The organism is Aquimarina sp. ERC-38 (assembly GCF_026222555.1).
GTDB lineage: Bacteria > Bacteroidota > Bacteroidia > Flavobacteriales > Flavobacteriaceae > Aquimarina.
In genome coordinates, this window is the sequence record NZ_CP098511.1 from 1,263,259 (window position 1) to 1,493,944 (window position 230,686).

The window sequence follows — 230,686 nt, forward strand, 5'->3', positions numbered from 1 at the left end:
TATCAAAAAGGAGAATACTTTCGGTTTACAGACTCTCTCGAAGCTGCGGTAACTTATTACAATCAATCCTTACGTCAAAATTCAGAAGACCGGATTTTAGAGTCAAAAAATTATAATATCCTGGGGAATATCAGTTTTGACGATCGGGAATACGCAGCAGCCGGAGCCTATTATGATAGTACCCTGGAACGAATGGTCGTAAATTCTAAAAAATATCGGGTCTTAAAAAAGAAACGTGAGAATCTGGATGACGTTATTCTCTACGAAGGTATTGCACAAACTAATGATAGTATTTTAAGAATTGCGCGGCTAAGCCCGGAAGAAAAAACAGCTTTCTATAAAAAATATACGGATAGCATTAAAGCTATTGCTATTGCCGAGGCAAAAGCTGCGGAAATTCAAAGAATAAAGGATGGGTTGCCGGTTCAACAACGTTTTCAGCAACCGGGAACCGGATTAGCTAATCAAAATGCCGGAAATAATTCAAATGAAAACGGAGGTGTATTTTACTTTTATAATCCTACGATTGTTGGCTTCGGAAAAACTGCCTTTAAGCGGAAGTTCGGAAACCGGGAACTTCAGGATAATTGGAAAATAGTCAGTATTTCAGATCCAAGTATTGCCGCATCTAAAGAGAATGAGGAAGAAGAAGAGAAATACGATATAGAAAAAGACCCTGTTTTTGATCCGCAAACCTACGTCGCCCAGGTTCCTTCAGATCCTAAAATATTAGATAGTTTACAAACAGATCGTAATTTTGCCTATTACCAGTTAGGGGTCATTTATAAAGAAAAATTTCAGGAATACGGATTAGCTACAGAAAAGTTTGAAGGTCTATTAGTGAGCGATCCCGAAGAACGACTGATCTTACCTTCTAAATATAATCTGTATAAAATTTATCAGCTTCAACAAGAATCAGATAAAATGAATGCGGTCAAAGCGGATATTGTTAACAATTATCCGGAAAGTAGTTATGCACAAATCCTATTAAACCCGGAAAAGGAAGTAGAGGGAGATAAAAATAGTCCCGAAGCTATTTATAATAGGATTTATCATGATTTTGAAAACGAAAAATATGCATCGGTGATTAAAGAAGCAGACGCGTATGCAACTAAATTTGGGGGAGAAGATTTTGTACCGAAATTTGAACTATTGAAAGCGCAAGCAATTGGACGCTACGAAGGTTTTGAAGCATATAAGAAAGCCTTAAACTATGTAGCCCTTAACTTCCCACAAAGTCCCGAAGGTAAAAAAGCCCAACAAATTTACAATAATGCCTTTCCGCAATTAGAACAAAGTGATTTCGCCGAAGGTACAGAGGTACTAAATAACCATAAACTAGTCTATGTATTTCCAACAATTAACAAAAAGCAAGCAGAAGAACTTAAGGAAAACATAGATCTGGTTATTAAAGAATTACGCTATAATAAAATGAAAGTATCACTTGATTTTTATACCAAAGATTCTTTATTTGTAGTAGTGCATACCCGAAGGGATCAACTGGGTGCAGAAGGATTAGGAGAGCTATTAACCCTGGGTAAAACCGAAGACTCCCGTAATGCGGATTTGACCCGCTGGAACCGGAAAAAAATCTATTATCCGGCAGTAGAACGTCCTTATTTTGTAGCAGCAACCCCTAATTATCGTATCATCCAGATTCATAAAAATGTGGAGAAATTTATAGCTTTGCAAGAAGCAGCAAAAGATCAGGAAGAAAAAGCAGAAGAACCTCCTCAAACGCAAACAACATCCGAAAAATAATTAGTAACTAAACTCCTCATAAAATATGTTTTCAGACAATAAAAAAAGTAAAGAACAACCCACTACCGATTTTTCAAAAAATCAAAACCGAATCTCAGAAGGTACCAAGATTGTCGGGGATATCGTATCTAAAGGTGGTTTTAGGATTGAAGGAATTATTGAAGGAACATTTAAAACAACCGGTAAAGTAGTAGTAGGTAAATCCGGTTATATTCAAGGTACTTTAGAATGTTCTGATGCAGATTTTGAAGGTAAGTTCTCAGGCAACCTATTGATTTCAGGTACGCTTTCCTTAAAACCAACCGCACATATTGAAGGAGAAGTAAGCGTAGGCAAATTAGCCGTAGAACCTGGTGCAGTCTTTAATGCTTCCTGTACAATGAAAGGGGATAATGTAAAATCCCTAACTAATAAGGCAAATGGATCCAAACAAGGACAACAAGGGCAATCCGCTTAGAAAATATTTAGCCTTAACGGGTATCGCCTTTGAGATGGGGGCAATTATTTTTGCCTTTTCTTATATAGGAGGGAAGTTAGATACATATTATAATACTACTAAAGAGTGGTTTACCATTGCCTTTGTATTACTAGGTGTAATCTGTTCCTTATTTTTAGTCCTTAAACAACTCAAAAGGATCAATAAACAAAATGATTAGATAAGGTATGTATCTATACTGAGCTTGTCGAAGCACCTATATGAGCCTGTCAAAACATTTATGCTAGGCCTGTCGAAGCACTTCTACTAGTTCATCGAAGTGTTTTCTAGTTAATTTACTGAGACCTTCGTACTGAGCCCGCCAAAGTACCTGTGCTGAGCCTGTCGAAGCAAAAAAAAGCCCAACATCACTGTTGGACTTTTGCTCCTCTTCTTGGGCTCGAACCAAGGACCCTTTGATTAACAGTCAAATGCTCTAACCAACTGAGCTAAAGAGGAGTATAATCTTTCGTATTTTGCAAAATCAAAATAGTTTTCTCTTTTGCGAGTGCAAATATAAATTAAATTTTATTTCTCAAAAAGCTTTTTAAGAAAATTATTGAAAATTATTTCAGATACATGCCTTCTTAAAAATTCACTTATCCTCCGAATAAAGCCTTGTACACATCATTTCCATTAGCTAGCACTAATAGGGTAATTAAAATAAGAAAACCGGCTAATTGTGCATATTCCATAAATTTATCTCCCGGCTTCCTTCCGGATATAATTTCATATAATAAAAACATCACGTGCCCCCCGTCCAGGGCAGGTATGGGCAGGATATTCATAAAAGCCAAAATGATAGAAATAAAAGCAGTAGTGCCCCAGAAACGCTCCCAGTTCCAACTTTCCGGAAATAACCCGCCGATAGCTCCGAATCCACCTACTCCTTTGTAAGCACCAGTATCCGGATTAAATATTTTTTTCATTTGTTTTATATAGCCACTTAAGATATCTACTCCCTTATTAATTCCAGCGGGAATAGATTCTACAAAGGAATACTTTACTTTTTCTAGTTTGAGCAAACCTCTTTTTTCGAATTCTTCAATCGGATTCGAACGAACCACTCCGATAAACCCTTCTTCATTTACCTTTATTCCCTCTACAGTTCTGGTAGTACCATCAGTAGATTTTACGGTAAGACTAACCGTTTTATTTTTATTAGCTTCCAGAACAGGAGAAATCTCATCCATATATTGTACGAATTGTCCATTCACTCCTACAACTTCATCTCCTTTTCGTAAATCAATTCCCTTATTATGTGAATTTGTCGCAACTTCTTCAATGATAAAAGGAAACCTGGGACTTATAAAAGAAGATTGCTCTTCCATTTCTAATAACTTTGCAATAAAGTCGACCGGTATATCTTGTTCAATCCTCCTACCGTCACGCTCTATACTCATTCTGTTACCATTGATAATCTCAAGCGGAATCGCACTAAAACGTTGAATCGGCTCACCGTCAATAGCCATAATCTTATCCCCGGTTTGAATACCTAATTTATTACCAATTTCAGTATTAGTGACTGCAAAACCATCCTTTAAACTATCCGCTTTAATATATTCATCTCCGTAAGCGTAGGCCAATCCAGCGTAAATAAGAATGGCTAAAATAAAATTAACGGTTACACCTCCTAACATAATGATCAAACGTTGCCAGGCAGGTTTAGATCTGAATTCCCAGGGTTGCGGGGGGCCGGCCATCTGTTCCTTATCCATACTTTCATCAATCATTCCGGCAATCTTTACATAACCACCCAGCGGTAACCAACCAATTCCATAAACCGTCTCTCCGATTTTCTTTTTAAATAAGGAAAACTTTACATCAAAAAACAAGTAAAATTTTTCCACCCGGGTTTTAAATAATTTTGCCGGTATAAAGTGTCCTAACTCATGCAACACGATCAGTAGGGATAAGCTTAATAGTAATTGTATAGCCTTTATAAAAAATGGACTCATAGTCAAATTTTCTTTTTTAAGAACTGCAAAAGTAGTCTTTTGCGTCCGCTTATAAAAAATAATAGGTTTGTGATCTTTCTTTTTATAACAATTTAGCATTCATTGCAAAACAAACTGTTTTAGATGCTTTAAATTTGTAAAAAAGAATAATATGATACGTTTTTTTGCTAAGTACAAATTTTTTGCCATTGTACTTTCCATACTTTCTATTATAATTATCAGTATCATCTATAGCATTTTAAAACCTAAGAAAAGCCTTCCGGTTTATGAACCTAATATGGTAAGTACCGAGTTAGTAGATAGTACGTTACAGGAAGTTCGTAAGTACCATAAAATATCAGATTTTGAATTGATTAATCAAAATGGCGAAACCATAACCCAAGAAAATTATAATGATAAAATTTACGTTGCTGACTTTTTTTTTACTACCTGCCAGACGATTTGTCCTATTATGACAGATCATATGCGTAAAATTCAAAAGGAAGTAATGGAAGATAAGGAGGTAAAATTATTATCTCATACCGTTACCCCGCAAATAGATAGCGTTCCGCAATTAAAAAAATACGCAAAGAAAAAAGGAGTAAAAGATCACAAATGGAACCTGGTGACCGGAAATAAAAAGCAAATCTATGAATTAGCACGCAAATCCTACCTGGTAGTAAAATCTGATGGAGATGGTGGCCCCTACGATATGATTCATACAGAGAACTTTGTACTTGTAGATAAAAAGAAGCGTATCCGTGGATATTATGATGGTACGAATGAAGAAGAAATAGATCGTCTCTTGGAAGATATTGAAGTCTTAAAAGCAGAGTAGAATAACATCTTCCACTGTATTTTAATACACTAAAGTTAATAAACCTTTAATTCATATTTAAGCGAAGATTACTTTTGCAACTCCGTAAATTACGCTACTTTTGCGTTGTTTAAATTTAATCTAAATAAGCTTTGAAGACAACTATCGCTAGTTTAAAGAAAGGGCAAAAGGCAATTATTCAAGAAATAACTACGGATAGAATTCCTTTAAAGCTTCTGGAAATGGGTTGTCTACCGGGCAACCAGGTAGAATTACTACTTACCGCCCCCTTTCAATGTCCTATGTACCTTACTATTAATGATAGTCATTTAGCCATTCGGAAAGAAGTCGCTGAACAGATCGAGGTTCGGATTTTATAAGGTTTTAATATGGCAAAACAAATTAAAGTATCTCTTATCGGTAATCCGAACACTGGTAAAACTTCTGTATTTAACCTATTAACCGGATTAAACCAACAGGTGGGTAACTACCCGGGTATTACCGTAGAGAAAAAAGAAGGAATTTGTAAACTGCCCCGTGGTATTAAAGCGCATATTCTCGATCTGCCCGGAACTTATAGTCTCAATGCTTCTTCACTTGATGAAAATGTAGTCATTGAATTACTACTGAACAAAAAAGACAAAGATTTTCCGGATGTAGCAGTGGTAGTAAGTGATATCGAAAATATTAAAAGGAATTTACTGCTGTACACCCAGATTAAAGATTTGGAAATACCGGTCATATTAGTCATCAATATGGCAGACCGTATGGAAAAAAAAGGAATTAGCCTGAATATTCCTTTGTTGGAAGAAAAACTACGTACTAAAATAGCTCTGGTCAGTGCCCGGAAAAATCAGGGAATTGACAAATTAAAAAAATTAATTGTTTCTTATAACACGCTACCTACTTCACCTTGTGTAGATGCCCTAACATTTGAACCCGAATATTTTGATCGTTTAAAACGTATTTTTCCTAACCAGTCAATATATAAATTATGGCTGGTCATTACTCAGGACGTAAATTTTAGAAAGGTTGAAAAAAACTCAAAAGGGATAACTCCGGATTTTGAAATTAAAACGGAAAGCGAATTAAAACGATTACAGCAAAAAGAAGCTATTAAACGCTACCAGTTTATAAATAATACCCTAAAAGAAACCATGGTAGTGGATCAAAACAAAGCTACCGGGGTTCGGGCAAAACTGGATAGAATACTTACCCATGGTGTATGGGGTTACTTGATCTTCTTTAGTATCCTGCTTCTTATTTTTCAGGCCATTTATGACTGGTCGTCCTATCCAATGGATTTGATAGATCAGGGTTTTGCCGGGTTAAGTGAAGTTATTCAGGTAAATTTACCGGACGGGCCTTTTGTAAGTTTAATAACAGATGGAATTATTCCCGGACTAGGTGGTATCGTTATTTTTATACCCCAGATAGCCATTCTGTTTATGTTTATCTCTATTCTTGAAGAAAGCGGTTATATGAGCCGGGTGGTATTTTTAATGGATCGCTTAATGCGAAAGTTTGGCTTAAGCGGAAAGAGTGTCGTACCCTTGATTTCAGGAACGGCTTGTGCTATTCCGGCAGTCATGGCCACCCGAAATATAGAAAACTGGAAAGAGCGTTTGATTACCATCTTGGTCGTACCTTTTACTACCTGTTCGGCACGCTTGCCAGTATACTTGATCATCATTGCGCTGGTCATTCCGGATACTAAAGTTGCCGGGTTCTTAAGTTATCAGAGTTTAACCTTGATGCTACTATACATTATTGGTTTTGTAACCGCTCTCGGAGGTGCCTGGCTTTTAAACCGCATGTTAAAAATGAAATCAAAGCATTATTTTGTTATTGAAATGCCGGGCTATAAAGTACCATTATTTAAAAATGTGTTCATTAATGTTATTGAAAAAACTAAGGCATTTATCTTTGGCGCCGGAAAAATCATATTGGCAATTTCTATTATTTTATGGGGTTTAGCCAGCTTTGGGCCTACCCAAAATTTTAATAAAGCTGAAACTATTGTTGCAGAACAATATCCCAATATTTCTTCTGAAAACCTGGAAACTAAAGTAGCTTCGTACAAACTAGAACATTCGTTTATAGGCTACGCCGGTAAGGCTATTGAACCCATTGTTGCACCTCTAGGATATGACTGGAAAATTGGGATTGGGATTTTAAGCTCCTTTGTTGCCAGAGAAGTATTTGTAGGTACTTTAGCAACTATTTACAGTGTGGGTAGTGAAGAAGAAGCGACCATTAAAGATAGAATGGCGGCAGAGATAAACCCGGTTTTAGGAGGTCCACTTTTTAATTTTGCTACTGGGATTTCGTTATTATTATTTTATGCTTTTGCCATGCAATGCGCCAGTACTTTAGCTATTGTTAAAAAAGAAACAAATAGTTGGAAATGGCCGGTGATTCAACTATTTTTTATGAGTGGTTTCGCTTATATCGTTGCTCTTATTGCCTATCAATTTTTAAAATAGAAAAATGCTAAACTTAATTTTGCAATACAGTCTGGTTATTTTGACAATAGGTTGGTCCGTATATTATCTTATTAAAAAGTATATTCTCCCGGTGAAAACAAATTTATCCGAAAAAAAGATGGAAAAAGGATGCCAGTCCGGTTCTTGCGGATGTCACTAACTAGTATTTCATACCGTAGCTATCTTTAGAAAAAAGTAAAGGAGCAAAGATTCTATATATTTTACACTTATATTTACATTCTTCTCTTCGTATGGAATCAAAAAAAGCCATAATTATTGGTGCTGGAATTGCCGGAATTGCCACTGCAATCCGTTTACAAAAACAAGGATTCGAAGTAACAGTCTTTGAAGCAAACACCTATCCCGGAGGTAAATTATCTCAAATGAATCGAGAAGGTTACCGTTTTGATTGCGGACCTTCCTTGTTTACCATGCCACAATTTGTAGAAGAACTTTTTACACTGGTAGGACGGGATATAAAAAAGTATTTTGAATACGAAAAGAAAGAAGTAGTCTGTAATTATTTTTTTGAAGATCAAACCCGATTTACCGCCTATGCTGATAAAGAAGCTTACGCAACAGAAGCTGCCAAGGTTTTTAATATAGATAAAAAGGATCTATTAGCTTATTTTAAAAAAAGTAAGCAAAAGTATGATCTTACCTCAAGTTTATTTTTAGAAAAGTCACTACATAAACTACAAACCTATCTTTCAAAGGATACAATCAAAGCAATTACCCGCTTAAATTCTTTAGATATTGATAAAAACTTAAATGAGGTTAATGAAGGGGCGTTTAAAGATCCCAAATTGGTACAATTATTTAATCGATATGCGACTTATAATGGTTCTTCTCCATATCAAACTCCGGGAATTATGTCTATGATCCCGCATTTGGAACAACATTTCGGGACTTTTTTTCCGAAAGGGGGGATGTATAGTATTACACAAAGTCTGTTTCAGTTAGCTAAAGATATCGGAATTAATTTTCAATTTTCCACATTAGTTTCTGATATTTTGGTCTCGAATCATAAAGCAGTAGGGGTAAAGATAGAAAACACCGTGTATCACGCAGACCTGGTGGTATCAAATATGGATATTGTACCTACCTATAAAAAACTGTTGGCAGATCAACCTGCACCTGAAAAAACCTTAGCACAGCCACGATCCAGTTCAGCGTTAATTTTTTATTGGGGAATCCGAAAAGAGTTTAAAGAACTGGATTTACATAACATCTTCTTTTCTAAATACTATAAAGAAGAATTTGATGCGATATTTAACCAAAAAACAATAAGTAACGACCCTACCGTATATATTAATATTACCTCCAAAAACGAAATAGAGGATGCTCCTACAGGTTGTGAAAATTGGTTTGTAATGATTAATGTTCCAGGCAATACCGGGCAGAACTGGGATGAGTTAATTAATACAACCAGAAAGAATTGCCTCCGGAAAATAAATAGGATGTTGCAAACAGATATCGAACCGCTGATTGCAACCGAAGAAATATTGGATCCTCGAAGTATTGAAAGTAAAACCCAGTCTTATCAAGGTTCCTTATACGGATCTTCAAGTAATAATAAATTTGCTGCTTTTTTACGTCATCCTAATTTCTCTCAAAAAATTAAGAATTTATTTTTTTGTGGCGGTAGCGTTCATCCCGGAGGAGGGATCCCATTATGCCTATTGTCCGGTAAGATTGTAAGTGATTTAGTTAACAGATAGAACTAGTAGAATGATTGCTTTGACTTCTAAAGAAAATATTTCCATCTTTATCATTTGGTTGTTTATTGCCTGCGCTGTGATTGGGATACAAATGGGTTATGAAGATTGGTTTTTATCGCTATCACCCCTTAACCTTATCCTTTTCCTTGGGTTAATTATTTGGAATACACCTTATCCTATGAACTTGGTAATAGTAATGTTCATTCCTTTTATCATAGGAATCCTGGTCGAATATCTTGGTGTTAATTTTGGGCTTATTTTTGGTGAATATGAATACGGAGAAAACCTGGGTTTTAAAATTGCCGGAGTACCTTTAATGATTGGTGTAAATTGGGTCATACTTACCTATTGTTCAGCTTCGATTGCGAGAAGGGTTACTTCAAGAGCCTGGATCGTTGCAGGAATTGCTTCTTTACTTATGGTTCTTCTGGATCTTATTATTGAGATAGCAGCCCCCGCCATGGATTACTGGGAGTTTGAAGGAGGTCAGGTTCCTTTACAAAATTACATAGGTTGGTTCGGAACCTCGTTTATAGCACATCTATTATTTCAAAAATGGAATAAATACCATAACCTCAAAATTTCTATACATATATTGAGTGCTATGCTAATGTTTTTTATCGCCTTTATCTACTTAAAATTATGACAGAATCGTATGACTACATCATTTTAGGAGGGGGAGCAGCCGGGTTAAGTCTCGCTTATTTAATGAGCAACGAACCATTTTTCAGTAATAAAAAGATTTTACTTTTAGAAAAAGAAGAAAAAGATAAAAATGACCGAATCTGGTGTTACTGGGAAACCGAACAGGGTCTTTGGAATAATCTTATTACAAAAAAATGGGAACAGATTAAATTTATAGGAGATCAATTTAAAAAAGAAGTTCCTATCCAACCCTATGCTTATAAATGCTTGAGAAGTATCGATTTTTACCGAAAAACCAAACTAGAAATACATAAGACAGGTTTAATTGAAATTAGAAAAGAAGAAGTAGTTTCTTTTAAAGATCAAAGTGAAACGGTAGAAGTGATTACCACTAAAAATAAATACCAGGCACTACACATATTTTCGAGCATTTCATTTGATAAGGAATATAAAAAGCAGAAAATATACCCGCTACTCAATCAACATTTTATAGGTTGGTTTATTAAAACTAATGAACCCGTATTTGACGAGGATATCGCTACTTTCATGGATTTTAGTATTCCTCAAGAGGCTAATACCCGTTTTATGTATCTCTTACCTTTTTCTACTACCGAAGCTTTATTTGAATATACCTTATTTTCTGAAGATTTACTACCCACTGAACAATATGAAAAAGGAATTACCGATTATCTGGACAATTTGGGAATAATAGACTATACCATTACAGAAAAGGAGAGAGGTTGTATCCCTATGACCAGTTATGATTTTGCTAGGAATAATTCTAAAAACATCTTACATATAGGTACGGTAGGAGGGTGGACAAAAGCAAGTACTGGTTTCACCTTTCAAAATACCACAAGAAAAACCAAAGAATTAGTTACCTATCTTAAAACAGGACAAACCAATCTTAAAAATTTCAATCGCCGAACCCGATTTTGGGGATATGACCTTCTGTTTTTGGATGTTCTATATCAATATAACCACAGAGGTGCAGAACTGTTTTCACTATTATTTCAAAAAAATAAAGTGACTACCATACTTAGATTTTTAGAAGAAAAAACTACTCTGTCCGAAGAAATTAAAATAATGGCTTCTATGCCTACCATGTTGTTTGCTAAGACTCTTTTTAAAAGAATATTTAGAATGCGTAGCAAGTAGAATTTAATAAAAACCTTCTTAAGCTAGACCTCTCTCTTTTTGAATTTGTTCGTAGGCTTTTTGTACTTCTTTAAATTTAGCCTCAGCACCTTTAATATGCACTTCGTCCATATGTTGGACTTTATCCGGATGGTACTTTTTAGCCATGGTTCGATATGCTTTCTTCACTTCGGCGTCTGTGGCCGTCTTTTCGATTTCCAGGATTTTGTAATGCTGATCTCCTGTTTTAAAGAACATGGCTTTGATACTTTCAAAATCCTGAAAACCCACCCGTAAAAAACCAGCCATCTTTTCAATTTCCCGGGCTTCGGCTTCACTGACATGACCATCCGCATTAGCAATACCAAATAAGAAATGTATAATTTGCAAACGAGCCGGGTACTGCGTATGACGAGAAAGAAAAGCACAAATCCGTTGTGCTGAAATTTCACGGTTTTTAATTACTTCGTTAAAGGTTCGGAAGGTAGCATTTGCTCTTTCTTTACCGTAGGCACTTACAAAGTACTGACGTACATAATCCAATTCTCGTTGATTTACCTTTCCGTCGGCTTTTATAACGATGGAACATAAGGAAAGTAGGTTCAATTCAAAGTCACTGGGAGAAACCTGATTGTTTCTGTTAGGAGGTCCGGAACTTCTTCCGGTGTTAAAACTTCCGCTTAACTGGATTCCACCCGAATCTATAAAACTTCCGATAATAAAACCCAAGACCGCACCGGGAATCCTAAAAAAGGCAAACCCTATAATAGCAGCAAACCACTTAATCATTCTTAAAATTTAAAGTGCAAATATACTTTTTATAATTGGTAGATTGTAAAGGCTTTCATAAGAAGCTTAAAGATGTATGTTAGAAAGAATACTACTTTTAGTACGTCAAACTGTCTGTACTATGATATTGGAATAGTATTTGTAATTTTACAATAGAAAATTCATTTTAAAGAAAATTATATGTATCCAGCAGATTTAGTAAAACCAATGCGTGAAGATTTAACAGCTATTGGTTTTAATGAACTACATACCGCCGAAGAAGTAGATAAGGCTATAGAAAAAGAAGGAACTACCTTAGTAGTTGTTAATTCCGTGTGCGGATGTGCAGCGGCAAATGCAAGACCGGGAGCTAAAGCATCTTTACACAATGATAAAAAACCGGATAACCTGGTTACCGTTTTTGCCGGCGTGGATAGAGAAGCAACAGATAAGGCAAGAGGTCATATGGTTCCTTTTCCTCCGTCCTCTCCATCCATGGCATTGTTCAAAAACGGAGAATTAGTACATATGCTAGAAAGACATCATATTGAAGGGCGTCCTGCTGAAATGATAGCAGAAAATTTAAAAGATGCTTATAACGAATATTGCTAGTAGTAGTTATTTAAGTAAAGGAGTTGTAAAAACGACTCCTTTACTTATTTTATTAGAATTTAATAAAAGGGATATCACTTTTATGTAAATACCGTATATTTTTTGAAGCTTTCTTAAAGACCCATCCTACCTGCTTTAAAATAAGGTATTTTTTATTGTTTCAATAAAAATATTATTAGACCTTGCACCATTAAATTCAAGTTGTAGCAAAAAAATGGAGATTCTACAAAAGCTGTTATCTTATCCACTCTCTGTATTGTTTTATTTTTTATTTGGAAGTACCCTTCTGATTTTTCATCCTTTGCAATGGTTAGCATTAAAATTGGGGGGAGCTTCAGGTCATAGGTCTATGGTAAATATAATGAACCTGTGTCTTTTGCGTTGTCTTCATGTTTTAGGAACCACAATTTCTATGAAAATGTATGATAGGCTACCTTATAGAAGACCTATCATTTTTGTATCTAACCATCAGAGTATGTTTGATATACCTCTTATTTCGTGGTTTGTACGCAGACAAAAACCAAAATTTATATCAAAAATAGAACTAGGGAAAGGCATCCCCAGTATTTCTTTTAATCTAAGAAATGGCGGAAATGTATTAATTGATCGCAAAAACCCTAAACAATCCATACCGGCAATAGGTAAATTCGCCAGGTTCATTCAGGTTAATAATTTTGCAGCAGTTATCTTTCCGGAAGGTACTAGGAGCAAAGATGGTCAGTTAAAACCCTTTGCTACAACCGGAATAAAATTATTACTTAAGAACATTCCGGATGCTTTAGTTGTACCTTTGGTGGTTCATAATAGCTGGAAATTGCTTAAATTCGGTAACTTTCCGATGGGATTAGGAGTTCAACTTAAATTGGAAGTGCTGGAACCGGTAAATATGAGAATGATTGGAAGCCCGGAAGAAGTGATTGATAATGTTCGAAGTCGCATGTTACGCGCAATTCAAAAGTAGAAATAAACTATGGCTATAGACAACATTAGGTTAGAAGTAATGCAATTGTTGGAAAAAAAAATCGATACCTATGTATCCCAATTTTTGATTCCAATTGATAAGGTTTGGCAACCCACTGATTTTTTACCGGATTCACAAAATCCGGACACATTTTTTGACGAGGTTAAAGAGCTTAGAGAATTGGCTAAAGAATTACCCTATGATTTTTGGGTAGTACTGGTAGGAGATACCATTACGGAAGAGGCACTTCCAACGTATGAGTCCTGGTTGATGGATGTAAAAGGGATTGATCAACATGACGGCAGTCAGGGAAACGGTTGGTCAAAATGGGTTCGGTACTGGACTAGTGAAGAAAACAGGCATGGGGATGTACTAAACAAGTATCTATATTTATCCGGAAGGGTCAATATGATTGAGATTGAACGTACGACACAGCATTTGATTAATGATGGTTTTGATATTGGAACAGATAGAGATCCGTATAAGAATTTTGTATATACCAGTTTTCAGGAATTAGCTACTTATATATCACATAACCGGGTAGCTAAATTAGCACGTAGTTATTCTAATAAGTCGCTTTCTAAAATGTGTAAGATCATATCTGGAGACGAAATGCGCCATTATAATGCATATAGCGAGTTTGTACGTAGTATTTTTGAAGTAGATCCAAGCCAAATGATGATTGCTTTTAAAGATATGATGAAACATAAAATTATCATGCCCGCTCATTTCTTAAGAGAATCCGGAGATGCGATTGGAACTGCTTTTGAAGAATTCTCGTATGCCGCACAGCGTATTGGAGTATATACGGGTCAGGATTATATTGATATTATGCAAAAGTTAATTGACAAATGGCAAATCGATAAATTAACAGATCTCACCGAAGAAGCTGAAAAAGCCCGTGATTTTGTGATGAAATTACCAGCTAGAATGCAACGTTTAAGTGAGCGGATTAAAATACCTGAAAAGAGTTTTCAATTTAAGTGGGTAGAACCAGCTTTGGTAAAGTAATATTTAGATTAAATTACACTCATATTTGGATAAAAATGGATTATTTGCAAAGGATAATCAAATATCAATGTATCCCACCTCTTTTTTACTAAATGAGAAGGGGAGGTTATTGATAAAAATATACCTATTGGAAAGTTGGAAAAGTTATTGGAAAAAAACTAATTAATAAAATTTCGATATAATTTGGAATTAGTACTAAATGAAGAAAAATCATACGTATTCTTAAATCTTTTAAAGAATTGAAAGTTAAAAGTTGTTATATACTAGCAATATTATGTTTATTATTAACAAAGCTAAGCATTGCTCAACAATCTTTTAGTCTCTTGAAACAAACTCTTACAGGCCAGAAAGAAATATACTTATCTAAATTTGAAGGTTTTACTACAAAAAGTGATTCAGTTCAGAAGGTTAAGACTTTTAGAAATTCTGTTTCTTTGAAGAATGAAGTTTTAGATTTAGAATCTAAAAAGAAGGTGCTTGCAGAAATTGATAAAACCTATATTGAGCCTTTACCATTTGATGAACCCATAAATTTAAGTGTTAAAGAAGGCAAAAAAAAGATTAAATTAAAGTCTAAAGATTTCCTACTAGTCTTATTTAAAACAGAAGATATTTTGAAGTTAAATTCAAATATTTTAAATTTTCAGGAAGAACTGATAATTAATTCTAAGGATAACTTTCTTAGTAATAGCTGGAAGGGAGTAAGGTGGAAAAAAGTAGATAAAAAAAAGATATAGTTTTAGTAATTACTTTAGGAGTTTTAGATAATACAGGTAAAATTTATTTAGAGACTAAACAAAGAAGTAATAAATCTCAGACAGAAACTTCGGATAAAAAGTATTTAAGAAAGAGATATTTACAGCTTTAAGATGTTCTATTAAATATTAATTTTCAATTGACTGAAGTTCAAACTAAACAAATAGAAGAAACCATTGGGTTCGTAAAAAACACTTTGCAAGAAGCGGAGGGTGGACATGATTGGTTTCATACGCAAAGAGTATTCCGAAATGCGTTACACATAGGAGAAGAAGAAAACGCGGATTTATTTATCGTAGGTTTAGGAGCCTTACTTCATGATATTGCAGACTCAAAGTTTTATGACGGTGATGAAGATATTGGTCCTCAAATGGCACAAGACTTTATGAATAAAATCAAAGTAAGTAAGTCTGTACAACAAGAAGTAATTCGTATCATTCAGCATATTTCTTTTAAAGGAGGTAACTTTAAACAAGGTTATAAATCCATTGAACTGGATGTAGTTCAGGATGCAGATCGGTTGGATGCCCTGGGCGCTATCGGGATTGCCCGTTGTTTTAACTACGGCGGATTTAAAAATCGAAAATTATACGATCCTGAAATACTTCCTGATCTCAAAATGGATAAGGAGACTTATAAAAAGTCCGAAGCTCCGACAATCAATCATTTTTACGAAAAATTATTGTTGCTAAAAGACCGGATGAATACAAATACGGGTAAGCAACTGGCAGAAGAGCGTCATAACTATATGGAAAATTTCTTAGAACAGTTTTATAGGGAGTGGAATATGGATATTAAACAACTTTAAAACAATGCCAACTGTCCGGTTTTAAACTGATGGTGTAACTCGCAATTAAGCCGGATAGGTTTTTGATTCGGAAAATACTTTCTTCGGGCAATAGCAATTTGTTGATGAATTTGATTGGCAACAGGTCCGGATCCGCTTTTACGTAATCCGAACTCACTGTTATTCAAATTACCCTGATGGCATTGTTTAATTAAACTTAAAACTTTGTCCTTCTTGTCAGGTAACACCTCTGTGATCCAATCTGTAAAGATTTTTCCAATTGCACCGTTTAAACGTACTACTGTAAAACCAAGTGATCGAGCTCCTAGACTTGATGTTATTTTAGCTACAGGTAGTATTTCATGGCTGTTAATTCCAGGAATAATAGGAGCAATCATGACAGAGGTAGGTATGCCATTTTTAGTTAGTTCTTCTAAAGTTTGTAATCGTTTTTTAATAGTAGCTGTTCTAGGTTCTACTAACCTTCTGGTGGCTTCGGATAAAGTAGTTATGGATAAGTAAACAGAAACGAGGTTAAAAGAAGCCAATTCTTTAATAATATCCAGATCTCTTAGAATTAAAGAGTTTTTAGTAACAATGCCTACAGGATGTCGGTATTTTAAAAATATTTTTAATAGTGAACGGGTGATTTCTAACTTCTTTTCGATAGGTTGATAACAATCTGTGTTTCCTGACATACCGATAGGAATTGCTTTCCATTGCGGACTTTTAAACTTGGCTTCTAACAGTTCAACCGCATTTTGTTTGACTAAGATTTTACTTTCAAAATCCAGTCCGGCATTATACCCCCAATATTCATGACTATTTCTGGCAAAACAATATATACACCCGTGTTCGCATCCTTGATACGCATTTAGAGAATACAACATATGCACATCCGGACTAGGTACTTTGTTAATAATAGTTTTGGGAAAAGTAGGAATAAAAGTTGTTTTAATGTTAGATGTTTCATCCTCCTTTGATAAATATTCTAGAAAATCAGCTCGTATTTCTTCTGAAAATTCTGAAAACTTATGATTATTAACTTTTTGCGCACCTCTTCCTTTAATCATTTAATAGAAATTTGAGGTATAAAAGTAAAACATTTATTGGAAAAATTCCTATAAAATTTGGAATATTTCCATATTAAAATGTAACTTTGTATAGGAAGTATATGAGTGGAATTTAGGAAAAATAATAGTAATGATACGTAACAAACAATTTGAATATGATGTCGCTCTATCATTTGCCGGTGAAAACCGGGAATATGTAAGGGAAGTGGCAGAAATATTGCAAACAAAGGGGGTACGTGTTTTTTACGATGTATTTGAAGAAGATAATCTATGGGGAAAAAATTTGTACGAATATCTATCCGATGTATATCAGAATAAAGCACGTTATACCGTAATTTTTATTTCAAAATATTACAATAAAAAACTATGGACCAATCATGAGAGAGTGGCCATGCAGGCAAGAGCTTTTCAGGAAAGTCATGAATATATTTTACCAGCACGCTTTGATAATACGGAGATCCCCGGGATTTTACGTACCATAGGCTATATTGATCTTAATTATAAATCCTCACACGAATTTGCTATGTTAATTGAAAAAAAAGTAAAAAAATCAAAACTATCTCAAAGTGAAAAATCAATCAAAACTGTAAAAAGAGCAATCCAAAAACCCTTTTTATTCACGGTGCGGTTATGTACTATTAAAGGAGTACCCATCCGAAAAGCTAATGTGGTACTCATTGCTCCTAACTCTACCTATCTTGAAGGTTTAAGCGATGAAAACGGATATGCATATTTTGTTATTCGAACCAAGAATAAATTTACAATGTTGGTAGCCCATTCGTTTTATAAAGCACAAACTTTAAGGGAAGTTGATCCGGTTAATGACAGCAATCTTATTTTACATAAAGACAAAAGCGGTGGATCATTTATTCTGCACAAATCGGGTTTAATCCCAGGTATCTCCGGAAAAATCGAGAGTATAAAAAAACGCAATGAAACTATCTATGTAACAGGTGATAATATTGCAATTTCTAATAACTACGGACAAACTCATAAAACCGAATTAAACAAGACTTTATTAATAGAAGATAATCAAGGAAAATTAATACATTTAGCCTTCAGATTTGTTCACGCCGGTTTAGCTCTGGTTGATTATAAAAAGATTATCTCAGAGCATGTTTAAATAAAGCAGAAAGGCCTGAACTATAAATAACAAGGGCTTATGAATTATTTTAGTTGGATTATAGTAGTATTAGTTATTACAGGATGTGCTGAGCAGAAGCAAAGTACAATAGCAATAGAAAAGAATACACCTGTTTTAGAGCAAAAGGATGAGCTTCCAACTTTTGGCATTGCAATTCATGGCGGGGCAGGAACCATTCTCAAAAAAAATATGTCCGTAGAGAAGGAGCAAGCTTATAGAGCGGTTTTAGAAAATGCAATACGGACAGGTCATAAAATTTTAAAGAGCGGGGGTACTAGTCTGGAAGCGGTTGAGAAAACAATTAATATTTTAGAAGACTCCCCTTTATTTAACGCAGGAAAAGGTGCGGTTTTTACCAATAATGGAACTAATGAATTGGATGCTTCTATCATGGATGGGAGTAATTTAAATGCCGGAGCAGTTTCAGGAGTTACCACCATAAAAAACCCGATTAATTTGGCTAAGGAGGTAATGCTAAACTCACCTCATGTAATGTTATCCGGAACCGGGGCAGAAGTATTTGCAAAACAGCAAAATATTGAAATGGTAGATCCTGCTTATTTCTATACGGAAGATCGAATGAAATCCCTTGAAAAAGTAAAAAATGCGGAATTAAAAAAAGATAAAATGGCTTTTTATGATGAAAGCATTCGGAACTCAAAATTCGGAACGGTAGGTTGTGTTGCTTTGGATAAAAACGGTAACCTGGCGGCAGGTACATCTACCGGTGGTATGACTAATAAAAAATGGAACCGGATTGGTGATGCTCCCATTATTGGAGCCGGTACCTATGCTAATAATAAGACCTGTGCGGTTTCTAGTACCGGTTGGGGTGAATTCTTTATTCGAGGTGTTGTGGCCTATGATATTTCCGCGATGATGGAATATAAAAACCTGTCGTTACAAGAAGCTGCTACTGAAGTAATTCAAAAGAAAGTTCCCCAATTGGGAGGAAGTGGAGGTATTATTGCTATAGACCATCAGGGTAACGTTGCTATGGAGTTTAACACGGCAGGAATGTATCGTGCAACCATGGATAGTAAAGGCGAGTTAAATATTGGGATTTATAAGTAGTATAGTAATAACTATCTTTGTTTTTAAGCTAAAGTAATGATTACCAGTAAGCCAATAAATAACTTTGGTATGAATTTAGATATCACTTATAAATACTATTAGTAATAGTTTTTTATTTTTACGTAAATTCCAAATGATTAACTGATTTAATATGGACAAATTACATTTAACTGCAGATTTAGGTTTTGATAATGGAAAGTATTATGTCGGTCTTTCATTAGTAGAATTCGAAGAAGATAATGTTACTATAATTTATTCTCCTGCTTTAGATTTAAGTGGATACGGTTATAGTCAATCTGAAGCCAAACAGTCATTTTCTGAAGCACTACAAGAGTTTTTTCGTTATACAAGTAATAAAAAAACTTTAGAAAAAGTTCTTAAAGATTTAGGTTGGGTGATAAAAGGTTCTAAAAAGAAGTCTAAATTCAATCCTCCAAAAGATTCTGATTTAATTTCGTTAAATCCGTTATACAATGAAATTGTCAACAATAAAAGTTATAAAGTTTCACGAGAAAATGTAGAGTTCGCTTACTAATCTTTTATGTCTACTAAACATTTAAGAAATATTCCTCTAAGTTTATATCGTAAATTTTTAAAAGATCAGGGATGTACTTGTAATAGAACAAAAGGTGGTCATGAACATTGGTCAAGAAGTGATTTATTAAGACCTATTACTGTTCAAACACACGTTGACCCTGTACCTGAATTTATTATCAAAAATGCATTAAGACAGTTAGGTCTGTCTAAAAAGGACTTTTTAGATTGGATTTGAGTTATGTAGTAAATTTACCAAAGAATTATTTTCACTTTTCTGTATAGCTATAGAAGTACATCTATACCTCAACTTTTCTAATATTACAATTTCAATTATCAAACTATCCCAATAACTTATTCTCTACTTCCCAAGTGTAGCTGCTGGTTTATATTTCTTGTTTCAAAAAAAGTGCGATTATTTAAACACAGATTAACGCTATCTTAAATACTATTAAAACTTTTGAATAATTCTATTCAAAATGGCAACAAGGCGTAAAGAAGTAAAAATTACTTCTTACCTTAGTTTTAAACCACTTTTAAAACTTACAAAAATTCATAAAATTCACACATATGAAAAGAATCTTAAGTCTAATAGCAGCAACCCTGTTATTTTCTAGTACCGCAGTCACCCAAATTAGTAATGGGGGGTTGCCACCTTCCTTCAATAATCTTGATTTAAAGTCTAATACGGCACACACGGTTAAAATGCCAAAGATTGATTATCAAAAAATGCTGGCAAGTGATTTATCTTCTACCTCTAAAGAAGAACCTCTACGCTTTGCTTATGCTCATCAATTAAATCTTTCTCCGGAAAATTCGGGAACTTGGTATACTGATAGTGAAGGAAATAAATACTGGAAACTTTCTATTTTATCCGAAGGAGCCAAATCTCTAAACCTAAGTTTCTCTGACTTTTATTTACCGGAAAGTGCTCAACTCTTTATTTATAATAAGGACCGAACCGATATTAAAGGTGCATTTACATACTCCAATAATAAAAAATCAAGACAATTTGGTACCGCCCCTGTAAAAGGTGATTTTATTACTATTGAATACTTTGAACCTAAGGGTACTAAAACTCCTTATGCCTTAAAAATTGAAACGGTAGCTCATGATTATCGAGATGTTTTTAAACTAGCTAAAAGTTTTAACAGTTCAGGCTCTTGTAATATTAATGTAAATTGTGAAGAAGGGGATGATTGGCAGAATCAAAAGCGCTCTGTGGCCTTAATCACTTTAAGTAATGGTACTCGCTGGTGTACCGGCTCTTTAATCAATAATGAAGATAATGATGGCACTCCTTATTTTTTAACTGCAAATCATTGCCTATCTAATGATGTGAATAGATGGGTATTTTACTTTAATTATGAATCCGGTGATTGTACCAATGAGGATAGCGTTTTAAATCAATCTATTTCCGGTTCAGAAGTATTAGCCTCCGGGAGTAGTTCCGATTATTTATTACTAAAACTATCTTCAGAACCCCCGGCTAGTTATAACGTATATTATTCCGGGTGGGATGCTACCAGTACTATTCCTTCGGAAACTGTTGCTATTCATCATCCGGCAGGTGATATAAAAAAAATATCTTTTGATAATGATGCCCCAAAAATTTCTAATTATGTATCTCCGGAACCTGCTACACACTGGGAAGTTGTAGATTGGGACTTAGGAACTACTGAAAAAGGTTCTTCGGGTTCTCCCTTATTTAATACAGATAAACGTATTGTTGGACAATTGCATGGGGGAGCAGCTGCTTGTGGAAATAATCAACCGGATTATTACGGAAGGTTCAGTAATAGCTTTCCGAATTTTAAAGAATATCTATCAAAAAATAGAAATCTAACCGTACTGGATGGTTATAATCCTACATTTAATACAAGCTGTACTAAAATAGATATCACGTTGACCTTAGATAATTATCCGGAGGAGACTTCCTGGGATTTAAAAAATGATTCCGGTGCCATCGTACGTAGTGGTAGTAATTACCGTAATGTAGCTGATGGAACCGTTATCAATGAAAACTATTGTTTGCCTTCCGGCTGTTATACCTTTACCATCTATGATTCCTACGGAGATGGGATGTGCTGTGGATATGGTTCAGGATCATATCAGGTTTCAGATGCCAGTGGCATATTAGCTTCCGGAGCTACGTTTACTGATTCCGAATCCAGTACATTTTGTATAGGAGCAAAACGTTCTCCTACCAGTATAAATCGTAGTTTGACTGAGTTTTCAATTATTCAACCTTTAAACGAAATAAAGTTATATCCTAATCCGGTAAAAGATGTGCTATTTGTAGATTATAAATTGAAAGAAGGGTCTTCAGTAATACTTTCACTTTTTGATATGACCGGTAGGCAATTACAAACTTTTAACTTAAAAGATGATAGTCAGTTTGATGCAAATCAGATATCTGTTGCCAACCTACCTTCTGGTAATTATTTTATAAAAGCTAGAGAAAACACAAATGTAGTAGTTAAGAAATTTGTAGTGGTGAAGTAAAATGAGGAACTACTTAATTTTTCTTTCAGGGTAAAGGCAAAAAAATTCGCTTCGATCAATTGTCGTAAGTTGAGATAAGTTCAAAACTAAAAAAGTCAGATAATTCACTATGAAACATCTGACTTTTTCAATTATGGCTAGATTACTTATCGTAACATATAGACTAATCCAGCAGTAAATCCTGAAGCGTCATTAAAGTTACGACCTTCAAGCGTTTTGGCATATCCCGCCGAAATCCCTAATGTCTCCTGAAATACAGGAACAAAAATATTGAATGACAATTCAGTGTAGTCCACCTTTGTTTCTGGTAAAGCTGCCGCAGCACCAGCTGCTACAAATTCCGGAGTTCCAATATCTAAACCGCTCTGCGAATTTTGAATCCCCAATTTAACATCAGCATAGAAATAGTCGTTAAAATAGCCCAGTTTTCCGCTAAAAATAGTAGCGTTTGGTATTTCGAAGTCAGAACTTTCTCGAATACTATATCCACCCTGGAATTCAGTAAAAAAGTTATAAGAAGTGGTGTATTGAACAATAGCAACGGCACTTATGTCATGTGCCTGGTTTCCTAAAGAAAGAACGCCGCCACCGTTATAATCTCCTACCGGAAGCGAGTAACCTAAACCACCACCTAATTTAAATGACGCCTGATCGACCATGGTTTCAAAAACTTTGGCTTTTAAATAGATTCCCAAATCTTGTATACCATCTACTTTATCGGTCATTTGAACAGGATCAGCAACGCCGGCTTCACTTTCTACGCTAATATAAGGTAGTGTAATGACTCCACTTAGCCAATCAGTGATACCATATTCTCCGTAGATATTATACAGTTCCGTATTAATTGTACCAAGCATAGCAGGATTTCCTGGAGCTAAAGAATTTCCAACAAAAAACTGATCGTTACTTTTATAACCGTAGCTTACGGCTACAGTTAAATTCCCTTGTTCCGGATAAAAACCATTTAATATGGTTTGACTTTGCATAAATGAAATTCCCGAGAGCATAAAGACAAAAAAAAGTAGGTAAAATTTGAATTGATAAAGGTGATTCATGGTGTTTATTTTAGATTATAAAAACACCTTTGTCGTTATTGTTTTTACTTACCTAACAAGGTAGCGTGTTAGCGTAATGTTAAATACTTTTAAGGAGTGGTTAATTGTATTTTTACCGTAAAAATAAAGCGGAAAATTACCAGGTTATATAGGGTTTTTTACTTAAAAAAGAATTATAGTATTTATTGTCTCCGGTAACTTCAGGCCCTAACCAGGATGGTTTTTTAAAAATTTCATATTCATTATTTAATTCAATTTCAGCTAACAATAATCCTTCATTCATACCTTCAAATTTATCAATTTCGTAAATATGATTCCCCGCTTTAATTTCATACCTGATTTTTTCAATAATGTGTTTTTTACAAAGTGCTAATAAAGATAAAGCTTCATTCAGAGGAATTTCTTTTTCCCATTCAAATCGTGATAATCCGTTATCACTACTTTTCCCCTTAATCGTAATAAAACCTAGCGTTCCTTTTGTTCGAATTCTTACCGTTCTCTCCGGATCAATACTTAGATAACCTTGCTTGATTTCATAGGAAGATGTCGCATCAGCTATACATTTTTCACTAGTAATTAAAAATTTTCTTTCAATTTCAATCATTTTCACGGTATTTTCTTGCTAATTTTTGTATTACTTCAGAAGAAATTCTTTTATCGGAATGCGTATGATTAGCCAACCAGATCATGGCATCGGCAATACTATTTGCAGGTATGGATTGGTATTTTTTAAATTTTCCTATTAATAAGGGATTAACCAGTTTCATAACTTTAATAAAAAAGTATTCTCCAATACGTCTTTCTTCTCTCTTGCTATCAATAAGAGAAGGTTGTAGAATATAAGTTTTTTGAATACCCATCTGTAGCACTGCTTCTTCCATTTCTCCTTTAACCCTTGAATAAAAAATGGAACTATTAGGGTTAGCGCCTAAGGCAGAAATAACTAGATAAGTACCAATTTTATGTTGTTTACATAATTGACCTAAAAGTACAGGAATCTCAAAATCAATCTTCCGGTATTGATTCTTATCCGGAGTTTTTGCTTTAGTCGTACCAATACAACAGTACAATTCATCACCGGAAAAATAAGCTGAAAAACTTTCCGGGTCAAATAAATCTACCAAATACTCCTGTAATTTAGCGTGCTTTAATTGATTAGAAGAACGAGAAAAAGTTTAAATGGTATCATAACGTTCGTCTGCAAGGAGTTTCTTAAGAAGTAAGGTTCCGGTAACTCCGGTAGAGCCTATAATGATACCTATCTTTTTCATGTGTAAAATTGAATTTAAAGGTAACCGATTAGAATTATTAATTTAACTCGTTAAGTTTTAAATTTGTAATAAAACCTAAATGGAACCTATTGTTGAACATAGAAAGATTATTCATGTAGACATGGATGCTTTTTATGCTTCGGTAGAACAATTAGATAATCCGGACTTAAAAGGAAAACCGGTAGCCGTGGGCGGAAGTTCGGATCGAGGTGTAGTAAGTGCGGCAAGTTATGAAGCACGTAAGTACGGAGTGCGTTCAGCGATGAGTAGTGTGTTAGCAAAAAAACTTTGTCCTGACTTGATTTTTGTAAAATCACACTTTGACCGGTACCGCGAAATCTCGAACAAAATTCGAGTTATCTTCAATGAATATACAGAACTGGTAGAACCCTTATCCCTGGATGAGGCATATCTGGATGTTACTCATAATAAAAAGGGGAACCCTAGTGCTACGCTTATCGCTTCAGAAATAAGAGACAAAATCCTTAAAACTACCGGACTTACCGCTTCTGCCGGTATTTCCATAAATAAATTTGTAGCCAAAGTTGCCAGTGATTATAATAAACCTAACGGACAGAAAACGGTAAATCCGGAGGAAGTTATAGAATTTTTAGAAAACCTGGATGTTAAAAAGTTCTATGGGGTAGGAAAGGTGACCCAGAAAAAAATGTACGAAATGGGTATTTATACTGGTATGGATTTAAAATCCAAATCCCTGGAATACCTGGAAAAGCATTTTGGAAAATTTGGTGGACATTATTATCGTATTGTGCGTGGCATTCATCATAGTCCGGTCAAACCGAACAGACAACGCAAGTCCCTGGGAGCCGAGCGAACCTTTCATGAAAATATTGCTTCAGAAATCTATATGACCGAACGTTTACAGGATATCGCCGAAGAAATTCAACGTAGGCTAGCCCGAAGTAAAGTTGCTGGTAAAACCATTACCCTAAAAATTAAGTATAGTGATTTCACCTTACAAACTCGAAGTAAAACCCTACCTTTCTACATTAGTGACGCTTCGGTTATTCTGGAAGCAGCAAAAGAACTTTTATACCAGGAAAAAATGAAAAATTCCGTTCGACTGCTTGGCATATCCCTTTCAAATCTGAATACGAATAAGAAAAAAGGAGAAAAAGAACAAAAAAGAACGGAGATACAGGTAATACAGTTAAAATTCGATTTTTGATAATAATGTTTAACAATATTGGTAAATTATTAAACAAAATTAAGCCGTATATTTGTATAGTTTTATTTTAAAATCATTATAAATACTATATAAACTATTGAAAACCTTGGACAAAATGCGTTTGAGACGTATTTTTGCAAGCTAAAATATTAAACAACGATTAAAATGGGAGGATTGATTACATCTTCAATAGCTAGAAAAGTCACAATGGCATTATCAGGTCTATTTCTGGTTCTTTTTTTATTACAACATTTTAGCATCAACTTCACTTCGGTTTTTAGTCCTGATCTATTTAATGAAATTTCTCATTTTATGGGGACCAATCCGGTAGTTCAATTTATTTTACAACCTATTCTAATTTTTGCGGTAATTTTTCATTTTATAATGGGTTTTATTTTAGAATTGAGAAACAACAAGGCTAGGGTTAATAAATATGTAAAATATAATGGGAATGCAAACGCTTCCTGGATGTCCAGGAATATGATAATTTCCGGATTAGTAGTGTTGGCATTTTTAGGATTGCATTTCTATGATTTTTGGTTTCCGGAAATTGTACACAAATATGTAGAAACGCATGATCCTTCGCCAGAACGTTATTATGATGATTTGGTAAATAAGTTTGAAAGTCCTGTGCGAACCGGTCTGTATGCATTATCCTTTATATTTTTAGCCTTGCATTTATGGCATGGATTTGCGTCTTCGTTTCAAACAGTAGGCTTTAATAATAAATATTCGGTAGCTGCCGTCAAGTTTGCAAAAGCTTTTGCAGTTGTGATTCCCTTAGGTTTTGTGGCTATCGCTCTAGTTCATTTTTTTAATAATTAAAACCACTTATTATGTCGATTTTAGATTCTAAAGTACCCGAAGGACCGCTGGAGGAAAAGTGGACCAAACATAAAAATACCATTAACCTGGTGAACCCGGCTAATAAACGTAATATTGATGTTATCGTCGTGGGAACCGGATTAGCCGGAGGTAGTGCTGCTGCCACGCTAGCAGAGTTAGGATATAATGTCAAAACTTTTTGTTATCAGGATTCTCCTAGAAGGGCGCATTCTATTGCCGCTCAGGGTGGAATTAACGCTTCTAAGAATTATCAGGGAGATGGAGATTCTAATTATCGGTTATTCTACGACACGGTAAAAGGAGGAGATTATCGTTCTCGTGAAGCAAATGTACATCGACTAGCTGAAGTTTCCGGAAATATTATTGACCAGTGTGTGGCGCAGGGAGTACCTTTTGCCCGTGAATATGGAGGTTTATTGGATAATCGTTCTTTTGGAGGGGTGCTGGTTTCCAGAACCTTTTATGCAAAAGGACAAACCGGACAGCAATTACTACTAGGTGCTTATTCGGCAATGAACCGACAGATTAACCGTGGAAAAATAAAGCCTTTTAACCGTCATGAAATGATGGATCTGGTAATTGTAGACGGAAAAGCCCGTGGAATTATCGCCAGAAACCTTATTACCGGAGAAATAGAAAGGCACTCAGCACATGCGGTGGTTATTGCCAGTGGGGGATATGGAAATGTATTCTTTTTAAGTACCAATGCAATGGGAAGTAATGTTATGGCAGCCTGGAGAACGCATCGTAGAGGTGCATTCTTTGCAAACCCTTGTTTTACGCAAATTCATCCCACCTGTATCCCAGTTTCCGGGGAGCATCAGTCTAAATTAACTTTGATGTCCGAATCTTTACGGAATGATGGTAGAATCTGGGTACCCAAAAAGAAAGAAGATGCAGAAGCCATCCGGGCAGGAAAATTAAAACCAACCCAGTTAAAAGAAGAAGATAGAGATTACTATTTAGAACGAAGATATCCGGCTTTTGGTAATTTGGTGCCCAGAGATGTAGCTTCCAGAGCAGCAAAAGAACGTTGTGATGCCGGTTATGGGGTTAACAAAACCGGAGAAGCCGTATATCTGGATTTCGCTTCGGCTTTTAAGCGTTATGGTAAAGAAAAAGCTTTAACTTCCGGACTTACGGGTGCTACAGAAGCTCAAATTATCAAATTGGGGCAGGCAGTTGTAGAATCTAAATACGGAAACCTGTTCCAAATGTATGAGAAGATTGTAGACGAGAATCCGTATGAAACGCCGATGATGATCTATCCGGCAGTACACTATACCATGGGTGGATTATGGGTGGATTATAACTTACAGACTACAGTTCCGGGTTGTTATGCAGCCGGAGAAGCAAATTTCTCTGATCACGGAGCCAATCGTTTAGGAGCGTCAGCGCTAATGCAGGGATTAGCAGATGGGTATTTTGTATTACCTTATACCATCGGAGATTATTTATCCGAGGATATTCGAACCGGAGCTATTTCTACGGAAACTCCTGAATTTGACCAGGCCGAAAAAGAAGTAAAAGATCGTATCAATAAATTAATGAGCGGATCCGGAACGCATTCTGTAGATTACTACCATAAGATTCTTGGTAAAATCATGTGGAATAAATGCGGAATGTCACGTAATGCTAAAGAATTACAAGAAGCTATTGATGAAATTTCAGCATTACGCGAAGATTTTTGGAAAAACGTACGAGTACCGGGAACAGCAGATACTGTCAACCAGGAATTAGAAAAAGCCGGTCGAGTAGCTGACTTTTTAGAATTAGGTGAGTTGTTTGCTAAGGATGCTTTAACTCGAAACGAATCCTGTGGTGGTCATTTCCGAGAAGAATATCAAACTCCCGAAGGTGAAGCTTTACGAGACGATGAAAACTTTAAGTTCGTATCTGCCTGGGAATACAAAGGAGCTCCTAAAGATGCGGTATTACATAAAGAAGAATTAATCTATGAAAATATTGAATTAAAAACTAGGAGTTATAAGTAGAGGTTTAGGCACTAGGCAAAAGCCACTAGATGAAAAGTGTTAAAACATATAAAGATTTGTTGATTTGGAAAAAAGGGATTGAAATCGTAAAAGAGATTTATAAAATCTGTAAAAGTTTACCTAAAGAAGAACTTTTTAGTTTGCAAAGTCAATTAAAACGTTCATCTATTTCAATACCATCAAACATTGCTGAAGGTTGGGGTAGAAATTCGACAAAAAGTTATGTTCAGTTTTTGAATTATGCACGGGGATCTTTAATGGAACTAGAAACACAGATAATCATAACTTATGAACTGAAATTTATTTCGATAGAAACGTATAATAAAATTCAAGATTTAATAACAGAAGAAAGTAAAATGCTAAATGCCTTTATAAAATCAGTCCAAAAATAACTTTTGGCTATTGACTTTTGGCTAATAAACTATAAAAAATGAATTTAACACTCAAAATTTGGCGTCAAAAAGATGCTGCGAGCAAGGGAAAGATAGTAGATTATCCGATCTCGGGAATTGACGGAGATATGTCATTTTTAGAGATGTTGGATGTACTCAACGAAGAGTTGGTAAATAAAGGAGATGAACCGGTAGTATTTGATCATGATTGCCGTGAAGGGATCTGTGGATCATGTTCCTTACAAATCAATGGAGAACCGCATGGCCCCGACCGATTAATTACTACCTGTCAATTACACATGCGAATGTTTAATGATGGTGATACGATTTATATCGAACCGTTCCGCGCAAAAGCTTTTCCGGTAATTAAGGATTTAATTGTAGACCGTAGTGCTTTCGACCGTATACAACAGGCGGGGGGATATGTTTCTATCAATACCTCCGGAAATACGGTAGATGCTAATGCAATTCCTGTAGAAAAAGAACATGCGGATGATGCTTTTGCAGCAGCGACCTGTATTGGTTGTGGTGCTTGTGTAGCAGCTTGCGTAAATGCTTCGGCAATGTTGTTTACCTCAGCTAAAGTTTCGCAATTTGCATTATTACCACAAGGGCAGGTAGAAGCAGAAGAACGTGTATTAGCAATGGTAAATCAGATGGATGCCGAAGGTTTTGGAAATTGTTCAAATACCGGGGCTTGTGAGATTGAATGTCCGAAAGGAATTTCTCTTGAAAATATTGCTCGAATGAACAGAGAGTATTTATCTGCAAGCTTAAAGGGGTAATTATTACTTACTCCGACTAGAAGATATGAGTCCTGTCTTATAAAACGTACAGTTAATAAGACAGGATTACTTTTACTCTTCAATTTATAGCTTCATCTTGAAAGTGTATTGTAGTTCTTTCTCTAAAAAAGAAGAATCAATTATTTTTCCTACCGAAGGTTCATTTTCAGCTGCTGAGGCTAGGGGAAGTCCTATTTCTTTACAAATCCTTTGGTAATAGTCCTTTTTGGTAGGATGTTCGGGAGCAGCAGCATTCAGGCGTAAATTGTATTTTTCCAGTTCTAGAATTTGAGTTATAATACCAATACAATCTATTCGGTGTATTAAATTAACCGGTGCTAAAGGATTTGAAATAATTCCTCTCTTTGCAATCATAGTAGCAGGATGTCTCCGCTCATCATACAACCCTCCGAATCTCAGAATACTAGTTCGAATTGGCGATAAATTCTTTAGTAGTTCTTCTACGGCAATTAATTGTTTGGCTGTAATAGAAGTTCCGTTAGGTTGACTTTTTTGTGTAATAATTGGAAAGTGAAGTTCATCTTTAAAAACGGAGGTAGAACTGATAAAAATAAGCTTTTGAATTGTAGAATTTTCTAGATAAGGAAGTAGCTGTTTTATTTTAAGTACAAAATTACTATTAGGATGCTTCCGTAAACCAGGCGGAATGTTAATAATCAACGTATCACTACCACCAAGAAAACCTTCTATATTTCCGCTTACTCCTAGTTCTGTTAATTGTACCATATAAGGTTGAAGATCAGCTGCTTTTAATTGTTCTAATCGTTCTGAGGTGGTAGTAGAACACTTAATTAGATATCCCTTTGATATTAAAGCTTCTGCTAAAGGTAAACCTAACCATCCGGTTCCCAGAATGCTAATTTGTGAATTCATCAATTAATAAGGTTATCTGCATTTGAGTTTTTTAAAATGATATCTTCTTCAGGTTTGATAAAAGAAATTGTGTCTAGGTCCACCGTTTGCATTATCACCATCGCATCATTCAATAAGAAAGGTTTTGTCATCATCTGACTACTTCGTTTAGGAATATTCAATTGTTTGTTATCTAATAAATTATAGGTCGATGCATAAAAGGTAAATTTAGGTAATTCTTCTTTTTTGATTGTAAGATCAATTTGTAATTCGGATGTTCCGGTATTATAATAAGTAGCCAGGTTTCTACTCCATCTTTTAGTAAAAGCATTGTACATCTTTCTGTTACGATAAGTAAAGTTATCAGCCGTTTTTTGGTTAATCCTAAGAGATTTAAAATTAACAATAGTATCGGTATAAATATCTAGTCGATTCATAGTTGTAGGAAATATAACCTTATATTTAATGTGCCTTATGGAATTTTTAAGGGAATCCATAAGTTTAATAAATTGTAAAGGGGTTTGGCTAATCAATGGAGCAGGGGTCACGTAGCTAAACTGTTTTCCGTATTTATTTTCGATGGTATTTTCATTATATTCATCTGCATTCGAACTTTCTTTAGAAATAACGGAACTTGTCCATTCATCTGGTTTTATATCATAAGTAGCCCAAACACTTTGTTGCGTATTTACGTTTGTGATATGTAACAAGCTATTCGGTTTGGGATGCTCTTCGGAAAAACCACTTTGTACATGTGCCGTTATTAAAAAACCAAGACTTACCAGGCCTGAAACCGAAATAATCCATCGGCTATTTGTTAAATGAATTAAGGAAGGAATGCTTATACAAAGTAATAATACAGTCAATATTCCGGAAATAAACAACATTTGTAAACCCAGGGCTACCGGCAATCTGTAAATAAATGGAGCTATAATAAATATAGTGGGAATACTAAATAAGACCAAAATTACGGGATGACTTTCTTTCTTAAAAATTAATAAGGACATAGGTATCAGACTTAATATCACAATCCAAATAAAGTAAGTGGCTCCTTCCAGGTATATAGCAGTTATTATAGCGATAAAAAACCAAAATATCGAAACCGAAACGTAGAAAGATAGCTGGTCTTTTTTAGAAAGAGTATAACGTAGTATCATTAAAATAACAAATGCCGATAAACTTATAGCACTATAAATATACCAATGACCATTATAGGTAAAACCATGTTGTATTTCTAAGTAGTTAGGGTACAAAATAGTAATTAATTTCCAACCAAAATATAGCGTACTACCTACAACTAAAATTGATAGTAGAAGAATACCTATTCCGTATAAAATTTTCCGAAAAGAAATTAAGTTTTGTCGCTTAGCCAGAAGAATACATAGGATAAGTAATAGAGCAGTTGTTACTAATAAAGGAACAATCAACGTTGCAGGATAATAAATTAATCCAAATACCGGAAGATCAAAATAGATAACATCCTTATCAGAAGTAAGATTTAGGTTGGGAAGTTGGGAAAAATAGGATAAAATGGAGGTTACATAGCTGCCTTGATGTGCTAAAGTACTTGTATTTAAGTTTTGCCAGGTATCCTTAGCGGTATGATAGTCATAATGATCGTCTATAAATGCAAAGTTATACCCGTTAATATTAGAATCCTCTCTGAAAACAGTAAGGTCCGTATCATTAGGTAACATTTTATACACACTATAGGCAAGCGAATTGGCAATTGGATAGGGAATCTTTGCTTTGCTAAAATGTGTAATTAAGTTTTTATTCTTCTGGTTGGTTTCTACCAACATAAAAGAACCACCTCCGCTCCCCCGAGCTTCAAAATTAAAAACGAGTTTTACGTTTTTTAGCCACGGATGTTCCTTAGTAAAAAGTTTGGCTCCTAAAAGGCCTACCTCTTCTCCATCACTAAAACAGATGTAAATGGTATTGAGTGGTTTACTTCCGGAAGCCAGATAGGCTCGAAGACCTTCCAGAATTGTAGCAACTCCACTAGCGGCATCACTGGCACCCGGTGATGAATGTACCGCACTATCATAATGAGAAAGCAGTAAAATTCCGTCATCAGAAGTAGTACTTTCAATCTTAGCCACTATATTTTGGACATACGTACAACTTCCGGTTTTTGAGATGGCGAAACCTTTTTGTATTTCAGGTTGTAGACCTAGCTTCCTAAGTTCGGAGAGGAGTACCCTTTTAGTTTCATCGTGTTGTTGTGTACCTACATAATGAGGCGCTACCGATAATTTTTTAACAATAGCTAGTGCCTTAGCAGTAGAAAATTCTGAAATATTTACATTTTCGGAAGCATTAAATCTTGGAATGCTATAAAATACACTAATCCAGCCTAAAACAGCTATAATTAAAAGTAATAAACCCTTCTGAAATTCTTTAAGAATCCTCACACTGCTTCTATTTTATAAATTATTATAACCTATTTATTTTAACAAAAATTTTAAAAAACTATTATTTGAATCAGGGATAAGATAGATAATTTATAAAACAATAGTTAAAATTAATTGAATAAATCATTTATTATCATTATATTTAAAATTCACTTAAAATACAACTTTATGGGAATTATTAGTTTTCAAGGGGCGCGCCCTAAAGTAAAAAAGCAACGTAACCTTCAAATTAAGGTTTCAGACTACATGACAACAAAGTTAATTACTTTTAAACCTGAACAATCAGTAATGGATGTAATTAACCTTTTAGTTAAACATAAAATTTCAGGAGGACCGGTGATTAATGAACAGAATGAATTACTTGGAATCATTTCGGAAGGAGATTGTATCAAATATCTTAACGAAAGCCGTTATTTCAACATGCCTACTAATGATGCTACAGTAGATCGATTTATGATTAGAGATGTAGAAACGATAGACGGAAATGCTAGTATATTTGATGCTGCTAATAAGTTTATTGCTACTAAACGAAGAAGGTTTCCTATATTAAAGGATGGAAAGTTGGCTGGACAAATCAGTCAAAAAGATGTGATGAAAGCTGCATTAAAAATGAATAGCCAACACTGGAGAGATATGTAAAAAACTACGTTCGCTTTACTAAAGCGTAAAAATCATTTTCTAAAGGAAGGTACCCCTGATTATAAACAAAATAGTAAACCGTTCCGGCTTTTGTAGTATAAATTGAAGTAAAATATTGAAAATCAAAACCATGCTCTATTAATTTAGCTTTAGTGGTTTTGGTTTTTTCTTTTGGGTTTAAATCTTCTAGAATCCTATAGTTCTTACGTAAATGATTATTTACATTACGTATCATATTTTTACTATCCCGGTTAAGCTTATTATTGTATGCATTTCTACAGAAGTCATTACAAAACCGCTTATCAATTCTACCTATCACCTCTCGCTTACATTCCGGGCATGTTCTGGTTGTGTTCATATATAATTCATTGACAAGGAAAGACCAAACCAATATAGCTATAAAAGTTTAACGGGTTTTACAGTTTTGTAGGTTTAAAACAGAAATTTTATTTCGTAAAATACAAATTTTTATAATTGCTATGATGTTGTAAAGATAGTATAAAATGAAAAAGACCGAAAGTATAGATTAAACTTGCGGTCTTTTAAAGTAATGCGGTTGTAATTAAAAATTACTTCTTAATAAACTTTTTAATTTGGTATTCGCCATTAGCTGTGATTATATTGGCAATGTACATACCAGGAGTAAGATCAGTTACTTTTTGTTTATAGGTATTTGATTGACTGCCTTTTGTATTGATCGTATAAATTACTTTTCCATTAACGTCCCGGATAATAATTCGCTTAATAGCATCCTTTGGGTTATTATTAATAGATAAAATATCCTCAACAGGATTAGGATATATTGCAAATTCACTTCCGGCATCTATCCCAATTTCGTTTACGGTAAGGGTACTACTAGCACTACAATTAGGAATAAGATCAAATAGAAGAGGTTTTAAATACTCCATCTTCCAATCTACCACATCAAACCATCCATCAGCTAATATACCTCCCGTATCTCCGGAATTTGGATTTAAGGACCAAAATGCAAAATGAAGTTTTTGTGTTTTAATAAAATCAATAAATTTAGCAAACCATACTTCATCTTTTCCTTGACGAGTTTTTATTCCTAACTCTCCAACAAACAATGGTGAAGTACCATTTGTGTTTAAAAAGTTAAATTGTTCTTCCCAAATGTCAGGCATGTTGTCTGGAAATTCAGGAACATCAAACCATTTTTGCGCATAAACGGTAGGGCCATACTCATGAGGACTATACATTAATTTACTCATATCGCTAATTCGTATCGGATAATCCCGTGCACCCTGTAGATTTCCACCCCACCAATAAGAAGTTTCCGTACCATCCGGTTTATTATAGGCTTCGATACCTTCTACAATAATTAATACATTAGGGTTTGCCTTTAGTATGGCATTTCCACATTTTTCGGCAGCAAGTCTCCAATCGGTGGCAGGGTCTCCATTCCCCCACCGTGCACCTTCCGGATCATCAATTTTTCCATGTGGTTCATTATTAATATCCATACCAATAACCGCATCATAGTCTTTATAACGATCTGCCATAAAAACCCAGTCAGCAATCCATTCGTCTTCAGATACCGTATTAGTATACCACAGGCCTTCGGCTAAATAGCCATCCGGATTCCGAGAATGACAATCCAGAATTACTTTCATATCATTTTCCTGGCACCATTTGATAATCTCATCCAGTACTTCGATAGGTTTGCGTTTGCCTTCTAAGTATAAATTTGAATAGGGTCCGGTTTCACCATTATTTGTCAAAAGGTCTTGTACCCATAAATTAGGTTTGTAAGTTTCAACCCCATCCCGTAACATCAAATTATGCCATGGAATTCTAAAACAATTAAAACCTAGTTCTTTACTTTGGTAAAGTACTGACTTTAAGTCTCGTGCCCATAAACCATGAAGAAGGTTCTGTGAAGTTTCAAATCCAAACCAATTGACTCCTGATAAAATAACTTCGTTATCGTTACTATCTAGTAATTTGTTCCCTTGCACGGACAACCAGTTACCGGAACATGTATTTTGCGCGGTGATTTCTGATAATAAAAAAAGACAAAATAAGACCTTTAAAAATAGTAGTTTTTTCAAAATAGGTGAGTTTATGTGTTTATACCAGATTAACGAGAAAATATATTTTTTCGTATATATAAGTACAATTTTGTAAAATTAAATTTCTATTACCTTGACGTTGAAGAACTAACTTGAAAATAATACGGTAAAAAATATACTAAATCTAACCAATTGCAATTGTTTAAAAATGGTAATACAGCATTTCTAAAGCATTTCTAAAAGGTAAAAACTCATTTGTAACTTCTTTCTTTTTAAAATTTCATTGACTATATAAATACAGATAATTGCGATTGAGTTGCATTAGAAATAAAGATATTGCGCAGTTCTGTAAGTATTGGCGTGTGCTTCAATGATAGTTTGAATATCCGGGGAATAACCACCACCCATGGAGCATACTACGGGGATGTTATTTTTATAACAGCTTTCTAATATGTACTGATCACGTTGTTTACAGCCTTCTATAGTACAACTTAAAGTACCCAGTTTATCCGTATCTAAAATATCAACCCCACTTAAATAGAATATAAAATCAGGTTGTACCTTATCTATTAATTTCGGTAACGTCTTATGTAAAATTTGCAGGTATTCTTTATCCGTAGTTCCTTTAGGTAGCGGAATGTCCAGGTCGGATTTTTCCTTTTTAAAAGGATAGTTTGAAGCACCATGCATAGAAAAGGTAAATACGTCCGAGTGATCTTCAAAAATTTTAGCTGTTCCGTTTCCCTGATGCACATCCAGGTCTATAATTAAAATTTTTTGAACTAATTGATGAGCTAAAAGATGTGCTGCTCCTATTGCCTGGTCATTTAACATACAAAAAGCTTCTCCATGATCTGCATAAGCATGGTGGGTGCCTCCGGCAATATTCATGGCAATTCCATGTTTAAAAGCATATTGCGTAGCCTGAATAGTACCCCCGGCAATGAGTATCTCACGTTCCACCAAAGCTTCGGATAATGGGAAACCAATTTTACGAGCTGCTTTTCGATCAATATTCAGATTACTCAGTTGATCAAAATAATCTTTAGTATGGACTCTTGTAATGTCCTTTGATAGCGCAGCGGCGGGTTCAAAAAAGTTTTCGGACGTGCAACTTCCTTCATGAAGCAATTGTTTTGGTAACAAATCATATTTTTCCATAGGAAATCGATGCCCTTCCGGAAGTGGATGCTGATAAATAGGATGATAAGCAATTTTTAACATTATTGCATAAATACGGAATAGATACTTTTAAAATTCCGGTTGTTAAAAGGAAATTTTAGATCAGTGAATAGATATAAAGATTAAGGTGATAAAGGCTTTAATTATTTAACCAAAAATAAAACTACACCTAGTTCACCGTAACACCAGGATTCACCTCTATCTGATCCGGATTTAAAAACACTAACTTTCCTTCAATATCTTCCGTCATTAGGATCATACCTTCGCTTTCAACTCCTCTTAGTTTTCGGGGAGCCAAATTGATTAATACGGTAACTTGTTTTCCGATTATTTCTTCGGCGCTAAAATGTTCGGCAATTCCGGAAACTATGGTTCTGACATTAACCCCTGTATCTACTTTTAAAACCATTAATCTTTTTGCTTTAGGCATTTTTTCGGCTTCCATAATAGTTCCTATCCTAATATCCAGTTTAGTAAAATCCTCAAAACTAATAGTTTCTTTTTGCGGTATGATTTCTTTGGTTGCCACTTCATTTGCTTTTTTGGTAGCTGCTAATTTGTCTAATTGTTTTTGAATGTCCAAATCTTCAATTTTAGAGAATAATAGCGAACCTTTTTCAATTTGATAACCGGATTTTAATAAGGCCTGTTCTTTTTCTATATCATTCCATGTCAATTTGACCAAATCCGTACGTAAACTAGCTGCCGGTCTATCTGATAGGTTAAGAATATCTTTTAATTTTTCTGAAGTAAAGGGTAAAAAAGGCTCGGAAAGTACTGCTACTGCTGCTGCAATCTGTAGAGCAATATACATTACCGTTTGAATACGTTCCGGATCGGTTTTAATTAATTTCCAGGGTTCTTCATCTGCCAGGTATTTATTGCCTAAACGGGAAACATTGAGTAATTCCTGACTGGCTTCTCTAAATCGGTATTTTTCAATAGAACTGCTAATTACCGCAGGATACGCTCTTAATTCTGCTAAAGTTTTCTGATCTACCTCAGAAAGTTCAGCGGGTTCCGGAACGATACCCTGGTAATATTTATGAGTAAGTACCACCACACGATTGATAAAATTTCCGAAATTACCAACCAATTCATTATTATTCCGATCCTGAAAGTCCTTCCAGGTAAAATCATTGTCTTTAGTTTCAGGAGCGTTAGCGGTTAAAACATAGCGTAAAACATCCTGTTGTCCCGGAAAATCTTCTAGATATTCATGTAGCCAAACCGCCCAATTTTTAGAAGTTGATAACTTATTACCTTCCAGGTTTAGAAATTCGTTAGCCGGTACATTTTCTGGTAAAATATAAGAACCTTCGGCTTTTAACATACTTGGAAAAATAATACAATGGAAGACAATATTATCCTTTCCAATAAAATGTACCAATTTTGTATGTTGATCTTTCCAGTAAGGTTCCCAGTCTTTTCCTTCACGTTCGGCCCACTCTTTAGTCGAAGAAATATAACCGATCGGAGCATCAAACCAAACGTACAATACTTTACCTTCTGCATGATCTAAAGGTACCGGGATACCCCAATCTAAATCACGAGTAACCGCCCGGGGTCGAAGTCCGTCGTCGATCCAGGATTTAATCTGGCCGTATACATTGGTTTTCCAATCTTTTTTATGTCCAACCAAAATCCATTCCTTTAAAAAATCTTCATATTGATCTAAAGGAAGATACCAGTGTTTGGTTTCTTTTAAAACCGGTTTTGCTCCTGAAATGGTAGATTTTGGGTTGATAAGGTCGGTGGCATTTAAAGAAGTACCACAATTTTCACATTGATCTCCGTAAGCTTCTTCAAAACTACATTTAGGACAGGTACCAATTACAAAACGATCTGCCAGAAATTGTTCTGCTTCCGAATCGTATAATTGTGCTGAAGTTTCTTCGACAAACTTGTCATTTTGGTACAATTCCTTAAAAAACTCAGAAGCAGTTTTATGATGAATAGGAGCAGAAGTTCGAGAATAATTATCAAAGGTAATCCCAAAATCTTCAAAAGATTTTTTGATCATAAAGTGATATTTATCAATAATCACCTGTGGGGAAACACCTTCTTTCTTTGCCCTCATAGGGATGGCAGCACCATGTTCATCACTACCACAAATAAAAGCAACATCGTTCCCGGTAATACGAAGATACCTGGCATAAATGTCTGCGGGTATATATACTCCGGCCAGGTGACCAATATGAATGGGCCCGTTCGTATAAGGTAATGCTGAAGTAATGGTATATCTCTCTGGTGTGTTCATAGTCTACATAAAATAGACACAAAGGTAACAAACCATAGGTACTTTATATAGAAGTGGTTTAGCTTTTCTCAATTTACAATTATCAAGAAAGGCTAAACCACTTTAAGTACTTACTTCTTATCTGTATTTCTAACTTTTCAGGTCAAAACGATCTGCATTCATTACTTTAACAAAAGCATTAATAAATTGTTCTATAAAAAGTTCTTCTCCCCCGTGTTCAGCTGCATACTCTTCTGCGATTGCGCGTAATTCCGTATTTGAACCAAAAATAAGGTCCGCTCGTGTAGCCGTATAAGTATCTTCACCAGTAATGCGATTCTTACCTTTAAAGGTTATACTATTTTCATCAATGGAACGCCAAGTGTAGGTGAAGTCTAATAGGTTGGTAAAAAAATCATTAGATAATACTCCGGGTTTGTCCGTAAAAACACCGTTTTTAGAACCATCATAGTTTGCGTCTAAAACTCGTAGACCTCCTACTAGAGCAGTCATCTCAGGAATAGAAAGGTCAAGTAACTGTGCTCGGTCGATTAACATTTCTTCGGCAGCCGTTCCTTCTTGAGCTTTACTTACATAATTTCTAAAGCCATCCGCCCGTGGTTCCAGGTATCCAAAAGAATCCACGTCGGTTTTTTCCTGAAGCGCATCCACTCTTCCCGGGGTAAACGGTACTTGAACTTCTTTTCCAGCCTCTTTTGCAGCTTGCTCAATACCTACCGAACCACATAAAACAATTAAGTCTGCCATAGAAACCTCAAAATCCGACTGATCCTGGATGGACTTTAATGTATTCAATACCTTATGCAACTGCTCCGGATTGTTTACTTCCCAATTGTTCTGCGGAGCCAAACGTATTCTTCCGCCATTAGCGCCTCCTCTTTTATCTGAATTCCTAAAGGTAGAAGCGGAAGCCCAGGAAATAGAAACAAGTTCGGATACAGATAATCCGGTTCCCCAAATGGAATTTTTTAAGGAAGCTACCTGCTCATCATTTAAGGTATAACCATTTGTTTCAGGTAACGGGTCTTGCCAAAGTAATTCTTCGGTAGGAACTTCCGGTCCCAGATACCTGCTTACCGGCCCCATATCTCTGTGTGTTAATTTATACCACGCACGGGCAAAAGCATCTTCCAGTTGTTCCGGGTGTTCTTTAAACCTTTTAGAAATTTTTAAAAATTCCGGATCTATTTTTAAAGCCATATCTGCATCTGTCATCATTAAAGCTTGTGACTTAGATGCATCTCCAGCTGTTGGGGCTTTGGGAGCTCCGGAAGTTTGGGTAGGTGTCCACTGACTGGCACCAGCCGGGCTTACTGTTAATTCCCAATCATATTCCAGAAGTACTTTAAAATAGGTGTCATCCCATTGTGTAGGAGTTGGCGTCCAGGCCCCTTCCAGTCCCGAAGTGATAGCATGGTCCAGTACTCCGGTGTTGTAATGATTTTTCCAACCCATACTCATTTGTTCCATAGGCGCTCCATGTGGTTCTGGTCCTACGTATCGATCCGGATCTGCAGCACCATGTGCTTTCCCAAAGGTGTGTCCTCCGGCAGTTAACGCTACGATTTCTTCATCATTCATAGCCATACGCCCAAAGGTCTCACGCATATCTCGTGCAGAACCTATAGGATCAGACGTACCGTCCGGACCTTCCGGATTTACGTAAATAAGTCCGTGGTTTGTTGCTCCTAAGGGTGCTTCTAACTTATCGCGTCCTTCTGCATATCTTTTATCATTGGCTAACCATTCCGTTTCAGACCCCCAGTAAATATCCTGTTCCGGCTCCCAAATATCTTCTCTTCCAGCACCATACCCAAAGGTTTTAAAACCCATAGACTCCAGGGCGCAATTACCCGCTAAGATCATTAAATCTGCCCAGGATAAACTTTTACCGTATTTCTTTTTAACTGGCCAAAGTAATAATCGAGCTTTGTCCAGGTTTCCGTTGTCCGGCCAACTGTTTAACGGGGCAAAACGCTGAGATCCCGAACTGGAACCTCCACGACCATCGCCAATTCTATAGGTTCCTGCGCTATGCCAGGCCATACGAATTAAAAAAGGACCATAATGACCGTAATCTGCTGGCCACCACTCTTGCGAATTGGTCATAAGTGCTATAACTTCATTTTTTAGAGTAGGAAAATCTATACTATTAAAAGCTTTTGCATAATCAAAATCTTTATGGAAAGGATTTGATTTTTCACTATGTTGCCTTAATATATTTAATTTAAGTTCATTAGGCCACCAATCCCGAACGGAAGTTCCGTTACCAGCGGTGTTTTGTTGGGTACCTCCCAAAAAAGGACATTTTGCAGTTGCACTTGAATGATTAATATCCCAAACATTGGTATGCTTTTCTTTCATAATAGTAAGATTTAAATTGTGTATCTAAATATATGAAATATGCTACTATATTTTTAGCTTTATCATACTTTTAAACTTAAACACTATAAGTTTAATTTATTATTATTTAAAATTACTATTAATTTGTACTATGGATAAGTAAAACCCGTAAATAAAGTTTTATTGTATCTAATTTTGTCGTACATCTATTACATGATTAGTCTTTAAATAGGTGTAGTAACTGATATTCATTGAGTTTATAGTAAAATTTTAATTATGTAACTGACTTAGTTATAGATTTATTAGATAAAATTTCAATTTTTTCTTTTGACAAGTTCTAGTAAGATCATTGCAGTATATTGTTTTTTCAAATTTGTTGTTAAACATTTTGTTTAATCTTTATAGGTAGCCACATACTCTAATTGGAAAATAGGTTTGCAATAATTCTAAGTGTAATAAATTACCATTTTATTAACTCCCTACTGCTAGGTTTCAAATGTCAAAAGAAGAATACCTGTATAACCATCAATGTTAATTAAAATGTAAAAAGAAGGTTTATAATAATAAAGTAGTGATTGATTTTAATAAGTAACCTGTGGTACATTATATTAGCTTTCATATAAAAAGATATACCACAGGTCATTTTAATAGTATGAGATTCTATAAGATCATTAAGGGTTTACTGAATACTCGCTGACCTATTTTAATTTTATAGATATATTGACCTTCATCCAGGCGAAGTCCTACCTTGGATTTTACATTAATTACATGCTTTCCACCGGTTAATATTTTGTTTTGTAAGGTCGCTACTTTTTGCCCTAACATATTAAACAACCGGATATCCACATGCATGGTATTTTGCAAATTTATATTTAAATAAGTTTGTCTATCTATATATGTTACCTTATGTTCAAAGATATCAGTGCTTATAAAATCAGTATTACTTCCTAAAGTTTTATTACAACTAAAACCTAAAGATAATATATCGTAATTAGCACCTAGTAGAGCCGTATCTATAAGTTTAGGGTCTACGCACAACCATTCTTTTAAAACTGTAGCATACATAGATCTAAAATCAGTGTTTGGTTTTAGATTACCATTTTTATTTAAATCCGAAAGATCCGGATGTTTACCTATAAAACCATTACCATCAAGCCCTGATCCGAATAACATAGTTTGAGAAGCGGTACCATGGTCTGTTCCCGCTGAACCGTTTTCTTCTACTCGTCGCCCGAACTCTGATATAGTCATAGATAGCACTTTGTCATCCCAACCGGCATCCTTTAAATCATTATAGAAATTGGCAATAGTTTCTGATAAGGTAGTTATTAAAGTTTCATGTCTGTTAAGTTGATCGTTATGCGTATCAAAACCGCCCAGTTCCACCATATACACTTTGGTCCCCAGATTTCCTTTGATCAAACGTGCTATAATACTTAACTGTTGTCCTAACTTGTCTTTAGAATAATTGCCAAAATCTGAGGATTTATCGAAAGCGTCATTAATAACACCCGCATAAGCAAAGGTGGCATTAGCTACTCCTTTAATATAACTTATTTTCTCCCCATGTGTACAATCAGGAATTTTAGTCATGTCGTATAACTCCCCGTTTCTAGCAATCTGGTATAACTTTTTAGGATCTGCTACGGCAAAAGCGTAGTTACTGTCTGCGGTATCAAAAATAAGGTTTCCGGCATTCCCAATCTGTATGGCAGTAGGCTTTTTAGGTGGGTTTGTAAGATAGTCCGGAAAAATTTGTTCGAAATACCTACCCATCCATCCTTCTTCATTTTCGCTTTTAGGATCTGTGGTTGCCCAGATATCCGATCCTTTAAAATGCGAAAGTGAGCTATTTTCGTAACCTACTCCATGCACGACTTTCATCATACCGTCCCCCCACATTCGTTCCAGTTTATTAGCATATTTTGCCATCCCGAAATCATCGTTAAACTTAAAAAGTTCATTTTCTTTAATACGTAGGGTAGGGCGTGCATTTGAATAAGTATCATAGTCATATAAAGGAACAATGGTATTTAACCCATCGTTGCCCCCTTTTAATCGTATTAATACTAAAATTCGATCATTATCAGCAGTATTTATAGCAGCAGCAAGTGGAGAAGGTTTGGCAACCGAAAGAGCGGAATTAGCTAATGCCATGGTACCTCCACCTACTATACCTAAAGCTTGTAGAAAAGACCGACGGTTCCATTGTTTATGTTCTTCATGATTACAGGAGTCCGCAACATGAGTATTTTGCTTTTTTGTAGTCATCGTAGTTTGTGTTATTTAAGTTGAAATTCAGGGATTTTGATAATGTAATTTAGTAGTCGGTACATTTGAGTAGGCGTACTTGAAGAACTACTTAGCACCCAGGTGCCATCAACAAAATAACTATCCGGTACCTGATCTTTAAAAATTTCTAATGCCTCTTCATACTCATCTTCATCAAATAATGCTTTAGGCATAAAAAAATCTACCAGTTTACGGCTCACATCCTTTACATCATTATTATTAGTACCTACAATATTAGTAGCTATTGTTCTGAACTGTTCTTTATCATGCTTAAAAGCCCTATTTATATAATATAATATACGATCCCACCTGGCTACCAGGGTGCTGGAACCTATCCAACTCAAGTCTCCCTGCCAACCAGCTACATCTATCGGATCTAATAAAGACTGACCTAAAAAAGCATTCCCTCCTCTTACTTTATCAAATATTTTAAAGGAGGCTTCCGTTTTTAGATCTAATTCCTTTAAAAAACAAATTTGCACATCCGCGGGACTCTTCACAATTACCCCGTAGGTGTTTTCATCAAAGAAATGCTGACTTTTGAATAGCCTTTTTAATACCGGGGCAATTTCAAAATTGTTATTTTTAAAGGTGTTTGCAAGTTGATTTACTATATTTTTATTAATGTCCGGACTAATAAAATATGCATATAACTTTTTACAAATAAAGTTCGCAATAAGGTCAGGTTTTTCTTCAAATAAAATATCAATAACATCATTATACCCCCAATTACCGGTTCTGCCAAAGATTGTTTTAGGATCGTTATTAAACTTATTTTGATTAAAAGTTATCGGAGCCCAGACTTCGGTTCTATCATTATAACCGGTTAAAGCTTTGGAAGTTTCTACAATGTCCTCTTGCGTATACCCATTATCTACTCCTAAAGTAAATAATTCATAAAGTTCACGGGCATAATTTTCATTAGGTTTTCTTTTAGTATTTTCCCTTCCGTTAAGATACACTAACATGGCATTGGATAAACCAATATCTCTTGTAAAATCTTTAAAATTTCCTACGGCATGTAATTGTAGTAAATTATAGTACTGAAACATATAAGAAGGACTGTTATATGACTGAGATTCAGTAACAAAATGATTACTCCAGAATAAAGTCATTCGGTCACGCAGGTCATTTTCAAATAGGTCTTCGGCCATTTGATTTTGCCAGTCTCTACGATACTGAAATATTTTTTTACTGGTTTTTTCAAATTGTTTTTTTGTCCAATTACCCCATGGTGGAGCAGTAGTCGGATTTTTAGCAACAGCTTCGTCTACTAAATTATCTACGACTTGAGATGGGGACTTGGTCAAAGCATCCGTAATTGTTGCTTTATTCGCACCAAAAGCAGCTCTTCTATATAAATGGGTTACTTTTTGCACGTTCCAGGGCTTTTTTCCTGAAGGTACAAAGGTAGCCAATGAGGAAGAGTTACAACTTGTAAGGGTTGTTTCCATATATAGTTTGTGTTTAAGTTTAGTTATAACTGCTTACATCCTGGGAGGAAGGAAAAGCGTTATAAATTTATAGTATTTTATCGAATAAATTGTTGATTTGAAACATTTTAACAGTATTCTATAATTTATTATGAAAAATTATCTCCTTATTTAGCTTATAAGTAAAGTATTGCTAAACTCTCCTTGATTCGTTTCAATACGATATAGATACTGTCCGGTACTTAACCGGGTTCCTATTTCTTCTTTAACATTAACAGTCGTTTGTCCTTCCAGCATCATCTCATTGCGTAACGTACCTATTTTCTGTCCTATAATGTTAAAAAGTGAAATGTCTACATGAGTTGTTTCCGGATTATTAATATTAATATAGGTTTGATTGTCCGTATAAGTTACAACGTGGTTTAAACGTTCTCCGTCGAGAGGAATAGTATTAGTGCTTCCGGAACAGTTGAAGCCTAAATCCAATGATTCAAATTGCGCACCTAGAAGTGCCTTATCGACCACTTCTGCATTTACACAAAGCCATTCTTTCATCACCGTTGAGTATACTTGTCTAAAGTCATTAGTATTAGATACATTGCCTCCGCGGGTTAAGTTAGAAAGACTAGGATGATCTCCTATAAAACCATTACCGTTTAACCCGGTACCAAAAAACATAATGGGGGCTGCTGTACCGTGATCAGTGCCTAATGAACCGTTTTCTTTAAACCTTCTGCCAAATTCTGATATGGTCATGGTTAATACTTTATCATCCCACCCGGCATCTGCCAGGTCTGCATAAAAATTGGTAATACCTTCGGATAAAGAATTTAACAATTTCTGATGACGTTGTATTTGATCATTATGGGTGTCAAAACCACCTAATGTAACCATAAATACCTTTGTGCCTAAATTTCCTTTTATTAATCGAGCAATAATACGTAATTGTCTGGCAAAACCATCATCTTCCAGATACCCGGCAAAATCCGAACTTCGGTTAAAAGCTGCTGAAATTTCATCTGCATAGTTGTAGGTAACATTAGTAGTTTCTCGTAAAAACTTTAACTTTTCGCCATAGGTACAGTCCGGTAGGTTATTCAAGTCATAAAAAGTTTCGTTTTCTATAATTTGCTCTAAACGTTCCGGATTGGAAATAGCAAATGAAAAGTGATTGTCCGGTCCCCTAAAAATCAGATTACCTATACTTCCTATCTGGATGGAAGGTGGCGCTGCCGGGGGATTAAATAAATAATCCGGATACAAATCCTGAAAATAACGTCCCATAAATCCGGAACGCTCTCTCTCAGTTATATTGGTATTTGCCCAAATATCGGTTCCTTTAAAATGCGATAAACTCTGATCTTCATAACCTACGCCATGTACAACTTTCATTTGTCCGTCTCCCCACATATTTTCCAGTTTATTCATGGGTTTGGGCATGGCAAACTGGTCTTTTTCCAGGTTGATAAATTCACTGGGCGGAATTTTGATTAAGGGTCGGGCATTTGCATAAGTGTCGTAGTCGTACACCGGCACAATGGTATTAAACCCGTCGTTACCTCCGCCCAGGCGACAAATAATTAAGATTTTATCATTTTCAGTTTCACTTAGGGCTACAGAGAGAGGTGAGGGCCGGGAAACAGTCAGGTTACTATTAGCCAGCATCATACTTCCTCCGCCTACTAAGCCTAATGCTTGTAGGAAAGACCTGCGATTCCAGGCTTTATGTTCATCAGGGTTGCAGGTGCCGTTTGTAGTTCTGGTATGGTTATGTTGTGTAGACATGGGGCTTTATTTTAATTGGAATTCGGGGGTAATAGCTATATGATTTAGAAGGGCGGCAATTTGATCCGGAACTCCCATTAAATCCAGGGTCCAAATATTAGGTGCAATTGCATCAGGTTCATAATAATTTTCCGGGTATGTATCACCTTTAAATACACCGACCGCTTCGTTAAACAAGGTATCATCTTCTAATCCGCGAGGAAGAAAGTAGTTAAGGATCGCTCGAACTACAATAGTCACATCATCTGCCTGATAGCTATTATTAATAACACCATCGGCAAGGGTATTGATAGGTAAGTTCATTACAAAATCCCGTAATTGTGCATTATTGGTAACTCTCGCCCGATTGATCATTTGTGCAATACTCTCCCATCTTCCTATTAATAAATCAGGACTGATCCAGTCTTCATCTCCCTGCCAGCCTTCTACATCAATTGGGTTTAATACTTCCTGACCCAGCATTCGGGTATTACCATTTAAGAAATCAATATGATTAAAATCAGCTCCGTAGTTAAAACCTAATTCGGTTTGATAACATAATAAAAGGTCACACGGGCTTTTTATGATTGATCCGGTAGCTTCTTTATCAAAAAAATGTTCGCTTTTAAAAAGTTGGCGAAGTACCGGTGCTATTTCAAAATTGTTATTGATAAAAGTTTGCGCCATTTGTGCCACAATACCTTCATTACAATTAAAGCTTACAAAATACCGGTATAATTTTTCACAAATAAAATTAGCAATAAGCGTCTCTCTCTGTTCAAAAAGAATGTCAATGGCATCATCATATCCCCAATTACCCGTTCGGTTAAAAATAGATTTTGAATCCGTACTGAATTTGTCAGCGGTAAAAAGAATATCTCCCCACGGGATTTTATTTGTATCAACGTACCCGGTTAGAGCTTTAGCTGTTTGCTGAATATCAGTTTCAGTATAACCATTATCTACGCCAAGAGTGAAGAGTTCATAAAGTTCACGAGCGTAATTTTCATTAGGTCGATCTTTGGTACTTTGATTTCCGTTAAGGTAAGCAAGCATCGCATTACTAATTCCAATATCATAGGTAAAATCTTTAAAGTTACCCAATGCATGTAGTTGTAATAAGCTATAATATTGAAATTGATAGGCCGGACTTCGGTACACCCGATCTTCAGTTACAAAATGATTGCTCCAGAAAAGCGTTAAGCGATCCCGAACCTGATTTTGTAATAAATCCTGAATCATGGTAATCCTACCTTGATTCCGGTAATAAGAATTATTAAAATCTTTATTTGCTTTCTCCGCAGCGTCAAACTGATCCTTATTCCAGTTCCCCCATTCGGGAATGGCAGTAGGGGGTAATACCAGGGCATTATCTATTAACTCGTCAATAAGTGCTGACGGATCTTCTTGAATAAGGGCATTCTGAACCTGTTCTTTTGTAGCTCCAAATGCAATTCTACGGTATAAATGATTAATTTTACGTACGGTCCATGGATTTTCCGAAGTAGGAATGTAGGGGTCCAAAGATGCAACGTTACAGTTGGTATCGGTGGTCATAGTTCGTTATTTGGTAGTTAAGGGCTAATTAACGACAACAATATACTACTATTTAACGAAAACAACTGTTAATTAGTGCAATAGGTGATAAAAAAATATGAAGTTTCCGCAGTTTTTAAAAAAAGGTGATCAGATAGCCGTGGTTTGTCCTGCCCGAAAGATTGATTATCGAATGATCGAAGCTTCGGTTGGGATTATTAAAAATCAGGGATTTATCCCAGTAATTGGAGAGACCGTGGGTAAATCAAATCATCAATTTGCCGGAACTGATGAGGAAAGATTACAGGATTTACAAAAGCAATTAGATACGCCTGCGATTAAAGCTATTTGGTGCGCCCGGGGTGGCTACGGAACTGTCCGGATTATCGACCAACTTGATTTTACGGAGTTTTTAAAACATCCGAAATGGATTATTGGCTACTCGGATATTACCGTACTGCATTCGCATCTTCATAACCTGTCGGTGGCTTCTATGCACGGGCCACTGGCTTTGGATTTGTACCAGTGTTCTCATAAAGCTATTGACACTTTTACCGAGTTGCTTTCCGGTCAAAAGAAGACGATCATTTTAAAAAGTTCAAAGAAAAATAAAATTGGTAAAGCAAGCGGGCAATTGGTAGGAGGGAACTTGTCTATGTTGTATTCTCTTTGTGGTTCTCCAACTACTATTGATACCCGGGGCAAAATTCTTTGTATCGAAGACCTGGATGAATATTTATATCATATGGATCGGATGCTTCAAAATTTAAAAAGAAACGGTTATTTTGATCAGTTAAAAGGCTTAATTGTAGGCGGAATGACAAGTATGCATGATAATACGGTACCTTTTGGAAAGAAAGCAAAAAGTATTATTTTGGAAGTGGTTAAAGAATATGATTTCCCAGTGGTATTTAATTTTCCTATGGGACATGTGGATGATAATTTGGCGCTTATTCTGGGAGCTGAAGTAGAATTAAAGGTAGAGAAAGAAGAGGTTTGTTTTAGGTATGTGTGAGGTAGTAGTGAGATGTTAGTATGGAGTATTGAGATTTTTTATTTTGAAAGATAGATGCTAGAAACTAGATGCTAGAGAATAGAAACCCAGAATGAGGAAAAAATAGAATCAAGAATCAGGATTCAAGAGAAAATGGAGTAGATAGCTGAAAAGAGAAGCTAGAGAATGGATATTTAAGATTAGAAAATGAAAATAGAATCAAAATTTAGGAGTAAAGGGGGTTAGATAAGAGAAACTAGATGCTAGAGACTAGAGATTTGTGTACTATAATCAAGAATCAGCAACCAAGATACTAGAACCAGGATTTAGGATAGAAGAGCTTAAAATTTTAGCTTGGAAATGCTTTTATTCTTTTTATTTTGATAATTATTAGATGGAACTTAGAGATAATACTTATACCTTTTGGCTAAAAACTAATGAACTAAAACATGGCGGAACATTATGATTTGGGTAAAGAAGGGGAGAAGTTGGCCAGAGATTATTTGGTTAAAAAAGGTTATGCGATTCTTGAGATAAACTATCGTCATTTAAAAGCTGAAGTTGATATTATTGCCAGAAAAGGAGATATCCTAGTTGCCGTAGAGGTTAAAACCCGAAGTACCGCGGATTTTGGTAACCCGCAAGATTTTGTAAAACCGAAACAAATACAACGTCTGGTTAAAGCAGTAAACCATTACGTACACCTAAAAGACCTGGACGTAGAGGTGCGTTTTGATATTGTTTCCATTATTAAAAATAGACTAGGTACCCGGATTGAACACCTGGAGGATGCTTTTTATCACTTTTAACTGAAAACACCTGTCTGTTTTAGTAAAAATCAAGGATATACATAATTATATAGGTAGTAACTACTTATAGATAATAAAGGTAATAATTTAAGGCTCTAGTTTAAATTAGCGTTGTTATTAAAATAATGCTGAACATCCCTCTAAATCTCCCTTCAAAGGGAGACTTTTTGGCTCCCTTCCTTCGAAGGAAGGGTTGGGGAAGGATGTTTTTAATGATGCTAATTTTAAAATCTGATTATCAGTATTTTATGTAATAATATTAATATCGCCAACTTATACTAACAACGCTTATTTAAACTAGAGCGTAATTTAACTTAAATCATCATATGGACTACAGAAGACTAGGAAACTCGGATCTAGAAATTAGCAAAATATCCTTTGGGTGTATGTCTTTGGATTATAAAAATCCGGAGTCTGTTTCTTTACTTCATAAAGCCTTGGATCAAGGGGTTAATTTCTTTGATACCGCAGATTTGTATGACTGGGGTGAGAATGAAAAGTTAATAGGAAAGGCTTTAAAAGATATGCGTAAAAACGTCATTATTGCTACTAAAGTTGGAAATGAATGGAATAAAGATAAAAGCGACTGGAAATGGAATCCTTCTAAAAAATATATTTTACAAGCAGTAGATCGCAGTTTACAAAGACTACAAACGGACTACATCGATCTGTATCAATTGCACGGTGGAACGATCGATGACCCGATAGATGAAACCATCGAAGCTTTTGAACATTTAAAAGAGCAAGGTAAAATACGGTACTACGGAATTTCATCTATTCGACCAAATGTAATTAGGGAATACGTTCGTAAATCTAATATTACCAGCGTGATGATGCAATACAGTATTCTAGATAGAAGACCGGAAGAATCTTGTTTTTCCCTTTTAGAAGAATATCAAATAGGAGTGTTATCCAGAGGTACTCTAGCAAAAGGTTTATTATCCGGCAAACCAGCATCAGATTACTTAGATTATTCAGCTTCACAAGTTGAGAAGGTTAGTGCTAAAGTCCGTAAAATCGCAAAGGAATCAAATAATACAGCTTCTCAAACAGCAATTTCTTTTGCATTCAACCAACCTGTAGTAGCTTCTGCGGTAGTAGGTTTTAGAACCAGGGAACAATTGGAGGATATTTTTAGAGACAAATCTTCTTTTACTTTACAAAAAAATCAAATAGAATGCTTACAAAAAAGTATAGCACCTATTTATTATAAAAATCATCGTTGAATAAAGCGTTTATGAGTAGCATTGTATACATTCATACGCTTTAGAATCCACTTATTTCTATATTTATCATAAATTTAAATAGATGGTTTCTTTTACCTTTATTGATATACTTCTTGCTATAGGAATAAGCCAGGGATTGTTTTTAATTATTGGATTGCAGTTAATTAAAAACCGCAATAAAAAGATAAATGGAATTTTAAGTGCACTTCTCTTGATTGCTATGATCATGCTGACTGGACGAATGATTTACGGACGCTTTGAAAGTTTATGGATTTTTAGAGTAGCTTCTTACATCGATGTGGTTATTTTCCTCTTTGGCCCTTTACTCTATCTATTTGTAAGAAAATTACTATTTATACAAAATAAAGAACATGGCTTATCCTGGTATCACTTTATACCAGCTACGATTCATTTGACTGCTTTTACTTTTTTATTATTTCCGTCAGAAGCAGTACTTCGTTCTTATGGGGAAAGAGGAATTTTTACCTGGGCATATTTTTTAGTAGAAAGTATTGGGATTATTTTAAACACTGTGTATGTATTAAAGAGTTTTCACTTAATAAATACGTATCAGACTAAAGCAGTTCAAAGCGTTTCTTTTGCTCAGGAAGGAGTAGGTTTTGTAAAGTTAATTTTAATTGCCGTTTCTAGTTCGCTGGTGCTTTGGTGTATCAGTTGTGTAAATTCTTACTTTTTACAGAACACTCAATTGTCATTTATAAGTTATAAACTGATTTGGATTTCTATTCCGGTATTTATTTATATCACCGGGTTTTACAATTTATGGCAACCTGAATTATTTAGAATTCAACCGGTACAAAAACAAAAGGTAAATTATCCGGATCGCCTGACAAAAGAGCAATTAATAAGTTTAACCCAACGTCTGGAACAACTTATGGAGGTAGATAAAGTCTATTTGGAAAATACCTTAACCTTAAAAGATTTGGCTGTTCGATTACAAACTTCGTCAAATAATATATCCTGGCTACTTAACAATCATTATGAAAAGTCTTTTTACGAATTTGTAAATACGTACCGTGTTAAGGAGTTTATTCATAAGATTGAAAAAGGCGAACATCAAACGCATACTTTACTTGCACTCTCCTTAGATTCAGGATTTAACTCAAAATCTACTTTTAATAAGGTATTTAAACAGGTGGTACAGGAAACTCCAAGTGCGTTTGTAAAAAATAGGACTTCAATATCCGGATAAAAGGTATCGTTGGATACAATAGGTTGATTGCACCCTGTTTGAATATTAGTATTGTTTACATTTTAAAAACAAACTATTATGAAAACTACATTAAATCAATATTTTCAACCTTTAATAATATTGAGCTTATTTTTTATCAGTGCTACCCTTTTAACCTCGTGTTACGGAGACGGAATTGAAAAAGAAGCAAAAGTAAGTACCTTAATATCTGGATTTGCTGGAAATGATGCGGTATCTGTAGACCGAAAAGGAATAATTTATGTTTCTGAATTTGGTATTTTTGAGAATACTGGTGGAAACGGAACCCGAATATTTAAGGTAGCACCTAATGGAAAAGTATTGGATACTATAAAAGGACTTTCCGGACCTATGGGTACCGCCAAAGATTCAAAAGGTAATCTGTTTGTGAACAATGATAACAATACGGTTCGTGGGGAAGTTTTAAAAATCTATCCTGGTGGAAACAGGGAAGTTGTTACTAGTATTGACGGATGGCCCAGCGGAATGACTATTGATAGGCATGACAATCTATATATTTCTAATTTTACGGCACCTACCGTTCATAAAATAAGCGCTGATGGAAAAGTAGAAATAATTGCACAAGATGAGCGATTGGCAGGGGGTGTAGGAATTGACTTAGATAGTAAAGGCAATATTATTGTTGCAAATTTTGCTACTGCTTCCATCTATTCTATAGATAAAACCGGAAACGTTTCTTTAATTACCACAATCCCGGATATTGTATTTGGTGGTTTTGGTATTGGATATATTACAGTGATTAACGATCGTATTTATGCAACGGGTATTGCAGTTAATTATATTTTTGAAGTAAGCCTTACGGGTGAGACAACAATTATAGCGGGTAATGGCGAACCAGCGCAGGTAGATGGACCTTTATTGGAAGCTTCTTTTAGCAATCCTAACGGAATTGCATCAGACAAATACCGTGGAACTTTGTATATAACAGAATTTACCGGAGCCGGAGGTCTGCGGAAAGTAAGCTTATAGATGATGCGCTGTATTCGTATGAATTACTAATTTTAAAATTATATCCGGTAGTTAACCTTTTTAAAGCTATTTAAAGTTGTATCAATTGCAATTTTAAGTAGCTTTTTCCTTTTTAAACTTAAAATGAATATGTATTTAATCGTATAAAATAGTATTTTATCTATGTTAAATTTAAAATAAACCCGTATTAATAAATCCATTTTAATATATTTGTCGGGAATTTTAAACCCAAAATATAATGATAAGGACTTTCTACATACTTTTCACGTTCATCACCTTAAGTATTATCAGTTGTTCAAAAGATGAAGAACTAACCCCAGAAACTTTTGCCGAAGAAGAAGAAAATGAAGAACAGTTTGAGCAAGACCAGGAAATTGAAAATGATAGTATTGTCTTTTTTACAGTAAAGGTAAACCCTTATTATTTAGGTGATTTGATAGCCTCCACATATATTATTATAAATGATGCAAACGGTAATCTAATTAACCATACCATGGTTCAAAATAATAAGACCTATGAATTTAAAGTTAAGAAAGGAGAAGGGTTTGATAAATTTACCGTTTCAAAATTTGATAACATCATAAGGCCGAATTATCAGTATAGTTCGTTAAATACTTTTTTTCATATAGATCAGGGTACGGTATGGAATTTTAATGGTGCTAGTCAAAATTTGACTTTAGATAATTCAAATTTTAAAACATTCTCTTTAAAAGTAGAAAATGTTAAGGATTATAATTCTTATGAACTTTCTTCTCCTATAAATAATTCTTACCCTGGGTATGAGAACTCCGGTACCATCAATTTTGATAATGTGGAATTTATAGAGAATGAAACAAAACTTTTATTGACAATACATTTTACCACAGAAAAGTCTAAGTATGTTTATATTGATAATATAATTGAGGGTGAAGAAAGGGTGATAGATGCCGCTGATTTAAAGAATTTTGATTCGTATGTTCCGATTGATTTACCAACGGATAATAAGAATTTTAGTAAACTATTATCTTTTAACGTAGGAAATAGTGGTGTATACACAACTTCTTCTTTCTTTGGAACGGAGATTAGTTCTATTAGAAATGCTAACTTCGGGATACTTCCTGAATTTGAAAACTTTACAGTTCGCATAAATAGAAGTAACCTCGACGAAAATTATCGGTATCAGTATTATCAAAGTGCTAAAATTCTTAAGGAAATAAGCGTAAGTTCATTTGGTAAAAATTTTCAAGTTTCCAATGAAAACCGAGAATCCTTTTTATTTACCAGCGATTTTACTTACGATACGAAATACTCTTCGTGGATATATAGTAAACAGGAAGATTCAAACTATGAGTACGCTGTCTGGAATTTCCATAGTAATACAGAAAACTATACTAAAGTTCCAGTGCTACCTAAAGAGTTTTTGGAAATGTATACCAACTTTGACATAAGCAAATTAAAATATGATTCAACAAAATTAATAAAGACTAACGAACCTTATTCTTTCTTTACTACAAATACGAATGATAATGATTTTACCGAAGTACTACGGGAAGATATTATATTTTTTAAACCGGTAACCAAAAACAAGTTGTTTAAGAGTAAGAAGTTTGAAGAAGAATTTAAATTACTTGGAGAGAGATTACTACGGTAGAATTATTTATAGTTCAATTGTGTTTGATATTCAAACTCATACTATAAAAACAAACCTTATTGAAACTTGATTTATTTGTTAAGTTTTGAATTATTTTTAAACTCTAAATTCTAGAGGTATTTGAAACCCAAATTAAAATGAAAAAATTTTGTGCGCTGGCATTAATTACCATAATTGCTTTTAGTTGTTCCAAAGATGATAATGATCCAACTATGGAAACTATGTCTAAAGAAGAAGAAAAAGAACAAGAAGTTGAAAACGATAGTATTGTTTATTTTTCTGTAAAGATAGAAGATAACGTTTATACATCGACCCAACTAGTAAATTATATAATTCTAAATGATGATGATGGAAACCTAATTGATTACAGACCACTAAGAAATGGTAATAATCTCGTTTTTAAAACTAAAAAAGAAGAAGCACCAACCACTTTTTCGGTTTCCTTATCGTATTATAATAACAATTCACAATATGAAAATATAGGTGGTATTTCTACATATTTCAATGTAAAAAGTGGTTCAACTTGGCTCTTCGAAGAAAATGAAAATGACACTTATCAAGAAACGGGAACTTACTCAATTCAAATAAATAATACGGTAGATATTGAAAGTTATGAATTAAGAGATTTTAAAACTATTACTAGTGGTGAAGGTTACAGTAATGATTCTGTTATTATGATACCATACGTAAGAAATTACCTAAATCAATTTCATTTTGTCTCGCTCACTAGTGCCTTAGAAAATAAGTATTATAAATTTGTTTCAAATCCAGAACAAAAAAATAATCTTGTTTTAAATTTCAATGATTTTAAGGAATATGAATTAAGTGATTTAATTTCAATTCCCCAAGGTTACCTTGATTATTCGGTGGGTGTTGAGGTGCTAAAAGATAAAACATTCTTTCAGACAGATCAGGTAAACTCTTTAGATTTAGATACTTTAGGTTCAACTATAAAGTTATTAACAGTCAGTAATATGGAGAAATATCGTTTATATTTTATTGAATATAAAGATAACTTTACTTATTATTATGACAATTACACTAAGGACTATTTATCTGCTACTATTCCTGATATAAATAGTATAAATCTTCAAATTTCAAATAACTCAATTGACAATTTTAAATATAATACTAATATAAATTATGATAGAATAAGAAGTCAATGGAGACATACAGATACTATTAAGAATTTAGTATCTGAAACTAGTGTTTGGTATTTTCATGCAAATAATGATGGATTTAAAGTTAAACCTAATTTACCTAAGGAAGTAATTGATGCTATTCCTAATTATAAGTTAGAAAATTTAAAATATTATCAAACTAGGTTAACCAGGGGTGGACCCACGTACGAAGAAATTATATATAGTAATCTGAAAACAGATTGGTCATCTTATATTGGAGAAGTTGAAAATATTTATTTTAGGTATAATACTAACAAAAACAAATCAAGAAAGGTTGAAAGCGAAGAGGCTACATCTGTCTTAAAGCACTAGTAGCAGACATCTATTTATCTTTAAACTGCTTCGGGAGACCGAAGCAGTTTTTTTGCTTTTAATGCTGCTTATCAATAAAGGCATTCAAGTAGAATATTATGAAATAACTTCTGCTTTTTCTTGCTTAAAAGGCTCCAACACCTGTAAAGCTTTATCAATCGAGGTAATGTTTTCAAAATTTAAAAGGAGACGTAAACCATTTCGGGTTTTCTTTTCTTTCATTTTTACTTTTCCAGGATGCTGCTGCACGTATTTTAGGACATTAGTAAAAGCTTCGGTTTGATAGAACGGGGATTGTTGGTCGCTGATAAAGTAACCTATCAATTTCTGTTGTTTTAAAATTATTTTCTCAATTCCAATACTGGTGGCAATCCACTTAATACGAACCGAATTCAATAAATCTACCGCAGGATCAGGAAGTTCTCCAAACCGATCTTCCAAACGCTTTTCATAAGCTAACAGCTCTTCTTCGGTTTTAATGTTATTGAGTTCCGTATATAAATTTAAGCGTTCGGTAATATTATTGATGTAATCATCCGGGAAAAGAAGTTCAAAGTCAGTATCAATTTGGGTATCTTTTACATATTCCTTTGGTTCATTGCTTGTATCGTACAATTCGGCAAACTCATTTTCTTTTAACTCTTCAATGGCTTCATTTAGAATCTTCTGATAGGTATCAAAACCGATTTCGTTGATAAAACCACTTTGTTCTCCCCCTAATAAATCTCCCGCTCCCCGGATTTCGAGGTCTTTCATGGCAATTTTAATACCACTACCTAAATCCGAAAATTGTTCTAGGGCGGTAATCCGTTTCCGAGCATCATCCGTCATCACCGAGTAAGGTGGGGTGATAAAATAACAAAAAGCTTTTTTATTACTTCGGCCTACACGTCCCCGCATTTGATGAAGGTCCGACAAACCAAAATTATTAGCATTATTAATAAAGATAGTATTGGCATTAGGCACATCCAATCCACTTTCGACAATTGTCGTAGAAACCAAAACGTCAAACTCCCCGTTCATAAAAGAAAGCATCAACTCTTCTAATTTTTTGCCTTCCATTTGTCCGTGACCTACCGCAACTTTAGCATCCGGAACCAGGCGTTGAATCATTCCGGCTACTTCTTTAATGTTTTCAATTCGGTTATGAATAAAAAATACCTGTCCACCCCGTTGAATTTCGTAACTAACCGCATCCCGAATAGTTTCTTCCGCTAGGCGAATGACATGTGTTTCAATAGGATACCGATTAGGAGGAGGGGTAGTTATCGTAGACAAATCCCTAGCAGCCATTAAACTAAATTGTAAAGTCCTTGGGATAGGTGTAGCCGTTAAGGTCAGGGTATCTACATTTTCTTTAATCGTCTTCAACTTATCCTTTACTGAAACCCCGAATTTTTGTTCTTCATCAATAATCAGTAAGCCTAAATCCTTAAATTTTACATTTTTATTGACCAATTGATGGGTACCGATGACAATATCTATTTTCCCGTTTGCCAGGTCTTCCAGCACTTCCCTTTTTTGTTTGGCAGTCCTAAACCGGTTTAAATAATCCACCACTACCGGAAAATCTTTTAAACGGTCTTTAAAAGTTTTAGCATGTTGAAAAGCAAGAATGGTAGTGGGTACCAGTACTGCCACTTGTTTTCCGTTATCAACCGCCTTAAAAGCAGCACGAATAGCAACTTCGGTTTTACCAAAACCTACATCTCCACATATCAAACGGTCCATAGGGCGTTCGCTTTCCATATCTTTTTTTACATCCTCGGTAGCGGTACTTTGATCTGGGGTATCTTCGTAGATAAAAGAAGCTTCCAGTTCGTGTTGTAAATAACTATCCGGGGCGTATTGAAAACCTTTCTGCAAACGCCTCTTTGCGTAAAGTTGAATTAGGTTAAAAGCAATATGCTTTACCCGGGCTTTGGTTTTTTGCTTAAGGGTTTTCCAGGCTTTAGACCCCAGCTTATAAATCTGCGGAGGCTTTCCATCCTTCCCGTTAAACTTGGATATTTTATGTAGAGAGTGAATGCTTAAGTACAATACATCACGCTCTCCGTAGATCAATTTAATCGCTTCCTGTTTTTTGCCTTCCACGTCAATTTTCTGAAGCCCTCCGAACTTTCCAATTCCGTGGTCAATATGGGTCACATAATCCCCAACTTCCAGGTTATTTAATTCTTTTAAGGTAATTGCCTGTTTCTTAGCGTACCCGTTTTTTAAAGTAAACTTATGGTAGCGTTCAAAAATCTGGTGATCCGTATAACAAACTACTTTCAATTCCTCATCAATAAACCCTTGATATGCAGAAAATACCACCGTTTCATATTGCTTGACATCCAAATCCGCATCTTCAAAAATATCGTGAAAGCGTTTTGCCTGTTGCTCACTAACACAAAAAATATAATTGGTATATCCCGCCGAATGATTTTTATTTAAATTTTCAATTAACAGATTGAACTGCTTGTTAAATGAAGGTTGGGGTTTGGTTTGAAAAGCTATTTTTACTGCTTCCTTTGTATGATTAACACTTAAATGTACCTGAGAAAAGGTGCTAAGTTGCGAAAAAAGTAATTCGGAAGAAGCAAAAAGTTCTTCGGGAGATTTTCTTTTGATTTCACCCGAAAGTTTGGCAAAAGCTTCTTTTGCTTTTTCAAAATTCTGATCGTTCTGATGTTTTAAGGCTTCCAGGTTTTTCAAAACCAAAATAGTATCCGGGGCAATGTATTTAAAGAAACTTTCGTGACTTTCCTGTATACTTTTATCGGCTAAATTCGGAACAATTGAAATTTTACTGGTTTTTTCTATAGAAAGTTGGGTTTCTACATCAAACGTACGAATACTATCCACTTCATCTCCAAAAAATTCGATACGATAAGGTTCATTATGACTAAACGAGAACACATCTACAATCCCTCCACGCACGGAAAATTCACCTGGTTCTGTTACAAAATCTACCCGTTTAAACTGGTATTCAAATAATACTTCGTTTACAAAATCAAGAGATAACTTATCATTAAGGGCAATATGTAAGGTGTTTTTTTCCAGTTCTTTCCGGGTAACTACTTTCTCAAATAAAGCATCCGGATAGGTAACTATGATAGAAGGTTTTTTCTTTGAATTGATTCGGTTTAAAACTTCGGCGCGCAGTAATACGTTGGCATTGTCTGTTTCTTCAATTTGATACGGACGACGGTAACTACCGGGAAAAAACAGCACATTTTCTTTTTGAACCAATTGTTCAAGGTCATTCAGATAATAGGCAGCTTCTTCTTTATCATCAAACACACATAGGATAGGCTTACCCGTAGTTTTAAAAGTTTTTTGAAGGACAAAAGAAAGAGAAGAACCAATCAATCCCTGTAGAAAAATGTTTTTCTGATTTGTATCAAGAAGTTCAATAAATTTCCGAACGGAAGCGGATGTATCAAATTGATTTGAAACAATTTCTGCGCGCAACATGTAGCTTTTTTGCAAATATACTATTCTACCTAAAAATGAAGTATTTAATAAAAATAATATTTAGCAATAAAAATTTCTAAAAGAAAAACTAACTCTAATTAAGATTTTAGGATAGAATGGATTGAGCATAGTTTTAATTAAATAGGACTATACATGTAAAAAAATAGTAGTAGTTTGAATTTTGAAAATAATTAAAACCTATGGGAAATTTAAAATTTGATGTCTTTGTAATTGGAAGTGGTATTGCCGGGCAGAAAGTAGCTGAAAAATGTGTAAAAGAAGGGAAAAAAGTAGCAATAGCCGAAAATAAAGTACTAGGAGGTGTTTGCTCAAACCGAGGCTGTGATCCTAAGAAAGTATTGTTAGGTCCTACCGAAGTGGTACATGTAGCAAATCGATTGCTTCATAAAGGTATTTCTGAAAAGGTAAAGACTAATTGGAAAGACGTCATGCAATATAAAAAAGAATTTACTGATCCAGTTCCGGATGACACCGAAGAAAAATTGAAAGATCTGGGAATCACTTTGTTTAACGAATCCCCTTATTTTATAGATGAAAACACCCTTTTTGTGAGTGGGCAAGAGGTTAAAGCTGATAAAATCGTAATTGCAACCGGATTAATTCCTAGAAAATTAGAAGTTGAAGGAGGTCAGTTCACTAAAACCAGTGAAGATTTTTTAAGCCTGGAAGAACTTCCTAAAGATATTATTTTTATTGGTGGAGGCTATATCGGGATGGAATTTGCGCATATGTCTGCCCGAATGGGAACAAAAGTAACGGTAATTCAGCATGGAAATTTACCATTGACTATTTTTGAAAAAGAAATGGTGCAATTTATCGTCAAAGCTTCTGAAGATCTAGGGATTAAATTTATTTTCAATGCCGAACTTGAAAAGATTGAGGCTACGGATACTGCTAAAACCGTACATTACAAAGTTGAAGACACTAAAGGTTCATGCAAGGCAAATATTATTTTTAATACATCCGGAAGAGTACCTTCTATAGAAAAATTAAAATTAGAAAATGCAAATGTAGATCACGGTGATAATGGTATTAAAGTAAATGCTTATCTACAGTCTATTTCTAATCAAAACGTGTATGCCTGTGGAGATGTCGCTGATAACGCGGTTCCTCTGACTCCTTTTTCCGGTAGGGAAGGAAAGATAGTAGCTTATAATATTTTAAACGGAAATAGTAAAGAAGCGGACTTTCCGGTTATTCCCACCGTAGCTTTTACCTTACCTAATATTGCTTCCGTAGGATTATCCGAAGAAAAAGCTAAAGAAAAATACGACGAGATTAACGTAATCTGTAAAGATGCTTCATCCTTTTATAATGCTAAGCGGGTAAATGAAAAAATTTATGCGTTTAAAACTATTACGGATAAGAAATCAGGAAAAATTCTTGGTGCACATCTTGTAGGCCCGGAAGCTGGTGAAATAATCAACTTATTTTCTATGGCAATTTATAATAACATGACGGTAGATCAGATTAAAGATATGGTCTTTACCTATCCCACCTGGTCCAGTGATATAGGGAGTATGTTTACTGAATAGACTTTACCCCTTTTTCCATTCCAGAAATTTTTTAAACGGATTGGTTTCTCGGTTTTTAAACCCATGAATACCTACTGAAATAAAAAGAAGTACAGCAGCTACCATGGCGGTCCAGGCAATATTGTCAAATGTTGTTTTATGTCTAACGTAGATTGCAACTAGTGCCCATATGGTGACTAGTAAGAATTCACGTAGGTTTCGGCTAACTAATAGATACAGATTTAAAAGAACTACGACTATAATCATAAGTAACGTCCACCATTCTGGAGAAATACCCCAACCACTCCAGTTAATTTTAACTAGATATGTGGCAACATTAGCAACCGTTGCCACACTTATCCATCCGGTATACAAACAAATAGGCCACCAGACACAGGCAATAATGCCAATAGGAGCATCCCAACGTTCCATATTGGTTCTAATCATAATTTGAACTAAAGAAAATAGAATCCCAAACATAAAGAAGACTGAAAGTCCGATGAAATCATAGGTAAAGGCGATTACCCAGGCTGCATTTAGTAAATTAGCTAGAAAAAACCAACTTCCGGTTTGCAATACAAAATCACTTTCTTTAGTACTAAAAAAGGTTCTTTTTATCTGATAAGAACTATAGATAATCAGGTTCAAAAAAATCAATCCCCAGATGCTAAAAGCATATCCGGCAGGAGTAAACAAATTGTCATACTTATCACTAATATCTGCAATAGTAGCATCATTAAATTTAAATACTTGCGAGGCATAATTAATAGCTAGAACTAAAAGCACAGACAATGCATTTAGAATAACGAGAGATTTCTTTTTAGTATCCATCTCCCGAAAATAAAGGATGCAACCGGAGTTAAAGTCCTTTTTAACTACAAATATGAACAGAAATAGAACATTTTATCTGACTAAGTTAGTCACTTGAACCACTTCATGATCTGCAAGGGCATAAACTTCATCCCCTTCTGTAGGTTCCAGCATATAATTACCCGTAAATTGACCGAAAGCCGGTAAGATCATTTGTTCTTTTGTTTTAAAAAAACAAGGAAGCCGCAACGCTTGCCTACCTAAACCCTGTAAAGCCACCCCAGGGTGTATATGCCCGCATAAGTTAAAAAATCCTTCTCTCTTTTCCGGATGGTGCGTTAATAGAATAGTTCCGATCGCCCACTCTTCTGAAATATGAATATCCAGTTCTTCAAACTTGGCGGGTGAGATAATATCATGATTTCCTGCAACCAGAATAAATTTTTCCTGCATATACTGCAATCTCCAGGAAGCAAAAAGATCCCATTCGATATTTAAGGCACTATGAAATAAGTCTCCTAAAAAGCAAACAACTGCGGGTTGATATTCCCGAATTACTTTATCCAGTAATTTAAAATTTTTTTCAATAGCTTTTTTAGGTACGGCACTACCATGCTTTCTAAAATGTGACACTTTACCCAGATGTACATCAGCTATTAGTAACATCTGTGTTTCTTCCCAGAACAAAGCACCACAAGGATGCAACTGAAAATGTTGGTTATGAACGCTTAGGTTTTGGAGCATTGCGAATTGATTATTTCTTTAAACATTGTTAACTATTATGTATAGCTGAATTCATAGTAAATAACATAAGCCTTAAAAATGTTATCTTATACAAAACTAGCTATCGTAAAAAGTATCTATTATTGTAGATATATGGTGTTTTAATAAGAAATAACCGCATTAAAAATCAATTATGATTTTAATAAATTTGTCGGAAAATTTCTTAAAAAAACTTTCAATTGTGATTTGCGTTTTGCAAAGGTACAAAATTGTATAGATTTATTTCTTTGGTAAACTTGTAGTCATCTCCACTTTATCAAAACTATTTTCTAGTTTTAGAATTAATAAACTATTGTCTCGTTTAAATTTATGTAAAGTATGCCAACGGTTATAGTTATAAGAGGATATCGATTTTTCTTTTATAGTAATGATCATGAACCTATTCATATTCATGTAGAGAAAGATAATAAAACAGCAAAGATAAACTTGGTTCCTTTGGAATTAGTAAAGTCTCGAAATTTTACAGCATCAGAACTTAAAATTATTCGTAAATTAGTAGAAGAAAATCAATTATTATTTATAGATAAGTGGAATGAGTTTTTTAACAATTAATAAATCTTTTCAGGCAACTGATGTTTCCTTCAATAATGATAAAATGATTGTTTTTTTTGAAGATGGAAGGGAATTATCGGTACCGCTGGAGTGGTTCCCCACTTTAAGAAATGCTTCTTTACAAGAACTTTCTAACTGGCGATTTATCGGTCGGGGAGAAGGAATTCATTGGGAAGATTTAGATGAAGATATTTCTATTGAAAATCTATTGAAATAACTGCATTACTTCCTCATTAAAACCGCCGTCATCTTTTTGATTCTGTCTGCTAGTTTCTCGCTGGATAGTTTTTCCCGAATACGATCCGTGATGATCGGGAAGGAGAAGGGCGTAGCATCCGGGCATTGTTTCCATATAATTTCCTGATGTTTAATTCGCTCTAATGCCATTTGTAACCGACCTTCCTCCAGGGAATGCTCAAAAGTTTCAGTAATGGCTTGTTGAAATAATAAGTTTTCAGGTTCATGTTCTTTAAAGACATCAAATAATAACTGCGAACTTGATTGTAAGTGTTTATTTTTAATTATTTTATTAGGATAGCCGGTAAACACCATCCCCGAGATTATAGCAATATTCCGAAATTTACGACGTGCCATTTCCGTAGCATTTAAACTATGCTGTAGATCATTTCTAAGATATTCCGCAGAAAATAGATTGTTGTCCAAAATTAGCTGTACGTCAATTTCCTGATCGGATAAGAGTTCAAATCCGTAATCATTAAAGGCTAACGAGATGGAGATAGGATTCAGCAAACTTAAACGATACCCTAACAAACTACCCAAAGCTTCGTGAACAAAACGGCCTTCAAAAGGATACATGACCGTATGAAACCCTTCTCTGGTTTTAAAGGTTTCAATAAGAAACTGCCCTTCATCCGGAATGATACTATCCCGTTCCTGTCTTTTAAAAATAGGGGCTAGGGCTTTTAATTCTTTGGTTAACTTTAAAGTTCCGTTAGCTACCTGTTGTCTTCGAGAAGGTGCTACCTTATATAATTCTTCACGTAAAAGTTCGGACATTTGTGAGGTAAGGGCAAAGCGGCTTCCTTGCCAACTGGGGATTCGGTTTGTTTTTTTTGTAGACTTTCTGACTAATACATGCATACTTTTTACCCGTACCAGCTCAAGATTACGTCCCCCGTACATAAAGACATCTCCGGGTTTTAGCTTAGAAACAAAATATTCTTCAACATGACCGATAAAACCTCCTTTTACATATTTTACCATCAATACCGCATCCCCTACAATAGTTCCAATTTGCAGACGGTGACGCATAGAAATCCCCCGGTGGATCACTTTATACAAACCATCTTCCAGGATTTCCACCTTTTTGTACTCATCATAGGTTTGTAAACTCTGACTTCCTAAAGTAATAAAATTAAGTACCCATTGCCATTCTTCATAACTCATAAATTGATAGCAAAAGGTTTGTTTTACTTCTTTTATAATAACATCCGGATAAAATCCGTCAGAAACCGCCAGGGTAACCAGGTATTGAATCAGGACATCAAAACTATTTAAATAAGGCGGGCGGTCTTCTACGGCATTTTCTTTTACCGCTTTATGCAGGGCTGATGCCTCTACCAGTTCAATCGCATGAGTGGGTAAAAAATAAATCACACTTTCTTCTCCCGGCCGGTGACCACTACGTCCGGCACGTTGTAAAAAACGGGCTACGCCTTTAGGTCCACCAATCTGAACAATGGTTTCTACCGGAGCAAAATCAACACCCAGATCCAGGCTAGACGTACAAACCACTGCTTTTAAAGATTCATTACGAATGGCTTGTTCTACCCAAATACGGGTTTCTTTAGTAATACTTCCATGATGCAAGGCAATCTCTCCGGCAAACTCCGGGTATCTTTCTAGGATACGATGAAACCAAATTTCACATTGTGCCCGGGTATTAGTAAATAATAAAGTGGTTTTACTACTATTAATAATAGGAACCACATCATCCATTAAATGAATCCCTAAATGCCCTCTCCATGGAAAGGTATCCATGGTTTTTGGGATGACACTTTTAACGGTGATCTTTTTTTTAATATTGGCTTTTATCAATATGGAATTGTGGTACGCTGCCGTATCGGGCCCTAATAATACTTCTCTTCCCTGATCCAGGTTTCCTATGGTTGCTGAAATCCCCCAGATACGTAATTTTGGGCTGATGGTTTTTAACCGGGACAAGGATAATTCAATTTGAACTCCCCGTTTGGTACCCAAGAGTTCGTGCCACTCATCTATGATTATTGCGGAGCAATCTCCGAATACTTTATCATAACCTTTGGAGGATAATAATAATTGTAAGCTCTCCGGGGTGGTAATCAATAAATCCGGCATGGCTCTTTTTTGAGCTGCTCGTTCTTTAGTGGGTGTATCTCCGGATCGGATACCTACCTTTAATACTGGGCAAATATTCTGAACAAAACGTTCGGCGGCTTGTTTAATTTCTAAGGATAAAGCACGTAAAGGGGTGATCCAAATGGCTTTTAAGCCTTTTTTATGGGTATTAGCAAAGTCCGGATTAGAACGTATGTAATTTAAAACCACCGGAATCCATAGAGCATAAGTCTTTCCACTTCCGGTAGGAGCATTTAACAACCCGTTTTTCCCTTGTAAAAAAGCTTTCCAACTTTGTTTCTGAAAGGGAAAAGGTGTCCAGCCCTGATTCTTAAACCAGGTATTTGCTATGGTATAAAGTTCTTTTTCAGTCAATGAATTATAGATTGGAAAGTAGTACTCGTAAAATTGTGATCTGTTTATTTTAAAAGGTAAACGTTAACCGGACACTTTTTCTTCTTCTGCTTGCGGAATCAATTTTTTTAAGTTGGAAAGCGTATCTGCATCTTCGATTTTTTTATCATGTCGCCAACGTAAAATTCGGGGAAAACGGGTGGCCACCCCACTTTTATGACGACCGGAAAGCGCAATTCCTTCAAAGGCTATTTCAAAAACCAACTTAGGCACCACACTCCGCACGGGTCCGAACCTTTCAAGAGTATTGCTTTTAATATAGGCGTCTACTCTCCTGAATTCAGCATCTGTAAGTCCTGAATAAGCTTTAGCAAAAGTAACGAGTTCGGTTTTATCATCATTCCAAAGTCCAAAAGTGTAATCGGTAAATAAATTAGACCGCCGGCCGTGGCCTCGCATGGCATAAGTTAGTACGGCATCGATAGTTAATGGGTCTACTTTCCATTTCCACCAGTCGCCCTTTTTTCTTCCTACCTGGTAAGAGGATTTTTTACGCTTTAACATTAATCCTTCAGAGCGTAGTTCCCGGGATCGTTCCCGTTCTTCTGCCACTGCTTCCCAGGTAGTAAACTCTAGTTTTTCAGATAATTGTAATAAGAATAACTCAGAGAACTTTTGATATTCTAGGCTTTTCTTATAAAAGTCTTCTAAAATATTTCTTCTTTCAGAGAAAGGTAAATGCCGTATGTCTTCACCGTTCCATTCTAATAGGTCATATGCTTTTAAAATTACCGGTACTTTAGCTAATAAGGCTTTAGAAACATTTTTACGACCTATTCTGGTTTGTAGATCGTTAAAACTACCTACAGTTCCCTCAATAAACGGAAGAATTTCACCATCTAATACAGTTCCGTCCGGTACAAAATCCAGGAAACGTTCAAATTCGGGATATTTATCGGTAACCAGTTCTTCCCCACGACTCCAGACAAACAATTTATTTTGCCGTACAATCACCTGCGACCTAATACCATCCCATTTATGCTCGGCATAAAAGTTATGAACCTCTCCGATTTCTTCTGGGGATTCTTCAATGGCATAGGCAAGGTAAAAAGGATAAGGTTTTGACAGGTAATCCGATTCGTTTTCTTGTAAAATAAGTTCGTTAAAGGTGATTTTATCCGGATCCCAGTTTCCCATAAGTTTAAAAGCCAATCGGTCTTCTTCAATATCCGTAGCAATAGCCAGGGCACGCGTCATCAATTTTTGACTTACCCCGATCCTAAAACTGCCGGTTATTAATTTGCTAAATACAAAACCTTCGTAATAGTTTAAAATACTCCAGTTTTCGAATAAATATTCTTTCTTCTCCTCATCTGACTTTTTCTTAAGAGCAATAATTTCTTCCAGGAACCGCGTTAAACTTTTTTCCGAACTTTGATTGGTGGTAGGAACAATGAGAGCAATGGTTTCAGCCAAATCGCCAACAATATGATAGGATTCTTCAAATAACCATAAAGGGATATTCGCTAATTCTGAAGCCCAATGCCTTAATAAAGTAGTATTAACCGGACGAGGGGGTCGGCGGTGCGAGAGAATGGCGATCGTCCAAACTTTATCTTTGTCGGAGGCTTGTTGAAAATAAGACGCTAAAGCCTGCACCTTAATGTTGGTCTTATTGGTGCTGTCTAGGGTTTTAATTAGTTGTGCAAATTTTTTCATAGTAGCGATCTAAAAGTCTGTGCAAATATGGGATTAAGCAGATTCTTTTTCGGCTACCTGCATTTCAGCTAATTCCCCTTCGTATTGTGTTTTTTCGGTTCGGGCGTCGTAGCCAATTTCGCGTAAATACTTAGAAAAAATTTCGGTATAACCGTGTGTACTGATCACTTTTGTCGCTCCGGTGGCCCTGATAGCGGTTAATAATTCTTGCCAGTCGCAATGATCAGATAGCACAAAACCTTTATCAATTGCCCTACGCCTTCTGGCTCCCCTAAATGCCATCCAGCCACTAGCCGATGCAGTAACATAAGGTACCATTTTCCGGATCCAGGGACTACCGTGCGCACTGGGAGGTGCCAGCACCATATTGCCTAATAAATCTTCTTTTTTGGTATCCCGGGTAATACGCTCTGTAGGTGGGAGGGAGGTTAGGGAACGAATAACTTCGGTCATATTTTCAATAGCTCCGTGCGTGTAAATTTTACCGATAGAAGTGTCCAAATGTTTAAGTAACCGCTGGGCTTTCCCTAAGGTATAGCCAAACAATACGGAGGTTTTTTTTTCGGATTGATTTTGCGTCCACCAGGTATTAATATCATGCATGACCTCTTCCTGCGGAGTCCATTTAAACGCGGGTAGCCCAAAGGTACACTCAGTAATAAAAGTATGACAACTTACCGGTTCATAAGGTTCGGCAATACCATCATCTTCCAGTTTATAGTCGCCAGTAAAGACCCATACTTCGCCTTTATATTCAACTCGTATTTGAGAACTTCCGATAATATGTCCGGCAGGATGTAGGCTAAATAATACATTATTAACCCTAAAGGTTTCTCCGTATGCTTTACCGGTTACATTAATATCCCCCAAACGGTGTTGAATGATAGGTACATTAGTATGATGGGTAATGTATTTTTTATGTCCGGCATAACTATGATCTGCATGTCCGTGACTTATGATAGCTTTATCAACTGGCCGCCACGGGTCCAGATATACATCTGCAACCTTACAATAAATTCCTTTATCCGTAAATTCTAGAAGTGGTGTCATTGTATAAAATTAATGTTAAATGATAACTATAGCGTGTGCAATACCTAAGCATACTATCCTGATTACATTTGGAAATATCCGGATGCTTTTTAAAAATATAATTTTTTAGGGATGGACTCTAACGGACTTTAGTATATTTGCCTGAAATTTTTTAAAAAGAAAATATGTCTATTTCCGATTTATTTGACAGCGGATTTCAAAAAAGAAATCAAGATCATTTTGCAGCAATTGTACGGGTTGCTATGAGCGACGGTGTCATTACCGATGAAGAAAAAGCCTTTCTTGACCGCCTTGCCAATAACCTGGATATTTCAGCAAACGATTACCAGGAGATTCTTCAGGATTATAATTCTCATCCTATCAATCCCCCTTCTAATTATGAAAACAGGTTAGAACGACTTTACGACCTTACCCGTATGGTATATGCGGATCATATTAGAGATGCCGAGCAGGTCATACTTCTTGAAAAGTTGGGCGTGGGCCTAGGTTTTAAATCAGACAACGTTAAATACGTAGTGGATAAAGCATTAAATTTAGTAGATCAGGGCGTAGACCGTGATACGTTTGTAGAAGAAATTAAACAAATGAACCGATAAAGGGTTTATATTCAATTATTATTTAAAAAATTTTCATTTTTAAGCTGTTCTTTCTTCTGTAATACAAAATAAACAGAAGTCATATCCGTAAGTTTTATGGTAATGTTAGTCGATTTTATCATTATGGATACGTTGCAAACAATTTCTTCGGAATTTTTTTGAAAATGAACTAGCGGAAACTTGTAGGCTTTCTTTCGCATAGATAATTCAGGAATAATTTCAAAAAATGGATGTATGCTAAAAAGATTAGTTGTCACTTTTTGTGGTAATAAAACACCCTTAGCATAAAGAATAACACCAGACGAGTTGATCCTAAAAATCTGAACATTATTTGGAGCTATTGTACTCATTACTACTTTATTTTTTACCTTTTATAGCTAAATCAACGTTAAATAACAGTGATCTTCCGTTTCCATAAAAATAACCCGTATTTATCCAAAATAGTATTTTAAGGGGAATTAATGTTATTCAACTGAATACCTAATTTCTTAAAAAAATCAGTAACGTTAGTATCTTCTTTAGCACTGGTAAATGCATCTACTTTAAAGGGGAACTTTGTTTCTAGTTTTTTTTTATCTATAACTAAATCTAACTTATTACCAATACAAGTTAATAGGACTTTTGGGAATTCTTCTTTTAAAATTTCTAAATTTTCTGCGGTATCCTGATAAGTAACTGCTCTGGTAACATCAAAAACATATACAAAAGCATGTGCCCCTAATAAATATGACCTACGGGTATCTTCCAGGTCCATATGACCTTCCGTATCCCACAATATCAGTGATATTTCATCTCCGTTATCTAGGGTAATTACCTTTTTTTTAATCTGAACCCCAATAGTGACCTTGTATTCTTCTGAGAATTCATCGTCAATAAACCTGCGAAATAATGAAGTCTTTCCTACCCCAAAATGTCCCAGGAGAACTACTTTTTTAGATAACTTCATTAGTAAAGTATTTTTTTAATTTTTCAGAAAATAAATGGTTGTGGACTAACTCTTGATTAGAAATATGGTTTTTTGCAAAATCTGTAATCGCATCTTCTAACCGGTCTTTAAATTCCAAAGTGTAGGCTCCAGCTATAACTGCTGCTATATAATACGAGTAAAAATTTTGAATATGTATACGGTACAGTTCGTATTCAATAGTTTCCAGTTCTTGGTTTCCACCGGAAAAGGCATCTTCTACAAAACTTTTGATGGCCGTAAGCATTCCTGCAATCATTTCTTTATCAATAACTTCCTCCTTAAAAGGACTAAACTCGGAGATTAGAATACCGGATTCTTTTTTAATTACTAGTAATTGCAGGAGTTGTGGTTTACCATAATTAGATAAAGCCAGGTCGCCATTACTAACCCCTTTAGCTTGCGCTCTTTTTGAAGCAAACCAGTTTTTAAGTGAAAAAGCCTGTTTTGTCTTTCTGCTAATATTCTCGCTAAGTAATTTAATCTCATGAGCAATATATTTTTTGATCATTTTGCCCAAAATAGGGTACAAAGCTTCTACCACAGCATCCTGGGATTTTGAGATTTCTTCTTTTAAAGCTTCAGTAATTGTAGGACCTAAGGTGGTGGGAATTTCGTTGACAAATTTCACAAAGTGTTGTTCAATAATAGGATCAACCTTATGAGATAGTTCTTTTTGTCGGTATATTGTATTTTGTAATTCTTCTACTTTTTTAACAATAGAATCCGTTAATTCTTTTTCTTCTGTAAATAAAAGTTTTTTAAGAATTTGAAGTTTCTCCTGTTCATCCATAAGTGATAGCTGCAACCTTATTTTGCTATTTTTTCTCCCAGGTTGATAAGTAAAGAACCAATTTCTTTTTTATCTACTTTTTTATATTCCAGGTTATCCGAATGTTCCTGTATTTTATCTTCTAATTCTGTCATCCTAATGTTAATATCCGTATGTAAATTATCTATGGTTTGTATTAGCTCTTTACGGGTATCTTCTATAAATTCTTCCAGCTCTTTTTTCCTCATTCGAATATCTTTTTTAAGGTTTTCAAATTCGGAATTATAAGTAGCAATGTCATCACCAAAAATTAAATTTTTAATAGTTTCAATTTTTGAAACAGCTTCGGATAGTTTTTCAGGTGCTGCAATTTCAGGTTGTTTGGACATATAAGAAGAATTAAAATTAATAGCGATTCTAGTAAATTTAGGATAAAATCTTCAAAAAATTGAGGAATTTTTAAAAAACTATAAGGTTATAGTAGTGGTAACTTCCTGTTTTTATGTTGACTAGATAGAAATAACGTAATTAAAATATGGTTTGTCTATAAATTATCTGAAAGTTGAACTTGTTAATATTACTAGTGTTCTTATAAGGTTTGTAGTAGTATTTTTCTTTAAAGATTTTAGTATATATCATTGAACAATTTTTTAACAACTATTACAATATAGTTTCGTTTATTTCGTTTATAATTGTAATTCACAATTGAATTAAATAAACTATATGGAAATGTACAATAAGGTACGGAAACCTTCCAAAGATGAGCAGGTACTGGCAACGAAGTCGTATTATGCATTATCTACAATAATAGAGGAATTAAAAGTAGATACCCCTGAAATAGAAATTGAGGAAACCCAAGAAAAGATACGAATTCCTATAAGTGCTTTAAAACTTTTAAGTGAAGTGTTAAAGACTATGAGTAAAGGAAACATTATTTCTATTGTTCCGGTAGCTACAGAAGTAACGACTCAAAAGGCAGCAGAAATTCTAGGTTGTTCCCGACCACATGTTGTAAAGCTATTAGAGAAAGGAGAGATTACTTACACAAAAGTAGGTAAGCACCGGCGTATTTTATTTGAAGATGTTATGAGTTACAAAGAGAATATGAAGCAAAAACAAAAGCAGCATATTGTGGATATGATGAGATCTGATGAAGCATTAGGACTGTATGATTCATAGTGTTTTGTTTTTAATCTTCTAAACACTCTATTATTATCACTACCCCTTCACTTCTTCCTTTTGCATAAAGGTTTCGGCTTTATTTACCATGTTAATACTTCCGCAGATAAAAGGACAGCGTTCATGAAGTTCTGTAGGTTTAATATTCATAATTCGCTGATGACCATCACTGGCTTTTCCTCCGGCTTGTTCGGTAATAAAGGCCATTGGATTACATTCGTACAATAAACGTAATTTTCCGTTAGGGGATTTTGAAGAACTTGGGTACATATAAATACCACCTTTAATAATATTACGATGAATATCACTAACCAGAGAACCGATATAACGAGAAGTATAAGGGCGATCATCCTTTTCTTCCTGGCAATATTTAATGTAATCTTTGATGCCTTGAGGGAAATGCGTATAATTTCCTTCGTTTACCGAATAAATATTTCCTTCTTCCGGGAATTTCATATTAGGATGTGATAAGTAATAAGTTCCCAGGGCTGGATTTAACGTAAAACCGTTTACTCCGTTACCCGTTGTATAAACTAACATGGTAGAGGTACCATAAATAATGTATCCTGCAGCTACCTGCAGATTTCCTGGTTGTAAAAAATCTTCCAGTGTTACCGGAGTTCCCGTAGGGGTAACCCTACGGTAGATAGAAAATATAGTTCCTACCGATACGTTTACATCAATATTAGAACTTCCATCAAGGGGATCCATTAAAACCACGTAATTATTACGATGATCATTATTCTGTCCTTTGATCGTAATAAAGTCATCATTTTCTTCCGAAGCAATACCACATACGATTTCGCGATTAGTAAGGGTATTGATAAAAGTTTCATTAGCAAGAACATCTAATTTCTGTTGATCTTCCCCCTGGATATTTGTAGAACCTACTGCCCCGGTAATGTCCACTAAACCAGCTCGGTTAACCTGGTGATTTACCATTTTGGCCGCAAGACGTATGGAATTTATAAGTCTGGAAAGCTCTCCGCTGGCATACGGAAAATCCTTTTGATTTTCAATAATAAATTCACCTAGGGTCTGATTAGTTCTTGCCATTATTATACGTACTTATATCAAAAGATTTTCGTAAAAATAGGCTATTATCTTTTTTGACGGGGTCTGTAAACAAAAACTTTTATAATTAAGCTTGATTCCTGATAAAAGCAATCCGTTTTTTGTATTTTTCGATCCTGGTACGAATAAGAATAATTTGAATCAAATAAAATGGATTTTACCCTTCAAAAAGCGAAAGAAAAAGACATGCCCGGTGTGATGCAACTCATTCAAGAACTGGCAAGTTTTGAAAAGGAAGAAGATGCTGTTGAGATTACCGTGGAGGATTTGAAAAGAGATGGTTTTGGGGAACATCCTCTATTTACCTGTTTTGTAGCCAAAAAGGATCAGGAAATATTAGGGATAGCCCTGGTGTATAACCGGTATTCTACCTGGAAAGGGAAAACGGTTCACCTTGAAGATCTTGTGGTAAAAAAAGAATTACGAGGTAAAGGCATCGGGGGCGCATTGTATCAAAGAGTGATGCAGTTTGCTAAAGAACAAAAAGTACGTCGGGTGGAGTGGAACGTTTTGGATTGGAATACCCCGGCAGTTAATTTCTATAAAAATAGTGGGGCTACTATTCTGGAAGGATGGCAAGTCGTACAGATGGATGAGCAAAATTTAAATACATTTTTAGCAAAAACAAAGGTATAAAAACCCTAAAAGGTATAGAAAAGGAAAATTCATAGTCAATTGTCTTTTTAGTATATTTATACACCGCTAATTGTATTAGATGCCTATAGTTACTGCAAAGGAGATAGCTTCTGGTTTAGGAATAAAAAACCTGGGCTATTTGGGAGAATTTATAGGATGGTTGTTTTTAAAAATTACCCGGCTTTCCAGAATTAATAGGATTTATGATAAGAAGTTAGCAGGAACTGCAGACCTCGTTTTCTTTAAAAAAGTTATAGAAACCTTTCATGTTGATTTTGAAGTTCCGGAAAAGGATTTAAAACGATTACCTAAAACCGGGGCTTTTATCACTATTTCTAATCATCCCCTAGGAGGTTTGGATGGTATTTTATTATTAAAACTGGTTTCTGAACAGCGACCTGATTTTAAGGTTATTGCCAACTTTTTATTACAAAAGATACCGGAGTTACACGCTTATGTAATGCCGGTAAATCCTTTTGAAGATCGGAAAGAAGTAAAATCAAGTTTTCAGGGTATTAAATTAAGCTTACAACATATTAAAGACGGACATCCCTTAGGTATTTTTCCATCAGGTGAAGTATCTACTATCAAAGAAGGGAAGGGCTATGTAGATAAAGTATGGGAGCCGGGTGCCATTCACTTTATCCAAAAAGCAAAGGTTCCGGTAATCCCCATTTATTTTCATGCAAAAAACAGCAGGTTGTTTTACAGAATGGCTGCGATTAGCGGATTGCTACGTACCTTAAAATTACCGAGTGAATTATTCACTCAACAATACAGAAGTATTAAAGTTAGGATTGGAAACCCAATTACACCGAATGATTTGATAGAGTTCCTGGAGCTACAAGCGCTTTCCGAATTTCTTCGGAAGAAAACTTATATGCTGGCAAATCCTTATGCAAAAAAATCATTAAGAGAAACCATACCTCAAAATCTAAAAATTACCAAAACTCCCAAAAAGATTAAAAGATGTAGCGATACCCATGATATAGAACATGAAATACAATACTGTCGGGATCATAAAATGCGCTTGCTTTCCAGCAAAAATTATGAAGTTTTTTTAGTAAAAAAAGAGAACGTTCCTAATATCCTTTATGAAATAGGAAGGTTACGCGAAATCACTTTTAGGGCTATCGGAGAAGGAACTAATAAGGCAATTGACCTTGACATTTTTGATGAATATTATCATCATATGTTTTTATGGGATAGCAAAGCAAAAAAAATTGCCGGAGCCTATCGAATGGGTATGGGTGCCGACATCTATAGGCAAAAAGGAATTGATGGTTTCTATTTACAGAAACTCTTCCGGTTTGAACCCGAACTACATAATATGATGAGTAAGTCCATTGAAATGGGTAGGGCATTTATCATAAAAGAGTATCAGCAAAAACCCATGCCTTTATTTTTACTATGGAAAGGTATTGTACATTGTACCTTACGATTCCCCGAACATAAATATTTAATTGGAGGGGTAAGTATTAGTAATCAATTTAGCAATTTTACCAAATCACTGATGATTGAATTTATGAAATCCCATTATTATGATCCGTATGTGGCGCAATATGTGCGACCTAAAAAAGAATTTAAAGTAAAATTAAGAGACGCTGATAAAGATTTTGTATTCGATGAAAGTAAAAGTGATTTAAACAAGTTTGATAAAATTATTGACGAAGTAGAACCAGGAAGCCTCCGATTACCTGTTTTAATTAAAAAATACATTAAACAAAATGCAAAAGTCATCGCCTTCAATGTAGATCCGCTGTTTAATAATGCAATAGACGGATTGATGTACATTAAAATTTCTGACCTTCCGGAAAGTACCGTAAAGCCGGTAATGGAAGAATTTCAGAAAGAATTGGAACAGAAATATTATGCCAGTATGGATAAAGATAACTATCAATTTAGTTAAAGCTTAATTATTCAATGCTATTTACAAGAATACTCTATTAAGTAGAAGCAATACTTCATATTCAATTACGCTAGTGATTAATAATCTTTATCTTTAGGTTCACCAAATGCATTAAACCATAGCACTTCTAAAATTACCTTTAATTACTAGTTGTTTATTACTACACTATATTTTGGTATCACAAACATTTACCGCTAATGTAGGGGTACTAGGTGGAGCCACCTTGACTATTGGTAATCAAAATCAAACGCTTAAATTTGGCATCTCAGCGATAGGTACTGTAAACTACGGTGACGTTTCTTTAGAAACTATTCTAGATATATCGGCAGGTCCGTTATTAAAACGGCATACGATAAAGCAAACCGGTTGGTTATATAGCTATGACTTCTATTCTCTGGCTGGTATTGGAAAAAACAGTAATCTACTTGGACTTTCCCTTACAAATCAACCCACCGGATTACTTTATAACCAGAAAGGTAGAGGAGGGTTCCAGGGGATTGGTTTTGGGTTTAAAAAAGAGTTTTTAACTGGAGAACTCTCGTATGTGAATATACGGCGAGGCAAGTTACTGATGAGGTTTAGCAATGCACAACATTCTTTTGATCTTACATTCACTAATGACTTTAGACTAGGTCGACTATTTAACGGAGAAGGTACGGATTTTGGTGTCACCGGGACTTTACGCTTAGGATATACTGAAATTCTTTCAACTCATAAGATTTTAAGGGCAGGAGTGGCAATTGCTCTATTTACACCCCGGCCGGATTACTCTTTAACTCCGGTGAATCCTATAAATTCTGATGACGGTAGAAAAAATGTTTGGTATACCCTTAAACCTTTTTCAGACACGTTTTATACAAATTTATATGCCTTCGGAAGGTATCAATCCCGGTCTTCTTTCGCTTTCGCGAAAGTTGGGTTGAATAGTCAAAAACTAGGAGCTTTTATACAAAATACCTTACACGACGGTTCAGGGTTAAACCCAAGATTTCCCTGGGATGTTACTGCTCAGGACAAACTTTTTTTAGAAGTAGGAACTGGAATTTTTAAAGCTGCAAAAAGTGATGAGTAGACCTACCATCTTTGTTTTGATTCTGTGCGGTATTGTACTAACCACTTGCAACACTTATCGAACTTTTTATAAGTCGACCTATGATTTAAACACATCATCAATAAAAAATACACAACGGGTTCATGTTAGGGATTTTCCTAATGACAGTGTGTATCTAATACTTTCTAAATATAAAAATATTCGTTCTTTAAACTTATCAAATAGGAAGTCTTTACATCTGGATTCTGTTCTTAATAAAATAGCGAATCCTGAAAAATTGAATGTCTTAATTTTAGACAGTTTAGATCTTGAAAAATTACCGGAAAGTATTACCCAATTTTCACAATTAAAACAATTATCCTTAAACCATAATCCGAATTTAGATGTATCGCAAGCACTTTTAACCGTAAAAAACCTACCCTTGGAGTTTTTAAATCTGCAACAAAATGAATTGACGGATTTACCCGTATCCTTTTCAGAATTACAAAGTCTTGAAGACTTAAATCTTTCCAGAAACAATTTGCAGAAACATCAGGCTTTACAAGCTTTAGAAAAGCTACCTAAACTAAAATCTCTTTGGTTAACCCATAATCAACTCACCTATGTGCCGAAGTCTTTGTTTACCCTAAAAAGGCTTAAGAACCTATATTTGGAACATAATCTTCTAACTGAAATCCCCTTGGAAATTCGCAATATGGAAAAGGTATGGATCCTACATATAGGTCATAACTTATTTACATCCTTACCCGAAGCTTTTACAACCATGCCACGCTTACTTCTACTCCATAGTAATGATTGTAAAATCAGCAAAATTCCGGATAGTTATGCTTCAAAAACGTCTAATATCATGGGGTTAATCTTAGATAATAATCCATTATCTGACTCCGTCAAAACAAAGTGGGAAAAAGAACTCAGGCATTACTTTTTGCTTTCTTTGGAGTAGGTAGAAAAGGTTTAAATGACTTATAATACGTGATATACATAATTATACATCTTATTCTTATCCCTACTATTACTAGTGATGCGTTAACTTTTTAATTTTTTCAATAACCCCTTTAATGATAAGGGTTAATATACGTTCTTTGATTTTTTGATTTGAAATGGCTTTTAGTTTAGCAGTTTAAAAACTGTTATGAACTCTGGAAAATATGTCTTTGCACAACTTTTACAATTTATAAACAAGTATGAGTTTGAAAAATGCGTAAAGAGGTACAACGGAGATTACAGATTCAGAAATTTTAATTGCTGGAATCAATTCATCCAATTGTTCTTTGGTCAATTGACTTCTCGTAATTCTTTGAGAGATATAGCTACTTGTTTAAAAGCACATAGAAGCAAATTATATCATCTTGGATTCAGTGGGTATGTAAACCAATCTTCTTTATCTCGTGCAAATGAGCGTAGAGATTGGCGGATTTTTGGAGATTTTGGACAATATCTTATTGATCAGGTCCGACCTCTTTATAATTCATCTCCAATACCAAATGTCAACTTAGACAATGAAGTCTTTGCCCTAGATTCCACTACAATTTCTCTGAGTCTTATGTTATTTAATTGGGCTCCTGGAAAATATTCTAAAGGGGCTATAAAGATTCATACATTACTGGATCTCAGAGGTAGTATACCTTCATTTATACTAGTAAGTGATGGAAAATATCATGACAGTAACATATTGGATTTGTTAATTCCTGTGCCTCATGCTATTTACCTGATGGATAAAGCTTATGTCGATTTCCAAGCGCTCTATCGTATTAATACTTGTGAAGCTTTTTTTGTCACAAGAGCTAAGTCAAACATAAGTTATGACATCGTAGAGGAAAACTTTAATATCGATAAGACAACTGGTCTTAGAAGCGACAAAATAATAGTTCTAAATGGTATAAGTCTAAAAAACTATATCCAGAACCTCTTAGATTAGTAGAATACTATGATAAGAAAAACGATACGACACTACTATTTCTGACCAACAATATAGAGGTGTCAGCACTTGAAGTGGCAAAACTCTACCGTAATCGCTGGCAAATAGAAACCTTCTTTAAGTGGATAAAGCAAAACTTAACTATAAAAAAGCTTTGGGGACATACTGAAAATGCAGTTAACACTCACGTATGGGTGGCTATATGCACATACTTGATAATAGCTCGTGTCAAACACTCTATAAAGAGTGAATTATCCATTTATCAAATTATACAAATCTTAGGCATATCCTCAATGGATAAAACACCAATAAAAGAATTGCTTACCAAAACAATTTCAAAACAAAATGTCAATGAACAAATAAAATTATAGGGTTACCCATTTAGTTCGCAATAATTTTTAGTTGGTTAATAGTTATGGGTTCATGGCTAGTGCAACGTTCTATTATTTTATCTAGGATTGACACCCTGTGGTTCCGTCTATTGAACCTAAAGAAATATTCATCGATGTATTTTTGAAGGTATTCTTTATTACAATAAGAATGAACCCCTCTCAACCAGTTTTTAAAGTTCCTGATCTGTATGTGCAACATTTTAAAGTTTTTTCCTTTGTTTGATAAAGTTTGTTTCAAGTCAGGGTATTCTTCTTTGATTGGGTGATAACCAGGCCAACCATCCGCTAATATACTGGCATCATTCTTTATATGCGTGTCAAACAATGGTTTTAAAGACCTGGCGCTATAATCTTCTATAACTTTAGCATAGCCCCTTCCAGACTTACCATCCCTGTATTCAAAAGCAACGACTACCCTCATTTTCGTATCACTTTTACTTCTTCCCTGTTCCCCCTTTTAGGGTGTACCTATCTCGAACTCATCAACATGGACTTCATCTTCTAAAGGGTACTGCTCACTGCTTTCCATAGCTAACTGTACTTTCTGGCGAAATGCCCATGTTGTTTTTTGGTTCAAACCAAAACGTTCTGCTAACCAAATACTATTTGCCCCTTTCTTACTAGTGGAAACCTCGTAGAGCATCCCAAAGGCTTTAAGGATATCAAACTTAAGTTTATGAAATAGGGTTGCTGCCGTTGTAGATTCGTCATAACCGCATTTACTACAACGACGGCTATAAGGTTGCTTGCCCTTTGTGTAAGCAGTTGAGCTACATCTCCTACAACTATAGCCGTTTTCCCATTTTAATCTTGCCAAAAACTTATAACAATCTTCGTTAGTTGTAAACCGATCTATAAATACCTGTCTATCAAGCTCTTTTAATATCTTCATTTGTGAAATATTTACCTATAATTTACAAAATAATATCCTCACTTACAAGTATTTGAGACTTAAATGGGTAACCCTATTAAATTATTCAATTAATAAATCTTAACGCATCAGTACTAAAACGTAAAAATAAATTTAGACAGAGTTTAGTTTACACAACCAGTGGGACTATTAGCTACTTTTTTAGGTAAAAATGAATTCATAATTTTGGATGAACCTTACAACAGTTTAGATTTTTATTCTAGAAAATATCTTTCAAAATTGATTAGAAAGTATAACGATGCGTGTAGCACTACTTTTTTAATTTCAAGTCATAACCTGGATGAAGTTATAACTGTATCCTCAAGAGTAATTATTTTGAAAAAAGGTATTATAGTTACTGATTCTCCTACAACCAATATTTCCAAAGAAGCTATTGAACAACAATTGGATAATTCATAAAACTCTAAATTCACGAATTTGGATGTTTTTTCTGTAATTCTTTTATAAAATAAAATGGAGTAATCCCAGTTTCCTTTTTAAAGGCATTTGTAAAGGATTCGCTTTTTTTAAAACCAATTTCATTGGCAATAGCTACTAGCGTATACTTTCTAAAACTAAGATTATTTTTAAGTTTTTTAATAGCATAGTTCACCCGCAAATTATTAATATACTGAACAAAGTTTTTTCCTTTTTTTGCAGAGATTACTTTTGACAAATATTTACTATTCGTTTGTAGTTGTTTTGCTAAATTAGGTAAAGTAAGTTCTGCTCTTAAGTAATCATGATTTTTTTCAAACTTTTGCAAACCCTCTAAAATATGAACTATAATCTCTTCAGAGATATCCAATTGATATGATGGTTTTTTTATATTAGTAGGTACTTCTTTTTTTTGATCATTTTCCTGATTATTATATAGAGTCAAAAACCTAGTTTGATAGCTTTTTCTTTTATAATATTGATAAATAAAACCGGATAAAATCAATATACTTCCTACTAATAAGACAATGATCCAAATCATTTTTTTTCGATCTTTTTGCTTAATGTTAAAAATAATTTGATTCCGTTCTGCTTTTAACTTAGGTATTTCATAATCAGTGTAGAGATTTCTATTTAAGAATACTTCATTTTCGTGATTAATACTATCCATATTAATCAACTTATTTAAATAATAGAACTGACTTTTTAATTCTTTTTTACTTTTATAATGGTTTATTAGTTCTATATAGGTTTTACGATAAAAAGGATTGAGAACATTTATTTTACTAATAATACTATCAACAATTAGGTAGTGTTTTAAACTTTGTTCAAATTTTCCAATTTTTTTATTTATAGTTCCTAAGTAATAATTTATATGCGCTTTTACCTCTTCACTTTGAACTGAATCTAAACATTTCTTTAAGATTTCATTAGCTCTTTCATAATCTTCCTTATAAAATAAGTTAATTCCTTTATTTGCTATGAAATGATTGTAATATAATGTATCATTAAGTTCTTGAGATATTCTAATTCCTTCATTAATATAATATTGAGCAGAATCTAACTTACCAGTCTCATTATAAATATTAGATATATTAAAATAAAGAATTAAATAGCTTTTTTGAGATGAATTACTTTCTCTTTTCAGCATATCTAAACTTTTAAAATAAGATTCTAAGGCTCCAAATTTATCACCTAATTCATACTTTACGAGACCTAAATGATTGTAATTTCTTCTAATTAAATTAGTATTATTTTTACCAAAGTCCTCAATTTTTATAAAATCTAATAGAGCATTTTTTAAATCGTTATTTAGATAGAAATCCACCCCTCTTTCTAATAATTTATCTTCTGGATAACCGTTAATTGGTTTTAATTCTCCCAATTTAATAATACTATCTAAATATGATAAGTATTTATCTCTATTATTTTTTCGATACAAATAAGAACGTAATTCATACCCTCCCATTAACGTAGCCGTATCCCCTTCCTTTTTAGTTCGTGCAATTATAGCATCTGTATAAATGATCTTAGCAGCACGAGTAGTATCTGCATAATAGCGTTCCCACATGTAGTCATAAGATACATTTTTAAGAGAATCTGCTACTTTTTGAGATTGTAAGTGTTCACAAAAACAGAGAATAAGGAGGATAATAAGGTAAAAGTTATTTCCTTTTTTAAAATTCATTAAGTTTTTTATCAATAGGCTGCAAAATAAAAGCTTACAAGGCAGTATATCAAGTTTTTTATCATCCAAATTCGCGAATTTGGATACCATATTCCCGGAATAGGGATATACTTCCCTTGTTTTAACGTGGTTTCTCCGCATATATTTGTTTCATATTAAAAACAACATTCAAATTATCAAAATTAGGTTTTTATGTTCTTTTCTCTTTTAGAAATTGTCATTGAAATATCAAATTTCGTATGCTCCCTTTGTATCGGATGTATAGAAAGCGTACTTCATACTATTTTCTAAATAGAAGATATAAATGCAAAGGTCATTCATCAAAAATAACATTTAAAACATTCATCAATTAAATCAAAATCATGTTAGAAAACAGTAAAATCTCAAAATTAAGCATGTGTCAAATGCAAAGTATCAACGGAGGTACTACAAATCAAGGATCACCTAATATTCAGTTTGACTGGGATGCAGATCCGGATACCTATACAGGAGAAGAAAATCCTGTAGTATCGAATCCTAACAGTCCTTTTAATAAGAAAGATCCGCGTAATATTCCATTATAAAAATTTATTCATCAATTAAATCAAAATCATGTTAGAAAACAGCAACTTTTCAAAATTAAATGTAAATCAAATGCAAAGTATCCAGGGTGGTACTGTAAATAGTACTAATTATCCGGACCTAGATGATGGTAGTGACCATTGCCCTTCGGCTATTAATCCTGATGGTACTTTTAATAAAGATAGCGGTTGGTGCGGTAGCGGCCCGGGTGGAAGCGGAGTTAATCCTATGGGATAACTTGTGACATAGTATATAAGTTATCAACTAATAAATTTTCAAACAAGATAACTTGGAAGCCTTTTAGTAAAAAGGTAATATAAGAGTATATGAACAAGTTAGATTAACCCCCAATTTAAAGGTTAATTATTTTGTAACCAATATGTAAAAAGACTACTTCTTAAAGTGGTCTTTTTCTGTTATCTATAGTTAAATTCAGGTTATTTAATTTTTTTTTAATAACTTTCCTTCTTTAATAACACACAAATAACCACTATATGAGTAAGACTATGTACTTGCTAGGTATTATCCTAACTATCATTCTGGGTACCTTTTTGCAATATTCTTTTTGTTGTAGTGCTCCTGAAGAAACAATAGTTGAAGAAGAAAAAATTACTGAAAAAATTCCCGTAGCTCCTGTTGTAGAAGAAACTCCTGTAAATGCATTTACCATCAGCGAAAACGGAGGAGATTTCAGTTATACGGTTGCTCAAGATAATATTAATTTTGCATTATCCGGAGAAACCCATTTGGAGCCAGTAAAAACGGAAGTAGATACCGGAATACTTAAATTAGCCTCTTATCTAAACGACAATCCGAACAAAGTAATTAATATCACCGGGTACTATAAATCTTCAGAAAATTATTCAGGGGCTTTACCTAATCTAGGGGTTGCACGGGCGACGGATGTTAAAAACTACCTAGTGGCTAAAGGAGTAAATTCTAAGCAAATTAACACCTTTGGAGAAATAAAAGAAGATGTGCTACTTAGAGATACTACTATTATTGGACCCCTTTCTTTAGTGGTGGAAACTGACAACGAAGCAGATAAGGAAGCGGCAGCAGAAGAATTAGAAGATATGGCAGCCCGTATCAAAGCAGACCCTTTGGTCTTATATTTCAATACAAACGAAAGTGAAATCAACTTGTCAGCCGAACAAAGACAAAAAGTTGCTGATATTTCTAGATACCTAGACAAGGTAGAAGGTGCTACTTGTCTGGTAGTAGGTCATACGGATAGTGTAGGGCGTTTAACTTCAAACATGAAATTAGGACAGGAACGAGCAGATTTTGCAAAAGAATACCTAATTCAGAATGGTATTGCTGCTGCAAAAATTGAAGCTAGTTCGAGAGGTCCAAAAGATCCAATTGCCAGTAATAATACTAAAGAAGGACAGGCAAAGAACAGGAGAACTGTTATTACCTTAAAATAATCTAAAAACTAATCACACTAAAATTAATACTTATGAATTTACCATGTTGGATATGGCCTATTATTACTGGAATTATTTGTGCTATATTGGGATACTTATTAGGAAGGTTACTTTCTCAAGGGGAAGATAATTCGGATGAATTGGCTTTATTAAAAAGAAAAAATGATTCTTTAGAAGACGATTTAAGAGCTTGTAAGGCCAAGACTTCTTCTCTTGAATCGGATCTATCCAAATGTAATTCGGATCTGGCTGCTAGTAAATCAGCACCTAGTACTTCTGCTAGTAATTCTTTTACAGCAAGCGCCCCACCTGTATTATTACCATTTGACGGAGCTGCAGCAAAAACAGCATTTGGCAAAACCGTAAAACAAGACGATTTAAAAATCGTAGAAGGAATCGGACCAAAAATTGAAGAATTGTTCCATAGTTTTGATATTAAAACCTGGAAAGCTTTATCTGAAACCTCAGTAGAAAAATGTCAGGAAGTTTTAAATTCCGGAGGAAAACGATTTGAAATTCACCGACCAGCATCCTGGCCGGAACAAGCAAAGATGGCGTACGAAGGAAAGTGGGTCGAATTGTACAAATGGCAAAATGAATTACATGGAGGTAAATAATAGTTGGACTTCCAAAGAAATTTAGAAAGATAAATTGAATAAACCCGCTTTTTAAGGCGGGTTTATTCATTACAAATAATTCATAAATGTAAGCGTAAAGAAGGAATTAGATAAAACATAAGTCTTTATGTCATGCATCACTAATTTTAGGAATAGCTGAAATCAATTTTTGAGTATACTCCTTTTTAGGATGTTTGTAAATTTCTTCGGCATCTCCTTTTTCTTCAATGTTCCCCTGGTTCATGACGATTAACTGATCTGACATATACTTGACTACAGCCAAATCATGAGATATAAAAATATAAGTAAAGCCATAATTATCTTTAAGGTCATTTAGTAAATTCAATACCTGCGCCTGTACGGATATATCAAGAGCACTTACGGATTCATCGCAAATAATTAGTTCGGGTTGTACGGCAATCGTCCGGGCTATTCCGATTCGTTGACGTTGACCACCACTAAATTCATGAGGATAACGGTAAAAATGTGTTTCGTCTAATCCAACCTGCTTTAATAATTCCTGTGCTTTCACTTTACATTCAGTTTTAGTGCTATAAAGCTTATGATAAAGCATCGGTTCCATTATAGCACTGCCTACCGTCATTTTAGGGTTTAAAGAAGCAAAAGGATCCTGAAATATAAGTTGAACATCTTTTCTAAAGTAAGAAAGCGCTTTCCCCGAAAGGCTAGTAATATCTTTTCCTTTATAAAATATTTCTCCTTCATTTTCTTTGGTCAGACGCAAGATAATATTTCCAAGGGTTGATTTTCCGCAACCCGATTCACCAACTAATCCCAGCGTTTCTCCTTTATAGATACGAAACGAAACATTATTTACTGCTTTTAATTCTTTGGTTTTAAATAAAGATAACTGTGAGTAAAAAGATTTCGATACATTTTTAACTTCTAATATAGGTTTCTGACTATACAATTTCTGGTGGGCAAGAACTCTATCCTCGCGAGAGACGACCTCTGGCAAAAACCCTTTTCTCCCATAGTCCGAAACAGTAGGTAGCCTTTTAAGTTTAACAGATAAGGAAGGTCGAGAATATAGTAAAGCTTTAGTATATTTTTCAACCGGATTTTTAAACAATGTTGAAGTTTCTCCTTGTTCAATAACTTTTCCATGGTACATGATCACCACTTTATCTGCAATTTCAGAAATCAAAGCCAGGTCATGAGAAATAAAGAGAACGCTCATTTTGAATTCTTTTTGTAATTCCTTCAATAGCAAAATAATATCTTTCTGAACGGTTACATCCAGAGCTGTAGTTGGCTCATCTGCAATTAAAAGTTTAGGATTACAGGCGATAGCCATGGCAATCATGATCCGCTGCTTCTGGCCTCCGCTCAATTGATGCGGATAAGACCGATAAGCACGGGTAACATCCGGTAGTTTTACTTTTTCAAATAAAATAAGTACTTTTTGCTTTATTTCTGCCTGAGTTAATTGTGTATGTAAGGATAATACCTCTGCGACCTGTTTTCCACAAGTCATGGAAGGATTTAAAGAACTCATCGGTTCCTGAAAGATCATTGCGATATCATTTCCCCGTAGTTTTGTATACGTAGTAGGAGCTATTTGTGTCAAATCTTCGTTATCAAAAAGAATAGTCCCTTTAGTAATTTTAGAAATATTTTTAGGTAACAACCCCATAATGGCGAGGGAAGTCACTGATTTTCCACTTCCGGATTCCCCTACCACACCTACGATTTCATTTTTAGCGATATCAATAGAAATATCAGATAGCACCTCATTTTCAACAGAACCAGTATAAAAAGAAACGTGCAGATTTCGTACAGATAGCAACATGGGTACTAAGTAAAAGAAGTTATTTTATAAATGTACTATTTATAATACAATCTAAATAGAGAGTTGGACTGATATTTGTTATCTTGGATGCAACACCCCGGTTTAATGAAACTTAGTAAATTTTCTTTACGAACCCGGATTTTTATATCCATGACTTTATTGGTACTGATCGCTTCGGTATTGATAGCCGCAGTTGCTATTTACCAGTATCGTGAAGAATCCGAAGATTATCATAAAGAGCGATTGGAACGTAAAGAAGAACGAATCCAGATCGCTATCGATAATGCCCTGCGAAGCACAACTTTTCCGGTAACCGAAGAAAATATTCCGTTAATTTTTAGGGAGCGGGAACGTATTTATCAGATTTCTCAAGAACATTCCTTACCCATTCATATCTACAGTTTGTCTGGTAGTTTATTAGTAAAATCAGAAAATAGTTTATGGAATGATACGATCAATAAGCAACTTAAAAGAGCTATTATTGATACTTTAGAATCGCATATTTCTAAACGTTATTTAATCATTTCTGAAAAGAATAATAAGCGTTTTCTGTCTTCTTATACTTATATTACTGACAGTAGATCCAAACCTTTGGCTATTATTAACCTACCTTATCTAGAAGATGATGACCTAATTACCCGTGAACTGATTGAATTTCTAAAACGTTTAGGTGGGGGCTTTATTTTGATCTTGATGATCGCTATACTTTTAGCCTATTTTTTATCTGCATATATCACCCGTTCTTTAAAATCCATATCAGAAACCCTGGATCAAACTCGATTAGATAAACGAAACAACCGTATTGAGGTAGGAGAATCCGGAGGGGAATTATATTCATTAATCCAGGCTTATAACGGAATGATCGATGAACTGGAACAAAGTGCGGCTAAACTTGCTAAAAGCGAGAGAGAAGCTGCCTGGCGGGAAATGGCAAAACAGGTGGCTCATGAGATTAAAAATCCGCTGACTCCGATGCGATTGACCGTACAAAGTTTTGAAAGAAAGTTTGACCCAAAAGATCCGGATATTAAGAAAAAGGTACAGGAATATAGTAATACGTTGATTCAACAAATTGATACCATGAGTTCTATTGCTTCGGCTTTTTCAAATTTTGCGCAAATGCCTGCTCAGAAGAGTGAAACCCTGGACGTAGTTAAAATTGTCAGGTTGGCTTTGGATATTTTTAATGAAGATTATATTGTATTTCCGAATGCCGAGGAATCCATAATTGCCAAATTTGATCGTACGCAATTAATAAGAGTGGTGACAAATCTTGTTAAAAATGGTATTCAGGCCATACCTGAAGAACGATCGCCGAAGATTATGGTTAATGTTTTTGCCGAAGATACTGATGTGGTAATCACCGTTGCAGATAATGGAATTGGTATTGACGATGAAAATAAAACGAAGGTCTTTGAACCTAAATTTACTACCAAGACCAGTGGTATGGGGCTCGGGCTAGCCATGGTAAAAAATATAGTAGAAACTTACAATGGTAGTATTACTTTTATATCGCAACCGGATAAAGGAACGGTTTTTAAAGTTAAATTTCCAAAAAGCTAATTATAAAATTGTATATATGTACACTAATATACTAGTTTCTTCTGAAGAAGGAATTACTAAAATAACTATCAACAGGCCTGCAAAATTAAATGCTTTAAATAAAGTTACTATTGAAGAATTACATGAAGCTTTTAATAGTGCTAATCAAGATAATCAAACACAAGTTATTATCCTTACCGGAACCGGCGAAAAGGCTTTTGTAGCCGGGGCAGATATTAGTGAGTTTGCTAATTTCTCAACAAGACAAGGAGCAGAATTGGCTAGGAGGGGACAGGAACTTTTATTTGATTTTATAGCTAATTTAGAAACACCGGTAATCGCTGCGATTAATGGGTTTGCCCTAGGAGGCGGATTAGAATTAGCGATGGCAGCACATTTTAGAATTGCAAGTGAAAATGCCAAAATGGGTTTGCCTGAAGTTTCCCTGGGAGTCATACCTGGTTATGGAGGGACGCAAAGACTACCACAATTAGTTGGTAAGGGGCGTGCTATGGAAATGATCATGACTGCAGGTATGATCGATGCGGATCAAGCGGAACTGTACGGATTGGTAAATCATGTGGTACCTTTACCGGAATTACTTCCTTTAGCTGATAAGCTAGCTTCTAAAATGATAAAAAACTCTCCAATAGCTATCACTTCTGCTATTAAAGCCATTAATTCCGGTTTTACTGAAGGGGAAAATGGTTTTGAAAGGGAAATTGAGGAGTTTGGTAATTGTTTTGGAACCGAAGATTTTAAAGAAGGAACCCGGGCATTCTTAGAAAAAAGAAAGGCGAATTTTAAGGGGAACTAATTCATACCTTTAATTTTTTACCTATAATAATTCGTTTCGTCCAGGTAGGTAAATACTTCGGGAGGAAGTAACGGCATGATATTTTTTTGTTCTTTGATGGCTTTTCGAATAAAGGTAGAAGAGATTTGCATAATCGGAGCGTTTACTTTATGAATTTTCTGATGACCTTGAAATTGATGTTCTCCGGTTTTTTCTGAAATTCGGGGATACACGTAAATATGATGATTTTCTAAAATGGTTTCGTAATTCTTCCATTTATGAAAGCTTTTCAGATTATCTTCTCCCATAATTAAATGAAAGCTATTCTTTGGATATTTTTCTTGCAAGTAGGCTAAGGTATGTACCGTATAATTAGGTTGTGGTAGATTAAACTCAATATCGCTGGGTTTTAATTTTAAGTAAGGTTCCGTTGCCCGAAAAACCATTTCTAAACGGTGGTGATTATCTAGAAGTGTATTTTTCTTTTTAAAAGGATTATGTGGTGTAACAACAAGCCATACTTCATCCAAATCGGAGTATTCAGCTATATGATTAGCGATGGCTAAATGCCCGATATGAATGGGATTAAAAGATCCGAAAAAAAGTCCTGTTTTTCTCATTGTTATTTCCATAAAGATTCTGATTCCCAATTATTTGGAAAACCCAAACCCCGTGTATTAATATCAGGAAATCTGCTAAGCAATTCTTTAATTTTATCCTTGAATTTATTATAAGGGTTAACTCTATTGGTAAGATATGAAGTTATACAAATAGCAGCATACATATTAAGTTCTTTATCTTTAGTTGGTTGATTTTGGTTTTCCCATGTTTGCACCCATTCATAATGAGGAGATTTAGACCAAACCGGACTAATAATTAATACGATATTCCATAATCTACTATGATGTGCACAAATGTTTCTTAAATAAATTATAGTATGGATCCAAGATTTGAATACCTCATGATGTAAACCAAAATGCTTAGCTATAACTATTTTTTCTTCTTTATCTTTTAAGTTTTTATAAATAGAAAATAAGGTGTTAAAGGAAAGGGTTTCAAAACTCTTCCAGCAAGGAGGTATGTATTGCTCATATTTTCTACTATATTTTTTGATAAATTCATGATTAGAATCCTTAGTATGAACAGAAAGTTTTTTTAAAAGTTCTATATAAAATAGGTAACTTTTAAACGCGTCCTTATTCTCAAACCAAAATCCGGAATTAAACTTATGGGAAAGATGAAATATTAATTGAGTTCTAAGAGCAATTTCAATCTGTTCGATAGCATAGAACATAACTATTCTTAATTCACTATCAAACTGATAAATTTTAAAAATTTGATCAAAATGAATATTTGATTTGAAAATTTCGTCATTCTTTGGTTCATTTAGAAAAGGATACCAATAAGCACTTAACCGATTATAGCTAATATTAGATAATATGGTTTGAACATTTTTTCTATTTTTAACAATAAGACCACGAGATTCAAGTAAATCTACTTGTTTACTAAATGATTTGGGAAGTTTACTGTATATTATTTTATTCATAAAAACAAAAAACCCGCCAAAAATGCGCATTTATCGTATCTTAAGATAGAACAAAGAGGCGAGGCAGGTATTGATGTTGTAAAAATACAAAAATTCTTAATTTCAAAACTACCCACTTTTGAAAATATAGATGATTATAATTTCAAAACTTTACTTTAATTAAATTATACTTCTAGAAACTTTTGTACTAATTGATAAACTTCTTGTTTTGCTTTTTCAAGATCATCGTTAGTAACAATGGCATCAAATTGAGGAGCGGTTGCCAGTTCAGTAGAAGCTTTGGCTACACGCATATTAATTTTATCTTCGGACTCCGTTTTACGTTTCTTTAAACGAATTTTTAATTCCTCAATACTAGGAGGTTTTATAAAAATAGCCAAGGTTCGTTCCGGGTAAATATGCTTTATATCTAAACCTCCTACTACATCAATATCAAAAATTACATTTTTACCATGATCCCAGATACGCTGCACTTCAGATTTTAGAGTACCGTAAAAATTATCCCGGTACACTTCTTCCCATTCTAAAAATTCATCTGCCTTAATTTTATCTTTAAATTCCCTTAAGGATAAAAAATAATAATCTTTTCCGTCACGTTCTCCGGAACGAGGTTCTCTTGAAGCCGCTGATATTGAAAATTCAAGGTTCAGTTCTTCTTTATGTAATAAATCTTTAACCAATGTTGTTTTTCCACTTCCTGAAGGAGCTGACAGTACGATCAGTTTTCCACTTTTCATAACACTATACTTAACTATTCATTCCTTTGATCTAAAGGATGTTTAGTAATTGTTCTTTAATTTTTTCTAATTCATCCTTCATTTGTACCACAAGTTGTTGCATAGGGGCGTAGTTACTTTTACTACCAATAGTATTAATTTCCCTTCCTATTTCCTGTCCGATAAACCCTAACTTTTTCCCATTAGAATCTTTAGAATTCAAAGTTTTAGTGAAGTAATCCAAATGATTAGATAACCGCACTTTTTCTTCGGTAATATCAAATTTTTCCAGATAATAAATTAACTCTTGTTCAAATCGGTTTTCATCTACCTCTTCTTTTAAATCTTCTACCGCTTTTCGTAAGCGTTCTTTTACTACTTCAATACGCTCAGGATCAATTTTAATAACTTCTTTCAATAAATTTTCAATGATGGTAATACGATTTTTAAAATCCTCTTCCAGCACTTTTCCTTCATCTTTACGATAAGCATCTATTTTGGAAAGAGCAGTTTTTAATCCTTTTATGATTTGATTAAACTCATCTTCATCTACTTCTTCTCGCACTGTCTTTAACGCATCCGGCATTCGGATAGCCATTTTTAATAAATCCCCTCTATCACCTTCCTTGTAAAATGAAGCTAACTGTTTTATATAATCAGATACAATAGGTTCATTAATTTTAGTAGCGTTTTCATCCCCGGTAATTTCTAAGTACAAGCCAAAATCTACCTTCCCCCGTTCCAAAGTTGCCGAAATCAGTTTTCGCATTTCTAATTCCTTTTCCCGATATTGAGATGGAATTCTGGCGTTGATATCCAGGTTTTTACTATTTAAAGACTTAATTTCAATAGTAATTTTTTTAGTAGGAAGCTGAAGTTGCGACTTCCCAAAGCCAGTCATTGATTTGATCATAAAGAAAAGGTAAAAGTTGCACGAATATAGGGAAAAGTCGTCAGCTTATTAGAAGTGCTTTTTTAGATATTTTAAATATTGCATATAACGGTACTTTCTAAGGTGTAACTAAAAGATAAAAACAGTTTTAGTACAAGGGAAGGTACTTCATAAATCAACAAACATAAAATTAAGCCCTCGGGTTTTTATCTCGAATTCTTTTGTAAACTTTTATTCCTAACATTAAAAAGATACCTAATAAAATAATTCCAATTACTCCGTAGATCCAATTAAAGGCACTTTTAACAATCACTAAAAATACTACTGAAAATAAAATGAGTGTAGCGCCTTCATTCCATAAACGCATTTGATTAGAATCCCATTTATAAACCTTGTTTTGCAGTTGTTTATAAATTTGATGGTTTTTTAAGTGATATAAAATTAATAGTACTACAAATCCTAGTTTAACATGCATCCAGGATTGTAGTAACCAATCCGGAAGAAGAAACAATAACCAAACGGCAAAAAGCGTCGCTAAAATAGCAGAGGGCCAGGTAATAATAAACCAAAGTCGTTTAGTCATTAATTTTAACTGACCTACTAAAATATCTCTATCCGGTTGTGGCTTTTGGCTGGCTTCAATTTGATATATAAAAAGCCGCGGAATATAAAATAATCCGGCAAACCAGGTAATTACAAAAATCAGGTGAAGGGATTTTATGTATGGATATATTTCTAACAATATGCTATCATTTTATTTTTCCTCTACTAACAAATAATTCAACTTTAAATCTATAAACTCATTATTGAATGTTTTTACTTCTTTAGAAAGTAAACTATCAAATGTAGTAAGTTGTTTTTCGATCTGTTGGGTTAATTCTTTTTTTACTGCAATATCCTGATCTGTGGGTCCAAAATCCCCCATGCCTACTAACGAATTTAAATGTCCTAATTTATTGGTTAAGCGTATTGGGAAATTCAAAGGGTCTTGGTTACTTTTATTTTGAGTTTGATATAATGCCTTTTCAATTTTGCTAAAGTCCTTTTGTAAGTTCTTCGCTTTTTCAACTAAAGCTTTGGTTTTTTCATCTTGTCCGTATTCCTTTTCAAATTGACTCAATTGTTTATTGATCGTTCGGATTTTTTTGATTGATTGATGCGCACGGTCAACTACTTTGTTAACTTCCGTAATAAAATTAAATTGTTGTTGCATTTGTTCAGGGGTAGCTTCAGCTCTAGGATCTGCTAAAATTTTAAATTCTTGGGTAGCGATTGCCTTATTATTAACTGCCAAACTTACTTTATAAGTACCCGGAACAGCTTTAGGGCCATCTAGATTTGCCCACCATAATACCATGCTGTCTAGTTTTTCCGCCCCTTTACCTCGCATATTCCAGGTAAACAGGTTAGAACCTTTTTCTACATCCGGAATTTCTAGTTTTTTACTTCCTTTCTTAACACTAGAATAATAAGTATTAATCGTATCATTCTTAGTGGTTAAATAGGTAAGCGAAATCGTATCCTTTTCTTTATTAAAAGTATCCAGGTAAAAATAAGTCATTACCCCGGCAGGGTGATTTATACCTTCGGTTTTAGCATCTTTTACACTACTACCTTGCATACGATAGCTAGGTTTAGGTTGTAATAAAAAAGAAGAATTAGTTCCGGATTTTTTATTATTAAGTTGTCGAATTACGGATAAATCATCCAATATCCATAAACTCCGGCCTTGAGTAGCAACAATTAGATTGTCTTCTTTTACTTTTAAATCTGTTATGGGAACAATTGGTAAATTCAGTTGAAAAGGCTTCCAGGAGGTTCCGTCATCAAAAGAAATGTACATTCCGGTTTCTGTACCAGCGTACAACAATCCTTTCTGTTTTAAATCTTCTCGAATAACACGGGTAAAATGTTCCGGCGGAATTCCATTTGTAATTTTTTTCCAGCTTTTCCCATAGTCTGTAGTTTTATATAAATATGGTGTAAAATCGCCGGTTTTATATTTAGTTCCTGCAATATAACAAGTCCCAGCATCAAAAGTACTTGGTTCGATACTATTAATCATCATCCATTCAGGCATACCTTTAGGAGTAACATTTGTCCAGGAAGTACCCCCATCTTGCGAAAGATGAACCAAACCATCATCGCTTCCTGTCCAGAGAACTCCTTCTTTTACCGGACTTTCTGCCGCGGCAAAGATAGTTCCGTAGTATTCTACAGAAGTATTATCTTGAGTAATCGGCCCACCTGAAGATTTTAAGGTTTTAGGATCATTTCGGGTTAAGTCCTTACTTAAAATTTTCCAGCTTTGACCTTCATTTTCGGTCATATGTACATGGTTAGAAAAAGTGTAGAGTCGATTCGAATTGTGTTTTGAAAAGAAAATAGGGAAGTTCCATTGAAACCGATATTTCATATCTTCAGCCCCATGCCCCATAGGGTTATCCGGCCACACACTGATAGATCGTAGCGTTTCGTTTCTATGGTTTACCCGGGTCAAAAAACCATCATAACTACCCCCGTATACAATTTCATTATCCTTAGGATCCACCGCAATATGTGCAGATTCTCCACCAGCCGTAGGCTCCCAATCCCTTTCTGAAATACTGGATCCGGTAGTTCTGTGATTGATTCTAATAGTAGAATTGTCCTGTTGAGCAGCATAAATACGATAGGGAAAATGATTATCCGTAGTCACCCGATAAAATTGTGAAGTCGGTTGGTTACGATATGTACTCCAGGTTTCACCGCCATCGTAGGTAATTTGAGCTCCGCCGTCGTCTCCTATAATCATTCGGTTAGGATTTTCCGGGGCGATCCACAGGTCGTGATGATCCCCATGGGGGGCACGGTAACTGCTAAAATTTTTGCCTCCGTCCTTACTTTTATGGTAAGAAACATTTACTACGTATACCACATCTTTATCCTTAGGATCTGCATAAATCCTACTATAATACCAGGCACGTTGGCGTAAAGCCCTATCATCGTTGATATGCTCCCAGGTATCACCACCGTCGTCACTTCTGTAAATACCCCCTTTTTCTTTATTTTCTACAATTGCCCAAACCCGTTCGCTATCCACGGGAGAAACCGTTACTCCTATAATTCCCAACGTATCTTTGGCAAAACCTTTATTTGTAGAAATTTCTTTCCAGGTCGTTCCACTATCCGTACTTTTCCAAAGGGCAGAGCCTTTTCCACCAGAACTTAAACTGTACGGGGTTCTACGGGCATTCCAGGTAGAAGCATATAGAATTCTAGGGTTAGTTGGATCTAGCGTCAGGTCAACAGCTCCCGCATCAGCGTTAGCAAATAATATTTTTTTCCAATTCTTACCACCATCTATGCTTTTATAGATACCCCTGTTTTCAGTAGGCTTATAAATATTACCTAATACCGCGGCATACGCTATATCCGGATTAGTAGGATGAATTATAATTCGAGGTACATGACGACTTTTCGGTAAACCCGAAGAAGTCCAGGTTTTTCCGGCATCAACGCTTTTCCCAATACCGTAACCAGAAGAAACGTTACCACGCAAAGTTTTTTCTCCCCCACCCACATAGATTACATTCGGGTCACTCTTAGCCACGGCAACTGCACCTACGGAACCGCCAAAAAATCCGTCGGATATATTGTTCCAGGTTCGCCCACCATCTGTAGTCTTCCAAACACCACCGCCTGTTGCCCCGAAATAATACAAATTAGGTTTTCCTGGTACTCCGGTTACTGCTGCACTTCGTCCGCCTCTAAAAGGGCCAATTAAACGATATTCCAGCGCATCATATAATTCTTCTTTGAGTTCCTGGGATTGAAGTTCCTGCGGAAAGGATAGAAAAGAGAATAGCAATCCGAATAAAAGTAAAATGTGCTTCATAATGTTGAGTTTAGTAGAGATGTATGATATATTGTATAAAAGTGACTGCGACCATTCTTCACGTGATGTAAAGATAAGTTTTTGTTATCTAAAAATTTGTAAATAGGATAACATTACACCGCCAAAGGCTCTGCAACCCTTAAATCCCTCTTTACCGCTTTATGCAAATAATACCCGGTGACTAAAGTAGAAAGCACATCAGCAATAGGAAAGGAAATCCAAACTCCGAATACCCCAAAAAACGGAGGAAGTATAAATAACAATGGTATTAAAAAGAACCCTTGTTTAGTAAGACTTAACAATAAAGCCGGTACTACTTTTCCAATAGCTTGAAAGTAAGAAGAACCGACTAATTGCACTACGATCACGGGAGTTGCTAAAAATACCCAACGAAGGGCGTTTGGGGTTCGCTTTAGAATTTCGGCATTATCAGCTGCCGTTTTAGGGTTCAAGGAAGGCTTATTACTTACAAAGATTGAAACAAAAAACTCAGGGAATGCCATGATGACCGCAAAAATACAGATGGCTAAAATCCCTCCGTACTTTATGGAAGTATTAATTACTTCCCGGACTCTTTTATATTTTTCTGCTCCGTAGTTAAATCCGGCGATCGGCATAAAACCCTGATTAATCCCAATAACCGGAAACAAGGCAAACATTAACATCCGACTAATAATCCCATAAGAAGCTACATCCAGTGCATCTCCAGTCCTAACTAAAACGTTGTTTAACAGAATGGTCAAAACACTGATAGTTGCTTGTCTCGCTAGGGTTACAAAACTTAAACCACTGATTTCTTTGACGACTATTGGTTTTAATTTGAAGCATTCAAATACTAATCTCAACTCACTTTTATAAACAAAAAACCAGGCAATAAAACCAAAGCAAATGCCATAACTAATAAAAGTAGCCCAGGCAGCCCCTTCCATTCCGTATCCCAAACGGTTAATTAAAATATAATCCATTAAAATATTACCAATTGCAGGTAAAATCATGGCAATCATGGCAAATCGTGGCTTCCCTTCGGCGCGGATCACATTATTACCCATCATACAAAGAGAAAGCATCACAATACCATATAATACAATCCGATAGTAGGTAAGCGCCATATCCTGAAAAGAATCATCTGCCCCGAAAAACCGAATTAAGTTATCTTGAAAAACAAGACCAGCAATCGCCAGACTTCCTGAAATTAATAAAGTAAGGGTAATCTGATTACCAAATACCCGAAGGGCTTTGTCCTGATCACCCGATCCCAACGCCCGGGAAAGCACCGAACTGCCCCCGATACCAATGGCCAACCCAATGGCACCTATAAAAAAAGTAACGGGTATAACGACGGTAATTGCAGAAATAGCAAGCGGACCTATCCATCTTCCTAAGAAAACGGTATCTACAATCATATTTAAGGACATGACCAAAATACCAATAGAAGCAGGAACGGCTTGCTCGATAAGCAACGTACCAATAGGTTTGGTTCCCAGGGTTTCGGATTTGGAAACTGCCATCCTTATGCAACGGGGATATCAGTGGTTACCCAGGATTCAATCCATTGCGATACCACTGCAGCCCAATCATTCCGATCATTTAAACAGGGTATAGTAGTAAATTCTTTACCTCCTACTTCATGAAAAATTTCTTCGCCTTCCATGGCAATTTCCTCTAAAGTTTCCAGGCAATCAGAGACAAACGCCGGAGTTACAATTGCCATTTTTTTCACCCCCGCTTTTCCCATTTTTTCGATAGTTCGATCCGTATACGGTTGCAACCACGGGTCAAAACCTAACCGGGATTGAAAAGAAGTAGAGTATTTGTTTTCTTCCAGATTTAAAATTTCGGCTACCTGTCGGGTAGTTTCATAACATTGGTGCCGGTAACAATATTCATGAGCGGGGGATGGTGTTTTACAACAAGATCCATCTAGCTTACAATGAGACTTGGTAATATCACTTTTACGAATATGCCGTTCCGGTACACCGTGATAAGAAAATAACAAATGTTCATAATCCAGGCCATCCAACTTTTCACCAATACTTCTGGCAAGTACTCGGATATATTCCGGATTTTTATAAAACGCGGGTATATCGGTAAAAGTCATTTCCGGGAAATGTTGCTGACGCAATTCTTCGGCTAATACTAGTATAGTTTCAGTCGTAGCCATGGCAAACTGCGGGTATAAAGGGATAATAAGCACTTCGGTAACCCCGGCGTCCTGTAATTTCTGTAATCCTTCTTTTATAGACATCGCTCCGTAACGCATGGCTAATATCACCGGAACATCCACTTGTTGAGCCACTTTTTGTTGTAATCGTTCTGATAGGACAATCAGAGGCGAACCTTCTTTCCACCAGATCTTTTTATAAGCCGCTGCGGATTTTTTAGGGCGCGTATTCAAGATTATTCCTTTAACTAAAAGCGTTCGCGCCCAGGTAGGCACATCAATTACCCGGGGATCCATTAAAAATTCTCCCAGGTATTTTTTAACATCTTTCGGATCCGTACTATCAGGAGAACCCAAATTAACAAGGAGTACACCTTTACTCATATTTTTCTTTTTCTTTCACCGTTAAAAATACGAACTATTTAAAGGACAGTTATTAAAAAAGTGATAAGAGTTTCCATACTAAGAATTGAAATCCTCTATTATCATATACTTGAAAATAGCACCTGGTAAAATAAATTCGTTCTGTTATTAAGCGCGTATTAACCTAAGATACTTTTAATTTTGTATTTTAGAAAGCTAATTACATAATATAAAAGCAATGAAACGAATCATAATTGACGTAGAAAAAGAGAAGTTGTCTTTTCTTATGGAACTTTTAGAAAATTTTGAATTCGTATCTGTTCTGGACGATACGGACGAAGAAAACAGGGGGATGTACGACTCTATTGTTTCCCTACAAAAAGGAGTAGGCATCCCAATGAATGATTGATAATTCCTCATAAAGTATGAGAAACGTACTTTTTTGGGGTAGTGCCAAATTTTTTCTTAAAGGCCACAATAAAGTGGCTCGCCGTACTATATCCGACCTTTAAACCCACCTCGTTTACATTTAACTTACCTGTCTCCAATAATTGTCGGGCAACTTCCATTTTATAATCAAATAAAAAAGTGTACACCGGATCTCCGTAGATTTGTTTAAAACCATCTTTTAGTTTATTAAGGGGCAAACCTATTTCATTAGACAATTCTTTTAATGTAGGAGGTTCTGCCATTCGGCTAATAATAATGTCCTTCGCCTTTTTGATTTTCTGAATATTCTCTTCATCTACCAGGAACGGACATCGTTCCAAATCCGTATCTTCGGATTTACTAAAATAAAGGCTTAATAATTCATAAATCTTACCTTTTATATATAAAGTCTTCACCGAAGTATTTAGGTTGAACCCAATGATTTGATTTAAAATTAAAGATATAGCCGGCGAAATTTCAATGTCGTCATAGTATTTCTTTCCGGCGTTTTCTTCATTAAGAAAGGAAATATATCCGGATTCCCTTGAAAATAACGAATGAAATTTTTCAATAGAAATTAAAACGGAAACCAGCGTACTTTCCTTCTCTAAGGTAACATCCATCGGTAAACCTTGTTGCGGATTATAAAGTAAAAGTGTTCTGGAGGTACGAAGCGGTAAGTGATAAGTACCCTGATTAAAAGCAAATTGAACACTACCTTCCGTACAAAAGTGAAATTGAATAAAACGGCTTCCGATAGCACGGGTTATCTGTTGTGGCACTGTTAACATATTAGTATTAAGCAATACAATAAAACCTGTTTCCAATACAATTTCTTCAGAATTTCTTTTGTCGATATTTTTAGCTATAATTTCCATTCGTATATCGTATTAAGGAACTATTGTTATTAAGTAAAGTGCTTCTGTTTCAGTAAAACTAAGGATTTATTTCTATTTTACTATTCAATCTCTTAAAATCCTCTGGCGATATTTAAAAAACTTGGTGCGTTATTACAACGAAGTCTTAGGCTGTATTTTTGCAAAAAGAAATTGTTAAAAGTACATGGAACAACACCTACGTGCACAAGGCACTACTTTTTATGTGGTTGGCTTAAGCTATAAAAAAGCCGATGCTGAGGTTCGAGGTGATTTTAGTATTGATGAAACTACTAAGAAATCTATTCTTAAACAGGCAAAAAAAGAAAAATTTCCTGGACTATTAGTGATCTCTACCTGTAATCGTACAGAACTTTACGGTTTTGCCAAATCTTCCGAAGAATTAATAAAACTTTTATGTGAACATACTCATGGTACTATAAAAGAGTTTAAAAAAGTAGCTTACGTCCATAAAAATAATGAAGCAGCCAAGCATTTATTTCGGGTAGGAACCGGGTTGGATAGTCAGATACTAGGTGATTTTGAAATTATAGGACAGATCAAGTCTGGTTTTAAAACTGCCAAACAATTAGGAATGATTAATCCATTTCTGGAACGATTGATCAATGTTGTGATACAAGCAAGTAAACGAATTAAAAACGAAACTGAAATTTCTACCGGGGCAACTTCAGTTAGTTTTGCAGCGGTGCAGTATATTTTAGCAAAAGTCCCATATATCTCTGATAAAAATATTCTTCTTTTTGGAACCGGTAAAATTGGAAGAAATACCTGTGAAAACCTTGTAAAACATACAAAGAACGATCATATTGTTCTAATCAATAGGACTAAAAATAAAGCAGAACAGATTGCCGGAAAATTTGATTTGGTTGTTAAAGATTTTGAAGTTCTAAAAAACGAAATTGATAAAACGGATGTGTTGATTGTCGCTACAGGCGCCAGGAATCCTACGATTACTAAATATATGATTACCTCAGATAAACCTGTGTTGATTCTGGATTTATCAGTTCCTAAAAATGTACATACGGATGTAGGGGAATTGCCAAATGTGACGCTGGTACATATGGATTATTTATCTAAAATGACGGATGCTACTTTACAACGTAGGCAATTGCAAATCCCAAAAGCGGAAAAAATCATTAAAGAAGTCGAATCTGAGTTTTACGATTGGATAGAAACTCGAAAATTTGCTCCAACGATTAAAGCGCTTAAACAAAAGTTGCATACCATGAAGGATGCTGAAATTGAAACGCAGCGTAAAAAGATTAGTGACTTTAATGAAGAACAGGCAGAAATTATCAGCAATCGTATCATTCAAAAAATTACCAACCATTTTGCCAGTCATCTAAAAGATGAAAACACGTCAAAAAAGGAAAGTATCGATCTGATCCGAAAGGTTTTTCAAATTCAAAACAAATAAGGTGAAAAAAGTAATTCGGATGGGTACCCGAGATAGTGAATTAGCCTTATGGCAAGCTACTACAGTACAAAGTCAGTTGGAAGCATTAGGTTATAAAACGGAGTTGATACCAGTTAAATCGACTGGGGACCTAATTTTAAACAAACCATTGTATGAACTGGGGATTACCGGAATTTTTACAAAGACCCTGGATGTAGCGATGATTAGTGGACAGATTGATATTGCGGTTCACTCCATGAAAGATGTACCTACCGCATTACCGCACGGGATTGTGGAAGCTTGTATCTTAGAAAGGGCAAAGGTTCAGGATGTATTAATTCATAAAGGACTTGATTTTTTAGAATCCGAAGGCACGATCGCTACTGGAAGCCTTCGGCGGAAAGCGCAGTGGTTACATAAATTTTCAAAGCACCAAGTCGTGGATTTAAGAGGAAATGTTAATACTAGAATGCAAAAGTTGAAAGATAGCACCTGGAACGGAGCTATTTTCGCAGCAGCAGGACTAGAACGAATCGATTTAATGCCGGAAAATAGCTTGACCCTGGACTGGATGATTCCTGCCCCGGCGCAGGGAGCCATGTTAGTAGTAGCCAATGAAAAAGATACGTATTGTAGAGAAGCCTGTACGCAACTAAACCATAAAGAAACCGAGTTGTGCGTACATATTGAACGAAATTTTCTAAAGGAACTAGAAGGGGGATGTACGGCACCCATCGGGGCGTTAGCTCAAGTTAGAGATAAACAACTTCTTTTTAAAGGTGCTTTGTTTAGTCTCGATGGAAAGCAAAAAATTTCTTTAGATAAAAAAATTGATCTAACTGATATTAAAAATCCGGGAAAACTTTGGGCAAAAGAAATTTTAAATAAGGGTGGAAAGGAGTTGATGTTAGAAATAAAAAAAGAACTTACTAGTTAAAATAATTGTAGTTTTTTTATAAATATTTAAATTCGTATTCATCTAGAGACAGTTGGTATGTTTTTTATTGAGAAAACAAAAGAGTTTAATAAATGGTTTAGAAAATTAAAAGACTCAAAAGCTAAAACAAAAATTCTTTATAGAATTCAAAGATTAGAAAATGACGAACATTTTGGAGATTGCAAACCTGTAGGTGATGGAATTAAAGAAATTAGAATAAATTTTGCTAAAGAATATCGTATTTATTTCAAGGAGAAAAATGGGAGAATAATTATTTTACTAATAGGTGGAGATAAATCAACTCAACAAAAAGATATTAAGAAAGCAAAAGAAATTTGGAATAAATTAAATAATTTATAAAATGGAAACTTCAAAATTTGATATTGCAGATTATCTAGACAGTAAAGAAATGATTGTAGAATATCTTAATACTGTTCTGGAAGAAGGTAATGATGCTGATATGGTTGTTGCTATTGGTCATGTTGCAAAAGCAATTGGAATGTCGAAAATTGCGGAGGAAACTGGGTTGAGTAGACCTAGTTTATACAAAGCTTTATCGGATGGGGCTAAACCTCAATTTGCAACTATTGTAAAAGTGTTAAAAGCTATTGGCGGACAGATTCAAATAAATCCTTTGTCAGCTTAAAAAATACAAATATTATTAATTCTTCTATTATATCTTATCTATAGTTGTAGTATAAATAGTAGTATTAGAGATACTATAAAAAATAAAACCCTCCTGTCTACAAAGACCTTACTCCCGGCTCAAAAAGAATTACTATTAAACTCCGGAGTAGGTTTGGTGTCTTATGATGCTATCAAGATTAAAAGTAAAGCCTTTGAGCTTCCGGATAATTTTAATAGTATTCAAAACCTTATTATTACCAGTAAAAATGCCTGGGAAGCAATAAAAAACAGAGATACTACTATTGCTAATAGCATAAAAAAGAAACGATTTTTTTGTGTAGGTGCCAAGTTAAAAAGGATTATAGAAGATACAGGGAGTAACGTAGTTGAAGTAGCTGATAATGCTTCTGCTTTAGCAGAAAAAATTTATAATCAGTATAAAGCGGAAAGTTTTCTTTTTTTATGTGGAAACTTACGTAGAGATGAACTACCTGACTTACTAACAAAACATCAAGTTTCTTATATTGAAAAAATTGTCTATCATACTACTTTTAACTACCAGAAATTTAACCGTACTTTTGATGGAATTCTGTTTGCCAGTCCTTCAGCAGTACAAAGTTTTTGTAAAGTAAATAATATAGGGGATAGTACCGCCTTTTGCATTGGAACTACTACAGCTGGTGAAGCAAAAAAGCATACCAAGAATTACATGATAGCCAATCATCCTTCCATAGAAAGTATGATTGTACAGGCAATTAAAACATTTAGAAAAAGCTAACTTAATAGTAGTCATATATATTATGATCAAAAACGATTTATTTCTTAAAGCACTTAGAGGAGAAACTGTAGAAAGACCACCGGTGTGGATGATGCGTCAGGCAGGTCGATACTTACCTGAATTTATGGCACTAAAGCGTAAATATGATTTTTTTACCAGATGCCAAACCCCTGAGTTAGCCTCAGAGATTACGGTACAGCCTATTGATATTATTGAGCCGGATGCAGCCATTCTGTTTAGTGATATTTTGGTGATTCCGCAGGCTATGAATATTGAAGTGCAGATGAAAGATGGTATTGGCCCATGGTTACCTAATCCGATTAGGACTCCGGCAGATGTAGATTGGGTAATTGTTCCTCAAATTCAAGATACTTTAGGGTATGTTATGGAAGCAATTAAAATGACCAAAGAAAAACTGGCAAACCGGGTGCCTTTAATCGGATTTGCAGGGTCTCCGTGGACTATCCTATGTTATGCAGTCCAGGGTCAGGGATCTAAAAACTTTGATAAAGCTAAAGGTTTTTGCTTTACACAACCTGAAGCAGCACATCAACTGTTACAAAAGATCACGGATACTACTATTGCGTACTTAAAAGAAAAAGTAGCTGCCGGGGTAAACGCGGTTCAAGTATTTGATAGCTGGGGAGGCATGTTATCTCCGGTAGATTACCAGGAATTTTCCTGGAAATATATTCAGCAAATTGTAGATGCCTTAAAAGAGCATACGGAGGTCATCGTATTTGGGAAAGGCTGTTGGTTTGCATTAAAAGAAATGGCGACTTCTGGTGCAACCGCATTAGGCATAGATTGGACTTGCTCCGCACAAAATGCAAGATACTTGACGGGTGGAAATATTACTTTACAAGGCAATTTTGATCCTTCCCGATTATTATCTCCACCCGCAGAGATTAAAAAAATGGTTACACAAATGATTAATGAGTTCGGCAAAGACCGCTATATAGTAAACCTGGGTCATGGGATATTGCCTAATATTCCTGTAGAAAATGCAAAAGCTTTTGTAGATGCGGTAAAAAGCTATCAATCGTAGTATAACATGCAGGTTGGGGCTCTTATCAGGCGGTTGAGTTTTAAAGAATTCTTCAACCTTTCGTGGATTTTGATCAAGAAGCCCTTATATATTTGGCCTACATTACAAGCAACTAAGCAAACCATTACTATTTGTGATCAATTATATCATAAAGAACATCATTTAACAGGTAAACCCAATGCTTTCCGTCATGCGCTATGGAATATTCTGATTAGTAAAAATGTATTTAAAATCAATAAGAACATAGTGACTTCAATTACCTGGGCTAAAACGATTACTGATTTACATGAAGAACTGGCACCTAATGACTTGTTAGATAAAACCATGGATCTACATAATAATAAAATGGGAAGGGAAATTTTTAGAAAGAATAGGAATTATACTATTCCGGAATTTCTGGAGATTTTAGATAAAAATGTAAAAGAAGCTAAAGAAGTATCAAATTTACAGGAATTTAAAACCTCAAATAATAATTTGGTGTACTTAGTTTGATAAACTGTGAGTGGTTGTAAAAGTAAATATCAAAACATGAAAGAAAAGTTTTACCAGTATATTCAAGAATTACAAGATACAATTACTTCCACTCTGGAAGCTTTAGATGGTAAGGCAGTATTTAAAGAAGACATTTGGAAACGTGAAGAAGGTGGGGGAGGCCGATCTCGTATTATTGAGAATGGTGCTATTTTTGAAAAAGGGGGAGTTAATATTTCAGGAGTACACGGAGCTTTGCCTCCTGCGATGCAATCTTATTTTAAAGTAGGTGATGTTAACTTTTTTGCTTGCGGATTGTCTTTAGTACTACATCCGGCAAACCCAATGGTTCCTACGGTACATGCAAATTGGCGTTATTTTGAAATGTACGATCAAGAAGAAAACCTGATAGACAGCTGGTTTGGAGGCGGATTAGACTTGACCCCTTATTATATTTTTGAAGAAGATGCCGTTCATTTTCATAGCGTATGTAAAAAATCCTGTGATCAGTTTAATCCTAGCTTTTATCCGGATTACAAGAAAAAGTGCGATGCGTATTTCTATAACGCCCATCGTAAAGAAGGACGTGGGGTAGGAGGCTTATTTTTTGATTATTGTAAAAAGAGTGATCGTATGAGTATGCAAAACTGGTACGACTTTGTTACTACGGTAGCCGACAGTTTTTTAGATGCCTACATACCTATTGTTAGAAAAAGGCAGTACTTATCATTTACTAAAGAACAAAAAAACTGGCAAGAAATCCGAAGAGGGCGTTACGTAGAATTTAACCTGGTACATGACAAAGGAACCCTATTTGGTTTACGAACTAATGGAAGGATCGAAAGTATTCTAATGAGTTTACCCCCAGTAGTACAATGGAAATACGATTACCATCCTAAACCGGGTAGTGAAGAAGCAAAACTGGTTGCTATTTTACAAAACCCGAGGGAATGGATAGTTTAAAAAGGTTCTTGTCACTTTAATAAACAGGATAAGCTATTAGCAATTTTACAATAAAATGAATTTGGGGTTAAAACAGTCTTCCTACTTTTTAACAGGTAAATTTATGGAAAATACACATTACTACTTGTTATTAAATCAGTTAAAATGCATTTATAATCGATAAAATACTCGTTTTCTTAAATATTTTACTATATTGCTAGGCTCTAAGTGAGATACTTAGGCAGAATATAGTATTAATTCAAACGCCCCATATGAAAAAAATGCTACTATTGCTATCGGTTATTGTTTTAACCGGATGCGATTTATTTAAAGACAGTTCGGCTACGGCGGGTTTATTTAGAAAGCCTGCGGAAAATATTATAAAATTCCGTGAGAACACTATTAAACTTCCTAAAGGATACGTAAAAATAGAAACGGATCAGTTTCGACTTGCTTTAGATACTTTACAAAATAAACCAATCTTACGTAATTTTGCTTTGTCAGAATTAAAGAATCTGGAAGAAAAGAAAACCGATTTTCAGATATTTGCTCAAACTTCTAATATTGAAAATTATGTTTTTGTATATGCCTGTGACTTTTTTACATTTGATGAGCAACGGGCGGCACAACACGTAGATATTCTTAATAAAAAGAGAAAAGCGGAGTCAAAAAAAGAAAAAATTCGCTATCAGCGTATTCATGGTCGGTATTTTTATACCTCTAATTCTAAGATTATTAAGTTGAAATATGTACGTGCTTATAAAAAAGAAAAACAATTTCAAACGGAATATATTGTGGCTTCAAAAACGGGAGGTATCGGACTGTTAGTTAGTAATATTGAAAATATCGATTTTGAAGATTCGGTAAAAAATAGTCTTGTAGTGAATTATTAATCTAGCTCATGGTGCATTTAGGGAAAAAAGTGTCAATTCGAGTATTTTTTCGTAATGAAATTAAGAAAAAATAGCCTGTCCTTGACTTGATCGAGGATATCGAGAATAGCTTTTTGACTTAAATCCTTATCATATTGAGCTTGCTCGAAAGACTTAATAGTTTTGCTAAACGTAGATGAATTACACTTCTTCCTTCGATCGAAGAAATCGAACTGACGGATACCGTGGGTTAATTTAGTTTTACAAATAATATAAACCTATTGATATTCGTTCACCAAGAGAATTAGTAACATATGAAAACTAAAGAAAAAAAGACCGTAAAAAAAATTTGATACTGTAAAGTTCATGCGAGAACAAAGAGATCGAATTAGCAAAGAGGTTATGAATTTAAGTTCGGAAGAAATTGTAAAGTATTTTGAAGAGAAAAGAAAATTGTTGTAAAAACATATTTCTGTTGCAAAATTTAAAATTAGTTTAGCTATAATTTTAACAAGCGCTTCTTAAATAGAAATATGAAATACCTATTAACCCTCTTATTAATTATAAGCCTTGTTAGTTGTGCCAGGGAAGTGCCTCCTACGGTGGAAAACATTAATAAAATTTTTGAATCCAAGGATTTTACTTTTGAATACCACGATAAAGCAGGTTCTTGTCAATCTCTAAGTTTTCGGCACGATTACCTGGTTTACAAAAGTGATCAGCCTACCGTTCGTCGGACAATTTCTTATGACGAAGTTTTACGGATTAATCGGTTTATTCAAGATATTGTCAACATACATAATGACAACTTACGAAATGAAAATAATCCGTATTACATCATAGAAAATACGGCATATACTACTGCTGTTTTTCCGGAGTATGAACCTAAACCTTTTTCAGAATTACTGAAAGAATTGGAATTATAACTTCACCTTATTCACTGGTAATAGAAGTAAAATTCCGAATGGCTTGGTTAGGTTCTAAGATAGCATCGTCTTTCCAGAAATCAGGATTGTACTGCGCATGATACACCGGTTTAAAAGTTAGGTTTTCCGTGATACTTTCAAAGGCGTTTTCAGTAACCTCAGATTCGTTAAATACAATTACTTCATATTTCATGACGTTTGAGGTGCCAATATCCAAATTAAAAGAAAGCTCGTTCTGCTTATTTCTGCCTTTTACTTTTTTATTTAATTCCTTAATTTTAAAAGGACGGTCTACATTTACCCGTATTCCTTCTTTTTTCTCATGGTATTTTAAAGCGTATTTTCCATTTTCATTTTTTTGAAAAATGCTTAGTCCCGTATATAAAAGCTCCTGATAGTGGATTCCCAATAAATGCACATTTTTAAGTCGTTGTACATTCTCATATTCAATTCGTACCACTGCAAAGTCCTCAGTCGAAATATATAAAATCCCTTTGAAATCCTCATTTCTCTTAGGTTCAAAAGTAATTACATACACCACCTGGTCGTCAAGAAGGCTAACCTCTTTTATAGTAAAATCATACCGGTTGGATTTTTCAATGACATTAATTTTCGTACCGGCCACAAAAAACAGTTCGGAGTACACATCTTTTAAAGCATTTTTCTGGCTTCTTACAAAATAACTGGCTTTAGGAACTGAATCTTGAAGTTTATCTTTAGTATCCGAATGATCTTCATCCCGGATAGAATCCAGTTCTAACTTAAAACCGGGTAACCAACCGGATTTTAATTTAAAATATGAATCAGGCTTTGTGTTTTCATTAATAATCTTTTTAATTTTTTCTGAAACCCCTTCCATAGAAAGCTGATTCTCTTTATTGTATAACTCGACCCCTTTTTCAATATATAGTTTTTTTCTTAAAAAATCGCTTGTATAAGTACATAAGGCTTCCTGGTAGTATTGAGATTTTCTAGGAACTAAACCTATTACACTATCTACTAATTTCCTGCTAAAAGCATCGATGGTAGATTTATACTTGGTAAGCTTGAGATGATCAATTTCATCAAAGTCCGATTGTCTAACAAACAACTTTTTATCTGTTAAATTACGATCGTAGTTTTGAGCAAGGTTTTCTTTAACCTTATCGATAATTTCGTCAACTGTAAGGTTTTTATTAGAGATAAATGCACTTTCTAATTCGATCGCAGCAGGTTGAAGGTACAGAATACTATCCATCGGTACATGTAAGGCAATGGCTTTACTTTCATAACCAATGGATGAAATATAAATAGAATCTACTACCTTATAAGACTCATCAATTTGAAAACTAAAGCGCCCTTCTTCATTTGTAATCACCCCTTTGTTTTCTAAAATTTTAACTGTGGCAAAAGGAATTGGCTTTTTGGTTATAGCATCAGACACAAGAGCACTTTTTGTTTGAGAATAGTTTCTTTGACTTATTATCAAAACAAATAGCAGTAAACAAAAACGATAAATAGAAGTAGTAATGGTCATTAGGATGTTTTGTTAAGATAGACGCTTATATCCCGGAATGGTTTCAGAAATAAGGAACTTTTTCAACATAGAAACAAAAAAAGTTTTCGGAATTTCAATAAAGGCTAAGGTTTCTATTTTCTATTAAAAATTGGTTTTAACTACCTTCACTTTACTAATAAGAGTCTTATTTCTCAGAGTAATAGCAACCTATCCGTCTGGTCAAAATGGGTCAACCTTTTCTCCAAAAATGCACCTTAGGTTACCTTCATCTTTTAATAAGAAACTACTACTTCTCCTCAACAAACATCAGGTTATCATCAGAATTTCGGTCGATTAACTTGTTATAAGGATCGATCCCAGCTTTTACAGGCTTTTGTTTAGTAACGACTGTAAAAGTAGATTCCCCAAGAGGTAAAGCTTTAGTTTTAAAATAAAAAGGGTTTTTACTCGGAACTTCCTGTTCGTCCTCAATATCTTCCCCAAAAACCCCAATATCTATATAATTAGCCGTAGAATCCACTCGTTTCTCTTTTCCGGTATCATCATAATAAGTTTTCTTTGAAGTAACGGTAAATGTGGTTTCAAAGGTTTCATCTGGTAATTGCTTAGTTTCAGCTTTGGTTACCCGGTTTTCATATAATACAATTTCTTTAAAACCATCATCTACGACGTATTTTAAAGAATCCGGCGTTACTTCATAGATAGCTTGGTAAAAATCTTCGGAAGTTGGATAGATACCCTTTTCAAAATATTTATATTCATTCAGAAATTCTTTTAGAGCAGTGTTGACAGTATCTTCCCCAATTAAATCCTGGATTAAGTACATCACCATAGAACCTTTTTGATACCAGATATGTTGACCCGTTTCCACATCAATTATAGGTCTTTCGGGTTTAAAGCTAAAGGAACGTTGATGTAAATACGTGTCTAAGGCGTATTTTAGAAAGATTTTAATACTGTTTTCACCGTATTCTTCTTTCATCGTCATTAAGTTTACGTATTCTGCCAGGGTTTCACTGATAATATTGGCGCCACGTGTATTACTGGGCGTTACGATATGCCCCCACCATTGATGTCCGACTTCATGAGCGGTAATGGTAAAAGCATAATTTAGATCTTCAGCTTTCTCAAAATTAGCCGAAAAGCCAAAATCTTCTGAGTAAGGAATCGTGGTGGCAAAAGACTGTGCAAAGGTAGTATGTGCCGGGAATTCTACAACTCTAATTACAGAGTTGGGATATTCCATAAAATTTTCAGAACAATAGGTCAGAGCTTTTTGTACGCCCTTTATAAAGTAATCCAGGTTACGGGTATGCTTCGGAGAATGATAAATTTCAACAGTTACTTTTTTTCCTTTAGGCGAAATCCATTTATCTTTAGTGACTTCATACCTTGCGGAAATGATATTAAAAAACAGGTCTGTTTTTGATTCTAATTCGTAGCTATAAAAGGATCGTCCTTCTTCTTTCCAAGTTTTTACCAATTTACCGGGTGCTAAGGCAATTTGATCTTCTGCGGTACTAATTGTTGCTTTAAAAGTAACATAATGACTGTCTTTATTAAAAAGGTTCGTACTCAAAGCAACTGAATCTGTTCTAGGCGGATTTATAAAATCCAGCTTTTTTAACCCGTATTTAGTCCGTACTCCGTTATCTATTAGCGTTCGTTCATAATGAAAGCTGGGAAAAATAGTATGCCTGAAAAACGTACCGTTTTCTAAAATTTCAGTTTCCAGGGAGTTCGCAAAACCTTTGGTTTCCGCAAACATTTCAATTTGTAGCTGTGTAGTATCTTTAGGATACATCGGACTGGGCAGTTTATAGAAATACATACGATATTCTCTATCAGAAACTACGGGTTCCAGCGTTTGCCCTTTGTATAATACTTTAGTAATCCGGGTATCGTGTGTAGGATGCTGAATATTAAGCATAAGTGTGTCTATGGCTTTATCATAGGTATTTGTCACTGTAAATGTTCCAGTAGCACTAATATTACGTTCTTCCGGAAATATATCGATGTTTGCCTCAACATCTGTAACTTGCGGATGTGCTGCATTCAGGTATTTCCCGTATTTTTTTTCGGCTTCTGCATTTAGTTTTTCACCATAACTACTAGTCTCATTATAATTTAAAACAGCAATATTATAGTAACTATAGCCTGCTACTGAAAAGAAAGTAATTCCGACAACTGCCAGTACCAGAGCGGTTTTATAAGTAAAGCGCGAAGTTGCCAGTTTCCAGCGTTCTTTAAATCCGGTAAAGAAACCCCGGGTCCAGAATAAACTCCCGATAATAGCCAGTAAACCGGTTAATAAAATCCAATATAAATTTAACCATAAAATACCAGGAAGATAATGCCCAAAACCACTAATATCACTTAGAAATAAAGGAGTAGTAGAAGGAAAGGACCACATAGGGTTGGTACTCTTAATTGCAAACGTCATAAATATGGGAATACCTACGTATAGGATAATCACTATAAAATGACCTAAGAATTTATTGTTGATCAATACATGAACAAAAAAAGCAAGGAGGGTAGTAGCTAAAAATATGGGTAAAACCACGGTAAAGTTATAGGTGAGTGACATTTCTAGTTCAAAACCAACATATCCGTTAAAAAGCTGATAAAGCATTCCGATAACCACATTTAATAACGTAAGTAATAAAGAAATTCCTATCAGTGCCGTTAGCTTAGAAGCATATAAACTGGTATTAGATATAGGTAAAGCATCATAAAAAATGAAGGTTTTATTAGAACGGGTACGATGCACCGCTTCCCCCGAATAAATAATTAAAATAATTACAGAGAGTAATAAAATTCCACCTGAAATATACGTAACCGTATACCGGGTCAAAGGCAAATTAGGCGTGCCATACAAACTATTTGCCTGATAAATTGTAAAAATAGCCACGATAACGCCAATGATCGAAAGGATAATAAAAATCGGATCTTTTAAAATAGATAAAAATTCAATTTTGGCAAGCGAAAATAATTTTTGACGTTCTGCAGCTTTTGAAAACACCTGTTTTATAGCAAAAGGTCCTTTAGGTTCGTAGGATACATCCGATTCCTTTGACTTCTTTTTTGAAACCACTAAAAAGCCTTGGTAACTAAATTTAAATACGGTAAATCCCAGTAAAAGTAACCCGAACCCTAACCATAACAAACGGTTCGTCAAAAATTTACCATAAATAGGCAGTTGGAACGTATTGAGTTCATTGATAGACCAATATTTCTTGACAAAAGAAAACACCCTGCTTCCGAACGGATCTAAATAGGTACTTAACCATTGATAATCTATGTCACTAAGCAAACTACCAGCCAGGCTATAGAGTACAAAAAGCGAAATTCCGCCCAAATAAATAATAGGCATTTTTTTAAAAAAAGCCATTAAGCTAAAGAATAAAGCCCCTACTACAAAAGCATTAATCTCTAAAATAAAAAGAAAAGGCAATACGTAAGCTGTCAGGTCAAAACCAGTATAGGTTCCGTAATCCGGTCTTTCTAAGAACATTCCTATAGCATATCCAATCATCATCCCCAGCACAACGAAGAGATTTAGGATAGTAACAATCGTAAAACTCCCTAAAAACCGACCTAATACGTAGGATTTTTCAGGGATAGGAAAGGTAAAATAGGTCTGAGCCGTTTTATGATCCTGATCCCGGTAAATAGGCACTCCCATAATCGCGGCATAGAAGAAAAGGGAAATTACAGAAACCGTTCCGATATTTCTTGCAATGCTATTAGGACTATTTACAAATTCTGCCGTACCGGACTTGTCGAAAGCACTTATTAAAACGGCAATTAAAAACCCTAAAGCGCAATAAATCCAGGTCGCCGGACGGCCAAACCTGTATTGTAATTCAAATTGAAAAATTTCTTTCATTTTTTTATGCTAAGAATGCAATATATTTTTAGGCTAAAGAATCCGGAACTTGCTCCGCTACCGGTTTGGTATCTTTGTAAATCGTATAAAAATAAAAATCCTCCAGGTTATTTGTAACTGTTTGAAAACCTTCTCCAGGAGGTAATTCACTAAAAACATTAATATGTAATTTTCCTGCTTTCAGGTAATTACTAAGAACAACATATTTTTCCTGATAGGATTCCAGTTCATCTTTTGCAATACTTCGGGTAAATACCTTTCCGTCTAGCGACGAAGATAATTCCTGTGGTTGTCCTTGCACTAAAATTCGGCCTTCATAAAAAACCGCCATGTTTTCACATAAATTAGAAACATCATCAACGATATGCGTAGATAAAATAACCACGGCTTCCTCGCCCAGTTCACTTAATAGATTATGGAAACGGTTTCGTTCCAAAGGGTCTAACCCAGCTGTAGGTTCATCAACAATAATTAACTGCGGATTACCAATCAAGGCTTGAGCAATCCCAAAACGCTGGCGCATCCCCCCAGAAAAATCCCCCAGATTTCGTTTTCTGAATTTATAGAGGTTTACCTTTTGTAATAAATCTAATACATAATTCTTTCGTTCAGTAGCATTGGTAATCCCTTTAACTTTAGCAATATGTTGTAACATGGCTTCCGCAGAAATTTTAGGATATACTCCAAAATCCTGTGGTAAATAACCCAGGATTTTTCGGATTTCATCAGGTTGTTCAAATACATCCACATCATTAAAAACGATGCTACCGGAATCCGCTTGTTGTAAAGTGGCAATGGTACGCATCAAACTGGATTTACCGGCACCATTAGGTCCCAGTAAACCAAACATACCTTTGTCTAAGGTTAGGTTGACATCCTGTAGCGCTTTGGTTCCGTTAGGATATTGTTTATTTAAATTCTGAATGTTTAACATAAAAAGATTGCTAAAATAAAGTTCGATCTATAAGTGTCCAATATCGCTAATTTGTTACATATTCTGGTTACAAATCTTTTGATTTTCGTTAAACGGTAAAACGAAAGGGAAATTTTTGTTTTAGTAAAAATGATAGAAAAAATTGATAATTAGGCGGAAAAGCAAAATAATTAAGCAAAGAAAAAATTAGCAAACAATGAATATAAGTATCTTTGCATTTTACTAAAACTATGCATTTACTAAGAAGAAACCGACGTTTACGAAGTTCTGAAGCCTTACGCTCCCTGGTTCGCGAACATTGGATCACTCCTAATGATTTTATTGTTCCTGTTTTTGTAGTAGAAGGTACCCAGGTCAAAGACGAAATAGCTTCTATGCCTGGCTATTATCGATACAGTCTGGATGTATTAAAACAAGAAGTGCGGGAGTTATGGAGTATGGGTTTAAAAGCAGTACTCATATTTGCAAAAGCCGAAGACCATTTAAAAGATAATAAAGGTACCGAAGCCCTAAATCCTGATGGATTGATGCAACGTGCCGTAAAAACCATTAAAGATACGGTGCCTGACATGCTGGTCATGACCGATGTTGCTCTTGATCCGTATTCTTCATACGGGCATGATGGGATCATAACTAACGGGCAAGTGGATAATGACCAGTCGGTAGCGGTACTGGCAGAAATGGCATTAACCCACGCAGTAGCTGGGGCGGATTTTGTAGCGCCCAGCGACATGATGGACGGTAGGATTAAAGCCATTCGGGATACTTTAGAAGAAGCAAATTTTAAAGATACGGGCATTATGAGTTATAGTGCCAAATATGCATCGTCCTTTTACGGGCCTTTCCGGGATGCGTTGGATTCTGCTCCCGGGGCAGGCAATGAATCCCCGAAGGATAAAAAGACTTACCAGATGGATTTTGGGAATACCAATGAAGCTATTGAAGAAACCCTGGTAGATATTGAAGAAGGTGCCGATATGGTGATGGTAAAGCCCGGATTATGTTACTTGGATATTGTTAAGAGCATTAGTGAGGTAGTCACTGTTCCGATTGCCGTGTATCAGGTAAGTGGGGAGTATGCTATGGTCAAAGCTGCCGCTGAAAAAGGTTGGCTGGATCATGATGCCGTTTTATTAGAACAACTTACTGCCATTAAAAGAGCCGGAGCTTCATTGATTGCCAGTTATTTTGCTAAAGATGCCATTCGATTAATTACATAATTATGAAAACAAATTTAATTCCATTAATAGTAAGTTTTGGGTTGTTACTAAATTCATGTAATACCTCCAAAGAAGAAAAGACTTCTAATAACATTAAGCTAAAAAACCAAACACAACTAAGCCAGGTAGAAATAGGACAAAAGCTGTATAAAGGTAAAGGAAACTGTACTTCTTGCCACCAATTATACAAAAACTCCATAGGCCCAAGTATACAAGAAATTGTAGGTATTTATAAAGAGCAAAACGCAGATATGATTGCCTTTTTAAAACAAGAAGGAAAACCTATCGTAAAACCCGAACAATATTCGGTAATGAAAACAAATTTTGCAGTATTAAAAACCTTTTCACAGGAAGAACTGGAAGCCTTAACTGCCTATATGTATAGTATTGTAGATAGGAAGGAGTAATTTTATTTTTAAATGTAAAACCCGCCTGCAAACAGGGGGAGGTCGCTGATAACTGGAAATTTAAGTATTAGATTGAACTTTAAATTACATGCCTATAACTTTTAAGCTAATCAAGATGCTTTTTTAGCTTAAGACTGTATTCTAGATAAAAATATTGTTAGTGTTCGGTTAAAATGAATAGAAATTTATAAGCATATGAAAATAAGGTAGTCCCAAACTTTAAGGTATTCGAAGGTTGTTTTTTTACTTTTTTAAAATTAATTAGTTCTTTACTTGAATAAAGCCCTAGTTTACAATAACTTTGATAATTCTAATTCATATAAACCTATCCATCCTTAGTTCTTCCCAAAAGGAAGGTAGTCCAAAGTTCTTTCCTTTGGAAAAGATTTAGGATAAGATAGATAGCTGTAAATAAAATAGTTGGGTAATTTTATAGACCAATGTTATTGTAAACTAGAGCCTTGAATAATTATATAATATTATTTTTAATATCATAATAATAGTCTTGGTTCTTGATTCTAGAAGCGATAGCGATCTTGAATCTTTACCGAACACTAATATAAAAATCTACCCCCTTCAAACACTATAAAAGGTAATCTATACATTTTAGGATTATTGAATGACCGGATTGAGCGCATTACTCATTATTATGTTAAGGTTCAAATATGTACCTTAGCTTCTAAATTTTTGGTTATGGCCTTGTTATTTGTTTATGCATTTGTTTCTATTTTCTTTTCCTTTTTATGCTCCATTTTAGAAGCGGTGCTTTTAAGTGTAACTCCTACTTTTATCAATGTAAAACAAAAAGAAGGTAAAGAATATGCCCGTACCCTTGAAGAATTTAAAAAAGATATTGACCGCCCGTTAATTGCAATTTTAACCCTAAACACTATTGCGCATACAGTAGGGGCTATTCTGGTGGGAGTACAGGCAAAAACCGCATACAAAGAACTCTACGGAGATCAGGTACAAAGCTTTTTTGGAGTAACGATGAGTGAAGATTTAATGGTCGGTATTGTGTCTACGGTGATGACCATTTTAATTTTGGTAGCTTCAGAAATTATTCCTAAAACTATCGGGGCCACTTATTGGAAACAACTGGCGAATTTTTCTGCGAAAACGTTGAATATCATGATATTTCCTTTAAAATATACCGGTATTCTATGGCTCCTACAATTAACAACAAAACTAATCGGGGGGAAAGGACATCACGGTTCGGTGTTAAGTCGTGAAGATTTTACCGCGATGACAGCAATTGCCGAAGAAGAAGGCGTATTTAAAGAATCCGAATCTAAAGTCATACGTAATTTATTAAACTTTAAAAAGATCCTGACTAAAAGTGTAATGACCCCACGTACGGTGATGAAAATTGCTAACGAAGATGTTACCATAGCAGATTTTTTTAAAGAAAACCAGAATTTACGATTTTCACGGGTACCTGTATTTAAAGACAAAACGGATAATATTACCGGTCAGGTGTTAAAAGATGAAATCTTTAAAGAAATGGCAAACGGCAATGGTGAAATGACACTGGGAGATATTAAACGGCCTATCCTATTTACAAAGAGAGATTTGCCTATCCCCGAACTTTTTGATCAATTAGTAGAAACAAAACATCATATTGCCGTAGTAGTAGATGAATTTGGTACCATCAGTGGCATTGTCTCTATGGAAGATGTAATCGAGACGCTGTTAGGGCTTGAAATTATTGACGAAAGTGACCGGGAAGATGACATGCAGGAACTTGCCAGGAAAAACTGGGAACAACGTGCTAAACAAATGGGTTTACTGGATAGTCCGACCGAATAATGGAAACCGAATCTTTTATAGAAACGCCTTTAGGAATTGCTCAAATAAGGGGAAGTAAAGAAGGTATTTCCTCCATTTCAATTCTTAATGAAAAAGAACCTGCGAACCTATCAGATAAGGTTCCGGATGAATTAAAAACAGCTGTTAAACAATTACAGGAATATTTTAAAGGAAAGCGAACTGAATTTGATTTTAATGTAAACCCTTCCGGAACGGATTTTCAGAAAAAGGTTTGGAAAGAATTACTTCAAATTCCCTTCGGAAAGACCTGTTCTTATATGGACATTGCTAAAAAATTAGGAGACCCTAAATGTATACGGGCTGCCGCTAGTGCAAATGGTAAAAATCCTTTATGGATTGTAGTACCCTGTCATAGGGTAATCGGAAGTAATGGGGAACTCACGGGTTATGCCGGTGGGTTATGGCGAAAAAAATGGTTGCTCGATCATGAAAATCCCGTAAAACAACAATCTTTATTTTAAAGGAACCATTACAAAATATTCTTTAGATAGATAATATCTATCTGAACTTTTCAAAGATGTTCATATGAGCTGGTCGAAGAGGTCCGTCTGAGCTTGTCGAAGACCCTTAAATCTTTGGAGAAATATTTAGGTAACTTCAGTACGTCTTTTTTATCTTGTAGATCTTAAGTAACACCTATGAAAATTTTAAAATATACCGGACTTACTTTAGTATCAATTATAGCATTAATTGTAATTCTCTTATACATATTTGACTATGCTTATATTTTAAAAGGGGTACGAGTAGTTTATATGACCGGGCATAGCTCTGCTTTTATAGATGATCATGTTTATTTTGACAATGCCATCGTAAAAAAAGCTAATAATCCCTTACCCTGGCCTCATCATAAAAGTTATAACGAAATACTACCTACAGAGAAGCTTCAGGAAACAAATAATAAATTAGAAACTGTTGCTTTTTTAATCATTAAAAACGATAGTATTTGGTTTGAAAAATACGCTGAAGGTTACGGTACGGATTCTCAAACCAATTCGTTTTCTATGGCAAAAAGTGTGGTTAGCGCACTATTGTTCAAAGCTATTCAGGATGGGTATGTAGAAAACTTAGACCAACCTATAGGTGATTTTATACCCGAATTTTCGACCGGATTGGCTGCTCAAGCTACGATTGGGGATTTTTCATCCATGTCTTCAGGATTAAACTGGACTGAACATTATACCAGTCCGTTTTCCATTACCGCCCGTGCGTATTATGAACATGAGTTGGACGAACTGATGAAAACCCTGGAAATTGTTGATACTCCGGGACAGTCCTATAGATATTTAAGTGGTAATACCCAGATTTTAGCGATGGCGATAGAAAAAGCAACCGGAAAAACCCTATATCATTATTTAAGTGAATCTTTCTGGAAACCTTTACGAATGACACAAGATGCTTTATGGCAAGTGGATAGTAAGGAAAATGATTTGGTAAAAGCCTATTGTTGTATTTCTAGCAATGCCCATGATTTCGCTCGGTTTGGTCAATTATTTAAAAATAGAGGTGTTTTTAACAGAAAACAAGTATTAGATGCACGTTTTATTGAGCTTGCAACTACTTCAAAATTTTCAGATTCTCCGCAATACGGCTATGGATTCTGGCTTTCAGATTATAAAAACAAAGAGATTTTTGCCATGCGAGGTATCCTAGGGCAATACGTCATTGTAATTCCTGAAGATGATGTGATTATCGTTCGACTAGGTCACCATAGAGGTACTTTTATTAACGGTCAACCTTTTACTGCGGATTTTTACACTTACATTGATGAAGCCTATCGAATGATGGGAATAAAATAATTTCTAATTCCTTCCATTTTCATTAGGATATAACTGATACACGGGTTCGGTTTGAAAGTATTCCTTAGTTTCAATGTTTAAAGCGGTAAGCGGACCTTTAAAAGCAGCCCCCGTATCTATATTCCAAACACACGCAGCATTTATTGGCTTTGTTTTACCAATGCGGGTGACTGGGGTATGTCCAATATAAATTTCATCAAATAATAACAAGCGTTTTGGATAGATCGGATCTTCTTTAGAAAGTGTGGGATTTAACGCCAGGGCAGTTTCCCAAAGGGTTCGATCCCAATAGAATAATTTACTGAAATATTCGCGTGTAGGTCCATGTAAATTAGTAAAACCTGCATGTAAAAAAAGTCGGTTAGAATCATCAACGTAATAATCCTGAAGATCTTCAAAAAAAGTATAATGCTTCTTTAAATTTTCATAAGTGATCACTTCATACGAATCCATAGTGGCCTGTCCGCCGTGCATTAGCCATTCCGGATTATGTGTTCGCTCTTTAAGCCATTTATAGCAAAGTTCATCATGATTTCCCCGTATGAAAATACAGTTATATTCCTTTTTAAGTTCAAATAAATAACTAACCAGGGTTGCGCTTTCACTCCATCCATCTACATAATCCCCTAAGAAAATAAGGGTATCAGCAGTAGTGACTTTTATACGTTCTAGAAGTTGTTGTAGCGCACGTAAGGCTCCATGGATATCTCCAATAACAAAGGTTCGACCCGATGTTTTATTCATCACAGCAATTTTTTCCTAAAAATAAGATAATTTAGTGAAACCCTGTTTTTAAAAGCAGCGAAGCTACGCATTAAAAACAGTTGGTTGAACTAATCCCGCTGCATGGCGGGATCCAGAAAATAATACAATGAACCCTGTTTTTAAAAGCAGCGAAGCTGCGCATTAAAAACAATTTATTTAAGGAACTAGAAGAGGTTCAGTTTTTTTATTTATAAAAACTACTTTTCCTTTCGATAAAACAGATGATAGATTAACCTTCTCTGTATTATTTATAGATTTCCAATTTAACCGATCACCTTTGGATTCCACCTTTTTACCAAAGGGAGTATTACGTTTTTTATATTTTCGGTTTAAGGACATATTTATGATCTAATATTTATAAATATACTAAATTACTTTATAAAAAATTTCTAGTTAGCCAAATTTTTATATTTCTAAAATATTAGCGTCCGATTTAAATATACAAAAGTTTATAATGCATAGTAAATAGGATAACTCCAAATTTTAAAATATTTGAAGGTTGCTTTTTTACTTTTTAGAAGTAATTTGTATTTTACGTATGTAATCTTATAATATTGATTTTCAATATTATAATAATTAGTCTTGATTCTTGATTCTAGAAGCGATAGCGATCTTAAGTCTTTACCAGACGCTAATGTTTCTAAAACGATATTTATGGATTATATCTTCAATTATACCGCAACTTCCGTAATATTCTCAGGCTTTCTTTATAAGAAATATATACTTTTTCGTTCGGATAGCTTTTTAATACCGCTTTGGCATCTTCCAGTTTATCAAGGGCGCCTTCAAAACCATTAATGTAAAATAAAACATAAGAGGCAGGGAGGTTAAGTACATCCTGTTTTTCGATAGGGTTTAGTTGTTGTTTTTTATGTAATTTTTCTAATAAAGTATTGTTTGAATTGTACAAATGATACAGCGCTTTTTTATCAAAAGCCGGGGGCTGAAACAACAATTTGTTTTCGATATCATAGCTTACATTGTTTTTAAAACGAATGGTCACCTCTTCTAGCGGATAATACTGTGCGCTTCCGTTAAAACCTAAGCGTACGTATTCCACAATTACAAAAGCATCTTCGGCAATTTCAATACTTACTTCGTCTAATTGAGAATAAAATAAGGTTACCTGTTCGTTAATTAAGGCAATATCTACCCGGGAATAATAAACTTTTTCTTTCGTTTGTTTTTTCTTTCCTGCCCAACAAACTACAAAATACTCGTTAAATACTTTATAAGTGGGTTGGTAGTCCTTTCGCGTTTGCATAAAATCAAATACCCCGTCCAGCGTAAGTTTAATATTATTTTGGGCATGCTTTTCTAAGGCGTTTACAATGCTTGAATTAGTATCCTTTATATCACTTTTAAATACTTTAGGCATACTCATACTACCATCCCTGAAAAACACACTGCCTCCATAATACTTCCAGATGTTGCGACGTAAAGCACATAATTTTTCTTCCTGCGCCCGGATGGTTACTAAACCAACTACCTTATCATTAGGTAGATGAGGAAATGAGATATTCTCATAAGTTACCTTAGGTGGATTTTCCAGGTAAGCGTTGATTAGATTTTGGATTTTACTATCATCAAAAAAATCAGTTCCGATTACACTATTATCAGCATCTTCAACACCAATAACGATAAACGAATTATTTTTAGGATTTGAATTGGCAAGCGCACATACGTGCTTTAGGAACTTGGCTTTCCCTTCCTTTTCCCCAATATTTAACCTGCGTTTTTTATCGTAAAAGCTATTCTCATCATTATGAGCTAGCAAATGTTTGATAAGTAGGCGTTTATTAATCATTAGTAAAGCAACAATTCTACTAACCCCTCAAGGTTAGAAATCCGGTTTTGATTTTGCAGAAAACTAAAGTTAATCAAACTTGATGAGCAAAAATAGAAAAGTTCGGGATAAAGCAAAAAAAAGCCTGATTATATCAAATCAAGCTTTTATTAGAAAATTATTTATTAAGAACTACTGCAGCTCATATCTTAACAAAATGTCTTCATCCGAATCTAAGTCCAGGTAAATATCGGAATCCGTTAAGGTTTGTGTAAGCACCCCTTCTCTAAATTCAAAAGTTAATACTCCTTCCTCTTCATCACCATCTGTGATAGTTAATCTGTCACCATCTAGAGAGTACGAGCCTGATGCCGAATTAATAAAACACGTAAAATCTCCATTGTTTAAAAAAGATTCAATATCACTTACGGTAAATTCAAAAGTCAAATCATTTTTTAAAACAAGTTGAGTATCCTCATAACATGGTAATTCTTCAACCAGGTTTTCTGACGTACTACCATCCCCATTAAAATCAATTAAGGCGAACCCCGAAGAAGTCATAGAAACCAGTTGATACGTTCCGGCGATCATAGCATTACTATCATTACCATCATCATCATTGTCTCCACAAGACATAAATAGTACAGAAATAAATAAAAGGAGAGAAATCTTACTTTTCATAAAAAAATTTATTTAAGAATTAATTTTTACTAAGTAAAATATCATAGGTGGTTTGCTAACATGATAACTTTTAAAAGTAATTCTTATTGTTCGTAGGTTTTTATCTAATAATACAACTCTTTATGAACGATAGTAGTGGTTGCCTGTGCCGTAGGTACTATAACCATATCTCCAATAGTTACATGAGGGGGGCGGGTAATCATAAAAACAATGGCGTCTGCGATATCTTCAGAATGTAAGGGTTCAAATCCTTTGTAAGTTTGATCCGCACGATCCTTATCTCCTTTAAACCGGACATTACTAAACTCGGTTTCGACCAGTCCCGGATGAATGGCACCTACCCGGATACCATACGGATTGAAATCAATTCGCATTCCCTGAGTGATAGCATCAACCGCGTGTTTACTGGCGCAATATACGTTTCCTTTAGGATACACTTCTTTGGCCGCAGTAGAACCTACATTAATCACAAATCCGGATTTTCTGGCAATCATCCCGGGAGTGACGGCTTTAGAAACATACAATAAACCTTTTACATTAATATCCATCATAGCATCCCAATCTTCTATACTTCCTTCTTGTAAAGAATCAAGGCCATGAGCATTTCCGGCATTATTAACAAGAATATCAATTTGTCGATATTTTCCTGGTAAACTCCCAATTTCTGAAAAAACGGCTTTTTTATCCCTAACATCAAAAGATAACGTATGTACTTCAACCTTTTCTTGTAATTGATATTGTAGTTCTAGTAAACGTTCTTTACGCCTTCCACAAATAATTAAATTTATATTTTGCTCTGCAAAAGCAATTGCGGTAGCCCTGCCAATACCGCTGGTTGCTCCTGTAATTAATGCAGTCTTAATAGTACTCATAATTTATATACTCAGAATATTTTGCAACATTTCTAATTTTTGTCGTTTATTGTAACATCATTGCATATGGATATGGAATTAATGACTTTACTGACGATAAAGGTAAGGTCGTTTTTTGTTGTATAAAGAACAATGGTATCTGTCTTTTTAACCAATACTTAACAACAATTAGAAAAAGAATTTAACAATTTGCGAAACAGAAACAAAACTGCGTATAAATGGAAGAACATAGCACGGTTGATATAGCATCAATTAACCAAAAGATTCAACAGGAATCGGCTTTTATTGATTTACTAACCTTAGAAATTAATAAGGTGATTGTAGGTCAAAAACATATGGTAGAAAGACTTCTCATCGGCTTGTTAGGGAAAGGTCATATTTTATTAGAAGGTGTTCCGGGATTAGCAAAAACCCTGGCTATTAATACACTTTCTAAGGCAGTACATGGTAGTTTTAGCCGTATCCAATTTACACCTGATTTATTACCGGCAGATGTGGTAGGTACCTTAATTTTTAATATGAAAGAAAATGATTTTTCTATTAAAAAAGGGCCGATTTTTGCCAATTTTGTACTTGCGGATGAAATCAACCGGGCACCAGCCAAAGTACAAAGTGCGCTGTTAGAAGCTATGCAGGAAAAACAAGTAACTATCGGCGATGAAACTTTTATTTTAGATAAGCCATTTTTAGTAATGGCAACGCAAAACCCGGTAGAGCAGGAAGGAACTTATCCCTTGCCAGAAGCGCAGGTAGATCGATTTATGCTAAAAACCGTAATTGATTACCCAAAACTAGAAGATGAACAATTGATCGTCCGTGCTAATTTAAAAGGTTCTTTTGAAAAAGTAAATCCGGTAGTCTCCGTAGAACAAATCCTTAGGGCGCAGGAAGCAATTAAGGAAGTCTACATGGATGAAAAAATTGAAAAATATATCCTTGACATTATATTTGCAACCCGTTATCCGGAAAAATACAACCTGGCAGATATCAAACCGCTAATCAGTTTTGGAGCTTCTCCCCGGGGAAGTATCAACTTAGCAACTGCGGCTAAATGTTTTGCTTTTATTAAAAGGAGAGGCTACGTAATCCCCGAAGATGTACGAGCTGTAGTACACGATGTATTGCGTCACAGAATCGGAATTACCTACGAAGCCGAAGCTGAAAATGTAACCTCTGTAGATATTATAAATAAAATTGTAAACGAAATTGAAGTACCATAGAAGCCCCCTAGCCCCGCCATAGCGGGGGGATTGCTACTGGGGTTCTAAATAATAAAAGCAAAGCTTTTTTAGAATTATGAATAACATAAGTATTACAGATAAAATTAAGAGTTCCCCCATGAGGGGTTAGGGGGCAATGGATACCAAAGAGTTACTAAAAAAAGTTCGGAAAATTGAAATTAAAACGCGTCGGCTAAGCGACCATGTGTTTGGGGGAGAATACCATTCTACCTTTAAAGGTAGAGGGATGACTTTTAGTGAAGTACGTCAGTATCAATTTGGAGATGATGTTCGTAATATTGACTGGAATGTAACGGCACGATATAATGAACCTTATATTAAAGTTTTTGAAGAAGAACGGGAATTGACCATGATGCTTATGGTAGATGTTTCCGGGTCGCAGTTCTTTGGGACACAGCAACAGTTTAAGAAAGATATTATTACTGAAATTGCGGCAACCCTGGCTTTTTCGGCAACTCAAAACAATGATAAAATTGGGCTACTTTTATTTACCGATCAAATTGAACTTTTTATTCCGCCTAAAAAAGGAAGGTCCCACGTACTACGTATTATTCGTGAATTGTTAGAATTTGATCCAATAAGTAAAGAAACAAATATTACCGAAGCCTTAAAATTTCTTTCGGGTGTAATGAAAAAGAAAACCATTGTATTCATCCTATCGGATTTTATTGCAGATGATTACGACCATACCCTTAAAATTGTTGGGAAGAAACATGATGTTACTGGGATTAGGGTGTACGACAAGAGAGAAGAAAACATTCCGAATTTAGGAATGGTACAAATGGAAGATGAAGAAACCGGCGAGTTACTGCTGGTAAATACCAGTTCAAAAACCACCAGGAAACAATATGCTGGCTATTATAAAAAGAAAGTGAGTTATTTTAAGGACAGCTTTAACCGAAGCGGATCAGGTTCGCTAAGTAGTCGGGTAGATCAGAGTTATGTAAAAAAATTACTAGGATATTTTAAACAACGTGGATAAAAATTATAGAAGTATAGCCTTTAAAAGTAGTATCAAATTCACCCATGCATAACCTAAACAACAATTTAATAAGTAGTATTATAAAGTTTAGCGACAGACTTTTGAAGTATGTAGGCTTCAGCTTATTTTTCCTGGTGTTTCAAGTCAGCAAGGCGCAGGTAAAAGCGGGAGTGGATTCCACTTCGGTAAAAATAGGAGCTGCCATTAGTTACCAGATAGAAGCTACTACAGATCCCGGTACCATCGTGGTTTTTCCTGAAGGACAAACCTTTTCCCCTTTAGAAGTAATAGAATCTTTAGCGATTGATACGCTGGATAAAACCAATAAGCTAAAACTTTTAAAGGAATATAAAATCACCCAATTTGATTCCGGGCAATATACCATTCCCCGGCAAAAAGTACTTATTGGAGACCAAACTTTGTTTACAGACTCTATTGCTGTAGAAATAAATGATGTAGTGGTAGATACTACTAAGCAAAAAATGTTTGAAATTAAACCTTTGGAGGAGGTGGAGGTTTCATTTTTTAATTGGAAAAAATATCTATGGTGGATTCTGGTTCCTTTAGTATTAATAAGTCTGGTTGTATTATTTCTCTTCGGAAAGAAAAAAATTGACGAACGGAAGGCAAAGAAAATCCCGCCTTACGAGAAAGCAATGTTATCCCTGCGAGAGTTGGATGAATCTCATCTAATCGAACAGGAATCTTTTAAAGAATACTATTCCCGGTTAAGTGATACTGCCCGTAAATATATTGACGAAGAAATTTATGATCATGCCATGGAAAGTACTACGGATGAATTAATCTTAAAACTAGATGAAGAAACCAAATCCGGTACTTTAAACCTGGATACGCATACCATTGAAGAATTAAAAATGGTTTTAAAAACCGCCGATATGGCAAAATTTGCAAATATCAAGCCGGATATACAAACTGCTAAGACCGATCGAACGGTTATCGAAAAAGTAATTAATGAAACCAAGGAAGCAATTCCCGAACCCACCGAAGAGGAGTTACTAGCAGATGAAGAGTATCGACTCGAAAAAGAAAGAAAAGCGAAGATCAAAAGAATCATTATCGGTTCAGTTGCAGCTTTTTTAGTGATTACCATTACTTTAGGAAGTTTTATTGCTATCAAAGGATATGATTTTGTAAAAGATAACTTGTTAGGGCATCCTACTAAAGAATTATTGGAAGGAGACTGGATTAGTAGTACCTACGGATTCCCTCCGGTGACAGTTTCTACCCCCAAAGTGTTATTACGAAACAATTTTCAACTTACCGAAGAACAAAAACAGATCCTAAAGGGGAACGAAACTTTTATTTACGGGAGCCTAATTGGTAATTTTTATATTGCCGTAACTACCATGCAGTATAATCAACAAAGAAAAGTAGATTTTGAAAAAGTTCCGGAGCTTGCGGTAAAAGCCTTAGAACAGCAAGGGGCAAAAAATATTACGTTTAAATCCGACGAATATGAAACATTAGGTGGTGCTAAAGGGGTTAAAATTTACGGAGAATACGAAGCAGTCAATCCTATTACTAAAACAGAACAAAGAAATGAATACTCTATGTTGATTTTTGCTGAACAGGGAGGGTTTCAACAGATCATGATTTCTTATGATGTCAATGATCAGTATGCTAAAAAGATTAATGAACGGGTTATCAATTCCGTAGAACTTAAAAATGTTGAGTAACCATGTTTAACAATATCACGTTCGAAAATCCTGAATTATTCTGGTTACTGCTCCTAATCCCGGTAGCTATAGCCTGGTATTTTTGGCAAAAGAACCGGTTAAATGCTACGTTAAGAATTTCAACCATTAAAGGTTTTAAATTAGGGAATAGTTGGCTGGCAAAGTTAAAGCCGCTGCTTTTTGCCTTACGATTATTTGCCCTGGCTTTAGTCATTACTGCCATGGCTCGACCGCGAACGGTAGATGTATCTACCAAGACCAAAACTACCCGTGGGATTGATATTGTAATGGCTATTGACGTTTCGGCAAGTATGCTTGCAAGGGATTTACGCCCTAACCGCCTGGAAGCTTTAAAAGATGTAGCGGCAGAATTTGTGAAGGGTCGACCTAATGACCGGATTGGCTTAGTCGTATATGCCGGGGAGAGTTTTACAAAAACCCCAATTACCAGTGATAAAGCTATTGTGCTAAGTGCTTTGAATGATATTGCCTATAATAACGTATTAGAAAATGGTACGGCCATCGGGATGGGATTGGCAACTTCGGTAAACCGGTTAAAAGACAGTAAAGCAAAGAGTAAAGTAATTATTTTACTCACTGATGGTTCTAATAATGCCGGCTTTATTGATCCTAAAATAGCTTCTGAACTTGCCGTAGAATATGGTATCAAAACCTATACGATTGGTATAGGAACCAACGGAACTGCTTTGTCCCCGGTAGCTATCCGACCGGATGGGTCTTTTCAATTTGGCAATGTACCGGTTGAAATAGACGAAGAATTATTAAAAGAAATCGCAAAAGTGACCAAAGGAAAGTATTTCCGGGCAACCAATAATAAAAAGCTGGAAACGATTTACGAAGAAATTGATAAACTAGAAAAGACGGATGTAGAAGAATTCAAATTTTATAATTACGAAGAAAAATTCCGTCCTTTAGTGCTATTAGCCGGATTGTTATTACTAATAGAAATACTTTTACGTAATACGGTATTTCGGAGTTTTATTTAAAGTTATGTTATGTATTTACTAGAAGAAAAAATATATTTTTGGTTGCTTTTGGTGATACCGGTGCTGGTAGTACTGTACTCCGGGGTTGTATTTTGGAAAAAACGGGCGCAACGGAAATTTGCCGATAAAAGCCTCTTATCAAGATTAACGCCGAATAAATCCGTATTTAAACCTACCTTAAAATTTATCGTTATTTGCTTGGCATTGGCTTTTCTTACGATGGGTCTGGTGAACCCAAAGATTGGAACCAAATTAGAAACCGTCAAGAGAGAAGGAGTTGATGTGGTTTTTGCTATCGATGTATCAAAAAGTATGTTGGCCGAAGATATTGCGCCAAATCGGATAGAAAAGGCAAAACAACTGGTCACTCAAATTATCAATGGTCTGGCAAGTGACCGAGTGGGGATTATTGCCTATGCTGCCAGTGCTTTCCCGCAGTTACCTATAACCACGGATTACGGATCGGCAAAGATGTTCTTGCAATCTATGAACACCGATATGCTTTCCTCTCAGGGGACAGCAATCAACGAAGCCATCGAACTGGCGACTACTTTTTTTGATGATGAGGAGCAAACCAATCGGGTACTTTTTATTATTAGCGATGGAGAAGATCATGAAGGTAACGTAGAAGATTTAGCCGAAGAAGCAGCGGAGCAGGGAATTAAAATATATACTATCGGAGTTGGTTCAGCTAAAGGTGGTCCGATACCCATTAAAAGAAACGGAATTGTTCAAAGCTACAAAAAGGACAGCCAGGGTGAAACCGTGATTACTAGATTAAACCCGACAATTTTACAGCAAATTGCAGAAAAGGCAAATGGCACATACCTTGATGGTAAGAATACAAAAGCTGTAACAGATACAGTCAGCGAAATTCTGCAAGGGATGGATAAAACAGAATTTGAAGCAAAGCAGGTAGCTGATTTTAAAGATCAGTTCCAATGGTTTTTGGCAGCTGGGTTATTGTTACTATTTTTAGATATATTTTTACTGGAACGTAAAACGTCATGGGTAAAAAAGCTGAATTTATTTAATGAACAAGAGCAGAAATAAGTAAGATAAATACAAAGAGAAGATGAAGCAGGTTTTTATTTTAATATTATTACTATTGGGAGGTTCTTTATTAAGGTCACAAGAAAAAGATACGGCCGAAATAATAGAAAAGGCAAAGCAGTTTATTGCTACCGGAAATGATCAATTGGTGTTAAATGGTAATTTTCCGCAGGCAGAAGCAGATTACAGAAAAGCCATACATACAAATCCTGAAAGTACCAGGGCAAAATACAATTTGGCAAACGCATACTATAACAGCGAAAAATTTACGGAAGCTACCCAACGTTTTAATGAGGCTATAAAGATTGCTAAAAGTAAAGATGAAAAACACCGGGCGTTCCATAATTTAGGAAATTCCTTTATGGAACAAAAAAAGTATAAAGAAGCTGTAGAAGCTTATAAAAATGCTTTGCGAAACAATTCAACAGATGAAGAAACTCGTTATAATTTGGCTTTAGCAAAAAAAATGCTGGAACAACAGGAGCAGGAAAACGAGCAGAATAAGGATAACAAAGACGATCAGGAAAACAAGGATCAAAAAGATCAAAACGAAGAAAATAAGGAAGACGATAGTAAAGAAGGAGATAATAAAGAGGATCAAAAAGACCAGGGGAAAGACGGTGATCAGGGAGATAAAAAAGAGGATAAAGGAGATGAAGGGAAGTCTGACGAAGAAAAAGAAGGAGAAGATCAAAAAGGAGAAGATGGTCAACCTAAAGAGGAAGAAGAAGGAAAAGAAGGAGAGCAAAATAAAGATCAGCAAGGGAAAGAAGAAGGAGAGCAAAAACAACCTGCTAAACCTGTACCGGGACAATTATCTCCTCAACAAGTAAAGAACTTGCTGGAAGCAATGAATAATCAGGAGAAAAAGGTACAGGGCAAGATCAATGCTGAAAAAGTAAAAGGAGCTAAAATTAGAACAGAAAAAGATTGGTAATGAATTTATCCAACGTGATAAATATTGATATGTATAGTAAAACAAAAAAAATACTGCTTACGCTAGTTGGTATATTTTTATGTGTACTATCTACACTTGCACAAGTTACTTTTGAAGCAAATGTGAGTAAAAAGAAACTGGGGGTAAATGAGCGTTTACGGGTAGACTTTGAAATGAATAAAGACGGCGACAACTTTTCACCACCCAGGTTTTTAGGATTTGAGGTAGTTGGTGGCCCGAATCAATCCATTAGCAATTCCTGGATCAACGGAAAGCGTTCGTATAAAAAAACCTTTAGTTATTTTTTAACGCCTACCCGTAAAGGAAGATTTACCATTGGTCAGGCAACTATTAATATTGATGGCACCACCTACAAAACCATTCCGGTACCAATTACCGTAACCTCTGCGGTAAGCGAACCTAAAGATGGTAATAATTCGGAATATATTGCTAGTGAGAATTTACATCTGGTAGCAGAAGTTTCCAAAAGTAATCCGTACCTTAATGAAGCGATTACGGTAGTCTATAAGTTGTACGTACACCCCAGGATTCGGATTAGTAATTTAAGGGAATTAGATAATCCGAAATACAGTGATTTCTGGAGTCAATCCATTAAAATTGGACAATTAAAGGTAGAGCGTGGAGAATATAACGGCGAACCTTATAATTTTGTGGTGTGTGGTAAAACGGTATTGTACCCGCAAAAAACCGGTAAATTAAAAATGGAACCTTTGGCCCTTACGGTTTCTGTAGATGTACCTACCAATCGAAGGGATATTTTTGGGAGTGTATTTTATAATACGGTGGATAAATCAGTCACGGCAAATACCCGAACCATTAATGTAAAACCCTTACCCCAAGAAAATCGTCCCGCTAATTTTTCCGGAGCCGTGGGTTCTTTTGACTTTAAGGTCTTACCTAGCCGAACCGTACTAGATGCTACCGAATCTTTTGAGACCAGAATAGAAGTCTCAGGACAAGGAAATTTAAGTCTTTTTGAATTACCAAAGCTTACCGTGCCTAACGGATTAGAAAAATACGAACCGGAACATGCTGAAAATGTACGTACAGACCTACGTGGTATGAAAGGAAGTATTTCTGACCGGTATACGCTGGTACCTCAGTTTAAAGGTCGGTATCCGATTCCGCCGGTATCTTTTTCCTATTTTGACTTAAATTCAGAATCATATAAAACTATAAATTCCGAAGAAATTATCATCGAAGTAAAAAACGGACCGGATAGTGGAAGTTTGTCAAATACTACGGGTACAACTGGTAATGCGGTAAATAAACAACAGGTATTACAATCCGGAAAGCAATTTCGGTTTATTAAAACCGCTACTAATTTACAATCGGTTAAGCGAAGCTATTTCTTTAAATCCACTGGTTTTTGGTTGGCATTAACGACTCCTTTGTTAGCGATACCTTTGTTTTTGTTCTTTGGTAAAAAACGACAACAACGTCTAGGCGACGTACAAGGTAACCGCATACGTAAAGCGGATAAATTAGCCAGGAAGTATTTATCAGAAGCCAAACGTAACCTGGGCGATCAAAAAGAATTTTACATTGCCATGGAGCGGGCCTTACATAATTATTTAAAAGCCAAACTGCGTATACAAACCAGTGATATGAGTAAAGACCGTATTCAGCGCTTATTAAAAGAGCGGAACGTAGAAGATACTACTACCATTGAGTTTATCGCATTATTAGAAAGCTGTGAATTTGCCCGGTATACGCCTTCATCTACCACGGCCATGCAGCAAGATTATGACAAGGCTTCACGTGTAATTTCATCATTAGATAAACAATTGTAATATGAAAAGGATAGTTTTATTACTTTGCTTTTTAATATCCTCTCTTGCTTTTTCCCAATCCGAAGAAGCTTTTCAGCGTGGTAATTCATTGTATAATGAAGGTAAGTTCCAGGAAGCAATAGATACTTACCTTTCTATCATTAATAATGGTGAAGAATCTGCCGAAGTATACTTTAACCTGGGAAATGCATATTATAAATTAAGCCAGATTGCCCCCAGTATTTTATATTATGAAAAAGCACTAAAATTAGATCCCGGGGATGCCGATATAAAGAACAATTTACAATTTGCTAATAATTCAAAAATCGATGTCATCGAAGTACTACCGGAAGGTATTGTATCCCGAACGACAAACTCCCTGATTAATACCTTTACTTTTGATGGTTGGGCGTGGACCTCTGTCATTTTAATACTACTATTTGTAGCTAGTGTATTACTATACTTTGTTTCCTATACATCTTTAAAAAAACGTTTATTTTTTACGACCGCAATTTTAGGATTGGTGCTAAGTATCAGTTCGGTGCTGTTTGCCTACAAGCAATACAACCTGGTTCAAAATGAAAAATATGCCGTTATCTTTTCTGAAGAAAGTGAAGTAAAAAGTGCCCCAAACCTACGTAGTGAAGTATCTTTTGAATTACATAAAGGAACCAAAGTTAAAATTCTGGATAAAGTAAATAACTGGAATAAAATAAAATTGGCAGACGGTAAAATCGGTTGGATTCCTACGGAAGATTTGAGGGAGATTTAGTTTTTAGGGAAATAAAAATTTAAAAAACCTGTAACATTTTATGTGTTTTGTATACTTATTTATAAAACGTATCTTCAAAAAATATCAAATCTATAAATAGAGACCAAATTTTTAAGTAAGTAAAGCTACTGATTGGTTATGCATGTTTGATTAGAAGAATAGTATACAGAAGCATAATGAAATACATATTTTTAGCCTTAATAGGATTAATTTTAGCAAGCAATCTTACAGCACAAGAGAAAATAAAAGGCAATTTAATTCGGATAAAAAAAGACAAATCTGACAACTCTAAAGATAAATTTTATAATCAGGTAGGATTTGTACTGGAGAAAGAGTTAAAAAACAAACCGGAAATTCAAAAGATATTAAAAGAAAAAAGTAAGGATACTATTTTCTTAAATTTTTCTTTTTTTGTTAAAACTAAAAATGAACTATTCCCTGGTACGATTAGGTCTAATTTTCAAGATAAGACAGAATTAAATGATTTTTTATACCAGGCAATAGATACTAATTTTGAATTTAAACAAATTTTGAATGAATGTGGTGAAGCTATTCCTCAACCTTCTCCACATATTCGACTAAAATTTATTGAAGAAACCGGAAATAATAATCAACCTACTTTAAAATATGCCGGAATAGATGTCAATTTTAAAAAAAGGAGAAAAGCTTTTAAAGGAGATTTGGTGAATGCTCCAATTCACCCGAATTGTAAAAAAGTGGATAATCCTAAAATTAATAATAAATGCATTTCAAATGAATTGAAACGTTATGTTTCTAATAATTTTAAAAAATCCATAGTTAAACATTTAAAGAAAAAGGGATGTCAACAGAAGTGTTACGCACTATTTATAATTAATAAAACCGGAGATATTGATAATATTAACGTAGTCTCTTCCAATCTAACTTTAAGTATTGAAGTAGCTCGTTTATTAAAATCTGTAAAAGGGATTGAACCAGCCACAAGTAAAACTGGAAAAAAAGTAGAAGTTTTATACTCATTACCTGTAAATTTTCAGTTTTAAAAATGTTTTCTATCATTAGGTAATTTCTTCTTCACATAAATAATTTAAGAAATACTTCCAGAAATTTTCTAAATTTCAACTATAAGAGCAAAACCCCCTCCCTCCGAGAGGGCCGGGGTAGGAAACATAGAAAAGAAAAACTTTAGGAAACCTAAAAGAAGTTCCTATTCCAAAAGAAATTTAAAGAGGTGTTTAGAAAAATTCATATAAAAACTAACGTTTGTTTACTTAAAATTAATTTTTTAAACAATTTATTGTATATCTCATAATAAATTACTGTTTTCATAATTTTTTAAAGAATGCTATTGTTTTGGTTATAAAAAACTAGTACTTTCGACAAAAATCTACGAATATGATAATTGGTGTCCCCAAGGAGATCAAAAATAACGAAAATCGTGTCGGTTTGACTCCTGCCGGTACTATGGAATTTATTCGTCACGGACATACTGTTTATATTCAACATACTGCTGGTATACAAAGTGGATTTGAAGATCAAGAGTATATTGCTGCCGGAGCAAAGATATTACCTACTATAGAAGAGGTATATCATATTGCAGAAATGATCATTAAGGTAAAAGAACCAATCGAACCGGAATACGCTTTGATAAAAGAAGATCAATTGTTATTTACCTATTTTCATTTTGCTTCTAGCGAAGCTTTAACCCGGGCGATGATTAAAAGTAAAGCGGTTTGTATTTCGTATGAAACCGTTGAAGATTCGGATCGAAGCTTGCCATTGTTGACTCCAATGAGTGAAGTAGCAGGAAGAATGTCTATCCAACAGGGAGCAAAATACCTGGAAAAACCTTTAAAGGGTAGAGGCATTTTATTGGGGGGTGTACCCGGAGTAGCTCCGGCTAAAGTTTTAGTATTAGGAGGAGGTGTGGTAGGTACCCAGGCAGCAAAAATAGCCGCGGGAATGGGAGCTGATGTGACCATTCTGGATATCAATATGAAACGTTTACGTTTTCTAGACGATACCATGCCAGCTAATGTAAATACCGAATATTCTAATGAGTACACTATTAGAAAACATATTAAAACTTCGGACTTAATTATTGGTGGCGTCCTGATTCCGGGAGCAAAAGCACCCAAATTAATTACCCGCGATATGCTCAAAGACATGCGACCCGGAACCGTACTGGTGGATGTCGCTGTAGATCAGGGTGGCTGCATGGAAACAACCAAGCCTACTACCCATGAGAACCCTATATATATCATTGACGATGTAGTTCATTATTCGGTGGCGAATATGCCGGGAGCCGTACCCTATACTTCCACATTGGCATTAACTAATGTCACATTGTCGTATGCTTTACAACTGGCCAATAAAGGTTGGAAGAAAGCCTGTGCAGAAAATAAAGCCTTGGCCTTAGGGCTGAATATTATAAATGGTAAGATCGTATATCCTGCCATATCCGATGCTTTTCAGCTTCCGGTTGAAGAGCTTGAAACTTATACAACGTAAACTCGACGAAGGCTAACTCAAGTTTATTAATTCAAAAACCTCGTCTTATTGGCGAGGTTTTTGTAATTTACTCGGTAAGGAAACAGTAAAGCATTATACTATGATGGGTTATTATATTATTGCGGGAATTATCTTTTTAGTAAGTTCTTATGTGAGCAATAGATTAAAAAGCAAGTTTAAAAAATATTCGCAAGTACATCTGCAAAATGGAATGAGTGGAGCAGAAATTGCCACTAAAATGCTTCATGATAACGGGATTACCGATGTAAAGGTGATTTCAACTCCAGGGATGCTAACGGATCATTACAATCCTAAAAATAAAACGGTTAATTTAAGTGAAGGAGTGTATAGCCAGCGCAACGCTGCCGCCGCTGCCGTAGCGGCACATGAATGTGGTCATGCCGTTCAACATGCCACCGCGTACAGTTGGTTAACCCTGAGATCTAAAATTGTTCCTGCAGTTGGAATTTCCAGTAAACTGTCTAATATTGTAATTATGGTAGGTCTCGTGCTTTCAGCAACCGGATCCCTATTAGGAAATACTATCTTTCTAGTAGGTATCTTATTATTTGCTATGACTACGTTATTTACCTTTATTACTTTACCGGTTGAATACGATGCGAGTAACCGGGCTTTAGCCTGGTTAGAAAATAAAAATATGGTAACTTCACAAGAACTTGCCGGGGCAAAAGACGCTTTAAAATGGGCCGCCCGAACATATTTGGTGGCTGCTTTAGGTTCTTTGGCAACACTGCTATATTTTATTTCTATATTTATGGGAAGAAGGGATTAAATATGAAGTTGTCGGTCAATTTGCTGATCTAAAGAAATAAAAGTTTCCGTACGGGATACCCCTTCAATAGGTTGAATGTTCTTATTAAGAACATTCATTAAATGTTCGTTATCCTTACACAATATCTTGATAAAAATAGACCAGTTTCCCGTGGTATAATGACATTCGATAACTTCAGGAATTTCTTTTAGTTGTTTTACCGCTTTCGGATTGCTGACTGCTTTATCTAAGAATACTCCGATAAAAGCCATGGTTTTATACCCCAGTATTTTAGGGTCAATGATAAATTTAGATCCTACAATAAGCCCGGAAGCTTCCAATTTACGTAAACGCTGGTGAATAGCTGCACCGGAGATACCCACCTTTCTAGCGATCTCCAGGATAGGCCTACGGGCATCTTCCATTAAGTTGCGTAATAGTTCCTTATCTATACCGTCAATTTTAACGTATGTATCTTCTTTTTTCAATATGTTTTCGGTTATCCTTGAACTCCGTTAGGATTATAGCCTAAATATAACGATTCCTTTTCGTTGAAAACAATATCGTGTTTTTTTAATTCGTTTAACACCGATTCGTAGATCTCTTTATTAATAGGTATATGAACCCCGCTTAATTGCAGTTTGTTTTTAAGTATCTGTAACGCAGCAATACCTACCGGAAGCCCAACAGTTTTTGCCATGGCAGTTTCCGTAGCATTTTTACCTACACATACCATCGTAGCATCTTTTTGTTTCTTTTGTCCGTTCAATTCATAACCAAACTTATGGTACATCACAATCATATCCTTTTCGTGATCCTGGAGTGTCCAGGTATCTTCCAGTATTTTTTGTAAAGCCTGTGCCGGAGTTGCGTTTTTTATTCCAATTTTCTTTGTAGCACTAAATATGTCAAGTTCAAGCAACTTATCCCAGATATTATCATCCTGGTCAATCTTTAAATAGTGCCGTAGTTTAAGTTCGACGGAATCCGTAGGAGAATAGGCTAAAAACAGGTTGACAAAATCCCGGTAACTCATATCTTCAGAATGATGTAGTTGATAATTATCAGCGGTCATACCTAATTGAACAAAAATATTCCAGGCTTTAGAAAACCCAATTCTTCGCATGGTACCACGATATAAAGTAAGTATGTTGTCCAAACCATATTTTTCACGATAGTGCAAAGAATTCCGGTTTGCATACGCTTCAAATTTACCGTAGCCTTCAATATGTAAAAATTCAGTCCTCCTGAATAATTTGTGATATGGAATGTATTTATAAGTGCCTTCCTGGATAAATTCGGCAGCACCACCTTGTCCGGCTAGTACGACATTTCGGGGATTCCAGGTAAATTTGTAGTTCCATAAATTGGTATCGTTTTCAGGGGCAATTAAGCCTCCGGTAAAAGATTCAAATAATAACATCTTTCCGCCTTGTTCCCTTATCTGATCAATGATTTGCATAGCACTCATATGATCAATCCCCGGGTCTACTCCCATTTCGTTTAAGAAGAGCAAGTTGTTCTTTACAGCGTCTTTATGTAACGCCTGCATTTCCGGACTTACGTAAGAAGCTGTAATTAAGTGTTTTTTTAAGTTTAAACAATCTTTAGCAATGATGATATGGAAGCGAGCCGGCAACATGGAGATGACAATAGTTGCTTTTGTTATTAAAGCCCTGCGTTGAATTTCATTAAAAATATCCAGGGAGGTTATCTGACATCTTTCTAAAGAACCTGCGATTTTTTGAACAGGAGCTACGTCTTTATCCGCTATCTGAATTTGAAAATCCATAGCAAAGGACTGTTTGTGTAAATAAGAAATAAGAACCGATGTGGATTTACCGGCACCAATGATTAAAATTGTTTTCATAGAGAGGGCACAATCGTTTTGTTACGAATATAAAACGAACTAACTTAGTTGTTTCTTAAAAGTGCCATAATCTTTTATGACTAGTACAGAAACAAATAGAAACTTAAAAATTGAATTCTACTTATTGATAAATGGGGTTACTTTTACCTTATTATCAGTTTTGTTAGGAGCTTTTGCTGCACATGGTCTGGAAAAACTAGTGGATGCAAGAGCAATCGCTTCTTTTAATACGGGGGTTCGTTATCAAATGTATCATGGCCTTGCATTGATATTATTAGCTAATATTCCGCAGATAGCAAGCACTACTAAAAAAAGAGTAGGTATGTTTTTTTGGATTGGGACTATTTTGTTTTCCGTATCCATTTACTTATTAAGTATTGACGAATTACTTTCTTTTTCATTTAAAAAAATAGCCTGGATCACCCCTGTTGGAGGGTTATTGCTCATTATTGGATGGGCGTATCTTTTACTAATACTGATTAAAAACCTAAAAAGAAATGATAAAACGTCTTAACGTTCATTGTAAAACGTCTTATTTCTTGTTAACTTCCTGGATATACTTATGAAGCGCCATGGTCATGGAAGGGGTTTTAGGCGTAGGTGCCTGGATATTAACTACCAGTCCCTTTTCTTCGGCTGCCTTAATCGTTGAATTTCCAAAAACTGCAATTTTAGTATCATTCTGCTTAAAATCCGGAAAATTTTCGAATAAAGATTGTATTCCTGAAGGACTAAAAAACACTAAGATATCGTAAAAAACATCCCGTAAATCGGATAAATCACTAACTACCGTATTGTAAAAAATAGCTTGCTTCCAGGTGACCCCTAATCCGTCTAAAGTTTCAGGAACTTCCGGTTTTAGCTTATCTGAAGAAGGAAGTAAAAACTTCTCATTCTTGTACTTCTTAATATAAGGGGATAATTCCTGAAAAGTTCGCTTGCCCACATATATTTTACGCTTACGGTAAACCACATATTTCTGAAGGTAATAAGCTACGGCTTCACTTTGACAAAAATACTTTAATGAGTCCGGAACTTTAAAACGCATTTCTTCAGCAATTCTAAAGAAATGATCTACAGAATTGCGACTGGTCAATATAATAGCCGAATATTGAGAAAGATCAACTTTTTGTTGTCTTACTTCTTTAGCTTCTAATCCTTCTACATGTATAAAAGGAACAAAGTCTATTTTAACCTTTTCCTTTTGCTCTAGCTCAAAATAAGGTGAATTTTCTACTTTTGGTTCCGGCTGGGAAACCAAGATCGTTTTCACTTTCATAAATAATACGTTTTGTAATCGAACCTATACCTACACAAAAAGCTTATATAAAATAAAATAGGGTGCAATTTCAAGAGTGCAAAGATACAAAATAAAATAGAACAGATTCTTCAATATATATTTTTCATTTCTTTTATAGATAATACCTAACAGGATTAAATGGATTAATAAAAATAAACCTAGAATCACCTGTATTTGTATAACCGAAGGATAATAGAGGTAAGAAAAAATGACGGTAACCGGAAGAAAAAGTACACTTACTAAATTGCGGTATGCTGTTTTTTGAATAAGATACGAGTCAATAATTGTTTCTATAGAAAATAAAGTAGCAATAATTTTTTCTATAAGTAATTTCCCTACGAGTACTAATAAACAAAGTAAACTGATCTTAATAAAATTAAAGGTATTTTCAGAGATACGTTCCTGATAACTCACCTGTATGTATATGTGAATAAATAAAGAGAGGGATAGGATTTGAACCAGAAGTAATAAGCTACTAAAAATACTGGCTATTTTATTATCCTTCTGATGTACGGTAAAAAACTTATTAGAAGTGACCAGCAAACTAAAGTCACGAAATACATACGGGTAAAATAACTTTAAACTTGCTAAGAGTATAAAGGTGAATAAGATGACCAGTGTAAGCCAGTTGTTAGATGTAACCGTTCTGTAAATTGCTTCCATACTTAAATACTTCTTCAAAAATATCTTCTTTCTTTTTATTGTGCAACATTGACCCCTTACTAGCTGTCATTGTCAAAACAAACAGGTGAAAGAAAAGAAATTTATTTATTTATATTTGCCCGAAAATCATCTATATGGCAGATGCTTTAGTAGTCATACCGACTTATAATGAATCTGATAACATTGAACGTATTGTCAAAAATGTATTTTCGCTACAACGTGAATTTGATATACTGGTGGTAGATGACAACTCTCCTGATCAAACCGCTCGATTGGTTAAAAAATTACAAAAAGAATATGAAGGTCGGTTGCATTTAATAAGACGAGAAGGAAAACTAGGTTTAGGAACCGCTTATATTGCAGGTTTTAAATGGGGGTTACAGCGAGACTATGCGTATATTTTTGAAATGGACGCTGATTTTTCTCATAACCCAAATGACTTAATACGATTGTATAACAGTTGTGCAAAAAGTGATGCGGATGTAACCATAGGATCACGTTATGTAACTGGAGTCAATGTGGTAAACTGGCCTATGAGCAGGGTTTTGCTTTCCTGGCTAGCTTCCAAATATGTGCGGTGGATCACAGGCATGGATATATACGATACTACTGCCGGATTTATTTGTTACAAAAGAGAAGTGTTGGAAAAAATAAATTTGGATAAAATTAAATTTGTGGGATATGCTTTTCAAATCGAAATGAAATTTAAAGCACACCTGTTAAAATTTAAGATAAGAGAAATTCCGGTTATCTTTACCGATCGGACAAAAGGTACCTCAAAAATGAGTAAGGGAATAATTTCCGAAGCAATATTTGGAGTTTTAAAAATGAAGTTTAATAGTCTTTTTACACGATACGAAGTATGATCAGGAATACAATACTTATTAAAAATGCACAGGTGGTGAATGAAGGGACTATCCAAAACCGGGATGTGTATGTTGAAAATGGGATTTTTAAGGAAATAGCGCCTCAAATCAGTGCAAAAAGCGCGGATCTGGAAATATATGACGCCGAAGGAAAATATCTGCTTCCGGGAGTTATTGACGACCAGGTTCATTTCAGAGAGCCCGGACTAACTCATAAAGCTACCATTGCTACCGAATCCAGAGCTGCCCTTGCTGGGGGGATCACTTCTTTTATTGAAATGCCTAATACCTCACCACAAACCACAACGGTAGAAAAATTAGAAGAAAAATTTGCGATTGCCGCCCGGGATAGTTTTGCTAATTATTCTTTTATGTTTGGTGGCACTAATGATAACCTGGACGAAATTTTAAAAGTAGATCATAAAAAAGTGGCAGCCTTAAAATTATTTTTAGGGAGTTCTACCGGGAACATGTTAGTCGATGACCCGGATGTTTTAGAAAAAATCTTTTCTTCTACGGATTTATTAATAGCCGTACACTGTGAAGATGAAGCTACGATCAGAAAGAATCTGGCAGAACATAAAGAAAAATTCGGAGATGATATTCCTATTGAATTGCACCCGGTAATCCGAAGTGAAGAAGCTTGCTACCTTTCTTCTTCTCAGGCGGTAGCCTTAGCAAAAAAAACCGGGGCTCGATTACATGTTTTTCATTTATCTACGGCTAAAGAATTAGAACTATTTAGAAACGATATTCCACTGAAAGAGAAAAAACTTACCGCTGAAGTTTGTATCCATCATCTTTGGTTCTCTGATCAGGATTATAAAGAAAAAGAAACTTTAATCAAGTGGAATCCGGCGGTCAAAACAGCAAAAGATCGAGAAGCTTTATTTAAGGCCTTACTGGAAGATAAACTGGATGTAATTGCTACAGACCACGCCCCACATACCTTAAGTGAAAAAGAAAATGTATATACTAAGGCCCCATCCGGAGGTCCTCTAGTGCAACATGCCTTGCCTGCTATGTTAGAATTTTATCATCAGGGTAAAATATCTTTGGAAAAAATCGTTGAAAAAATGTGTCATAACCCTGCTATTCTTTTTCAAATTGAAAAACGCGGGTATATTAAAGAAGGATACAAAGCAGATGCTGTTTTAGTAGACTTAAATGCTCCCTGGACGGTAACCAAAGAGAATATTGCATACAAATGCGGATGGTCACCATTTGAAGGAAATACTTTTACCTCACGGATTACCCATACATTTTTGAATGGGGCTTTAGTCTATAAAAACTTTAAGTTTTATGAAGTAAAGAACGCAGAACGCTTAACTTTTAATCGATGAAATACCTAATCTGGTTCTCACTATTTTTTATTGTGTTTAGTTCTTGCCAAAGCCTGGAGCAACCTGATAAACCCGAAGTAATAATTGATGAAGATCAAATGGTTACTATTCTTTATGAAATTGCAAAAGTGAAAGCAGCTAAAAGTTCCTTTAAAAAGAAATTGGAAGATAGTAAGTTCAATCCGGAGGCTTATATTTTAGAAAAATATAAAATTGATAGCTTGACTTTTTCAAAAAATAATGCCTGGTATGCCAGTGACTTTAAACGTTATGAAGAACTTTTTAAAAGGGTAAAAGATACTATTGATAAATACAAAGTAGCCGTAGAACTTGTAAAGAAAAAGGAAGATTCTATCCAAAAAATACAAGATTCTATTTTAAAAGTCGAAAAAAAGATAAAAGATAGTATTGCTAAAATACCTGTAGTAAAATAAGAAGTTGTCTATAAATCACTACTAATACCCTAGTTTCTCCCGTATTCTGTTTAAAACCGTATCCGCTACTTTTTTAGCCTTTTCTACGCCGATAGCTAAAGCCTTTTCAATTTCATCCGGATTGTCTATTAAATGGGTAAACTGTTCCCGTTGCATTTTATATTTTTCCAGAATGACTTCAAATAAAGCTTGCTTTGCATGTCCGTAACCATATCCTCCTTCCAGGTACGCTTTTCGCATGTCTGCTACCTGATCTTCTTCTGCCAGGATACGATATAACGCAAAAACCGTACAGGTGTCCGGGTTTTTAGGTTCTTCCAGTGGTGTGCTATCCGTAGCTATGGACATAATTTGCTTACGTAATTTTTTATCTGGTAGGAATATGTTAATAATATTATTTTTAGACTTACTCATTTTACTACCGTCTGTTCCAGGGATATACATGGTTTCTTCCTGAAATTGTGCTTTGGGTAATACAAAAACTTCACCTACCTGATTATGAATTCTCGAAGCTACATCCCGGGTCATTTCAATATGTTGTTCTTGATCTTTACCTACCGGTACGATCTCTGCATCGTATAATAAAATATCTGCTGCCATTAACATAGGATAGGTAAACAAGCCGGAATTTACATCTTCTAACCGATCCGATTTATCTTTAAAAGAATGAGCAAGGGTGAGACGTTGGTAGGGATAGAAACAATTTAAATACCAGGATAATTCCGTGACCTGTGGGATATCGCTTTGACGATAAAAAACAGTTTTTGATACATCAAGACCAAAGGATAACCAGGCAGCTGCCGTAGCATATGTATTTTCACGTAGTATCTGAGCGTCTTTAATTTGTGTCAAAGAATGTAAATCAGCAATAAATAAAAAAGAATCGTTTTCCGGCTGATTAGCCATTTGAATTGCAGGAATAATGGCTCCCAATAAGTTCCCTAGGTGTGGAGTTCCGGTACTTTGAACTCCGGTCAAAATTCTTGACATATTTTGTATTAATTTCGGCAAAGTTACTTTTTTTAGTCAACCGCTCCCGTCATTTCTTTATTTTTATATCAATGATTGTATTTAAAAACATTCTGATTATTCTTTGGCGGATATGGTTTTATCTGGTAATGATGCTTCCAATACTTATATTACTTCCGGTACTATTAATACTTTTATCCAGAGCGCAGTGGTACCCGTACTTTTTTAAAATTGCCCGAGGGTGGGCGGCAGTTGTATTATATTGCTGTGGATTCTTTCCAAAAATTAATACGGAAGAAAAAATAGATAAAAAGCAGAGCTACATGTTTGTGGCTAACCATACCTCTATGTTAGATATTCTGATGATGTTCTATGGTATCAACAATCCGTTTGTGTTTGTAGCCAAATATGAATTAAGTAAAGTGCTCGTATTTGGTTGGGTATATAAAAGTGCCTGTATTTTAGTAGATAGAAAGAATCGTCAAAGTAAAAAAGAAGTATTCACACAAGCACAAAATAGGTTAAATAATGGTACCAGTATTTGCATCTTTCCGGAAGGTGGCGTTCCTGATGACCTGAACTTGATACTGGATACTTTTAAGGACGGAGCTTTTCGGCTAGCTATAGATCATCAAATACCTATTGTACCCATTACTTTCTTAGATAATAAAAAACATTTTTCTTTTAACTTTTTAAGTGGAAGCCCGGGCATTCTCAACATGCATATTCATGCTAAAATTGAAACTAAAGGTTTAGGACAAGATGCGCGTGGCGAATTAAGAAACCATACCAGAACTATTATTTTACAAAAACTTCAGGAATCAAATTAGGGTAAAACAAAAGCTGCTTCTCCCCAGAAACAGCTTTGTCATCATTGCTTTTACAATGACTAATTAACCAACTAAACAATTTTTACTTACAATTCTGTAATGTATACTTTTTATAGTTATTCTATTTTCAACTATTATGCCAAAAGTGTTAAAACTAAATGGTATTTTATATGAAATAAACCTAAACTGTTGAAAATAAACACTTAAAGCTTAAAAGTAATTCCGGTATAAACACCAAACAAGAAAGGTGAAAAATCACTACTATCGTTTTGGTAGGCATTTACCTGGTATTTAAATAAGGGTTGGAGGTTTGCTTCAATCTTTTTAGAAATGGAGTATCCTAAACCTAATCCGATATTTCCGGTAAAGCTTAAAGAATTTACATTAGTAGCTGCTCCTATGGTAGTAGTAAAATTACCGGCGTCTAAAGAAAGATTACTATCTTGTAAAAATAAAGTGCTCATCCCCCCAATAATGTTTAAGCCGAATTTTTTATCTATAAGTTGATAACTAATTTCCATAGGTACTTCAATATACCCTAACTCCTGGAAAAGCACGCCTTCATTCTGAATAGCAATTGTTTTACGTTCCTGTTTAAATTCTTGAGAACTACTTGGTGAAGGTGAACGATCAAAATCTTGAACTAAAATAGCATCCGAGTGATCATTATACGCCACATTTGCTAAAGTTTGCCCCCCGGAAAAAGCGGAGAACCCAACCTGTTCCGTACCATAACTTAAATTTACCTTATTCACTCCGGATCGGATAGTAACTTTTGGACTGACGTCATAGGCTATTTGTACACCATAACTCATATTTACCTGTCCTTGTTTACTATTATCTGAGAACTGAGGATCAATAGTAGATCCTTCAGATAGCGTATTGTAATAAACGGGAGCCACCGTAGGCGCAACTGACCATTTCCTTGTTTTTTCCGGTTTTGGTTCTTTAGTTTCTTCCTTATTTATCTCATCTAATAAAGAGATTCTATTAGTATTCTTCTCGATATTCAGTATAGAATCCGAATTAGTAATAGCTATTGAGTTACTATTATCAGGTGTTTTAAATAAAGATGAATCTTTCTTTTGTAACAGATTTTGTTCTTTAGAATTAAAATCTATTCTATCCTTCAACTTTTTAGCTGTTTTATCGGTAGTAGTAGCTATACCAGCTTCGGTTTTAATAGTTATATTATTTTTAGAAGTAGTATTATTAGTTTCATTCTCCTTATTTTTATTTTGAACACCTTTTTTCTTACTTGCCTGAGCTACCTTGGTCTGGGTTGTCGCAGTTGAAAGTTTCTCTTGGTAATTTTTATTAATTTTATCTGTCAGATCAGATGAATTTTCTTCATTTACAGCATCTCCTTTTTTCTGTAAATCCGTTGTCGTAAGTGGAGTACTACCATCTTCATTTTTATCAGAAGTTTCTTCAGCAGGAGTAATAGGATTCGACTCATTATGTACTACCTGATGAACCGGATCTTTTGTAGTGAACATTGTAAATCCTATTCCTAGTAAAAGTGCTAAAACCGCAGCACTACCGGCAATTTTGTACCAGAGTGGTGCGATAACTCGTTTCTTTTTGCCTTGCTGAACATTTTTAATATGTTCCCATGCGGATTCATCAGGAGTAACTTCAAAATCTTTGAATTGCTCCTGAAAAAATCGGTCTATATTTTTCTTTTCACTCATCTTTCTATCGTTCTACTGAATGTACATCAACGTATTGACGTGCTTCAATCTTATCTTTTAAAATTTTTCTTGCCCTGGCCAAATTGGATTTGGAAGTACCATTTGATATGGACAACATGGTGGCTATTTCATTATGATTATAACCATCCAAAACATATAAATTAAAAACCAGTCGGTAACGATCCGGTAATTCTTGTATAAGACTTAATAAATAATCTAAAGATACTTCTTCGGTAATTTCAACCTGGATTTCTTCAATTTCCTCTTCGTTTATAATATCAAAAACGGTTTGCTTACGATATTTTAACAAAGCGGTATTTACCATAATTCTTCGCATCCATCCCTCAAAAGATCCTTCGCTTTTAAACTGTTTAATTTTATCGAAAATAGTAATAAAACCATCTTGCAAAGTGTCCTGCGCATTTTCATAATTGTCAGAATATTTAAGACAAACCCCAAAGAGTTTACCACTAAATAAACGGTATATAGATTCCTGTGCCCTAGCGTCTCCTTTTTTACAATCTTCAATAAGGTTTTCTAATCGCACGTAAGCTAGTTTTGGTTATTCTTTGACTACAGGGATTTCAATAGTTTCAAATGTATCTTCTCCTTCTTCATTTTGTCCTATCCAAAACTTAAATACGTATGAATTTTCATTTCCTGCTACAAAATTGAGTGGTAGTTCTACAATATCCTTTTCACTTAACCCCTTACAAATAGAATCACTTTCAACCACAATATTGATAACCGTAACCGTTCGCTGATTAGCATTGGTTTCGTAATCAAAATTATTAAAACTATGGCAATCTGATGGCCGCTGGTATAATACCTTTAAAGTTACTTCTTTATCTCTTATAAGCTGTTCCGGTAATTCAACGCTCTCGATGGGTACTCTTTCAAAAAAAAACTGAGTCTCATCATCGCTATCCGAACAATTAAAAAAGAAAATAGAGCATAAAAGTAAAAGCAGCAGTATACACTTTTTCATTATCTTTTTGTTAACTTATCTATAAGATACAAAATTAAAAATTTGGTTGCGTCTTATCTATCATTGAAGTGGTTTGAACTTTTCTGATTGAAGCGAAAAATAGGTATTTTTTGCTTAATTGAAATCATTTTTCAGTTGCATAGCCGTAGCTACGGAACTTAAAAATGATAAAAAGTAAGTGAAAAAGAACATTTTGCAGCCAATTAAGGAAAGTTTAAACAACTTCATTATTCCATCCTATGTAAATATGAAAAAAGGCTGCTAAGAAAATTATATTTTCTAAACAGCCTTTGAAACACTTAAATAATTAAAAAAATTAACTTTATTCAGCTACTAACTGGATAGCATCTTTAATTTTTTCTTCTAGTTCTTCCATTAACTCAGGATTATCAAGAAGTAATGCCTTTACGGCATCCCGACCCTGTCCTAATTTAGTATCTTGATAACTAAACCAGGAACCACTCTTTTTTACTATTTCATAATCCACACCGATATCAATAATTTCACCTACTTTAGAAATACCTTTCCCGTACATGATATCAAATTCGGCAGTCCTAAACGGAGGTGCTACCTTGTTCTTTACTACCTTCACCCGGGTTTTATTTCCTTGCACAGCACTATTGCTATCTTTAATCTGAGTAGACCTTCTAATATCCAACCGAACGGATGCATAGAACTTTAATGCGTTTCCACCGGTGGTAGTCTCAGGATTACCAAACATCACCCCGATCTTTTCCCGGAGTTGGTTAATAAAAATCACCGTACAATTGGTTTTACTAATAGAACCGGTAAGTTTACGTAAAGCCTGAGACATTAAACGGGCATGTAATCCCATTTTTGAATCTCCCATTTCGCCTTCAATCTCACTTTTTGGGGTCAAAGCCGCAACAGAGTCAATAACAATAATATCAATAGCTCCAGACCGAATTAAATTATCTGCAATCTCCAGTGCTTGTTCCCCATGATCCGGTTGGGAAATAATCAAATCTTCTAATTGAACCCCTAGTTTTTCGGCATAAAATCGATCAAAAGCATGTTCAGCATCAATAAAAGCAGCAATACCTCCTGCCTTTTGCGCCTGAGCAATTGCATGTAAGGTTAAGGTAGTCTTACCCGAAGATTCCGGACCAAAAATTTCAATAACCCTACCCCTAGGATATCCTCCGACACCCAAAGCTAAATCGAGGCCTAAAGATCCGGTAGAAATTACTTCTACTTCTTGCACAGCTTCGTCGCTCATCTTCATCACGGTTCCCTTACCGTAAGATTTATCGAGTTTATCAAGAGTTAATTTTAATGCTTTTAACTTTGCATCTTTTTCTTTTTCTGCACTCATGTACTATTTTTTAACTTAATTGATTTTTAACATGTAGAAAGTAAATCCTATTATTTCAATGTCTGCAAGGGCATCAATCTCTATAAAAAACCTTGTATTCTGATACAATTCTTTCCTAAAAATCAGTATGAAAAGCCCTTAGATTTTAGTATTATTTATTGAAGATAATATGCTCTCATTTTCCATTGCAAAAATAACATAACTTTCTGTAAATGACTAGTAATATAGGGTCGAAAAAAGCTTTAAATTAACACATTCGAGTAATTTTTTAGCCTTACGATCAAAATTAAATTTTAGCACAAAATTCACACGTATACCCTTAATTGACAAGATGCTACGAATTTATTGAATTATATTTTATAAAAAGCTATTTACCGATAACGCAACCTTTTTAAAAAGCTTGTATCTAATAGAAAAGCAATAATGAACAAACCACAAGATTAGTAAAGGCGTATTGATAGTTTAAGTAACTTATTTATATAGCAAAATCAATTTTCGACTTAAATTCTTAAGGTTATAGTGTTTCTATGAAACCTAAAACATCCCCAGGAGACTTTCTTTGGGGGTTTGTTTTTTATATCAAAGCTCAAATTACTAAAATGTTAATTTTAGCATCATGTATGGTTTCCTCCCTTCCGTTTGTTTTAAACCGCTGCTATTCTTATTTTTGACGTTATTAATTTTTTAACCTTAATTAGGTATAGCATGCAACTGTACAATAAATTAAGCGCAAAAGAAAGAGCTATTCTACTTGAAGAAGCCGGAACCGACCGGTTGACCTTGTCTTTTTATGCGTATACTCAATTGGGAAACCCTCAATTGTTCCGGGATTACCTCTATATTCACTGGGATCAACTGGAAGTTTTAGGAAGGATATACATTGCGTCCGAAGGAATTAATGCCCAGTTATCCGTTCCGGCACCAAATTTTAAAAAATTTAAGAAGCATCTGGATCAAATTACCTTTTTAAGAGATATTCGCTTAAATATCGCTATAGAACAGGATTTAAAATCATTTCTAAAACTTAAAATCAAAGTCCGAGATAAAATCGTAGCCGATGGATTAAATGACCAGAGTTTTGATGTAACAAATAAAGGAATTCATGTAGATGCTGAAAAGTTTAATGCTTTGATTGAAGACCCGGACACTATTTTAGTGGATATGCGTAACCATTATGAGAGTGAAATAGGTCATTTTAAAAATGCTATCACCCCAGATGTAGATACCTTTCGGGATTCTCTAGATATTATAGAAGAAGACTTAAAAGACCATAAAGAAGATAAAAAACTGGTCATGTATTGTACCGGTGGTATACGCTGTGAAAAAGCAAGCGCCTATTACAAGCATAAAGGATTTAAAAACGTGTTTCAGTTAGAAGGTGGGATTATCGAATACACACGCCAGGTACAGGAAAAAGGGCTGGATAATAAATTTATGGGTAAGAACTTTGTATTTGACCATCGTCGGGCTGAGCGTATTTCTGAAGATATTATTGCAAATTGCCATCAATGTGGTGAACCTTGTGATGAGCATGTAAATTGTGCTAATGAAGCCTGTCATTTGTTATTTATCCAATGTGCAAAATGCGCAGAACGTTTAGACAATTGTTGTTCCATCGCCTGTCAGGAAATTTATAATTTGCCACATGAAAAGCAGAAGGAGTTAAGGAGAGGATTACATAATAGTAACAAGATTTTTAAAAAAGGAAGGTCTCCGGTTTTAAAATATAAAAGATGAAGTTAAAGTCAACCGGATACTGGGTATTGTCATTAATCCTAGTATCTTTATCCATATCAATACAGATGTTATTGACTTTAATAAATAAAAAATCTAATTTGATACATTGTTGATTTTAAAATGTATACAAATTTCAATATATAAATTATATGGGGTGTAACAGTTGTTCCTCCGGGAAAAACGGGCAACCAAAAGGATGTAAGAATAATGGTACGTGTGGTACGGACGGATGCAATAAGTTAACTGTTTTTGATTGGTTATCCAATATGTCTTTACCGGGTGGTGCCACGCCTTTTCAATATGTAGAAGTACGGTTTAAGAATGGGCGAAAACACTTTTTTGAAAATTCAAAAAATTTATCGTTAAGTATCGGAGATGTCGTAGCCACCGGGGCCGCTTCCGGGCATGATATCGGTATTGTATCCTTAACCGGGGAACTGGTTAAGATCCAGATGAAAAGGAAAAAAGTAGCTTTAGATAGTGATGAAGTTAAAAAAATATACCGAAAAGCCAATCAGAAGGATATAGATATCTGGCAAAATGCACGAGATCGTGAGAAAGCTATTCAGGTACGTTCGCGTGAAATCGCTATCCGTTTGCAATTAAAAATGAAAATCTCTGACATAGAATTTCAGGGGGACGGATCAAAGTGTACTTTTTATTATACAGCAGAAGAACGTGTGGATTTCCGGCAATTAATTAAAGAATTTGCACAGGAGTTTAATACGAAAATTGAAATGCGCCAAATCGGGTTTCGTCAGGAAGCTGCACGTCTGGGGGGTATTGGGTCTTGTGGGCGAGAGCTTTGTTGTTCTACCTGGTTAACTGACTTCAGGTCTGTAAATACCAGTGCAGCCAGGTACCAGCAACTTTCTTTAAATCCTCAAAAACTAGCCGGACAATGTGGAAAATTAAAGTGTTGCCTGAATTATGAACTGGACGCCTATCTCGAAGCTTTACAAAGTTTTCCAAAAACCGATGTTAAATTAATAACCGAAAAAGGAACGGCTGTTTTTCAAAAAATTGATATTTTTCAAGGATATTTATGGTATGCTTATGAAGGCGAATGGATGAACTGGTTTAAAATCTCTGCAGCTGATGCTTCTGAGATTGTTGCGTTTAATAAGGAAGGTAAAAAAGTAGCTAGTCTTGAAGAATATACGCTTGAATTAGAGATAGAAGGCACTAAAACTGAATTTGAAGACGTTGTAGGACAAGATAGTTTGACCAGGTTTGATAAACCAAAAAGAAGCAGAAGAAAACAGAATAAGCGGAAAGCTGGTACGGCTAAGAGCGGAGATACGAAAACAGAACGTAGAAAACCGCGTCAAAATAGAAAAAATACTAAAACCAATACGGCTACGGGACAGAAAACGGGCAATCCTACTAATAAACCGAATTCGCAGAAAAACAGAAGACCTAAGAATAATAATACTCAACAACAATCATCAAAAAGAAGGCCGCAGACAAAAAGGAATGATACTAAAAAATCTTAAATTTTATAGTATACTGTTGTTCATAGGTATGATTACTTACAGTTGTGACCGCTCTCAGGTTTTTGATCAATATCAAAGCATAACCGGGGGTTGGGATAAGCGCGATACCATCTCTTTTCAACTGGCGGATATGGATACGGTTCCTTATTATAATTTGTATTTTAATATAAGAAATAACGATGATTATCCGTATAGCAATTTATTTATCATCAGTGATATAAAGTTTCCGAATGGAAAAGTAATTACAGATACCCTGGAATACATGATGGCAGCTCCTGATGGCACTTGGTTAGGTACTGGTTTTGGAGCGTTAAAAGAAAATAAATTGTTTTACAAAGAAAAAATTCGTTTTACGGAAGAAGGTACCTATGAAGTTCAAGTACGACAAGCCATGCGTAAAAACGGAGAAATTAATAAAATCAATTCTTTAGAAGGTATTACGGATGTTGGTTTTAGAATTGAATTTAGTAAACCTTAAAAATCTTATTTTAAAAAATTATTTTTGTAACTAACTATATAGGTTAGATAGATATAGTTAAACCAATAACATGTTTTACATTTAGCAAATTTACGCAAGATTCTGGCAGCCTTTCTAGGAGGTAGGTCACTGTCTAATTTAAAGGTAAAACAACTAATCAATAGTACCGTATTTAAAGCATATGGCAAAGAAAACTTCTAATTCGACGAATACCTCTAATTATAATATATTTACCTATATCAAATGGTTCTGGATACTTTTTGCATCTTTAATACTAGGGATAGTATTTATATTTCTCTTGGCAAGTTGGGGGGTATTTGTAGAAATGCCTGGTTTTGACGAACTGGAAAATCCGCAAAATGATTTGGCAACCCAGATTATATCTTCGGACGGACGGCAAATAGGTACTTTTTTTAAAGAAAACCGGACTCCGGTAAGTTTTGAAGAACTTCCGGAACATTTAGTAAACGCCTTAGTAGCTACCGAAGATGCTCGGTACTATGAACATTCCGGTATTGATGCCCGAGGAACGCTAAGAGCTATTTTTTTCTTAGGAAGTAAAGGTGGAGCAAGTACAGTTACACAGCAATTAGCAAAACAATTGTTTACCCAAGGGTCTTCTAACCTTGTTGAACGAATTGGACAAAAGTTAAGCGAATGGGTCATTGCAACCCGACTGGAAAGGCAGTATACTAAACAGGAAATTGTTACAATGTATCTTAACAAGTACGATTTTTTAAATCAGGCGATAGGTATTAGTTCTGCCTCTCGTATCTATTTTAATATAAGTCCGAAAGACCTTAAAGTTGAAGAAGCTGCTGTGTTGGTAGGAATGCTAAAAAATTCTTCTTTATACAATCCTTTGAGAAGACCGGAGATGGTTCGTGATCGCAGAAACACGGTACTTAGTCAGATGGCAAAATACGACTATATTACTGAAGAGGAAAAAGACAGTTTACAACAACTTCCGTTAAAACTGGATTATGCTCCAGAAGGACATTCGGATGGAGTGGCTACGTATTTTAGGGAATATGTACGTAGTTGGATGGGGGATTGGGCTAAAAAGAACCCAAAAGGTAAAGATGAAGAAGGTAATTTAAAATATTATGATATTTACCGGGATGGGTTACGTATTAATGTAACCATTGATTCTCGTATGCAAAAATATGCAGAAGAAGCAGTCACTGAACATTTAGCTAATTTGCAAAAAGAATTTTTCAAACAAGGTACAAAGAATAAAACCTTTCCGTTTACAGACTTAAGTAAAAGCGAAATTAATCGCATTGTAAACCGTGCTATTAAAAATTCCGCTAGACGCCAAAAAATGTTGCAGGCAGGTAAGAGCGAATCAGAAATTAAAAAATCATTTGATATTAAAACCGAAATGAAAGTTTTTTCCTGGAAAGGAGATATTGACACTATCATGACCCCCCGGGATTCCATTTTATATTATAAAAGTTTTTTCCGTTCCGGGTTAATGTCTATGGAACCACAAACCGGACAGGTTAAAGCCTGGGTCGGGGGTACCAACCTAAAACATTTTCAATATGATCATGTGTATCAAGGAACCCGGCAGGTAGGATCTACCTTTAAGCCTTTTGTGTATGCAACTGCCATTGATCAGTTAAAATTATCCCCTTGCGATAGTTTGCCTATGTCTCAAATCACCATTTCTGCCGGAACCCATGGCGTAATGGAAGATTGGACGCCCAAGAACAGTCCGGAAAATTACTCCGGATATTTAACCTTAAAATCCGCATTAGCTAAATCCGTAAATACCATTTCTGCCAGATTAATGGATCGTATCGGACCGCAACCTATTTTAAAATTAGCTAAAAAGATGGGGGTTGAATCCAGGATTGAACCGGTAGCTTCTATTGCTCTGGGAGCAGTAGATTTAAAGTTATCTGAGATGGTAGGCGCTTACAGTACTTTTGCTAATGAAGGTATTTATAACAAACCGGTAATGATTACCAGTATTGAAGATAAAAATGGAACCTTGTTATACCAGTTCGAACCGGAAACCCGCGATGTTATTAGTAAAGAAGCGGCATACGTTACGTTGAACTTGATGGAAGGGGTTACTCAATACGGTTCTGGTGCCCGCCTGCGTTCTACCAACGATACCCGTTATGAGTTTAAAAATATGATTACCGGATATCCTTACGGGTTTACCAATCCCATTGCTGGAAAAACCGGAACTACCCAAAATCAAAGTGACGGATGGTTTATGGGGATTGTCCCTAATTTATGTACCGGCGTATGGGTAGGAGGTGACGATCGTGCAGTGCATTTTGACTCCACAAAGTTTGGTCAGGGAGCTTCTATGGCCTTACCAGTATGGGCGTTGTATATGAAAAAATGTTATGCCGATTCATCCTTAAAGGTTTCAAAAGATGAATTTAAAAGACCGGAAAGCCTTTCGATTGAAGTTAATTGTGATAATTATAAAAGTAATAGCCCTGTAGAAGACGAGGTCGAAGATGAATTTGGGTTGTAACCTGTTTTTTACAACTACTAAGATTAAAGGGATTGCGTACGTATCCATTTTAAAGTGGGTTCCATCCATTCTGGAAGAGGTTTATAGATAAAACCATGGCTAAGGCCTGTATGAAGTTTGATTTGTTTAAGTTTTGCAGTAGGTCTTTTTCTGTGTTCCCAATAATCATAATTGCGTCCCGCTATGGTATCAGAAACTTCGTAAATACTTAAAACCTGTCCGTGAAAAGACCAGTTATTTTCTTGTTCCTGGTGCTTATTATTCCCAGCTAAAAAAATGTAGTTGATAGGGTTTTTATTAATATGAGAAATATGTGAAGCAATAATTGCTCCTTTGGAAGCACCGATTACTGAAATATGTTCAGGAACTATTCCTATTTTGATTAAACTATCAATTTTTTTTGAGACATTTAATGCATAGGTTTCAGCAACCGTATTATTTTTCCTTACTTCAGCGTATACTTTTGCACCTGGGATAGTTAATTTGGAAATAATTTCATCAAAATTATAAGTTCCGTACTCCGGATGACTTGCAGTTTTCCCTTGTATTTCCAGAATTCTACCGTGTAAATAAAAAATATGATATTTCGTGCTTTGATCAGAATCTATAGGTTGAAAAGCTTTCCCACTCAACCAATTGATTAGTATAAAAGTTAAAATGAATAGTTTTTTTACTTGTAACATATAATTTATTTGATGTCAAAGTTACTATACAAATTTTGACCCTTCCTAAAAAATACTTAAATCTCAACAGTTAATGGAATCTCCGTATTGCTTTTTGTATTTTTAAACCAATAGAACAACAAACATGATTTCAAGGAAAGTAGCAACAGTTTCAGAAGCTTTACAAGGGGTTAAAGATAAGATGACTTTTATGCTCGGGGGTTTTGGGCTCTGTGGTATTCCTGAAAACGCGATTACTGAACTGGTTACTTTAGGAATTAAGGACTTAACCTGTATTTCTAATAATGCTGGAGTCGACGATTTTGGACTGGGTTTGTTGTTACAGAAAAAACAAATTAAAAAAATGATTTCTTCTTACGTAGGTGAGAATGATGAATTCGAACGACAAATGTTAAACGGCGAACTAGAAGTAGAATTGATTCCGCAAGGAACACTGGCGGAACGATGTAAGGCGGCACAGGGAGGTTTTCCGGCGTTTTACACTCCGGCAGGTTATGGTACTGAGGTGGCAGAAGGAAAAGAAACTCGAGAGTTTGACGGAAAGATGTACGTTTTGGAATATGCCTTTAAAGCAGACTTTGCCTTTGTAAAAGCGTGGAAAGGTGATGAAGCTGGAAACTTAATATTTAAAGGAACCGCTCGTAATTTTAACCCCTGTATGTGCGGGGCAGCTAAAATTACAGTTGCTGAAGTTGAAGAACTGGTACCAGCCGGAACTTTAGACCCTAATCAAATACACATCCCCGGAATTTTTGTTAACCGAATTTTTAAAGGAACACATTACGAAAAACGAATAGAACAGCGCACTGTTCAAAAATTACAATAAGATACTTATGGCAACATTACGATTAGGCGATACCGCACCTGACTTTAACGCAGAAACCACCGAAGGTACGATACAATTTCACGATTGGTTAGGAGATAGTTGGGGTGTTCTTTTTTCACATCCGGCAGATTATACCCCAGTTTGTACTACGGAGTTGGGAACGGTAGCGCAGTACACCGATCAATTTAAAAAACGAAATACAAAAGTAGCGGCATTAAGTGTGGATGGTTTAGAGTCTCACAAAGGATGGATTAAAGATATTAATGAGACCCAGAACACCACCGTTAATTTTCCTATTATTGCAGATGAGGATAAAAAGGTAGCGAACCTATATGATATGATTCATCCCAATGCAGATAATAATTTGACGGTTCGTTCCGTATTTATTATTGATCCTAGTAAAAAGATCAAACTAATCCTTACCTATCCGGCATCTACGGGACGTAATTTTGATGAGTTGATACGGGTTATTGATTCGTTACAGTTGACCGCTTATCAAAAACTAGCTACTCCGGCCAATTGGAAGCAGGGTGATGACTGTGTAATTTCACCTGCTGTAAGTAATGAAGAAATACCTGAACTATTCCCAAAAGGTCATACCGAAATAAAGCCCTATTTACGGATGACTCCGCAACCGGATTCAAAATAAAGATATGTTAGATAAAAATGGCATTGCAAAGCGTATTGCTCAGGAATTACAGGACGGATATTTTGTAAACCTGGGGATAGGTATTCCTACGCTTGTTGCTAATTACATTCCGGAAGGTATTGCGGTAGAGTTTCAAAGTGAAAATGGGGTTTTAGGAATGGGTCCTTTTCCGATAGATGGAGAAGAAGATGCAGATATTATAAATGCCGGCAAACAAACCATTACTACCTTGCCCGGTGCTTCTTTTTTTGACTCTGCCACTAGCTTTGCTATGATTCGCGGTAAACATGTAGATTTAACTATTTTAGGCGCCATGGAAGTTGCAGAAAACGGGGATATTGCTAATTGGAAAATCCCCGGAAAGATGGTAAAAGGGATGGGTGGTGCTATGGACTTAGTTGCCAGTGCCGATCAAATTATTGTAGCAATGATGCATACCAATCGGGCAGGAGCTTCAAAATTATTAAAGGAATGTACGCTACCTCTAACCGGAGTTAGTTGTGTAAAAAAAATTGTTACTAATCTGGCAGTTTTAGAAATTACGCCTAAAGGATTTTTACTTTTAGAAAGAGCCCCAGGGGTATCTGTAGAAGAAATAAAAAATGCTACGGAAGGAAATATTTATTACGATAAGGAGGTTCCGGAAATGGACTTGTTATAATTCGAGTTTCTTTGAGTTTTAGAATTGAAATTTAACTACGGGTATTTATTACATCGAGGCTTGGTTTAATTATACAATATATCACAGTCTGTAGAAAAGTAAAAAGTTCCGATTTAATAACTATCTAAACTTAACAACATCATTTTAACTTTTAATTAAGAAAACAAACAGACAACTTCCTAAACGTTTTTAATAATATTCCCTTTTATAAAAGACACAAATAGCATATCAATTTCACTTATTTTCTGTTTTTCATACTATTTATTACATACATCAAATTGCAAATTCTACTTTTTAATCGACACATAATTTATTTAATCGGACGAATAATAAAAGAATTAAGTTTTCGTTATCATTTATATCGGATGTGTCAATTATTTTATGTAAGAAAAAAATGACTCATTTGAACGGTTTGAGTAGGATTAATCCTATTTTTTATCATAAAAAATCGTTAAATACTTACTTTTTGTTAAAATTTTGTGTATTTAATCGATTTAATAGGTATTTTATCTTAAAACAGAACATTTTTTTAGATATTTACCATAAGAAAATAGACAAATAGAAAATTAAAATATATAATCAATTAGAAATACTCCCCCTTTAAAATGAAAGAAAAAGTAAATAAAATTCAACGATCTGTTAAACCTACTATGGAATTAATTTCTAATGTTGTATACCTTGCAAAGAAGGTGTTTTTATTAATGTAATTACATTACAACATTACAAATTATTAAACCTGTTTCTATCAAACAGGTTTTATTGTTAAAAACATTCGTTACTTACTTCTTCAAATATCCAATGCTTTTTCTTTGTAGTACTACTAATTTAGCTTTTAGAAACAAAAAAACCATTCCTTGTAAATAAAGATATTATATGTTTCTAAAAGAATTTGAAATACGATGGAATGACCTGGATGCTAATCGTCATTTAGCTAATAAAGCTTACATAGAATATGCCGCACATACACGAATGTCTTTTTTAAATCAAGCGGGCTTTAATCAACAGTCTTTAGCGAAGTACAACATAGGACCGGTTATTTTTTACGAGCATATTTACTATTTTAAAGAAGTATTTGCCGGTAAACCCATAAAAGTGTCCTTGGAATTAACCGGGTTAAGTGAAGACGGATTGTTCTTTGAATTTACCCATAATTATTATGATCATAACGGACAGAATTTCGCAACTTACGAAATGATGGGAGGTTGGATTGATTTAAAAGAAAGAAAACTAACTGGCTTACCTGAAAATTTTTCTGATTTATTACAAACTTTAGATAAGAGTACAAACTTTAGGGTATTAACTAAAGAAGATACCCGAAAGCATATGAAAAAGCCAATGCCTTTGTCCTAATTAACTTTTAATAGTTAAAGGGGAATATTGTAAATTTAGTGTTATTGTAGTGCTTCTTTTGCTGCTGCTACTGTTTTCTTACTATTTCCAGCAAAAATTTGGTCGTTTATTACAAGAATAGGACGTTTTAAAAAAGTATAGTGTTCCAGAATATAATTTCTATAATCAGTCTCACTTAATTGCTGTTCGTGCAGTCCTTTCTCGCGGTACAGTTTGGATCTTCGATTAAAAAGGGATTCATAAGATCCGGTAAGTTGGTATAAGGTTTCCAGGTCATCTTCAGAAATAGGTTTATCTTTTACATTTTGTTGCTCTATATCTGCAGGTAAATCTAATTCTGATAGAATACGTTTACAAGTATCACAGGTCTTCAAATAAAAAAACTTCTTCATCCGTGTATTTTTCACAAAGAAATTCAATTCCTGTATAATAATCGATATTTTCGCTAAAAATTATACAACATGCAACATCCTCTTGAAATAACTCGTACCAGTCGAAGATTTTTACAAAATTTTTTAGAAAACCATTCTTTAGAAGAATTAAATAAGGTACCTCCCGGTTTTAAAAATAACATCATTTGGAATATAGCCCATGTGGTAGTTACTCAGCAAGTGCTTATGTATAAATTAAGCGGATTACCCCTTCAGGTTAGTGATGATATGGAAGCTACCTACCAGAAAGGTACTAAGACAGAACGCCCGGCTACCCAAGAAGAAGTGAGTTTAATTAAAGAATTACTTTTTACCACAATAGATCAAACAGAAAACGATTTAAATAATGGTGTATTCAAAAATTTTAATGAGTATCCGACAAGCACCGGATTTGATTTGAAATCCATTGAAGACGCTTTACATTTTAATAATTTTCATGAAGGTTTGCATATTGGATATATTCTGGCCCTACGAAAAAGTTTATAATTTCAAGAAAATATGTGAACCGAAGGGATTACTCGATGATATCCACTTTTAGCTGATCCTTTAGCTGAGATAGAGGTACTTTCAATAAGGTATTACTGGAAACGTACGGATTGATTTCGTAAGTATTGTAATAAAGAAGAAGCGAATCTTTTTCAAAGGCAATATTTTCCGGTAGATAGAATTGGTCGTTTTCAAAATTAAAACCAGTACTATTTATTGACTTTTCAGATGAAATATGGTTTTGAACCCGGAAGGCTTTTTCACATAGTTGAGCGATCTTTTTTGGGTTCTTAAACAATTCATTAATACTCAGTTCCTGCCCCGTTTGTGGGTTAAAGTGGATAAAAGAAACGCCTTCATACCCATGTGCTCCGCCGGTAAAAAGATAATGGTCCATTTCTACCGTTAATAAGTCTACACTTTGATAGTGTACATTACAATCTACCGTAGCCTCATACGTAAAAAGTTCTTCGGAAAACTGAGATTTCATAGTTACATACATATCGTTAAAAGCCAGCATTGCTTCCTCAACCGTTTGGTGTGCACCCTTCTGGTCGGTATCCAGAATATTAATGATGTGTTTTTCAATTTTAGAGTTTATTTTTTCACTATTTTCCAAACCAAATATCCGGATGATACTTATGTCAAGAGTAGCACAGGGCAAAACTGTACAATCCGTATCCGGAAGCTCCAATAATAGCTTCTCCGTATGAAAATCTTCTTTTTTTGAACAGCTTCCTATCAGTAATCCTAGGGTACTTAGTACGACTATTATAAAGAAGTTTTTGATTTTGTTAATCATCTACTAAAGGTAGTTTCCTTTCTTAATTAAAACAAATTTAATCATACTTTTGGGTAGGAACCTAAACACTGGGTTTTTCCTTTTTTTAAATAAGTTATTATGAAATTTAATACAAAAACAATACACGGCGGACAAGAACACGATCCTGCTTATGGTGCGGTTATGCCACCGATATATCAAACGTCCACCTATGCACAAAGCACTCCGGGAGGTCATAAGGGCTATGAGTATAGTCGAACTCATAACCCTACTCGCCATGCCCTTGAGAAATCATTTGCCAGTATCGAAAACGGTACCTACGGATTAGCTTTTGGGTCCGGGCTGGCAGCTATTGATGCAGTAATCAAATTACTAAAGCCGGGTGATGAAGTCATTTCAACTAATGATTTATACGGAGGCACGTATCGGTTGTTTACTAAGATCTTTGAGGATTTTGGGATTAAATTTCATTTTACAGGATTGCAGGAAGCCTCTAATCTGGAAAGTCATATTACCGATAAAACTAAATTGATCTGGGTAGAAACCCCTACTAACCCGATGATGAATATTATCGACATTAAAGCAGTTGCTGAAATATCTAAAAAACACAACGTATTACTTGCTGTTGATAATACCTTTGCCACTCCTTATTTACAACAACCGCTGGATTTAGGGGCGGATATTGTAATGCATAGTGCTACCAAATATCTGGGGGGGCATAGTGATTTGATTATGGGAGCTTTGATAGTCAAAGATAAAGATATTGCCAATAGGTTGTATTTTATCCAAAATGCTAGTGGTGCCGTTTGTGGCCCTCAAGATAGTTTCTTGGCGCTAAGAGGTATTAAAACTTTACATGTACGGATGCAACGGCACTGTGAAAACGGTGAAAAAATTGCAAAATTCTTAAAAGATCATCCGAAAATCGAAAAGGTATATTGGCCCGGATTTGAAGATCATCCTAACCATGAGGTAGCTAAATCACAAATGAAAGCTTACGGAGGTATGATCTCTTTTGTAACCAAAGATAGTAACTACGACGATGCTATTAAGATTATTGAAAACCTAAAAATATTTACCCTGGCAGAAAGTCTGGGAGGCGTAGAAAGTCTGGCAGGGCATCCGGCAAGTATGACGCATGCCTCTATTCCTAAAGAAGAACGTGAAAAAACCGGGGTTGTCGATTCACTAATACGTTTAAGCGTAGGTATTGAAGACGCAGAAGATCTTATAAATGATTTAAAACAAGCAATAGGGTAAAGATGTTATTAAATTGTGAAAATAGTACATAAATTATTGCTAATAGTATACATTTACTTTACAAATAATAACGAATTATACGAATTTTTTAATCTCATCTGCCTATAAAAGAAGTAAGCTGTCGCGGGACTTCTTTTGCTTAACCGATGAAAAAATAATCAGTAATGAAACAGAAAATTGAAACTTTTATGGAAGAGGTTCGTGCCAGAAACGCACATGAACCGGAATTTCTGCAAGCCGTTCAGGAAGTTGCAGATACGGTAATTCCTTATATAGCTTCGCATAAAATTTATAACGGTCAGAATATTTTGCTAAGAATGGTTGAACCGGAACGTGCCGTGATGTTCAGGGTACCCTGGGTAGATGATGATGGTGAGATTCATGTAAACCGCGGGTATCGGATACAGATGAATTCGGCGATTGGGCCATATAAAGGGGGATTGCGATTTCATCCCTCAGTAAATTTAAGTATTTTAAAATTCCTTGCTTTTGAACAGGTGTTTAAAAACAGTTTGACCACCTTACCCATGGGGGGAGGCAAAGGAGGTGCAGATTTTAATCCTAAAGGAAAATCTGATGATGAAATTATGCGTTTTTGTCATAGTTTTATGAGTGAATTATTTAGGCATATTGGGCCTAACACGGATATCCCTGCCGGAGATATTGGAGTAGGTGGTAGAGAAATCGGGTATCTTTTTGGGATGTATCGTAAGATTAAAAATGAATTTTCAGGAGTACTTACCGGTAAAGGTTTAACCTGGGGTGGTTCGCAAATCCGACCGGAAGCTACCGGATATGGATGTGTGTATTTTGCTCAAAGTATGCTAAATATCCGAAAAGATGACTTTACAGGTAAGATCGTAACTGTTTCAGGTTCCGGAAACGTGGCGCAATTTGCTACGGAAAAAGCAATTCATCTGGGTGCCAAAGTAGTTACCCTATCAGATTCCGGTGGTTATATTTATGATAAAGACGGGATAGACGAAGAAAAGCTGGAATATGTAATGGAACTTAAGAATGTAAAAAGAGGACGTATCAAGGAATATGTTACCAAGTATCCAAACGCTAAATACCATGCAAAAAAACGACCTTGGGGTGAAAAATGTGATATTGCACTACCTTGTGCAACTCAAAATGAATTGGACGGAAAAGATGCCGAACAACTTTTAAATAACGGTTGCTTTGTAGTAAGTGAAGGAGCTAATATGCCTTGTACCCCAGAAGCTATAGCCGCTTTTCATCATAAAAAAATCCTATTTGCTCCTGGTAAAGCTTCAAATGCGGGAGGTGTAGCAACGTCCGGACTGGAAATGTCTCAAAACTCCTTACGACTAAGTTGGACTGCAGAGGAGGTTGATAAAAAATTACATGAAATCATGAATGATATTCATGAAAAATGTGTGCAATATGGTACTAAAGAAGATGGATATGTCGATTACGTCACCGGGGCAAATATAGCCGGTTTTGTAAAAGTAGCAGATGCCATGCTGGCTCAAGGTGTGGTTTAATCATGCAGTTTAGAGGTTTGGCTAACGTTCTTTCTATATTATAATTAGAGGTTAGCCAAACTTTTTAGCACAATATTTACTATTTTAGCGGGTTATGAATACCAAGCATTATTGTGCCATGAAGTTTTTTTATACTTTTTTGTTCTTCCTGTTTTCCTTTTGGTGTTCTGCACAGGATTTTAGCGCTCAATGGATTGATCATTATTCTTACTTTTCAATAAAAGACCTTCATATTTCTGAAAATAAGGTTTATGCAGCCACGGACAATGCCTTGTTTATCTTTGATAATGAAACAAATACTTCTCAACGATTTTCAACCATACAAGGATTATCCGGATCGGATATAACTACGGTATATCATAGTAGTGCTTTTAACATTACAGCAATTGGTTATCAGAATGGTTTCTTAGAATTTATAACTCCTGATCAGAAGGTTCGGACTTTTGTAGATATTTTTGATAAAGCTACCATACCGCCGGATGATAAAAAGATTAATAGCTTTTACGAATCCGGAAATGAGTTATTGATAGCAACCGGATTTGGGATTGTATCTTTTAATCTGGAAAACATAGAATTCGGAGATACCTTTTTTATAGGTGCCGGTGGTAGTCAGATTGATGTTTCTGCAACTACTATTGTAAATAATACTATTTATGCCAGTACGGTTAATGGCTTATTAACGGCTCCGGCAAACGATTCCAATCTTATTGATTTTAACCGTTGGAGTGTAGCTAACCCTTCGGTTTTCAGAGGAATTATAGATGCAGGAGATAATCTGATCGTCTGGAGTAGTGCGGGAGTTTTTAGGGTTCAGGGAAACACAACGGTTCCCATACTAACTATCCCTAATGTCATATCCGTAACTTCATCTAATAATCAATTAACGCTTATTACCCCTAATACTTCGATTATACTCGATCAAAATTTTAAAGAAGTTACCAGGGTAGTTAGTAACGACACAAATACTTTTATTGCAACGGCTGCCAGTACTTTGGATAACACGTTGTTTTTAGGAACTTCTGAACTGGGATTGTTAAAGATTCCTATTAATAATATTATGCAAAGAGAAGTAATATCTCCTTCCGGACCTTTACATAATGACCCTTTCAGCGTTTCGGTTTTAGATAATAACGCGTGGGTAGTTTACGGAAGATATGATTTGTTTTTTAATCCTTTTCCCAAGGTAAATAAGGGGATTAGCAGGTTTAATAACGGAGAATGGCAAAATATATCCAGAGATGATATTTTAGGTTTTAGTTCGTTGACCCGGGTAGCCATTAATCCTAATAATCCCGAACAGGTATTTGTTACCAGTTTTTCTGATGGTTTGTTAGAGGTGAGAAATAACGAAGTAGTCGCATCTTATGATCCGGCAAATAGTGATATAGACAATTTTGATTTAGCCGGAGAGAATGTAGCCTGGCTTAACGGACCTGTTTTTGATGATGCGGGTAATTTATGGTTCAACAATTCCAGAGTTGATCTGCCTTTAAATAGGTTAAACCTGGAAACTAATGAGGTAACTACTTTTAATAGCATAACCGGACTATTACCGGATTTTAGTGATGGTTATACGGATACGGTTATAGATGATGAAGGTAATGTATATTTTGCCGGGGGAACTATTGGTATTATAGGGTTCAATCCTAACACGGAAGCCACAGTGACCATAGATGAAGAAAACGGATTGCCTAGCGATTATGTTTCTACCCTGGCTATTGACCGGGATGATCAAATGTGGATAGGTACCTTTTTAGGACTAAGGGTATTGTCTGATCCTTCAGAAGCTTTAAATAACGGAAACCTTAACCTGGATCGTATTGTTATTGAAGACGATGAAGGAGTAGGTCAGGAATTACTATTTGATATAACTATCACGGATATAGAAGTAGATGGTTCAAATAACAAGTGGGTTGCGACGAGTTCTTCCGGGGCTTTTTACTTTTCTCCGGACGGACAGGAAACTATTGCACAGTTTACCACGGACAATTCACCACTACCTTCTGATAATATATTAGATATTGCTGTAGATGATTCCACTGGTATCGTATATTTTGCTACGGAAAAAGGTTTAATTGCCTTAAAAGGCACAGCAACCGGTCCCGAAGATAATTTAACCGAAGTTATTGCTTTTCCTAATCCGGTACGTCCACAATATGATGGTAATGTTACTATCCGAGGCCTGACCGAAGACTCAAACGTTAAGATTACGGATATTGAGGGCAACCTGGTTTTTGAAGAAACTAGTGAGGGAGGTAGCTTACAATGGGATACTCGAGCCTTTGGCAGACATAAAGTAGCTTCCGGAGTATATCTGATATTAGTAACAGGAAATGATAGTGGTGAAACCACAGTTTTTAAATTATTGATTGTAAGGTAGCTTTTATGATCATCACTTCAGAAGCTATTGTTATTTCTTCTTTAAAATACGGAGATAGTCATCTGATCGTACATCTGTATACAGAAGCTTCCGGACTGCGTTCTTATCTAATCAGGGGAGTATTAAAATCAAAAAAAGGAAGAATGCGGGCTTCTTTATTTCAACCTTTAACCATCCTTGATATTGTTGCTTCGCATAAGGATAAAGGTAATCTGGAACGGCTCAGGGAAGCTAAAATAGGCATGCCTTACAAAACAATTCATACGGACTTTATCAAGAATTCAATCGTATTTTTTATAGCTGAAATTATTAAAAATTCAGTAAAGGAAGAAGAATCAAACCCAAGTCTTTTTAATTATATAAAGACTTCTTTAACCTGGCTAGATGTTCATCATGAAGTTGCTAATTTTCATGTTACTTTTACTGTTAAACTAACGCAATACCTTGGTTTTTATCCGGATACATCTACAAAAAAAACGGAGTACTTTAACTTAATGACTGGTAATTTTCAAGATACTTATGAAAGTGGGCATACCAGAAGGGGCGAAGCTATTGAGGCTTTTAAATTGTTTTTAGGCACAAACTTTGATGATTGCAATAGGATAAAGTTAACCCGTGCCATGAGAAATGAAATTCTGGAAGTAATGCTGCTATATTTTGAGTTACATTTGCACGGTTTTAAAAAACCAAAATCCTTGCAGGTGCTTAACGAAATCTTTAAATAAAGAATGCGAATATTCTATTTAGTTATATTTCTGATCTTCTTTATTTTTAAAGGTACTTCACAACAAATTACCGTATTGGGATTTGATGATCGACAACCGATCCCGGGGGTAGCTATTTTCACTTTGAACAAAGGTAAAAGTACCATTACTGATTTTGATGGAAAGGCAAACCTCCACATGTTTAAAGACAGCGATATTATTTATTTTTCGCACGTTTCCTTTTTACAAAAGAATGTTTTAAAATCAGATATTTTGAGTCAGGGTGGATTGGTTTATCTTAGTCCGGATAGCAATCAATTGTCAGAAGTACTTATTTCGGTAGCTAAATGGAAACAGGATAAAAAAGACATTTCGCAAAAGGTAGTAAGCATTTCCTCTGAGGAGGCACAATTAAGTACCCCACAAACCACGGCAGATGTATTACAGAATAGCGGACAGGTGTTTATTCAAAAAAGTCAGTTGGGGGGTGGGAGTCCGATCATCAGAGGATTTTCTACAAATCGATTACTAATAACGGTTGACGGCGTCCGGATGAATACCGCAATTTTCAGAGGAGGAAACGTACAGAATATCATTTCTATTGATCCTTTTAGCATTGCCAGAACAGAAGTAATCCTGGGGCCGGGATCAGTTGTTTATGGTAGTGATGCCATAGGTGGAGTGATGAACTTTTACACTAAACAACCTGCTTTTAAGATTAAAGGAAAAAATGCCATAAGTGGAGAAGCTATTCTTAGATATGCATCTGCTTCAAACGAAAAAACCGGTCATGTCAATGTAAATTACGGCAGAGATCAGTGGGCTTTTTTAACCAGTGTTAGTTATAGTGATTTTGATGATTTAAAAATGGGAAGTCAAGGGCCGGAGGAATATATAAGAAACCGTTTTGTAGTTTCTAATAATGGAACGGATCAATTAGTCGATAATAATAACCCTAACCTTCAGGTGGGTACCGGATATAGCCAAATTAATTTTTTGCAAAAAATTAAGTACACTCCTAATGAAAACTGGGATTATAATCTAGGATTGACCTATACCACTACTTCTGATGTTCCTAGGTATGACCGGTTGATTAGACCCCAGGGAGATAGCCTTAGGTCCGCAGAATGGTTTTATGGTCCGCAGGAGTGGGGAGTGGCTAATTTACAGATCAATTATAAAAAACCATCCAAGTTTTTTGACCGTTTTAAAATCACTACGGCTTACCAATTATTTAAAGAAAGTAGAAATGACCGGGACTTTGGCTCGGTTATTTTAGAAAGAACTAAAGAAAAAGTTGATGCATATTCTATAAACCTGGATTGGTCTAAAGATTTAGGGAAGAAGACCAATGTGTATTACGGGCTGGAATATATTTTAAATAAAGTAAATTCTGAAGGAAGCATTTTACAGATCGATACGCGCTTAGAACAGCCCGCACAATCCAGGTACCCCGATGGTGCTACCTGGCAATCGGTTGCAGGTTATGCCTCTGTTAAACACAGCTGGAATAAATACCTTCGTTTTCAGGGAGGGCTTCGTTACAATCGGGTTGTTTTGCGTTCTCAGTTTGACAACCGTTTCATTAATTTTGAATTTACCGAAAAAAATCTGGATACGGATGCATTAACTGGTACGGCCGGATTAAGTTACTTACCTAATGATTACCTGCAATTTAAAGTAAATTTTTCCACGGCATTCCGGGCTCCTAATATTGACGATGTAGGTAAAATCTTTGACTCGGAACCAGGATCTGTAGTAGTTCCTAATAAAGATTTAAAATCAGAAAGAGCCTATAACGGGGATATCGGATTTATTTTGACACCTTCTAAAAAGTTTAGTTTTGATGCTACTTTATTTTATACCATGCTTGACGATGCGCTGGTACGAAGGAACTTTACTTTTAACGGACAATCCATGATAGAATTTGGCGAAAACAATGAGTTAAGTCAGGTACAAGCAATACAAAATGCAGCTAAGGCAACTATTTTTGGTTTTGAAACCGGTTTTAGTCTCGATTTTTTAAAGAATGCCACCCTTACTTCCAGGTATACATATACCGGGGGTAGTGAGGAATTAGACGACGGATCGATTGCCCCGGTTCGGCATGTTGCCCCACAATTTGGAACGACTAATCTAACCTATACTAAGGATAAATGGCTTTTTACGGTAAATAGTCTGTATAACGGGAAGTTTACTTTTAAAGAACTTGCCCCTTCCGAACGAAACAAAGCATATCTTTACGCGATAGATGGACAAGGTAATCCGTACAGTCCTTCCTGGTATACGCTGAATATACGATCTCAATATCAATTTACTAAGAAGTTACAGGGAACTTTTTCTGTAGAAAACCTAACGGATCAGCGTTATCGCCCTTATTCATCAGGTATTGCCGGCCCGGGACTGAACTTTATTATGGCAGTAAGGTATACTTTATAGATACTTTTTAATTAGGCAGATGAAGCTGATATAAAGAATCGTGAACGGCTTTAGATCGGGTGACCTCTTTTACATTTTCATTGGGAATGGCAATGGATAATACGTAATGTTGTATCAACCATTTATTATCTTTAAAAACAACAACACCGCTCCCCCGGCAAAGACCCATCTGTGTCTTTAGAAGCTCATCAAACCATGCTGTATTATTATGTTCTTTTGAGTAGATATTGCGTTCTACTTTAGTGAAATTCCAGGTTTTACCACGGTCAAAATGGGGTTTGGCATACGCCATAAATTCTTTTTTATTCCATACTTCTTCCGCATCTGTTCCTATAAAAACAGCATCTGAAGTCATTGCTGCAAAATACTTGTCGAAATTAGCTTTTGCTGCGTTCTGGTGCCAATCGTTTAGCAGTGCATCTATTTCTTTTCTATGTACTTCATCAGTTTGACTTTGTAAAGAAAGCAGCGTACAAAGGCTAAATATCGTGTAGTGTAATATTAATTTTACTTTAAGATTCATTAGCTATCGTATCTTTTTTAATGAATTTGTTTTTTAATAATTCCTTTTCAATGGTAGAAGGGATTGATAAGGATATTTCATTAAGTTGAATAATTAAACTATTAAAAGAGGTCATCAGTTTCTTATTTCCCGACAGGATGTTTTCAATATTCGGATGATCTTTATTAGTCTGCTCTGATAGTAGATTGGCATAGGTAGTTAGTAAAGAAATTCGAGATCTGATAGGTTTTTCAAAAAGCTTTTCTTCAGCTGCATTTTCTTTAAAATTGAATATTAATATGTCCAGACTATCCTGGTATTTTTTAATAAAGTAGGGATTGGATTTATTGAGAGTGACCATCAAGTTATGCAGATCCTGATAATCTTTAAAATTAACCAGTTTTTCCTTTGCTTCGGGAGCTAAAGGTATTAAGGGAATATTTACAGCTTTGGATGATAAACTGTCCAGGTTAGCCGCTATGGTAGTATTATCTTCCTGATTACTAACATTTGTACAGCTTAAAAAATTAAGGCTGAAAAATATTCCGGTTAGTAAAAGTACATAATACTTCATAGGTTAATTAGCTACATTAAAATAACGAATCCAAAGAAAAGAAATTACAGTCAAAGAAAGAAGGGCTTTAAATAGTAATATTTAAAGCCCTTCCTGATATTTAATTTTTTCTCTTTATTGAGGAGTTGGTGTATTTACGTAAAACCAAGATCCTTCCGCACGGTTATATTCAACTCTTTCCCAACCATATCGCTCGGTATAATACCACCATTGGTTATTAAATCGATATACTCGTAATCCGTATAAGGTATAATATCTGTCATTTTCATAAACCGGTCCCGGATTAGTACTGCCGGGAGGATACATTTTATTAATACCAATAAGGTCTCCTGAAGAAAGTCCGTTTCTTTGAACACTGTACGTAGAACCATCTTTTTTAGTAATGGTAGGAATACGGCTATTTACTGCAAAAGAAAAAGGACCGTACATCATGATAGAAGAAAAATCAAGGCTTTGCGTATATTCCGCACCGTCTCTTCTTCTTTCCAAATAAGTTCTGAAATTACCTTCGGTTCCGGGTTGTATGTTGCTAAAGTTGATGTTTACGTATCTATCCCTATCTGCTCTGCTTTGCTCATGATAAAGACCTACGGCATGACCTATCTCATGAATAGTACTACCGGTACTACAACCGCCTGCTAAGTTAATAGTCTGTCTTCCACCGATCATTCCTACAAAAGAAGAGCAACCACTTCCATTTTGGAAATAGATGTAGTTTCTTTGATTTGTTCTCTGCACAAAACGTAATGCCGTGTTCTGTTCCCAATGCCTGATTGCATCTGTAACCCTTCTTTTATTATTTAGGTTACCGGCAATAGTATAATATACTGTGTTGTTAGGCCATCTGCCCTGAGTTCTACCTACACTTTTACCCGAGTTGGTTTTTTGTCCTTCTATTAATACAAAGTTATCCGGGCTATCAGAAATTGCATTGGGGTTTAAAAGAATATCACCTTCATAAACAGCTTCTCCACCGTAATCCAGGTAATCAATTTTTTGCCCTTCATAGTAACCTTGTTTCGGGGCACCTTTTCTATTAAAAAAAGCTTGTTCGGTAATAACTTCGTTGCTAGTATCAGGTTCGATACTTTCAGTTTCAGTAATGTCTTCATTTTTGGTACAGGAGATTGCTAAAGTAGCAATGGTACCAAACAGAAATAATTTGTTTAATTTCATGTTGAGTTTAAATTAAGATTTTGTTTAAATTCAAACGAAATATAAGGAAACATATTATGGATTGGATTAAAATCGTAATTAAATAAGAACTTTTACTAATGCTTTAATTAATGACGTTGCTATTTGCTTTAATTTAAATTATACGTTAAAATTTTATTGGGTTTAAAGTTGCATACAAATAGAGAATAGTAATCATTTTAAAAACATATATAAATAAATGGATTCTATATGAAAATAAAAACCTCTGATATTGCCATTAAATATCAGAGGTTTTAGTAGTAAGAATTTACTATTTTTTACATTTATTCCGGCATAATAACGGTGTCAATAGCATGAATTACTCCGTTTGAAGCATCTACATCCGTAGCAACAATAACAGATTTATTTCCTTTAGCATCAATTAACATTACCGTTTCTCCATCCAAAGTGGCAGTCAGTTCATTACCTTGCACTGTGGTCACTTTGTAGCTTCCATTATTATCATTGATTGCTTTAACTACATCTGCTGCCATCAACTTACCGGAAACAACATGATACGTAAGAATACTACTCAGCATTTCTTTATTCTCCGGTGCTAATAAGGTTTCAACAGTTCCTTCAGGCAACTCAGCAAAAGCATCGTTTGTAGGAGCAAATACGGTAAAAGGACCTTCACTTTTTAAAGTTTCAACTAACGTTGCTGCTTCTACTGCTGCTACCAATGTAGAGAAATCTTCGTTTCCGGATGCTACAGCAATGATATCGCTATCGTCTTCTCCCGTAGTTTCTGTATCATCTACTTCTTCAGTAACAGGTTCTGCAACTGCTACGTCCGTTTGAGCAATTTCTTCTGTTTGCTCTTCATCCACTACTACAATATTCTCTTTCTTGTTTGTATTTCCGCAAGAAATTAGTAAAGAAGTACTAATTATTGCTACTATCAAATTTAATTTTTTCATAATAATTGTATTTTAGACAACAAAGTTACCATGCATTAAATGATAGTATACCTTAGTTTTGTTTAAACTTTAGTTAACCTAATTAAACAAAATGGTAAAGTTTTGCTTGTACTCTTAAAAAGTAGCGTATTATGTTAAATACTATCGATATGGGGATGTTCTATATCGTAGGCAATCTTTAATTTTTTAAGTTTTTCAAAAAAACTATGATTTTCTTTAAACATTTTTGAATCTTTAAAGTGAACAAACCTCCCCTGTGCATGAATACTAATGCCATTAACATTATACATATAGAACTGGTAATAAGGTACTATCCAGGTAAAATTACGTAAGCCTTTAGTAATGGCCACTAATATTCCGTAAGGTCGTAGTTCAATATTTCCGTAATTAATATCAGAAACCGAATTTAAAAAACTTTTCATGTTAGGGCTTACTTCATTAATAATCATACGTTTTGAACCGATACCTCCCATTTTTAACCGTTCCATAAAAGAAAAACTGGAGCCTACCATTGAGTCTATCGTCTTTTTGTGGTCCTTATTATAATGTGTAGTTTCTAGAATCATATAATAAAGATAATTCAATTAAAATAGAAGCTTTATAGAACAATCGTTAACTGAAAGGTAAACCTATAATCTACAATTAAATTTTTCTTAACAAAAGGTGATTTCGCACATTTTCCCAAAAAGCTTGATTAGGCTCTTGATAATTAGTTAATAGAAAAGACAGTTTTTGAAGGCTTATTGCGTCTGCTTTATTTTCTTTAGATAATAAAGTTAAAGTTTCCTCAGAAATATACGCCATATTCCATTGTTTGAAAATTTTTTCCTGTTTAAATCCTTTCCATAACAATTTTACATTGGTATGGCGCGGATCTCTTCCAATCTTTTCATAGAGCTCCAATACTTCTTTTTTACCTCCTTCCAGAATTTGAAAAAAGGAATTCTGATGATAAATCAAACATCCGTTAATATTTGCATTTCCATTATGCTCCTTAGAAATATCCACAATATTATTCAAATCTTTAGTTAGCAAACCAATGTTGGCAACGGATCGATAGCTAAGTTGAAATATATCCTTCTCCTGATAATATTGAAGTGATCTGTGTTCTGAAGGTAGATGACCGTAAATTTCTTTAAAGGTTTTTGAAAAATAGCTTTTACTGGAGATACCTATCGTATACGATATTTCGGACATGGATAAATTAGTAGTCTCCAATAAACGTTTAGCCTCAGTAAATTTGCAGGAACGAGTAAAAGAATTTATAGTTTCATTGAACAAAAAACGGAATCCAATTTGAATTTTTTTACTATTTATGCCACTTTCCTTTTCAAGCTCATCAATATTTAAATTCATATTTAGGTTATTAGCAATATAATTACTGATATGAATTACCTTTTTAAGATCCTCATCACTTAGAGGATTACGGTGCGTAATGCCTACTTTGCTTTTGTCATAATTTTCAATAGAAGTGGCCAGTATGTTCAAAGCCGCCGCCTTATGGGTTAACAGACTTACTATATTAATAGGGGTATTATAATAAAATACCTTGGCAAAATCAGATATCTCTTTAATTAGATTACCAAAGTGTGTAAAAGCCTTTGTTTCATCCAGATTTGAAAAAATATCATTTAAGTAAACAGAAAGTAGATGCCTATTTGTATCGTATACACTACTCAGCATTTTTTTAGTAAGTAAAATGAAGCTTACCTGAATAGGTTCGTTTGCCGGAAATAAAAAAGATCCTTCTGATTTATTTTTAATTTTGACAATCACATTACGAAACTGAGTAATTTCCTGTTTTTCTCCGGTGGCAGAAGTATATTTTAACGACCCTGAGTTACTATGTATAAAATAAAAAGAATCTTGTTCGCTAGTACTTCTTACAATTTCAAAATTTTCCTTTAACTTCAGATTAAAAATAAGTAAAGAAAATCCATCAAAAAAATCAAAGGAACGAATGTCCCCGGCACCTTTACTCTCGGGTATCTTTACATTTGCCGTATGATATCCTTCCGTAAAATCTGCTTTAAAATATATTGAGATTTCTCGCAAAATGTCAATAGAAGTATGTCCTTTAGTTTTCAATCTCATAAATCAGCCCTAATCCACAGGATTGGTTCTTATATTCATTAGTACAACACAAAATTAGAAATCAAAATAGTCATGTTCTAACAAAAATGAAGATCTGTTTAACATTTTTAAGGCATTATTAAACAACGACATATCAATGAAATTGAATTAGTTAACCTATTTGAATTAAAAATTGACTTAAATAAGTCATGGATTAAAATCCATATAATATCAACATCAAGGAGAGGTATTTAAAAGCTTATCATATAAGTAAAAATAGAACTTTATACATTTTGATAATTCTAACATAAAGCTATTTATAAAGTCGTTAAATACTGTTAATTAATATGTTAGCTATGTAAATGAAGTAAATACTACGGTATATGAGGTCACCTGCCTATGTAAAGTTGAACAACTTTACATCAATAAAAATTACTGTTTTGAAACCACTATTAGACAATACAAATCCGGATCATATTTTAGAATTACATAAAGAAACTGTAGAAGTTTCTAAAAAAGAAGTGGTAAAAGCTAAATATCAAATTGAAAAAACTACTGAAACGGAGGATAAACAAGTTTTTATTTCCTTAAAGAATAAAGAAGTTCAAATTAAGGAAATAGTAAAGGAAGAAGAATTAGAAGACTACCCTGTTACTACTAAAGTAGGTAATACTACGATCATACCTATTATTAGAGAAGAAGAAGTAGTGATAAAAAAAATAATACTAGTAAAAGAAATCCATATTACCGAAGACACCACTACAGAAATAAAATCTATTCCTGTTACCAGTAGGATAGAAAATGTAAAATTAACAAAAACGGAATAGTCTGTTTTTTAATTACTAATTTAAATACACTTATTATGAAATACACAATTGTAGGTTTTTTTGATAAAAATCAAAGTATTGAAAACATCGTTGAAATTCTCAAAAGAGAAGGTATCAATGAAAATCAGATAGATCAATCTCCCTATCGAACCGAAGGAACCTATACCGGAACGGATTATGATTATGAAGAAGATTCTAAAACTTCCGGTTTTTGGGATTGGTTATTTGGGGATAATGAGAATGAGAAAAAAGTATATAGTAAAACAGGATCTCAATCCCACTTGATCACGGTATATGCTAATGATCGAATAGAGGCTGAAAAAGTTTCAGCGATCCTGGATGCAAACGGAGCTAAAGATATCAATGATACCTTTATAGATACTACAAGTTCTACAATGGATCATGTAAAAACAAATGACATTGATGAAACCATCCCGGTAATAAAAGAAGATATAGCCGTAGGAAAAAGGGAAGTTCAAACAGGAGGTTTACAGGTACGAAGCAGAATTATAGAGAAGCCGGTAGAAGAAACTATACGTTTAAAAGAAGAACGAGTATACCTTACCAGAAAGCCTGTAAACAGAGTAGTTGACGCAGCAGAAGCTTTTGATAACAAAACCATAGAGGTTAAAGAATATGCAGAAGAAGCTGTAGTAGAAAAAACAGCAAGAGTAGTAGAAGAAATATCTGTTTCTAAAGAAGTAGATCAGGTGACTGAAACCATTTCTGATACGGTAAGAGAAACTGAAATTGATATTGATGAAAGCGGTCAAGGGATAGGAAAGCGAAATAGCGAAGTGTTCAGGAATTCCACTACTAATTCTGTATTCAATCAACACCGTATTGACCGTGCTTTTACTACTGCAGAGAGCGCAAACGAATATTATGACTATTTAATTAGCCAGGGATATGATACGGATGACATCAATGTGTTTCTTTCTGAAAATATAAAAAACCGATTTTATGCTATAAATGACCACGTAAATAATACTGGTGATGAAGCGTTAAAAGGTGCCGGGGCAGGAAGTGCCATCGGAGGAACCGTAGGAGCTGTTGTAGGGGCTATTGCAGCAATCGGAACTTCTGTAATTATTCCAGGGCTAGGATTAGCTGTAGCTGGTCCATTAGCGGCAGCTTTAACCGGAGCTGGTGCAGGTGGAGCCACCGGAGCATTAGTAGGAGCATTAACTAAAGCAGGATTGTCTGATAGTGATGCAAAAGTATATCAGGATGCACTAGAAAATGATCAGATTATTATATCTGTAGATCCTAAAGAGAATGATCAAAATATATATACTGCAAATTACGGGAGAGAAATTTATAATAATAGAGAGGTATCTACTTTGTAATATCCTTAAAGTTTTAAACCAAAAACCCTTTAAAAAGTTATTTAAACTTTTTAAAGGGTTTTTTTATTAGTTATAACTTACTGTAATATAACAATTTATAAAAAAATTGTAAAAAAGTGTGTTTTTTAGGTAGGGTATATGACTTTATGATTGTTTTATATATGAACAATGCAACGTACACATAAACACATGATATCTTGAAGTTTTTGCAGAAGACTCGTACAAATCAAAACTCTTTAAAACCTCGTTAGACACTTTAAGATCATCTTATTATTTGTATGAAGAAAGGAGCTCGCACTAACACATGCAGCTCCTTTTTTATTTAGCGTAGATAATTATTATACTATTGATTTTTATTAATACAATAATCAGTCTTGATTCTTGGTTTTAGAAGCGATAGCGGTCTTACATCTTTACCAGACACTAATAATTGTTTTTATTGGAAGTAGTCTGTATTACTCTTTCTTTTCAAATTTATAACTAAGCATTTTATAAAATATTCGCGCAGCTAAAATATCAGAGGATTTATCATTAGCCAAAGGAGAAAGTCCGGTCATATCAAATCCAACTACATTTTTCTCTTGAAAAACCTTATGTAAAAATTCTAGTGTTTCATACCAAAATAAGCCACCGGGTTCTGGGCGGGTTACTGCCGGTAGTAAAGACGGATCCATACCGTTTAAATCAAAACAAAGGTATACGTCATCAGTAAGCGCATCTACTATCGTATCCATCCAATAATCGTCCGTTGCCATTTCATTAGCAAAAAACACATTATCAGCATTTATAAGGGTGGTCTCATTTTTATGCATACTTCTAATACCTACCTGTACCAGGTTCATTTGTCGATTTGCTTCGGACATAGCGCAGTTACGGTGATATTGAGAACCTTCAAACTCTTTTTGTAAATTAGCATTAGCCCCAATATGTAAAACGGTCAAATCATCAAAACATTCATTTGCTGCTTTTACCGCACCGATACTTACGGAAGGTTCTCCTCCCAGAATGGTCACAAACTTAGTGCGCTTAATATATTTCTTAACCTTTGCATATACTTCTTCAACCATTTCTGTATTTGACGATAGGGTCACAGGATCAGTAAGGTGAATGCCTTCTTTATAAACCTCAGAATCCGTTTCAATATCATATAATTCCATATGTTGCGCTGCGGTTAATAGAGCTTCGGGCCCCCGGGCAACTCCTTTGATCCAGTTTGAGTCTTCTTCAAACGGAACAGGGATTATAATAGTTTTTGAAGTTTCATAACCGGCATATTTATCTGAAATACCGGCAAAGGTTGCTGTTGGATTCATAATTAATTAATAGTAAGTATTGAATGTTGTCTGAATTTATAGTTGATAGTGGTAAATAGAGATACTAAATTTGATATATAATTAAAAGTAAGGCTCATCTACTTTTGACTGTTATGGATTAGAACAGTATGAAGAAAAGGTGGAATAAAGCAATTCTCAAGTATCATTTTGTAGTACGTGTGCAAAGTTATATTCGAATCAAATAAATTTAAAGAATAAAAATTAAAAATAAGTGTTCTACTCAAATTTAATAATTATAAGAATACAAACAGTTCGGTATCTTAATATTTTGAAAATACTTATTTATGGATGTAATAGTTTAATTATGAGTTATTTACTTAAATACATATCATTTTTATACGTAAAATAAATTTGAAGATAAGAGTATTTTTATTTTTAAATCCGTGCTATTTTAACGTCCGGACTTGTTTTTGTTACCATTCTTTCTCTTCTTTCTTAAAAAGATACTCAACTTTAATAGGTTTATATCTAGTCTTAACTATACTAAACCTGTAATACTTTCTCTTAAGAATGGTAAGGGTTGTTATTACTAAATCCAGGTTGATAACCTACTCTGCGTTACGCTCAATATATTTAATGATATGTCGTGCAATATTATTTCCTGTAGCAGTTTCAATTCCTTCTAATCCCGGAGATGAATTTACTTCCAGGATCAAAGGACCTCGTTCAGACTGAAGCATATCTACTCCGGCAATACCTAACCCCATTACACGAGCTGCTTTGAGGGCTGCATTTTCTTCTTCGTCTGTAAGTTCAATGACCGTAGCACTTCCGCCCCGGTGTAGGTTAGAACGGAATTCCCCTTCTTTCCCTTGTCTTTTCATGGCACCAATGACTACTCCGTCTACAATAAAAACTCGTAAATCCGCACCTTTTGCTTCTTTAATAAACTCCTGTACAATGACCCTGGCTTGCAATCCGTTGAAAGCTTCCAGAATGGATTCAGCTGAATTTTGATTATCGGCCAACACGACACCAAGTCCCTGAGTACCTTCTAATAATTTAATGACTAGGGGTGCACCTCCTACTTTATCTACAATACCCTCGACATCTTTTGAATAATTGCTAAAAACGGTTTTAGGTAATCCTAAACCTGCACGCGACAGTACCTGCAAGCTTCGTAATTTATCCCGGGACCGCACTAAAGCCTGTGATTCTGTAGCAGTAAAGATTTTCATCATTTCAAATTGACGAACTACCGCTGTCCCAAAAAAAGTAACTGATGCCCCAATTCTAGGAATGACCGCATCAACATTTTCAATTTCCTGCCCTTTATAAATAACACAAGGTCGTTTTTTTTCAATTACCAAGTCACATTTGGAATGATCTACCACTAACATCTCGTGTTTCTTTTTAGTTCCTTCTTCTACTAATCGTTTAGTAGAGTACAAATTAGGGTTGGCAGATAAAACGACAATTTTCATTTTTAATAAGTGTGTTAGTTTAAACCACGGAATATACCACTTGTTACTATATTTTCAGGACAATTACGTTTTTTTAAAGAAGTTTTAGGATTTGCTTTCTAAAACCTACTTTAAATCTTCAGGGTCTACAAGTTTCTCGGCTAATAATTGTTTAATTACAATTTCTGTCATATCGCTTTTAAAGGCAAACTCATAGCGGATGTCCATAACATAGGCTTTTAAACGCATTTTTAAATACGATCGTTGTTCTTTGACTTCATTAAAAAATAGAACGGCAATTGGTTTGTTTAGATAGATATATTTAGAAACCTGTGCTGCTTCAATAGCTACTTTTCGTACGGCAACGGTATCTACGGTAATAGGCAGGTAAATTTCAGCAACAACCTGGCAATTAGTTTCTCCGGTATTTGCATTAGATACCGAAGAATTCATCAGTTCCCCATTAGGGATACTCACTAAAGAATCATCTGCGGTTACAATCCTGATGGAACGTAAACCAATTTCAACCACTTCGCCGTAATAAGAGCCCATTTCGATTTTGTCTCCAACCTGAAACGGACGGTCTAATAAAATCATGACTCCACCAAAAATATTTTTTAATATATCCTGTGCTGCAAAACCGATGGCAATTCCCAGTGATGCAGATACAGCAAGTAGCGTGGATACCGGAGGGCTGAAAATGCCTACTACAATTAAAGTAATAATAGTAATCCAACCAAAGATCTTTACAATAGGAATCAAACCCTTAATCGTAATACGATGCGTAGCTGATCGTTCTGAAAACCGGGTCAATACATTAACTAAAAACCGGATCAACAGGTATCCTAATACGATAAAAATAACCGACCAGAATAATTTTCCGATAGAGAAAAATTTCCAAATTGGGGGAGGGGTTAATTCTTTGCCTAGTTCTTTTTTTAAACTTTTTACCGTGGTATCTTGAGTGATACTTTTAGGTGATTCTTTTACTACAAAAACCGTATCTCTTTGAACTTCTATAATTTTAACCGTGTCTCTTTTAAAGAGGGTATCTTTACGGGGTTGTTGGGCTATTACAATATGTTGTAATAACAAGGTAAAAACATATAAAACTATCTTCCTGTACAAAATTTAATGTATAAAGTTTTTACTTTTCAGTAAATTAATAATTTGACGGTAAAGCAAAATATTAATAAGATAATATGCTTCTTTTTTTACAAGTAATCCATTCTCAAACAGGGATCTTACTACGTTGCGTGTGCCAGCCGGATCCATTCCGGTAACGGTATCAATTTGAGTAAGGGTAAGTTGTTCATGGTGCAATATGGCATTCAGTACGTGGGTTTTTGGAACACTGCTTTTTGCGATAAAAGCCAAATCGATTGTTTTTAACGATCGCATATATATGGTACTGTTTTCTACCCTGGCAACAGAGCGTAACCAATACATAAATGCAATTTTAAAATTACCGGAAGCTATTTTGTTTAAGTCTTTATAAAATTCGGCTTTTAAGATTTCCTGTTTTTCAACTTCCGAAGCTTTTTCATACTTTTTAGTAATATATGCTTTAGGAGGTTCTTCAAAAGACAGGTTATATCCGCTAACCCGGTGCCTTTTTTCAATAGCATCGATCATTACGGCATCCGTAGAATTATTAACGGTGATCAGGTGAGAAAAGGATTCTGAGAGTTGTAGGGTTTTCTCCAAATATTGAAAGGCATATTGTGAAGAAGTGATGATCCAAAACACCTTTAAATGCGTTTGCGCAATTAGTTCGGTTAAGGTGTGGATTACTTCAAAGCCTTTTACCTTTTTCAGGTATAAATACTGAAGGTTCTCAAATACGATGACCTGTTTTGGCATGGAAGTAAAGTAGGTAATGGCTTCTTCCAGGTTTTGAATCGCTACCGAAAATTCTTCTGATAAAAATTTAAAAAAAAGTTCATCTGTCGTTATCGTATTAGCGACACAGATAGTTTTAATTGTAAAACGGGTAGGGTTTTTCTGAAAATAACGCTGAACCAAAGAAGATTTGCCCGCTCCCTGTTCGCCGGAAATCAATATGGTAGCATAGCGATCGTTGAGATAATATTGCCATGCACTATCTATCTGATTTATTTCCAGTGTAGCTCCGGTAAAAAAACTTTCATTCTGAACCGTATCTGATCTAAACAATCGTTGGTATACAAAAGGTAATTGCTCTACGGATTTTTGCGCTTCAAGTAAAAAATCCGAAGAAGCTACCGTAGCCGCATCCGTTTTTGACAACCAGCCTAGTTTAGTAAGGTAACTATTTATATAAACACTAGCTATCTTATATTTATTTCGGGTAAAGCTTAAGGCTAGCGGAACTGCATAGATAATTTTGTTCTTGATTTGTTGACGTAATTGTCGACTTTTTTCAATCGACTTGGCTTTTGCAATAGTCAATCGAACGTTTAAGATGTTTTCGTTTTTTGTAAAGGACAGTACATTTTTATTAAATGCATATACTTTTTCCCGTAAAAGCTCCTGTATGGTAGCGTCTATCGTAAAAATTTCATCTTTAACAGCTTCCCATTTTTCAGTACTTCGCTGCATACCATCAAGAGCAACCGTTTTTGGGTTTTCGCTTTTATTTTTATCATTGACCAGGTCCAGGGCAGACTCCAGGTTAAACTCGATCACCTGTCCTAGTCCGTTGATTTCCTGTACAATTTTATTTAAAGTAGCAATAACGCTTACTTTGGTAGTTTCAATAGCTTTGACTAAAGAAGGCCAACTTTCGTAGGTGATCAACTCATTAGGCGACACATAGTTAATTGCAGAAGGAGGGTTTGGCTTTGAAAAATCAATTTTATCTGCAATCGCTCTTTTCGTAGAGATGGTAGCAATACGTTTTTGTTGGATCTTTTCAAACTGATCTATTTTAGGAACAATTTCGTTTTTTTCAAAATCCGCAAGAAGTGGGGTGACTATTTTTGTGGTATAGGTTTTTTGAATATTATTGATTTCTTTCCTGAGGTTATTTTTTAGTGTATCCTGTGCTTCACTACTTTTAATTTTGGTAATAATTTTAGCTAAAAAAGCTTCGCAAGTTTGAAAAGATGCGGCAATATTCCCGGATTTTTGTGAAACCGTACTAAGTAGTTTTAAAAATGCAATTTCGGTATCCAGAGCAATAGAGAATATTTCCAGGTCAACATCCCAATCATCTTTTAAAATTTCAAAAGTAGTGTTCCATCGTACAAATTTCCGCAACACTACGTTTTCAAGGCTCTTTTTTTGGTCAAAAATTTCTTGTGGTTGAAACTGATGATTTGGTAATTCAAAGGTTCCTGATAACAGTAGCATATTTTCAGTTTCCTGAATTATCTTTTGTTCTTTTATTTTACATTGTTCTTGAAGGTTTTCCTGAATAGCCGTAATTTCATTTAATATGGCATCTAGTGCGATTAGATCTTTTTTACTAAAGGATAAAAGTTCTCCTTTCTGTAAAAAATTGCCAGCTACCGTGTCAAAAACCACATCATTTTCCCATAATTTTTTGGTGGTAGCTGTAATGCCTGCAAAAAATTGATCTAATAAAGGAAGAATCTCTTTTAGAAACGCAACAGAAAATTGTTTGTGTACAATTCCTTGCATAGCTATTTTTTGTTCCCAATAAGTAATTACTTTCTTCTTTTCTTTTTTACGAAAAATATTACCTATTTTTTTCGGAAGAATACTAAGCTGATACCCGAAATTCTTTCCTCTTTTCTTTAGCTTTTTTAAAGTGTGATCATCCGGTTGCGGAATAAAGCGTTCTTTTGCTTGGATTTGCACCACTTCTTCCGGTAGTTTTTTTACGTAACCCTCTAATAAAGTTTGGTAAGGAGTAAAAGGGAATGTTCTGTTTTTTTCCTGGAGGTTTTTAAAGTAGGTAGTTAGGGTTTTAGAAAGTTCTTGTTTATATTTTAAAAATAAAGTGAAGGTTTCTTGTTGGGATTGTGCTGCGCTGTTGGTAGTGATTAAATCGTTTTGTAAAGCAGTTATTTTAGTTAGGAACGCTGTGTGTGTTTGTAGTTGGTCGGTAAAAACGGGGAGCACGGATTGTGCTACGAGGCGGGTTATTTCTTTTTGAATATCGTTTATTTCTGGTATCATGGTCATTAACCCTAGTTTCTATGCTATGGTTACTACAAGTTTATGGAAATTCTGGTTAGGTTTGAAAGAAAATGTAGGAAGTTTGGGTTAAAACCAAATTATTTTAAAATGCTATTTTTGAAAAATATACTTTAGGAGATTGAGCAGGTATACTGCAAATTTTATTTCTTCACCTTACTGTTTTAATAGAAGAATAAAAGATGGACGTTTTATTTAGTACGTATTCTACTCCTAATTATACCTTTGAAGAGGAGTGCAAAAACATAATAAAGTTAAACGATAAAATCTGTCATGCACCCGGTAAATTTTAAGTATGCTAAAAACCTAATTCCTTTTAAATTAAAATGATTCGGACCTTTTTCAAATATATAGTTATCTTCTTCTCTTCGGTGTCTACATACGCTCAAAATTTTGATGTGGAGTATACCGTTACACACGTACAATCTCAAAAAGAACCTTATCTTAAAGTCAATGTCAAATTAAAGAATATTCCCTCTACATCGAATACTTTTTTGTATCCCAACCGTTTACGAGGACAGGATCATCTCTTCAATTGTATTAATAATATTAAAGTATTAAATGATGATAGAGCCAAATTTAAGGTTATACCAGAGCAAGGGCTAATTCAACTTAAAAATTCAAATACTAAAGATATTGAAATTGAATACTTTGTTAAACAAGATATTTTTAAAGGAATAAATCTACAAAATAGGTTTAGACCCATCGTACACCCCAATTATTTTCATGTGCTTGCTCAAAATTTATTTATACTACCTGATTTTTTAACTGAAAAAGACAAAATAGATGTAAAAATTACCTGGGAAAGTCAAAATGAAACCTATGCTATTCTTAATAGTTTTGGGGTTCATCAAAAACACCAAGAAATTAAAAATTGTTCTCTAGAAAACTTCCAAAAAGCACTGTTTGTAGGAGGTGATTATCGAATTATTTCTGATAAAAAAAGTGTAGCCTTGGCAATTCGTGATCATTGGAAAACATTTGATGATAAAAGCATCTTTTCAATTGTAACAAATACGAATAAGGCGCAAAAAGAATTTTGGAAAGAGCAAGAAGAACAAGAACAAGCTTATGCCGTGGTACTTTCACCTATAGAGGGAAGTATAAAAAGAGCGTATGCCGGAACTTCCTACTTTAATGTATTCACTGCTTTGATGACAAATACTGATTTTGTTAACGAAGATGACCTTATGTACCTGGTAAACCATGAATTATTACATAAATGGATCGGGCAAAAAATTAAAAATCAGAATGAAGAAGAACAGTATTGGTTTAGTGAAGGCTTTACCGAATATTATACCTATAAGATAATTGCCAAAAATAAAATTAACGGAAAGGGAAATGACTACTTTTTAAAAAAGATAAATGAAGCTATTAAAAAATTATGGACTTCAAAACTCAGGGAAATCCCGAATAAAGATATTACCAACCATACATTCTGGAAGGTGAGGGGTTATCGGGATATACCTTATTTTAGAGGTGCAATTTTTGCATTTATGCTTGATTTAAAGATTAGCGAGGATACTAATCAAAAATACAATCTGGACGATGTAATGCGGAATATGCTATCAAATGCTATAAACAAAAATCAAAAACTTAAGCATTCTTATTTTATACAACAAGTCAATACTTATCTTAAGGAAGATATTACTTCTTTATTCGAAAGTTATATAGTAGAAGGCAATCTAATTAATTTGGAAGAACTATTTACTAATAATCAATTAGCATTTAAACCAAAAATGCAGGATTTTGATATCGGCTTTACCTATAAAAATCAAAAAATCACCGAGATTTCTACAATATCTAAAGCCTATCAAGCAGGAATTCGGGTAAATGATTCTATTATAGACGCAAACTTATTTAGGGATACAACAAAAGTATCTCAATTATCAATTATCCGTAATAACGAAGAGATGACCATTGATTTTTATACAGGTTCAAAAGAAATCAATATTCCTCAACTAGAGATTAATAAAACGAATATGGACAGGTTACAAACTTGTATATTTCGATAGTAGATAAATTTATAAGATTTTTAATTTTAAAAATTAAGCTAGATAAATAGAGCCTATTTCTTTTGGGAAGCGATTTTATCTGCCATAATTAAAGCGTTATAAGCATTTACAATTTTACCTGATTTTGATAATGAAGAGAAGGGGACCATCTTTTTTGTACCATCATCTTGTGTGATCTCAACATCAATATGATACAAGGTTCCTGAATTTAAAATAATTTCTTTTACTTGTGAAACCGACAAATGTGGATAATAAGAATATAATAAGGCAGCAATACTACTTACTAGTGGCGTAGAAGAAGAAGTTCCGGTAAATTCTTCATGTAAATCAGGACCAGTAGAGGTAGATTTGAAACCGGATGGAGCAAATACGTCTACTTCTTTTTTTCCAAAGTTACTACTATGATTTTTTAGATTCTTATCAACCTTATTAGTTGATGCACCCACTTTGATAAAATTATTAGCTATTTCATTACCTCCTTTTTTAGCATCATTAGGGAAGTTGTAATTATTAAGTTTATCTAAATCTTTAGAATTATTTCCTGCGGATTTTACAATTAATACTCCGTGGTCTGCAGCGTATTTGATAGCATTTAAAACTTCTTTTTCTAAGAGAGAAAACTCTTTACTAAAACTCATATTAATAACTTTTGCTCCATTGTCGACAGCATATCTTATCGCTAAGACAATATCTTTATCATGCTCATCTCCGTAAGCAGAGATACATAAGGGCATTATTTTGATATTTGAAGAAAATTCCTCTGCAACTATTTCATTAGGTATACTTGCACTAATAACTCCTGAGACCAAAGTACCATGATCTAAAATATTTATATTACCGTTAACAATATGATTTCCATAATCTGTATCCAACAAATTAAAGGGATCATCTTGTTGAATTAATCGATCATTATATGAGGTATCAAGTAATTTAGTCATCCTTTCATCTGCAACATGTTTTTCATTCTTAATATAATCTTCAGTAATATTATATTTCAAACAGTCCTGTAAGGTGATTATATTAAACTTAAGTTTTTCCTCTTTATCTGGGATTATTTGATCCAGGCTATCAAGTGATTTTAAATTAAAATCTTTTTTTGGAAAGTAGGATGATAATTTATCCAGTGCTTCATAGTAACTATGATATAAAAAGTCAGCATTTTCTTTTTCTTTTATCCCGTATTGATAGCGTTCTTTATGCTTTTTTAGAGCTCTTCTATAGGTTAAAAATTCTTGTTGTTTTTTGACTTTAATTTGTTCAATTTTTTTTCCCTGAAATTGTTCGTTGAATTTTTTTATAATTCTGGTGTATTCATAATTGACGTAAATATTATTGTCTCCATTTGAATTTCCTAAAAAATTCCATCCGTGTACATCATCTACATAACCGTTACCATCATCGTCTAAACCATTATTTGCAATTTCACCTTTGTTGATCCAGATTTGGTTTTTTAAATCTTTGTGGTCAATTGCAACTTCCATATCCAAAACCGCAACAATTACGGAATCTTTAATTTTTTTATCCTTTAAAAATTCACAAGCTCTGACCATACTAATACCAGGTATCGTATCATTGATAATATCTTTAAGATGCCAATTTTCTATATCGGCAAAAGTAGTCTTCTGTATATTAGTAACAGCAGTAGTATCTAATAATAAAGCTTTTGGTGTTGTACAGCCAAAACAGACGATTAATGATATGATACCTGTAATTAGTTCTTTTTTCATTTATCTTTTAAAGCCGAAATCTTTTCGGCCATAACTAAAGCATTATAAGCATTTACAATTTTACCGGATTTTGATAATGAAGAAAAAGGAACCATCTTTTTTGTACCATCATCTTGGGTGATCTCAACGTCAATATCATAAGGTGTTCCGGATTCCATGATAATTTTTTTTACTTCATTAGCTTTTAAAATTGGATAGTAAGATCGTATTATTGAAGCAACAAAAGAAACTATTGGTGCAGCATATGAAGTTCCAGTTGATGTAGTGTAATTATTATTAGGCTTAAGAGTGCTAATATTACTTCCCGGCGCAAATATATCAACGCTATTCTTTCCATAGTTTGTATATTCATATAAAATTCTATGATCTACAAATCTATCACTTCCTCCTACTACTATCATATTGTTAACAAATTCTTTTCTTAAATTATCTACATCATTTGGATAACGTAATTTCTTATCTAGGTTCAATTCCTCGTTACCCGCTGATTTCACAATTAAGACATCTTTTTTTTCAGCATATAAAAGAGCATCGGCAACTAATTCTTCGCAAATTGAAAATGTTTTTGTTTGACTTAGGTTAATTATTTTTGCACCATTGTCCACTGCATACCTTATTGCTAAAGCAGTATCCTGATCAGTAGGATCCCCTATTCCACTAATACATATAGGCATAATATTGATATCTAAAGGTTTATATTTTAAATTGTTTATTGTTTTAATTGATGAAGCTATCACACCAGCAACTTTTGTTCCATGACTAATTTTATCCACTATCCCTCCAAATAATGAACTTCCATAGATTTTACTATTATTGCTTTCTTTTATTAATAAGCGGTTATCGTATTCTAAATTCATACAGATATCTAAAGAGTTAGTTTTGTATTGTAGCTCATTGATAATCTCGGAATAGGGAAAACCTTGTTCTAATAAACTTTTAACATAGTCAATGCATTGCTCTATATAAGAATTACTGCTTTTACTTTTCTCTAGAATATCTAGAGTGATTTTTTCTTTTTTCAACACCTTTTTTAAAGTATCTAATACACTTGAATAAGTACTTTCTATATCTTTATAAAAAATTATATCTTCCTTTAAATTTTTTACAATAGTATCGTATGAATTCTTTACATCTTTATAGGTAAATTCAATTTTATTTTTTTGATTGAGTTTAAAAAAATCTTCTTCATTAAATTTTCTAAGAATTCTAGTTTCTTCCATTAGTGTGAATTGAAGACTTTTTTCATCCTTTATAGTACCTAAAAAATTCCAGCCATTTTTATCATCAATAAAACTATTTTTATCATTATCAATACCATCTTTAGTATTATCATCTGAATTAATCCACAGCTTATCTCTGATATCCTTATGATAAATATCAATATCAGTATCTAATACTGCAACAACAATTTCGGTGTTATAATCTTTATTTTTTAAAAAATTGATTCCCTTGATCAGATCGATAGTTGAAATACTATCGCTTTCTTTCACTCACCAATCATCAATAGAATCTTGTGCATTACTACTAGTATAATTTTGAGCTAAAAGATTAGCGTTTAAGAATATATTTATTAGTGCAAAAATAATTAGAAAATAATATTTCACTTTTATTTTAAATTTTAGTAAGAAGTTATTAAAATATTCCTAGACATTATTGAATTATCATAACTTATATTTAAATAACTTCTTACGTTTATTCAACTTTAATTATTCATTTATTACTTTGGTTTGGAAATAATCGGACCAGAAGAAGGTGTTGAATCGGGTTTAGGATTAGGATTAGGATTTGGTCTAGGTCCATCTCCAGGACCTGGATCACTATTTATTACCACGAGTATTATGTTTAAAGTTTGTTAATTTAAATTCTTTCAAATCTTTTAGATGTTTTTTGTGATTTTTTATTATAAATAATTTTAGCGATTAAAGTTAAAAATATTATCGATAAAAAATATTAAGGCTTGTCAACTACCACACTGATTTTTAAAAATCAGACCTATTTATTGAAGCTAATTAAGATTTTTATAACATCTCAGATTTCTAACAATGTCACAATAAATTCCGAAGGATACATTCCTACTTTACTTTTAAAAGCTTTAGCAAATGGTTCAGCATTTCTAAAACCAACTTCTTTTGCTATAGCTAATACTGAATAGTTTTTAAACTCACTTTCATTTCGTAGTCTTTCTAAAGCTAATTCAATGCGCAGATCATTGATGTAATTCCTAAATGTTTTTTTGTATTTATATTTTATAACTCTACCGATATAATTTGAATTAGTACCAAATTTCTCTGCTAATTTTGTTGCTGTCATCTCAGGATTTACATACATTAATTTACTTTCAAAATTTTTTAAAGAATTAAGGATTTCCTCAACTACTTCTTTAGATATACCTATATCTTCTGATCTATAAAAAGTTTTATCTTTTTTTATAAGTTTTTTCTTCGTCTTAGATAAAAGTTGATCAAATTTTTGTTGATAATACTTACGTATATCTTCTTTTTCCTTATTTTTTTGCCTAATAATTTTTCTTTTCTTTAAAATTTCAATAATTAGTAGGACTGAAATTAAAATACTGAGAAATATCCATATATAAGTCTTGTTATTTGATCGATTTAGTTGTCCTTCTAATCTGCTTTTTTGTCTTAAAAGAAAAGGTTTATCAACTTTATCAACTAATTCATCACTTATATAAGCGTAGTTTTCATGAGCTATACTGTCAAACTTTAATAACCTTTTGATAAAAAATAGCTGTTGTTTAATATCATTAGATTTTTCGTAGTTTTTTACTAAAAACAAATAACCTGGTCTAACCGCGGGGTAGATGCTACCTAGAGTATTATATATACTATCCATTGTAATTAAATCCTCAACACCTGCATTATTTTGATTTAGTTTAATTCTAGACATTCCTCTTATATAGTAACATACGGCTAGACTTTTATAATTTTCTGATTCTATAAAGCCAGAAGTTGCAATATTAATACTGTCAATTGCATCGCTATATTCTTCTTTATCAAAATGTACTTCGGCAGCATTTAATCGCATTTTATCTTTATACTTATTAGACCAGGAGTATTTATAGTATTTTTTAAAATCTTTATTGATTATATCGGCAGAATCTAATTTTTTATTTAAACGATAAGAATTAGATAGTAGGTGTAAAATATTTAAATAGGAATCACCTAATTGGTTACTTATAGAATCTGGGTGAACTAGGTTTATTTGCCTTTTATTATATTGATAACTGGTTAAGAAATTTTTTAATGACTCTTTATATCGTCCTATTCTTTCCCTTAATAAACCTAAGCTAACTATTGAATAATTAATACTCTGATAATCTCCAACTCTTCTAGCGAGGTTGTAGGCTTTAATATGATTAGATAATGCTTTTTGATATTTTCTTTTTCTATTGTAGTAATATCCTTTATTATAGTACGCTAACCATTTCCAATGTTCTGATTGAATCAATCCGGCATACTTAATTAAACTATCATTAAACTTGAAGTAGCGTTCTTTACCAATTAAGGTTGTCATATAATAACCAGTAGCAATTTTTAAAGTATCATCATGATGATAAGCCTTTTTAAGATATTCTTCTGCATATATATAAGATATTGAGTCTTTATCAAAATTATTATAGAATAATCTGTACAACTCATCATAACTCTTATTTTTTAAAGAGTCATTCCTTAGTAAAAATAATTTTTCTGTAGACTGTGAGGTAGAATTAGCTATTGTAAAAAAAACCAGTACACTTAAAATTATCCTTTTTATTTTCGAGTATTCTAAACTTTTCTTTTGCAATTCTTCTGTTCAAATAGTAAATATATAGGTTATTGAATTGTTTTTCATAATTCTTTTAGAAATACAAATCATTTCAAGTTTTTATAAGTCGTATTTTTAAAAAACCGTGCCCTTCTTTTTAAAAATCAGTGTACTAGTGTTTGTTTTTTAATAGTTCTCCTCTAATATTTGTACCAGCATACAAGGAACTTAATTTAATCATTCGAAGTTCTTAAAACTAAAATTTATATCAAAAAACGAACGGTTTCTTAAAATGTTACTTAGATGATTTTTTCCATATTACAATTTTGCAAAGATATGATAGAACAGATGAATATTTTCTGTATGAATTGTCTAAGTAACTTTTTATAAAATGAATATAAAACATCATTGCGCAATGATCAGGCGGATACCGAAAAGCCTTTTTATAAAAATAGAGTAGGTTTAAATTAAATTTATTAGTAATGAAAAAATTATCAGATTTAAAATTCGAGAAATGCAAATTAGAAAAAGATCAGATGGTAATTACTAAAGGAGGTAATTCATTAGATGCAGGTTCAGGCGGAACTACTTATGAGGTACAAACTTGGTGTGATGAAGGTCAACATTGGTATACTGATCACAACCATGATGTAGAGTAGTTCTAAACATTAGACCGTTTCAAATTTATGAAACGGTCTTTATTCTTGATAAATTAAGTAAATCAATATGTGGTATTACAATATCATACTAAATTTTTTAAATGTTTAAAACGTGATTTTAATTTCAAGTAAAGCTAGTGGTGAAATAACTACAGAATTTGTGATACAATGGATTGAATTTTTAAAAGGCAAAGTAGTTCGTTTTAATGGAGAAGAAATGTTAAAGGATGAAATGTCAGTTGATATTTCTACGGAAGAAATAAAAACTACAAAAAATGAACTTAACGATAAAGGTAAAATTAAAGTAATTTGGTTTAGAAAATATCGATCTATTCAGATTATTGACAGAGAAAGTAATAATCTAAATTTCTTAGAATTAGAAATTCATAAAAATAAAGAATTGAGAAATTTTTACGAACTACTTATTGACTCCTATTCAAATGCGAAAGTAATATCTTCATTGTCAATTGATCATAATTTAAATAAAATCAAAGTTCTCAGATTAGCAAAAGATTGTGGTTTGTATATTCCAGAAACGGTTATTACTAATAACAAGGAGAAATTACGACTTTTTTTATTAAAACACTTCTCTATTGTAGTAAAACCAATATGGAATGTAAGTTTTTTTAGAAAAAATGATCAAGTATACAAGATGCTTACAAAAAAAATTAGTAAGAATGATTTAAATAAAATTCCTAAGATATTTGCTCCAAGTTTACTACAGGAGTATATAGAAAAAGAATATGAAATTCGATCTTTCTTTTGGTTTAAAAATTTTTATTCTATGGCAATATTTTCTCAAGAAAATGAAAAAACTGTAGTTGATTTTAGAAATTATGATAAGGTAAAGCCTAATAGAACTGTTCCTTACAAATTACCTAGAATAATCGAAGAAAAAACTAGAAAATTATTAAAACTATTAAATATAGAAAGTGGTTCCATTGATTTTCTCAAAACAAGGAATGAAGATTATATATTCTTGGAAATAAATCCAAATGGACAGTTTGGCATGGTCTCCCACCCTTGTAACTACCATCTTGAAGAAATTGTTGCAAAAAAATTAATAGAATTAGATAAGTTATGAAAAAAAATTTTATAGAAGAATTTAAAATAGATTTGACCGAGGAAATACTTCCTTTAACTTTTCACTTTTTAGAAGGTAAAAAAATCGTTAAAAATAAAAATATATCATTTGCTAAATATGCTAAGTGTAGGTCAATTAATTCAGAAGGATATTTATGTTTTAACTTTTATAAAAAGATTTCCAGATATGAATAATAAATATTTCACTTTATATTCAAATTGCCTGATGGTAAAAGGTATAAGTCGAAGTATAATTTGTGACACTCAAAATAGAAGTTATGAATTAATACCGAATGACTTATATGAACTTTTTAATAACTCAACTAATTCTATCGATATAAAAGAAAAGGTAACTCGTTTTAATGAATACGATAAAGAAACATTGAATGAGTATCTTGACTTTTTAAATAAAAAAAATTATGGATTTTACAGCAATAAAATATTTAAAGGTCTAGTGCCGATTAGTAGAAAGTGGAAATCTTTTGCGCAAATAACGAATTGTGTCATAGAATATAATGATGAAAAAGAATTTCCATGGTTGAAAATTGTCAATTCTCTGAATCAATTAAATTGCATAGCACTAGAAATAAGGTTTTATGGACGTATTGAATTGGATAAGTTAAACAGCCTTATGAATTTTTTTAAAAATTCTAGATTGAGAAGTATCACTTTATTAATTAAATATAGTAGTGAAATAACTTCTAAAACATTGAATTCACTTACTTTAAATAATTCTCGAATCTCAGAAATTTTAATTCATGATTGTATTGATGATCTACAAAAAATTTTTACAGATATTATGGTTCCAATACATTGTTTGAGTCGATCTATCAATAATAAAGGGTTTTGTGGAGTTGTTCTACCTAAGTTCTTTTCCAAAGGATTACAACCTTTTACTGAAGCTTTAAATCATAATTCATGTTTAAATAGAAAGATTTCTATAGATATTGAGGGTAATATAAAAAACTGCCCATCCACTCCCAAAGTCTACGGTAATATTTTCAATAATTCTTTAGAAAGTGCGGCAGAAGATAAGGAATTTCAAAAATTATGGAATTTAACAAAAGATCAAGTTTTGATTTGTAAAGATTGCGAATTTCGATATATATGTACGGATTGCCGGGCATATTTAGAAAATCCGGAAGATTTGTATTCAAAACCATTAAAATGCGGGTATGATCCTTATGCAAATACTTGGGAAGAATGGAGTACAAATCCTTTAAAGAAGAAAGCTATGGATTTTTATCAAATGTTAAAATAATAGGCTATTAATATAATATAAATGAGATATATAATTTTAGTTTTTTTAATAACAAATCTACAATGGGTTTATACACAACAGTATGATAACGTCTATATTGAAAAAGATAGTATAAATATAAACAATAAAATTTTCCGACCGGGAACTGTTTTTATCTATGATTTTGAAATTAAAAAAGGAGACAAGTCTTTTAGTTTAATTCAATTACCAAAAAAAAATTCTTTTAAATTAACTGAAGTTGAGGAAGATAGTGTTGTCAATAATGAAATACACTTAGCGGTTAATTATGAACTTCCGGATTATAATAAGGATCAAACCAAGATTTCTTATTATGAAAGACCGGTTTTACAACCATTTTCTTCGACCGGGGCAGTAGAAAATGATAAAAATGTTTGGATTCATCCTATAAGAACCGGTTTTTTTAAATCCTTAGAAACTTGTCCTTTTCCTTATATTAAAAAACCATTTATAAAAGGTAATAAATGGAAGGATCAAATGCTTATAGGTGAAAACTGGTCACACGAATTTTGGGGAGAATGGGAAGGAAAACTTTTATTAAATTATCAATACAGTATTATAGATCAGCAGATTTTAAACACACCATTAGGTAAATTGAATTGTTTTGTAATTAAATCAACAGCAACATCTAAAAAAGGAGAAACAGAATTAATTAGTTACTTTTCGGAGCAATATGGTTTTGTCAAGCTGGAGTATAAATTAATAACTGGAATTATTATAAATATGTCATTAGGTAATATACAATTTAATAAAAAATTTAAAAGTTTTGAAGAGTTCTATAAAACTAATGAATATATAAAAGATTAAAGGAATTACTAAGGTGAGATTACAAAAATCCAATATAGAAATTAATTTCCAATCTAGGGTTTTGAAAAAAGCTTGACTTCATAGTAATTCTCCAATAAATAGTATTTTTACTTCTTAATAAATCATCAACAAATAACGATTGAAAAAATTCCCGCACTATAAACAAGCAGACTATAAAGACTGTGGTCCTACTTGCTTAAAAATCATCGCTAAATCCTACGGGAAGGTGATTCCTATCCAGCAACTTCGGGATTTTAGCGAAACCACCCGGGCGGGGAGCAGTTTATTAGGGCTAAGCGAAGCCGCAGAACATCTGGGTTTTCGAACACTGGGAGTTAAGATTTCGCTGGAAAAACTACAGGAAGTTCCATTACCCTGTGTCCTGCATTGGAATAAAAATCACTACGTAGTCCTATATGATATTAAAACCAAAAAGAAGAAAGGAGTCACTACCAGTACCTATTATATTTCAGACCCGGCACATGGTATCCTTACCTATACCGAAGAAGAATTACTAAAATTTTGGATTGGTGTAGACGCAACTTCTACTACCGAAGAAGGAGTGGCGCTTCTACTAGAAACCACTCCGCAGTTTTTTAATAATGAATTTGAAGAAAAAGAAAAAAAGTTTGGTTTCTCCTTCGTTTCCCGATATGTTTTTAAATATAAAAAGTTCCTGGTACAGCTGATTTTTGGTTTGATTGCCGGAAGTTTATTACAACTCATTTTTCCGTTTTTAACCCAAAGTGTGGTCGATGTAGGGATTAAAAACCAGGACATCCATTTTATTTATTTAATCCTGGTAGCTCAATTACTTTTATTTATGGGGCGAACCGGGGTTGAGATTATACGAAGTTGGATTTTATTACACTTAAGTACCCGGATTAATATTTCGTTATTATCTGACTTTTTTATTAAGTTGATGAAATTGCCCATTTCGTTCTTTGACGTACGGATGACCGGGGATATTTTACAACGCATCAATGACCATAAACGTATAGAATTAATCTTGACGACTTCTTCGCTAAACGTATTGTTTTCTATGGTTAACTTACTGGTTTTTGGCGTGGTGTTGGCCTATTATAGCTTTCAGATATTCTTCGTTTTTATCTTAGGAAGTATCCTATATTTTTTATGGATTGTCATTTTCTTGAAAAAGCGAGCAGACCTGGATTATAAAATGTTTTCACAAGTAAGCCAGGAGCAAAGTAAAGTTATCGAATTGATCAATGGGATGCAGGAAATTAAACTACATAACGCCGAAAAACAAAAACGCTGGGGGTGGGAGTTTTTACAAGCCCGTCTATTTAAATTATCTATTGAAGGGTTAGCCCTCGAACAATATCAATCTGTAGGTTCCGGCTTTATCAATGAAGTTAAGAATATTGTCATTACTATTCTTTCTGCAAAACTGGTAATTGACGGCGAAATAACCTTGGGGATGATGTTGGCGGTTACCTACATTGTAGGACAGCTAAATGCACCTATTACACAGTTGATATCCTTTGTAAGACAATTACAAGACGCCCGTATTTCGCTGGATCGTTTAGGCGAAATCCATGAAAAAGAAGACGAAGAAGAAAACCAGCAGGAAAAAATCAACGAATTATCAGCAGAACAAGATCTAAAACTAGAGAAAGTTTCTTTTCGGTACATAGGTTCGGAGAACCCGGTATTAAAAGAGTTGGATATGCAAATACCTGCCAATAAAGTGACTGCTATTGTGGGAACTAGTGGTAGCGGAAAAACAACTCTAGTCAAGTTACTATTAAAGTTTTACGAACCGGACGAAGGCGAAATTAAAGTAGGCCCACATACTTTACAACATATTTCGCAATCCTTTTGGCGAGCCAATTGTGGGGTGGTTATGCAGGAAGGTTATATTTTTAATGATACTATTGCTCATAATATCGCAGTAGGTGAAGATTATGTAGATAAAGAAAAACTAAAACAAGCGGTAAAAGTTGCTAATATACAGGAATTTATAGAAGATTTACCCTTATCCTATAATACAAAAATCGGTACCGAAGGCATGGGATTAAGTACAGGTCAAAAACAACGTTTGCTCATTGCCAGGGCGGTATATAAAGATCCTAAATACTTGTTTTTTGACGAAGCTACCAGCGCACTAGATGCAAATAATGAGAAAGTAATTATGCAAAACCTGGATCAGTTCTTCCAAAACCGAACCGTAGTTGTAGTAGCACATCGCCTAAGTACCGTTAAAAATGCACATCAAATTGTAGTATTAGAAAAAGGAAAAATAGTAGAAACCGGAAACCACGAATCCTTAATTACCAAAAAAGGAAACTATTACCACCTGGTCAAGAATCAACTGGAATTGGGATCGTAATTAATATTTCAGAGTGAAGTTAAAGAATAAACCAATAATCATGATTACAAACAAAATTTTTAATTTTAAAACAAAATACCACTAAATACTCCTTCCCCAGCAAGGGGAAGGTGGACGACTTCAGTCGGACGGAAGGGGATGGGTCCCAGCAAGGGGAAGGTGGACGACTTCAGTCGGACGGAAGGGGATGGGTCCCAGCAAGGGGAAGGTGGCCAACTTCAGTTGGACGGAAGGGGATGAGTCCCAGAAGGAGTAAGAAGTCCGCTCGCGGAAAAAAACAAAAACCTAAATCAATTGAAAAGAAATCAAAAAACACATGACAAACCCGAATTGAAAAAATACCGGAAGGATTTAAGAAAAAACTTAACTTCATCCGAAGCATTTCTATGGACGTATTTACAAAAGAAGAAACTGGAAGGACGAAAATTTAGGAGACAACATAGTATCCATAATTTTATCGTGGACTTTTATTGCGCCGAAGAAAAATTAGTTATAGAATTAGACGGGGAGTATCATAACACCCCACATCAAATGGAAAAAGATAAGAAAAGAGATAAAACTTTGAACGACATGGGTTTTACCGTTTTACGTTTTGAAAACCAAATGGTGTTCAACGCTTTACCTTCGGTATTAAAGGAGATTACGGATCATTTTAATAGATAGCGGGACACTGCCCCTTCCGTCTGCCCAAGGGCAGCCACCTTCCCCCGGTGGGGGAAGGAGTTTTTTAGCAGAAATGTGAAATAGTAAATAGAGTATCACCTTAAACTCCTTCCCCAGAAAGGGGAAGGTGGCCAACTTTAGTTGGACGGAAGGGGCGAGACCCCCAGAAAGGGGAAGGTGGCCAACTTCAGTCAGACGGAAGGGCGAGACCCCCAGCAAGGGGAAGGTGGACGACTTCAGTCGGACGGAAGGGGAAGGGTCCCAGCAAAGGGAAGGAACAGAAAAAATAGCAGTAATGCCAGAAAACACATTAGACGACATACAATTACGAAGTGAAGAAGTACAGGAAGTATTGACCAAAGTACCGCATTGGATGATCCGGTGGGGGAGTTTGTTGTTTTTAGTCTTAATTGTTTTGGTACTTATATTATCCTATGTTATAAAATACCCGGACGTGATCGTAGCCCAAAGTATGGTCACTACTCAAAAACCCCCTGAAAAAGTATTTGCTAAAATCACAGAGAAACTAGAAACTATATTAGTTCAGGATAATGAAATAGTAAATAACGGCCAACCCCTGGCTGTTTTAAAAAACAACGCAAATTATAAAGATATTTTTTATCTTAAAAATATAACCGATACACTAGTACTACGCACTCAGGATTTTGATTTTCCTTTTGAAGAACTACCTGTTTTAGCATTAGGTGATCTGGCAGGGGACTTTGCCGTATTTGAAAACAATTATATTGCCTATAAGCTTAATAAAGAATTACGGCCCTTTGACAATGACTCTATCGCAAATACCCTATCCTTAATTCAATTACAAAACCGCCTTGAAAACACCATTGCTCAAAAAAAGATTAATTATCGTGAATTATCTTTACAGAAAAAGAATTTGGGACGCCAAAAAAAGTTGTACGATAAAGGAGTAATTTCAACCCAGGAATACGAAAATCAGCGACTATTAGTTTTGCAAGCTGAAAAGAATTATCGTACGTTAAACAGTACAATCTCTCAAATAAAAGAATCTATTGCCGGAATGGAAAATACTTCTAAAGGAACTGTAATTAATCGAACTAAAGAAGAAATAGGATTGTATAAAAATCTATTGCAATCCTATAATGTCTTAAAAAAAGGCTTAAAAACCTGGGAGTTACAATATCTCCTTAAAACTGATACAGCGGGTAAAGTAGTTTTTCTGGATTTTTGGAGCCCCTCCCAAACGGTAAATGCGGGAAGCCTGGTTTTTACCGTAATTCCCGATCAAAGTAATGGCTATGTGGCGAAGTTAAAAGCACCCATCCAAAATTCAGGGAAAGTAGAAGTAGGCCAGGAAGTACATATCAAACTAGATAATTACCCTGAAAGTGAATACGGAGTTTTAAACGGAAAGGTTGAAAAAATCACGGCTATCCCAAATGAAGAAGGCCTGGTTTTAATCGATGCATCGTTACCTGAAAATTTGGTTTCTTCTTATAATAAAAAGATTAATTTTACACAGGAAATGCAAGGTCAAGCCGAAATTGTTACAGAAGACTTACGCCTGATCGAACGATTTTTTTATCAGTTAAGAAACCTGGTGTCTTCCAGGAATTAGTAGTTTTCAAAAAATGTACCCGCAAAAACAATCCATAACGGTAACAGAAGCATTAAAAAAGATGGAGCATTATTGCGCTTACCAGGAGCGTTGTCATAAAGAAGTAGCACAAAAGATGCAAACCTGGAATTTAATCCCCGAGGCTAAAGAAAAAATCCTGTTGCATTTGATGCAAGAAAACTACCTAAATGAAGAGCGATTTGCCCGTAGTTTTGCCCGCGGTAAATTCCGAATTAAAAAATGGGGAAAACAACGGATTGTTAAGGAGTTAAAATTTAAACAGATATCTGACTTCAATATTAAAACTGCATTAAAAGAAATTTCAGAACAAGAGTATACCCAAACTTTTTACGAATTGGTGGATCGTTTTGTAGAACGAAATCAAAGTTTAGAACCCTCTAAATTAAAAACAAAATTGATCTCCTATTTACAATATAGAGGTTGGGAATCTTCTTTAATCTTTGAAACCGTAAATAATTTAGAACTTCGCTAAAAGTATATTCATAAACTTTTAGCAATCCCTTATCTTTATCCGGTTGATAAAGCATAGGCAATTTTTTGAACTTTCCATTTTACATAGCAAAACGATATTTATTTTCTCCGGGAAGTAGCAATGCTATCAATATTATTACTGGTATTGCGGCGGCAGGGGTAGTGATTGGAGCTATGTCTTTATTTATTGTACTAAGTGGTTTTTCAGGGCTTAAAGACTTTAGCCTTCAGTTTTCTACTTTCTTTGACCCGGATTTAAAGGTTTTTCCGGAGAAAGGAAAAACTTTTACATTTTCAGAAAGTCAAAAACAAGCATTGTCAAATATAAAAGGAATTATAGCTTTTTCTGAAATTGTAGAAGAACGAGCTATTTTAGAATTTAGGGATAAACAAACTATGGCTTTTATTAAAGGAGTAGATACAGCCTATAAAAAAGTTATTGTTGCGGATAGTATCTTATCTTACGGAAACTGGTTAACCGGTAATGATTCGCAGGTAGTGATAGGTAACGGAATTAGCCGGGATTTAAGCATCGGAGTCGAACAGGTATATACCAATTTTTTAGTGTTGTACGTGCCCAAACCCGGTAAAGGTATTCCGACCAACCCTTCACAAGCTTTCCGAAAACAGGCATTTGTAAATATTGGGGTTTATGGTGTAAATGAAGAACTGGACAAAAAATATGTTTTTACGACGGTAGTTGCCGCCAGAAATTTACTGGGGTTAGCTCCTGATAAGGTAACACATCTGGAAATTAAAACAGGTGCCCAGGTAGACCAGCAACGTATCCGGGAGCAAATCAAAAATATTTTTAACAACCAGGTTGTTGTCAAAAATCGAATGCAACTAAATGATACTTTGTACAAGATGCTAAATACGGAAAACCTGGCATCCTATTTAATTATTACGCTTATTGCTATTATTGCTTTGTTAAACGTTGCTGGAGCAATTATCATGATGATCATTGATAAAAAATCCAACCTTCAAACTTTGTTTAACATAGGTAGTCCGATTAAAGATATTCGGAAGATTTTTTTATATCAAGGCTTTTTAATGACCTTTTTAGGGACATTAACCGGATTACTTTTAGGAGCTTTGACTATTTTTCTTCAACAGAAATTTTACTTATTAATGATTACTCCTTCATTACCGTATCCTACTAAATTTAATGTTTTTAATTTTATTATTGTTTTTTTTACTATCATTAGTATAGGTGGGATTGCTTCCTATTTAGCCGCAATTCGAATTAATAGGAGGTTGATTACTAATTAATTCATAGTAGATTGAATTACTATAGTTCTGATTAAAATTTTTTGAAGATTGAAAATTTATTTAATATTTTTGTAACTTTACTATGTTAAGTTAAATAACACACCTTTTAAATTTAAAAACAGTTAGGAGATGTACAATATTTCTGAAGAACGAATTAAGATTTTAAGTAATAAATTTGAGGAAGCAGGTGCTTCTTACGGTAAAAAATTACATGTAATTTCTCAAAACGGTCAATGGGTGTTGTTTAAAGATGGTTCTGATCGGATTATATCTCGCTTTTCTGATAAAAAATCAGCAGTATCTAACGGTAAAAAATTACTTAATAATACATTACCTACTTTAGTTATTCATAGGACAGATGGTACCGTAGAGCGTCTTCAAAAGGCAAGTTAATATTTAATACCATTTGAAAATAATATTTTTATTAATTGTCCTTTTGATAAGGAATATCGTCCTATTTTAAAGTCTCTTGTTTTTGGTATTATTTATTTAGGTTATCAACCGTTACTTTCCGAAACTATAAATTCAGCTGATTCACGGGTACAGACCATCAAAGATTTAATTTTGAATGCAAAATATAGTATTCATGATCTTTCCAGAATGGAATCTTCTAAAAAGAATGAACTAGCAAGATTTAATATGCCTTTTGAATTAGGTCTTGATATTGGTTGCCGCTATTTTGGAGGTTCGGAAATGAATACTAAATGTATGCTTATCTTTGATAAAATTAAATATCGTTATCAAATAGCTCTTTCTGACTTATCCGGTAATGATATAGAAGTCCATCAAAATGACCCTGTTATTCTATTGCGAAAATTTAGAAATTGGATTGCTAAACTGAAAGGAACTAAAATTGAAAGTGCCAATAAAATTTGGCGATTATATAACGAATTCAATAGTGATTTTGATGAAATCATAAAAGAAGATGAGTTAAGTAAGGAAGATATAGACGATATGCCCTGGAATGAATATTTTATTTATGTATCTAAATGGAAAGAAGGTAGGGTAAAATAACATTCATTTTAAAAACTAAACTCAAAGTCCGCAAATTTTTCTTCTACTTCATCAAAGGCTGAAAAAACATCTTTGGCATGATCACTGGTTACCATTTTCATCCGGTATTCTTTAAAATGCGGTATCCCTCTAAAGTAGTTTGTATAATGCCTTCGGGTTTCAAAAACACCTAACTTTTCACCTTTCCAGGCGATTGCCATTTCCAGATGCCTACGTGCTGCTTGTACTCGTTCGTCCATAGAAGGCGGTGGGAGATGTTGACCTGTCTTAATAAAATGTTTTACTTCTTTAAAAAACCAGGGATATCCGATAGAGGCACGGCCTATCATAGCTCCGTCCAATCCATATTGGTCTCGCATTTCGACCGCACGTTCGGGACTATCCACATCTCCGTTTCCAAAAACAGGAATATGCATCCGGGGGTTATTCTTTACTTCGGCAATAGGTTTCCAATTTGCATTTCCTTTATACATCTGCGCCCGGGTACGCCCATGAATTGCAATGGCTTTAATCCCAACATCCTGCAAGCGTTCTGCAACCTCCACAATCCGGATCGAATCATGATCCCACCCCAAACGGGTTTTAACCGTGATTGGAAGATTGGTATGTTTTACCATAGCTTCAGTTAAAGAAACCATAAGATCAATATCTTTTAAAATTCCGGCCCCAGCTCCTTTACTTACCACTTTTTTAACCGGACAGCCAAAATTAATATCGATAATATCCGGTTGAGAGGCTTCTACAATTTCAACCGACTTCAGCATACTATCCATGTTGGCTCCAAAAATCTGAATACCTACCGGACGTTCTTTTTTATAAATGTCGAGTTTCATTACGCTTTTTGCCGCATCCCGAATCAAACCTTCACTAGAGATAAATTCGGTATATACCACATCTGCGCCCTGTTCTTTACATAAAGCCCTAAACGGGGGGTCACTCACATCCTCCATAGGTGCCAATAATAAAGGAAATTCTCCTACATCGATAGTTCCGATTTTTGCCAAAATTCATCTTTTAGTACGTATGGCAAAATTACAAATAATTATTAGGTAAGCGATTTGTTGTAAACCGAATACTTGCCTTTATATCTTCTTTAAGAAGACTAGGATAGTTTTCTAATATTATATCTATATCATTACCAGAGGATAGAAATTCTAAAATAGTTTGAACTGTAATTCTTGTTCCCTTAATAGTAGGTTTTCCATTACAGACATTCTTGTCCAAAACAATTCTATTTTCAAAAATATCCATAGCACTTTATTTAATAGAGAGATACGCAAATTTATAAGTTTTCATAAGTGTCCGATTAAAATAAATAAAAGTTTATAAAGTATAGTAAGATAAGGTGATTCGAAATTTAAAGTATCTAGAGGTTGCTTTTTTACAATTCTAAAAGTAAAATATTTTTTTAATGTGGGTGATGTTATAATGCTGATTTTTAATACTTTAATGATTAGTCTTGATTCTTGATTCTAAAAGCAATAGCGATCTTGAATCTTTACAGGGCATTGATAATTTCGTTTACCGTATTTTATATAATACGTTGAAAATTATGATTGTCTAAATTCGTACTAAATCTAAATAACCTTAATAGAAAACAAGTTTGTTCAATCTATTAACCCCTTAAAATGAATTATATTTGTAAACTATCGCATTACGATAATTTTTGCGTTAGGGATTGAAGTGAAAATCCCGCAGTATTTTTTCCGACAGGTGTCGGAAAAAATACGAGGAATTGCAGCGTAAAGCCCGACCCGAAATGCAATGGAGGGAAACGCCCTAAAAAATATATAGAAAAAGAAAAATGAAGCACATACGTAATTTTTGTATCATCGCACATATTGATCATGGTAAAAGCACCCTCGCGGATCGATTACTGGATTATACCGGGTCAGTCACTGCCAGGGAAGCACAGAATCAGTTGCTGGACAATATGGACCTGGAGCGTGAACGTGGCATTACGATCAAGAGTCATGCTATCCAAATGGAATATACCTATGAAGGGCAGGAATATATTTTAAACTTAATTGATACTCCGGGACATGTAGATTTTTCGTATGAAGTTTCGCGGTCGATTGCTGCTTGCGAAGGGGCGTTATTAATTGTAGATGCTGCGCAAAGTATACAGGCACAAACCATCTCCAATTTATACCTGGCGCTTGAAAATGACCTGGAAATTATTCCGGTTTTAAACAAAATTGATTTGCCTAGTGCTAACCCGGAGGAAGTAACGGATGATATTGTGGATTTACTAGGGTGTGATGCTGAGGAAGTAATCCCTGCGAGTGCCAAAACGGGTATTGGGATCAAAGAAATTCTGGATGCGATTATTCAACGAATTCCGGCTCCGGAAGGTAATCCGGATGAACCTTTACAAGCTTTGATTTTTGACTCGGTATACAACTCTTTTAGAGGGGTTGAAACTTATTTTAAAGTGGTTAATGGCGAAATTAAAAAAGGACAGCAAATCAAATTTGTCAATACTGGTAAAAGTTATTTTGCGGATGAGATTGGCACCTTAAAATTAAACCAGGTGGTCAAATCGGTGATCAAAACTGGGGATGTAGGTTATTTAATTACCGGAATTAAAGATGCGCGCGAAGTAAAAGTAGGAGATACAATTACAGATTCTAAAAATCCAACTCAAAATGCAATCGCAGGTTTTGAAGATGTAAAGCCTATGGTATTTGCCGGAATTTATCCGGTAGATACGGAGGATTATGAGGAGTTAAGAGCTTCGATGGAAAAGTTGCAGTTAAACGATGCTTCTCTGGTTTTTCAACCGGAAAGTTCAGCGGCCCTTGGATTTGGGTTTCGTTGCGGATTTTTAGGGATGTTGCATATGGAAATTATCCAGGAACGCCTGGAACGCGAATTCAACATGACGGTAATTACCACGGTACCCAACGTATCTTACCATGCTTTTACTAATAAAGAACCGGATCAGATTATAGTGGTTAATAACCCTTCGGATTTACCGGACCCTTCTTCAATGAACCGGGTAGAAGAACCTTTTATTAAAGCAACCATCATCACGAAATCAGACTTTGTGGGTTCAGTCATGTCTTTATGTATTGAAAAGCGAGGTGAGATTGTTAATCAAACCTATTTAACTACTGAACGTGTAGAACTAACCTTTGATATGCCCTTGGCTGAAATTGTTTTTGATTTTTATGACCGTCTTAAAACGGTATCCAAAGGTTATGCTTCTTTTGACTATTCTCCGATCGGATTACGGGCTTCGCATTTAGTAAAAGTAGATATTTTATTAAACGGAAATACGGTAGATGCGCTGTCTGCTTTGTTACATAAAGATAATGCCTATGCTATTGGTAAAAAGATTTGTGAGAAGCTGAAAGAACTGATTCCGCGACAACAATTTGATATCCCAATACAAGCAGCAATCGGTGCTAAATTTATTGCCCGGGAGACGGTAAAAGCGCTTCGGAAGGATGTAACGGCTAAATGTTACGGAGGTGATATTTCTCGTAAACGAAAGCTTTTAGAAAAACAAAAGAAAGGAAAAAAACGGATGCGCCAGGTAGGTAACGTAGAAATCCCGCAAGAAGCCTTTATGGCGGTACTAAAGCTGAATGATTAGAAGCCCTCTAACCCCCGAAGGGGGATGTATTATGTTTATGAAAGATAACCTTGAAACACGAAAGAAATTAGAAGTAAGATTCCAGATAAGGTTACCGAAGCGGCTATTTTAGAAGCTCGTTGTCAAAAGCTAGAACAAATAGAAGGTTTAGATGCTTGGTTGGAGGATTTATAAATTTTTAGAAAATATAATCTATTTTCATTTAGCTCTTTGTTTTAAGCAAAAAAGGAATAATAGTTGAAAATTTTCATGCAAACAATTGAAGTGAATTCAGTGTATTTCAATAATAACCAAGTATAAAAAGATCAGTGATTCTAATACATATAGGGAGTGGATGAGAACAGCTTTTCGGAACGAAAAGTATTTTATCATCTGGACAAAAGTTCCCCCTTTTTGGGGGCTAGGGGGCTTTCGCCCTTACCAATTCCTCTAACACCCGTTCTACCCCAAAGTTATCGTTACTTTCTGTTTGGAAATTAGCTGCTTTTTTTACGTTAGGATGTGCGTTGCCCATTGCATAACTGTATTTGGCCTGGGCTAACATTTCCAGGTCATTATTGTAATCACCAAAGACCATAGTTTCCTCTTTACTAATCCCTAACCTGTCTTGTAATTTTTGAATAGCATTTCCTTTATGAGCTTCGGGATTTGATAAATCCAACCAAACTTTAGCAGAAACTTTTACTTTAATACGATCCTGAAGTGTATTGAATTTCGGGAGGAGGTGTTTTTCGGAGCTTTTCGGATGATGGATAGCAACTTTGAGATAAGGATCATGAGTTACTTTATATAAATCTTCTACCACTTCGTACCGAACGTAATACTCTTTAAGAAAATCAATAAACTCTGAATTTTTGGTTTGAACGTACCCCTGGTTTCTTGCACATAATACTACCGTTGCGTCATTAATATTTTTTGCAATATCTAAAATAGAAATATAATCCTTACGTTCCAGGGTTACGGTTTCTAATTCGGTTCCCTGATGCATAGTCAGCGCTCCGTTTTCAGCAACTACATAAATATCATTTTGTATGGAAGCTAATTTGTCAATAATGCTATAATATTGCCTTCCGCTGGCGGCAATAAATTGTATCCCTAAGTTGGATAACTTATTGTGCAGTTCAAAAAAACGTTTACTTACTTCATCCTTTGAATTAAGCAAAGTTCCGTCCATATCCGAAACTACTAATTTTACCTGCGAAAGACCCATACCTATAAAAAACCGCAAAGGTAGGAGGAATTTATAGCAACCCATTCTAAGTAGAGCATAATTTTCGTTATTTTGCTGTTATGCATTTTATCCAAAAAGAAATACAGCTTCGACCGTACGCCAGGGGGTTTCATTTGATTACTTCAGAAGTTTTAGAACATTTTCCGGATTTATCTGCAATTACAACCGGTCAATTGCAGGTTTTTATTAAGCATACTTCGGCAAGTTTAACTATCAATGAAAACGCGGATCCTACAGTGCGAATGGATTTTGAAAGTCATTTTAACCAGATGATACCGGAGAATGCAACGTATTATAAACATACTTACGAAGGCCCGGATGATATGCCTGCACATATTAAAGCTTCCGTATTAGGAAGTTCTATTCAAATTCCGATTACTAACGGTAAACCCAACCTGGGAACATGGCAGGGTATTTACTTATGCGAACATAGAGATTATGGTGGTTCGCGAAGATTAGTGTTAACTGCTTGGGGAATATAATAAATCCGAAATTTAACTTTGGTATATTAAATTTCGGATTTAAATTGTTAATCAAAGTTTTTAATTTACTTTTCGATAGATTTCCTGATCCTTTTTTGTTATACCATTATCTTCATAGGAATATTCCAGCACGAGTTCTTTATCTGTTAGATTAACTATTAATCCTTCATCCAAATCACCGCCTCCGTAGTCAAAAGTAATAGTTTCGTCTTGTAAAGACCATAAATACTTATCTGGTTCGGGGTTTTCGACACATATCCGTGTGATACCACCGTTTCCGTCAGATTCTCCTTGCTCATATATTGTATTTATTACTTCATTATTTTCTCTTAATTCTAGCAAATCCTTTTTAGGACATATTTGATCTTCGCTAACCCCATCTTCAAAATAATTTATCAATTCCCAATTACCTATTAGTTTTGTTTCAGTGATTACAGTAGTATCGTCTATATTGAGAGTACCCTCATAATTTCCTTGAAATACTATGTTATCGAAGCTTAATGTATAATCAAATTGATACACACCATTGACTTTTGCAATAGTTAAGGATCCGGATGTTATATTTTCGAAATAACCATTAGATAAATCAGCATTACCGTTTGTAAATTTTAAACCAATTCCTGCTAGACCATCAAAAAAATTCTGAGCAGCATTATAATCTGTATCTGTATCTAATTTGAAGGTGTATTCTCCTGGAATAAGTTCACCGTTTTCAGATTGGATTAAAAAGCTAACAAAATTTAACTCTCCTTTGTAATTTTCCGTTGAAAAATCTTCATTAGCAAATGTAATTTGTATACTATTTTGAAATATAGTATGTATTGCAATTTCAGTTTTATAAATACTGTCGTTAACGGAAAAAGCATTAAGTGTATCTTTTTCCTCTTTTTCTATTTCTTCTTCAATTTCCTTATTAATTTCATCCGGAATTACATCATCATTATCTTCGCTACATGAGAAAATAAAGATGGATAGAATAATAAAAGGTACTAGTAATAGTTTTTTCATCTTAAAATAATTTTTATCCGACGAAATAACTAAAAATATATAAATTAGTAATTATTTATTAAGAATAATCCTGCATTTATTTAAAAATTAATCCATTGTGACCAGGGAATTCTAGAAAGCATTAAAATAAAAGCAATAGTATAAAAAATAGCCAACATCTTGAATTTAGGCGTTGAAGTTAATTTCTTTTTATGTTTTGAATAACCTATGGTTATAAAGGCTACCATGGCAATCATGACTGTGGGGTGTTCTACATTGTAAAGTCGTAATAAAGGGTCTTTCATGATTTCTGCCGTAGCAATACCATCGGTAAACCATACTACCTTAGGAGAAATAAAGAAAATAACAATACCAATTAATAATTGTAAATGTGTTACTATTAAAGCAAATAACGAAATCCTAAAATCTTTGGGGCCGTATTCTTTTTTAGTGATGTATTTAACTAAAGCATTAATAGTTGCCAAAGCAACGATTAAAACAACAAGATACGCCCAGGACGAGTGTACGATTTTTAAAGCTTCATACATAATAGATGATTTAGGAGTAAAGGTAAATAATACAAATCGAAAAATAGTAATCGTATTACTATTTACTTGCTTTTGTTTTTAAAAGCACCTTCTTAAAATAAAACTGCTTGAAAAAATCGATAAATTATCTAAATAGCTTCTTTAAAATGTTAATTTAAAAGAAATACTAAATGATACAGATTACGTAATCTCTCAAACAGTTTTTAGTAGTTATAGTATTTACCAGTTACTTATCATAGAATACTGACTAGTTTGCCGAAACGAATTTGCAAAAGGTACTTTTCTCACCATCCTTTTTCTCTTCCTGATATAGAAATTCGATATTATTACTATCAAAAATTTCAAAAAACTGATCCCATTCTATTTCTTCCAGTTGATCATCTTTCTCCTGAAAATCTATTCGTAACAATTCCTCGGTATCTTTTACCACCGCAGGTCGGCCATCTCGTTCTTCCACCCAGTTTTTTATCGTATCATGATCCTTAGTTTTATTAGCTTCTTGTGTTGCCATGTTGATTCATTTTAAAAATTAATATTCTGCTTTATTAAAAATAAGGAAAGGCTCAAAAGTTGTTTACTTTAAATCAAGTATTTATTGATGGGAATGATATAGCTAAGTATTAGCGTGTAGCAAGAATTAGAATTTCGTACTAATAAGAAATTGCGGCTCTTTACCACTTTTTATCATTAGTGTCCGGTAAAGATTCAAGATCGCTATCGCTTCTGGAAACAAGAATCAAGACTAATTATTATAGTATTGAAAATCAATATTATAATAAATATTTACGTTAAAGAACAAATTACTTTTAAAAAAGTGAAAAAGCAACCTCCAAACAGTTCAAAGTTTGGAATTACCTAATTTTACTATGTATTCTAAACTTTTATTTAATTTAACCGGACAATAATGACTTTTTATGTACTTAACTAAAACCAATAAACTACTACTGCCTATCTAGCTTTGTGTAGAACATCACTTGGCTATCTAAATTTCGTAATTTAATAGATTTAACTCTTCTATTTTCTCAAAATCCTTATCTGCGGTTATTAACGGCATTTTAAAATATAAAGCTGTACCTGCTATAATACTATCAGGCAATTTTATTTTATACAATCTTCGAACTTCTATAGTCTTTGCTTTAACTCCCGCATTGATATCTATAATGGAACAAGCTTCGAGTATTGCATCTATCTTTGATCTGTCAGCAGCGTTTAATTCTTTAAAACTATATAACTCTAACTCAGTAACAAAGGAAATATAAACTTGTTTTCCTTCTAAAATATTGACTAAAGTAGTATCTCCACGTAATAAATATAAAATGATGTTGGTGTCTAATAATAGTTTATTCCCACTCATCACGTAGACGTTTTTGTATCGATAAAGGATCTTCTTCTATAGTAAGAATACCACAAAATTTATTGGCATCAAATCCTTTTTTTGGGGTGCTATAAAGCGCTTTTAAACGGTTGGCTATTATTTCTTTGTTGGCACCACTTTTTATAATCACTACCATATTATTTGTCCTTACAATTATAACAAAGATAGTTTTTATTACTTTATTGTGAAGAATTGAACTTTTCATATAGGTTTAGTTGTAAATTTTTACATTCTCACTTCTCAAAAATATCAATAACTTTACAATTACTTAAACAAATACTCTTATGTTTTACACATGTTTTAATAGGTGCATAAATTATACTATTGAGGAGTTTTAAAGCCATTTAAAATCCATTTTAATCCGTAGGTTTTACTATCAATAGAATTTGGAAGATCAAGCCAAGTTCCTGTTTTCTGATATGACTTATACGAATTAAAAAATGCTAAGGTCATAAGCAATACACCAAAAATACCGGCAAGTGCAAAAATAATCGTAAGGAAAATAAGGAATACTTTCCTCCCATAACTATGAGAAGTACCAATAATGATCGTTTTATTTATGGAAAGTTCTGTGATTTTTTGACCATCTACCTGAAAATAAATAGGATTTATGGCATTCCATTGTTCCTTTTTAAGTTCAAAAGGTAAAATATCCTGAAGCTGTTCTTCTTTTTTTAAAAACTTGTTTTTTCTTAAAAACTGAAATAAAGGCTTCCGTTCTTTAGCATCACCTTCAAAATTTTTAAAGTAAGCTTCTCCCTTATCAGTGGTGATTTGTAAATAAAAATAATCATAATGTGGAGAGGGTTTATAAATTTTTAAAGATTGTATATTTTGTGGTGTAGTATGTTGACTATCCTTATTAATAGCAGTTTGGTATAAAAGCGGAACGATAGAAAAGAGCAATACAAAAGAAAGCGCATATCCAAAACCTATTTTTAGTATGTATTCTATAAGTTTCAATTTATCTATAGTCTATAGTTAGGATGAAATTATTTCTTTAAATATTCAATTTTTTCGACTTTAAAAGGGAAATTAGATAGTTTCTCCCTTTCTTCCCATATCGAAGAAACATTCTTATTAAATTCTTCTAATGTAACTTCCAATCTATATACACCATGATCATAAGGATGTCTTCCTAAGATTTCTATTAAAGTATTAAAGTCTGGATTCAATAATACCTTCTGGTTAGATATGTTCTCTATAAAATATTTACCGGATTTATAATTACAAAAAGTAGAAACACTATAAGCTGATTGAATTTCTTTTTTATCCTGGTGATTAAGTTTAATTCGTTTAGTATTATTTTCTATTTTTATTATAATACCACCATCTGCACCTATCAACTTTCTCTCCTTACCTTTATATATACCATAGTATCCTGATCTGAAATTCATATTTTTATAAATTTATTATCGACTAATATTCCTCGTAATATTTCTTTTCCGTCATTTGATACTTCCCATAACTCTGTGCCTTCTTCAAATTTAATTCTATTAGTTAGATGCCATTCGGGGGCTCCCAACCAACTATTTTTACCAGCGGTAAAACCATGATCTGTAAAAGGGTAATCATATTTGGCATAAGTTCCTCCTTCCGGAATTACTACGTTTTTTAAGTAAAACGAATTAAACCGCTTCATCATTTAATTAATTTAACTCTAAAATTAATTACCTTTTTCTTTATTTGTCATCTATGTTTCTGGTCTTATCAATCTACCGCCCTCGTAAAATTTAATTTCTTTGTTAGAAGGTGTAAAATTAAAATCCGTATTTATATTTGGACATTCTTTTATATACTTGATCAAAATAGTATCACCAATTTTCTTTTCTTTCCATAAATGCCCATTTATTTTAAATTCCGTTTTAACAGTTTTACTTTGTATTTCAAATTTAGCAACGACATACCAGCTTAATTTGGAATGTGTTTTTCTAAGTATAATAGCTTTATCTATGACATTTTTACTACTTTGAAAAATTTGTGTAGTTTTTATATTATCTAAATAAAAAAACGTAAATAACATGAGTAGAGGTGTTATATAGATAATTCCTAAACCTTTATATTTCTTTTTTTTAAAAAGTCTTTCAAATAAAAAGTAAGGTAGAAATAAAGCTAATAGAAGTTTGTATATAGTCCAAGAATTGAACCTGCAATTACAATATTCCTCTAAATTAAGCAGAAAACCATTTAAATGTAAAGTATAACTTACTATAACAACTACATACAATATAATTAAAGCATTGTTAATAATACTAATCTTCAATTTCAAATAGAATTTTAGTGAAGTCTGAACCAATATCTTTTATAATATTCGTAACACTTCCAATTACAATGTCCATAGTTTTATCAATTACGATTAACATACCTTCTTTATCTTTTAATGCTTTTACAAAGTAATGTTTGTTTCCTTCTATTTTATAAAAATATTCATATTGTCCTTTTGCATCAAAATAGTCGCTTACTTTGACTGATTTACCGTTTATAGCAATGGTTTTTTCAAACATTTCATGTCCACTAATCTTTGCAATTAAATCCTTATAGTCTCCAATTGAAGAAACAGTTTTATCCAAAAAAATAAGCATTCTAGGTACGTCCAATGTTTGTTTGAATAGCTTTGAAAATTCTTCGAGTTGTTGTGTAGATTCTAATTCGTATTTTTCAATAATAGTTGAAACTCTTTGTATACTTTTTGCTGATAAAGAAGGAATATCATAACCTGCTTTGATAAGTACGTCTAGAGCCTTTACTCCAGATTCTTTTGCAAGTAGTCTCTCTATTGTCTCTCTATAAAACTCACTTTTACCTTTAAACAAAGTATTAAAATCTATTGAGATTTTAAGTAAATCAACTGTTTCAAAGGTTCCTAATTTTAGTTTGTTCTTAAAAAATAAAAATCCATTTCTTAAGAATGTTTTATTGGTTAAGAGGTGTTGTTTAAATCGAGGTAGTATTCTTCCCAATACTGCAGGAATTACACATTGTACTCCTGCTACTTTTAGGTGTTTATAAAATTCTTCCTTGTTATTTGAAACAAACAACCGGGCTACTTGCTCTTGATCCAATCCTATAATACAATCAAAACCTGCTTCAACTATCTCTGAACTTGGATTTAGAACCTCTTTTATTCCAGCTAGCATCATATCTTCCATAAAATCCGAATAAGGGATGGTTTCTCCATAAGAAAGAACTTCATGTGCTATTAAATTACCTAATCCTTCTTCTAAGGCACCTTTTATAAATTTTTTAGTGGCATCTTTACCGAATTGTTGTAATACGTTGATACCATTCCGTGCAATAAGACGATGTGCCATAAATGCCATTAATACGTCTTTTGATGAGTTTGCAGCAAATGAAGCCCATAAAAAAGCAGCAGAGTCTGTGCCAAATAGTGCAACATATTGATCATAACCATCCTTCATGGATATGGCTTCTGCATTACCTTCTAATTCTAGGGTTACAAGAAATTGTCTGAACTTTGAACTGTCCTCCATTAATTCTTGCCGGGATTCTAAATCATTTAATGAGTACTGGTAGGTAACTTTTTTACCTTTACTTTCATAATAAACCCAATCTGTAGAATTTTTATTATAATTATCCGGAATGCCTTGTCTTAGATTTATATTAGAAAATATAACCTGAGCATCTCTAGCATACGTTTCAATTGGAAAATGATCCTCTTGATGAAATTGTTCTAAAGTGTAAATTTTATTTTCTTGAAGATAGTTTAGAATAGTATTATTAATGGAATTAAAGGTTCGGTTGTTTTTAAAAGCTTTATGATGAAAAGCAAAGGTTTTATCCTCTAACTTTTTGGAGATATAATTGCAAAAGTCAATAAAATCCTTTCTTTTTTCATCAGGAATTTCGTTTGATAGTTTATAAAAAATAGCGGTACCCTTTCCATCGATGACTCCTTCAGCTAAGGAATCATCACATTGTTTACCTTGTCTACTGATGGTTAAGATATCTTCTGGAAAAAAAGGTGGAATCGCTTTTCCGGTATAAGTATTGGATATAACCGGGTTGTTCCATCTAGCCTCTACGATACAATCTAAATACTGATTACCATACCTTTTCTTTGCTATTGAAAAAATAACTTTTCCTACCGGAGCATAACGTATCGCTTTAAATTTAACTTGCTCGAATAATCGAGTAAACTCCTCTGTATTTACATTATTTGTTTTAACTATATCAACATTATCTTGACTGATATAACCTAAGAAATTTTGACTGTTTGATCCGTATACCCCGTAGTATTTCTTTTCACCTAATTTAAACGCAATAACAGCACCATCTTCGTTAAATTTTAGATGTGTGGCATTTGGTATTTCGATAGCTGTTCCGATGGGAGACAGATAACAGTAATCTTTCCATTTATTGATATCAATATTGAGGTATTTTGTAATAGCATTTTGAATCAATTCCCCATCCTCCTCATCTTGAAATACATAAAACTTTAAATCTGGGTTATGGATTTGAGCCCAATCCAGGTGATTTAAGACTACACCCTTACCATAATCCATTAACCAGGAGGTTGCGCTTTCTTCAGTATTCAGTTCGGTAAAGGGGTGTTGTAAAGCAAAAACCCCATGTCCGATTTCGTGAGCAAGGGTCTTGGCCAGGTTTCCTTTTCCTTCTTCATTATTAGTATTGACATTATCCGTAAAGACAAATCCAAATTGACGTTGTAAAGGCATAAATCCGGCAATAGGTCGGGAAGGTTTAATATCATTAAAAACAAAAATATAATAGGTGTTTTTAGAATAAGAACCATTTGCCTTAAAAGCAGAAATCACGTCTTTTTGTTCCTCATTATAAGTGGATAACCAGGGTTTGTCTCCAATATCCAAACCATTCGAACCTACTTGGTTCGGGTTATAATTAAACCTAGTAACGTATGGTAAAATCGATACCGTGGCTACCCCGGGTTTAAACATATTGGCTACCTCCGTAAAAATACCGTCCGGAAGGTTGGCATCATTTACTGCAACTACTTCAACTTTTACTTGCCGCTCAGTTAAATGCCATAATGTAAACGCCCCGGCAGTAAGTTGCTTTTCCGTATCATCGGGCGAAGGAACTGTTGCAAAAATAGTTTCATGTTCAAAATTATAATGACCTTTTACGGTCAGTTCGATAGTATTATTATCTACAATTTTAGTTACCAACTTCTCACCTTGCCTAGTTTTAAATACAACAGTTTCCAGGTCGTAGGTAGCATTTTTTTGATCAATTTTTGCAGTTATGGTAGTGCTTTCACCGTTTTTTACAGCATGGTGCTGGATGGCATAATCTTTTCCTTCGGTATCTTTAATGACCTCGTAGTATTCGGTCAATTTTTCCTGTTGACTCTCAGGCAATGGATCAAATCCATAAGTTCCTTTTTGATTAAAAGTGATTAGGATATCAGGAGCAGTCAAGGATTCAATGTCTCCTTTATCATTTACTCCTTCCACATTTGTTGCCGTAACCGCACCTGCTTCATCTATTACTCCACCTTCAGAAACATTTCCTTCACTGTCTACATGGTACACATTTCCACTGGAATCGGTAATCACCGTATCGTCTGTTGCCAGTTCTTCAATCACTTCCCCGGTTTCCGGGTTGGTAATTATAATCTTTCCGTCTGTAACCGTAATATCTTCTTTAGAGACTTCAAAATCCGTAGTAATTTCGCGGAGGTCATTATCTCCTTCAAAAATTTCTCCAGTAGTTTCTATAATATCTCCCGCCGTATCTGCTATCTCATCTATATCTACAATATTACCTAAGCTTTCGTCATAGGTAGTTACCACCATTCCTTCGGCTAATTGCTTGTCTGTATTTACCAGGATATTGGTAAACGCTACCCCGATTTTTATACTTTCAAGATATGGAACTAGTACGTAGCCTTTTCCAGTAAACCTTCCTTCGCTTCCGCTGGATTCCAATACTTTAATATTAAAATCTCCGGCAATAAAAGAATCTCCTTTTTCCAGGGTAGGTAAAGGTTCTTTATTATCTAAATTAATATCCGGACTAATTCCACAATTAATTGCAGTAGACACCTCATCTTCTGTAGTGGTAGTGATTTCTTTCATAACCGACCAGGCACTTTCTGAAATCGAACAGGTTTTCTGTAGTTGGTATTCATAGGTAGTAGCAGCTTTTAAATCCCATAGTGTAATCCAGTTGGTGGAGGTTCTGCTGGTAAACCAGTCATTTTTTCCCTTTTTTCGATACCGTATGGTGTAGGTAGGGATATCGTTTGTATAATCTTCCCAATTGATATTTACCTGGTGTGCCCCTTTTATTTCCTCTGTAACCGTAATAGGTAGATCGCAAGGAGCGGTATGATTAAAATAGTAGATTTCACTATAGCCGTCATTTTTAAATAATCCGATTTCTTCAGCACCTTGTTTGGCTTTTGCCTGTATGCGCCAGGCGTATCTTTTATTAGGTAATAATAGGGGAGCCGAAGGTCCGTACAAAAAAGTGGTAGACCGGATGGTGGTTTGAAAAACCGGGGGACTGCTTAAAAAAGCAGTTTGCGGATCTACCTTCGAATCCCAAATCTCAACCAAGCTTAATTCGTACTCGACGTTACTTACATTAATCTGGCGGGGTGACCATTGAAACAGGATATTCTGCGGATTTACCTGTACAACCGTACTTTTATTTGCCGGGGTAATTAATAAAGGCGGCCCGTTTTTAAAAACCAGGGTAGTGGTACAACTACGTGCTGAAAGTCTTCGACCAGTCAGCACATCAAATACTTCAAAACAAATCTGGTAAGAACCGTCCGGAATGCCGTTATTATATTGAGTAGCTGAAAGGCCTTGTATATTAGAAAAACTAAAATAAGGAGCCAGCTGCGCCCCGTTTAAAACCGTAGGAATTCCCCCGTTTAAAAAGAGGGGAGGTACATTGGTAACTGTTGCTTTACTTTCAAAACGCAATCCCTGCCCTTCAAAATATACTTTTAACCGAACTTCGCGATCCGTAATGGTAAAGTCATTTAAAGTTATTTGTACACGTAAAGGACCATTAGTCACATTTTCATTTGCATAGCCGGCAAGATTTACCGGAGAAGGCGGAATGTTTTGTACTATTACCTGCACCGGAGACGAGGACCCCTGGCTTGATAACTTGGCTACGCCAAAAAACAGGAACAATGCAATCTGTAAATTTCTTAAAAGAATTTTTATGTTTATAAAAGCTAAGGGCAAATACTTCATAGTAAATCCTGTTATTTTTTTACTATTTTTTGAAGTGAACTACCGTACGAAGTTTCTAATACTACCGCATACACCCCGGACGGGAGATTGGAAATATCAAAAGGAATTTGGTAACTATTATTACGATCCGCTTTTTCATACGCCATCATCTGGTTACTGACGAAACTAAACACTTTAACCGATACGGCCCCAGTAGTTCCTAATTCAACGGCGACCGTAAACTTTCCATCTGAAGGATTCGGGTACATGCTAAAGTTTTCAATATTGTTTTTAGGGGCATCCGGTGTTACAGAAGGATTGATATCCTCCGTATTTTGCTCCAGTACCGCTATTTCTTTAATAGTTGTAGTTTCACAATTTCCTACGGTAGTTTTTAACCCAACCTGATATACTCCGGGTTCTGAAAAAGTTAAAATTACTTCATCTGCCGTATTGGTTTTAATTTTAGCTTCCTCAGGTAAAATCCATTCCACCGTATCCGGAACCGGAAAACTAATATCTACCATAATCAAGTCATCGTTTAAGAAAATCTGACTAGACATGGCAAATTCGGAATTGATTACCGCATCACTTTTAAAAACCTGTATTTGATGTTCTGCTACACATCCGTTACCATCTATAGCCAATACACTGTAAAGACCGGATTGAGGTGGGTTTATAACTGCTCCTGTAGCTGTAAACCCTTTATCAGAAGTCCAGTCGTAGGTTATATTATTACCCTCCGGAATGCTGGCATCTAGTTCCGGAACCTGATTACTACAGAAGGTAATTGTATCCGGTAACGGAATTATCAACTGTTCCGGGTTGTCTAATTCATAAGTTCTAATCTGTGTTCCTTGCGGAAGTCCGGTAATGGTCACCGTATACGAACCAGCACATAATCCTGTAATAGCAGGAGTGGCCATACCATTACTCCAGGTATAGTTAAAACTCCCGATACCTTCGTTCACAAGTAAAGAAATACTTCCATCACAGCCATTGTAACACGTAGGGTTTATTGGAGTTTCCACAATAATATCTGGTTGTTCGATTTCAAAAGCCTCAATAAATACACATCCGTTTTCCTGATTGGTAGCATTTGCATCCCGGACTTCGAGCATATAATTACCGGCTTTTAAGTCATAAATATTTTGATCTGTTGAAGCAAATCCGTTGTCGGCAATCCACTGGTAGGTATACGGAGGAGTACCGCCAATAACCTCAATTTCTAGAGAACCATCGGTTCCGCCAAAACTGGAAACATCCATTAAATTTTCTACGATTACTTCGATCATATCAGGTTCGCCAATTTGATAATTTCTCCCTTCTGAAGTGCCAAAAGGTAACCCGTCAATAGCCACCGAATAGCGTCCTTTTCCAAGCCCGTTTACCGGATTCGAAGTTCCAACCACTTCCCCAGTAGTTTCATTCGTCCATTCAAACGAAATTTCAGTATCATTATTTCCCTGATTTACTACCAGTGCAATCGTTCCATCAGTTCCCTGATAACAACTGGGATCGGTAATTACGGCTGTAATTTCATTAGGTTCTGATATGGTAAACTCTTCGCTATACACACAGCCGTTGTTAAACGGTGGCAACGCGTTTTGATCTCTGATTTCTATGGTATAAACACCACTGGTAGCATTTACTAAATCCTCCCGGTTGGATACTTCAATACCGTTTTTTCTCCAACTAAAAGTAAAGTTTTCTCCAATCGTATAATTTGCATCCCGGGTAACTGAAATATCAATGAACCCTTCATTGCCGCCGTAGGTGGTAATTGCTTCCCTATTTTCAACTAACAATCCTAAAACACCCGGTTCATCAACCAGGATTCCGTTGGTAATGTCTGACAAACATCCTTTTTCATTTCTGATTTGAAGGTCAAAAATTCCTCCGTTTGCTAAGGTGATCTTATTATTAGTTAAAGTCAACCAGGTTAAACCTCCGTCCAGGGTGTATTCATAAGTATTTCCACCCCCGGGCGTAAGTTGAATTTCACCATCTCCAGATCCATTACAGGTAAAAGGAACGGTAACTACGTTTGAAATAGCAACTTTTTCCGGATCAACCAGGTTAATTACCATCGAGCGGTATAAAGTTTCCGGATTACTAAAATCGCCACCTACCGGAATGACTTCCAATACATAACTACCTGGCTTAAGAGCATCGATAGTAGTTGTAGTTTTATTTGGAATTACTACACCATTTCTTACCCAACGATAAGAACCTCCATTCGTAACCGGTATGGTAATTGCGCCGTTATTCGCTTCAAAACATGAAATTTGAGTAACGTTCGGGGTACTGAATTGCGGGACTTTTAAAGATTCTAAATTGATTACGTTTGAAGTATCCCTGCAACCCGAAGCATCCGTGACTTCTACATAATAATCCCCGGGTAACAAACCCTGAAAGGTATAAGAGGTATTTGAGGAAATACTATTTTCTATCACTACATTAGTATTGGCGTTACGTAAAGTAACTATATAAGGAGCGGTACCAAAATCCATACTCACCCGTAATTTTCCATTTGCTGAAGTAGGGTTAAATGGAATTTCGGTAATACTAAAGTTATTAATAGCAAAGGGTGTGGTGACTTGATTAATTCGAACTAAAGCTGTTTCCGTTCCAAGACAGGTATTTCCACCTGAAATTCGCCGTGCCTGAAATTTATAAGAATTACCCGGAAGTAAGTTTATAAACGTAGGAGAAGCCTGCCAACTATTGTTACCCACAATTCTGTACTGCAGATTACCAGCACCATTTTCAGTTCCCCCGTTAGCAGAAAGATTCACCGTACCTCCTTCATTTCTACAAACCGGTTGTACGGTAGAAGCTATAGAAGTAACTACTTGAGAAGGTCCGCGAACCGTAAATTGTTCGGTGATCGCACCACTTTTTACGGTCACATTACTACCATCATATTTTACTTCCTGATAAACAATATAATAATTTCCTGGTTCTATATCGTTTCCTGTATTTCCACTAAAAGTTCCGTTTCCATTTGCAATTAATCCGCCCAAACGATAGTTTTTATAGGCTTGCGGGGGATTAGTATTTTCGAAATTGGTTCCAAAATCTGCCGGATTCCCCTGGTATAAAAAATACCGCATTTCAAAACCATTCGCTACATCCACATTATTATCAAAGGTAACTGTAGCAGCTCCATCATTGGCTCCAAAACAGGTGTTGTCAGTGATTGCGACTGTGCCTACTTGTTTTGGAGAAGCATCTATAAAAGTAAATTCTAAGGTAGTATCTGTTGACCAACCATTACATAAAGCAATTCTATACTGAATGGGGCGGTTTAAATAATTCCTAAAATTGGTTCCAAAGGCTTCTTGTGCCGTAAATGTTATGTTTTCTTTATTTCTTAATGAAGAAGGTAGTGCTGTCCAGTTACGGCTAAATGGATCAAAATACTCCCAACCGTAAACCCGTAAATCATAGTTTGGGGTACCTCTTAAATTAACTTTATCTGAAGTGCTTCCATTTGGATTAATAGAAGAAATATCGAAGTTTATTGGTACTATTATATATTTTCCCTTTTCATCTTGTACACATCCTTGAAAGTCGTATTCAAATATTTCGCAAAAAATATTTGAACTTCGAATTATATTACATTTCTGCTGATTATAATCACAGAATACTTCTCCATCTTGACATTCTTCTTCTCTTCCACTAGTTGAAAAACATACTTTATAAGGAAGGATTTTTCCTTGTCTTGTAGTAGAGGTTACGTATTGTCTATGACTATCACTTCCGCATCCTCCTCTATGGTCAAATTCAATATCAAATTCTTCTAATTCATAATACTTGGATATTGGATCAAGTTGTGAATACGTCATATGGTTTGATATTGATATTATACTTAGAATTAGTAATATACTCTTCTTCATCTCTAATAAATCACATTAATTTTCTTAATTCCAGACGGCACTCCACCTTTAGTCAGAACCTGTAATCCGTATTGATACTCGGATCCGGCTTCTATATTTATATCCTGATAAGTATTAACCTTTTGATCAAAAACCTGGTATAGTTTTAATTTTTCTCCGGCTTCACTTTTATACAATCGGCAGGTAGTTACCTCATTTCCGGTAACTTTCCAGGATACCTTGATAAAACGGATTTCTCTATTGGCAACTGCATTTAATTTAATTGCATCCTTTTTTATAGCTTTTTGTTCCGTTACTATAGTTACCGGATTTGCCGGGCTGCTTTCCAGACCAGATTGGTCTCTAGCTACTATGGTGTATACATATTTATGATTGCTTTTAATTTTAGCATCTTTATAAGTAGTTGCTTCCGGAACCATTTTAGCCACTAATTCCCATACTTTCGCAGATTTGGTAAGATTCTTCCTGTAAACCAGATGATTAGTTACATCATCACTGGTACTAGCTACCCAAGATAGAAACACTTCGTTTTCCTGAACCTTATAAGAAGTAATCACCGGGGGAGAAGGGGGGGTGTTATCTGGTTTTTGAATTTTTAAAATTTTAGAAAACCCGGACGAATTATAACGTAAATCCTCTGCTTTTAGCTTATAATATATATACTTATTCGTACTGTTGATCGCAATGGTATCGGTAAAGCTATTGTTCCGCACTTCTTTTTGAGTGATCTGAGAGAATTCAGCTTCCGGGTTGTTTGCCCGGTAAATCCGATAGCCTAATAAATCAGGTTCACTATTTTTTTGCCAGAGTAGTTGTACCACGCCCAAAGTATTTATAGTAGCTGTCATTCCAACCGGGGGTTGAGGGGGTTCGTTATCTTCAGGTTGTATCAGGGTAGTGAAAGATTCGCTATTGATTCCTGCTTTACCCATAGCTACGATTTTAAAGTAATTGGTACGGTGTAGACCGGTATATGTAACTTTTCGAAGGTTAGGTGCTATATTAGAACGGACTACCGTAAAAGGACCTTCATCAGTTTTACCCTGACGTAGTTCAAACCCGGTAATCAGTTCATTTCCTTCCTCTGAAAAATCCCAGGCTAAAATAACCGTATTGGCATCCGGAATTTCTTTAGAAGTGATAAAAGGTACAAAATTTAAGGCTTTTTTAGCTGTTCCCTGAATGCTATTTGAAGCCGGACCTACTTCCCCAAACGAAGTCAAGCCAATAACCCGGTAGTAATAGGTTTTATCATTTGGAATAGAGTCACTATAAAATAAGGCTACATCTTTTGCATCTTTAGCTTGTTGTGCATTATACATAGGGCTACCCGTAAGCCGAGTGAAATTTTGGTTGTCAGAAGAACGTTCAACATAATAAGAGTTGTAGGTTTTTTTAAGAATATCATAATTCCAGCTTAACAACACATGCTGATCTCCAAAATCTGCGGCTAACCCTATAGGTTTGGGTAATTCTTCGTAAAAATCAAGACCGGAGAAAATAGTTCCTTCCCGAATTGTCAAACCCTCATCCGATGGGAGCGGTACGGTAATGCGATATGCGTATTTTTCTCCGTTTCGTACCGTGGTATCAATAAATCCCCAACCTGCCAGAAGTGCGGCTTTAAAACTTTGTTCGGCAGCAAGCAGAGAAAAGGTAAACCTTCGTTCTAATTCTTCATTAGCTGCAATCATACTTTCCATAGCATTCATGGTTTCTACACTAAAGGAATCCCCGTATAACGCTTGTGCAATAACGGCCGCATTTTGATCTTCTTGCGCTATGGTCTCCCACGTTGGTAAAGGTTGTGGTACCAAAGCGTTTGGGGTCAAAATTTCAATTTCTTTAGGGATCACCGGGTTTTCATTTCTGGAAATTGTGATTCGTTCGATGATAAATCCGTATTGATTTGCTTTTTTCCAGGCTAACGGATTATTTACCGCCCAACGCAATAAAATTCGATCTTTTTGTGGTCTGGATAATACCTGTATCGCAGCATCCTGGGAGAACCCTATTTTAGCAAAGCAAAGAAGTATGATGACCAAAAATGATTTATACACGTTTATTGAATTTATTCTTTATTGATTGATATATTTTATCTCATATCCTTTACGATACATTTCTCCCGGAGTGGTATACATTATGTTGGTTTTATAACTTCCCAAGGGTAAAGGCGGAAAAGGCGAATCGATTAAATACCTGAATTTTTCATAAATTTCCTTACTTTTTTCATCGTCGTTTCGAATATTAATATATCTATTTACAATTCGGTTACGTAAATACACCATATCATTTTTATACTGTAATGGTAAGTTGTATACAAAAGGAATCCTGTTTTGAACCCAGTACGATTGAGGATTGCTTTTATAATTTGCCAGATATTCGTTCCCTATATAAAAGGAACGTACCGGGGGATTCCCTAAGATAGTTACTTCGCGATCCAGGTAAATATCACCGTCCAGGGGATAGTTTTTATAAATTAACGGTTTGACTTTATTTTTATAATAGCTATCTTTTAATAGGGCTTCAATAGATAGTAAAGGTTGCGAAGCAGTAAATGTATTTCCAATAATTTCAGGAATTTCAAAAATTTCGTAGGGTGCTACTTCTACGGAGAGGGAGTGTATATCTGCATATACAAAATTGGTTAAGTATCCCTTTTATTGCTGTAGGCGTATTCTTTTTGTTTTATAATCAGGTATTTAGGAAAAATACTGCTGAATTTACTTAAACATAGGTTAAACATTTGAACGTTTTTTTAAAATTTTGAAATTGCACTATTGTACATTAATTATGTTAACTTTCATTTATAATTACTACCTCTAGCAATATAATAACTACGCATAGACTTTAAAAGCTTTGCGTAGTCATCTAATTTATATTACTGTTATAATTTTATGGAATTAATTCTTAACTAACTAAATGTTAGAATGTACTTTACCTTTTCATTTTATATTTCATCCTAATTTAAACTGATCTACTTAGTATTGTATTCTTCAATAAATTTATAATTTATATCTTTACACCAAATCTTAAAATTAGATTGTGGATTTTCTTTTAAATAATCGAAGTGATCAATAGGATCTAAGTCCATAACTATATAATTTTCGTTTTCTTTTAACAATAAATCTTTAATACCTATTATATCTTCATAAGAATTTTTATTGAGTATGATTTTTTCTAATAGCATTAATTCTAATAAGATTTTCTCATATTTAAAGCTATTCATTTTGTTAGCGCAAATTAAAGTTAATGAAACAGTATCTTTTGAGATATCTATTTTCTCAATCCAGGAATCTGAGAACTCACCATATTTTTCATATATTTCTTTAATCATTATTACAAGAATTTTCTTGGAATTAGCATAAAAGGAATATGGTTCTCTGGTAAGTGTCCACTTTGAAAATTTCCAGGGATAGTGAATTTATGACCGTGAGGAAACCCCATATTATGCGGTTTATAATTTAATTCGAAGTTAAGCTTTCCTTCATTATTATAAAAGTGTTTTGAAATTGGTTTTCCATTAGGTGCTGTTTCAACTTCATGGGTTATAACTTATTATATTTTTAAAACTCCCTTATAATACGGTTTTATTATAAGGGAATTTATAATATTAAAATCAAAAATCCGGATAATTTATGGGATATTTCTCTCCTTTCAACATTTTCATTATACCTAAAGGGTTCACAACTAAACCTATAAAAGATTTTTTATATTCATCAGTTAATTTTCCAACTTTAGTAAAATCACGGTCATTAATTCGCCAAACATGCCAATTATGCGAAACTTTTAAAGGTACTCCACCATGCTTTGTTCCGTAATCATTGGTACTTCTAAATAGTATTTTATCAATTGATCCAATATTTGAGATATTACCAACTTTCTTCCATAAATCTAGCTTTAAACCAATCTTTGTAGCGCAATGCACGTAGAATTCTACATTATCACTAATAATTTCTGAAAGATCGGGCTCTTGGTTAACACTATATATTTTAGTAAATACTCGAATAACATCACTGTTTAACTGAATCTTATCGTAAGCTATTAATTGAAAAAACCTTTTACTTTTTTTATCAATTTCAGCACAAAATACATCACCAATTTTTGTATTAATTCTCTTCTTTTTATTTGATTCCATATAAACTCCATTTTGAGGAACTAATTGAATTAATCCTGTTTAATAGTACTCCACCATTTTTTCCTAAACCATATTGATTAATCAAACCTTGTTCTAATATTCTTGCATTTAATTTAGATAAATTGGAAGCTCCTTTAAGCACATCAAAATCTAAAAATTCTTTACCACTTCCAAAACTTCTTGCATGTTCAGCAAATCTAATTTGAGGTTCTCTACCTGTAATCCCAACATATTTTATATTACCAGCATCATCAAAGCCTTGATACACTGAAAAACTGCCTTTATCTACATTTGCTTGAGAGCTAGAAGCAGGTAAAGAATTGACTTTACTTTGTGCGGCTACAGTTGCTTGCGCATCCAAGATTTTACCTTGCTTATATCCAGCATAGCCTCCAGTAACTGCACCTAATGCTGCGCCAAATATAATACCTTTTCCGGCTTGCTTTAAAGAAGCAGCAAAACTTTCTCCGGAAAGGATGGCACCTCCAAAACTTCCGACCCCGCCAGATAATGAACCAGCGACTATACCCCCGGCAATACCTTTAACAGTATGTGATGTGAATTGCAGGCTATTTATCACCACACCACTTAAATTATTGGTTGCCCAGGTACCAACCCCGGCACTGGCTAGTCCGGTCACAGCTCCAATAGCACCTTGAAAAAGCCCGTTTTTTAATCCGTCTTCAAAACTACCTCCGGATGTCCAGGTACCCACCGCCCCTGCGGTAAATCCGGTACATGCTCCTACCACCAGTCCTACAACTAAGGGGCCGGCAGCCCCAAATGTTGCTACCGTTAAAGCTACACCTACAGCTACGGTAGCTACAACAGTGATTGTTGCACTATTATCCTGAATCCAATTACCAAAACCATTTAGCCATAGTCTTACCCCATAGGGTAAAAATTGATTAATATATTCTCCGGAAAAATCAGTAAACTTAAGCGGATTGTTCAATACATAGGAGTAGCGGTTGTAATTCTGGGTATTATATGGATCCTGGATATAATTATCCGGTGACAAAAATGTATGAAAGATAGGGCTATACATCCTTCCATTCATATGGATTAACCTTACGTCAAAAAAATGTTCATGCCCTCCGTACCCCCTGTTTGTCAAACTAAAATGACTAAAATGGTTTTCAATACTGGATGACCAATACCCATCCAGGTTGCCCCAGGCGCTATATTGCCTGCTTTCTACCAGCTTACCTACTTTTTCTCCTGCTTCCGGAACGCTTTGCACAATATTGAGTATACTCCCTAAATAATCCCGGTTTAAGAAATACTTATTTTTAGATTCCAGCTGATCATTTTTATAGGTATCAATGATAGCTATAGGAGCCGTATGTGCATCACCCCCTTTAAAGTAGGTAATTTTGGTACGTTGAGTAATATCACTTATCTCTACTTCTATGGGTAGAATAGAGGAATAATATTTAAGCATCGGCTTTTTAAATGGCTCCCCATCTCCATAAGTAGCTTTTACCCGGTTGCCTTCAAAACCATAACTAAAAGAAACCCCTTTATTGTTACCCTCTTTGTTGTTAGTAATACGCAGAGGCTTTTTGAACATATCATACTCAATAGTTTGACCGCCCAATCCTTCGTAAATCCAATTTTTATAGTCATACAGGTTAACACCTATAATTTGATAACGAGAACCCTGATTAAAATAAAGATGATCACCAATATCAGAATTACTCCCAATCCTTCCATAACTATCATAAGTTTGCTTTACAGGTAAACTTCCACTACCTTCAATTAACCTGTCTAAACTATCGTACTTGAACTCCTCGCTATAGGATTTGGTATACTTCGTAGAAGTTACGGATTGATATCTTGTTTTTAGGTTACCCCTTACGGGATCAAAGTCATATCGGTTTAATATAAACCGCGAATCCGGATCGTTATGGTCATTTATACTAACACTACTGGGATAACCATGCGCGTCATAACCCCGTATCTCTTTATGACCTGTTTCCCAATGGATCTCAACAGGTTGATTACGGCTATTAGTGGCTTTTATTTTATAATCATTATATCCGATAAAATGACCTGAACTGCTATAATTATAAATATTCTCATTGGTACTTTGTATCGTATGACTATGTTTATAGGTTACATTTAGTTTTTCAGTAGCTATACGGGAGTATTTGTCATACGTTAGATTTTGTTCGAATGTGGTTTCTATAAACTGATCACTAATTTTAGTTTTTCTTTGATATGAATCATAGGTAAAAAATATAGTTTCATAATTTTGACCAATGGTATTGTTATTACCAATTGATGTTATGAGTTTAGTAGATGGATCATAGTCATAAGAAACAAATGTTCTATGCCCATCCCCTCTTATTTCACTAAGTTCTAGCTGTCCGATGGCATTATATGTATTTTCTGTAATACCTTTAGGGGTTGTTTCTTCAATTACATCTCCGAAACCATTATACGTATAGGTATAGGTACCGGCATCAGGGTCTATTAATTTAGTTCTTCTTCCCCATTGATCCTGTTCTATAGTTTGTCCACTACCCCTAAAGGAAGAAGATTTCATATTACCATTACCAAAATAGGTGAATACTATGTCACCCCCTGCATCTGTGGTTTTAATTGTATTCCCCATTGCATCTTTTGTCATAGAACGACTGGTATGGCCTACATTAGTAGTGGTGGTTAACCCCTGGTATTGAAAAGTAGTAATCTCACCGGTATAAGGAATTGATTTAGATATCCTCCCATAACTATCGTACTCGGTCGTACTCCATTTAGAAGCACTTCCCCTATGAGGCTCACTAGTCTGGGTAAGCCTGTCCAAACCATCATATTTATAACTTACATGGTTCCATATTCCTTCCAGCCCTTTATTACTTTCAATAACCCTTCTTTTTAACGCATCATAAGTGATGCTACTTTCTAGGCCTGAAGCTTCCCTTTTTCTTACGGTATAGTTAGAATTAGCTTTGGTGTAAGTAGTCAGGTTAAAGTTCCCGTACTTATCTATAACCCCTATGTTACGATGCCATTTATCATAGGTATATTTGGTATCGTGCCCGTAAGGGTCAGTTTCCTTTTTTAAATATCCATAAACCGTATCATATTCGTACTTTGTGGTCAATCCTAAAATACTGGTAGATTGTTTTAAAAACCTTCCGGAAGGTTCATACTGGTAAGTATTTACCCTAGGGGTCTCTCCATGAGGCGTTTTTATAACTTCGATGACATTACCAAAAATGTCATGTTTATAGGTTTCCGTATCGGTAGCAGATCCATTTGCTGATACTTTTTTACTAATTGTCAACCCATTTTTATATTCATAGGTTTCTAAGGTAGAAAAGGCTTCGGAACCAATTGTGGTTGTAGTAGCTTTTGTACCTACCCTTCCTATATAGTATGGCTTAGTAGTTTGATTCTTATAAGTATAGTCTGTAACCGTACTACCATCTCCGGAGTAATCTGTGGTTTCGCTAATTACGTTGTTATAAGAGTCATAATTATAATACCTGGAAGTTGTGGTACCTTCTAAGCTGTTCTTTGTGATGGCAGACACCAGTTTTATAAAATAAGTTTTGTTGCTTTTTAACTCATATAAATTAGTGTTAGAGACTTTACTAATGTACTGTTGGGGTGGTTCTTCAAAATACGTATCGGAGTTTGTAGAAGTGTATTCATATTGTAAAGCAGCCCTTTTACTCATATCAAACCGCTTGTTTGAAAATAATAAGTCTTTACTACTATCGAACCAGTTGCTCTGGGATACATTTTGAAAACCTAACATCCCCAGGCCTCCTATATGGGCTACAGCACCTGCATAATAGGCAATTTGTCGCGTAGCAGGTATATCCGAATTTTTGACACTTCTTTTAATTTCGTGTACTAGGTGGCTACCGGGGGCAAAAGCCAAATCTACAAACGGATAGACCTGATCGTATTTTCTGGTATAAATTTGCTGAGGAATTATCCCTGATTCGTCAAGGCCGGCATATCCAATATCATAAACTACCCCTGAGTTATCTATACTCCGAAGCATGGATGTATTTCTATTATCTAAATTAAAACGATAGGCATTAATGGTCTGGTTGCTTATAGAGGCAAACTCCAGGGTATTGTTTTTTTTATCAGAGGATAAAAAGATGGGTATGGGAAAATGTTTGTTGATACCAACCGCCATCTCACCACCAAAAGCGAATTCATATTGGGTGCCCCTATCCCCTACATTCATATTATGGTACACTTTGACATACTCTGACCCAATCCTATTTTGGCTCTCATTATAGGTAATGGTACGGTGGCTAATAATATCTGTAATCCCATCCCCATTAATATCAGTAGGGATTAAGTTATAATCTTTTAAACTTCCTTTTCTACCATTCCAATCTCTTTCTTGATATTCAAAGGGCATTTCCTGGAAGTCCAATCTAAAGGTAGTACCAGTAGAAGTATAATTGATAAACAGGTTGG

Annotated in this window: 205 protein-coding genes, 1 tRNA gene and 1 pseudogene (2 of these 207 running past the window's edge); 114 read left to right on the top strand and 93 right to left on the bottom strand. The window is 34.6% G+C overall.

The window, feature by feature from the left end; translation table 11 throughout:
• The 3 genes in view from NBT05_RS05380 to NBT05_RS05390 are tightly spaced (at most 25 nt apart) and all read left to right on the top strand, a layout consistent with a single transcriptional unit that may run on beyond the window.
• A protein-coding gene (locus NBT05_RS05380) for a tetratricopeptide repeat protein (protein WP_265772441.1) crosses the window boundary here: on the top strand, positions 1-1,761 show its 3' portion. Its footprint begins 933 nt before the window's first position; only the last 1,761 of its 2,694 coding nucleotides appear in the window; the start codon falls outside the window, past its left edge; it ends in the stop codon at positions 1,759-1,761.
• Positions 1,762-1,786: 25 nt separating this feature from the next.
• The gene (locus NBT05_RS05385) at positions 1,787-2,218 is read left to right on the top strand and encodes a bactofilin family protein (RefSeq protein ID WP_265772442.1); all 432 of its coding nucleotides are present in this window, start codon (positions 1,787-1,789) and stop codon (positions 2,216-2,218) included.
• A complete protein-coding gene (locus NBT05_RS05390) occupies positions 2,181-2,417 on the top strand; it encodes an AtpZ/AtpI family protein (RefSeq protein WP_265772443.1) in 237 nt (78 codons plus the stop codon). Before NBT05_RS05385 ends, NBT05_RS05390 begins: the two co-directional genes overlap by 38 nt.
• Before the next feature lie 204 nt (positions 2,418-2,621).
• On the opposite strand, the gene NBT05_RS05395 is transcribed toward NBT05_RS05390, so the two are convergent.
• Positions 2,622-2,695 (bottom strand) — tRNA-Asn (locus NBT05_RS05395).
• A 140-nt stretch (positions 2,696-2,835) separates the two neighbouring features.
• Positions 2,836-4,194, bottom strand: a complete 1,359-nt coding sequence (gene rseP, locus NBT05_RS05400; protein ID WP_265772444.1) for an RIP metalloprotease RseP — start codon at positions 4,192-4,194, stop codon at positions 2,836-2,838.
• A gap of 151 nt (positions 4,195-4,345) precedes the next feature.
• Between rseP and NBT05_RS05405 the strand changes: the two genes are divergently transcribed.
• The 6 genes from NBT05_RS05405 to NBT05_RS05430 all read left to right on the top strand — a co-directional run bounded on the left by NBT05_RS05405 (position 4,346) and on the right by NBT05_RS05430 (position 11,000).
• Positions 4,346-5,011, top strand: coding sequence for an SCO family protein (locus NBT05_RS05405; RefSeq protein WP_265772445.1), 666 nt, complete (start codon positions 4,346-4,348; stop codon positions 5,009-5,011).
• 131 nt (positions 5,012-5,142) lie between these two features.
• Entirely contained in the window at positions 5,143-5,370 is a 228-nt protein-coding gene (locus NBT05_RS05410; protein WP_265772446.1) for a FeoA family protein, read from the top strand.
• Between the two features lie 9 nt (positions 5,371-5,379).
• The gene (gene feoB / locus NBT05_RS05415; RefSeq protein ID WP_265772447.1) at positions 5,380-7,476 is read left to right on the top strand and encodes a ferrous iron transport protein B; all 2,097 of its coding nucleotides are present in this window, start codon (positions 5,380-5,382) and stop codon (positions 7,474-7,476) included.
• A 251-nt stretch (positions 7,477-7,727) separates the two neighbouring features.
• A complete protein-coding gene (gene crtD / locus NBT05_RS05420; RefSeq protein ID WP_265772448.1) occupies positions 7,728-9,197 on the top strand; it encodes a 1-hydroxycarotenoid 3,4-desaturase CrtD in 1,470 nt (489 codons plus the stop codon).
• A 10-nt stretch (positions 9,198-9,207) separates the two neighbouring features.
• Positions 9,208-9,843, top strand: coding sequence for a carotenoid biosynthesis protein (locus NBT05_RS05425; RefSeq protein WP_265772450.1), 636 nt, complete (start codon positions 9,208-9,210; stop codon positions 9,841-9,843).
• Positions 9,840-11,000 (top strand): lycopene cyclase family protein, encoded by a 1,161-nt coding sequence (locus tag NBT05_RS05430; protein WP_265772451.1) that lies wholly within the window; start codon positions 9,840-9,842, stop codon positions 10,998-11,000. Before NBT05_RS05425 ends, NBT05_RS05430 begins: the two co-directional genes overlap by 4 nt.
• Before the next feature lie 18 nt (positions 11,001-11,018).
• Here NBT05_RS05430 and NBT05_RS05435 read toward each other — a convergent pair whose 3' ends face one another.
• Positions 11,019-11,768: a TerB family tellurite resistance protein gene (locus NBT05_RS05435; RefSeq protein ID WP_265772452.1), complete on the bottom strand. Its 750-nt coding sequence runs from the start codon at positions 11,766-11,768 to the stop codon at positions 11,019-11,021.
• 180 nt (positions 11,769-11,948) lie between these two features.
• Between NBT05_RS05435 and NBT05_RS05440 the strand changes: the two genes are divergently transcribed.
• From NBT05_RS05440 to NBT05_RS05460, 5 genes are all read left to right on the top strand, one after another.
• Complete coding sequence (locus NBT05_RS05440) at positions 11,949-12,359, top strand: BrxA/BrxB family bacilliredoxin (protein WP_265772453.1); 411 nt, start codon at positions 11,949-11,951, stop codon at positions 12,357-12,359.
• Between the two features lie 214 nt (positions 12,360-12,573).
• On the top strand, positions 12,574-13,320 hold the full coding sequence (locus NBT05_RS05445; protein WP_265772454.1) for a lysophospholipid acyltransferase family protein: 747 nt from the start codon (positions 12,574-12,576) through the stop codon (positions 13,318-13,320).
• Between the two features lie 9 nt (positions 13,321-13,329).
• Complete coding sequence (locus tag NBT05_RS05450; protein WP_265772455.1) at positions 13,330-14,331, top strand: acyl-ACP desaturase; 1,002 nt, start codon at positions 13,330-13,332, stop codon at positions 14,329-14,331.
• Between the two features lie 239 nt (positions 14,332-14,570).
• Positions 14,571-15,068 carry a hypothetical protein gene (locus NBT05_RS05455; protein ID WP_265772457.1) on the top strand — a complete coding sequence of 166 codons (498 nt, stop codon included), beginning with the start codon at positions 14,571-14,573 and terminating at the stop codon, positions 15,066-15,068.
• Between the two features lie 158 nt (positions 15,069-15,226).
• Positions 15,227-15,895, top strand: coding sequence for an HD domain-containing protein (locus NBT05_RS05460; protein WP_265772458.1), 669 nt, complete (start codon positions 15,227-15,229; stop codon positions 15,893-15,895).
• Here NBT05_RS05460 and NBT05_RS05465 read toward each other — a convergent pair.
• Complete coding sequence (locus NBT05_RS05465; RefSeq protein ID WP_265772459.1) at positions 15,892-16,947, bottom strand: PA0069 family radical SAM protein; 1,056 nt, start codon at positions 16,945-16,947, stop codon at positions 15,892-15,894. The two genes, NBT05_RS05460 and NBT05_RS05465, sit on opposite strands and share 4 nt — an antisense overlap.
• 130 nt (positions 16,948-17,077) lie before the next feature.
• On the opposite strand from NBT05_RS05465, the gene NBT05_RS05470 reads away from it, so the two are divergent.
• The 5 genes from NBT05_RS05470 to NBT05_RS05490 all read left to right on the top strand — a co-directional run bounded on the left by NBT05_RS05470 (position 17,078) and on the right by NBT05_RS05490 (position 22,204).
• Positions 17,078-18,070, top strand: coding sequence for a TIR domain-containing protein (locus NBT05_RS05470; RefSeq protein WP_265772461.1), 993 nt, complete (start codon positions 17,078-17,080; stop codon positions 18,068-18,070).
• A 39-nt stretch (positions 18,071-18,109) separates the two neighbouring features.
• Positions 18,110-19,165: an isoaspartyl peptidase/L-asparaginase family protein gene (locus NBT05_RS05475; RefSeq protein WP_265772462.1), complete on the top strand. Its 1,056-nt coding sequence runs from the start codon at positions 18,110-18,112 to the stop codon at positions 19,163-19,165.
• A 151-nt stretch (positions 19,166-19,316) separates the two neighbouring features.
• Positions 19,317-19,700 carry a hypothetical protein gene (locus NBT05_RS05480; RefSeq protein ID WP_265772464.1) on the top strand — a complete coding sequence of 128 codons (384 nt, stop codon included), beginning with the start codon at positions 19,317-19,319 and terminating at the stop codon, positions 19,698-19,700.
• 6 nt (positions 19,701-19,706) lie between these two features.
• Positions 19,707-19,937 carry a type II toxin-antitoxin system HicA family toxin gene (locus NBT05_RS05485; protein WP_265772465.1) on the top strand — a complete coding sequence of 77 codons (231 nt, stop codon included), beginning with the start codon at positions 19,707-19,709 and terminating at the stop codon, positions 19,935-19,937.
• Between the two features lie 332 nt (positions 19,938-20,269).
• Positions 20,270-22,204: a T9SS type A sorting domain-containing protein gene (locus NBT05_RS05490; protein WP_265772466.1), complete on the top strand. Its 1,935-nt coding sequence runs from the start codon at positions 20,270-20,272 to the stop codon at positions 22,202-22,204.
• A 146-nt stretch (positions 22,205-22,350) separates the two neighbouring features.
• Here the strand turns inward: NBT05_RS05490 and NBT05_RS05495 are convergent, their stop codons facing one another.
• From NBT05_RS05495 to NBT05_RS05505, 3 genes are all read right to left on the bottom strand, one after another.
• A complete protein-coding gene (locus tag NBT05_RS05495) occupies positions 22,351-23,190 on the bottom strand; it encodes a transporter (RefSeq protein ID WP_265772467.1) in 840 nt (279 codons plus the stop codon).
• A 205-nt stretch (positions 23,191-23,395) separates the two neighbouring features.
• Positions 23,396-23,863 carry a CYTH domain-containing protein gene (locus tag NBT05_RS05500; RefSeq protein WP_265772468.1) on the bottom strand — a complete coding sequence of 156 codons (468 nt, stop codon included), beginning with the start codon at positions 23,861-23,863 and terminating at the stop codon, positions 23,396-23,398.
• Positions 23,856-24,383, bottom strand: a complete 528-nt coding sequence (locus tag NBT05_RS05505; RefSeq protein WP_322874199.1) for a nucleoside-diphosphate sugar epimerase — start codon at positions 24,381-24,383, stop codon at positions 23,856-23,858. Before NBT05_RS05505 ends, NBT05_RS05500 begins: the two co-directional genes overlap by 8 nt.
• A 226-nt stretch (positions 24,384-24,609) precedes the next feature.
• Between NBT05_RS05505 and dinB the strand changes: the two genes are divergently transcribed.
• The 5 genes from dinB (at position 24,610) to NBT05_RS05530 (ending at position 29,736) form a co-directional block, all read left to right on the top strand.
• The gene (dinB, locus tag NBT05_RS05510; protein WP_265772469.1) at positions 24,610-25,719 is read left to right on the top strand and encodes a DNA polymerase IV; all 1,110 of its coding nucleotides are present in this window, start codon (positions 24,610-24,612) and stop codon (positions 25,717-25,719) included.
• Positions 25,720-25,884: 165 nt separating this feature from the next.
• Positions 25,885-26,544 (top strand): succinate dehydrogenase cytochrome b subunit, encoded by a 660-nt coding sequence (locus NBT05_RS05515; RefSeq protein WP_265772470.1) that lies wholly within the window; start codon positions 25,885-25,887, stop codon positions 26,542-26,544.
• A gap of 11 nt (positions 26,545-26,555) precedes the next feature.
• Positions 26,556-28,559, top strand: a complete 2,004-nt coding sequence (locus NBT05_RS05520; RefSeq protein ID WP_265772472.1) for a fumarate reductase/succinate dehydrogenase flavoprotein subunit — start codon at positions 26,556-26,558, stop codon at positions 28,557-28,559.
• A 29-nt stretch (positions 28,560-28,588) separates the two neighbouring features.
• A complete protein-coding gene (locus tag NBT05_RS05525) occupies positions 28,589-28,951 on the top strand; it encodes a four helix bundle protein (protein WP_265772474.1) in 363 nt (120 codons plus the stop codon).
• A gap of 38 nt (positions 28,952-28,989) precedes the next feature.
• Complete coding sequence (locus tag NBT05_RS05530; protein WP_265772475.1) at positions 28,990-29,736, top strand: succinate dehydrogenase/fumarate reductase iron-sulfur subunit; 747 nt, start codon at positions 28,990-28,992, stop codon at positions 29,734-29,736.
• An 84-nt stretch (positions 29,737-29,820) separates the two neighbouring features.
• Here the strand turns inward: NBT05_RS05530 and NBT05_RS05535 are convergent, their stop codons facing one another.
• Complete coding sequence (locus NBT05_RS05535; protein WP_265772476.1) at positions 29,821-30,630, bottom strand: hypothetical protein; 810 nt, start codon at positions 30,628-30,630, stop codon at positions 29,821-29,823.
• On the bottom strand, positions 30,630-33,026 hold the full coding sequence (locus NBT05_RS05540; RefSeq protein WP_265772477.1) for a M28 family peptidase: 2,397 nt from the start codon (positions 33,024-33,026) through the stop codon (positions 30,630-30,632). The genes NBT05_RS05535 and NBT05_RS05540 overlap by 1 nt, the downstream gene beginning before the upstream one ends.
• 168 nt (positions 33,027-33,194) lie before the next feature.
• Between NBT05_RS05540 and NBT05_RS05545 the strand changes: the two genes are divergently transcribed.
• Positions 33,195-33,665 carry a CBS domain-containing protein gene (locus tag NBT05_RS05545; protein ID WP_265772479.1) on the top strand — a complete coding sequence of 157 codons (471 nt, stop codon included), beginning with the start codon at positions 33,195-33,197 and terminating at the stop codon, positions 33,663-33,665.
• Between the two features lie 4 nt (positions 33,666-33,669).
• Here the strand turns inward: NBT05_RS05545 and NBT05_RS05550 are convergent, their stop codons facing one another.
• From NBT05_RS05550 to NBT05_RS05590, 9 genes are all read right to left on the bottom strand, one after another.
• The gene (locus NBT05_RS05550; RefSeq protein WP_265772481.1) at positions 33,670-34,023 is read right to left on the bottom strand and encodes a hypothetical protein; all 354 of its coding nucleotides are present in this window, start codon (positions 34,021-34,023) and stop codon (positions 33,670-33,672) included.
• A 211-nt stretch (positions 34,024-34,234) separates the two neighbouring features.
• Positions 34,235-35,737 carry a cellulase family glycosylhydrolase gene (locus NBT05_RS05555; protein WP_265772483.1) on the bottom strand — a complete coding sequence of 501 codons (1,503 nt, stop codon included), beginning with the start codon at positions 35,735-35,737 and terminating at the stop codon, positions 34,235-34,237.
• A 282-nt stretch (positions 35,738-36,019) separates the two neighbouring features.
• Positions 36,020-36,922 carry a histone deacetylase gene (locus NBT05_RS05560; RefSeq protein ID WP_265772484.1) on the bottom strand — a complete coding sequence of 301 codons (903 nt, stop codon included), beginning with the start codon at positions 36,920-36,922 and terminating at the stop codon, positions 36,020-36,022.
• A gap of 127 nt (positions 36,923-37,049) precedes the next feature.
• Positions 37,050-39,140 (bottom strand): methionine--tRNA ligase, encoded by a 2,091-nt coding sequence (gene metG, locus NBT05_RS05565; RefSeq protein ID WP_265772485.1) that lies wholly within the window; start codon positions 39,138-39,140, stop codon positions 37,050-37,052.
• 129 nt (positions 39,141-39,269) lie between these two features.
• On the bottom strand, positions 39,270-41,504 hold the full coding sequence (gene katG, locus NBT05_RS05570; RefSeq protein ID WP_265772486.1) for a catalase/peroxidase HPI: 2,235 nt from the start codon (positions 41,502-41,504) through the stop codon (positions 39,270-39,272).
• Positions 41,505-42,143: 639 nt separating this feature from the next.
• Positions 42,144-43,754, bottom strand: a complete 1,611-nt coding sequence (locus tag NBT05_RS05575) for a DUF1501 domain-containing protein (RefSeq protein WP_265772487.1) — start codon at positions 43,752-43,754, stop codon at positions 42,144-42,146.
• 11 nt (positions 43,755-43,765) lie between these two features.
• The gene (locus tag NBT05_RS05580; protein WP_265772488.1) at positions 43,766-45,229 is read right to left on the bottom strand and encodes a DUF1800 domain-containing protein; all 1,464 of its coding nucleotides are present in this window, start codon (positions 45,227-45,229) and stop codon (positions 43,766-43,768) included.
• Positions 45,230-45,379: 150 nt separating this feature from the next.
• Entirely contained in the window at positions 45,380-46,993 is a 1,614-nt protein-coding gene (locus NBT05_RS05585; protein ID WP_265772489.1) for a DUF1501 domain-containing protein, read from the bottom strand.
• A gap of 6 nt (positions 46,994-46,999) precedes the next feature.
• Complete coding sequence (locus NBT05_RS05590; protein WP_265772490.1) at positions 47,000-48,529, bottom strand: DUF1800 domain-containing protein; 1,530 nt, start codon at positions 48,527-48,529, stop codon at positions 47,000-47,002.
• Between the two features lie 97 nt (positions 48,530-48,626).
• Between NBT05_RS05590 and NBT05_RS05595 the strand changes: the two genes are divergently transcribed.
• The 7 genes from NBT05_RS05595 (at position 48,627) to NBT05_RS05625 (ending at position 56,881) form a co-directional block, all read left to right on the top strand.
• Complete coding sequence (locus NBT05_RS05595; protein ID WP_265772491.1) at positions 48,627-49,523, top strand: S66 peptidase family protein; 897 nt, start codon at positions 48,627-48,629, stop codon at positions 49,521-49,523.
• A 428-nt stretch (positions 49,524-49,951) separates the two neighbouring features.
• Entirely contained in the window at positions 49,952-50,311 is a 360-nt protein-coding gene (locus NBT05_RS05600; RefSeq protein WP_265772492.1) for a YraN family protein, read from the top strand.
• A gap of 326 nt (positions 50,312-50,637) precedes the next feature.
• Positions 50,638-51,537 (top strand): aldo/keto reductase, encoded by a 900-nt coding sequence (locus tag NBT05_RS05605; RefSeq protein ID WP_265772493.1) that lies wholly within the window; start codon positions 50,638-50,640, stop codon positions 51,535-51,537.
• A gap of 82 nt (positions 51,538-51,619) precedes the next feature.
• Positions 51,620-52,750 carry a helix-turn-helix domain-containing protein gene (locus NBT05_RS05610; protein ID WP_265772494.1) on the top strand — a complete coding sequence of 377 codons (1,131 nt, stop codon included), beginning with the start codon at positions 51,620-51,622 and terminating at the stop codon, positions 52,748-52,750.
• Positions 52,751-52,828: 78 nt separating this feature from the next.
• Complete coding sequence (locus NBT05_RS05615) at positions 52,829-53,758, top strand: hypothetical protein (protein ID WP_265772495.1); 930 nt, start codon at positions 52,829-52,831, stop codon at positions 53,756-53,758.
• Positions 53,759-53,996: 238 nt separating this feature from the next.
• The gene (locus NBT05_RS05620) at positions 53,997-55,388 is read left to right on the top strand and encodes a hypothetical protein (protein WP_265772496.1); all 1,392 of its coding nucleotides are present in this window, start codon (positions 53,997-53,999) and stop codon (positions 55,386-55,388) included.
• A gap of 137 nt (positions 55,389-55,525) precedes the next feature.
• Positions 55,526-56,881, top strand: a complete 1,356-nt coding sequence (locus tag NBT05_RS05625; protein WP_265772498.1) for a hypothetical protein — start codon at positions 55,526-55,528, stop codon at positions 56,879-56,881.
• A gap of 96 nt (positions 56,882-56,977) precedes the next feature.
• Here the strand turns inward: NBT05_RS05625 and mfd are convergent, their stop codons facing one another.
• Positions 56,978-60,340 (bottom strand): transcription-repair coupling factor, encoded by a 3,363-nt coding sequence (mfd, locus tag NBT05_RS05630; protein ID WP_265772499.1) that lies wholly within the window; start codon positions 60,338-60,340, stop codon positions 56,978-56,980.
• A 200-nt stretch (positions 60,341-60,540) separates the two neighbouring features.
• Between mfd and NBT05_RS05635 the strand changes: the two genes are divergently transcribed.
• Positions 60,541-61,896 (top strand): dihydrolipoyl dehydrogenase family protein, encoded by a 1,356-nt coding sequence (locus NBT05_RS05635; protein WP_265772500.1) that lies wholly within the window; start codon positions 60,541-60,543, stop codon positions 61,894-61,896.
• A gap of 3 nt (positions 61,897-61,899) precedes the next feature.
• On the opposite strand, the gene NBT05_RS05640 is transcribed toward NBT05_RS05635, so the two are convergent.
• Together NBT05_RS05640 and pdeM are read right to left on the bottom strand one after the other, a co-directional pair.
• A complete protein-coding gene (locus NBT05_RS05640) occupies positions 61,900-62,706 on the bottom strand; it encodes a tryptophan-rich sensory protein (protein ID WP_265772501.1) in 807 nt (268 codons plus the stop codon).
• A gap of 72 nt (positions 62,707-62,778) precedes the next feature.
• Positions 62,779-63,429 carry a ligase-associated DNA damage response endonuclease PdeM gene (pdeM, locus tag NBT05_RS05645; RefSeq protein ID WP_265772502.1) on the bottom strand — a complete coding sequence of 217 codons (651 nt, stop codon included), beginning with the start codon at positions 63,427-63,429 and terminating at the stop codon, positions 62,779-62,781.
• Positions 63,430-63,786: 357 nt separating this feature from the next.
• Here pdeM and NBT05_RS05650 point away from each other — a divergent pair, with 357 nt between their 5' ends.
• Positions 63,787-64,020: a DUF4160 domain-containing protein gene (locus NBT05_RS05650; RefSeq protein WP_265772503.1), complete on the top strand. Its 234-nt coding sequence runs from the start codon at positions 63,787-63,789 to the stop codon at positions 64,018-64,020.
• Positions 64,001-64,237 (top strand): DUF2442 domain-containing protein, encoded by a 237-nt coding sequence (locus NBT05_RS05655; protein ID WP_265772504.1) that lies wholly within the window; start codon positions 64,001-64,003, stop codon positions 64,235-64,237. Before NBT05_RS05650 ends, NBT05_RS05655 begins: the two co-directional genes overlap by 20 nt.
• A 5-nt stretch (positions 64,238-64,242) precedes the next feature.
• On the opposite strand, the gene NBT05_RS05660 is transcribed toward NBT05_RS05655, so the two are convergent.
• The 3 genes from NBT05_RS05660 to NBT05_RS05670 form a co-directional block, all read right to left on the bottom strand.
• Entirely contained in the window at positions 64,243-66,732 is a 2,490-nt protein-coding gene (locus NBT05_RS05660) for a ligase-associated DNA damage response DEXH box helicase (RefSeq protein WP_265772505.1), read from the bottom strand.
• Between the two features lie 63 nt (positions 66,733-66,795).
• Entirely contained in the window at positions 66,796-68,430 is a 1,635-nt protein-coding gene (locus NBT05_RS05665) for an ATP-dependent DNA ligase (protein WP_265772506.1), read from the bottom strand.
• A gap of 33 nt (positions 68,431-68,463) precedes the next feature.
• The gene (locus NBT05_RS05670) at positions 68,464-69,480 is read right to left on the bottom strand and encodes a ligase-associated DNA damage response exonuclease (protein ID WP_265772507.1); all 1,017 of its coding nucleotides are present in this window, start codon (positions 69,478-69,480) and stop codon (positions 68,464-68,466) included.
• Positions 69,481-69,644: 164 nt separating this feature from the next.
• Between NBT05_RS05670 and NBT05_RS05675 the strand changes: the two genes are divergently transcribed.
• Positions 69,645-70,076, top strand: coding sequence for a TerB family tellurite resistance protein (locus tag NBT05_RS05675; RefSeq protein ID WP_265772508.1), 432 nt, complete (start codon positions 69,645-69,647; stop codon positions 70,074-70,076).
• A gap of 11 nt (positions 70,077-70,087) precedes the next feature.
• On the opposite strand, the gene NBT05_RS05680 is transcribed toward NBT05_RS05675, so the two are convergent.
• From NBT05_RS05680 to NBT05_RS05695, 4 genes are all read right to left on the bottom strand, one after another.
• Positions 70,088-70,426: a hypothetical protein gene (locus tag NBT05_RS05680; protein WP_265772509.1), complete on the bottom strand. Its 339-nt coding sequence runs from the start codon at positions 70,424-70,426 to the stop codon at positions 70,088-70,090.
• Positions 70,427-70,524: 98 nt separating this feature from the next.
• A complete protein-coding gene (locus tag NBT05_RS05685; protein ID WP_265772511.1) occupies positions 70,525-71,022 on the bottom strand; it encodes a Rab family GTPase in 498 nt (165 codons plus the stop codon).
• Positions 71,009-71,833 carry a cell envelope biogenesis protein OmpA gene (locus NBT05_RS05690; protein ID WP_265772512.1) on the bottom strand — a complete coding sequence of 275 codons (825 nt, stop codon included), beginning with the start codon at positions 71,831-71,833 and terminating at the stop codon, positions 71,009-71,011. The genes NBT05_RS05685 and NBT05_RS05690 overlap by 14 nt, the downstream gene beginning before the upstream one ends.
• A 17-nt stretch (positions 71,834-71,850) precedes the next feature.
• Complete coding sequence (locus tag NBT05_RS05695; RefSeq protein WP_265772513.1) at positions 71,851-72,201, bottom strand: fructose 1,6-bisphosphatase; 351 nt, start codon at positions 72,199-72,201, stop codon at positions 71,851-71,853.
• A gap of 340 nt (positions 72,202-72,541) precedes the next feature.
• Here NBT05_RS05695 and NBT05_RS05700 point away from each other — a divergent pair, with 340 nt between their 5' ends.
• Complete coding sequence (locus NBT05_RS05700; RefSeq protein ID WP_265772514.1) at positions 72,542-72,991, top strand: helix-turn-helix domain-containing protein; 450 nt, start codon at positions 72,542-72,544, stop codon at positions 72,989-72,991.
• A gap of 39 nt (positions 72,992-73,030) precedes the next feature.
• Here the strand turns inward: NBT05_RS05700 and fbp are convergent, their stop codons facing one another.
• Entirely contained in the window at positions 73,031-74,047 is a 1,017-nt protein-coding gene (gene fbp / locus NBT05_RS05705; RefSeq protein ID WP_265772515.1) for a class 1 fructose-bisphosphatase, read from the bottom strand.
• A gap of 168 nt (positions 74,048-74,215) precedes the next feature.
• Between fbp and NBT05_RS05710 the strand changes: the two genes are divergently transcribed.
• The 6 genes and pseudogenes from NBT05_RS05710 to NBT05_RS05735 form a co-directional block, all read left to right on the top strand.
• Positions 74,216-74,701, top strand: coding sequence for a GNAT family N-acetyltransferase (locus NBT05_RS05710; protein WP_265772517.1), 486 nt, complete (start codon positions 74,216-74,218; stop codon positions 74,699-74,701).
• A 79-nt stretch (positions 74,702-74,780) separates the two neighbouring features.
• Positions 74,781-76,610 carry a GNAT family N-acyltransferase gene (locus NBT05_RS05715; protein WP_265772518.1) on the top strand — a complete coding sequence of 610 codons (1,830 nt, stop codon included), beginning with the start codon at positions 74,781-74,783 and terminating at the stop codon, positions 76,608-76,610.
• 172 nt (positions 76,611-76,782) lie between these two features.
• Positions 76,783-77,682, top strand: coding sequence for a hypothetical protein (locus NBT05_RS05720; RefSeq protein ID WP_265772519.1), 900 nt, complete (start codon positions 76,783-76,785; stop codon positions 77,680-77,682).
• Positions 77,675-78,604 carry a leucine-rich repeat domain-containing protein gene (locus NBT05_RS05725; RefSeq protein ID WP_265772521.1) on the top strand — a complete coding sequence of 310 codons (930 nt, stop codon included), beginning with the start codon at positions 77,675-77,677 and terminating at the stop codon, positions 78,602-78,604. Before NBT05_RS05720 ends, NBT05_RS05725 begins: the two co-directional genes overlap by 8 nt.
• 189 nt (positions 78,605-78,793) lie before the next feature.
• Positions 78,794-79,579, top strand: coding sequence for an IS4 family transposase (locus NBT05_RS05730; RefSeq protein ID WP_265772523.1), 786 nt, complete (start codon positions 78,794-78,796; stop codon positions 79,577-79,579).
• 29 nt (positions 79,580-79,608) lie between these two features.
• Positions 79,609-79,950 (top strand): annotated as a pseudogene (locus NBT05_RS05735) (transposase); the annotation flags it as partial.
• A gap of 10 nt (positions 79,951-79,960) precedes the next feature.
• On the opposite strand, the gene NBT05_RS05740 reads toward NBT05_RS05735, so the two are convergent.
• Positions 79,961-80,392: an IS1595 family transposase gene (locus tag NBT05_RS05740; RefSeq protein ID WP_265772526.1), complete on the bottom strand. Its 432-nt coding sequence runs from the start codon at positions 80,390-80,392 to the stop codon at positions 79,961-79,963.
• A 36-nt stretch (positions 80,393-80,428) separates the two neighbouring features.
• The gene (locus NBT05_RS05745) at positions 80,429-80,863 is read right to left on the bottom strand and encodes an IS1595 family transposase (protein ID WP_265769582.1); all 435 of its coding nucleotides are present in this window, start codon (positions 80,861-80,863) and stop codon (positions 80,429-80,431) included.
• A 159-nt stretch (positions 80,864-81,022) separates the two neighbouring features.
• Between NBT05_RS05745 and NBT05_RS05750 the strand changes: the two genes are divergently transcribed.
• A complete protein-coding gene (locus NBT05_RS05750; RefSeq protein WP_265772527.1) occupies positions 81,023-81,301 on the top strand; it encodes a hypothetical protein in 279 nt (92 codons plus the stop codon).
• 10 nt (positions 81,302-81,311) lie between these two features.
• Here the strand turns inward: NBT05_RS05750 and NBT05_RS05755 are convergent, their stop codons facing one another.
• On the bottom strand, positions 81,312-83,006 hold the full coding sequence (locus NBT05_RS05755; RefSeq protein WP_265772529.1) for a helix-turn-helix domain-containing protein: 1,695 nt from the start codon (positions 83,004-83,006) through the stop codon (positions 81,312-81,314).
• A gap of 362 nt (positions 83,007-83,368) precedes the next feature.
• Between NBT05_RS05755 and NBT05_RS05760 the strand changes: the two genes are divergently transcribed.
• From NBT05_RS05760 to NBT05_RS05775, 4 genes are all read left to right on the top strand, one after another.
• Complete coding sequence (locus tag NBT05_RS05760) at positions 83,369-83,569, top strand: hypothetical protein (RefSeq protein ID WP_265772530.1); 201 nt, start codon at positions 83,369-83,371, stop codon at positions 83,567-83,569.
• 28 nt (positions 83,570-83,597) lie between these two features.
• Positions 83,598-83,804 carry a hypothetical protein gene (locus tag NBT05_RS05765; protein WP_265772532.1) on the top strand — a complete coding sequence of 69 codons (207 nt, stop codon included), beginning with the start codon at positions 83,598-83,600 and terminating at the stop codon, positions 83,802-83,804.
• A 257-nt stretch (positions 83,805-84,061) separates the two neighbouring features.
• Positions 84,062-84,997 (top strand): OmpA family protein, encoded by a 936-nt coding sequence (locus tag NBT05_RS05770; RefSeq protein WP_265772534.1) that lies wholly within the window; start codon positions 84,062-84,064, stop codon positions 84,995-84,997.
• A gap of 32 nt (positions 84,998-85,029) precedes the next feature.
• The gene (locus NBT05_RS05775; RefSeq protein ID WP_265772536.1) at positions 85,030-85,614 is read left to right on the top strand and encodes a hypothetical protein; all 585 of its coding nucleotides are present in this window, start codon (positions 85,030-85,032) and stop codon (positions 85,612-85,614) included.
• A 130-nt stretch (positions 85,615-85,744) separates the two neighbouring features.
• Here the strand turns inward: NBT05_RS05775 and NBT05_RS05780 are convergent, their stop codons facing one another.
• On the bottom strand, positions 85,745-87,427 hold the full coding sequence (locus tag NBT05_RS05780) for an ABC transporter ATP-binding protein (RefSeq protein ID WP_265772537.1): 1,683 nt from the start codon (positions 87,425-87,427) through the stop codon (positions 85,745-85,747).
• Between the two features lie 105 nt (positions 87,428-87,532).
• On the opposite strand from NBT05_RS05780, the gene NBT05_RS05785 reads away from it, so the two are divergent.
• A complete protein-coding gene (locus NBT05_RS05785) occupies positions 87,533-88,990 on the top strand; it encodes a HAMP domain-containing sensor histidine kinase (RefSeq protein ID WP_265772538.1) in 1,458 nt (485 codons plus the stop codon).
• Positions 88,991-89,006: 16 nt separating this feature from the next.
• Entirely contained in the window at positions 89,007-89,786 is a 780-nt protein-coding gene (locus NBT05_RS05790; RefSeq protein ID WP_265772540.1) for an enoyl-CoA hydratase/isomerase family protein, read from the top strand.
• Between the two features lie 17 nt (positions 89,787-89,803).
• Here the strand turns inward: NBT05_RS05790 and nadD are convergent, their stop codons facing one another.
• From nadD to hemH, 8 genes are all read right to left on the bottom strand, one after another.
• A complete protein-coding gene (nadD, locus tag NBT05_RS05795) occupies positions 89,804-90,385 on the bottom strand; it encodes a nicotinate (nicotinamide) nucleotide adenylyltransferase (RefSeq protein WP_265772541.1) in 582 nt (193 codons plus the stop codon).
• 2 nt (positions 90,386-90,387) lie between these two features.
• Positions 90,388-91,311 carry an Abi family protein gene (locus NBT05_RS05800; RefSeq protein WP_265772542.1) on the bottom strand — a complete coding sequence of 308 codons (924 nt, stop codon included), beginning with the start codon at positions 91,309-91,311 and terminating at the stop codon, positions 90,388-90,390.
• Positions 91,312-91,475: 164 nt separating this feature from the next.
• Complete coding sequence (gene gmk / locus NBT05_RS05805; RefSeq protein ID WP_265772543.1) at positions 91,476-92,048, bottom strand: guanylate kinase; 573 nt, start codon at positions 92,046-92,048, stop codon at positions 91,476-91,478.
• A gap of 31 nt (positions 92,049-92,079) precedes the next feature.
• Entirely contained in the window at positions 92,080-92,940 is an 861-nt protein-coding gene (locus NBT05_RS05810; RefSeq protein WP_265772544.1) for a YicC/YloC family endoribonuclease, read from the bottom strand.
• 169 nt (positions 92,941-93,109) lie between these two features.
• Positions 93,110-93,661 (bottom strand): CopD family protein, encoded by a 552-nt coding sequence (locus NBT05_RS05815; protein WP_265772545.1) that lies wholly within the window; start codon positions 93,659-93,661, stop codon positions 93,110-93,112.
• Positions 93,662-93,673: 12 nt separating this feature from the next.
• A complete protein-coding gene (locus tag NBT05_RS05820) occupies positions 93,674-96,796 on the bottom strand; it encodes a WD40/YVTN/BNR-like repeat-containing protein (RefSeq protein WP_265772547.1) in 3,123 nt (1,040 codons plus the stop codon).
• A 113-nt stretch (positions 96,797-96,909) separates the two neighbouring features.
• Positions 96,910-98,304: an MATE family efflux transporter gene (locus tag NBT05_RS05825; protein ID WP_265772549.1), complete on the bottom strand. Its 1,395-nt coding sequence runs from the start codon at positions 98,302-98,304 to the stop codon at positions 96,910-96,912.
• A gap of 2 nt (positions 98,305-98,306) precedes the next feature.
• Positions 98,307-99,341: a ferrochelatase gene (gene hemH / locus NBT05_RS05830; protein WP_265772551.1), complete on the bottom strand. Its 1,035-nt coding sequence runs from the start codon at positions 99,339-99,341 to the stop codon at positions 98,307-98,309.
• A 217-nt stretch (positions 99,342-99,558) separates the two neighbouring features.
• Here hemH and NBT05_RS05835 point away from each other — a divergent pair, with 217 nt between their 5' ends.
• A complete protein-coding gene (locus NBT05_RS05835; protein ID WP_265772552.1) occupies positions 99,559-99,729 on the top strand; it encodes a hypothetical protein in 171 nt (56 codons plus the stop codon).
• 7 nt (positions 99,730-99,736) lie between these two features.
• Here the strand turns inward: NBT05_RS05835 and NBT05_RS05840 are convergent, their stop codons facing one another.
• Positions 99,737-100,627 carry an AraC family transcriptional regulator gene (locus NBT05_RS05840; RefSeq protein WP_265772553.1) on the bottom strand — a complete coding sequence of 297 codons (891 nt, stop codon included), beginning with the start codon at positions 100,625-100,627 and terminating at the stop codon, positions 99,737-99,739.
• Positions 100,628-100,811: 184 nt separating this feature from the next.
• Between NBT05_RS05840 and hemA the strand changes: the two genes are divergently transcribed.
• The 10 genes from hemA to NBT05_RS05890 all read left to right on the top strand — a co-directional run bounded on the left by hemA (position 100,812) and on the right by NBT05_RS05890 (position 108,642).
• Positions 100,812-102,062 (top strand): glutamyl-tRNA reductase, encoded by a 1,251-nt coding sequence (gene hemA, locus NBT05_RS05845; protein WP_265772554.1) that lies wholly within the window; start codon positions 100,812-100,814, stop codon positions 102,060-102,062.
• 1 nt (position 102,063) lies between these two features.
• Positions 102,064-102,978: a hydroxymethylbilane synthase gene (gene hemC / locus NBT05_RS05850; protein ID WP_265772555.1), complete on the top strand. Its 915-nt coding sequence runs from the start codon at positions 102,064-102,066 to the stop codon at positions 102,976-102,978.
• A gap of 57 nt (positions 102,979-103,035) precedes the next feature.
• A complete protein-coding gene (locus tag NBT05_RS05855; protein ID WP_265772556.1) occupies positions 103,036-103,338 on the top strand; it encodes a type II toxin-antitoxin system RelE/ParE family toxin in 303 nt (100 codons plus the stop codon).
• A 1-nt stretch (position 103,339) separates the two neighbouring features.
• Positions 103,340-103,624 carry an addiction module antidote protein gene (locus tag NBT05_RS05860; RefSeq protein WP_265772557.1) on the top strand — a complete coding sequence of 95 codons (285 nt, stop codon included), beginning with the start codon at positions 103,340-103,342 and terminating at the stop codon, positions 103,622-103,624.
• Between the two features lie 156 nt (positions 103,625-103,780).
• Positions 103,781-104,383, top strand: coding sequence for a uroporphyrinogen-III synthase (locus NBT05_RS05865; RefSeq protein ID WP_265772558.1), 603 nt, complete (start codon positions 103,781-103,783; stop codon positions 104,381-104,383).
• Positions 104,384-104,405: 22 nt separating this feature from the next.
• A complete protein-coding gene (gene hemE, locus NBT05_RS05870; protein ID WP_265772560.1) occupies positions 104,406-105,431 on the top strand; it encodes a uroporphyrinogen decarboxylase in 1,026 nt (341 codons plus the stop codon).
• A gap of 69 nt (positions 105,432-105,500) precedes the next feature.
• Complete coding sequence (locus NBT05_RS05875) at positions 105,501-105,923, top strand: DUF6973 domain-containing protein (protein WP_265772561.1); 423 nt, start codon at positions 105,501-105,503, stop codon at positions 105,921-105,923.
• 36 nt (positions 105,924-105,959) lie between these two features.
• Positions 105,960-106,865: an oxygen-dependent coproporphyrinogen oxidase gene (gene hemF / locus NBT05_RS05880; protein WP_265772562.1), complete on the top strand. Its 906-nt coding sequence runs from the start codon at positions 105,960-105,962 to the stop codon at positions 106,863-106,865.
• Positions 106,866-107,116: 251 nt separating this feature from the next.
• Positions 107,117-107,737 (top strand): hypothetical protein, encoded by a 621-nt coding sequence (locus NBT05_RS05885; RefSeq protein ID WP_265772563.1) that lies wholly within the window; start codon positions 107,117-107,119, stop codon positions 107,735-107,737.
• Positions 107,738-108,249: 512 nt separating this feature from the next.
• Positions 108,250-108,642 (top strand): hypothetical protein, encoded by a 393-nt coding sequence (locus NBT05_RS05890; RefSeq protein WP_265772564.1) that lies wholly within the window; start codon positions 108,250-108,252, stop codon positions 108,640-108,642.
• Positions 108,643-108,649: 7 nt separating this feature from the next.
• Here the strand turns inward: NBT05_RS05890 and NBT05_RS05895 are convergent, their stop codons facing one another.
• The 3 genes from NBT05_RS05895 to NBT05_RS05905 form a co-directional block, all read right to left on the bottom strand.
• Positions 108,650-110,065 carry a carboxypeptidase-like regulatory domain-containing protein gene (locus NBT05_RS05895; protein ID WP_265772565.1) on the bottom strand — a complete coding sequence of 472 codons (1,416 nt, stop codon included), beginning with the start codon at positions 110,063-110,065 and terminating at the stop codon, positions 108,650-108,652.
• A gap of 361 nt (positions 110,066-110,426) precedes the next feature.
• Positions 110,427-114,029 carry an ABC transporter permease/M1 family aminopeptidase gene (locus tag NBT05_RS05900; protein ID WP_265772566.1) on the bottom strand — a complete coding sequence of 1,201 codons (3,603 nt, stop codon included), beginning with the start codon at positions 114,027-114,029 and terminating at the stop codon, positions 110,427-110,429.
• A gap of 28 nt (positions 114,030-114,057) precedes the next feature.
• On the bottom strand, positions 114,058-114,963 hold the full coding sequence (locus NBT05_RS05905) for an ABC transporter ATP-binding protein (RefSeq protein ID WP_265772567.1): 906 nt from the start codon (positions 114,961-114,963) through the stop codon (positions 114,058-114,060).
• A 230-nt stretch (positions 114,964-115,193) separates the two neighbouring features.
• On the opposite strand from NBT05_RS05905, the gene hemB reads away from it, so the two are divergent.
• The 5 genes from hemB (at position 115,194) to NBT05_RS05930 (ending at position 120,216) form a co-directional block, all read left to right on the top strand.
• Entirely contained in the window at positions 115,194-116,183 is a 990-nt protein-coding gene (gene hemB, locus NBT05_RS05910) for a porphobilinogen synthase (protein ID WP_265772568.1), read from the top strand.
• Between the two features lie 2 nt (positions 116,184-116,185).
• Positions 116,186-116,590: a c-type cytochrome gene (locus NBT05_RS05915; RefSeq protein ID WP_265772569.1), complete on the top strand. Its 405-nt coding sequence runs from the start codon at positions 116,186-116,188 to the stop codon at positions 116,588-116,590.
• A 693-nt stretch (positions 116,591-117,283) separates the two neighbouring features.
• Positions 117,284-118,399 (top strand): CNNM domain-containing protein, encoded by a 1,116-nt coding sequence (locus NBT05_RS05920; protein ID WP_265772570.1) that lies wholly within the window; start codon positions 117,284-117,286, stop codon positions 118,397-118,399.
• Positions 118,399-118,881, top strand: a complete 483-nt coding sequence (locus NBT05_RS05925; protein ID WP_265772571.1) for a methylated-DNA--[protein]-cysteine S-methyltransferase — start codon at positions 118,399-118,401, stop codon at positions 118,879-118,881. The genes NBT05_RS05920 and NBT05_RS05925 overlap by 1 nt, the downstream gene beginning before the upstream one ends.
• 177 nt (positions 118,882-119,058) lie before the next feature.
• Positions 119,059-120,216, top strand: coding sequence for a serine hydrolase domain-containing protein (locus NBT05_RS05930; protein ID WP_265772572.1), 1,158 nt, complete (start codon positions 119,059-119,061; stop codon positions 120,214-120,216).
• 3 nt (positions 120,217-120,219) lie between these two features.
• On the opposite strand, the gene NBT05_RS05935 is transcribed toward NBT05_RS05930, so the two are convergent.
• The 4 genes from NBT05_RS05935 to NBT05_RS05950 form a co-directional block, all read right to left on the bottom strand.
• Positions 120,220-120,960 carry a metallophosphoesterase gene (locus NBT05_RS05935; RefSeq protein ID WP_265772573.1) on the bottom strand — a complete coding sequence of 247 codons (741 nt, stop codon included), beginning with the start codon at positions 120,958-120,960 and terminating at the stop codon, positions 120,220-120,222.
• Between the two features lie 688 nt (positions 120,961-121,648).
• Entirely contained in the window at positions 121,649-122,788 is a 1,140-nt protein-coding gene (locus tag NBT05_RS05940) for an ATP-binding protein (protein ID WP_265772574.1), read from the bottom strand.
• A gap of 171 nt (positions 122,789-122,959) precedes the next feature.
• Positions 122,960-123,448 (bottom strand): lipocalin family protein, encoded by a 489-nt coding sequence (locus NBT05_RS05945; protein ID WP_265772575.1) that lies wholly within the window; start codon positions 123,446-123,448, stop codon positions 122,960-122,962.
• Positions 123,449-123,552: 104 nt separating this feature from the next.
• A complete protein-coding gene (locus tag NBT05_RS05950) occupies positions 123,553-124,320 on the bottom strand; it encodes an SDR family NAD(P)-dependent oxidoreductase (RefSeq protein WP_265772576.1) in 768 nt (255 codons plus the stop codon).
• A 218-nt stretch (positions 124,321-124,538) separates the two neighbouring features.
• On the opposite strand from NBT05_RS05950, the gene NBT05_RS05955 reads away from it, so the two are divergent.
• The 11 genes from NBT05_RS05955 (at position 124,539) to NBT05_RS06005 (ending at position 137,085) form a co-directional block, all read left to right on the top strand.
• Entirely contained in the window at positions 124,539-125,540 is a 1,002-nt protein-coding gene (locus NBT05_RS05955) for an AAA family ATPase (RefSeq protein WP_265772577.1), read from the top strand.
• 136 nt (positions 125,541-125,676) lie between these two features.
• On the top strand, positions 125,677-126,543 hold the full coding sequence (locus NBT05_RS05960) for a DUF58 domain-containing protein (protein ID WP_265772578.1): 867 nt from the start codon (positions 125,677-125,679) through the stop codon (positions 126,541-126,543).
• 134 nt (positions 126,544-126,677) lie between these two features.
• Positions 126,678-128,240: a DUF4381 domain-containing protein gene (locus tag NBT05_RS05965; protein ID WP_265772579.1), complete on the top strand. Its 1,563-nt coding sequence runs from the start codon at positions 126,678-126,680 to the stop codon at positions 128,238-128,240.
• A 2-nt stretch (positions 128,241-128,242) separates the two neighbouring features.
• Positions 128,243-129,247, top strand: coding sequence for a vWA domain-containing protein (locus NBT05_RS05970; protein ID WP_265772580.1), 1,005 nt, complete (start codon positions 128,243-128,245; stop codon positions 129,245-129,247).
• Between the two features lie 9 nt (positions 129,248-129,256).
• Positions 129,257-130,300: a VWA domain-containing protein gene (locus tag NBT05_RS05975; RefSeq protein ID WP_265772581.1), complete on the top strand. Its 1,044-nt coding sequence runs from the start codon at positions 129,257-129,259 to the stop codon at positions 130,298-130,300.
• A 22-nt stretch (positions 130,301-130,322) separates the two neighbouring features.
• On the top strand, positions 130,323-131,237 hold the full coding sequence (locus NBT05_RS05980) for a tetratricopeptide repeat protein (protein WP_265772582.1): 915 nt from the start codon (positions 130,323-130,325) through the stop codon (positions 131,235-131,237).
• The gene (locus tag NBT05_RS05985; protein ID WP_265772583.1) at positions 131,237-133,051 is read left to right on the top strand and encodes a BatD family protein; all 1,815 of its coding nucleotides are present in this window, start codon (positions 131,237-131,239) and stop codon (positions 133,049-133,051) included. Before NBT05_RS05980 ends, NBT05_RS05985 begins: the two co-directional genes overlap by 1 nt.
• A 1-nt stretch (position 133,052) precedes the next feature.
• The gene (locus NBT05_RS05990) at positions 133,053-133,802 is read left to right on the top strand and encodes a tetratricopeptide repeat protein (protein ID WP_265772584.1); all 750 of its coding nucleotides are present in this window, start codon (positions 133,053-133,055) and stop codon (positions 133,800-133,802) included.
• A 176-nt stretch (positions 133,803-133,978) separates the two neighbouring features.
• A complete protein-coding gene (locus tag NBT05_RS05995; protein ID WP_265772585.1) occupies positions 133,979-134,824 on the top strand; it encodes a hypothetical protein in 846 nt (281 codons plus the stop codon).
• A 352-nt stretch (positions 134,825-135,176) separates the two neighbouring features.
• A complete protein-coding gene (gene ald / locus NBT05_RS06000; RefSeq protein ID WP_265772586.1) occupies positions 135,177-136,292 on the top strand; it encodes an alanine dehydrogenase in 1,116 nt (371 codons plus the stop codon).
• A 100-nt stretch (positions 136,293-136,392) separates the two neighbouring features.
• Positions 136,393-137,085, top strand: coding sequence for a zinc metallopeptidase (locus NBT05_RS06005; RefSeq protein WP_265772587.1), 693 nt, complete (start codon positions 136,393-136,395; stop codon positions 137,083-137,085).
• Here the strand turns inward: NBT05_RS06005 and NBT05_RS06010 are convergent.
• A complete protein-coding gene (locus NBT05_RS06010; RefSeq protein WP_265772588.1) occupies positions 137,082-137,552 on the bottom strand; it encodes an Lrp/AsnC ligand binding domain-containing protein in 471 nt (156 codons plus the stop codon). The two genes, NBT05_RS06005 and NBT05_RS06010, sit on opposite strands and share 4 nt — an antisense overlap.
• 11 nt (positions 137,553-137,563) lie before the next feature.
• Positions 137,564-138,934: a saccharopine dehydrogenase family protein gene (locus tag NBT05_RS06015; RefSeq protein WP_265772589.1), complete on the bottom strand. Its 1,371-nt coding sequence runs from the start codon at positions 138,932-138,934 to the stop codon at positions 137,564-137,566.
• 76 nt (positions 138,935-139,010) lie between these two features.
• Between NBT05_RS06015 and NBT05_RS06020 the strand changes: the two genes are divergently transcribed.
• On the top strand, positions 139,011-139,448 hold the full coding sequence (locus NBT05_RS06020) for a DUF423 domain-containing protein (RefSeq protein WP_265772590.1): 438 nt from the start codon (positions 139,011-139,013) through the stop codon (positions 139,446-139,448).
• Positions 139,449-139,466: 18 nt separating this feature from the next.
• On the opposite strand, the gene NBT05_RS06025 is transcribed toward NBT05_RS06020, so the two are convergent.
• Together NBT05_RS06025 and NBT05_RS06030 are read right to left on the bottom strand one after the other, a co-directional pair.
• Positions 139,467-140,213: a uroporphyrinogen-III synthase gene (locus tag NBT05_RS06025; RefSeq protein WP_265772591.1), complete on the bottom strand. Its 747-nt coding sequence runs from the start codon at positions 140,211-140,213 to the stop codon at positions 139,467-139,469.
• A gap of 30 nt (positions 140,214-140,243) precedes the next feature.
• On the bottom strand, positions 140,244-140,897 hold the full coding sequence (locus tag NBT05_RS06030; protein ID WP_265772592.1) for a DUF4271 domain-containing protein: 654 nt from the start codon (positions 140,895-140,897) through the stop codon (positions 140,244-140,246).
• A gap of 134 nt (positions 140,898-141,031) precedes the next feature.
• Between NBT05_RS06030 and NBT05_RS06035 the strand changes: the two genes are divergently transcribed.
• From NBT05_RS06035 to NBT05_RS06045, 3 genes are read left to right on the top strand one after another with little or no spacing between them, the layout of a single operon-like run.
• On the top strand, positions 141,032-141,763 hold the full coding sequence (locus NBT05_RS06035; protein WP_265772593.1) for a polyprenol monophosphomannose synthase: 732 nt from the start codon (positions 141,032-141,034) through the stop codon (positions 141,761-141,763).
• Positions 141,760-143,106 (top strand): dihydroorotase, encoded by a 1,347-nt coding sequence (locus NBT05_RS06040; RefSeq protein ID WP_265772594.1) that lies wholly within the window; start codon positions 141,760-141,762, stop codon positions 143,104-143,106. Before NBT05_RS06035 ends, NBT05_RS06040 begins: the two co-directional genes overlap by 4 nt.
• Positions 143,103-143,540 carry a DUF4296 domain-containing protein gene (locus NBT05_RS06045; RefSeq protein WP_265772595.1) on the top strand — a complete coding sequence of 146 codons (438 nt, stop codon included), beginning with the start codon at positions 143,103-143,105 and terminating at the stop codon, positions 143,538-143,540. Before NBT05_RS06040 ends, NBT05_RS06045 begins: the two co-directional genes overlap by 4 nt.
• 21 nt (positions 143,541-143,561) lie before the next feature.
• On the opposite strand, the gene trpS is transcribed toward NBT05_RS06045, so the two are convergent.
• Positions 143,562-144,530: a tryptophan--tRNA ligase gene (gene trpS / locus NBT05_RS06050; protein WP_265772596.1), complete on the bottom strand. Its 969-nt coding sequence runs from the start codon at positions 144,528-144,530 to the stop codon at positions 143,562-143,564.
• 71 nt (positions 144,531-144,601) lie between these two features.
• On the opposite strand from trpS, the gene NBT05_RS06055 reads away from it, so the two are divergent.
• On the top strand, positions 144,602-145,339 hold the full coding sequence (locus tag NBT05_RS06055; protein ID WP_265772597.1) for a lysophospholipid acyltransferase family protein: 738 nt from the start codon (positions 144,602-144,604) through the stop codon (positions 145,337-145,339).
• A gap of 203 nt (positions 145,340-145,542) precedes the next feature.
• Here the strand turns inward: NBT05_RS06055 and NBT05_RS06060 are convergent, their stop codons facing one another.
• The 4 genes from NBT05_RS06060 to recA all read right to left on the bottom strand — a co-directional run bounded on the left by NBT05_RS06060 (position 145,543) and on the right by recA (position 149,357).
• Positions 145,543-147,033, bottom strand: a complete 1,491-nt coding sequence (locus NBT05_RS06060; protein WP_265772598.1) for a hypothetical protein — start codon at positions 147,031-147,033, stop codon at positions 145,543-145,545.
• 4 nt (positions 147,034-147,037) lie between these two features.
• Positions 147,038-147,580, bottom strand: coding sequence for an RNA polymerase sigma factor (locus NBT05_RS06065; RefSeq protein ID WP_265772599.1), 543 nt, complete (start codon positions 147,578-147,580; stop codon positions 147,038-147,040).
• Between the two features lie 15 nt (positions 147,581-147,595).
• Complete coding sequence (locus tag NBT05_RS06070; RefSeq protein ID WP_265772600.1) at positions 147,596-148,021, bottom strand: hypothetical protein; 426 nt, start codon at positions 148,019-148,021, stop codon at positions 147,596-147,598.
• Positions 148,022-148,343: 322 nt separating this feature from the next.
• The gene (gene recA / locus NBT05_RS06075; protein WP_265772601.1) at positions 148,344-149,357 is read right to left on the bottom strand and encodes a recombinase RecA; all 1,014 of its coding nucleotides are present in this window, start codon (positions 149,355-149,357) and stop codon (positions 148,344-148,346) included.
• 705 nt (positions 149,358-150,062) lie between these two features.
• Between recA and NBT05_RS06080 the strand changes: the two genes are divergently transcribed.
• The 4 genes from NBT05_RS06080 (at position 150,063) to NBT05_RS06095 (ending at position 155,568) form a co-directional block, all read left to right on the top strand.
• Complete coding sequence (locus NBT05_RS06080; protein ID WP_265772602.1) at positions 150,063-151,094, top strand: rhodanese-related sulfurtransferase; 1,032 nt, start codon at positions 150,063-150,065, stop codon at positions 151,092-151,094.
• A 149-nt stretch (positions 151,095-151,243) separates the two neighbouring features.
• The gene (locus NBT05_RS06085) at positions 151,244-152,590 is read left to right on the top strand and encodes a PSP1 domain-containing protein (protein WP_265772603.1); all 1,347 of its coding nucleotides are present in this window, start codon (positions 151,244-151,246) and stop codon (positions 152,588-152,590) included.
• A gap of 28 nt (positions 152,591-152,618) precedes the next feature.
• Complete coding sequence (locus NBT05_RS06090; protein ID WP_265772604.1) at positions 152,619-153,068, top strand: gliding motility lipoprotein GldH; 450 nt, start codon at positions 152,619-152,621, stop codon at positions 153,066-153,068.
• Between the two features lie 181 nt (positions 153,069-153,249).
• Entirely contained in the window at positions 153,250-155,568 is a 2,319-nt protein-coding gene (locus NBT05_RS06095) for a penicillin-binding protein 1A (protein WP_265772605.1), read from the top strand.
• Between the two features lie 23 nt (positions 155,569-155,591).
• Here NBT05_RS06095 and NBT05_RS06100 read toward each other — a convergent pair whose 3' ends face one another.
• Positions 155,592-156,251: an alpha/beta hydrolase gene (locus NBT05_RS06100; RefSeq protein WP_265772606.1), complete on the bottom strand. Its 660-nt coding sequence runs from the start codon at positions 156,249-156,251 to the stop codon at positions 155,592-155,594.
• A gap of 124 nt (positions 156,252-156,375) precedes the next feature.
• Between NBT05_RS06100 and NBT05_RS06105 the strand changes: the two genes are divergently transcribed.
• The 4 genes from NBT05_RS06105 to NBT05_RS06120 all read left to right on the top strand — a co-directional run bounded on the left by NBT05_RS06105 (position 156,376) and on the right by NBT05_RS06120 (position 159,737).
• Positions 156,376-157,077, top strand: coding sequence for a CoA transferase subunit A (locus NBT05_RS06105; protein ID WP_265772607.1), 702 nt, complete (start codon positions 156,376-156,378; stop codon positions 157,075-157,077).
• Between the two features lie 7 nt (positions 157,078-157,084).
• On the top strand, positions 157,085-157,726 hold the full coding sequence (locus tag NBT05_RS06110) for a peroxiredoxin (RefSeq protein WP_265772608.1): 642 nt from the start codon (positions 157,085-157,087) through the stop codon (positions 157,724-157,726).
• A gap of 4 nt (positions 157,727-157,730) precedes the next feature.
• Positions 157,731-158,387 (top strand): CoA transferase subunit B, encoded by a 657-nt coding sequence (locus tag NBT05_RS06115; RefSeq protein ID WP_265772609.1) that lies wholly within the window; start codon positions 157,731-157,733, stop codon positions 158,385-158,387.
• A gap of 873 nt (positions 158,388-159,260) precedes the next feature.
• Entirely contained in the window at positions 159,261-159,737 is a 477-nt protein-coding gene (locus tag NBT05_RS06120) for an acyl-CoA thioesterase (protein WP_265772610.1), read from the top strand.
• A 41-nt stretch (positions 159,738-159,778) separates the two neighbouring features.
• Here the strand turns inward: NBT05_RS06120 and NBT05_RS06125 are convergent, their stop codons facing one another.
• The gene (locus tag NBT05_RS06125) at positions 159,779-160,129 is read right to left on the bottom strand and encodes an arsenate reductase family protein (protein WP_265772611.1); all 351 of its coding nucleotides are present in this window, start codon (positions 160,127-160,129) and stop codon (positions 159,779-159,781) included.
• A gap of 69 nt (positions 160,130-160,198) precedes the next feature.
• On the opposite strand from NBT05_RS06125, the gene NBT05_RS06130 reads away from it, so the two are divergent.
• Positions 160,199-160,654 (top strand): DinB family protein, encoded by a 456-nt coding sequence (locus NBT05_RS06130; RefSeq protein ID WP_265772612.1) that lies wholly within the window; start codon positions 160,199-160,201, stop codon positions 160,652-160,654.
• 28 nt (positions 160,655-160,682) lie between these two features.
• Here NBT05_RS06130 and NBT05_RS06135 read toward each other — a convergent pair whose 3' ends face one another.
• Positions 160,683-161,456, bottom strand: a complete 774-nt coding sequence (locus NBT05_RS06135; protein WP_265772613.1) for a DUF3298 and DUF4163 domain-containing protein — start codon at positions 161,454-161,456, stop codon at positions 160,683-160,685.
• A 99-nt stretch (positions 161,457-161,555) separates the two neighbouring features.
• On the opposite strand from NBT05_RS06135, the gene NBT05_RS06140 reads away from it, so the two are divergent.
• The 5 genes from NBT05_RS06140 (at position 161,556) to NBT05_RS06160 (ending at position 169,726) form a co-directional block, all read left to right on the top strand.
• Entirely contained in the window at positions 161,556-162,695 is a 1,140-nt protein-coding gene (locus NBT05_RS06140; RefSeq protein ID WP_265772614.1) for a cystathionine gamma-synthase, read from the top strand.
• Positions 162,696-162,859: 164 nt separating this feature from the next.
• The gene (gdhA, locus tag NBT05_RS06145; RefSeq protein WP_265772615.1) at positions 162,860-164,203 is read left to right on the top strand and encodes an NADP-specific glutamate dehydrogenase; all 1,344 of its coding nucleotides are present in this window, start codon (positions 162,860-162,862) and stop codon (positions 164,201-164,203) included.
• Positions 164,204-164,297: 94 nt separating this feature from the next.
• Complete coding sequence (locus NBT05_RS06150; protein WP_265772616.1) at positions 164,298-166,583, top strand: two-component regulator propeller domain-containing protein; 2,286 nt, start codon at positions 164,298-164,300, stop codon at positions 166,581-166,583.
• A gap of 5 nt (positions 166,584-166,588) precedes the next feature.
• The gene (gene recO, locus NBT05_RS06155) at positions 166,589-167,308 is read left to right on the top strand and encodes a DNA repair protein RecO (RefSeq protein WP_265772617.1); all 720 of its coding nucleotides are present in this window, start codon (positions 166,589-166,591) and stop codon (positions 167,306-167,308) included.
• A gap of 3 nt (positions 167,309-167,311) precedes the next feature.
• Entirely contained in the window at positions 167,312-169,726 is a 2,415-nt protein-coding gene (locus tag NBT05_RS06160; RefSeq protein ID WP_265772618.1) for a TonB-dependent receptor, read from the top strand.
• A gap of 7 nt (positions 169,727-169,733) precedes the next feature.
• Here NBT05_RS06160 and NBT05_RS06165 read toward each other — a convergent pair whose 3' ends face one another.
• From NBT05_RS06165 to NBT05_RS06190, 6 genes are all read right to left on the bottom strand, one after another.
• On the bottom strand, positions 169,734-170,249 hold the full coding sequence (locus NBT05_RS06165; RefSeq protein WP_265772619.1) for a nuclear transport factor 2 family protein: 516 nt from the start codon (positions 170,247-170,249) through the stop codon (positions 169,734-169,736).
• Positions 170,239-170,802, bottom strand: coding sequence for a hypothetical protein (locus NBT05_RS06170; RefSeq protein WP_265772620.1), 564 nt, complete (start codon positions 170,800-170,802; stop codon positions 170,239-170,241). Before NBT05_RS06170 ends, NBT05_RS06165 begins: the two co-directional genes overlap by 11 nt.
• A gap of 114 nt (positions 170,803-170,916) precedes the next feature.
• Positions 170,917-171,978: a M12 family metallopeptidase gene (locus NBT05_RS06175; RefSeq protein ID WP_265772621.1), complete on the bottom strand. Its 1,062-nt coding sequence runs from the start codon at positions 171,976-171,978 to the stop codon at positions 170,917-170,919.
• 302 nt (positions 171,979-172,280) lie between these two features.
• Positions 172,281-172,916, bottom strand: coding sequence for a fasciclin domain-containing protein (locus NBT05_RS06180; protein WP_265772622.1), 636 nt, complete (start codon positions 172,914-172,916; stop codon positions 172,281-172,283).
• Between the two features lie 134 nt (positions 172,917-173,050).
• Entirely contained in the window at positions 173,051-173,482 is a 432-nt protein-coding gene (locus NBT05_RS06185; RefSeq protein WP_265772623.1) for a hypothetical protein, read from the bottom strand.
• A gap of 76 nt (positions 173,483-173,558) precedes the next feature.
• Positions 173,559-175,010 carry a BLUF domain-containing protein gene (locus NBT05_RS06190; protein WP_265772624.1) on the bottom strand — a complete coding sequence of 484 codons (1,452 nt, stop codon included), beginning with the start codon at positions 175,008-175,010 and terminating at the stop codon, positions 173,559-173,561.
• Between the two features lie 419 nt (positions 175,011-175,429).
• On the opposite strand from NBT05_RS06190, the gene NBT05_RS06195 reads away from it, so the two are divergent.
• On the top strand, positions 175,430-175,816 hold the full coding sequence (locus tag NBT05_RS06195) for a DUF2382 domain-containing protein (RefSeq protein WP_265772625.1): 387 nt from the start codon (positions 175,430-175,432) through the stop codon (positions 175,814-175,816).
• A 35-nt stretch (positions 175,817-175,851) separates the two neighbouring features.
• A complete protein-coding gene (locus NBT05_RS06200; RefSeq protein ID WP_265772626.1) occupies positions 175,852-177,165 on the top strand; it encodes a YsnF/AvaK domain-containing protein in 1,314 nt (437 codons plus the stop codon).
• A gap of 455 nt (positions 177,166-177,620) precedes the next feature.
• Here NBT05_RS06200 and NBT05_RS06205 read toward each other — a convergent pair whose 3' ends face one another.
• The 4 genes from NBT05_RS06205 to NBT05_RS06220 form a co-directional block, all read right to left on the bottom strand.
• A complete protein-coding gene (locus NBT05_RS06205; RefSeq protein WP_265772627.1) occupies positions 177,621-178,478 on the bottom strand; it encodes an arginase family protein in 858 nt (285 codons plus the stop codon).
• 569 nt (positions 178,479-179,047) lie between these two features.
• Entirely contained in the window at positions 179,048-179,923 is an 876-nt protein-coding gene (rimK, locus tag NBT05_RS06210) for a 30S ribosomal protein S6--L-glutamate ligase (protein ID WP_265772628.1), read from the bottom strand.
• A 105-nt stretch (positions 179,924-180,028) separates the two neighbouring features.
• Positions 180,029-181,030, bottom strand: a complete 1,002-nt coding sequence (locus tag NBT05_RS06215; RefSeq protein ID WP_265772629.1) for a mechanosensitive ion channel family protein — start codon at positions 181,028-181,030, stop codon at positions 180,029-180,031.
• Between the two features lie 3 nt (positions 181,031-181,033).
• Positions 181,034-184,027 (bottom strand): hypothetical protein, encoded by a 2,994-nt coding sequence (locus tag NBT05_RS06220; RefSeq protein ID WP_265772630.1) that lies wholly within the window; start codon positions 184,025-184,027, stop codon positions 181,034-181,036.
• Between the two features lie 344 nt (positions 184,028-184,371).
• Between NBT05_RS06220 and NBT05_RS06225 the strand changes: the two genes are divergently transcribed.
• Positions 184,372-186,060, top strand: coding sequence for a M1 family aminopeptidase (locus NBT05_RS06225; protein ID WP_265772631.1), 1,689 nt, complete (start codon positions 184,372-184,374; stop codon positions 186,058-186,060).
• A gap of 53 nt (positions 186,061-186,113) precedes the next feature.
• On the opposite strand, the gene NBT05_RS06230 is transcribed toward NBT05_RS06225, so the two are convergent.
• The 3 genes from NBT05_RS06230 to NBT05_RS06240 form a co-directional block, all read right to left on the bottom strand.
• Positions 186,114-187,787, bottom strand: a complete 1,674-nt coding sequence (locus tag NBT05_RS06230) for a S8 family serine peptidase (protein WP_265772632.1) — start codon at positions 187,785-187,787, stop codon at positions 186,114-186,116.
• The gene (locus NBT05_RS06235) at positions 187,784-189,277 is read right to left on the bottom strand and encodes a S8 family serine peptidase (protein ID WP_265772633.1); all 1,494 of its coding nucleotides are present in this window, start codon (positions 189,275-189,277) and stop codon (positions 187,784-187,786) included. Before NBT05_RS06235 ends, NBT05_RS06230 begins: the two co-directional genes overlap by 4 nt.
• A 538-nt stretch (positions 189,278-189,815) precedes the next feature.
• Positions 189,816-191,591 (bottom strand): AraC family transcriptional regulator, encoded by a 1,776-nt coding sequence (locus NBT05_RS06240; protein WP_265772634.1) that lies wholly within the window; start codon positions 191,589-191,591, stop codon positions 189,816-189,818.
• Between the two features lie 497 nt (positions 191,592-192,088).
• Between NBT05_RS06240 and NBT05_RS06245 the strand changes: the two genes are divergently transcribed.
• From NBT05_RS06245 to NBT05_RS06305, 13 genes are all read left to right on the top strand, one after another.
• Entirely contained in the window at positions 192,089-192,211 is a 123-nt protein-coding gene (locus NBT05_RS06245) for a hypothetical protein (RefSeq protein WP_265772635.1), read from the top strand.
• A 112-nt stretch (positions 192,212-192,323) separates the two neighbouring features.
• The gene (gene gwsG, locus NBT05_RS06250) at positions 192,324-193,295 is read left to right on the top strand and encodes a grasp-with-spasm system ATP-grasp peptide maturase (protein ID WP_265772636.1); all 972 of its coding nucleotides are present in this window, start codon (positions 192,324-192,326) and stop codon (positions 193,293-193,295) included.
• Entirely contained in the window at positions 193,292-193,489 is a 198-nt protein-coding gene (locus tag NBT05_RS06255; RefSeq protein WP_265772637.1) for a hypothetical protein, read from the top strand. The genes gwsG and NBT05_RS06255 overlap by 4 nt, the downstream gene beginning before the upstream one ends.
• Positions 193,482-194,555, top strand: a complete 1,074-nt coding sequence (gene gwsS / locus NBT05_RS06260; protein WP_265772638.1) for a grasp-with-spasm system SPASM domain peptide maturase — start codon at positions 193,482-193,484, stop codon at positions 194,553-194,555. Before NBT05_RS06255 ends, gwsS begins: the two co-directional genes overlap by 8 nt.
• A gap of 21 nt (positions 194,556-194,576) precedes the next feature.
• On the top strand, positions 194,577-195,380 hold the full coding sequence (locus NBT05_RS06265; RefSeq protein WP_265772639.1) for a hypothetical protein: 804 nt from the start codon (positions 194,577-194,579) through the stop codon (positions 195,378-195,380).
• A gap of 139 nt (positions 195,381-195,519) precedes the next feature.
• Entirely contained in the window at positions 195,520-197,733 is a 2,214-nt protein-coding gene (locus tag NBT05_RS06270; RefSeq protein WP_265772640.1) for a peptidase domain-containing ABC transporter, read from the top strand.
• Positions 197,734-197,843: 110 nt separating this feature from the next.
• Positions 197,844-198,053: a hypothetical protein gene (locus NBT05_RS06275; protein WP_265772641.1), complete on the top strand. Its 210-nt coding sequence runs from the start codon at positions 197,844-197,846 to the stop codon at positions 198,051-198,053.
• Complete coding sequence (locus tag NBT05_RS06280) at positions 198,028-198,396, top strand: endonuclease domain-containing protein (protein WP_265772642.1); 369 nt, start codon at positions 198,028-198,030, stop codon at positions 198,394-198,396. The genes NBT05_RS06275 and NBT05_RS06280 overlap by 26 nt, the downstream gene beginning before the upstream one ends.
• A gap of 127 nt (positions 198,397-198,523) precedes the next feature.
• Positions 198,524-199,993, top strand: a complete 1,470-nt coding sequence (locus NBT05_RS06285) for an HlyD family secretion protein (protein WP_265772643.1) — start codon at positions 198,524-198,526, stop codon at positions 199,991-199,993.
• 13 nt (positions 199,994-200,006) lie between these two features.
• Positions 200,007-200,486, top strand: coding sequence for a regulatory protein RecX (locus NBT05_RS06290; protein WP_265772644.1), 480 nt, complete (start codon positions 200,007-200,009; stop codon positions 200,484-200,486).
• A gap of 65 nt (positions 200,487-200,551) precedes the next feature.
• Positions 200,552-201,757, top strand: coding sequence for an ABC transporter permease (locus NBT05_RS06295; RefSeq protein WP_265772645.1), 1,206 nt, complete (start codon positions 200,552-200,554; stop codon positions 201,755-201,757).
• Between the two features lie 129 nt (positions 201,758-201,886).
• Entirely contained in the window at positions 201,887-202,150 is a 264-nt protein-coding gene (locus tag NBT05_RS06300; protein WP_265772646.1) for a DUF2188 domain-containing protein, read from the top strand.
• Positions 202,151-202,321: 171 nt separating this feature from the next.
• Positions 202,322-202,771, top strand: a complete 450-nt coding sequence (locus tag NBT05_RS06305; protein WP_265772647.1) for a hypothetical protein — start codon at positions 202,322-202,324, stop codon at positions 202,769-202,771.
• 8 nt (positions 202,772-202,779) lie between these two features.
• Here the strand turns inward: NBT05_RS06305 and dusB are convergent, their stop codons facing one another.
• Entirely contained in the window at positions 202,780-203,775 is a 996-nt protein-coding gene (dusB, locus tag NBT05_RS06310; protein WP_265772648.1) for a tRNA dihydrouridine synthase DusB, read from the bottom strand.
• 28 nt (positions 203,776-203,803) lie between these two features.
• Positions 203,804-204,022: a DUF433 domain-containing protein gene (locus tag NBT05_RS06315; RefSeq protein WP_265772649.1), complete on the bottom strand. Its 219-nt coding sequence runs from the start codon at positions 204,020-204,022 to the stop codon at positions 203,804-203,806.
• Between the two features lie 553 nt (positions 204,023-204,575).
• Between NBT05_RS06315 and lepA the strand changes: the two genes are divergently transcribed.
• On the top strand, positions 204,576-206,372 hold the full coding sequence (lepA, locus tag NBT05_RS06320; RefSeq protein ID WP_265772650.1) for a translation elongation factor 4: 1,797 nt from the start codon (positions 204,576-204,578) through the stop codon (positions 206,370-206,372).
• A 400-nt stretch (positions 206,373-206,772) separates the two neighbouring features.
• On the opposite strand, the gene NBT05_RS06325 is transcribed toward lepA, so the two are convergent.
• Complete coding sequence (locus NBT05_RS06325; RefSeq protein ID WP_265772651.1) at positions 206,773-207,600, bottom strand: HAD family hydrolase; 828 nt, start codon at positions 207,598-207,600, stop codon at positions 206,773-206,775.
• Positions 207,601-207,662: 62 nt separating this feature from the next.
• Between NBT05_RS06325 and NBT05_RS06330 the strand changes: the two genes are divergently transcribed.
• Positions 207,663-208,085, top strand: coding sequence for a secondary thiamine-phosphate synthase enzyme YjbQ (locus tag NBT05_RS06330; RefSeq protein ID WP_265772652.1), 423 nt, complete (start codon positions 207,663-207,665; stop codon positions 208,083-208,085).
• A 60-nt stretch (positions 208,086-208,145) separates the two neighbouring features.
• On the opposite strand, the gene NBT05_RS06335 is transcribed toward NBT05_RS06330, so the two are convergent.
• The 16 genes from NBT05_RS06335 to NBT05_RS06410 form a co-directional block, all read right to left on the bottom strand.
• Entirely contained in the window at positions 208,146-209,093 is a 948-nt protein-coding gene (locus NBT05_RS06335) for a lipocalin family protein (RefSeq protein ID WP_265772653.1), read from the bottom strand.
• Positions 209,094-209,173: 80 nt separating this feature from the next.
• A complete protein-coding gene (locus NBT05_RS06340; RefSeq protein ID WP_265772654.1) occupies positions 209,174-209,620 on the bottom strand; it encodes a hypothetical protein in 447 nt (148 codons plus the stop codon).
• Between the two features lie 247 nt (positions 209,621-209,867).
• Positions 209,868-210,131 carry a hypothetical protein gene (locus NBT05_RS06345; protein WP_265772655.1) on the bottom strand — a complete coding sequence of 88 codons (264 nt, stop codon included), beginning with the start codon at positions 210,129-210,131 and terminating at the stop codon, positions 209,868-209,870.
• Positions 210,132-210,602: 471 nt separating this feature from the next.
• A complete protein-coding gene (locus NBT05_RS06350) occupies positions 210,603-210,974 on the bottom strand; it encodes a type II toxin-antitoxin system VapC family toxin (RefSeq protein ID WP_265772656.1) in 372 nt (123 codons plus the stop codon).
• A complete protein-coding gene (locus NBT05_RS06355) occupies positions 210,961-211,200 on the bottom strand; it encodes a hypothetical protein (protein ID WP_265772657.1) in 240 nt (79 codons plus the stop codon). Before NBT05_RS06355 ends, NBT05_RS06350 begins: the two co-directional genes overlap by 14 nt.
• Before the next feature lie 116 nt (positions 211,201-211,316).
• On the bottom strand, positions 211,317-211,958 hold the full coding sequence (locus tag NBT05_RS06360) for a hypothetical protein (protein ID WP_265772658.1): 642 nt from the start codon (positions 211,956-211,958) through the stop codon (positions 211,317-211,319).
• Positions 211,959-211,987: 29 nt separating this feature from the next.
• Positions 211,988-212,392, bottom strand: a complete 405-nt coding sequence (locus NBT05_RS06365; protein ID WP_265772659.1) for a hypothetical protein — start codon at positions 212,390-212,392, stop codon at positions 211,988-211,990.
• Positions 212,389-212,640 (bottom strand): hypothetical protein, encoded by a 252-nt coding sequence (locus NBT05_RS06370; RefSeq protein ID WP_265772660.1) that lies wholly within the window; start codon positions 212,638-212,640, stop codon positions 212,389-212,391. Before NBT05_RS06370 ends, NBT05_RS06365 begins: the two co-directional genes overlap by 4 nt.
• Before the next feature lie 48 nt (positions 212,641-212,688).
• Positions 212,689-213,258, bottom strand: coding sequence for a hypothetical protein (locus tag NBT05_RS06375; RefSeq protein ID WP_265772661.1), 570 nt, complete (start codon positions 213,256-213,258; stop codon positions 212,689-212,691).
• Positions 213,248-218,212, bottom strand: coding sequence for a fibronectin type III domain-containing protein (locus NBT05_RS06380; RefSeq protein ID WP_265772662.1), 4,965 nt, complete (start codon positions 218,210-218,212; stop codon positions 213,248-213,250). Before NBT05_RS06380 ends, NBT05_RS06375 begins: the two co-directional genes overlap by 11 nt.
• 11 nt (positions 218,213-218,223) lie before the next feature.
• A complete protein-coding gene (locus tag NBT05_RS06385; protein WP_265772663.1) occupies positions 218,224-222,042 on the bottom strand; it encodes a T9SS type A sorting domain-containing protein in 3,819 nt (1,272 codons plus the stop codon).
• A gap of 53 nt (positions 222,043-222,095) precedes the next feature.
• Entirely contained in the window at positions 222,096-224,153 is a 2,058-nt protein-coding gene (locus NBT05_RS06390) for a fibronectin type III domain-containing protein (protein WP_265772664.1), read from the bottom strand.
• Positions 224,154-224,171: 18 nt separating this feature from the next.
• Complete coding sequence (locus NBT05_RS06395) at positions 224,172-224,381, bottom strand: hypothetical protein (RefSeq protein WP_265772665.1); 210 nt, start codon at positions 224,379-224,381, stop codon at positions 224,172-224,174.
• 689 nt (positions 224,382-225,070) lie between these two features.
• Positions 225,071-225,430 carry a hypothetical protein gene (locus tag NBT05_RS06400; RefSeq protein WP_265772666.1) on the bottom strand — a complete coding sequence of 120 codons (360 nt, stop codon included), beginning with the start codon at positions 225,428-225,430 and terminating at the stop codon, positions 225,071-225,073.
• A 282-nt stretch (positions 225,431-225,712) separates the two neighbouring features.
• Positions 225,713-226,231 (bottom strand): hypothetical protein, encoded by a 519-nt coding sequence (locus NBT05_RS06405; RefSeq protein ID WP_265772667.1) that lies wholly within the window; start codon positions 226,229-226,231, stop codon positions 225,713-225,715.
• Positions 226,218-230,686: the 3' portion of an RHS repeat-associated core domain-containing protein gene (locus tag NBT05_RS06410; RefSeq protein ID WP_265772668.1), read on the bottom strand. 1,996 nt of this gene lie beyond the right edge of the window; only the last 4,469 of its 6,465 coding nucleotides appear in the window; its start codon lies off the right edge, out of view; the stop codon is at positions 226,218-226,220. Before NBT05_RS06410 ends, NBT05_RS06405 begins: the two co-directional genes overlap by 14 nt.

Excerpts from the sequence above, each read along its gene's own strand:
- NBT05_RS05800 (WP_265772542.1), bottom strand. The coding sequence starts at position 91,311 with ATGAATAAAATAATATACAGTAAACTTCCCAAATCATTTAGTAAACAA.
- NBT05_RS05760 (WP_265772530.1), top strand. The coding sequence starts at position 83,369 with ATGTTAGAAAACAGTAAAATCTCAAAATTAAGCATGTGTCAAATGCAA.
- NBT05_RS06120 (WP_265772610.1), top strand. The coding sequence starts at position 159,261 with ATGTTTCTAAAAGAATTTGAAATACGATGGAATGACCTGGATGCTAAT.
- NBT05_RS05635 (WP_265772500.1), top strand. The coding sequence starts at position 60,541 with ATGGGAAATTTAAAATTTGATGTCTTTGTAATTGGAAGTGGTATTGCC.
- NBT05_RS06355 (WP_265772657.1), bottom strand. The coding sequence starts at position 211,200 with ATGAAAAGTTCAATTCTTCACAATAAAGTAATAAAAACTATCTTTGTT.
- NBT05_RS05520 (WP_265772472.1), top strand. The coding sequence starts at position 26,556 with ATGTCGATTTTAGATTCTAAAGTACCCGAAGGACCGCTGGAGGAAAAG.
- NBT05_RS05820 (WP_265772547.1), bottom strand. The coding sequence starts at position 96,796 with ATGAAGCACATTTTACTTTTATTCGGATTGCTATTCTCTTTTCTATCC.
- NBT05_RS06335 (WP_265772653.1), bottom strand. The coding sequence starts at position 209,093 with ATGAAAAAACTATTACTAGTACCTTTTATTATTCTATCCATCTTTATT.
- NBT05_RS05435 (WP_265772452.1), bottom strand. The coding sequence starts at position 11,768 with ATGATTAAGTGGTTTGCTGCTATTATAGGGTTTGCCTTTTTTAGGATT.
- katG (WP_265772486.1), bottom strand. The coding sequence starts at position 41,504 with ATGAAAGAAAAGCATACCAATGTTTGGGATATTAATCATTCAAGTGCA.
- NBT05_RS06130 (WP_265772612.1), top strand. The coding sequence starts at position 160,199 with ATGCAACATCCTCTTGAAATAACTCGTACCAGTCGAAGATTTTTACAA.
- NBT05_RS05770 (WP_265772534.1), top strand. The coding sequence starts at position 84,062 with ATGAGTAAGACTATGTACTTGCTAGGTATTATCCTAACTATCATTCTG.
- NBT05_RS06040 (WP_265772594.1), top strand. The coding sequence starts at position 141,760 with ATGATCAGGAATACAATACTTATTAAAAATGCACAGGTGGTGAATGAA.
- NBT05_RS05530 (WP_265772475.1), top strand. The coding sequence starts at position 28,990 with ATGAATTTAACACTCAAAATTTGGCGTCAAAAAGATGCTGCGAGCAAG.
- NBT05_RS05920 (WP_265772570.1), top strand. The coding sequence starts at position 117,284 with ATGGCCTTGTTATTTGTTTATGCATTTGTTTCTATTTTCTTTTCCTTT.
- NBT05_RS05685 (WP_265772511.1), bottom strand. The coding sequence starts at position 71,022 with ATGAAGTTATCTAAAAAAGTAGTTCTCCTGGGACATTTTGGGGTAGGA.
- pdeM (WP_265772502.1), bottom strand. The coding sequence starts at position 63,429 with ATGCTCCAAAACCTAAGCGTTCATAACCAACATTTTCAGTTGCATCCT.
- NBT05_RS05560 (WP_265772484.1), bottom strand. The coding sequence starts at position 36,922 with ATGTTAAAAATTGCTTATCATCCTATTTATCAGCATCCACTTCCGGAA.
- NBT05_RS05710 (WP_265772517.1), top strand. The coding sequence starts at position 74,216 with ATGGATTTTACCCTTCAAAAAGCGAAAGAAAAAGACATGCCCGGTGTG.
- NBT05_RS05575 (WP_265772487.1), bottom strand. The coding sequence starts at position 43,754 with ATGACTACAAAAAAGCAAAATACTCATGTTGCGGACTCCTGTAATCAT.
- NBT05_RS05715 (WP_265772518.1), top strand. The coding sequence starts at position 74,781 with ATGCCTATAGTTACTGCAAAGGAGATAGCTTCTGGTTTAGGAATAAAA.
- NBT05_RS05650 (WP_265772503.1), top strand. The coding sequence starts at position 63,787 with ATGCCAACGGTTATAGTTATAAGAGGATATCGATTTTTCTTTTATAGT.
- NBT05_RS06185 (WP_265772623.1), bottom strand. The coding sequence starts at position 173,482 with ATGATTCTAGAAACTACACATTATAATAAGGACCACAAAAAGACGATA.
- NBT05_RS05935 (WP_265772573.1), bottom strand. The coding sequence starts at position 120,960 with ATGAATAAAACATCGGGTCGAACCTTTGTTATTGGAGATATCCATGGA.
- NBT05_RS06030 (WP_265772592.1), bottom strand. The coding sequence starts at position 140,897 with ATGGAAGCAATTTACAGAACGGTTACATCTAACAACTGGCTTACACTG.
- NBT05_RS05615 (WP_265772495.1), top strand. The coding sequence starts at position 52,829 with ATGAAAACTACATTAAATCAATATTTTCAACCTTTAATAATATTGAGC.
- NBT05_RS06400 (WP_265772666.1), bottom strand. The coding sequence starts at position 225,430 with ATGATTAAAGAAATATATGAAAAATATGGTGAGTTCTCAGATTCCTGG.
- NBT05_RS05610 (WP_265772494.1), top strand. The coding sequence starts at position 51,620 with ATGGTTTCTTTTACCTTTATTGATATACTTCTTGCTATAGGAATAAGC.
- NBT05_RS05860 (WP_265772557.1), top strand. The coding sequence starts at position 103,340 with ATGGAAACTTCAAAATTTGATATTGCAGATTATCTAGACAGTAAAGAA.
- NBT05_RS06025 (WP_265772591.1), bottom strand. The coding sequence starts at position 140,213 with ATGAAAGTGAAAACGATCTTGGTTTCCCAGCCGGAACCAAAAGTAGAA.
- NBT05_RS05790 (WP_265772540.1), top strand. The coding sequence starts at position 89,007 with ATGTACACTAATATACTAGTTTCTTCTGAAGAAGGAATTACTAAAATA.
- NBT05_RS05485 (WP_265772465.1), top strand. The coding sequence starts at position 19,707 with ATGTCTACTAAACATTTAAGAAATATTCCTCTAAGTTTATATCGTAAA.
- NBT05_RS05765 (WP_265772532.1), top strand. The coding sequence starts at position 83,598 with ATGTTAGAAAACAGCAACTTTTCAAAATTAAATGTAAATCAAATGCAA.
- NBT05_RS05445 (WP_265772454.1), top strand. The coding sequence starts at position 12,574 with ATGGAGATTCTACAAAAGCTGTTATCTTATCCACTCTCTGTATTGTTT.
- NBT05_RS05930 (WP_265772572.1), top strand. The coding sequence starts at position 119,059 with ATGAAAATTTTAAAATATACCGGACTTACTTTAGTATCAATTATAGCA.
- dinB (WP_265772469.1), top strand. The coding sequence starts at position 24,610 with ATGGAACCTATTGTTGAACATAGAAAGATTATTCATGTAGACATGGAT.
- NBT05_RS05470 (WP_265772461.1), top strand. The coding sequence starts at position 17,078 with ATGATACGTAACAAACAATTTGAATATGATGTCGCTCTATCATTTGCC.
- NBT05_RS05590 (WP_265772490.1), bottom strand. The coding sequence starts at position 48,529 with ATGACCACCGATACCAACTGTAACGTTGCATCTTTGGACCCCTACATT.
- NBT05_RS05495 (WP_265772467.1), bottom strand. The coding sequence starts at position 23,190 with ATGCAAAGTCAAACCATATTAAATGGTTTTTATCCGGAACAAGGGAAT.
- NBT05_RS06265 (WP_265772639.1), top strand. The coding sequence starts at position 194,577 with ATGAGATATATAATTTTAGTTTTTTTAATAACAAATCTACAATGGGTT.
- NBT05_RS05775 (WP_265772536.1), top strand. The coding sequence starts at position 85,030 with ATGAATTTACCATGTTGGATATGGCCTATTATTACTGGAATTATTTGT.
- NBT05_RS06070 (WP_265772600.1), bottom strand. The coding sequence starts at position 148,021 with ATGAAAAAGTGTATACTGCTGCTTTTACTTTTATGCTCTATTTTCTTT.
- NBT05_RS05925 (WP_265772571.1), top strand. The coding sequence starts at position 118,399 with ATGGAAACCGAATCTTTTATAGAAACGCCTTTAGGAATTGCTCAAATA.
- trpS (WP_265772596.1), bottom strand. The coding sequence starts at position 144,530 with ATGTCAAGAATTTTGACCGGAGTTCAAAGTACCGGAACTCCACACCTA.
- NBT05_RS06350 (WP_265772656.1), bottom strand. The coding sequence starts at position 210,974 with ATGAGTGGGAATAAACTATTATTAGACACCAACATCATTTTATATTTA.
- NBT05_RS05425 (WP_265772450.1), top strand. The coding sequence starts at position 9,208 with ATGATTGCTTTGACTTCTAAAGAAAATATTTCCATCTTTATCATTTGG.
- NBT05_RS05680 (WP_265772509.1), bottom strand. The coding sequence starts at position 70,426 with ATGAGTACAATAGCTCCAAATAATGTTCAGATTTTTAGGATCAACTCG.
- NBT05_RS06330 (WP_265772652.1), top strand. The coding sequence starts at position 207,663 with ATGCATTTTATCCAAAAAGAAATACAGCTTCGACCGTACGCCAGGGGG.
- recO (WP_265772617.1), top strand. The coding sequence starts at position 166,589 with ATGATCATCACTTCAGAAGCTATTGTTATTTCTTCTTTAAAATACGGA.
- NBT05_RS05785 (WP_265772538.1), top strand. The coding sequence starts at position 87,533 with ATGAAACTTAGTAAATTTTCTTTACGAACCCGGATTTTTATATCCATG.
- NBT05_RS05585 (WP_265772489.1), bottom strand. The coding sequence starts at position 46,993 with ATGTCTACACAACATAACCATACCAGAACTACAAACGGCACCTGCAAC.
- NBT05_RS05890 (WP_265772564.1), top strand. The coding sequence starts at position 108,250 with ATGAAATACCTATTAACCCTCTTATTAATTATAAGCCTTGTTAGTTGT.
- NBT05_RS05840 (WP_265772553.1), bottom strand. The coding sequence starts at position 100,627 with ATGGAAATTATAGCTAAAAATATCGACAAAAGAAATTCTGAAGAAATT.
- nadD (WP_265772541.1), bottom strand. The coding sequence starts at position 90,385 with ATGAGAAAAACAGGACTTTTTTTCGGATCTTTTAATCCCATTCATATC.
- ald (WP_265772586.1), top strand. The coding sequence starts at position 135,177 with ATGATAATTGGTGTCCCCAAGGAGATCAAAAATAACGAAAATCGTGTC.
- NBT05_RS05975 (WP_265772581.1), top strand. The coding sequence starts at position 129,257 with ATGTATTTACTAGAAGAAAAAATATATTTTTGGTTGCTTTTGGTGATA.
- NBT05_RS05855 (WP_265772556.1), top strand. The coding sequence starts at position 103,036 with ATGTTTTTTATTGAGAAAACAAAAGAGTTTAATAAATGGTTTAGAAAA.
- NBT05_RS06300 (WP_265772646.1), top strand. The coding sequence starts at position 201,887 with ATGTACAATATTTCTGAAGAACGAATTAAGATTTTAAGTAATAAATTT.
- NBT05_RS06105 (WP_265772607.1), top strand. The coding sequence starts at position 156,376 with ATGATTTCAAGGAAAGTAGCAACAGTTTCAGAAGCTTTACAAGGGGTT.
- NBT05_RS05465 (WP_265772459.1), bottom strand. The coding sequence starts at position 16,947 with ATGATTAAAGGAAGAGGTGCGCAAAAAGTTAATAATCATAAGTTTTCA.
- NBT05_RS05980 (WP_265772582.1), top strand. The coding sequence starts at position 130,323 with ATGAAGCAGGTTTTTATTTTAATATTATTACTATTGGGAGGTTCTTTA.
- NBT05_RS05670 (WP_265772507.1), bottom strand. The coding sequence starts at position 69,480 with ATGACACCACTTCTAGAATTTACGGATAAAGGAATTTATTGTAAGGTT.
- NBT05_RS05950 (WP_265772576.1), bottom strand. The coding sequence starts at position 124,320 with ATGAGTACTATTAAGACTGCATTAATTACAGGAGCAACCAGCGGTATT.
- NBT05_RS05915 (WP_265772569.1), top strand. The coding sequence starts at position 116,186 with ATGAAAACAAATTTAATTCCATTAATAGTAAGTTTTGGGTTGTTACTA.
- NBT05_RS05990 (WP_265772584.1), top strand. The coding sequence starts at position 133,053 with ATGAAAAGGATAGTTTTATTACTTTGCTTTTTAATATCCTCTCTTGCT.
- NBT05_RS06245 (WP_265772635.1), top strand. The coding sequence starts at position 192,089 with ATGGTAATTACTAAAGGAGGTAATTCATTAGATGCAGGTTCAGGCGGA.
- NBT05_RS05780 (WP_265772537.1), bottom strand. The coding sequence starts at position 87,427 with ATGTTGCTATCTGTACGAAATCTGCACGTTTCTTTTTATACTGGTTCT.
- fbp (WP_265772515.1), bottom strand. The coding sequence starts at position 74,047 with ATGGCAAGAACTAATCAGACCCTAGGTGAATTTATTATTGAAAATCAA.
- feoB (WP_265772447.1), top strand. The coding sequence starts at position 5,380 with ATGGCAAAACAAATTAAAGTATCTCTTATCGGTAATCCGAACACTGGT.
- rseP (WP_265772444.1), bottom strand. The coding sequence starts at position 4,194 with ATGAGTCCATTTTTTATAAAGGCTATACAATTACTATTAAGCTTATCC.
- NBT05_RS06230 (WP_265772632.1), bottom strand. The coding sequence starts at position 187,787 with ATGAAAAAAGAACTAATTACAGGTATCATATCATTAATCGTCTGTTTT.
- rimK (WP_265772628.1), bottom strand. The coding sequence starts at position 179,923 with ATGAAAATTGTCGTTTTATCTGCCAACCCTAATTTGTACTCTACTAAA.
- NBT05_RS05825 (WP_265772549.1), bottom strand. The coding sequence starts at position 98,304 with ATGGCAGTTTCCAAATCCGAAACCCTGGGAACCAAACCTATTGGTACG.
- NBT05_RS06125 (WP_265772611.1), bottom strand. The coding sequence starts at position 160,129 with ATGAAGAAGTTTTTTTATTTGAAGACCTGTGATACTTGTAAACGTATT.
- NBT05_RS06180 (WP_265772622.1), bottom strand. The coding sequence starts at position 172,916 with ATGAAAAAATTAAATTTGATAGTAGCAATAATTAGTACTTCTTTACTA.
- NBT05_RS05535 (WP_265772476.1), bottom strand. The coding sequence starts at position 30,630 with ATGAATTCACAAATTAGCATTCTGGGAACCGGATGGTTAGGTTTACCT.
- NBT05_RS05665 (WP_265772506.1), bottom strand. The coding sequence starts at position 68,430 with ATGAAAAAATTTGCACAACTAATTAAAACCCTAGACAGCACCAATAAG.
- NBT05_RS06205 (WP_265772627.1), bottom strand. The coding sequence starts at position 178,478 with ATGAATCCAACAGCAACCTTTGCCGGTATTTCAGATAAATATGCCGGT.
- NBT05_RS05450 (WP_265772455.1), top strand. The coding sequence starts at position 13,330 with ATGGCTATAGACAACATTAGGTTAGAAGTAATGCAATTGTTGGAAAAA.
- NBT05_RS06165 (WP_265772619.1), bottom strand. The coding sequence starts at position 170,249 with ATGAATCTTAAAGTAAAATTAATATTACACTACACGATATTTAGCCTT.
- NBT05_RS06380 (WP_265772662.1), bottom strand. The coding sequence starts at position 218,212 with ATGAAGTATTTGCCCTTAGCTTTTATAAACATAAAAATTCTTTTAAGA.
- NBT05_RS06015 (WP_265772589.1), bottom strand. The coding sequence starts at position 138,934 with ATGAAAACAATTTTAATCATTGGTGCCGGTAAATCCACATCGGTTCTT.
- NBT05_RS05940 (WP_265772574.1), bottom strand. The coding sequence starts at position 122,788 with ATGATTAATAAACGCCTACTTATCAAACATTTGCTAGCTCATAATGAT.
- NBT05_RS06080 (WP_265772602.1), top strand. The coding sequence starts at position 150,063 with ATGCAACTGTACAATAAATTAAGCGCAAAAGAAAGAGCTATTCTACTT.
- hemE (WP_265772560.1), top strand. The coding sequence starts at position 104,406 with ATGATCAAAAACGATTTATTTCTTAAAGCACTTAGAGGAGAAACTGTA.
- NBT05_RS05945 (WP_265772575.1), bottom strand. The coding sequence starts at position 123,448 with ATGAAAAGTAAGATTTCTCTCCTTTTATTTATTTCTGTACTATTTATG.
- NBT05_RS05740 (WP_265772526.1), bottom strand. The coding sequence starts at position 80,392 with ATGAGGGTAGTCGTTGCTTTTGAATACAGGGATGGTAAGTCTGGAAGG.
- recA (WP_265772601.1), bottom strand. The coding sequence starts at position 149,357 with ATGAGTGCAGAAAAAGAAAAAGATGCAAAGTTAAAAGCATTAAAATTA.
- NBT05_RS06045 (WP_265772595.1), top strand. The coding sequence starts at position 143,103 with ATGAAATACCTAATCTGGTTCTCACTATTTTTTATTGTGTTTAGTTCT.
- NBT05_RS06290 (WP_265772644.1), top strand. The coding sequence starts at position 200,007 with ATGTACCCGCAAAAACAATCCATAACGGTAACAGAAGCATTAAAAAAG.
- NBT05_RS06345 (WP_265772655.1), bottom strand. The coding sequence starts at position 210,131 with ATGGCAACACAAGAAGCTAATAAAACTAAGGATCATGATACGATAAAA.
- NBT05_RS06170 (WP_265772620.1), bottom strand. The coding sequence starts at position 170,802 with ATGAAGTATTATGTACTTTTACTAACCGGAATATTTTTCAGCCTTAAT.
- NBT05_RS05885 (WP_265772563.1), top strand. The coding sequence starts at position 107,117 with ATGAAAAAAATGCTACTATTGCTATCGGTTATTGTTTTAACCGGATGC.
- NBT05_RS05390 (WP_265772443.1), top strand. The coding sequence starts at position 2,181 with ATGGATCCAAACAAGGACAACAAGGGCAATCCGCTTAGAAAATATTTA.
- NBT05_RS06095 (WP_265772605.1), top strand. The coding sequence starts at position 153,250 with ATGGCAAAGAAAACTTCTAATTCGACGAATACCTCTAATTATAATATA.
- NBT05_RS05545 (WP_265772479.1), top strand. The coding sequence starts at position 33,195 with ATGGGAATTATTAGTTTTCAAGGGGCGCGCCCTAAAGTAAAAAAGCAA.
- NBT05_RS05900 (WP_265772566.1), bottom strand. The coding sequence starts at position 114,029 with ATGAAAGAAATTTTTCAATTTGAATTACAATACAGGTTTGGCCGTCCG.
- NBT05_RS06160 (WP_265772618.1), top strand. The coding sequence starts at position 167,312 with ATGCGAATATTCTATTTAGTTATATTTCTGATCTTCTTTATTTTTAAA.
- NBT05_RS05600 (WP_265772492.1), top strand. The coding sequence starts at position 49,952 with ATGGCGGAACATTATGATTTGGGTAAAGAAGGGGAGAAGTTGGCCAGA.
- NBT05_RS06385 (WP_265772663.1), bottom strand. The coding sequence starts at position 222,042 with ATGACGTATTCACAACTTGATCCAATATCCAAGTATTATGAATTAGAA.
- NBT05_RS06085 (WP_265772603.1), top strand. The coding sequence starts at position 151,244 with ATGGGGTGTAACAGTTGTTCCTCCGGGAAAAACGGGCAACCAAAAGGA.
- NBT05_RS06340 (WP_265772654.1), bottom strand. The coding sequence starts at position 209,620 with ATGTATGAAGCTTTAAAAATCGTACACTCGTCCTGGGCGTATCTTGTT.
- NBT05_RS05700 (WP_265772514.1), top strand. The coding sequence starts at position 72,542 with ATGTACAATAAGGTACGGAAACCTTCCAAAGATGAGCAGGTACTGGCA.
- NBT05_RS06365 (WP_265772659.1), bottom strand. The coding sequence starts at position 212,392 with ATGAATTTCAGATCAGGATACTATGGTATATATAAAGGTAAGGAGAGA.
- NBT05_RS05725 (WP_265772521.1), top strand. The coding sequence starts at position 77,675 with ATGAGTAGACCTACCATCTTTGTTTTGATTCTGTGCGGTATTGTACTA.
- NBT05_RS06255 (WP_265772637.1), top strand. The coding sequence starts at position 193,292 with ATGAAAAAAAATTTTATAGAAGAATTTAAAATAGATTTGACCGAGGAA.
- NBT05_RS05810 (WP_265772544.1), bottom strand. The coding sequence starts at position 92,940 with ATGATCAAATCAATGACTGGCTTTGGGAAGTCGCAACTTCAGCTTCCT.
- NBT05_RS06100 (WP_265772606.1), bottom strand. The coding sequence starts at position 156,251 with ATGTTACAAGTAAAAAAACTATTCATTTTAACTTTTATACTAATCAAT.
- NBT05_RS06020 (WP_265772590.1), top strand. The coding sequence starts at position 139,011 with ATGACTAGTACAGAAACAAATAGAAACTTAAAAATTGAATTCTACTTA.
- NBT05_RS05905 (WP_265772567.1), bottom strand. The coding sequence starts at position 114,963 with ATGTTAAACATTCAGAATTTAAATAAACAATATCCTAACGGAACCAAA.
- NBT05_RS05440 (WP_265772453.1), top strand. The coding sequence starts at position 11,949 with ATGTATCCAGCAGATTTAGTAAAACCAATGCGTGAAGATTTAACAGCT.
- gmk (WP_265772543.1), bottom strand. The coding sequence starts at position 92,048 with ATGAAAAGTGGAAAACTGATCGTACTGTCAGCTCCTTCAGGAAGTGGA.
- NBT05_RS06370 (WP_265772660.1), bottom strand. The coding sequence starts at position 212,640 with ATGATGAAGCGGTTTAATTCGTTTTACTTAAAAAACGTAGTAATTCCG.
- NBT05_RS05995 (WP_265772585.1), top strand. The coding sequence starts at position 133,979 with ATGAAATACATATTTTTAGCCTTAATAGGATTAATTTTAGCAAGCAAT.
- NBT05_RS05690 (WP_265772512.1), bottom strand. The coding sequence starts at position 71,833 with ATGGATGAACAGGAGAAACTTCAAATTCTTAAAAAACTTTTATTTACA.
- NBT05_RS05525 (WP_265772474.1), top strand. The coding sequence starts at position 28,589 with ATGAAAAGTGTTAAAACATATAAAGATTTGTTGATTTGGAAAAAAGGG.
- hemH (WP_265772551.1), bottom strand. The coding sequence starts at position 99,341 with ATGAGTAAAGGTGTACTCCTTGTTAATTTGGGTTCTCCTGATAGTACG.
- NBT05_RS05475 (WP_265772462.1), top strand. The coding sequence starts at position 18,110 with ATGAATTATTTTAGTTGGATTATAGTAGTATTAGTTATTACAGGATGT.
- NBT05_RS06060 (WP_265772598.1), bottom strand. The coding sequence starts at position 147,033 with ATGAGTGAAAAGAAAAATATAGACCGATTTTTTCAGGAGCAATTCAAA.
- NBT05_RS06110 (WP_265772608.1), top strand. The coding sequence starts at position 157,085 with ATGGCAACATTACGATTAGGCGATACCGCACCTGACTTTAACGCAGAA.
- NBT05_RS05550 (WP_265772481.1), bottom strand. The coding sequence starts at position 34,023 with ATGAACACAACCAGAACATGCCCGGAATGTAAGCGAGAGGTGATAGGT.
- NBT05_RS05655 (WP_265772504.1), top strand. The coding sequence starts at position 64,001 with ATGAGTTTTTTAACAATTAATAAATCTTTTCAGGCAACTGATGTTTCC.
- NBT05_RS05595 (WP_265772491.1), top strand. The coding sequence starts at position 48,627 with ATGAAGTTTCCGCAGTTTTTAAAAAAAGGTGATCAGATAGCCGTGGTT.
- NBT05_RS06090 (WP_265772604.1), top strand. The coding sequence starts at position 152,619 with ATGATTACTTACAGTTGTGACCGCTCTCAGGTTTTTGATCAATATCAA.
- NBT05_RS05695 (WP_265772513.1), bottom strand. The coding sequence starts at position 72,201 with ATGTCCAAACAACCTGAAATTGCAGCACCTGAAAAACTATCCGAAGCT.
- NBT05_RS06005 (WP_265772587.1), top strand. The coding sequence starts at position 136,393 with ATGATGGGTTATTATATTATTGCGGGAATTATCTTTTTAGTAAGTTCT.
- NBT05_RS05755 (WP_265772529.1), bottom strand. The coding sequence starts at position 83,006 with ATGAATTTTAAAAAAGGAAATAACTTTTACCTTATTATCCTCCTTATT.
- NBT05_RS05625 (WP_265772498.1), top strand. The coding sequence starts at position 55,526 with ATGAAAAAATTTTGTGCGCTGGCATTAATTACCATAATTGCTTTTAGT.
- NBT05_RS05515 (WP_265772470.1), top strand. The coding sequence starts at position 25,885 with ATGGGAGGATTGATTACATCTTCAATAGCTAGAAAAGTCACAATGGCA.
- NBT05_RS05960 (WP_265772578.1), top strand. The coding sequence starts at position 125,677 with ATGGATACCAAAGAGTTACTAAAAAAAGTTCGGAAAATTGAAATTAAA.
- NBT05_RS05580 (WP_265772488.1), bottom strand. The coding sequence starts at position 45,229 with ATGGAAACAACCCTTACAAGTTGTAACTCTTCCTCATTGGCTACCTTT.
- NBT05_RS05385 (WP_265772442.1), top strand. The coding sequence starts at position 1,787 with ATGTTTTCAGACAATAAAAAAAGTAAAGAACAACCCACTACCGATTTT.
- crtD (WP_265772448.1), top strand. The coding sequence starts at position 7,728 with ATGGAATCAAAAAAAGCCATAATTATTGGTGCTGGAATTGCCGGAATT.
- NBT05_RS06220 (WP_265772630.1), bottom strand. The coding sequence starts at position 184,027 with ATGATACCAGAAATAAACGATATTCAAAAAGAAATAACCCGCCTCGTA.
- NBT05_RS05675 (WP_265772508.1), top strand. The coding sequence starts at position 69,645 with ATGTCTATTTCCGATTTATTTGACAGCGGATTTCAAAAAAGAAATCAA.
- NBT05_RS05480 (WP_265772464.1), top strand. The coding sequence starts at position 19,317 with ATGGACAAATTACATTTAACTGCAGATTTAGGTTTTGATAATGGAAAG.
- NBT05_RS05500 (WP_265772468.1), bottom strand. The coding sequence starts at position 23,863 with ATGATTGAAATTGAAAGAAAATTTTTAATTACTAGTGAAAAATGTATA.
- NBT05_RS05955 (WP_265772577.1), top strand. The coding sequence starts at position 124,539 with ATGGAAGAACATAGCACGGTTGATATAGCATCAATTAACCAAAAGATT.
- NBT05_RS05430 (WP_265772451.1), top strand. The coding sequence starts at position 9,840 with ATGACAGAATCGTATGACTACATCATTTTAGGAGGGGGAGCAGCCGGG.
- NBT05_RS06200 (WP_265772626.1), top strand. The coding sequence starts at position 175,852 with ATGAAATACACAATTGTAGGTTTTTTTGATAAAAATCAAAGTATTGAA.
- NBT05_RS05835 (WP_265772552.1), top strand. The coding sequence starts at position 99,559 with ATGAAACGAATCATAATTGACGTAGAAAAAGAGAAGTTGTCTTTTCTT.
- NBT05_RS05605 (WP_265772493.1), top strand. The coding sequence starts at position 50,638 with ATGGACTACAGAAGACTAGGAAACTCGGATCTAGAAATTAGCAAAATA.
- NBT05_RS06190 (WP_265772624.1), bottom strand. The coding sequence starts at position 175,010 with ATGAGATTGAAAACTAAAGGACATACTTCTATTGACATTTTGCGAGAA.
- NBT05_RS06150 (WP_265772616.1), top strand. The coding sequence starts at position 164,298 with ATGAATACCAAGCATTATTGTGCCATGAAGTTTTTTTATACTTTTTTG.
- NBT05_RS05985 (WP_265772583.1), top strand. The coding sequence starts at position 131,237 with ATGAATTTATCCAACGTGATAAATATTGATATGTATAGTAAAACAAAA.
- gdhA (WP_265772615.1), top strand. The coding sequence starts at position 162,860 with ATGAAACAGAAAATTGAAACTTTTATGGAAGAGGTTCGTGCCAGAAAC.
- NBT05_RS05490 (WP_265772466.1), top strand. The coding sequence starts at position 20,270 with ATGAAAAGAATCTTAAGTCTAATAGCAGCAACCCTGTTATTTTCTAGT.
- NBT05_RS06405 (WP_265772667.1), bottom strand. The coding sequence starts at position 226,231 with ATGGAATCAAATAAAAAGAAGAGAATTAATACAAAAATTGGTGATGTA.
- NBT05_RS06115 (WP_265772609.1), top strand. The coding sequence starts at position 157,731 with ATGTTAGATAAAAATGGCATTGCAAAGCGTATTGCTCAGGAATTACAG.
- hemF (WP_265772562.1), top strand. The coding sequence starts at position 105,960 with ATGAAAGAAAAGTTTTACCAGTATATTCAAGAATTACAAGATACAATT.
- NBT05_RS05730 (WP_265772523.1), top strand. The coding sequence starts at position 78,794 with ATGAACTCTGGAAAATATGTCTTTGCACAACTTTTACAATTTATAAAC.
- lepA (WP_265772650.1), top strand. The coding sequence starts at position 204,576 with ATGAAGCACATACGTAATTTTTGTATCATCGCACATATTGATCATGGT.
- NBT05_RS05745 (WP_265769582.1), bottom strand. The coding sequence starts at position 80,863 with ATGAAGATATTAAAAGAGCTTGATAGACAGGTATTTATAGATCGGTTT.
- NBT05_RS06055 (WP_265772597.1), top strand. The coding sequence starts at position 144,602 with ATGATTGTATTTAAAAACATTCTGATTATTCTTTGGCGGATATGGTTT.
- NBT05_RS06225 (WP_265772631.1), top strand. The coding sequence starts at position 184,372 with ATGATTCGGACCTTTTTCAAATATATAGTTATCTTCTTCTCTTCGGTG.
- NBT05_RS06140 (WP_265772614.1), top strand. The coding sequence starts at position 161,556 with ATGAAATTTAATACAAAAACAATACACGGCGGACAAGAACACGATCCT.
- NBT05_RS06315 (WP_265772649.1), bottom strand. The coding sequence starts at position 204,022 with ATGGATATTTTTGAAAATAGAATTGTTTTGGACAAGAATGTCTGTAAT.
- gwsS (WP_265772638.1), top strand. The coding sequence starts at position 193,482 with ATGAATAATAAATATTTCACTTTATATTCAAATTGCCTGATGGTAAAA.
- NBT05_RS06035 (WP_265772593.1), top strand. The coding sequence starts at position 141,032 with ATGGCAGATGCTTTAGTAGTCATACCGACTTATAATGAATCTGATAAC.
- NBT05_RS06175 (WP_265772621.1), bottom strand. The coding sequence starts at position 171,978 with ATGAAATTAAACAAATTATTTCTGTTTGGTACCATTGCTACTTTAGCA.
- NBT05_RS05970 (WP_265772580.1), top strand. The coding sequence starts at position 128,243 with ATGTTTAACAATATCACGTTCGAAAATCCTGAATTATTCTGGTTACTG.
- NBT05_RS06135 (WP_265772613.1), bottom strand. The coding sequence starts at position 161,456 with ATGATTAACAAAATCAAAAACTTCTTTATAATAGTCGTACTAAGTACC.
- mfd (WP_265772499.1), bottom strand. The coding sequence starts at position 60,340 with ATGTTGCGCGCAGAAATTGTTTCAAATCAATTTGATACATCCGCTTCC.
- metG (WP_265772485.1), bottom strand. The coding sequence starts at position 39,140 with ATGAACACACCAGAGAGATATACCATTACTTCAGCATTACCTTATACG.
- NBT05_RS05620 (WP_265772496.1), top strand. The coding sequence starts at position 53,997 with ATGATAAGGACTTTCTACATACTTTTCACGTTCATCACCTTAAGTATT.
- NBT05_RS05405 (WP_265772445.1), top strand. The coding sequence starts at position 4,346 with ATGATACGTTTTTTTGCTAAGTACAAATTTTTTGCCATTGTACTTTCC.
- hemA (WP_265772554.1), top strand. The coding sequence starts at position 100,812 with ATGGAACAACACCTACGTGCACAAGGCACTACTTTTTATGTGGTTGGC.
- NBT05_RS06395 (WP_265772665.1), bottom strand. The coding sequence starts at position 224,381 with ATGGTGTATTTACGTAACCGAATTGTAAATAGATATATTAATATTCGA.
- hemB (WP_265772568.1), top strand. The coding sequence starts at position 115,194 with ATGCATTTACTAAGAAGAAACCGACGTTTACGAAGTTCTGAAGCCTTA.
- NBT05_RS05640 (WP_265772501.1), bottom strand. The coding sequence starts at position 62,706 with ATGGATACTAAAAAGAAATCTCTCGTTATTCTAAATGCATTGTCTGTG.